Genomic DNA, 229,035 nt, shown 5'->3' with positions numbered 1-229,035 from the left:
CGTTGCCGAATCCGCTGCCAAGATCGCTGGCGTTGGCAAGGTACTGGTTGCCGACAACGCAGCCTACGCCCACGTCTTGCCCGAAAACGTCGCGCCGTTGATCGTCGAGCTGGCCAAGGGTTACAGCCACGTACTGGCCCCGGCCACCACCAACGGCAAGAACATCCTGCCGCGCGTTGCCGCGCTGCTGGACGTCGACCAGATCTCCGAGATCATTTCGGTTGAATCCGCCGACACCTTCAAGCGCCCGATCTATGCCGGTAACGCCATTGCCACCGTGCAATCGAGCGCTGCTGTGAAGGTGATCACAGTGCGTACCACCGGCTTCGATGCTGTGGCTGCCGAAGGTGGCTCCGCTGCTGTTGAAGCTGTGGGCGCCGCGCACGATGCCGGTATTTCCGCCTTTGTTGGCGAAGAACTGGCCAAGTCCGACCGTCCAGAGCTGACCGCTGCCAAGATCGTCGTTTCCGGCGGCCGCGGCATGGGCAACGGTGACAACTTCAAGCACCTGTACAGCCTGGCCGACAAGCTCGGCGCTGCCGTGGGTGCCTCGCGCGCTGCGGTCGACGCAGGCTTCGTGCCCAACGACATGCAGGTTGGTCAGACCGGCAAGATCGTTGCCCCGCAGCTGTACATTGCCGTCGGTATCTCTGGCGCGATTCAGCACCTGGCCGGCATGAAGGACTCCAAGGTGATCGTTGCGATCAACAAGGACGAAGAAGCGCCGATCTTCCAGGTGGCCGACTACGGCCTGGTCGCTGACCTGTTCGAAGCGGTTCCGGAGCTGGAAAAGCTGGTCTGATCCGCCTGCTTCACTTATAAAGAAGCCCGGCCCTTGTAACGAGGGCCGGGTTTTTTTATGCGGGCAAGGAGTGAAGGATGGCGTTTCGTGAAGCAGGCAAGGTGCTGGTGTGCACGATGGCGATGCTTTCACCTCTGGCGATGGCGGCTGGCAAGTGTGAGCTTCTGGTGGCGACTGGCAGCCCGGATGCTCCACCTTACTCCTGGCAGGACCCGAAAGACCCGAAGCACCTTATCGGCGCCAACGTCGATCTGTTGCGCCAGGTGGCCAGGGAGTTGGGTCTGAAAGTGGAAGTCCTCAATGCCGGCAGGCGCGATCAGGCGCTGGAAGAGGTGCGCAGTGGACGCATGGATCTGTTGCTCGACACCCCCCTGCAGGTGGAGCAGTTGACCGCCCTGGACTACATCCACCCGCCCTTGCAGCTCAATGAATACCTGGTCTGGACGCGGCATGATGCTGACGTGGTATTCAACGGCCCCGCGGATCTGGCCAGATACCAGGGTAGCCTGTCGGAGCGCGCCCGCCTGACCCCGGCTTTCAGTGCATTCGCCAAGGCGCAGTTGAAGCTGGTACCGGCGCAGAACCTGACCCAGGCATTCCAGAAGCTGGTGCTGGGCCAGGTCGACTACGTGCTGGCTGGGCGTTACTCGGGCATGGCCATAACCCAAAGCCTGGGTATGAGCAATGACCTGATTGCCCGCGGCCTGCCGGTCGACCGGCCAGGGCTGTACTTGGCTGTGTCGCACAACTCGGCTTGCAATGACACCTGGTTGCGTGGGCAACTGGCAAAAAAGCTGACAGAATTGCCGATCTCTGGTGCGTCTGAAGCCGTGCTGCAACGTAATGTCGAGCGCTGGAAAGCGCAGATGGACGTGCAGGCGGACGCCCCCAAACAGTAGGAAGAGTGCGTGAGAACCCAATCACTGATCCTTGCCGTGGCCATGCTCGGCCTGGCCGGCTGCGCCAACGACCCGGCGCCCAATGAACAGATGCGTATTTCCGAGCAGGCGCTGGAACAGGCCAAGGCGGTCGGTGCCACCGACCAGGTCGAGGCGCTCAAGCTTGCCGAAGACAAGCTCGCCCGAGCCAAGAGCGACATGCTGACCGAGGACTACCGCAACGCCCGCATGCGTGCCGAGCAGGCCGAGCTCGATGCCCGCCTGGCCGAGGCGCGCGTACTGAACCAGAAGAGTGAGGAGCAGCTTGACGTATTGCAGTCGCGGGTCAAGCGCTTGCGCAAGCAACTGGAGATGCAGCCATGAAGTGCTTCAAACCAATGGCGGCGTTGGCATTGCTGGCGCTGGCTGGCGGGCTGCAGGGATGCGCCAGTCAGCGTAGTGCAGCGGCGCTGGACGATGCTTCCGTGGCCTTCCAGAAGGTCAAGGATGATTCCGCTGTACTGCGCAGTGCACCGCGTGATGTGATCCGCGCCGGTGAGTCGCTGGCCCGCGCCGAGCGCTTGTCCAGCTACATCGGCACCGGCAGCGACGTGCGCCACTATGCGTATCTGAGCCAACGTTACAGCGAAATCGCCGGTGAGCACGCGAAGTTGGCGCTGAGCCAGGAGCGTCTGGCCAAGCTCGACCTTGAGCGCCAGCGCCTGCAACTGGCCCTGCGCGAGGCCAAGCTGGCCAGCGTGCAGCAGCAGGGTGAATGGGTTGAAGCGCAGATTGCGGCGCTGGCCTCGCAGCAGGCCGATCGCGGGCTGGTAATGACCCTGGGCGATGTTCTGTTCGACACAGGTCGTGCGGACCTCAAGAATTCTGCTAGTCGCACGGTGCTCAAGCTGGTCCAGTTCCTTCAGCTCAACCCGCGTCGGGTGGTGCGGATCGAGGGCTATGCCGACAACACTGGCGCGCCGGAAGATAACCTCAAGCTGTCGCGCGACCGGGCGCAGGCAGTGGCCGACATGCTGGTCGACCTGGGTGTCGACGAAAAGCGTCTGCAGGTTGAAGGGTATGGCGATCAGTACCCGATCGAGGCCAATGCCTCGGAGCGGGGCAGGGCGCAGAACCGCCGGGTGGAGATCGTCTTCTCTGATGACAAGGGCAGGCTTGCTCCGGCACGCTGACCGCTGGCGCCTCTTCGCGGCTTGCGAAGGGGCGCGCTGGTTAACCCTTTCGATAGCGGCCACGCCAATGTAATGTCGACTATTGTGCAATCTGTCCCAGTACACTTTGCAACTGTTACGGTATCCTCTACCGTAAGTGAGTCGTACAAGAACAATGAGCCGTCCGCGCGTCGAGATATCGCCATGACCAACCTGCTGCTGTATCAGCGTATCGCCCAGCAACTGGCCGATGACATCCGCCGTGGTGTCTATCAGCCAGGCGAGCGCGTGCCGTCCGTGCGCAAGATGAGCGCCCAGCTCAACGTCAGCCATGCCACGGTACTGCAGGCCTATGCCAATCTCGAAGACCAGGGGCTGATCCGCGCCCGGCCGCAGTCTGGCTACTACGTGCACCAGACCCCGGCGTTGACTGCGCAGACACCGGATATTGCCAGGGTCGAGCGCCCCGGCCTGGTCACCCGCGCGAGCATCATCCAGCAGGTACTGACCGAGGCCCGTCGTGATGGCGTGTTTGCGTTCGGTGCCGCCGTTCCCCATGTCGACTACTTGCCGGTGCGTGCCTTGCATCAGCAGATTGCCAAGGTCACCCGTTTTCACAGCCCACGTGCGTTCAGCTATATGTTCAGCCCGGGCTTCGAGCCGTTGCGTCGGCAGATCGCTATCCGCATGCGTGATGCGGGCGTGCTGGTCGATCCCAGTGAAGTGATAGTTACCCATGGCTGTGTCGATGCCCTGCAAATGTCACTGCGCGTGCTGACCCGCCCGGGGGATCTGATTGCTGCGGAGTCGCCCACCTATTACGGCCTGCTGCAGTTGGCTGATTTGCTCGGGCTGAAGGTGATCGAGATCCCCAGCGACCCGTCCACCGGCATCAGTCTGGAAGCGCTGCAACTTGCGGCCAATCAATGGTCGATCAAGGCGCTGGTGCTGACCACGCGTCTGAGCAACCCACTGGGCGGCACTATTCCCGAAGAGCGGCAGAAGCAGTTGTTGCGCCTGGCTTCGGACTTCGACATCCAGATCGTCGAAGACGACATCTATGGCGAGTTGATGTTCGAGCAGGGCAAGACCAAAGCGCTCAAGGCATTCGACCGGCTGGACCGTGTGATCTACTGCTCGAGCTTTTCCAAGACGTTGTCACCCGGCGTACGCGTTGGCTGGATGGTGGCGGGGCGATACCAGGACGAAATCCAGCGGCTGCAGACCTTCACCACCCACTCGGCCTGCAGTGTCACGCAGATGGGGGTGGCGGCTTACCTGGAGAACGGCGGCTATGATCGCCACCTGCGGTATATCCGTCAGGAGTACCGCAAGAACCTCAGTGCCTACCAGTTGGCTGTGCAACAGCACTTTCCCGAGGGTACGCAGATGACCCGGCCCACGGGCGGCTTCATTCTGTGGGTCAGCCTGCCGGGGCGGGTCAATACTCAAGAGCTTCACGTGCGTGCGCTTGAGCAGGGGATCAGTATCGCCCCTGGGCTTATCTTCAGTAATACCGAGCAGTTCAACCATTGCATCCGTCTCAACTGTGGGATTCCATGGAACAAGGAAGCCGAACGGGCGGTTATGACGCTGGGTATGCTGGCCCAGCAATTGTGCAGGGAGTCTGCAACTGCGCTTTTGTAACGCTTGCCAGGCGCAGGCGGAACAGAGAGCATACGCACTCTTGAAGCTTGCCTATCGATGTCCATGAAACTGTTGCGTCGTATTGCCCTGGTTTTTTGCCTCACGCCAGTGTGTTTGACCTCTGGTGTGGCCCACGCTGCGCAGCCTGCCAAAGCGGACAACGCCAAGGCGTCGCCTGCGCACAAGCCCGCAAGCAAGGCGGCAACCCAGCAATTGCCCGCGGCGCACCTGGATCTGAGCCTGCCTGCCGAGATGGTCAACCAGCTTGAGCCCAGCGTCGGCAGTTCAGTCATGCGCCGCAAGCCCTTGCTGCCGGCCATGTTTACCGACAAACCGCAGAGCGGTGACAGCCCGTTCCAGCTCAATGGTCGCTTGATCAGCAACGAGATGCAGCTGCAGTTGCGCAATGACAGCCGGCGTGATGTGGAAGGGGCGGCGATCGAGTTTGAGTTCCGCCAATAGCCTGGGCGAACTGACTGCCGGGTCACTGCAGATTTCATCGGGCCAGCAATTTCAAACGTATGTTTGAGCGGTTAGTATCCGGGGACGTTCGTCCCGTTTTGTTTCAGGGGGTCCTGATTTCATGAAATGCCGTGAGGGTTGCGGTGCCTGCTGCATCGCCCCGTCCATCACTTCCGCAATGCCACGCATGCCGGACGGCAAGCCGGCTGGCATGCGCTGCCTGCACCTGACCGCCGACAACCTCTGCGACCTGTTCGGCAAGCCCGAGCGGCCGGCGGTCTGTGGTGGGTTCAAGGCGGATATCGAGGTGTGCGGCAATGATCGCGACGAGGCAATCAGGATTCTCGGTTGGTGGGAGCAGATGACGGCGGCGTGACAAGGCTGGATCTTCGACAACAAGGATAAAGATGATGAGATCGTTCAAGCGTATTGCACTGCTGTGTGGCGTGGGCTTGCTGATGGCGCCTGTGGCCTGGGCCGAGAACTGGCAGGTGGCCAAGGACGAGGAGGGGATCAAGGTCTCTCTCAGTGAAGTGCCGGGTTCCAAGTACAAGGCCTACCGTGGTGTGACCTTGATCAAGGCGCCTTTGGCCAAGGTGCAGGCATTGCAGGAAGACGTGGCAGGCGCGTGCACCTGGATACATGAGTGCAAGTCTCAGAAGCTGCTCAAGCATGAAGGTGATCAGAGCTGGACCTACACCCAGTTCAACACGCCTTGGCCGGTAACGCCGCGCGATTCGGTGTTGCACGTCACGACCGTCGAAAGCGCCGATGGCAGCCTGACGCGTAACCTCAAAGAGGAGCCGACCTATATACCCGAAGAGAAGGGCTTCGTACGGGTGGCGAAAGTCGAAGGCTTCTGGAAGTTGGTGCCCAAGGGGGACAGTACAGAAGTGACCTATCAGGTACACACTGAGCCGGGTGGTAGTGTGCCAGCCATGGTGGCCAACAAGTTTGTAGTAGATGCGCCGTTCAATACCCTGAAAAGCTTGCGCGAGCGGGCAGAGAAGAACTGAAGCCAGCAAGGGACAAGGCAATAAAAAAGGCTGCCCGAGGGCAGCCTTTTGCGTTCGGCTTCAAAAGCTTACTTGCGGTCCTTCAGCTCAACGATGTCACGCTGCAGCTCGCCGGTATACAGCTGGCGCGGGCGGCCAATCTTGTACGGGCTGGAGAGCATTTCTTTCCAGTGCGAGATCCAGCCCACGGTACGTGCCAGGGCGAAGATCACGGTGAACATGCTGGTTGGGATGCCGATCGCCTTCAGGATAATGCCTGAGTAGAAGTCGACGTTCGGGTACAGCGAGCGCTCGATGAAGTACGGATCGGTGAGCGCGATCTCTTCCAGGCGCATCGCCAGTTCCAGCTGCGGGTCGTTCTTGATGCCGAGTTCGCCCAGGACTTCGTCGCAGGTTTTCTTCATCACGGTGGCGCGCGGATCGCGGTTCTTGTACACGCGGTGACCGAAGCCCATCAGCTTGAACGGGTCGTTCTTGTCCTTGGCCTTGGCGATGTACTTGTCGATGTTGGAAACATCGCCAATTTCATCGAGCATGGTCAGCACGGCTTCGTTCGCACCGCCGTGGGCAGGGCCCCACAGTGCGGCGATACCGGCGGCGATACAGGCGAACGGGTTGGCACCCGAAGAGCCGGCCAGGCGGACGGTGGAGGTGGAGGCGTTCTGCTCGTGATCGGCATGGAGGATGAAGATCTTGTCCATTGCCTTGGCCAGTACCGGGCTGATCGGTTTGATCTCGCACGGGGTGTTGAACATCATGTGCAGGAAGTTTTCCGCGTACGACAGGTCGTTGCGCGGGTACATCATCGGCTGGCCCATGGAGTACTTGTAAACCATCGCGGCCAGGGTCGGCATCTTGGCGACCAGGCGCACCGCGGAAATTTCGCGGTGTTGCGGGTTATTGATATCCAGCGAGTCGTGGTAGAACGCCGACAGGGCGCCGACTACGCCGCACATTACGGCCATCGGGTGGGCGTCGCGGCGGAAACCGTTGAAGAAGGACTTCAGCTGCTCGTGAACCATAGTGTGGTTCTTGACGGTGCTGACAAACTGGGCCTTCTGCTCGGCGTTGGGCAGTTCGCCATTGAGCAGCAGGTAGCAGGTTTCCAGGTAGTCCGATTGCTCGGCGAGCTGTTCGATGGGGTAGCCGCGGTGCAGCAGTACGCCCTTGTCGCCGTCGATGTAGGTGATCTTCGACTCGCACGAAGCGGTCGCCATGAAACCAGGGTCGAAGGTGAAGTGACCAGTGGCCCCCAACCCGCGGACGTCGATTACATCAGGACCAACGGTGCCGGTTAAAATGGGCAGCTCGACGGGGGCAGCGCCCTCGATGACCAACTGCGCTTTTTTGTCAGCCATGTGGCCTCCTATTAATGCTTGAAATCATCAGACAGACCCCCCACGCAGGGCCCGCACCACTATAGAGAAGTAAATTCGAATGTCAATTTGCCTAAAGGCTGGTTGAAACCCGCTCTGAGGCCTGATTTTTCACGAAATTCTCGCCCATTTACGCCTTTTGCTCGCTAAAGGCAATGCGCTATTTGGGCTACCCCGTCACGTTGTCATAAGCAGCCTAACTGTCTATACTCGGCACCCGACCGCCAGGGGCTTGCAAGCCCGAACTGCTGGGGGTCGCCGTTCCCTGGGTGGTGGGTACCTGACCAGTACACTTACCAACAACTTTGCCCTGATTCGCTAGGGGCTCTTCAGTGTGAAAAAAGCCGTGAAAAGCCAACGACCTGTAAACCTAGACCTAAGGACCATCAAGCTCCCTGTCACAGCGTACACGTCCATCCTGCACCGTATCTCCGGCGTCATCCTGTTCCTCGGCCTTGCCATCATGCTTTATGCACTGGGCAAGTCGCTGGGTTCCGAGGAAGGCTTCGGTGAGGTGAAGGCGTGTCTGACCAGCCCGCTGGCCAAGTTCGTGACCTGGGGCCTGCTATCCGCCCTGCTTTATCACCTCGTGGCAGGTGTGCGTCACCTGATCATGGACATGGGTATCGGTGAGACGCTGGAAGGCGGCAAGCTGGGCTCGAAAATCGTGATCGTCATCTCCGTGGTGCTGATCGTTCTGGTGGGAGTTTGGGTATGGTAACCAATGTCACGAACCTGTCGCGTTCGGGCCTCTATGACTGGATGGCGCAGCGCGTCTCGGCGGTCGTTCTCGCGGCTTACTTTCTCTTCCTGATCGGCTACGTGGTCGCCCACCCAGGCATCGACTACACCCAGTGGCATGGTCTGTTCTCCAATAACGCGATGCGGATCTTCAGTCTGCTGGCCCTCGTTGCCTTGGGCGCTCACGCCTGGGTCGGCATGTGGACCATTGCAACCGACTACCTGACGCCAATGTCGTTCGGCAAGTCGGCAACTGCGATTCGTTTCCTGTTCCAGGCGGTATGCGGCGTTGCGATGTTCGCTTACTTCGTCTGGGGTGTGCAGATTCTCTGGGGTATCTGATCCATGGCTAGCATTCCAACCATTTCCTTCGACGCCATCATCATCGGTGGCGGCGGCGCCGGCATGCGCGCAGCGCTGCAGCTGGCCCAGGGCGGTCACAAGACTGCCGTGGTCACCAAGGTCTTCCCGACCCGTTCGCACACTGTTTCCGCCCAGGGCGGCATCACCTGCGCCATCGCTTCGGCCGACCCGAACGACGACTGGCGCTGGCACATGTACGATACCGTCAAAGGTTCCGACTACATCGGTGACCAGGACGCTATCGAATACATGTGCCAGGAAGGCCCTGCTGCGGTCTTCGAGCTGGACCACATGGGCCTGCCGTTCTCGCGTACCGAAACCGGTCGTATCTATCAGCGTCCGTTCGGCGGCCAGTCCAAGGACTTCGGCAAGGGCGGCCAGGCTGCGCGTACCTGTGCTGCTTCCGACCGTACCGGCCACGCACTGCTGCACACCCTCTATCAGGGCAACCTGAAAGCGGGCACCACCTTCCTGAACGAGTACTACGCTGTTGATCTGGTGAAAAACCAGGACGGCGCGTTCGTGGGTGTGATCGCGATCTGCATCGAAACCGGCGAAACCCTGTACATCAAGTCCAAGGCCACCGTATTGGCCACTGGCGGTGCGGGCCGTATCTACGCCTCGACCACCAACGCCCTGATCAACACCGGTGACGGCGTCGGCATGGCTCTGCGTGCCGGCGTGCCGGTGCAGGACATCGAAATGTGGCAGTTCCACCCGACTGGCATCGCCGGCGCTGGTGTACTGGTCACCGAGGGTTGCCGCGGTGAGGGTGGTTACCTGATCAACGCCCATGGCGAGCGCTTCATGGAGCGTTACGCGCCGAACGCGAAAGACCTTGCTGGTCGTGACGTGGTCGCCCGTTCCATGGTCAAAGAGATCATCGCAGGCAACGGCGTGGGCCCGAACAAGGACCACGTACTGCTGAAGCTGGACCACCTGGGCGAGGAAGTGCTGCACAGCCGCCTGCCAGGCATCTGCGAACTGTCCAAGACCTTCGCTCACGTCGACCCGGTTGTAGCGCCGGTGCCGGTCGTGCCGACCTGCCACTACATGATGGGTGGTGTTGCCACCAACATCCATGGCCAGGCCATCACCATGGACGCCGAAGGCAAGGACCACATCATTCCGGGCTTGTTCGCCGTGGGTGAAGTGGCGTGCGTATCGGTTCACGGTGCCAACCGCCTGGGCGGTAACTCGCTGCTCGACCTGGTCGTATTCGGCCGCGCCGCCGGCCTGCACCTGGAGAAGGCGCTGAGCGAAGGCGTCGAGTACCGCGATGCCAGCGATACCGATGTCGACGTCGCCCTGAACCGCCTGAACAAGCTCAACGAGCGTACCACTGGCGAAGACGTTGCAAGCCTCAAGCGTGAGCTGCAAAGCTGCATGCAGAACTACTTCGGTGTATTCCGTACTGGCGAATACATGCAGAAGGGTATCGAGCAGCTGGCTGGTCTGCGTGACCGCATCGCCAACGTGAAGATCAACGACAAGTCCCAGGCCTTCAACACCGCGCGTATCGAAGCGCTGGAGCTGCAGAACCTGTTGGAAGTCGCCGAAGCTACCGCCATCGCGGCCGAAGCCCGTAAAGAGTCCCGCGGCGCTCACGCCCGTGAAGACTTCGAAGACCGTGACGACGAAAACTGGCTGTGCCACACCCTGTACTACCCGGGTGAGAAGCGCGTGGCCAAGCGTGGCGTCAACTTTGCGCCGAAGACTGTTCCAGCCTTCGAACCAAAAGTCCGGACTTATTGAGGGTGACTGCTATGTTGAAAGTCGAAGTTTATCGCTACAACCCGGATACCGACTCGGCGCCCAAGATGGAGTCGTTCGACGTCGATACCGGCGGCAAAGACCTGATGGTGCTGGACGTGCTGGCGCTGATCAAGGAGAAGGACGAGGGCTTCTCGTACCGTCGCTCCTGCCGTGAAGGCGTTTGCGGTTCCGATGGCATGAACATGAACGGCAAGAACGGCCTGGCCTGCATCACGCCGCTGTCCGGTGTGGTCAAGGGTAACAAGCTGGTTCTGCGCCCGCTGCCTGGCCTGCCGGTCATTCGTGACCTGGTCGTCGATATGAGCATCTTCTACAAGCAGTACGAGAAGGTGAAGCCGTTCCTGCAGAACGACACTCCGGCTCCGGCCATCGAGCGTCTGCAGTCGCCGGAAGATCGCGACAAGCTGGACGGTCTGTACGAGTGCATCCTGTGCGCTTGCTGCTCGACCTCCTGCCCATCGTTCTGGTGGAACCCGGACAAGTTCCTGGGCCCTGCTGCCTTGCTGCAGGCCTATCGCTTCCTGGCCGACAGCCGTGATACCAAGACCCAGGAGCGCCTGGCGTCCCTGGATGACCCGTTCAGCGTCTTCCGCTGCCGCGGGATCATGAACTGCGTCAACGTTTGCCCGAAGGGTCTGAACCCTACCAAGGCAATCGGTCACGTACGTAACATGCTGCTGCAAAGCGGCACCTGATTCAAAGCGTTGTAACTGCAGTAAGCCGAGGTGCGGGTGGTGAACCCGCACTGAGGTAAAACCTGAGCAAGGGCCCACAAAGCCCGCGCTCGATACCTATGAAGATATGAGACCAGCAGGGGCTTTCCGGGCTGGTACCCGGAAAATCAGCAGGATCCAAGTGGCGTGGTTCAGTCGCTGTGTTCGGACTTTTCCAGGTTTGCTGTGGCTCTCGCCGATCAGTCCCCTAACCGAGGGTGACCAAGCATGCAAGAAAGCGTGATGCAGCGCATGTGGGAAAGCGCCCACCTTTCAGGTGGTAACGCTGCATATGTGGAAGAGCTCTACGAGCTCTACCTGCACGACCCTAACGCTGTGCCAGAAGAGTGGCGCACTTACTTCCAGAAGTTGCCCGCCGACGGCAGCACCGCTACCGATGTATCGCACTCGACAATCCGCGACCATTTCGTACTGCTGGCAAAGAACCAGCGCCGCGCCCAACCGGTATCTGCCGGGAGCGTGAGCAGTGAACACGAGAAGAAGCAGGTTGAAGTTCTGCGACTGATCCAGGCCTATCGTATGCGCGGCCATCAGGCTGCCAAGCTCGACCCCTTGGGGTTGTGGCAGCGCCCTGCGCCCGTAGACCTGTCGATCAATCACTACGGCTTGACCAATGCCGATCTTGATACGACCTTCCGTGCCGGCGACCTGTACATCGGCAAAGAGGAAGCGAGCCTACGCGAGATCGTCGAGGCGCTCCAGAAGACATATTGTCGCACCATTGGCGCCGAGTTCACCCACATCGTCGATTCCGAGCAGCGCAGCTGGTTCCAGCAGCGCCTGGAAAGCGTGCGCGGCCGTCCGGACTTCTCCGCCGACGTGCAGGCCCACCTGCTTGAGCGCGTGACGGCCGGTGAAGGTCTCGAGAAGTACCTGGGCACCAAGTACCCGGGGACCAAACGTTTCGGCCTTGAGGGTGGCGAAAGCCTGATCCCGATGCTGGACGAAATGATCCAGCGGTCCGGCTCCTACGGCACCAAGGAAGTCGTGATCGGCATGGCCCACCGCGGCCGTCTGAACGTGCTGGTCAACACCTTCGGCAAGAACCCGCGCGAGCTGTTCGACGAGTTCGAAGGCAAGAAGATGAACGAGCTGGGCTCCGGTGACGTGAAGTATCACCAGGGCTTCTCCTCGAACGTGATGACCACCGGTGGCGAAGTTCACCTGGCCATGGCGTTCAACCCGTCACACCTGGAAATCGTCTCCCCGGTGGTCGAAGGTTCGGTGCGCGCCCGTCAGGACCGCCGCAACGATACCGCCGGCGACAAGGTGCTGCCGATCTCGATCCACGGTGACGCTGCCTTCGCAGGCCAGGGCGTGGTCATGGAAACCTTCCAGATGTCGCAGACCCGCGGTTTCAAGACCGGCGGTACCGTGCACATCGTGATCAACAACCAGGTTGGTTTCACCATCAGCAACCCGCTGGACTCGCGTTCCACCGAGTACGCCACCGACGTTGCCAAGATGATCCAGGCTCCGATCCTGCACGTGAACGGCGATGACCCGGAAGCGGTGCTGTTCGTGACCCAGCTGGCCATCGATTACCGCATGCAGTTCAAGCGTGACGTGGTCATCGACCTGGTCTGCTACCGTCGTCGCGGCCACAACGAGGCCGACGAGCCCAACGGTACCCAGCCGCTGATGTATCAGCAGATCAGCAAGCAGCGCACCACCCGTGAGCTGTACGCCGAGGCGCTGATCCAGGCCGGTCGCATCGATGCCGAGCGCGCCCAGGCCAAGATCGACGAGTACCGCAATGCTCTGGACAACGGCCTGCACGTGGTCAAGAGCCTGGTCAAGGAGCCGAACCGCGAGCTGTTCGTCGACTGGCGTCCGTACCTGGGCCACGCCTGGACTGCGCGTCACGACACCCGTTTCGACCTCAAGACCCTGCAGGACCTGTCGGCCAAGCTCCTCGAGCTGCCGGAAGGCTTCGTCGTCCAGCGTCAGGTGTCGAAGATCTACGAAGACCGTCAGAAGATGCAGGCCGGTGGCTTGCCGATCAACTGGGGTTACGCAGAGACCATGGCGTACGCCACCCTGCAGTTCGAAGGTCACCCGATCCGCATGACTGGCCAGGACATCGGCCGTGGCACCTTCTCGCACCGCCACGCGGTGTTGCACAACCAGAAGGATGCCAGCACTTACGTGCCGCTGCAGAACCTGTTCCCGGGCCAGCCGCGCTTCGACCTGTACGACTCCTTCCTGTCGGAAGAAGCGGTACTGGCCTTCGAATACGGCTACTCGACCACCACGCCGAATGCGCTGGTGATCTGGGAAGCACAGTTCGGCGACTTCGCCAACGGTGCGCAGGTGGTGATCGACCAGTTCATCACCAGCGGTGAGCACAAGTGGGGTCGCCTGTGCGGTCTGACCATGCTGCTGCCGCACGGTTACGAAGGGCAGGGCCCGGAGCACTCCTCCGCGCGTCTGGAGCGTTACCTGCAGCTGTGCGCCGAGCACAACATCCAGGTCTGCGTACCGACCACCCCGGCACAGATCTACCACCTGCTGCGTCGTCAGGTCATCCGTCCGCTGCGCAAGCCGCTGATCGTGCTGACGCCCAAGTCGCTGCTGCGCCACAAGCTGGCCGTCTCGACCCTGGAGGACCTTGCAGAAGGTTCGTTCCAGACCGTGATCCCGGAAATCGACACCCTGGATCCTGCCAAGGTCGAACGCCTGGTGCTGTGTGGTGGCAAGGTCTATTACGACCTGCTGGAAAAGCGCCGTGCCGAAGGCCGCGAAGACATCGCAATCGTGCGTATCGAGCAGCTGTACCCGTTCCCGGAAGACGACCTGGTCGACATCCTGGCGCCGTACACCAACCTCAAGCATGCCGTCTGGTGTCAGGAAGAGCCGATGAACCAGGGCGCCTGGTACAGCAGTCAGCACCACATGCGCCGTATCCTGGGCCGCCACAACAAGGCGCTGGTCCTGGAATACGCCGGCCGCGACGCTTCCGCCGCGCCAGCTTGTGGTTACGCTTCGAAGCACGCCGAACAGCAGGAAAAACTGCTGCAAGACGCCTTCACTGTCTAACGCCTTCGCGCACTTGAAACCGAATTTAAGGAAACACTGATAATGGCTATCGAGATCAAAGCCCCAACCTTCCCGGAATCGGTTGCCGATGGCACCGTTGCCACCTGGCACAAGAAGCCGGGCGAAGCCGTCAAGCGTGACGAGCTGATCGTCGACATCGAGACCGACAAAGTCGTTCTGGAAGTACTGGCTACCGCCGATGGCGTGATGGGCGACATCGTCAAGGGCGAGGGCGATACCGTCCTGTCCGACGAAGTGCTGGGTTCGATCGTGGAAGGTGGTGCTGCTGCCGCCGCGCCTGCTGCCGCTCCGGCCGCCGCCGCCGCCGATGCTGGCGAAGACGACCCGGTTGCCGCTCCGGCCGCGCGCAAGCTGGCTGAAGAGAACGGCATCGACCTGGCTACCGTTGCCGGTACCGGCAAAGGTGGCCGCGTCACCAAGGAAGACGTGGTTGCTGCAGTTGCCAACAAGAAGTCCGCACCTGCCGCTGCTCCGGCTGCCAAGCCTGCCGCTGCCGCCCCAGTTGTGACCGCCGCTGGCGATCGCACCGAGAAGCGTGTGCCGATGACCCGCCTGCGTGCCAAGATCGCCGAGCGTCTGGTCGAAGCCCAGTCCAACATGGCGATGCTGACCACCTTCAACGAAGTCGACATGACCGAAGTGATGGCCCTGCGTTCGAAGTACAAGGACCTGTTCGAGAAGACCCACAACGGCGTGCGCCTGGGCTTCATGTCGTTCTTCGTCAAGGCTGCTACCGAAGCGCTGAAGCGTTTCCCGGCAGTCAACGCTTCGATCGACGGCAACGACATCGTCTACCACGGTTTTGCCGACGTCGGCGTTGCCGTCTCCAGCGACCGTGGCCTGGTGGTGCCAGTACTGCGCAACGCCGAATCGATGAGCCTGGCTGAAATCGAGAACGGCATCGCCACCTTCGGCAAGAAGGCCCGTGACGGCAAGCTGTCGATCGAAGAAATGACCGGCGGCACTTTCACCATCACCAACGGTGGTACCTTCGGCTCGATGATGTCGACCCCGATCGTCAACCCGCCGCAGGCCGCCATCCTCGGCATGCACAACATCATCCAGCGTCCGATGGCCATCAACGGCCAAGTGGTAATCCGCCCGATGATGTACCTGGCGCTGTCGTACGATCACCGCCTGATCGACGGCAAGGAAGCGGTAACCTTCCTGGTCACCATCAAGAACCTGCTGGAAGATCCGTCCCGCCTGCTGCTGGACATCTAATCGCGCAGCTGTAAGCTGCAAGCCGCAAGCTTCAAGCCGAAGCCTGCTGGACTTGCGGCTTGCAGCTTGCCGCTTGAAGCTAAAAAGGAATCTTTTATGACCCAGAAATTCGACGTAGTGGTGATTGGTGCAGGTCCTGGCGGTTATGTGGCTGCCATCAAGGCTGCCCAACTTGGTCTGAAGACTGCCTGTATCGAGAAGTACACCGACGCCGAGGGCAAGCTGGCCCTGGGTGGCACCTGCCTGAACGTAGGTTGCATTCCGTCCAAGGCGCTGCTGGACAGCTCCTGGAAGTACAAGGAAGCCAAAGAGAGCTTCAACGTCCACGGCATCTCCACTGGCGAAGTGAAGATGGACGTGGCCGCGATGGTTGGTCGCAAGGCTGGCATCGTCAAGAACCTGACCGGTGGCGTTGCCACCCTGTTCAAGGCCAATGGCGTCACTTCGATCCAGGGCCACGGCAAACTGCTGGCTGGCAAGAAAGTCGAAGTCACCAAGGCTGATGGCACCACTGAAATCATCGAAGCCGAGAACGTGATCCTGGCCTCCGGCTCGCGTCCGATCGACATTCCGCCGGCTCCGGTCGACCAGAACGTCATCGTCGACTCCACCGGCGCCCTGGAATTCCAAGCGGTTCCCAAGCGCCTGGGCGTGATCGGTGCCGGCGTCATCGGCCTGGAACTTGGCTCGGTGTGGGCTCGCCTGGGTGCTGAAGTCACCGTCCTGGAAGCCCTGGACACCTTCCTGATGGCTGCTGACACCGCAGTCTCGAAAGAAGCCCAGAAGACCCTGACCAAGCAAGGCCTGGATATCAAGCTGGGTGCTCGCGTCACTGGCTCGAAAGTCAATGGCAACGAAGTCGAAGTGACCTACACCAACGCCGAAGGCGAGCAGAAGATCACCTTCGACAAGCTGATCGTCGCGGTCGGCCGTCGCCCGGTGACCACCGACCTGCTGGCCTCCGACAGCGGCGTGAACATCGACGAGCGTGGCTACATCTTCGTTGACGATCACTGCGCTACCAGCGTTCCGGGCGTCTATGCCATCGGTGACGTTGTCCGCGGCATGATGCTGGCGCACAAGGCCTCGGAAGAGGGCATCATGGTCGTCGAGCGCATCAAGGGCCACAAAGCCCAGATGAACTACGACCTGATCCCTTCGGTTATCTACACCCACCCGGAAATCGCGTGGGTCGGCAAGACCGAACAAGCCTTGAAGGCCGAGGGTGTTGAGGTTAACGTAGGCACCTTCCCGTTCGCGGCCAGCGGCCGTGCGATGGCGGCCAACGACACCGGTGGTTTCGTCAAGGTCATCGCTGATGCCAAGACCGACCGCGTACTGGGTGTACACGTGATTGGCCCGTCGGCTGCCGAACTGGTTCAGCAGGGCGCGATCGCAATGGAATTCGGCACCAGTGCCGAGGATCTGGGCATGATGGTCTTCAGCCATCCAACCCTGTCCGAAGCGTTGCATGAAGCAGCGCTGGCAGTGAATGGCGGCGCCATTCACGTGGCCAACCGTAAGAAGCGTTAATTATAAGAAACCACGGCGGGCTGCCCGTCGTGAGTCTTGCGTGCATGACTCACCGCGGAACGTCCGCCGGACCGGATCACACGGGAAAACCCGGGGTCAACGGTCACAGGTGGTGCGGCGCCAGTAATGGCGCAGCGCCGAAGCGCAGTACCTAACGAAGACGGTAAAAAGCATGAATCTTCACGAGTATCAGGGTAAGCAGCTGTTCGCTGAGTACGGCCTGCCAGTTTCCAAGGGTTTCGCTGTCGATACCCCTGAGCAAGCTGCAGAAGCCTGCGACAAGATCGGCGGTTCCGAGTGGGTTGTCAAAGCCCAGGTCCACGCTGGTGGTCGCGGTAAAGCGGGCGGCGTCAAGCTGGTTCGCAGCAAGGAAGACGCCAAGGCGTTCGCTGCACAGTGGTTGGGCAAGAATCTGGTTACCTACCAGACTGATGCCAACGGTCAACCCGTCTCCAAGATTCTGGTCGAATCCTGCACTGACATCGCCAAAGAGCTGTACCTGGGCGCTGTAGTGGATCGTTCGAGCCGCCGTATCGTGTTCATGGCGTCCACCGAAGGTGGCGTGGACATCGAGAAAGTCGCTCACGAAACGCCTGAGAAGATCCTCAAGGCTACCATCGACCCGCTGGTCGGCGCTCAGCCGTTCCAGGGTCGTGAACTGGCATTCCAGCTGGGCCTGGAAGGTAAGCAGGTTCAACAGTTCGCCAAGATCTTCGTTGGCCTGGCCAAGCTGTTCAAGGATCACGATCTGGCCCTGCTGGAAGTGAACCCGCTGGTGATCAAGGCCGACGGCGACCTGCACTGCCTCGATGCCAAGATCAACATCGACGCCAACGCCATGTACCGTCAGCCCAAGCTGAAGACCTTCCACGACCCGTCGCAGGACGACGCTCGTGAAGCCCACGCTGCCAAGTTCGAACTGAACTACGTTGCCCTGGAAGGCAACATCGGCTGCATGGTCAACGGTGCCGGCCTGGCCATGGGTACCATGGACATCGTCAACCTGCACGGCGGCAAGCCAGCCAACTTCCTCGACGTAGGCGGCGGTGCTACCAAAGAGCGCGTTACCGAAGCGTTCAAGATCATTCTGTCCGACAGCAATGTCGCGGCCGTACTGGTCAACATCTTCGGCGGCATCGTTCGCTGCGACATGATTGCCGAAGGCATCATCGGTGCAGTGAAAGAAGTCGGCGTCAAGGTTCCGGTCGTCGTTCGCCTTGAAGGCAACAACGCCGAACTGGGCGCAAAAGTACTGGCAGAAAGCGGTTTGAACATCATTGCGGCAACCAGCCTGACCGACGCTGCTCAACAAGTTGTCAAAGCTGCGGAGGGCAAGTAATGAGCGTCCTGATCAATAAAGACACCAAAGTCATCTGCCAGGGCTTCACCGGCTCGCAGGGTACTTTCCACTCCGAACAGGCCATTGCCTACGGCACCAAGATGGTCGGCGGCGTTACCCCGGGCAAGGGTGGCACCACCCACCTGGGCCTGCCGGTGTTCAACACCGTCAAGGAAGCCGTGGAAGCTACCGGCGCTGACGCTTCGGTGATCTACGTTCCGGCTCCGTTCTGCAAAGACTCGATCCTGGAAGCAGCCTTCGGTGGCATCAAGCTGATCGTCTGCATCACCGAAGGCATTCCTACCCTGGACATGCTGGATGCCAAGGTCAAGTGCGACGAGCTGGGCGTTACCCTGATCGGCCCTAACTGCCCAGGTGTCATCACTCCGGGCGAGTGCAAGATCGGCATCATGCCAGGCCACATCCACCTGCCAGGCAAGGTCGGTATCGTTTCGCGTTCCGGCACCCTGACCTACGAAGCGGTCAAGCAGACCACCGACGCCGGCTTCGGCCAGTCGACCTGCGTGGGCATCGGCGGCGACCCGATCCCAGGCTCGAACTTCATCGACATCCTGAAGCTGTTCCAGGAAGACCCGAAGACCGAAGCGATCGTCATGATCGGTGAGATCGGCGGTTCGGCTGAAGAAGAGGCTGCGGCCTACATCAAGGCCCATGTCACCAAGCCTGTCGTTTCCTACATCGCTGGTGTTACTGCACCTGCGGGCAAGCGCATGGGCCACGCTGGCGCCATCATTTCCGGCGGCAAGGGCACTGCGGACGAGAAGTTCGCCGCCCTGCAGGACGCTGGTGTGAAGACCGTGCGTTCCCTGGCTGACATCGGCAAGGCCCTGGCCGAGCTGACTGGCTGGGAAGCCAAGAAGTAAGTAATACGAAGTAATATGTAGTACCCCCACGCGCACAAAGGCCACCTTCGGGTGGCCTTTGTCGTTGTGCGGCTGTGAATACTGCGCCCACACCTTCGGAAAGTTCGATCACCCTGATCAGGATTTTCAACCAGACATTTGCTCGAATCAGCAATAAATTGTCGTCGAACACGGTCAACCAGACGACAAACATGTACGCACATCGGACAAGCAGCACTGTGCCAGTGCGTTTGCCGGGTAAAACGGTTAATCTACGCGTTCACTCTGTGCCCGTACCCCAAAAGGGAACGACACGCTAAACGGGTCTGGCCTATCAAGCCGGGCAGCATTTCCCTCACTCAAGGGGAAATCCCTTCTCGAATCCCGATTTCAGCAGTGTGGTACTACCCTAAATGAAAGTTTTAAAAGGCCAGGATATCCTGGCGCTTGGCTTTATGACGTTTGCGCTTTTTGTGGGCGCTGGCAATATCATCTTCCCGCCCATCGTCGGTCTGCAGTCCGGGCCGCATGTCTGGATGGCCGCTCTGGGCTTCCTGGTTACGGCTGTGGGCCTGCCGGTTATCACCGTGGTCGCACTGGCCAAGGTCGGTGGTGGCATGGATGCGCTCAGCAGCCCGATCGGCAAGTTCTTCGGTGGCCTGTTGGCGGCTGTGTGCTACCTGTCGGTCGGCCCGCTGTTCGCTACCCCGCGCACCGCGACCGTGTCGTTCGAAGTGGGTGTGGCACCGCTCACCGGCGAAAGCCCGTTGGCGTTGTTCCTCTACAGCCTGGTGTACTTCATCGTGGTACTGGCCGTGTCCATGTATCCGGGCAAGTTGCTCGATACCGTGGGCCGTTTCCTCGCGCCGCTGAAGATTATCGCCCTGGCGGTACTTGGCATCGCTGCGTTCGCGCTGCCTGCCGGCACCATTGGTGAAGCACAGCCTGCCTATGCAGCTGCGGCCTTCTCCAAGGGCTTCTCCGATGGCTACCTGACCATGGACACCCTGGGTGCGCTGGTCTTCGGTATCGTCATCGTCAATGCCATCCGTTCGCGGGGTGTCGAGTCGCCGAAGCTGATCACCCGCTATGCCATCATTGCCGGCCTGATTGCCGGTGTGGGCCTGGCGCTGGTGTACATCAGCCTGTTCCGGCTGGGGGCCAGCAGCCATGAGATCGCGGCTGGCGCCACCAACGGTGCAGCGGTATTGCACGCCTACGTACAGCACACCTTCGGTTCGCTTGGCAGCGGTTTCCTGGCGGTACTGATCGCGCTGGCCTGTCTGGTGACTGCCGTAGGCCTGACTTGCGCATGCGCCGAGTACTTCAGCCAGATCCTGCCGCTGTCGTACCGTGCACTGGTGGTGATCCTGGCGGGCTTCTCGCTGCTGATTTCCAACCTGGGCCTGACCAAGCTGATCATGTTCTCGATCCCGGTACTGACCGCCATCTACCCACCGTGCATCGTGGTGGTAGGCCTGAGCTTCGTCAATGACCTGTGGAATTCGCCAACACGTATCATGGCGCCGGTCATGCTAGTGTCGCTGTTGTTCGGCATGGTTGATGCGATCAAGGGCAGCAGCATTGCCCACGTTTTGCCGGACTTCATGGCACACCTGCCGCTGAGCGATCAGGGCCTGGCCTGGCTGGTGCCGTCGGTGGTGACACTGATGGCGGCTGTGGCGTGCGACCGTATGCTTGGCAAGCCGCGTGAAGCGCTGGCCTGATAGGTTGACGCCTGCCGTTGGCACCGGCCACAAGCCGTAGGGTGTCCGCGAAGGCCGATACACCAAACCCCGCATCCACAAGGATGCGGGGTTTTTTATTGCGCCGATGTGCCTTTGCGTGCTCGCAGGCGTCGAAATGCGGTCCCTATCCTTGTCTGCCCTGGCCTTCGGGAAAACTGCATGAATTTCATCCAAAGCAACCTTCACAACGTGTTGGCCCTCTGCTGGTTCGCCCTTTGCTGGGGCGGCTATACCCGCTATGCCATCTGGAAGGGCCGCGACACTGCCTGCCTGGCCAGTGTGCTGCATCTGTATCGGGAAGACTGGATGCGCCGCATGCTGCTGCGCGACAACCGCATCGCCGATGCCAGTGTAATTGGCAATCTGGAGCGCAACGCGTCGTTCTTTGCCTCCAGTACCCTTATCATTCTGGCCGGCATCCTGACTGTTCTGGGGGCTTCGGACCGCGCCCTGTCGCTGCTGGCCGACCTGCCTCTGGTGCAGCAGGCCTCGCAAGGCATGTCGGAAATCAAGCTGCTTTGCCTGGCGATGGTGTTCGTCTATGCGTTCTTTACGTTCAGCTGGTGCATGCGCCAGTACAACTTCGCAGCAGTGCTGGTGGGGTCTGCGCCCATGATAGGCGAGCGCCTGGTCAGTGAGCTTGAGCGCAAGGCTTTCGCTTCGCGGGCGGCGAGGGTGTTGTCGCTGGCGGCCAATCAGTTCAACTTTGGCTTGCGTTCTTATTATTTCGGGATGGCCATGCTCACCTGGTTCATCAGCCCCTGGCTGTTCATGGTGGTGAGTGTTGGAGTGGTATTGATCCTGTATCGCCGGGAGTTCCACTCCGATGTGCTGGAAGTGATGGTGTTCACGCCAACCGAAAGTGCGCCTACCGAGACCAGCAAGGAAGGCATCAGTACAAACACGTGAAACGTTTAACCCATGGATGACAGGCATAAAAAAACCCGACAATGTCGGGTTTTTTGTGCGTCGCTATTACTGCTTGGCAGGCTCGGCCGGTGCAGTAGCCGGAGTTGCCGGAGCGGCTTCTTCAGCAGCCTTCTGCTCGGCTTCAGCCTGATCTTTGGCAGCTTCGGCGTTTTCCTCAGCGGCGTCGTTCATTTTATCCTGAGCTTCGCCCATTTTTTCCTGGGCTTGCTCGGCATGTTCCTGTGCGTCTTGGGCTTTGTCTTCGCTCGCTTTATCGCAAGCAGCCAGGCCCATGGCAGCAGCCAGCATCAGAGCAAAAGCAAATGGTTTACGCATTGGGTGTTTCTCCTTGGTGGAATAAGTCATTTGTTCCTTCGAGTTCGGTCATGCAGCAATAGTTCCGTATCAGTTACAGATATATAACACCGCATTCCGGATAGACTTTTATCACACTTATGCAGATGTCGCAGGCGCCAGTGGCCGTGAAGAGGAGTGTACCGATGACCGACTCAAGCTTGATGGCCATGGCCGAGCGTTTCTTATCGGCATTGAAACATTGTCAAGTGTTGCAGATGCGCGTCGAGCATGCGGACGCCGATGGCATGACGCTGCTCTTGCCCTGGTCGCCAGCCATCGTCGGCAACCCGCAGACTGGCGCAGTGCATGGCGGTGCCCTGACCACGCTGATGGACACCACCTGCGGGATGGCCACGCTTTGCGTGCTGCCAAGCTTTGAGGTATGTCCAACGCTGGACCTTCGTATCGACTACATGCATCCGGCAGAGGCGGGAAAGCCCATCTATGGTCATGCCCAGTGCTATCGGGTCACCCGCGACGTGATCTTCACCCGTGGCATGGCCTATCATGACGACCCCGCCCAGCCGATCTGCCAGGTTGTCGGTACCTTCATGCGCCTGGGGCAGGAGGTAAAGGGCGGCATCCGGTTCGGCAAGGGACTGAAGGAGGGAAGGGCATGATTCCACAAGACGTACGTCTACAGCTCAATGCGGCGCATGCCGTGGGCGATTACCAGCCATTGCTGGCGCTGATACCCTACGCAGGCCTGATCGGCATCACCTGCGAGCGCCAGGGCGATGACCTGCTGTTCCGCTTGCCGGCCAACCCGGACAACATCGGCAACCCGTTGCTGCCGGCCATCCATGGCGGCGTTATCGCCGGCTTCATGGAGCTTTCTGCCGCCTTGTATCTGCTGATCTACAGCGAGAGCGCCAGCATCCCCAAGATCATCGATTTCTCCATCGACTACCTGCGCGCCGGGCTTTTTCGCGACACCTATGCGCAATGCCAGCTCTGGCGCCAAGGCCGGCGGGTAACCAATGTGGCGATCACAGCTTGGCAGGGCGATCGGCAATCTCCGATCGCCACTGCCCGTGCGCATTTCAAGATTGAGCCGGAAAAGCCCTTGAAATCGTCGGGGCTGCCCCCATCTGCATGACATCCGCCGTTAATGCATGCCGATTCGGCTGCCGGCGCCCACTGCCATCAGATCGGAGTTTTGAAGACCATGAGTGTGGAAACACAAAAGGAAACCCTGGGCTTCCAGACCGAGGTAAAGCAGCTGCTGCACCTCATGATTCACTCGCTGTACTCGAACAAGGAAATCTTCCTGCGTGAGCTGATTTCCAACGCTTCCGACGCCGCCGACAAGCTGCGTTTCGAAGCCCTGGCCAAGCCAGAGCTGTTCGAAAACGACGCCGACCTGAAAATCCGCCTGAGCTTCGACAAGGACGCCGGTACCGTGACCCTCGAGGACAACGGCATCGGCATGAGCCGCGAAGACGTGATCACTCACCTGGGCACCATCGCCAAGTCCGGCACGGCCGACTTCATGAAGAACCTCACCGGTGACCAGAAGAAGGACTCGCACCTGATCGGCCAGTTCGGTGTGGGCTTCTACTCTGCCTTCATCGTGGCCGACAAAGTCGACGTGTTCAGCCGTCGCGCCGGCCAGCCGGCTGCCGAGGGTGTGCACTGGTCTTCCAAGGGCGAGGGCGACTTCGAAGTTTCCACCGTCGAAAAACCACAGCGCGGTACCCGTATCGTCCTGCACCTGAAGAAGGACGAGCAGGAGTTCGCCGATGGCTGGCGCCTGCGTAATGTGGTCAAGAAGTACTCCGATCACATTGCCCTGCCGATCCAGCTGCCCAAGGAGCAGGCGGCCGCCGAAGGTGAAGAGCAGCCGGCCGAAGAATGGGAAACCGTCAACCGCGCCAGTGCCCTGTGGACCCGCCCGCGTACCGAAATCAAGGACGAGGAATACCAGGAGTTCTACAAGCACATCGGTCACGACTTCGAAAACCCGCTGGCCTGGAGCCACAACAAGGTCGAAGGCAAGCTCGAATACAACTCGTTGCTGTACGTGCCGGCCCGCGCGCCGTTCGATCTGTACCAGCGTGAAGCGCCGCGCGGCCTGAAGCTGTATGTGCAGCGCGTGTTCATCATGGACCAGGCCGAGTCGTTCCTGCCGTTGTACCTGCGCTTCATCAAGGGTGTGGTCGACTCCAATGATCTGTCCCTGAACGTCTCCCGCGAGATCCTGCAAAAGGATCCGATCATCGACTCGATGAAAACGGCGCTGACCAAGCGTGTGCTGGACATGCTGGAGAAGCTGGCGAAGAACGAACCCGAGCAGTACAAGGGCTTCTGGAAGAACTTTGGTCAGGTGTTGAAGGAAGGCCCGGCCGAAGATTTCGCCAACAAGGAGAAGATCGCCGGTTTGCTGCGCTTTGCCTCCACCCATGACGAGAGCGGCGAGCAGAGCGTCTCCCTTGCCGATTACCTGGCGCGCGCCAAGGAAGGTCAGGACAAGATCTATTACCTCACCGGCGAGTCGTACGCGCAGGTCAAGAACAGCCCGCACCTGGAAGTCTTCCGCAAGAAGGGCATCGAAGTACTGCTGCTGACCGATCGCATCGACGAGTGGCTGATGAGCTACCTCAACGAGTTCGACGGCAAGGCTTTCGTCGATGTTGCGCGTGGTGACCTGGACCTGGGCAAGCTGGACTCCGAAGAGGATAAGAAGGCCCAGGAAGAAGTCGCCAAGGAAAAAGAAGGCCTGGTTGAGCGCTTGAAATCTGCGCTGGGTGAGAGTGTTGCCGAAGTGCGTGTGTCGCACCGCCTGACCGATTCGCCGGCTATCCTGGCCATCGGTGAGCAGGACCTGGGCCTGCAGATGCGCCAGATCCTCGAAGCCAGCGGGCAGAAGGTGCCGGACTCCAAGCCGATCTTCGAATTCAACCCGACCCATCCGCTGATCGAAAAGCTGGACAACGAGCAGAGCGAAGACCGCTTTGCCGAACTGTCGCACATCCTCTTCGATCAGGCGGCCCTGGCGGCCGGTGACAGCTTGAAGGATCCGGCGGCGTACGTTCGTCGTCTGAACAAGCTGTTGGTCGAGCTGTCTGCTTGAGTTGATGCATCGATAAGCCCGCTTCGGCGGGCTTTTTTAATGGTGAATGCCCAAGGAGTGCTTGATGAGCAAGGTAATCGTCGAATCGCTGGTTTATCACCTGTCCGGCAAGGCCTATGAAAGCCGTCTGGTGTATGAGCCAGGTGCGCTGGGGCGACCGGGCCTGGTGATGGCGCCGAACTGGATGGGCATTGGCGAAGGTGCCGAGCGCATCGCCAAGGAAGTGGCCGAAAAAGGCTATGTGGTGCTGATTGCCGACCTGTACGGGCAATCGGTGCGTCCGTCCAATGCTGACGAAGCCGGGGCGGCGATGATGCCGTTGAAGAATGACCGTGGCGAATTGCGCAAGCGCATGAAGGAGGCGTTGGCGCAGCTGCTGGCGCAGTCGAAGGCGTTACTGGAGCCTGGCAAGGTAGCAACCTTCGGCTTCTGCTTTGGCGGCTGCTGCGCCCTGGAGCTGGCCCGTACCGGTGCAGACCTGAAGGCTGCGGTGTCGTTCCATGGCACGCTGGATACCCCGAACCCTGAAGATGCCAAGCACATCAAGGGCTCGGTGCTGGTGCTGCACGGCGCATCCGACCCGCTGGTGCCGAGGGAGCAACTGCCGGCGTTCGAGGAAGAGATGAATGCGGCCAAGGTGGATTGGCAGCTGCTGAGCTATGGCGGCGCGGTGCACTCGTTCACTGACCCGGGTGCCAATGTGCCGGGCAAGATGCAGTATGACCGCCGTACCTCAGAGCGGGCGTTCCGTTCGATGCACAATTTGCTCACCGAAGTGTTCCAGCGCTGACGGTGCATTGGGGCTGCTACGCAGCCCATCGCTGGCAAGCCAGCTCCCACTTGAGGTGTTGCCTCCGAGAGCGGCGCGGTCCCGGTGGGAGCCGGCTTGCCGGCGATGGGCCGCAAAGCGGCCCCACTTTAACGCGGTAGCTCGATCCGCGAAGTCTCCCCCGGCACCACCGGCCAATCGCCGGCAGCCCATTTCGCCCGGGCGTGTTCGATCAGTTGCGGGTCACTGGCCACAAAATTCCAGTTCATCCGCCGCGGCCCATCCAGCCGCTCGCCGCCGATCAATACCAATTCGCATTCACCCTCGGCATACAAGGCAATCTCTTCGCCCTCAGGCAGCACCACCAAGCTGCACGCCTCGACTTCCTCATCATTCAGCATCAGCTCGCCGTCGAGCAGATAGAGCGCCCGTTGCGCATGCTCATCAGGTACCACCAGCGTGGTCGCCGATTGCATCTGCACATGCGCGTAAAGGGTAGGGGAGAGGACTGGTACCGGCGATTCCAGGCAGAAACCGCTACCGGCAATCATGCAGATGCGTACCCCCAGGTTATCGCTCACTGGTAGGCTGGCCGCGGCGTGATGGCTATAGCTCGGTGCGCCTTGCTCGAGCGCGCGGGGCGACGCCAGCCACACCTGCAGCCCATGCAGGCGCGAACCGTGCGCCAACGCATCGGCCGGGGTGCGTTCGACATGCGCCACGCCGCTGCCGGCCGTCATCCAGCTCACATCGCCAGGCAACACGCGCTGATTCGAGCCCAGGCTGTCCTTGTGCAGGATTGCGCCTTCGAACAGGTAGGTCAGGGTCGACAGGCCGATATGCGGGTGCTGGCGAATATCCATGCCATGGCCCGGCGCATAGTCGGTTTCGAGCATGTGGTCGAAGAACACGAACGGGCCGACGCTGCGGCACTGCGCCGACGGCAGTGGGCGCAGGATCGGTTGGCCCTCGACCGACTCGGCACGCGGGCGGATCACCAATGGGCTGCTCATGCTGTGCTCCAGGCGGGGGAAAATAGCATCAGCATAGCGGTTTGCAGTGCACGGCTGAACCGCTGGCTTGGCCGCCAGGTCTACTCTGTTCATACACAGAGAAGGATGCTGCCCATGATCGCCAGAGCGCTGGCCTGCCTGCTGTTGTGCACAACGTTGTGCCAGGCGGCACAGGCGCGTGATTATCGCCTCAGTGACGCCCACCTGCACTATGTGGACTTCTTTCAAGAGACCGAGGGTATGACTGCCCTAGTCAAGGCCATGGATGAAGCGGGTGTCGATCACTCGATGATTTCTGGCATTCCGGTGGCCAAGAAATGGCACGAGGATGAGCCCAAGCGGCCGCGCTATTACGCCGGCGACGATGCCGACGCCTACTGGTACAGCGCCACTGATACCTACGTGGCGGCGGCGCTGCAGAAGCTGCCGGCAGAGCAGCGCAAGCGTTTTCATCCTTTCCTGACCGGTTTCAATCCGGTAGACAAGAATGCAGTCAGCCATATCGAACGGATGCTCGATCTCTATCCTGGTCTCTGGCAGGGCATAGGTGAGGTCTTTACCCGGCACGATGACCTTACTGCGCTCACCAGCGGTGATACGCCGCGCGCCAACAACGAGGCCATGACCCGTATCTATCACCTGGCAGCCGAACGCGACATGCCGGTGCTGCTGCATTCGAACATTACCTCCAAGCGTGAGCGCAACCCGCTTTACCTGGCCGAGATCGAGGAACCGCTGCGCAATCATCCGCATACCCGTTTCATCTGGGCGCATGCGGGCACGAGCATGGAGATTCATCGGCATCAGATGCAGATGGATTTTTTATTGCCGGTGCTGACGCGCTTGCTCAACGACTACCCGAACCTTTACATCGACTTGTCGTGGACTGTGCTCAAGCCCTACCTGCTGGATGACAAAGGTATGCCGCGCAAGGAGTGGCTGGCGCTGGTCGAGCGCTTCCCGCAGCGGTTCATGCTTGGGTCTGATGTGGTGGGCAAGTTTGGCAGCGTAGGGGAGCAGATGCACGGCTTCAAGCCGTTTCTGGATGCTTTGCCGGAGGGGGTGGCCAAGCAGGTGGCGCGGGACAACTTCCTGGCGGTCTTGCCCAAGGCTCGCTGACGGTCTGCCCGGAACTTTACGCGGCACAGGCAAACACAAAAGAAAACGCCCCGAACCAGTCGGGGCGTTTTCATTTACCGCATCAAGGCATTACTTGCCAGTCCAGCGCTTGAGCACCAGGGTGGCGTTGGTGCCGCCAAAGCCGAAGCTGTTGCTCATGACCGTATCGATCTTGGCGTTTTCTTCGGTTTTGCGCAGGATCGGCAGGTCAGCGACTTCCGGGTCCAGTTCGTCGATGTTGGCGGAGCCGGCGATGAAGTTGTTCTCCATCATCAGCAGGCAGTAGATCGCCTCGTGGACGCCAGCAGCACCCAGCGAGTGGCCCGACAGGCTCTTGGTCGAGCTGATCTTCGGTGCCTTGTCGCCGAACACGGCGCGAACACCTTTGATTTCGGCAACGTCGCCGACTGGAGTCGAGGTGCCGTGGGTGTTCAGGTAGTCGATCGGGGTGTCGACAGTGGCCAGTGCTTGCTGCATGCAGCGAATGGCACCTTCGCCGCTTGGGGCAACCATGTCGTAGCCGTCGGACGTAGCGCCGTAGCCGACGATTTCGGCGTAGATCTTGGCGCCACGGGCGAGGGCGTGTTCCAGTTCCTCGACCACTACCATGCCGCCGCCGCCAGCGATGACGAAGCCATCACGGTCGGCGTCGTAAGCGCGCGAAGCCAGTTCCGGAGTATCGTTGCGCTTGGTCGACAAGGCGCCCATGGCATCGAACAGGAACGACTGGCTCCAGTGCTCTTCTTCACCGCCACCGGCGAAGACGATGTCCTGTTTGCCCCACTGGATCTGCTCCAGTGCGGTGCCGATGCAGTGTGCCGAGGTGGCGCAGGCCGACGAGATCGAGTAGTTCAGGCCCTTGATCTTGAACGGGGTGGCCAGGCAAGCCGAGACGGTGCTGCCCATGGTGCGGGTGACGCGGTACGGGCCGACACGCTTGACGCCTTTTTCACGCAGGGTGTCCAGAGCTTCCATCTGGTTCAGGGTCGAGGCGCCGCCGGAGCCAGCTACCAGGCCGGTACGCGGGTTGGAAACCTGCTCTTCGGTCAGGCCGGCGTCCTTGATCGCGTCCTGCATCGCCAGGTAGGCGTATGCCGCAGCGTGACCAACGAAGCGGTAGACCTTGCGGTCGATCAGTTCTTCGAGGTTGAGGTCGATGGAGCCGGAAACCTGGCTACGCAGCCCCTGTTCCTTGTATTCCGGGTTGTAACGGATACCCGGACGGCTGTTGCGCAGGTTTTCGGTGACGGTAGCTTTGTCATTGCCCAGGCACGATACGATGCCCAGACCAGTGATAACGACGCGGCGCATGCGAATAACCCTTAGAAATTGTCAGTGGAGGTGAACACGCCGACCCGCAGGGCTTCGGCAGTGTAGATCTCGCGGCCGTCAACGCTGACCGAGCCATCGGCGATGGCCATGTTCAGCTTGCCCTTCAGGACGCGCTTGATGTGAATGTTGTAGGTGACTTTCTTGGCGGTGGGCAATACCTGACCAAAGAATTTCACTTCACCCGAGCCCAGGGCGCGGCCACGGCCTGGAAGGCCCTGCCAGCCCAGGAAGAAACCAACCAGCTGCCACATGGCGTCAAGGCCCAGGCAGCCGGGCATTACCGGGTCGCCTTCGAAATGGCAGGCGAAGAACCACAGGTCCGGGGTGATATCCAGCTCGGCGACCAATTCACCTTTGCCGTACTTGCCGCCTTCTTCGCTGATATGGGTGATGCGATCGACCATCAGCATGTTCGGCGCGGGCAGTTGCGCATTACCTGGGCCGAACAGCTCACCGCGACTGCAGCGCAGCAGGTCTTCCCGAGTAAAGGCGTGTTGTTTGGTCATGCGAGCTCCTCAATAACCCCCTGTGGCAGGGGATGAATCTTCCCGGCCAACCCGGCATCAGTCCGGGCGGCAGCCTACAGGTAGACTATTGCGTTGTAGTGAAAGTCACAGCGCACCTGGCGAAAGAAGTACAGGTGTGCACTGAAACGTCTATTTTCAGGGCCGATGACGGTCCTGTCCAGTCCTTAAGACTGCCGCACTTTAGCATTTATCGCCAGTCGCGACTGTCCGGCCGGGCAGCCAGCGTTGTAACACCTGCTGCAGGTCAGTGCGGCGCAACGGTTTGCTCAGGTAATCGTCCATGCCGGCGGCCATGCAGCGTTCCCGATCACCCTGCAGGGCGTTGGCGGTCAAGGCGATGATCGGTAGCTTGCCGCCGTTGGGCAGCAGGCGTATGCGTCGTGTGGCTTCATAACCATCGACCTGTGGCAGGCGGCAGTCCATCAGTATGGCCGCAAAGTGCTGCTGGCTGACCTTTTCAACGGCCTGGATGCCGTCATGGGCCACGCTGACTTCCAGCCCCAGGCTGCGCAACATGGCTTCGATAACGCTCTGATTGACCGGGTTGTCCTCCACCAAAAGGATCCGTTCGCCTTCGGCGAGCGGTGTGTGAGCCGCCAGCGCGCCGGGCAATGTCGCAGACGCAGGGCTGGCCAGGGCGAGCGGCATTTCCAGGGTGAAGGTCGAACCCAGCCCTTCGTGGCTTTCGCCACGCAGCTTGCCGCCCATGCGTTCAGCAAGGGTACGAGCGATGGACAGCCCCAGGCCAGTACCGCCATAGCGCCGTGAAATCGAGCTGTCGGCCTGCTGGAAGGCGACGAACATCATTTCCAGGCGTTCGCTGTCGATGCCGATACCTGTGTCGCGCACGCTGCACGTGAACCACAAGGTCTGACGATCGAGCGCCTGCCACCGAGCCTCGACCTGCACCTGGCCGCGTTCAGTGAACTTCAGGGCATTGCCGACCAGGTTGAGGAGGATTTGGCGGATGCGTGTCGGGTCGCCCACCACCTGCAGCCGCTCGCTCTGGGTCGGTAATTGCAGCTGCAGATCCAGGCCTCGTTGCTGTGCGCTGTGCTGGAAGGACTGCACGCTGCTGGCGATCAGCTCGCCGAGATTGAAGTCGATATGCTCCAGTTGCAGTGTGGTGCGTTCGATCCGCGAGAAATCGAGAATGTCGTTGATCACCTTGAGCAAGTGCCCGGTGGATTCGCTGGCCACAGCCGTGTATTCGGCTTGCTCGCTGGTCAACTGGGTGGTTTCGAGCAGTTGCAGCATGCCCAGCACGCCGTTCATGGGAGTACGCAACTCGTGGCTCATCATCGCCAGGAATTCCGATTTGGCGCCGTTGGCCTGCTCGGCTTCCTCGCGGGCCTGAATCAACTGGGCAATGGCCTGTTTCTGTTCGGCGCTGGCCTGTTCCAGTGCGCTGGCCAGGTTGTTGATGTGGCGTGCCAGGTGGCCCAGCTCGCTGTCGTCGACCACCGGCAGCGGGGTGTTGTAGTCACCTTGCTGGATGGCCTTGACGGCATGGCCCATGTCGCTGATCGGCTTTGCGAGGCTCATGGCCAGGCGGCGTGCGAGCAGGAAGGTGAACAACAGGGCGAACAGCGCCAGGATGCCAGCCTTGATAACGATCTCCTGTTGGCGCTGGCTGAAGGCGTCGTCCGACATGCCGACGATCACCCGCCCCAGATAATCGTCCCCGATTGCCGGCGACGGCGCTTTGCCCTGCTGCAGGAAGTCGTTGTCCAGGCGGATTTGCTGAAGCCGGATCGGCGCCTGGAACACCTCTACGCGTTGTGCCCGGTTAGCGCTCTCGTCTGACTGCTCGACGTACACCAGGATGTGGTTGCGGCTGTCCTGCACTTCCAGAAAGCGCACGTGGGGGATGCTCAGGGTGGCGCGCATCAGGCCTTCGAGCACTTCGTTGTTGCCCGAGATCACACCGTACTCGGACGCTGGAGCCAACTGATTGGCGATCAACTGACCGGTATGGTTGAGCTCCTGGCGCAAGTCCTGGATGCGCACGAAGGTGAAGAAGCTGATCAGCAGCAATGTCAGCAGCAGCGCAGGGCCTAGGCTTATGATCTGCGTACGGGTGTGGATATCCCAGCTCAGGCGTCTAGTCATGGGGTGGGTTCTCCTTCAGCCAAAACCTTGGCAGTGGCGTTCGGATCAATCGGTTCAAGGCCCAGGGCGCGAGCCACCTGCTGGTTGCCGCTGACCCCGAAACGTGCGGGGTACAGGCTGCGCGGCCATTGCGCTGGCGGGCGGTCGAGCAGTTGGTCGAGCACCGCCAGCCAGTCCTCTTGGTCGCTGTAGGTACTGGCCAGAGCACCGGCGCGGACGAAACCGGCGTTCGGGCCGATCAACGCCATCTGCCGGCCGTAGCTGCTTAGCAGCAGGTTCTTGGCGGTCTTGGAGTTGTAAAGGTCGGGGTCTTCCAGGCCCAGTAGCACGTCGCTATTGCCCAACAGATCCAGCAGCGGCCGGCTGTCGCGCTGGTCCGGCCATTGCTGGGCGACAATTTCCAGCCCCAGTGGCCGGGCCGCCTGGCGTAGTTCGTCAAGCAGAAAATGGCTGTGTTCTGCGTACAGCACGCCGATGCGTTGGGCCTGCGGCAACAGGTAGCGGGCCAGGCGCAACTGGCGAGCCAGGGGCGGGTCACTCCACAGCAGCGTCAGGTACGCCGGTCGCGACTTTCCCAGGCGCTGCTCGGCCTGCACGCGGCTGATGCGCATGGCCAGGGCCGCCGGCCCTTTGCTTTCGGCCAGGCGCCACTCCAGTGCGGCGCTGTCAAGCAGCACCAGGCGCAGGTCGGCCTTGAGCTTGCCTGGGCGCGGCAGTTCGGCAACGGTCTGAAACCGTACCTGGTCTTGGTTGCGGCGGCTTTCGAGGGCCGCGACAAAGCTACGGATGCCGGGCTGTTCCTCGCCACCGACCAACAGGATTTCGCTGGCGGACAGCGAACCCAATGGCCATAGGCAGAACACCAGCAGGCGCAGCAGGCGGGCCATCAGAACTCCAGCTCCGCGCTGACGCTCAGGCGGTGACGGCTGTCATAGCGGTTCTGGAGGGTGGTGGTCGGCTCGTCGTCCAGGCGCTGCTGCCACAACGCAGCCAGCTCAAGGGTGCTGCCCTCGATACGAAAGCGTTTGGCCAGGCGCAGGTCGAGGCGCTCGTAGCGGTACTGGTTGAGCGCATCGTCGCCGTAGTAGAACAGTGCACTGGACCAGCCATCACCCCATTCGCGCATCCAGCCGGCCGAGCCACTGTTGCGGGCGGTGTTGGCGCTGTCGGCGGGGTTGCTGGCCCAAGCATCGACATAGGCATAAGTGAAACGCAGGCGGTCGCGCCGGGTGGGGCGCCAGTCCAGCTGTGCCTCGCTGCCGCTGAATCGGGCCTTGTTGGCGTTACTGGCGATGTACTGGTTGTTCCTGAGTGGCTCGCTGATCATTCCGGTGATCTCGTCATAGAACAGCTTCACATCCATGTTCAGGTCGATATCAGTGAACTGGCCGTTGTAGCCCAACTCGCGAGAACGCATGCGTTCCTGGTCGAGGTCGCCCGGGCCGCGGGTCTTGACGAAATACTCGCCGTTCTGCTGGCCGAACGCAGTTGGGGTAAGGTTCTTGACCGTGTAGCTCCAGTTGACGTTGTTTTCGAACATGTCCGGGGAGCGCACTGCCTCGGAATACACCGCACGCAAGCCGTGGCGCGGGGTGATCAGGTAGTTGACTGCCATGCGCGGGGACAGCGAGCTGCCGGACAGTTGCGAGTCTTCGAACATCGCGCCGCCCTGCAGGATCCAGTGATCGTCCGCACGCCACTCCAACTGGCCGAAGAGGCGCCAGGTCTGATCGTCGAGGCCGCCGTCGAAATACGTCTGCGAGTCGGCGCGGTCATAACGATAGTTCATGCCGCTGAGCAGGCGCAGGTTGTCGGTCAGGCTCAGGGTATCCTGGATTTCCAGGTCGTAGCGGGTCTCACGGGTGCTCTGGTCGACATCGCCGCACACCACGTTGCTGCCGCCCTGGTTGTTCCACTGGTCCTTGATGGCATCGACCAGTGCCTGCTCTTCGGGGTTGCTGCTGTTGGGCGGATTGTTGGCCCCTCGAGCGACCTGCTCGGCAAAATTCGGGTTGAGCTGCCACAGCCGGGTCAGTTCCGGGCTGAACGACAACGCTGCGTCGCAGGCGCGCCAGACCTGCTGGCGGTCGAAGTGCTGGGCCGAGCCCTGCACATACAGGCTGTGGTCAGGGTTGAAGTCGATGTTCCAGCGCACGGAGCCTGCGTAGTCCTTGGCGTTGACGTCGGCGTTGTTGCCGCTTTCGGTAACGAAGGGGAATACGGGCTGGTAGGTGTAGGGCCGCTGGTTGCTGCCCTCTTTGGCTGCCAGTTGCCATTCCAGGGTCTGGTTTGTCGCGAGGTTATGGCTGACGCTGAGGTTGAAGCGGTTCAGGCGGCGGCTGTCGCGGTAATCCTGGCCGAACTGGTTTTCATCGAAGCCGTCATCTTTCTGGCCCGACACCGACAAGCGCAGATCACCGCCGTCCCAACCGAAACCGTGGCTGAGGTAGTAGTCATCGATGCCGTCCTGGCCGCGGGTCAGCTTCATGCGCGTGCCATGGCTGTCGGCCGGATTGCGGGTGAGAATGTTGACCACCGCCATCAGTGCATTGGCGCCGTAGCTGACGGTGTTGGGGCCGCGGAACACCTCGATGCGTTCGATGTCCTCCAGCGCCACCGGGATGTCGCTCCAGTCCACCGTGGCCAGGCCCGCACGGTACACCGAGCGGCCGTCGATCAGCACCTGCATGCGCCGGGCTTCGTTGACGTTGGTGCCGTGGTAATTGACGGTTGGCTGGTTGCCGGCGCCGTAGCCGATCATCATCCCCGGCACCAGGCGCAGCAGTTCGGGGATGTCGCGGGCGCCGCTGGCACGGATCAGTTCGCTGTCGAGCACGGTCATGCTGCCCGGCACGGCGGCCGGGGATTGTTTCAGCCGCGTGGCGGTCAGAACCTGTGGCAGGTCGGCGTTGTCGATGAACAGGTCGTCGGCCACGGCCGGGCTGCCCAGCAGGGCAGTCAGCAGCAACAGGCGAGGGTAGGGAGGCGTGCCATGGAACACGATACGGCCTTGTATCAGAGTTGAAACAGGCATGTTAACTGACCATGGGGGTTTTGCCAGCCACAGGCGGCAAGCTGCAAGCTACAAGAAAACCTTGTGGCCAATGAGGCCGCTGTCTCTTGCAGCTTGCAGCTTGCCGTATAATGGCCCAGTCGCCACTTAACTTATGGCTTTAACGGATTGAATATGACTGAACAGCAACCTGTTGCAGTTCTGGGGGGCGGAAGCTTCGGCACCGCCGTGGCGAACCTGCTGGCGCAGAACGGCGTGCCGGTACGCCAATGGATGCGTGACCCTGAGCAGGCCGAGGCCATGCGCGTCAATCGCGAGAACCCGCGCTACCTCAAAGGCATCCGTCTGCATGACGGCGTCGAGCCGGTCAACGACCTGCTGGCCACGTTGCACTACAGCGACCTGATCTTCGTCGCGCTGCCCTCCAGCGCCTTGCGCAGCGTTTTGGCCCCGCATGCCGGGCTGCTGCGCGGCAAATGCCTGGTCAGCCTGACCAAAGGCATCGAAGCGCAGAGCTTCAAGCTGATGAGTCAGATCCTTGAAGAGATCGCGCCCGATGCGCGAATCGGTGTGTTGTCCGGGCCAAACCTGGCCCGCGAGATCGCTGAGCATGCGCTGACCGCTACCGTGGTCGCCAGCGAAGATGAAGACCTCTGCCAGCGCGTGCAGGCGGTGCTGCACGGGCATACCTTCCGGGTTTACGCCAGCAGCGACCGCTTCGGTGTCGAGCTGGGTGGGGCTCTGAAGAACGTCTATGCGATCATTGCTGGCATGGCCGTGGCCCTGGGCATGGGCGAAAACACCAAGAGCATGCTGATCACCCGTGCGCTGGCCGAAATGACCCGTTTCGCCGTGAGCCAGGGTGCCAATCCCATGACCTTCCTCGGCCTTGCCGGGGTCGGCGACCTGATCGTCACCTGTTCTTCGCCCAAGAGCCGCAACTACCAGGTCGGGCACGCCCTGGGCCAAGGCCTGACGCTGGAGCAGGCGGTCAATCGCCTGGGCGAGGTGGCAGAAGGGGTCAATACCCTCAAGGTGCTCAAGGCCAAGGCTGAAGAGGTCCAGGTCTACATGCCGCTGGTGGCCGGGCTGCACGCCATCCTCTTCGAAGGCCGCACGCTGAACCAGGTGATCGAGCGCCTGATGCGCGCCGAGCCCAAGACCGACGTCGACTTCATTTCCATCAGCGGTTTCAACTGAGCCTTTAGCGGCTTTGAACAGAACAAGGAGCGACACATGAACGATACCCCTGAGCGCGCCCAGCGCGAGTCGATCATCCTGCGCGTGCTGTGGATGGTGGTATTTCTGGTGGTGTGGCAACTGGCCGAGCTGCTACTCGGCGGCCTGGTGCTGGTGCAGCTCGTCTACCGTCTGATCTATGGCGCGCCGAGCGCCAGCCTGATGAACTTTGGCGACAGCCTGAGCCAGTACCTGGCGCAGATCGGTCGCTTTGGCACTTTCCACACCGACAGCAAGCCGTGGCCTTTCGCAGACTGGCCCACACCGCGTGCGCCGGAAGGCGAAGCTCCGCATGCCGTTGCCCCTGCACCCCACCCGGTGCGCGACGAGGAGCCCAAACTGTGAAGCTGTGGGTATTGCGCCACGGTGAGGCAGAGCCCAGGGCCCACACCGACGCCGAGCGGCGCCTGACTGCCCATGGTCGCGAGCAGGTGCTGCACAGTGCTGCGTATCTGCTCGGCCAGCCGCTGCAGGCCATCATTGCCAGCCCCTACGTGCGTGCCCAACAAACGGCGGCCCTTGTGCATGACACCCTGGGTTTCGCCGAGCCGGTGCGCACCGTGCCCTGGCTGACGCCCGACAGCAACGTGCAGGAGGTGATCGCTGAACTCGAACGCCTGGGGCTTGAGCACGTATTGCTGGTCAGCCACCAGCCGTTGGTGGGTGCGCTGGTCGGTATGCTGGAGCATGGTCACGCGCAACAGCCTGCGCCGTTGAGCACCGCCAGCCTGGCGCAGCTTGAAGGCGACTGGCCGCTGGCGGGGCTGATGACCCTGCAGGCCCTGCAGCACGCCCCTTGAGTGGTCGGCAACGGGCGTTTGCGCCTGTTGCCGTGCCCTCAGCCGATTGCTCGCAGCCCAGCTTCGTCAGCCCCGGTGACCTGATCGCCCTCGCCGATGACCTTTACGGATGTTGCCGAGCGCCAGCGGGATGCCGACAATGGGCCATCATCCCCGTACCGGACCAGGTGCCATGTCGCAGCAGATCTTCTTCGCCCATGCCAACGGATTCCCGTCGGCCACCTACGGCAAGCTGTTCGCGGCCCTGGCGCCGGATTACCAGGTGCAGCATCTGCCCCAGCATGCCCATGACCCCCGCTTTCCGGTGAACGAGAACTGGCAGAGCCTGGTGGACGAACTTTTGCACCACCTGGCCCGGCAGGATCAGCCGGTGTGGGGTGTCGGCCACTCGCTGGGTGGCGTGCTGCATCTGCATGCAGCACTGAGGTGCCCGGCTTACTACCGGGGTGTGGTCATGCTTGATTCACCGGTGCTGACCCGCGCCGATCAGTGGTTGCTGCGCACCGCCAAGCGCTTTGGCTTCATCGACCGCATTACCCCTGCAGGCCGCACGCTGGGCCGGCGCGAGGCGTTCAGCGACCGCGCCAGCGCACGGGATTATTTCGCGAGCAAAAAGCTGTTCCGGCATTTTGACCCCGACTGCCTGGAAGCCTACCTTGAACATGGCCTGGAAGACATGGAGCAGGGGGTACGCCTGCGCTTCGATCCGGCTACCGAAATCAGCATCTACCGCAGTATCCCTCACGCAAGCCCTGCCCCTGCGCGGCAGCTTCAGGTGCCCCTGGCAATGGTGCGGGGTGAGCGCAGCAATGTGATTCGTCGCCACCACACGCTGGCGGTGCGCGGCATGCCCAAGGGCGAGTACCACTGCGTACCCGGTGGGCACATGTTCCCGCTGGAGCGGCCGGCGGACACTGCCAGCCTGATCAAAGGCTTGTTCGACCGCTGGGGCCAGGCATGAGTGCCCACGTGGAGGAAGTCCGTCTCAGCCTGGGTCATATCGAGCTGGCTGCTCACCTGTTCGGCCCCGAAGATGGCCTGCCGGTGATCGCCCTGCATGGCTGGCTGGACAATGCCAACAGTTTTGCCCGCCTCGCACCGCGATTGAAAGGCCTGCGTATCCTCGCCCTGGACCTTGCCGGGCATGGCTACTCGCAACACCGCCCGCCAGGCGCCGGCTATGCGCTGGCCGACTACGCCCATGATGTACTGCGGGTTGCCGAACAACTGGGTTGGCAACGGTTTGCCCTGTTGGGGCATTCGCTGGGGGCAATCATTTCTGTGCAACTGGCCGCCGCCCTGCCCGAGCGGGTCAGCCATCTGGTGTTGATCGACGGCGTCATCCCCCCGACCGGCGCCGAGGCGGATGCCGGCGAACGCCTGGGGTTGGCGCTGCAGGCCCGGTTGCGCCTGGATGGCAAACGCAAGTCGGTCTACAAGACCCTGGAGGAGGGCGTGCAGGCGCGCATGAAGGGCATGGTCGCGGTCAGCCGGGACGCTGCCGAGTTGCTCGCCCAGCGCGGCCTGATGCCGGTGCCTGGCGGTTACAGCTGGCGCAGTGACAGCCGCCTGACGTTGCCATCGCCGGTGCGCTTGAGCCATGCCCAGGCCATGGCCTATGTGCGCGGGGTGAACTGCCCGGCCTGCCTGGTGGTGGCGGCCGATGGCATGCTGGCGCGCCACGGCGAGTTGCTGCAGCAGCTACCCTTTGAACAGAAGGTGCTGCCCGGTGGCCATCATCTGCACCTGAACGATGAACACGGCGCGACCCTTGTCGCAGACTGTATCAATCGCTTCTTTGGCTTTGCTTGACTTGAGCCGGACAAGTGTCGAGGCTTGGCGGGTTGAACAGGGAGACAACCATGCAACTGCCAGACATTCTGGAGCTTCATTACGGCGCTTGCCGTCGCGCGGGTCGCCGATGAGCGTGCCCGTCATGATCCGTACTGCCGGCGCCTGCCTGGCGCTCGTCAGCCCGCTGCTGTGGGCCGGCGCCCTGCCGGTGCCCGTGGATGCCAAGGTGGTCGAGCAACGCCCGGCAGTCGAGCAGGAACGGGTTTACCCTATGGGCCCGCTGCGCAAGATCAGCGGTCGTCTGCGCGTGGACGACAAGGTCGAGAGCCGCGGCCAGGTCAGCTCCATCACCTATGAGCTGCCGGTCGAGCGCACGGCGCGCGAGGCTTTTACCAGCGCCCGCGAAGCATTGCAGCGCGATGGCGGCTACCCGTTGTTCTGGTGCCAGGGCCGCGATTGCGGCGAAGCCAGCCTGTGGGGCAACGATGTGTTCGGCAGTGCGCGGCTCAATGGCGGTGACGAGCAGCAGGCATTCATCCTGCTGCGCCGTTCCGCCGATGAGGCAGACACCCTGGTGGCGCTTTACAGCGTTACCCGCGGCAATCGCCGCGCCTACCTGCACGTGGAAGAGTTCGTCGCCAGCAGCCCGCTGGGTGAGCTGCTGCCCACGCCCGCCACGGTGCTGCGCGAAATGCGCGACACTGGCAAGCTTGACTACCCTGACCTGAGTGCGCCGCAACCTGCCTGGGTAGCGTTGCTGGGTCGCAGCCTGAACCTGGACAGCACGTTGCGTGCAACCCTCAGTGGTCCCCAGGCTGAGGCCTGGCGCGAGCAACTGGTCAAGGCCGGCGTACGCAGCAACCGGCTCGAAGTCGGCAATACCCCCACCGATGGCCTGCACCTGGAACTGATCCGTTGAATGAGCGCCACCATGGCCAACAATGATCGCCTGCTGATCCAGATTATCCTGCTGACCTTGCTCGGCGCTGCGTTGTGGGTGATGGCACCGTTCATCTCCGCGTTGTTGTGGGGGGCTATCCTGGCGTTTGCCAGCTGGCCGCTGATGCGCCTGCTGACACGCGCACTGGGTGGGCGTGAAACACTGGCTGCAGGCCTGCTGACCTCGGCCTGGATCCTGATCGTGGCCTTGCCGCTGGTGTGGCTGGGCTTCAACCTCGCCGACCATGTTCGGGACGCCACCGCCTTCGTGCGCGACGTGCAGGTGGATGGCTTGCCTGATGCCCCGGCGTGGCTGGGTGGCATTCCCCTAGTGGGTGAGCGCCTGGTCAGCGGGTGGCAGTCGCTCGACCAGCAGGGCGCCGCGCTGATCGCGTCGGTCAAGCCTCATCTGGGTCAGGTCGGCAACTGGTTGCTGGCACGCAGTGCGCAAATCGGCAGTGGTGTGCTGGAGCTGACGCTGAGCCTGGTCTTCGTGTTCTTCTTCTACCGCGATGGTCCGCGCCTGGCGGCGTTCGTCCTGCGTTTGCTGAACCGCCTTGTAGGTGAGCGCGCCGAGTATTACCTGGAGCTGGTTGCGGGCACCGTGCAACGGGTGGTCAACGGGGTGATCGGTACGGCGGCGGCACAGGCACTGCTGGCCTTGATCGGCTTCCTGATCGCCGGTGTGCCGGGGGCCATCGTGCTGGGCCTGGTCACCTTCATGCTCAGCCTGATCCCCATGGGGCCGCCACTTGCGTGGATACCCGCGACTGCCTGGCTGGTATGGCAGGGTGAGTACGGCATGGCGGTGTTCCTGGGTATCTGGGGCACCTTCGTCATCAGTGGCGTGGACAACGTGCTCAAGCCTTACCTGATCAGCAGGGGCGGCAACCTGCCGCTGGTGATCGTGCTGCTCGGAGTGTTTGGCGGTTTGATTGCCTTTGGCTTCATTGGCCTGTTCATCGGGCCAACCCTGCTGGCGGTGGGGTATAGCCTGCTGCTGGACTGGAGCCGCAACGCCGGGCAGCCAACGCCACAACGTTAGCCTTGCGTCGGCCCGGGCGGGCTCGCCCTGCGCATGGGCCGATGCAGGCAACACCACAATCCTGATCTTTACGCATTCTTTATCTCCAGCCGCACGCCTCGATCTCGTACCTTTACGCCCCTCCCTCGGACAATTCCCCCAAAGCGGCCCAAGCCGTAACAAGGGGAGATCCACACATGAACATGCTCGACGGGCTGTCACTGCTACTGGCAGTGGCGTTGGCGGTTTACCTGCTGATGGCGCTGCTGCGCGCCGATCGCAGCTAGGGAGCGGCCATGCACAGTTATGACTTCGCGTTGCTGCTGGCGTTTTTCGCCATCGTGCTGCTGCCGGCACCCTGGCTCGGGCGGTTCTACTTCAACGTCATGGAAGGCCAGCGGACTTGGCTGACGCCGCTGCTTGGGCCGGTGGAGCGGGGCTGCTATCGGCTGGCCGGCGTGCGCGCCGATCAGGAACAGAACTGGAAGCAGTACGCCCTGGCGCTGCTGGCGTTCAACCTGGCCGGTTTCGTGCTGCTCTTCAGCGTACTTTTACTGCAGGGTTACCTGCCGCTCAACCCGCAACACTTGCCCGGCCAGGAATGGTCGCTGGCTTTCAACACCGCGGTGAGCTTTGTCACCAACACCAACTGGCAGGCTTACAGCGGTGAAGCCTCGGTCAGTTACCTGAGCCAGATGCTCGGCCTGACCGTACAGAACTTCGTAAGCGCCGCTACCGGGCTGGCCGTGCTGGTCGCCTTGTGTCGCGGCATCGCCCGGCGCTCGACCACCAGTATTGGCAACTTCTGGGTCGACATGACCCGTGCCACCCTTTACGGCCTGTTGCCGTTGTGCCTGGTGCTCGCGCTGCTGCTGGTCTGGCAGGGTGTGCCGCAGACCTTCGCTGACTACGCCCACGCTGTGACCCTGCAAGGTGCTGACCAGACGATTCCGCTCGGCCCTGCCGCCAGCCAGATCGCGATCAAGCAATTGGGGACCAACGGCGGCGGCTTCTTCGGAGTCAACTCGTCACACCCGTTCGAGAACCCCACTGCCTGGAGCAACCTGTTCGAGGTGGCTTCGATCATCCTGATCCCGGCCGCCCTGGTCTTCACCTTCGGCCATTACGTCAAGGACCTGCGCCAAAGCCGCGCGATTCTGGCCTGCATGCTCGGCCTTTTCCTGATTGGCGGCGCGACCGCACTGTGGTCGGAGCACCAGCCCAACCCGGCGCTGGAAAGCGCGCAGGTTCAGCAAAGCGCACCCCTGGAGGGCAAGGAAAGCCGCTTCGGCACGACCGGCTCGGTGCTGTGGACGGTAACCACCACCGCAGCGTCCAATGGCTCGGTCAACGCCATGCACGACAGCCTCAACCCGCTCACCGGCATGGTCGCTATGGTCAACATGATGGTCGGCGAGGTGATTTTCGGCGGCGTTGGCGCGGGGCTCTACGGCATGTTGCTGTTCGTGCTGATCGCGGTATTCCTGGCAGGCTTGATGATCGGCCGCACGCCGGAATACCTCGGTAAGAAACTACAGGCCCGGGAAGTGCAACTGCTGGTGGCAACCCTGCTGGTGATGCCGGTCGGTGTGCTGGTGCTTGGCGCCATCGCCGCCAGCCTGCCGGGCCCTGCCAGCGCGGTCAGCAACCCAGGTGCACATGGCTTCAGCCAATTGCTCTACGCCTACACCTCGGGTGCCGCCAACAACGGCTCGGCGTTCGCCGGGTTCGGTGCCAACACCGTATTCCACAACGTGATGATCGGCCTGGCCATGCTCATCGGCCGCTTTGGCTACATCCTGCCGATCCTGGCCTTGGCTGGCAGCCTGGCCGCTAAGAAAAGCGCGCCGCAAGGGCTGAACAGCTTCCCAACCCATGGCCCTCTGTTCACCGGCCTGCTGCTGGTGACCATCCTGCTGGTGGGCGGCCTGACCTTCCTGCCGGCCCTGGCCCTTGGGCCAATCGCTGAACACCTGAGCCTGGGTTTCTGAGGAACCGACCATGAACATGCCCATTCCTGAAGTGAACGCCCGGCACAGCGCCAAGGACCAGACCCGCTTCGCCGCGCTGTGGCGCCCGGCGCTGGTGCAAGCATTCGTCAAGCTTGACCCGCGGCAGCTCAAGCGCTCGCCGGTCATGCTGGTGGTCGCGCTGACCGCCGTCCTGACCACCGTGCTGTGCTTTGCACCCGGCAGTGACGTGAGCACCGGCGTTGCCGTGCAGATCGCGTTGTGGCTGTGGTTTACCGTGCTGTTCGCCAACTTTGCCGAAGCGCTGGCAGAGGGCCGCGGCAAGGCCCGCGCCGATAGCCTCAAGGCCGGCAGTCAGGGGCTGACCGCAGAGCGCCGTATGCGCGACGGCACGTTCGAGACCGTTGCCGCTGCGCAGCTGCGCAAGGACGACGTAGTCCGTGTCGTTGCCGGCGAGATGATCCCGGGTGACGGCGAGGTGCTCGAGGGCATCGCGGCGGTCAACGAAGCGGCCATCACCGGTGAGTCTGCGCCGGTGATTCGTGAATCCGGGGGTGACCGCTCGGCCGTCACTGGCAATACCCGGTTGGTTTCCGACTGGCTGCTTATTCGCATCACCAGCAACCCGGGCGAGTCTACCCTGGACCGCATGATCGCCTTGGTCGAAGGCGCCAAGCGACAGAAGACGCCCAACGAAATCGCGCTGGATATTCTGCTGATCGGCCTGACGTTGATCTTCCTGATCGTAGTGGTCACGCTGCAGCCATTCGCCCACTTCGCCGGCGGCAGTCTGCCACTGATTTTCCTTGCTGCACTGCTGGTGACGCTGATCCCGACCACCATTGGTGGCCTGCTCTCGGCCATCGGCATCGCCGGCATGGATCGCCTTGTGCGCCTGAACGTGATCGCCCGCTCGGGCCGTGCCGTGGAGGCGGCCGGTGACGTGCACACGCTGATGCTCGACAAGACCGGCACCATCACCTTTGGCAATCGCCGTTGCAGCGCCCTGCATGCAGCCACCGGGGTGACCGCCAAGGAGCTGGGCGAGGGCGCCTTGCTCGCGTCGCTGGCCGATGACACGGCCGAAGGCAAGTCGATCGTCGAGTACCTGCGCCAGTTGCATGACTTCGTCGAGCCGGGCGTGGGGCAGTTCGACGCCATTGCCTTCAGTGCCGAGACACGCCTGTCGGGCATCGATTTCCAGCAGCATCGCTACCGCAAGGGCGCCGTTGATGCCGTCCTCGCCTTCGTCGGCATGCAGCGCCTGGAAATGCCGCTGGCGCTGGCCCGCGAAGTTGAACGCATCGCTCAGAGTGGTGGTACGCCGCTGCTGGTGTGCGTGGACAAGCGGCTGCTCGGCGTGATCCATCTCAAGGACGTGGTCAAGCCTGGCATCCGCGAACGCTTCGCCGAGCTGCGCAAGCTGGGTATTCGCACGGTGATGGTCACCGGCGACAACCCGCTGACGGCCGCGGCCATCGCCGCCGAGGCAGGTGTTGATGACGTGCTGGCCGAAGCCACACCGGAGAAGAAGCTGGCGCGCATCCGCCAGGAGCAGAACGACGGCCGCCTGGTGGCCATGTGCGGCGACGGTGCCAACGATGCCCCTGCTCTGGCCCAGGCTGACGTAGGCATGGCCATGAACGACGGCACCCAGGCCGCGCGCGAAGCCGCCAACATGGTTGATCTGGACAGCGACCCGACCAAGCTGCTGGACGTGGTCCAGGTCGGCAAGGAGCTGCTGGTGACACGTGGCGCGCTGACCACGTTTTCCATCGCCAACGACGTGGCCAAGTACTTTGCCATTTTGCCGGCGTTGTTCGCTGCCATCTACCCGCAACTGGGCGTGCTCAACCTGATGCAGCTGGCCAGCCCGCAGAGTGCGATCCTCTCGGCCATCGTGTTCAACGCACTGATCATCATCGTACTGATCCCCTTGGCGCTGCGCGGCGTGCGCGTACAGGCGGCCAGTGCTGCCCATCTGCTACGGCGCAACCTGCTGATCTACGGCCTGGGCGGCATCATCGTGCCATTTGCCGGGATCAAGCTGATCGACCTGCTGCTCAACGCTTTGCACCTGGTCTGAGGAGGCCACCATGAACACATATGTACGCCCGGCGCTGAGCCTGATTCTGTTGTTGGCGGTGGTCACCGGCGCGCTGTATCCGCTGGCGGTGACCGGTGTTGCCCAAGTGGTTTTTCCGGAACAGGCCAATGGCAGCCTGGTACGCGATGAGCAAGGCCAGGTGCGCGGCTCGGCACTGATCGCCCAGGATTTTCAGGGGGATGGCTGGTTTCATTCGCGGCCTTCGGCGGGGGCTTATGCCACCGTGGCCAGCAGTGCCAGCAACCTGTCGCCAAGCAACCCGGCGCTGGCTGAACGGGTCGCGGGCGATGCTGCGAAGCTGTACCAGGCCGGGCAGGGGCCGGTGCCACAAGCATTGCTGACCACCTCCGGCAGTGGCCTGGACCCGCATTTGCCACCGCAGGCGGTGGCCTACCAGATTCCGCGGGTGGCGGCGGCGCGCCAGATACCGGTAGAGCGCTTGCAAGCCCTGCTGGAAGGGGCCACCCTCCATCCATTGATCGGGCCGCCTGTGGTCAACGTTCTGGCTCTTAACCAGGCCTTGAGCAAATTTGGGCTATGAACGTGGGGCCGCGTTGCGGCCCAATCGCCGGCAAGCCGTCTCCCACAGCAAGGGCACAGCTTTCGAAAGCTGTGAACCACTTGTGGGGGGCGGCTTGTCGGCGAAGCAGGCACAGACAATGCCGATCGTGGCACTACTGAAGGATGAAGCATGAGTGACGCAGCCCGCGCAGACGCGCTGTTGGCCAACCTGCCGCGCGAAGGACGTGGCAGGCTCAAGGTATTTCTCGGTGCAGCCCCCGGCGTAGGCAAGACCTACGCCATGTTACAAGCCGCCCACGCCCAACAGCGCCAGGGCGTGCAGGTACTGGCAGGCGTAGTCGAAACCCACGGCCGCGCCGAAACCGAATCACTCCTCTCTGGCCTGGTCCAGCAACCTTTGCTACGCAGCGAATACCGGGGTGTCACCCTGGAGGAAATGGACCTTGACGGCCTGCTGAAAGCCGCCCCCGGCTTGGCCCTTGTCGATGAACTCGCCCACAGCAACGCCCCGGGCAGCCGCCACGCCAAACGCTGGCAAGACGTTCAGGAACTGTTGGCCGCCGGAATCGACGTGTACACCACGGTCAACGTCCAGCACCTGGAAAGCCTCAACGACAAGGTGCGCGACATCACTGGCGTGCACGTGCGTGAAACGCTGCCGGACTGGGTGCTGCAGGAGTCTTTCGAGCTGGTGCTGATCGACCTGCCGCCACGCGAGCTGCTCGAACGTCTGCGTGAGGGCAAAGTCTACGTGCCCGAGCAGGCTCGGGCTGCGATCGATGCCTATTTTTCCCAGACCAACCTCACCGCGTTGCGTGAGCTGGCCATGCAGGCCGCCGCCGCGCAGGTCGATGCCGACCTGGCCCACGGTTATCGTCAGCGTGGCCAAGAGGCGCCGGCCCTGCGCGGGCGTCTGCTGGTGGGTGTCGATGGTGACGATCAGGCCGAACGCCTGGTGCGCCATGCCAGCCGGGTTGCGCAGCGTCGGCATTTGCCCTGGAGCCTGGTGCATGTGGACAACGGGCGGCTGCGCGACGAAACCGCACGGCAGCGTTTGCAGGCGGCCCAACAACTGGCTGAGCGCCTGGGCGGGGAAGTGGTCCTGCTGCGCGCAGGCGAGGTGGCACGCACGCTGATCCAGCATGCCGGCGAGCGCCGAGCCAGCCTGGTGCTGGTGGGTCAGTCCCGGGACCGCCTGCGTCGTCGACTGTTCGGCGCAGGCGTGGCTGCCCGGTTGCTGCGCGAAAGCCACGGGCTTGAGATCAACGTGCTCGACCGCGATGCCCAACCGGCCCCCGCAAGTTCGGCCGTGCGACGGGTGTGGATATGGCGCCACTATCTGTTGGCACTGGCCGCGACCGCGCTGGCGACGGGGTTGTCCTGGGCGGTGTCGAGCGTGTTGGCGCTGCCCAATATTTCGCTGGTTTTCCTTGCCGCCGTACTTCTGGTCGCGGTGCGCAGCAGCCTGGGCCCGGCCTTGGCCTGTGCTGCCTTGTCATTCCTGACCTACGACTTCTTGTTCATCCCGCCGAATTTCTCCTTCAGCATTCAGCGCGAAGAAGACGTGCTGACACTGGTGTTTTTCCTGTTGATGGCTGCGCTTACCGGCAACCTCGCTGCGCGTCAGCGCCGCCAGTTGCAGGCCCTTCGCGAAACCCAGGCGCAAACCAACCAGTTGCTCGACCTGTCGCGACGGCTTACGGTCGCCACCGACCGGCAAGCCGTATTCAACGCCGCCGGCCAGCACCTCAACGGCTGGCAGGACGTGCACGTCTGCCTGCTCGAACGCAACCCCGAAGGGCAGTTACAAGTGGCCAGCGGCCAAGCCCAGGCCTTGAGCGACAACGAGCGCGCCGCCGCCGAATGGGCCTGGCAACATGGGCAGGCCGCCGGCCATGGCAGCGACACCCTGCCTGATGGCAGATGGTGGTGGTGGCCGTTGACCGTCGACGATCATCCCCTGGCCATGCTCGGCGTACGCCCCCAGTCCGGCGACCCTCTCAGTGCCCAGCGGCGCCGGCTGCTCATGGCGCTTGGTCAACCGCTGGCCCAGGCCCTCGCTCGGGCTCGCCTGGCCGAGCAACTGGAAGCCGCCCGCCTGCACGGCGAGACCGAGCAGTTGCGCAGCGCGTTGCTGGCCTCTGTCTCCCACGACTTGCGTACTCCGCTGACCGCCATGCGTGGCAGTATCGACAGCCTGCTGGCGCTGGGCGAAGCCATCCCCACCGAAGACCGCCGCGAGCTGTTGGAGGGTACCCGCAACGAAGCCGAACGCCTTGACCGCTATATCCAGAACCTGCTCGACATGACCCGTCTGGGCCATGGCGGTCTCAAGCTGGCCCGCGACTGGGTCGCCCCTGCCGATATCGTCGGCAGTGCCCTGAACCGCCTACGCGTAGTGCTCGCGCCCCTGCGCGTGCACACCGACGTGCCCGCTGAGTTGCCGTTGCTGTTCGTGCACGCCGCGCTGATCGAGCAGGCGCTGATCAACGTGCTGGAGAACGCAGCGCGCTTTTCACCCGCCCAAGGCCGCCTCGAACTGCAGGTGTCGGTGCACGACGAGCAATTGCGGTTCGCGGTCAGCGACCAAGGGCCTGGCATCCCCGTGCCTGAACGCGAGAAAATCTTCGACATGTTTTACACCGCGGCCCGCGGCGACCGCGGCGGGCAGGGCACCGGCCTGGGCCTGGCGATCTGTCAAGGCATGATCGGCGCCCATGGTGGGCAGATTCTGGTCAGCGAAGGCATCGATGGCCTTGGTACCTGCATCACTTTATGCTTGCCCTTGCCCCAACAACCCGAAGCCGAAAGCGAAACCCCATGAGCCAGTCTGCCACCCTCCTGGTCATTGACGACGAACCGCAGATCCGCAAGTTCCTGCGCATCAGCCTGGCCTCACAAGGCTACAAGGTAATCGAGGCGGCCACCGGTAGCGAAGGGCTGGCCCAGGCTGCCTTGGCCAAGCCTGACCTGGTGGTGCTTGACCTCGGCTTGCCTGACATGGACGGCCAACAAGTGCTGCGCGAGTTGCGTGAGTGGAGTGCGGTGCCGGTGATGGTGCTGTCGGTGCGTGCCAACGAACTGCAAAAGGTCGATGCGCTGGATAGCGGGGCCAATGACTATGTGACCAAGCCGTTCGGCATCCAGGAGTTTCTGGCCAGGATACGTGCGTTGTTGCGCCAGGTGCCGCAAGCGGGCGGGAGCGAGGTGACGGCGAGCTTCGGGCCTTTGACTGTGGACTTCGCATTTCGCAAGGTGACGCTTGAGGGCGCTGAGGTGGCGCTGACCCGCAAGGAATATGCGTTGCTGGCGCAACTTGCCGGGCACCCGGGGCGGGTGATTACCCAGCAGCAGTTGCTCAAGGATATCTGGGGCCCGACGCACGTGGAGAACACCCATTATCTGCGGATTGTAGTGGGGCATTTGCGGCAGAAACTGGGGGATGATCCAACAGCACCGCGGTTCATCATTACCGAGGCCGGGGTGGGGTACAGGCTGGTTGCGCCTTCCTGCTAAGGCCTTGTCGGTCAAGCTGCACCTTCGTTGTTGCGCACCATGAAACGCCCTCCCTTGCTCCCTCTCCTCTGAATGGTCGCAGCCATCAGCCAACTGAGCGTTTTCGCTCAGCAACATCGCCCCCATTTACGCTTCCGTGTCAGGCGTTGCCTTAGGGCAACGCCGTTCTTTTCTTTGTACGCCAATTTTATTTTGTACAGGTATGCAGCCGGGAATTTGCCGTATTCACGGCGAATAAGTCTTTGCTAAGAATAAAAAATTGTACAGCGCTCTGGATTTGTACAAGTTTTGTCGGTACTGTTGATTTCCTCGCAGGAGCGCGGAACGTTCAAAGGAGTGATGAAGTCTCAGTAATGGCCCATAGCCATAACCTTGTTGCCATTCCGATAGGGGCAGGTGAAATGAACATGAATGTCGCCCCTATGCCGTCCAATGAAGAGCAGCGCTTGGCTGCGGTCGCCGAATGGTGTGTTGCGCACCAGGACTGCAGCACCGAGCTGCGCACACTGGTCGAATGGGCCGGCCGTTACTTCAATGCCCCGATGTGCCTGATCTCGATCGTCAGCGAGTGCCAGCAGTGGTTCATGGCCAAGACCGCATTGGAGGCCGACAGCACGCCGCGGGATGTGGCGTTCTGTGCCCATACCATTCTTCAGGCGCAGCCGCTGGAAGTACTGGATGCGACGCAGGACCCGCGCTTTGCCGAAAACCCGCTGGTCACCGGTGCGCCCGGCATTCGCTACTATTGCGGCGCTCCGCTGCTGGTGGACAAACAGGTCGCGATTGGCAGTTTCTGCATCATCGATACGGTCCCGCGTGAGGCCATGGATGATGCTCAGCGCGGTATGTTGCAGGCGTTCGCAGACATGGCAGTGCAGATCATTGCCGGTATACGCCATCGAAATTTCTACGACCAGCCGACTGGGCTGTTCAATCGGGTAAAACTTGAATGCGACGTGCAGACGCGTCTTGAACGCCATGATGCCCTGACCGTGGTGGTGTTCGACATCATGCCGGCGCAGGTGCTTACGCACATGATCAAGGTGTTGGGCTACAACTTCGCCCACGATCTGACCCTTCAGGTGAAAGACCTGATCGTCAGCCAGCTTGACCCGGACCTTGCGTTGTACAAGATCAGCCCCACCCGGTTTGCCGTCATCGTGCATCAGCACCCTCTGGCAATGTGCGCGCGGGTAATCGGTGCGCTGAGCGACCCTGTGCAGTGTCATCAGATTCCCGTGCTCCTGGATGCTGCGGTCGGTATTTCGCCGGTCACCCGCTGCGACGACGATGGCAGCCTTGACTGGTTGCGCCGTGCGGTGGGCGCCGCTGACGCAGCCCGTGGCAACCCTAGCCGCTGCGCGCACTATCAGCCGGAGGTGGACGCCGCGCAGCGCAGGGCCTTCTCCTTGCTGTCCTCACTGGGGGCAGCGCTGCAGAGCGATGACGAGCTCAGCCTGCACCTGCAGCCGCGAGTCGAACTGCAAGGCCATACCTGCAACAGCGCTGAAGCGCTGTTGCGCTGGCGTCATCCGCAATTGGGGGATATTTCCCCTGCCGAGTTCATCGCCCTGGCCGAGAAAACTGCGCTGATAGCCTCGATCAGCCTGTGGGTGATGCGCGCGGTGTTGAACATCCTGCAACACGCTCAGGCGCCGGACTTGCGCATCAGTATGAATGTCACCGCGCGCGACCTGGAGAACGCAGTATTCATGGACACCTTGCTTGCCGAGCTCCAGCACAGGGCCATCGCGCCATGGCGCCTGCAACTGGAGTTCACTGAAAGCGTGCTGATCGAGCAACCCGAAGAAGTGCGCCGGCAGTTGCTGCGTGCACGTCAGGCCGGGATCGACATCGCCATCGATGACTTTGGTACCGGCTATAGCAACTGGGCCTACCTCAGCCGCATTCCTGCCACCCTAGTGAAACTGGACCGCTCGTTGATCCAGAAAGCCACGCACAGTGCCAAGGACCTCCTATTGGTGCAGTCGCTGGTGGGGTTGGCTAACCAGCTCGGTTACCAGGTTGTGGCCGAAGGCATCGAAACCGCTGAACAGCTCACCTGTGCCAAGGCCTGGGGCTGTACCCAGGCGCAGGGCTATTACCTGGCAAGGCCCATGCCACTGGCCGCCTTCCAGACGTGGTACTGCAACAACCGGCTCCGCAGGTCGCAGATTTGACTTATTCGTCGCTATTCTCAGCAGGTGCCAGCATGTTCAACCGGCAATTGAAAACCACGCTCGCCGAGCGTGAACGCGAACTGGAAAGCCTTCGGCAATGCCTGGAGCAGATAGAGCAGGCGGGTTTTTTTCTGCGGCTCGACGCCGATTGGCGGATCGTCGACTGCAACATTTCCAGTGCTGCTGCGTTCGGCGTCACTGTGGATGCCTTGACCGGCACTTACCTGAGGCAGTGGCTTCCCGCAGAGGCCTTGCGCGGGTTGGCCAGCGCGCTTGCCAATGGTGTGCCGCTGCACGATGACATGAGCCTGAATGCGGCCAATGGCAAGTCGGCGTGGTGGCGCCTGGGCTGGTATCCGCGGTTGGATGCACAAGGGCGGGTATGCGAGGTCCGCGCATACGGGCGCGACGTGTCCAAAGAGGTCGGGCTGGCTCGGGAGAACCAGGCGCTGCTCGACGCGTTGTTGCGCTCCAGCGCGGTCATCCAGTTCGATCTGGCAGGCAATGTGCTGGCCGCCAATGACACCTTCCTGGCGGGCATGGGATACCGTCTGGATGAAGTGGTGGGTAAGCATCACCGTATGTTTTGCTGCGCAGAAGATACCGCCAGCCCGGCATATGCAGAATTCTGGCGAACGCTCAATACCGGCCGCTACGTCACCGGCCGTTTTCGCCGCCTGGACCGGCACGGGAACGAAGTGTGGCTGGAAGCGAGTTACAACCCGGTGAATGATGCGCAGGGAAAATTGGTGCGGGTGGTCAAGTTCGCCTCGGTGGTTACCGCACAGGTCCAGCGCGAAGAGGCCATCAAACAGGCCGCGCAGATGGCGCTTGAGGTGTCCCGCAATACCGTTGGCGGAGCGTCTGAGGGCGCGGCGGTGGTGCAGCAAGTGGAGCAGACCATGCAGGGCATGACCCGGCAACTGCAATCGGCCGGCACGACGATCACTGCACTGGGCGAGCAATCGGTGTTGATCAGTTCGATCGTCCAGACCATCGGCGGCATCGCTGCGCAGACCAATCTGCTCGCGCTCAACGCAGCCATCGAAGCAGCCCGCGCCGGCGAGCAGGGCAGGGGGTTTGCCGTAGTTGCCGACGAAGTGCGAAAACTGGCGGCGCGCACCAGCACGGCTACCGATGAGATCGTCTCGGTGGTGGCGCACAACCAGACGCTCGCTAGCCAGGCCGTTGGCGAGATAGAAACCAGCCGGGATCACGCCACGCAGAGCCTGCAGCTCGCCTCGCAGGCAGGTGAGGCGATTGGCGTGATCTTGCAGGGCGCGACGGGTGTGGTGAACGCTGTAGAGCGAGTGAGTCAGGATTTGCGTTGAACCGGGCCAGCGTACTGCTCACCGGGCATCGCTCGATATCAGCGCGGTCAATGGTGACAGACGATGCGCAGTTCCCCCTCTAGATTCGTGTGGCGTGCTGGAAGCCCCGAACAACAATAACGAGGGACCTGACTATGCCAACCGCCATCCAAGCGACCAACGCCTGGCGCATCCTGTTCCTGCTGTTCCTGGCCAACCTGTTCAATTTCTTTGATCGCACGATACCCGCCATCATCATCGAACCGATTCGCTTGGAGTGGCATCTGAGCGACTTCCAGATCGGCCTGATCGGCACAGCCTTCACGCTGGTCTATGCCATCGCTGGCCTGCCATTGGCACGGCTGGCCGACACCGGCTCGCGCAGCCGGCTGATGGGCTGGGGCCTGATGGCGTGGAGCGGGCTGACGGCAGTCAACGGCATGGTTGGGAGCTTCTGGAGCTTTCTGCTGGTGCGCATGGGGGTGGGCATCGGTGAAGCCAGCTATGCGCCCGCCGCCAATTCGCTTATCGGAGACCTGTTCCCTGCCGAGCGGCGGGCAAGGGCGATGGGTATCTTCATGCTCGGCCTGCCGCTGGGCCTGTTGCTTGCCTTCTTCACCATCGGCGCCATGGTGCAGGCCTTCGGCAGCTGGCGCGCACCTTTCTTCATTGCCGCAGTACCGGGTGTGGTGCTGGCGCTGTTCCTGTTCCTGATTCGCGAACCGGCACGCGGCGCGGCAGAAACCGTAGCCGTCTCCCAGGCTCCACTGGACCGGCCCCTGCGCCGCGTACTTAGCGTGCCCACCTTCGCCTGGCTGGTGCTCGCCGGCCTTACGTTCAACTTTGCTTCGTACGCCTGCAACTCGTTCATGGTGCCCATGCTGCAGCGGTACTTCGAGCTGCAACTGCAACAAGCCGCAGTCGCCACCGGGGTCATAGTCGGTGTGACTGGCTTGGTAGGCCTTACCCTTGGTGGCTGGGTGGCCGACAAGGTGCATCAGCGCTTTGCCAATGGCCGGCTGATGTTCGCCGTGCTGAGCATGCTGGTCGCCACGCTGGCCACCGCCTGGGCGCTGCACGCCGGGCGGATCGAGCTGGGCCTGTTCGTGGCACTGTTCGGCGTGGGCTGGCTGTTCTCGTACAACTTCTACACCTGCGTGTACACCGCCATCCAGGACGTGGTGCAGCCCCGCCTGCGTGCCACGGCCATGGCGCTGTATTTTGCCGGGCTGTATCTGCTTGGCGGTGGATTGGGGCCGGTGGTGGTCGGCGGGCTGTCGGACCATTTTGCCGTTGCAGCCATGAACGCAGCAGGGGAGGCGATGATGAGCGAGGCGTTCAAAGCCCAGGGGTTGCACGACGCGATGTACCTGATACCGGTGGCGCTTATGTTGACCATGGTGTTTCTGCTGGCCGCGTCGCGGTGTTTCAGCCGCGATGCGCAGCGGATGCGGGAGGGGATGGTGGCTGACAGCGAAGCAGTGGAGGGCCGCGCTGTCCAAGCCTGAGTAACATCGGCCGTTCCGAAAGGCTGTCATGACAGCGTCAGCATCAGAAACTGGCTTTGACCGATACCATGAAGTTGCGTGGCTCACCGTAATAGTTGCCGAAGGTTTCGGTGCCGATGCTGGTGTAGTAGCGCTTGTCGAACAGGTTGTTACCGTTGAGCGCTACCGACCAGGTGTCATCGATGCGATAACCGATACGGCCATTCCAGATCGCATAGCCTGCCTGGTCGATTTTTTCGCCACTGGCGGGCGAGACGCGGAAGTTGTCGCTTTGCGCGTTGACCCCGGCACCGATAGACAACCGTTCAAACGCGCCGCTCAGGGTGTACTCGCCCCACAGGCGCAACACATGCCGAGGCACGTAGCTGTTGAACGCCGCACCGTTCAGGCTGCTATCGATGTCGTCCAGGGTCTTGGTCTGGGTGTAGGTGTATCCCGCAAGCAGTTGCAGGCGCTCGATGATTTCCCCGCTGAGCTCCGCCTCGAAACCTTGCGCACGTACCTTGCCGGCGTTGACGTAGCAGTAACCATCGGATGACGGGCATGACGAGTTATAATCGGTCTGCGCCTGGTCTTTCTGAATAGTACGGAACAGGTTGAAGGCGCCGTTCAGTCGCCCCTCCAGCCAGGCCCCCTTGATCCCCAATTCATAGCTCTGGCCCACAAGCGGCTTGAGCGCGGATCCGTCTTCAGACCGGTAATTGCCTTGTGGAGTGAAGATGTCCGAGTAACTGGCGTAAGCGGTGAGGTTTTCGTTCAAGTCCAGCAGTACGCCGGCGAAGGGCGTGACCTGCCCGGTCTCGCGGGTGCTGGAATGCTCCGACGTACCGGTATTGATAAAGTCGGAGTCGGTCGTGGAGGTGTACCAGCTCACCCGGCCGCCAACCACCAGGGTCAGTGGGTCGGCCAGTTTCAAACGCAGGGTCGAGTAGAGGCCTTTTTGTGTAGTCTTGGACTTCACCGGCCCGCCGCGAGATGAGTTGTCTATGAAGTAGCTGTCGTCGGGCTCAGGGATGAACTTGTCGGGGTTGAATACATTCTGGCGCTGCGGCAGAAAGGCCACTGAGTAGAAGTCGTCCTTGTTCGAACGGCTCGCATTCATGCCCAGCACCAGTTCGTGTTGTTGGCCAAACGCATCGAATGTGCCATCGACGTAGGCGTCCAGGCCGTAATCGACCTGGTCGTAGTCATACATGCTGCCCAGCATGCCAGTGGTATTGGTACCGGGCGTCACTGCACCTGAGGCAAACGCGTACTTGATGTCTTGGGTGTTCTTCGTATAGACGCTGGCAACCTTGAGTTTCCAGTCTTCGTCAAGCTGATGGGACACGTCACTGAACACGGTGGTGCGCTGGCTGCGCCAGGTGTTCCATGAGGGGTCCAGGCAGGTTGAGCGGCTCAGCTTCAAGTCGCTGCGATCCCGATAGCGCGGCAGGCCACCCCAGCATGGGTTGGCATCCACGTCTTCATAGGCAACGCCCAGCCCCAGGGTGGTATCGGCATTCAGATCGAAGTCGAGCGCACCGTAATACACCTGATCTTTGCGGTTGGCGTCGTCCACGAAGTAGTGGCGGCTCTGTTCGGCGATCACCGCCCGGCCGCGCAGAGTGCCGGATGCGTTCAGCGGGCCGCCGGTGTCCAGCTGGCCGCGGTAGTTGTCCCAACTGCCGCCGGACAGGGTGATGTCGGTATGCGCAGCTGCCAGGCCGCGCTTGCGCACGAAATTCACCCCGCCCGCAGTGCCTCCGGAGCCTTTCATCATGCCCGCTGCGCCGCGCAGTACTTCGACCCGGTCGTAGTACGCCATGTCGCTGCTGAAACTGTCGGCCTGGACATAGAGGTTGCCCATGTCCAGCGGCACACCGTCGTACTGATACTGGCCCGACATGCGGAACCCGCGTGAATAGAAGTATTTGCCACCCATGGTCGAGTCGTACACAGTAATACCGGGCGTCTTCTCCATGACCTGGTCGATGGTGTACAGGTTCTGGTCGTCCATCATCTTGCGGGTCATTACCGTGACCGACTGTGGCGTCTCTTTGAGCGAGTGCTCACCTTTGCCGATGGTGACCGCGCCCGTGGTGTACGAGCCGCTGTTCTCTGTCGTGGCGCCCAGCACCTGGCCAGTGATGTTGGTGGCTCCAAGTTCCATTGCCGAACCAGCGGAAGGCACTTCCCGCAGCACATACGTGCCGTTGGCTTGTGGCTCGGCTTGCAGGCCGCTGCCGGCCAGAATCCGGCTAAAGCCTTCAATGACGCCGAAGGCACCTTTGAGCCCAGAGGAGCTAAAGCCGTCTGTTTGCCTGGCATCAAACGAAATCGCCGCCCCCGCCGCGCTGGCGAAGTGACCAAGGACTTCGGTCAGGCTGCCACCAGGGATGTCGAACGACCGCACTGCGCTGTGCTGGGTCGCCACGGCTGCCTCGACCGTTGCTGTGGACCAGGCTCCGACAGTGGTTACGGCCAGCAGCGCGACTTTTACCGCGGTCGCCAGACGACCACGCTTGAATACCTCAGACATCCTAATCCCCCTGAAAATGATCGATGAAACCCAATGGGGGATGAGCCGAACGATGCGTAAGAAAAGTGCAAAAAAGAATTTTTAAATTACTGAGGCGGGACGGCAGGAGGCGACACAGTGACCCAGAAACGGCTGTAACGCGTGACGCGTAATGAAAGCCCGCTTTCCAGCGCCGCCAACGCCAGGTCGGTGTCATCGATTGGAAACGAGCCGGAGACCCTCAGGTGCGCAATTCGCGGATCACAGCGCAGTACGCCGGTGCGGTAGCGCGACAGGTCGGAAAGCAGTTCGACCAGGGGGCGATCAAGGGCAATGATGCTGCCGTGTTGCCAGGCGCCCACCGTAGCGTCATTACGGCGTAGCTGCCCCATCGTGAGGTCGGTGAAGGCGATGGATTGCCCGGCCTCAACGCGCACTGTCAATGGGCTGCTGGACGCTCTGACTTCTACCGCTTTCTCCAGGACTGCCACCTCACCGCCCAGCGCTTGTGTGCGAACGATAAAGCGCGTGCCCAGCGCCCGGACCTCGCCATGAGTGGTGCTTACCTTGAATGGTCGCTGTGCTGGGTCGGTAGCCGTCGACACCAGAATTTCACCGCGGAGCAGTTCCAGCACCCGTTGCTGGCCGTCGTACTTGAGGTTTACAGAAGTGTCGGTGTTGAGCAGCAGTGAACTGCCATCGGCCAAACGAAAGGCACGGCGCTCACCCACTGCGGTGCGGTAATCGGCAAACAGCTGTTGCGAGCTGTTGCTATTGCACCCCAGCCAGCCCAGTGAGGTGGCTGGCACCAATACCACTACGCTGCGTAACAGTTGCCGGCGGGAACGGGCGGCTCCGCGCAGGGCCGGTGCGGCCAGCGCGGCCGGCACGCTTGCCATCTGCTCACCCACAGCGGTCATCCGCTGCCAGGCTTGGCGATGGACAGGGTCGGCAGCCAGCCAGTCGTTCCAGGCGCTGCGATCGGCGTCGGTGGCGATGCCAGACTGCAGGCTCGCGTACCAGCGGGCGGCTGCACTGATGGCCTGCAACTCGGCGGGCGAAAGGCTCATGCCAATTGCATCTGCATCAAACAGCAATGCTCCATTGCTTTTGCCATGTAGTTGTTGACGCTGCGCACGCTGATGTTCAGTTGCTCGGCAATTTGCGGGTAGGTCAGCCCGTCGAATTGCGACAGCATGAACACCTGCCTGACCTTCGGCCCCAGCCCTTGCAACAGGCGATCGATTTCTACCAGTGCCTGCAACATGATCGCCTGCTCTTCCAGCGACGGGTGCTGTGCTTGCGGCAAAGCAGCCAAGGCTTCCAGGTAAGCCTGTTCCAGTGAGCGCCGACGAAACAGGTCGATCAGCAAGCCCTTGGCGATCCTCGACAAGTAGGGGCGCGGCTCGCGAATGTCCAGTGCGCTGCGAGCCTTGATCACCCGCACGAACGTATCCTGCGTCAGGTCCGCGGCATCGAAGGCGTTGCCCAGCCTCTTGCGTAGCCAGCCATTGAGCCAGCTGTGATGCTCGCAATACAGGTGATTGACGGCGCTACGCAGAGAGAGGTCGTTGGCGGGCATTTTGATGGAATGGTTCGCGATTGGTAATGAATCTTATTGTCGTGCGTGGTGGGGGTGTTTGCAATAGTAAAGGTTTGCCCGAAGGCTCCGCCTTTCGCGCCTTAGGCCCCCGGCCGTTGTCGTAAACCGTGACAAGCACGTAGGGCCACCTTCCTGATTGCTTTGCCAGAGCCTTTTAGCTGGCAAAAGAGCTCCTCCAGGGATTCGAACTCAGGCATCAAGGCTATTATCAGAGCCGAGACGGACGATCTAGACTGCAGCGAAACAGCCTGCTGCTCCGTGCTCTGGGCGCCCAACCTCTGCCTTGATACTGGTAGAAATATCAGGCCCTGGAAGGCAGTCACCGTTCATTGTCATGACGCAAAAACGCCGCCTCCAACAGTTGCTGCGTATAAGTGTGCTGGGGTGAATGGAAGATCTGCTGAGCCTCGCCTTGCTCCACAACATGCCCCTGCTTGATCACCATCAGTTGGTGACTCAACGCTTTGACCACGGCAAGGTCATGGCTGATGAACAGGTAGGTGAGGTTGTACTTCTGCTGCAAGTTGCGCAGCAATTCCACCACCTGCCGCTGCACCGTACGATCCAGCGCAGACGTCGGTTCGTCCAGCAGAATCAACGCCGGCTTGAGCACCAGCGCCCGGGCGATGGCGATACGTTGACGTTGCCCACCCGAAAACTCATGCGGGTAGCGGTGGCGCGTGCGAGGGTCCAGGCCTACCTCTTCCAGCGCCGCGATAATTGCCGCTTCCTGTTCTGCGGCTGTACCAATCTTGTGAATCCGTAGCCCCTCGCCAACGATATCCGCCACACACATGCGTGGGCTGAGGCTACCAAAGGGGTCCTGAAACACCACTTGCATCTCGCGTCGCAGTGGCCGCACCTGCTTCTGGTTCAAGCCTTCCAGCGCCTGGCCATGGAAGCGAATGCCACCCTGGCTCGAAATCAGGCGCAAGATCGCCAGCCCTAGCGTCGACTTGCCCGATCCGGACTCACCCACGATCCCCAGTGTCTGCCCTTGCGGCAAACTGAAGTTGATCCCGTCCACCGCCTTCACATGGTCGACCGTCTTGCGCAGCAAGCCTTTCTTGATCGGGAACCATACCTTCAGGTCGTTCACTTCCAGCAGCGGTGCGCCAACTGGATTATGTGCCGGCAAACCGCTGGGCTCGGCATTGATCAGCATCTGCGTGTAGTGGTGCTGCGGCGCAGTGAACAGCGTCGCGCAATCGGCCTGTTCGACAATTTGCCCACGCTGCATCACGCAAACACGGTGGGCGATGCGCCTTACCAGGTTCAGGTCATGGCTGATCAGCAGTAATGCCATGCCCAACCGCGCCTGCAGTTCCTTGAGCAGCTCCAGAATCTTCAGCTGCACGGTCACGTCGAGTGCGGTGGTAGGTTCATCGGCAATCAGCAACTCCGGCTCATTGGCCAGCGCCATGGCAATCATCACCCGCTGCCGCTGGCCACCGGACAGCTCGTGGGGCAGGGCCTTCAGGCGCTTGCGTGGCTCGGGAATGCCTACCAGCTCAAGCAGCTCCAGCGTGCGCGCAGTGGCTTGCTTGCCGGTGAGGCCCTTGTGCAGCAGCAGGATTTCGTTGATCTGCTTCTCGATGCAGTGCAGCGGGTTCAGCGAGGTCATCGGCTCCTGGAAGATCATCGCGATGCGGTTGCCGCGAATCTTCTGCATGGCCTTCTCACCTTGCTGCAGCAAGTCCTTGCCTTCATAGCCGATGCTGCCGCTGGGGTGACGTGCAAGTGGGTAGGGCAGCAGGCGCAGAATCGAGTGGGCGGTAACGGATTTGCCCGAACCGCTCTCGCCGACCAGCGCCAGGGTCTCACCCTTGCGGATGTCGAAGCTGATGCCATCGACCACACGGTTGACCTGTTCGCCGGTAACGAACTCCACCGCCAGGTCGCGTACTTCGATCAGGTTCTGTTCACTCATCTCACTTCCTCGGGTCGAAGGCATCGCGGGCGGATTCGCCGATGAATACCAGCAGGCTCAGCATGATCGCCAGCACGGCAAAGGCGCTGATGCCCAGCCATGGCGCCTGCAGGTTGGACTTGCCTTGGGCCACCAGTTCGCCCAGCGACGGCGCGCCCGGTGGCAGGCCGAAACCGAGGAAGTCCAGGGCGGTCAGGGTGCCGATGGCGCCTGTGAGGATGAAGGGCATGAAGGTCATGGTCGAAATCATGGCGTTGGGCAGGATGTGCCGGTACATGATCGCGCCGTTGCGCATCCCTAGGGCACGGGCGGCGCGCACGTACTCGAGGTTGCGCCCGCGCAGGAACTCGGCGCGCACCACGTCAACCAGGCTCATCCACGAAAACAGCAGCATGATGCCCAGCAACCACCAGAAGTTGGGTTGCACGAAGCTTGCGAGGATGATCAGCAGGTACAGCACCGGCAAGCCGGACCAGATCTCCAGAAAGCGCTGGCCGGCAAGGTCCACCCAGCCACCGTAAAAGCCCTGCAGGGCACCGGCGATGACGCCGATGATGGAACTGAGGATGGTCAGGGTGAGGGCGAACAGCACCGAAATGCGGAAGCCGTAGATCACCCGCGCCAGCACATCGCGGCCCTGATCGTCGGTGCCCAGCAGGTTGTCCGGCGAGGGTGGCGCTGGGGCGGGTACGCGCAGGTCGTAATTGATGCTCTGGTAGCTGTACGGGATCGGGGCCCACAGCACGAAGCTGTCTTTTTTGGCCAGTAGCTCCCGGATATACGGGCTCTTGTAGTTGGCCTCCAGCGGGAACTCGCCGCCGAAGGTGGTTTCCGGGTAGCGCTTGAAGGCCGGGAAAAACCACTCGCCGTCGTAGCGCACGGCAATCGGTTTGTCGTTGGCGATCAGCTCGGCGCCCAGGCTCAGGCCGAACAGGATGAGGAACAGCCACAGCGACCACCAGCCGCGTCGGTTGGCCTTGAAGCGCTCGAAGCGCCGACGGTTGAGAGGGGACAAGGCCATGTCAGTGCTCCCGGCTGGCGAAGTCGATGCGTGGATCGACCAAGGTGTAGGTGAGGTCGCCGATCAGTTTCACCACCAGCCCGAGCAGGGTGAAGATGAACAGGGTGCCGAACACCACCGGGTAGTCGCGGTTGATGGCCGCCTCGAAGCTCATAAGGCCCAGGCCGTCGAGGGAGAAAATCACCTCGATCAGCAGGGAACCGGTGAAGAAGATGCCGATGAACGCCGAAGGGAAGCCCGCGATCACCAACAGCATGGCGTTACGGAACACGTGGCCGTACAACACCCGTGAGCGGCTCAGGCCTTTGGCTTTGGCGGTGACCACGTACTGCTTGTTGATCTCGTCGAGAAAACTGTTCTTGGTCAGCAGGGTCATGGTGGCGAAGTTGCCGATCACCAGGGCGGTGATCGGCAGCACCAGGTGCCAGAAGTAGTCGAGCACCTTGCCGGCCGTGGACAGCTCGTCGAAGTTGTTCGAGGTCAGGCCGCGCAGCGGGAACCAGTCGAAGTAGCTGCCTCCAGCGAACAGCACGATCAGCAGGATGGCGAACAGGAACGCCGGGATGGCATAGCCGACGATGATCGCCGAGCTGGTCCAGACGTCGAAGTGGCTGCCGTGGCGCACCGCCTTGGCGATGCCCAGGGGGATCGACACCAGGTACATGATCAACGTGCTCCACAGCCCGAGCGAAATCGAAACCGGCATCTTCTCGGCGATCAGGTCGATGACCTTGGCATCACGGAAGAAACTCTCGCCGAAATCCAGCTGGGCGTAGTTCTTTACCATGATCCACAAGCGCTCGGGGGGCGACTTGTCGAAGCCGTACATGCGCTCGATTTCTGCGATCAGCGCCGGGTCGAGGCCCTGGGCGCCGCGGTAGTTGGAGCCGGCCACGGAGACTTCGGCGCCGCCGCCGGCGATCCGGCTGGTGGCGCCCTCGAAGCCTTCGAGCTTGGCGATCATCTGTTCCACGGGGCCGCCGGGGGCGGCCTGGACGATGATGAAGTTGATCACCAGGATGCCGAACAGAGTCGGGATGATCAGCAGCAGGCGACGCAGGATGTAGGCCAGCATGTCAGTTGGCCTCTTGCGCGGGCGTTTCAGACACGGCTGGCGTCACGTCTGGCTTGATCCACCAGGTGTCGATGCCGATGTCGTACTTGGGCGAAACATCGGGGTGGCCGATGTGGTTCCAGTAAGCCACGCGCCAAGTCTTGATGTGCCAGTTGGGGATTACGTAGTAGCCCCACAGCAACACGCGGTCCAGGGCGCGGGAGTGGTTGATCAGGCTTTGCCGGGAATCGGCGTTGATCAGTGCTTCGACCAGTTGATCGATCGCCGGGTCGCGCAGGCCCATGAAGTTGCGGCTGCCGGGGTTGTCGGCAGCGGCACTGGACCAGAACTCGCGCTGCTCGTTGCCTGGGGAGCTGGACTGCGGATAGCCACTGACGATCATGTCGAAGTCACGCGAGCGCAGGCGGGTGATGTACTGGGAAACGTCAACGCGGCGGATGTTCAGGTCGATGCCAAGGTCGGCCAGGTTGCGTTTGAACGGCAGCAGGATGCGCTCGAATTCGGTCTGGGCCAGCAGAAACTCGATGGACACCGGTTTGCCGTTCTTGTCGACCATCTTGTCGTCGACGATCTTCCAGCCAGCGTCCATCAGCAGCTTGTAGGCCTGGCGCTGCTGTTCGCGGATCATGCCGCTGCCGTCGGTGAGCGGGTTGTGGAAAGCCTCGCTGAACACCTGTTCGGGGACCTTGCCGCGCAGCGGCTCAAGGATCTTCAGCTCGTCAGGCGAGGGCAGGCCTTGGGCGGCCATTTCGGAGTTTTCGAAATAGCTGCCGGTGCGGGTGTAGGCGCCGTTGAACAACTGCTTGTTGGTCCACTCGAAGTCCAGCAGCAGGCTCAGCGCCTGGCGTACGCGGATGTCCTGAAACACCGGTTTACGCAGGTTGAAAATGAAACCCTGCATGCCTGTGGGGTTGCCGTTGGGCAGCTCTTCCTTGATCAGGCGGCCATCGCGTACGGCGGGAACGTTGTAGGCGGTGGCCCAGTTTTTCGCGCTGGTTTCCAGGCCATAATCGAATTGGCCGGCCTTGAGTGCTTCCAGCGCGACGGTGTTGTCGCGGTAGGAGTCGAAGGTCATTGCGTCGAAGTTGAACTGGCCGCGGTTGAGCGGCAGGTCCTTGGCCCAGTAGTCCTTGACCCGCTCGTAGCGGATCGAGCGGCCGGGCTTGACCTCGGTGATCTTGTACGGGCCGCTGCCGAGCGGGATTTCCAGGTTGCCGCGGTTGAATTCGCGGCCTTCGTACCAGTGCTTGGGTAGCACGGGCAACTGGCCGAGGATCAGCGGCAACTCGCGGTTGTTCTTGTGCTTGAAGGTGAACAGCACACGCAGCGGGTCTTCGGCGACGACTTGGGCAACATCACCATAGTACTGGCGGTAAAGCGGTGCGCCGTCCTTGATCAGGGCGTTGAAGGTGAATACCACGTCTTCGGCCCGCATAGGATGGCCGTCGTGGAAGCGCGCCTCGGGGCGCAGGTAGAAGCGCACCCAGCTGTTGTCCGGGGCCTTTTCGATCTTGCCGGCAACCAGGCCGTACTCGGTGAACGGCTCGTCTAGGCTCTGGCGCATCAAGGTGTCGTAGATGGCGCTGACGTTTTCGGCGGCGACGCCTTTGTTGATGAACGGGTTGAGGCTGTCGAATCCGCCGAAACTGGACTGGCGGAAGGTGCCGCCCTTGGGCGCGTCGGGGTTGACGTAGTCGAAATGCTTGAAGTCGGCCGGGTACTTCGGCGCTTCATCATATAGGGTCAGTGCGTGTTGCGGCGCGGCCATGGCCGGCAGGCTCAGGCAGGCTAGCAGCAGGCTGCCCGCGAGCTGGCGCAGGCGGTACGTTGGCATCATTGGGCTTTCTCCGAAGTCTTTAGCCACCAGGTATTCAGCCCGAGGGTATAGGGCGGTGTGGTGACGAAACCGAACCGGTTGCGGTAGGCCAGGCGGTGATTGTCGAGATACCAGTTGGGGATCATGTAGTACTGCCAGGAAAGCACGCGGTCCAGGGCGCGGGCGGCGGCGACCTGGTCATCGCGGGTGCGTGCGGCGAGCAAGGTGTCGAGCAGATGGTCGACCACCGGATCCTTGACCCCAGCATAATTTTTGCTGCCCTTGGTCGCAGCCTGGCTGGAATGGAAGTACAGCCACTGCTCAAGGCCGGGGCTCAAGGTCTGGCTCAAGGTCATCAGAATCATGTCGAAGTCGAACTGGTCCAGGCGTTGTTTGTACTGGGCACGGTCCACGGTGCGCAAGCGCGCATCGATGCCGATGCTCGCCAGGTTTTCGACATAAGGTTGCAGGATGCGTTCGAGGTTGGGATTCACCAGCAGCAGTTCCATGCGCAGCTGCTGGCCTTGTGCGTTCACCAGGCGCTGGCCGTCGAGCTTCCAGCCGGCGTGGCCGAGCAGGCTCAGCGCCTGGCGCAGGCTCTGGCGGTCGATGCCGCGGCCATCGGTGTGGCTGACCTGGTAGGGCTGGGTGAACAGCTTTTCCGGCAGTTGGTCACGGAACGGCGCCAGCAGCAGCCATTCCTTGCCCGTAGGCAGGCCGCTGGCGGCAAACTCGCTGTTGGGGTAGTAGCTGGTCGAGCGGCGGTAGGCGCCGCTGAACAGGGCGCGGTTGGTCCACTGGAAGTCGAGCATCAGGCCCAGCGCCTGGCGTACCCTGGCGTCGCTGAAGGTGGCGCGGCGGCTGTTCATGAACAACCCTTGGGTCTGGGTCGGAATGCGATGCGGGATCTGGGCCTTTATCACCTCGCCACGGCGCAGTGCCGGGAAGTTGTAGCCGTTGGCCCAGTTCTTTGCCTGATGCTCGATATAGATGTCGAACTCGCCGGCCTTGAAGGCTTCGAACGCGACTGTGGCGTCCCGATAGAACTCGTATTCGATGCGGTTGAAGTTGTACTTGCCGCGGTTCACCGCCAGGTCCTTGCCCCAATAGTTCTTTACCCGCTCGAACACCAGGCGCCTGCCGGGCTGTACCTGGGTGATACGGTAGGGGCCGCTGCCAAGCGGCGGCTCGAAGGTGGTGGCCTTGAAATCGCGGCCTTGCCAGTAGTGTTTGGGCAGCACCGGCATCTCGCCCAGGCGCAGGATCAGCAGCGGGTTGCCAGCGCGCTTGAACACGAAACGGATGCGCAGCGGGCCGAGGATATCGACGCGCTGCACTTCCTGCAGGTTGGTGCGGTAGATCGGGTGGCCGTCCTTGAGCAGCGTGCGGTAGGAGAAGGCCACGTCGGCAGAGGTGATCGGTTTGCCGTCATGCCAGCGCGCTTGCGGGCGCAGGTTGAACACCACCCAACTGCGGTCCTCGCTGTACTCCACCGAGCGGGCGATGAGGCCGTAACTGGAGGTGGGCTCGTCCCCGGAAGGGTCGTACATGCCGGTACCGACCATCAGCGTTTCGTTGAGCTCGTTGACACCGTACTGCAGGAAGTTCGGCGTTGTGACCGGGCTAGAACCCTTGAAGGTATAGGCGTTGAGCGTGTCGAACGTGCCCAATGCCATGGCGCGCAAGGTGCCGCCCTTGGGCGCTTGCGGGTTGACCCAGTCGAAGTGGGTGAATGTGGCTGGGTACTTGAGCGTGCCGAACTGCGCGTATCCGTGGCTTTCGCTCACCATCGCGGCTGCGGGAAAGCTCAAGGCCAGGCTGAGGGACAGCAGGAGGGGACGTATCAAGTCGGCATCCGATCCAGAGGCGTTGGGCTTTGGTCGGGCTACAGTAACAGCTTGGCGGGGTTGGAAAAAGGGTGTGTCTGGAAGGAGATTACGGGGCTGCAAAGCAGCCCCCGGTTCGCATCAGTGCCCCAGGTAGACGGTCAAGGTCTGGCCTGGCTTGAGGGCATGCCCGCTGCGCGGATTCCAGCGCTTGAGGTGCTTCATCTCTACATTGAAACGTTTTGCCACCAGATACAGCGAGTCACCCTTACGGACCTTGTACTGGGTAGAGCGCTTGGAGGATGCCGCCACCCGGTTGCCTGCCGCACTACCGCCACGCAGTGCCAGCACCTGGCCGGCCTTTACACGGCTACCCGATAGTTTGTTCCAGCGCTGAATATCCTTTACCGAAACCCGGTTGGCCCTGGCAATTGTGCTCAGGCTGTCGCCCCGCTTCACGCGGTAACTGCGCGCGCTGGCAGGCGCCTTGGCTTCGGCCACGGCGCGTGCGAACACGGCCTTGTTCGGCTGCAGGCTGACCAGTTGTTCAGGCTTGAGGTTGGAGAGGCTGTCGGACAGCAGTTGCGCCTTGGCCGTAGGTACAAGCAATTGTTTCGGCCCATCCACGGTCATGCGCTTCTTGAATGCCGGGTTGAGCTGGATCAGTTCGTCTTCGTCGATGTTCGCGAAGGCGGCTACCCGCGACAGGTCCAGACGGTCCTTGATGGCGACAGCTTCGAAGTAGGGCTCGTTGGCGATCGGGTTGAGGTTCACGCCGTAGGCTTCAGGGGTCAGGACCACCTGCGACAGGGCCAGCAGTTTGGGCACGTAATCGCGCGTTTCCTGCGGCAGTGGCAGGTTCCAGTAATCGGTTGGCAGGCCGAGTTTCTCGTTGCGCTCGATCGCCCGGCTGACGGTGCCTTCGCCGGCGTTGTAGGCGGCCAGTGCCAGCAGCCAGTCGCCGTTGAACATGTCGTGCAGGCGGCTCAGGTAGTCCAGCGCGGCGTTGGTCGACGCGGTGATGTCGCGGCGACCATCGTAGAAATTGGTCTGGCGCAGATTGAAGTGGCGCCCGGTGGAGGGAATGAACTGCCACATGCCTGCGGCATGGGCGCGCGAGTAGGCCATGGGGTTGTAGGCGCTTTCGATCGCCGGCAACAGGGCCAGCTCCAGCGGCATGTCGCGTTCTTCCAGGCGCTCGACGATGTAGTGCAGGTACAGGCTGCCGCGCTCACCGGCGTTTTCGAGGAACGATGGGTTGCTGGCAAACCACAGGCGCTGCTGCTCGATGCGCGGGTTGACGTCGATGGTGTCTTGCAGGGCAAAGCCCTGGCGCATGCGCTCCCACACATCCTGCGGCGCCTGCTCGGCGGGTTTGACCGTGAGCGGAACGGGCTTGTGTTTGATCCGCGCCTGATAGCTGTGCGCGCGAACGCTGTCGGATTCGTCGAGCTGACGGGTGCTCTGGCAGCCCACCAGGGTGGCGGCCAGCGCCAGCGCACTGATTTGGGCCAGGCGCGTCAGGGCGACTGAATGAGCGGTTCTGCGGCTACGGGAAGACATCGGCGGGGACGGGTATCCGGGCAAAAAATTTCGGCGATTCTAGAAACCGCATCCCGCCGGGTCAACCTTCGAGCGCCTGTTGCGATATATCTTCAGGTTATCAGAAGGTGTCCTTCCAAGACCTCAAGGCAGCAAAAACAGCGACATGCGTGGTGTTTGAATGTCCCTTCCATTCGTCAGCTTTTTGTTTAACTAATGTTGCAGAGGTTCGCAGAAAAGGGTTGGTCAGCCGTTCCAGGCCGATAGTTGATGGCAATGTGATGCGATTGTCGGCGCGCAGTCGGGTAACATCATCGAATCGTTGCAAAACGTGCGGATTTTGCGGCTCGACGGCCTTGGCGAAGCGCAAGTTGCTGAGGGTGTACTCGTGGGCGCAGTACACCTCGGTACGCTCCGGCAGCGAGGCCAACCTGGCGAGGGCCGGCTGCATCTGCTCTGGCGTGCCTTCGAACATCCGCCCGCAGCCGGCGGCGAACAGGGTGTCGCCACTGAACAGCACCGGCGTCGCGGGCTGGTCGCTGAAAAAGGCGATATGGCCCAGCGTGTGCCCCGGCACCGCCAGAACCTGGAAGGTCACGCCCACCGCGGTCACTTCGTCACCTTCGTCCAAGGCAAGGTCACGGCACGGAATACGCTCGTTGGCCGGGCCGCTGACCCGCGCACCGGTCAGTTTTTTCAGCCGCTCGACACCGCCGACGTGGTCATTGTGGTGGTGGGTGACCAGAATATCCTCCAGCACCCAGTCGGGATTGGCGGCCAGCCATGCCTCCACGGGGGCGGCATCACCAGGATCGACCACCGCGCAGCGGCGTTTGGCAGTATCCTGTAACAACCAGATGTAGTTGTCGGAGAAAGCGGGGAGAGCATCGATCTGTATCATGGTGCGGATCCGTATCGCCAAGCGTGGCACATGAGGCCATCTTAGCCGCGATGGCGCGGTGCGAGAACCTTCGAGGGAGAGCGCAAATGACCGACCAACCCTTTGCCCAGGCCGACCCGGCCTGGATCGAGCTGATCAGCCTGGCCCGTGACTGGTTCCACGGCCCGCTCGGCCAGCTGATGCTCAAAGAAGAAGAAAAATTGTTGGAGGAGGAGCTCGGGCGCTTCTTCGGGGGGTACCTGGTGCATTATGGCCCCTGCGCCGAGGCACCGCCCAGCGCCCCTCAGGTACAGCGCAACGTGCGGCTGGGCGCGCCGCTGCCAGGGGTGGAGATCGTCTGCGAGGAGCAGGCCTGGCCCTTGAGCGAGCATGCCGCCGACGTGGTGGTGCTGCAGCACGGCCTGGACTTCTGCCTGTCGCCCCATGGCCTGCTGCGCGAGGCCGCCAGTGCCGTACGCCCCGGCGGGCATCTGCTGATCGTCGGCATCAACCCCTGGAGCAGTTGGGGCATACGCCACTTCTTCAGCCACGGCGCGCTGCGCAAGGCCCGCTGCATCTCGCCGTCACGGGTCGGTGACTGGCTCAACCTGCTGGGCTTCGCGCTGGAGAAACGCCGCTTCGGGTGCTATCGTCCGCCGCTTGCCTCACCGGCCTGGCAACAACGCCTGGCGGGCTGGGAACGGGTGGCAGGCGGTTGGCAGAGCTCCGGTGGCGGGGTTTACCTGCTGGTAGCGCGCAAGATGGTGGTTGGCCTGAGGCCGCTGCGCCAGGAGCGCCGCGAACCGATGGGCAAGCTGCTGCCTTTGCCACTGGCCAAGGTCAACCGCACCGCGGTCAGCCCGGACACCGAAAAGCACTGAACATGAGTGGTACATGAGCGATAGCGTCGAGTTGTATACCGATGGTGCCTGCAAGGGCAATCCAGGCCCTGGTGGCTGGGGGGTCCTGCTGATCTACAAGGGCGTCGAAAAGGAGCTGTGGGGCGGCGAGCGCGAAACCACCAACAACCGCATGGAACTGATGGCCGCGATCCAGGGTTTGATGGCACTCAAGCGCGAATGCGAAGTGGTGCTGACCACCGACTCGCAGTACGTGATGAAGGGCATCAACGAGTGGATGGTCAACTGGAAGAAGCGCGGCTGGAAAACCGCCGCGAAGGAGCCGGTGAAGAACGCCGACCTGTGGCAGCAGCTAGACGAGCAGGTCAACCGCCACAAGGTCACCTGGAAGTGGGTACGCGGGCACATCGGCCACCCCGGTAACGAGCGCGCTGACCAGTTGGCCAACCGTGGCGTCGACGAGGTACGCGCCAAACGTTGAGCTGGGGTACAATCCTCGGCTTTGTAACTGATGCAAGTTGGAGCGCCCCGCGTGGAGCAGCAGCAAGATAAACGCCTGGTCATTCTCGATACCGAAACCACCGGCATGCCGGTCAGCGAAGGCCACCGGATCATCGAGATCGGCTGCGTCGAAGTCATTGGCCGGCGCCTGACCGGTCGGCACTTCCACGTCTATCTGCAGCCGGACCGCGAGAGTGACGAGGGCGCGATCAATGTCCATGGCATCACCGACGCGTTCCTGGTCGGCAAGCCGCGCTTCGGCGATGTGGCCGAGGAATTCTTTGAATTCATTCAGGGCGCCACGCTGGTCATCCATAACGCGGCGTTCGACGTGGGCTTCATCAACAACGAGTTCGCCCTGCTTGGCCAGCGCGACCGCGCCGACATCTCGCAGCACTGCACCATCCTCGACACACTGTTGCTGGCCCGTGCCCGGCACCCGGGGCAGCGCAACAGCCTTGACGCGCTGTGCAAGCGTTACGATATCGACAACTCTGGCCGTGAACTGCACGGCGCGCTGCTCGACTCGGAGCTGTTGGCTGACGTCTACCTGGCAATGACCGGTGGCCAGACCAGCCTTTCGCTGGCTGGCAATGGGGCTGACGGCGACAATGAAGGGCAGGGCAGCGGTGGCAGCGAAATCCGCCGGATTACCGGGCGTGCGCCTGGGCGGGTGATCATGGCCACTGCCGAGGAACTGGAGGCGCATGCAGAGCGCCTGGCGGCTATCGCCAAATCGGCGGGCGGGCCGTCGATGTGGCAGGCATTGACCGAGACGCCTGCCGGTTCATGCTGAGCTTGCCCTGGCCTTGTCGCCGGCAAGCCGGCTCCCATGTTTTTACTGAATTGCAAATTCGTGTAAGAAACGGCGTGCCTGCGACAGGACCGTACTGACAGCACCAGGCTCTACTACCCTGTGAAGGATGCTCTGTCCTTCGGAGGTAGCAGCCTGATGTACAAGGACCTCAAGTTCCCCATCCTCATTGTCCACCGCGCCATAAAGGCCGACAGCGTTGCCGGCGAGCGTGTGCGGGGGATTGCCGAGGAACTGCGTCAGGACGGCTTCGCCATTCTCGCCGCCGCAGACAATGCTGAAGCCCGTCTGGTCGCTGCCACCCATCACGGGCTGGCCTGCATGCTGATCGCCGCCGAAGGCGTCGGCGAAAACACTCACTTGTTGCAGAACATGGCCGAGCTGGTACGCCTGGCCCGCCAGCGTGCCCCGAACCTGCCAATATTCGCCCTGGGCGAACAGGTCACCCTGGAAAACGCCCCTGCTGAAGCGATGAGCGAGCTCAACCAGCTGCGCGGCATCCTTTACCTGTTCGAGGATACCGTGCCGTTCCTCGCCCGCCAGGTAGCACGTGCCGCACACAACTACCTCGACGGCTTGCTGCCGCCTTTCTTCAAGGCCTTGGTACAACACACCGCGCAGTCCAATTATTCCTGGCACACGCCCGGCCATGGCGGTGGCGTGGCTTACCGCAAAAGCCCGGTGGGCCAAGCCTTCCATCAATTCTTCGGCGAGAATACCTTGCGCTCGGACTTGTCCGTCTCGGTGCCGGAACTGGGCTCGCTGCTCGATCACACTGGCCCTTTGGCAGCGGCCGAAGCCAGGGCGGCGCGCAACTTTGGTGCCGACCATACCTTCTTCGTGATCAATGGCACCTCCACCGCCAACAAGATCGTCTGGCATGCCATGGTCGGCCGTGATGACCTGGTGCTGGTGGACCGTAACTGCCACAAGTCGGTGGTCCATGCCATCATCATGACCGGCGCCATTCCCATCTACCTATGCCCGGAGCGCAACGAGCTGGGCATCATCGGGCCGATCCCGCTCAGCGAATTCAGCGCCGAATCGATCCAGGCCAAGGTGCGGGCCAACCCCTTGGCCAAAGGGCGCGAACCGCGCATCAAGCTGGCGGTGGTGACCAATTCAACCTATGACGGGCTGTGTTATCACGCCGGGCTGATCAAGCAAGCTCTGGGCAGCAGCGCCGAGGTGCTGCACTTCGATGAAGCCTGGTTCGCTTACGCGGCGTTTCATGAGTTCTTCACGGGGCGCTATGCGATGGGTACGGCCTGCACCGAGGACAGCCCGTTGGTGTTCAGCACGCACTCTACGCACAAGCTGCTGGCTGCCTTCAGCCAGGCGTCGATGATTCATGTGCAGGACGGCGCCCAGCGGCAACTGGACCGTGGTCGCTTCAATGAAGCCTTCATGATGCATATTTCCACCTCGCCGCAGTACAGCATCCTCGCTTCTTTGGATGTGGCTTCGACCATGATGGAGGGCCACGCAGGGCGCTCGCTGCTGCAAGAGATGTTTGACGAGGCACTGAGCTTTCGTCGCGCCCTGGCCAACCTGCGTGCACATATCGCTGCCACTGATTGGTGGTTCAGTATCTGGCAGCCGCCGGGGGCAGAAGGCATCGATCAGCTCGCCGCGCAGGACTGGCTGCTCCAACCTGGGGCGCAGTGGCATGGCTTTGGCGAATTGGCGGGCGATTATGTGCTGCTTGACCCGCTCAAGGTCACCTTGGTGATGCCGGGGTTGCGGGCCGACGGGGTGTTGGACGAGCAGGGCATTCCCGCGGCAGTGGTCAGCAAGTTTCTCTGGGAGCGCGGGTTGGTGGTGGAGAAAACCGGCCTTTATAGCTTCCTGGTGCTGTTCTCGATGGGCATTACCAAGGGCAAGTGGAGTACGCTGCTGACCGAGTTGCTGGAGTTCAAACGCCATTATGATGGCAATACTCCGTTAAGCCAGTGCCTGCCGAGCATCGTTGCGGTCGACACGGCACGCTACCACGGTATTGGATTGCGCGACCTGTGCAACCAGTTGCATCAACGCTATCGCGTCAATGCCACGGCCAAGCAACTCAAAGGGTTGTTCAGTCGCTTGCCGGAAGTGGCGCTCAGCCCGGCCCGGGCCTATGACCATATGGTGCGCGGTGAGGTGGAAGCGGTGCCGATCGAGGCATTGCTCGGCCGCGTCGCGGCAGTCATGCTGGTGCCATACCCGCCCGGCATACCTTTGATCATGCCGGGGGAGCGGTTCACTGAAGCAACCCGCTCGATCCTCGACTACCTGGTGTTTGCCCGCGCCTTCAACAGCGGTTTTCCCGGTTTCGTCGCCGATGTGCACGGCCTGCAGAACGAAAGCGGAAACTATACGGTCGATTGCGTCAAGGAATACGAATGATCTCGACGCCGGTCTGTACCAGTTCAAAACGGTCTTCACCCAAGTGGTTGACCCGGTCGCCGATGGCCAGGCGATAGGTGGTAACCGGTGCGCCCTGTGCGCTGCCGTCAGTCTGCAGGGTGGACTCTTGGAACTCGTGTACGGGGTAGATACGGCCTTCGGCGTCACGGGCGTGGAATTGGCCGACCATTACTGCTGCCATTTAGGTGAAAACCTCTGAATTACGTAGGGAATGTCTGCAGGAATAGACCGTGGATGGTACCTGGAAGTTTTCCGGCGGAGGAAAAAAACCTAAGCGCCGAGCAATGGTCATCTATAACTACAACGTCTCTTAACCCAGCAAAGGTTGAAAATCGCCATGAGCCAGGTGTATTCGGTAGCGGTCGTCGTCGGCAGCTTGCGCAAGGATTCGTACAACCGCAAGGTGGCCCGTGCCCTTTCAGAGCTGGCACCGTCCAGTCTTGCCTTGAAAATCGTCGAAATCGGCGATCTGCCACTGTACAACGAGGATGTCGAGGCTGCGGGCGTGCCCGAGCCGTGGAAGCGCTTTCGCGATGAGATCCGGCGCAGCGACGCGGTGCTGTTCGTCACCCCCGAGTACAACCGTTCTGTACCGGGCTGCCTGAAAAATGCCATCGACGTGGGTTCACGTCCCTACGGGCAAAGTGCCTGGAGTGGCAAACCTACGGCGGTGGTGAGCGTTTCGCCCGGAGCCATTGGCGGGTTTGGTGCCAACCATGCGGTGCGGCAGTCGCTGGTGTTTCTCGACATGCCGTGCATGCAGATGCCCGAAGCTTATATCGGTGGTGCGGCCAGCCTTTTCGAGGACAGTGGCAAGCTCAATGACAAGACCCGGCCGTTTCTGCAGGGTTTCATCGACAAGTTCTCCTCTTGGGTGAAGCTGAACAGGGCAGTCTGAACCGGCCCTGTCGCCGGCAAGCCGGCTCCCACAGTTACATCACTGTTCGTGAAAACAGCGGGTCGATTGTGGGGCCGGCTCGCCGGCGAAAGCTGTAACACAGATCGGTCAGAACGCCTGCGGCATCTCCCCCTTGGCCAACCGCCGGTTGATATCGGCGACCACCTCGGGCAGTTCGTTGATGGTGTCGATCAGGTAGTGCGGGCGTGACCCTGCGAACAGCGCATGAATGCGCTTGCGTTCACTCTCCAGCTGCTCTGCACTCAATGCCTGGTAACCTTCCCAGGTAAGCCCAAGCGCGTTGCCCGAGCACACCAGTGCCACGGTCCACATACCGGCACGACGGCCTTCGAGGATGCCCGGTACGGTGTCGTCGACCTTGACGCAGGCCGCTACGTCGTCGATGCCCAGGGCGATCACGTTGGCCAGTGCCTGTGCCGGCCACGGGCGGCCGTTCGGGGTTTCGTCGGTGGCCACCACATGGTCGGCGACATAGCCGTTCTGTGCTGCCAGTTCGACAACCTTGTCCATCACCACTTTCGGGTAGCCAGAGCATGAGCCTATTTTCAGGCCGTCCTGGCGCAGGCCGGTGAGGGTGTCCAGAGCGCCGGGGATCAGTGCTGAATGCACGGCGATCTTCTCGATCTGCAGCGGCATGAAGCGGTTATATATGTCAGTGACGTCATCATCGGTCGGCGTGCGACCGAACACCTTGCGATAGCGTTCGGCAATTTCCGGCACGTCACACAGGGTGCGGATATGGTCCCACTTACCCATGCCCATTGGGCCGCGCGCTTCCTCGATGGAAACCTGGACGTCGAACTCGGCGAAGGCTTCGACGAAGATCTGGGTCGGGGCGAAAGAGCCGAAGTCGACAACGGTGCCGGCCCAGTCGAGGATGGCGGCTTGCAGCTGGGTGGGGTTGCTGTAGTTCATGTGCGCTATTTCCTGAAGGCGGATGGGCAGAGGGTCAGATGTCCAGTACTTCCATTTCCCGCAGCACGTCGGCCACGGCATTCACAGCAGCTTGCATGCCGTCCGGGCCGACCACGCCGATGCAGCCGACGCGGAAGGTCTCGACCTGGGTCAACTTGCCGGGGTAGAGGATGAAGCCCTTGGCCTTGACCCGTTCGTAGAAGTCCTTGAACTGGTAGCGGGCGTCATTCGGGGCGTGGAAGGTGACGATGATCGGCGCCTGGATGTCGGCTGGCAGGAAGCTGCGCAGGCCGATGGCTGCCATGCCATCGAGCAGGGTCTTGCAGTTGTCGGCGTAGCGCTGGTGGCGCGCCGGCAGGCCACCTTCCTCGGCGTACTGCAGCAGCGCCTCGTGCAGGGCGGCGATCACATGGGTGGGTGGGGTGAAGCGCCATTGGCCGGTCTTGGCCATGTAGGCGTGCTGGTCGTGCAGGTCCATGGCCAGCGAGTGGGCATTGCCCTCGGCGGCTGCCAGTGCGGTTTTCTCGGCGAAAACGAAGCCCATCCCGGGGACGCCTTCCAGGCATTTGCCGGACGCTGCGATCAGTGCCTCGAAGGGGATTTCGCGGGCGTCGATCGGCAGGGCGCCGAACGAGCTCATGGCATCGATGATCAGGCGCTTGCCGTGGCGCTTGATCACCTGAGCGATCTCGTGCAGCGGGTTGAGGATGCCGGTGCTGGTTTCGCAGTGGATCAGCGCCACGTGGGTCACGCTGGGGTCTGCCGCCAGCAGGCGATCGACGTCGGCAGCGGTGGTCGGTTGGTCTTCGGCGGTTTCGAAAGTGCTGAAGTTGCGCCCCAGCACTTTGCAGATTTTCGCCAGGCGCTGGCCGTAAGCGCCGTTGATCAGCACCAGTACCTTGCCGTCGCGCGGCACCAGGGTGCCGATGGCGGCCTCCACGGCGAAGGTGCCGCTGCCTTGCAGGGGGACGCAATGGTGGCTGGCGGAGCCGTCGATGATTGCCAGCAGTTGCTCGCAGACACTGGCAGTCAGCTGGTTGAAATCACGGTCCCAGGAGCCCCAGTCCACCAGCATGGCTTGTCGGGTGCGCAGGGATGTGGTCAGTGGGCCGGGGGTCAGCAGGATCGGGGCGTTGCTCATTGCGTGGTTCCTCACAAGCTGCGGGTGGTCAGCCGAAAAAAGCTGGCGCTGAAACTACGAGGGCTAGGTTGCAATTGGCCAAGCTATCAATCAAATTGTTTGTTGTTATGCCAGCCATAAGTCAGACCGATAAATATGAACCTGTTCCAGCTTCGCGCTTTCGACGCCGTCGCCCGTGAGGGCAGTTTCACCCGTGCTGCTGCGCGCTTGTTCATTAGCCAGCCGGCGGTGACCGGGCACGTCAAGGCGTTGGAAGAGCACTACCAGATCACCCTGTTACGGCGCACGGCACGGCGGGTGGAGCTGACCGAGGAGGGTACCCGCCTTGCGGCTATCACCCGGGCGATGTTCGGCCTGGCCGAAGAGGCACAGGCGATGCTCGAGGCCAATCGCCAATTGCTCACCGGCCGCTTGGAGGTGGCCGCAGATGGGCCGCACCGGGTCATGCCGATGCTGGCGCTATTGCGTGAACGCTACCCGGGCATCACCGTCAACCTGCGCCTGGGCAATGCCCAGGAGACCTTGGCCGCATTGTTGTCAGAGCATGCCGACGTGGCCGTATTGACCGAGATCGAACCGCGCAAGGGCCTTTACTTGCAAAACCTCTGCGAGTCGCGTTTGTGCGCACTGCTGCCGGCAGGCCATGCCTGGGCTAGCGGGCAGGGTGACCTGCCACTGGCTGCTCTGCATGAACAGATCATGGTACTGCGCGAACCCAGTTCGACCACCCGGCGAACCTTCGACAAGGCGTGTGACCAAGCGTCGGTAAGGCCCAGGGTGTTGCTGGAGCTGGACAGCCGTGAGGCAGTCACCGAGGCAGTGGCGTCGGAGCTTGGGATTGGTGTGGTCTCCTCGACCGAGGTGGCCAATGACCCACGAGTGGTGGCGCGGCCGCTGGTCGGCCACGGTTTGCGTAACCAGCATCTGGTGGGATGCCTGGAGCGGCGCCGCGAGCTGCGGCTGATCCAGGCGTTCCTGGCCTTGGCTGCCAGTCTGTAATCCAACGCTGGTGTTTTTTCCATGCCGGCCTAACATGGGCGGCACGCAACAGCCAGGAGGGCCGATGAGCGAGAAAGACACCATCTCCATGCAACTGGTGCGCGAAGCCCTGTTGCAGACCTGCCCGGCGGGTGAGCCGGATGCCGCTCTGCTGGCGCAGGCTGGCATCGACATCGGCCAGCTCGACCAGGCTGATGCACGCGTCAGCGCCGAGGCTTACTCCCGGCTTTGGCGCTTGCTGGCGCAACGCTGCAACGATGAATTCTTCGCCATGGACCCCCGTGGGCTGCGTACTGGAAGCCTGGCATTCCTGTGTCGGGCGAGCATGGCCCAGCCCACCCTGCAGGCTGGCCTGGAAACGGCGTTGGCATTTCTTTCGCTGATGCTGCAGGACCTGCAACCGGTACTGGTGCGCCAGAAAAGCCTGGCCGAAATCGTCATCGTTGAACCCAATGATCAGCCTCGGCGTGCGTTCACCTATTTTACCTTCTGGATGATCGTGCACGGCGTCGCCTGTTGGTTGGGAGGGCGGCGTATTCCGATCCTGGCGATTGACTTGCGGTGCGCCGAGCCACCTTTCTGTGATGACTACCGGGTGATGTTCTCGGAAAACCTGCAGTTCGAACGCCCCTTGACCCGGATGATCATCGCCGGGGACTGCCTTGACCTGCCGATGCGCCGCAGTGAGGACGAGCTTCAGCGCTTTCTGGCAGAGGCACCTGGCAACATCCTGGTGAAGTATCGCGACCCGAACAGCCTGGCCCGTCGTATCCGCCAGACGCTTAGCCAGCAGGCGCCCAGCCAATGGCCTGCCGCCGAGCAACTGGCGGCAACATTGTGCATGTCGGCGTCAACCTTGCGGCGCCGTTTGGGCGAAGAGGGCCAGAGCTACCAGGCGCTTAAAGACAGTATTCGCCGCGAGTTGGCAATTGCCTGGCTGGCGCAGCCGCAGCTTGGGCTTGGCGACATCGCCGAGCGGTTGGGCTTTGCCGACAGCAGTTCGTTCTACAAGGCGTTTCGCAAGTGGTTCGGGTGCAATCCGGGGCATTACCGCAGTGTCTTCCTGCAGGCGTAAACCGGCCCTGCAATAGCCATGCTCCGACGGGCAGTTGGCGCATTGCGAAGGCTGAGAAGACACGCGGCCAAAACGCTCATTCAGATTGACAGCTTTGGCCATTGCCCAGGTAGGCAGGCGGCGCGAACATCGTCAGACCGATGGTGCACTCCAACAATAAGAACCCAGGAGTCTGACGATGCGCGAGTATGGCGACGCCGTCCTTTCATTCAATCATGCCGAGGCCGCAATGGGGCTGCACGGCAGCCTCGCAGCCCTCAATGCCTGCGTCGAATGCTGTGACCGCCATGTGGCCCAAGGTGGTATCGCCCTGGTCTACGAGGACCGAGAGGGCAATGGCAGGCTCTACACATTCGGGCAGATGCAAGCCATGGCGGCCCGCTTTGCCAGTGTCCTGAGGGCCCAAGGCGTGCAGGCCGGTGACCGTGTAGCAGGGCTGATGCCACGCACCCCCGAGTTGCTGGTGACCATCCTCGCCACCTGGCGCCTGGGCGCTGTTTACCAGCCGTTGTTCACTGCCTTTGGCCCCAAAGCCATCGAGCACCGCCTGGAGCAGTCGCATGCCAAGGTAGTGGTCACCGACCGTGGCAACCGCGCCAAGCTGGACGATCTGGTCGTGTGCCCCGTGCCGATCATCGTCGGCGCTGACGAGGGTGAACTGGACTTCCAGCGCCTGCTCGATGCCGCCTCTGCCGATTGCGAGCCAGTGATGCGCTCGGGCAACGATCCCTTCCTGCTGATGTTCACCTCGGGCACCACTGGCCCTGCCAAACCCTTGGAAGTGCCGCTACGCGCGATCGTCGCGTTCCAGGGCTATATGCGCGATGCCATTGGCCTGCAGCCACAAGACAACTTTTGGAACCTGGCCGACCCAGGGTGGGCCTATGGCCTTTACTACGCGGTCACCGGGCCGTTGTCGCTGGGTCACGCCACCACCTTCTACGATGGCCCGTTCAGTGTCGAAAGCTGCGCGCGGGTGATCGACAAGCTGGGCATCACCAACCTGGCAGGTTCGCCCACCGCATATCGCTTGCTGATCGCCGCTGGCAAGGCGTTCTCAACGCCGGTCCAGGGCCGCCTGCGGGTCGTCAGCAGTGCCGGTGAACCGCTCAACCCCGAGGTGATCCGCTGGTTCGCCGATGAGTTGGGCGTGACCATCCATGACCACTACGGGCAGACCGAGCTGGGCATGGTGTTGTGCAACCACCACGGCCTTGAGCATCCCGTGCGGGCGGGTTCGGCCGGTTTTGCCATCCCTGGCCACCGCATCGTGGTGCTGGACGAGCAGGGCGCCGAATTGCCCGCAGGGCAGCCTGGCATTCTGGCAGTGGATCGGGAGCAGTCGCCGCTTTGCTGGTTCGGTGGCTATCACGGCCTGCCCACCAAGGCCTTCGTCGGCAAGTATTACCTGAGCGGCGATACCGTCGAGTTGAACACCGACGGCAGCATCAGCTTCGTCGGCCGCAGCGACGACGTGATCACCACCTCTGGCTACCGTGTTGGTCCGTTCGATGTGGAAAGCGCACTGATCGAGCACCCGGCTGTGATCGAAGCCGCAGTGATTGGCAAGCCGGACCCTGAGCGCACCGAACTGATCAAGGCCTTTGTGGTGCTGGCTAGCGGTGTTCACGGTAGTGCCGAGCTGGAAGAGACCCTGCGCCAGCACGTTCGCCAGCGGTTGTATGCCCACGCCTATCCCAGGGAAATCGCATTCGTCAGCGAGCTGCCCAAGACCCCGAGCGGCAAGCTGCAACGCTTCATCCTGCGCAATCAGGAAGTTGCCAAACAACAAGCGCAACAGGCCACTCCTGCCCGCGCCTGAAAGGAACCCGATCATGCACATCGCCAACAAACACTTTATCGTCAGCGGCGCAGCTTCAGGGCTGGGTGCTGCCACTGCGCAGATGCTGGTCGAGGCCGGCGCCAAGGTCATGCTGGTTGACCTCAATGCCCAGGCTGTCGAGGCCAAGGCCCGCGAGCTGGGTGACAACGCCCGCTTTGCGATCGCCGACATCAGCGACGAGCAAGCGGCCCAGGCCGCCGTCGATGCCGCTGTAACGGCTTTTGGCAGCCTGCACGGGCTGGTCAATTGTGCGGGCATCGTCGGTGCCGAAAAAGTGCTGGGCAAACAAGGGCCACACGGCCTGGCCAGTTTCGCCAAGGTCATCAACGTCAACCTGGTCGGTAGCTTCAACCTGCTGCGCCTGGCTGCTGCTGCGATGGCCGAAGGCGTTGCCGACGAAAGCGGCGAGCGCGGGGTGATCATCAATACCGCCTCGATCGCCGCCTATGACGGTCAGATAGGCCAGGCTGCCTACGCCGCCTCCAAGGGCGCCATCGCCAGCCTGACATTGCCGGTTGCCCGCGAGCTGGCGCGTTACGGCATTCGTGTGATGACCATCGCCCCGGGTATTTTCGAAACCCCGATGATGGCCGGCATGACCGAAGAGGTACGTACTTCGCTGGCTGCCGGTGTGCCGTTCCCGCCGCGCCTGGGCCGCCCGCAGGAATACGCGGCGCTGGCCCGACACATCATCGAGAACAGCATGCTCAACGGCGAGGTGATCCGCCTCGACGGCGCACTGCGCATGGCTGCCAAATAAGGAAAGCGCACATGACCCTCGCCAATGATCCTATCGTTATCGTCAGCGCCGTGCGCACGCCCATGGGCGGCCTGCAGGGCGATCTGAAAAGCCTGACCGCGCCACAGCTGGGCAGCGCGGCCATTCGTGGTGCCGTGGAACGTGCCGGCATCGATCCCGCCAGTGTCGAGCAAGTGCTGTTCGGCTGCGTACTGCCGGCCGGGCTGGGCCAGGCGCCGGCACGACAGGCTGCACTGGGTGCCGGGCTGGACAAGCACACCACCTGCACCACCCTTAACAAAATGTGCGGCTCGGGCATGCAGGCCGCGATCATGGCTCATGACCTGCTGCTGGCGGGGACCGCAGACGTGGCGGTGGCGGGCGGCATGGAAAGCATGACCAACGCCCCGTATCTGCTGGACAAAGCCCGTGGCGGCTACCGCATGGGCCACGGCAGGATCATCGACCACATGTTCATGGACGGCCTGGAAGACGCCTATGACAAAGGCCGCCTGATGGGCACCTTCGCCGAAGACTGCGCCCAGGCCAACGGCTTCACCCGCGAAGCCCAGGACCAGTTCGCCATCGCCTCGCTTACCCGTGCCCAGGACGCGATCAGCAGCGGCCGCTTTACCGCCGAGATCGTGCCGGTGGAAGTCACCGAGGGCAAGGAAAAGCGCGTCATCACGGACGACGAGCAGCCGCCCAAGGCGCGCCTGGACAAGATCCCGCAGCTCAAGCCTGCCTTCCGTGAAGGTGGTACGGTGACCGCAGCCAACGCCAGTTCGATTTCCGACGGTGCTGCGGCGCTGGTCCTGATGCGCCGCTCCGAAGCCGACAAGCGCGGCCTCAAGGCCCTGGCAGTCATCCATGGCCACGCGGCCTTCGCAGATATCCCGGCGCTTTTCCCGACCGCGCCGATCGGGGCCATCGACAGGTTGATGAAACGCACCGGCTGGACCCTGGCCGACGTCGACCTGTTCGAGATCAACGAGGCCTTCGCCGTGGTCACGCTGGCGGCCATGAAACACCTTGACCTGCCGCACGATAAGGTCAACATCCATGGCGGCGCCTGCGCCCTTGGTCACCCGATCGGCGCTTCCGGCGCACGCATCCTGGTGACCTTGCTGTCGGCCCTTCGCCAGAACAACCTACGCCGCGGCGTTGCGGCCATCTGCATCGGCGGTGGCGAGGCCACGGCCATGGCTGTCGAATGTCTGTATTGAGGTGAACCATGTTGGTAACTGACGAGCAACAACAGATCGTCGATGCGGTCCGGGCTTTTGCCCAGGAACGCCTCAAGCCTTTTGCCGAACAATGGGACAAGGAACACCGCTTCCCCCGGGAAGCCATCCAGGAGATGGCCGAACTCGGCCTGTTTGGCATGCTGGTGCCCGAGCAGTATGGTGGCAGTGACACCGGCTATGTGGCCTATGCCATGGCCCTGGAAGAAATCGCTGCTGGCGATGGCGCCTGCTCGACCATCATGAGTGTGCACAATTCGGTAGGGTGCGTGCCCATCCTCAAGTTTGGCAGCGAACTGCAAAAGCAGCAGTACCTTGCACCGCTGGCCAGCGGGTCGATGATCGGTGCATTCGCTCTCACCGAACCCCAGGCCGGTTCCGATGCCAGCAGCCTGAAAACCCGTGCACGGCTGGATGGCGACTACTATGTGCTCAACGGCAGCAAACAGTTCATTACCTCCGGGCAGAACGCCGGTGTGGTGATTGTTTTCGCTGTCACCGACCCGGAGGCAGGCAAGCGTGGTATCAGCGCCTTCATCGTGCCCACCGACTTGCCCGGTTACCAAGTGGCGCGAGTCGAAGACAAGCTCGGCCAGCACGCATCCGACACCTGTCAGATCGTTTTCGACAATGTGCGCGTTCCAGTGGCCAACCGCCTGGGCGAGGAGGGGCAGGGTTACAAGATCGCCCTGGCCAATCTTGAGGGTGGGCGCATTGGCATTGCTTCGCAGTCGGTGGGCATGGCCCGTGCTGCGTTTGAAGTTGCCCGTGATTACGCCAAGGAGCGTTGCAGCTTCGGTAAACCCTTGATCGAGCACCAGGCGGTAGCGTTCCGCTTGGCGGACATGGCCACCAAAATCGCCGTGGCTCGGCAGATGGTGCTGCACGCCGCAGCACTGCGCGATGCCGGGCGCCCTGCGCTGGTGGAAGCGTCGATGGCCAAGCTGTTTGCCTCGGAAATGGCCGAAAAGGTCTGTTCGGATGCCTTGCAGACATTAGGCGGTTATGGCTATCTGAGTGACTTTCCGCTGGAGCGGATTTACCGCGACGTGCGGGTTTGCCAGATCTACGAAGGCACCAGCGACATTCAGCGCATGGTCATTGCGCGCAATCTTTGAAGGAGCAGTCTGCATGGCATTCGAAACCATCCTGTTGGATATTCACGACAAGGTCGGCCTGATTACCCTGAACCGGCCCCAGGCGCTCAATGCGCTCAACGCACAGATCGTCAGTGAGATCAATCAGGCCCTGGACCAGCTCGAGCGTGACCCGAATATCGGCTGCGTAGTGCTGACCGGTTCGGCCAAAGCCTTTGCCGCCGGTGCCGATATCAAGGAAATGGCTGAGCTCAAATACCCGCAGATCTACGTCGATGACCTGTTCAGTGATGCCGACCGCATTGCCAATCGCCGCAAGCCGATCATCGCTGCGGTATCGGGTTTTGCCTTGGGCGGTGGTTGTGAGCTGGCGATGATGTGCGACTTCATTCTGGCGGCCGACAATGCAAAGTTCGGGCAGCCGGAAATCAACCTGGGCGTACTGCCAGGCATGGGCGGTACCCAGCGCCTGACCCGGGCCGTGGGCAAGGCCAAAGCCATGGAGCTGTGCCTGACGGGGCGTCTGATGGGGGCTGAGGAGGCGGAGCGTGCAGGCCTCGTTGCGCGCGTGGTGCCACAGGCCGAACTGGTCGAGGAGGCATTGAAGGTGGCTGCGACCATTGCTGGTAAGTCGATCCCGGTGAGCATGATGGTCAAGGAGAGCGTCAACCGGGCCTTTGAAGTCACGCTGAGCGAAGGTGTGCGTTTCGAGCGTCGTGTGTTTCATGCGGCATTTGCCACTGAAGACCAGAAGGAGGGGATGGCCGCCTTCATTGCCAAGCGCGAGGCTCAATTCAAGGACTGCTGACCTGCGGCAGGGGCAGCGACCTGCCCCTGCCGGTGATCAGGCCTGGTGGTCGAAGAAGTACCGCTTCGCCGCTGCCAGGTCGATCGGGCTGCGATGCACTTTCGGTCTCATGCCCGCCAGCATCTTTGACGACACGGCCACGTGCATGGCGCTGCTCAGCCGTTTTCAGGTGGCCGGCGGTATAGGTGGTCTGTTCGGCATCCCCGTCCGAATAGTGGAAATGTGCATACCAGAGATCTTCGCCATCACGGCTGATGGCGTATTCCTCGAGGTAGTCATCGGCCCGGCCCGCTAGCTTGGCCAGTTGCCGCCGTGGGCCGGTCATACGAACCTGCACCTGCTTATGCTCCAGCAGAAAGCCCAGTTCGCTCATTCGAGGCTTTTGCAGCAATGCTACCCGCGTTCTCTGCTCGACCGCCTGCTTGGTCAGCGTTGCCGACAGGTCTTCGATCGCCTTGATGCTCAGTGCCGCATCGGCATCGTGGATGCTCTCGTCAGTCTGGTTGTCACGGGTCAAGCGCAGTTCGATGGCTGCTCGGTGGTGGTCAAGGCCATCGCGGTGCAGCAGCAGTATCTCCTCGATTTCAACTGGCAGATAGGTGTTGGCCTTGGCGCCTTGCATCAGGACCAGGCTGCTTCGTGCGCTGGACAGGCGCCTTTCGCTTTCGCTGAGTAGCGCCTTTAGTTTGGCTGGAGGACGCGCGTGAGTTTTATTCTGTGCAGCGTGTACCGGTACCCACTGCTCATTGTCACACTTGTAGCTGCGTGTAACTGACCCTTGCTCACTGCCAGGAATGTCGACGATGTTGTCATCGTCCGCCCGCGGCTGGCCCAGCAGCAGTCCATCGTCACGGGTTTCGATCAGGCCGGGCAATTGCTGGCTGAGTTGCTTCACGGAGGTGGATTGGGGCCAGTCGGCGTATTCGGCGAGTTGGCTGAGCACATCTGCAGTCATGTCACCGATATCGCTTCGCAGTTGTGTAAACGCCGAGGGTACTGCGACCTCGTCGAACTGGCTTTGCAGAATGCCGGCCCGTCGTTTAGCGGTCTCCAGATGCTGCATGATGTTTTCCAGCAAGCGGTGCTTGGCCTCGTCGCTGGCATTGACCCGTTTGCTCAGCTGAACCCGTTGCCCTATGGCCAGTTCGATGCTGTCCCTCGTACGCTCGAGCCAGAAGGTTCCGGCGTCGCCCAGCGGTTCGAGCGTGATGCGGTTGACGCAGTTTTCGAGGCGCATGAAGCGCCAGTGCAAAGGTGACCAACGGCCTCGCTGCTCTTGAAGCCCCTGCACCATCTTCAGGGTGCCGTGCAGCGAAGGGCTTGCCAGCTGGCGCAGGTTCTCAAGCCCCTGGTCGAAGGCAGTGGCGTTGTCGAACAGGCTATCGATCAGTGACGTCAAGTTGGCCAACCTTGCAGCGAGAACCACCTGATCCGCGGGCGTCGATTCGGCTTCTTGCTCGATCATGTCCAGCAAGCGGGCACGTTCGGGTTTGTACAGGCGCATCAACAGCTCACGGATCTGCAATTGGCAATTGAGGTGCTGGTAGAGCGTCCCCGCGCGTTTGACCTTGTAGTCGGTCACCGGCGTCAGTTCATTGAGTTCTTGCAGGCGCTGGATATGCTCGGCAACGAACGTCTCGAACGTCTGCAGCTTTTCGAGGCAGTTACGTAATATGCGCGGGTCGTCTGACCGGCTGGCCAGCTCGCGCAGCTTTTTCATGTACGGCAGCTGCTCAGTGATGCTTTTTGAATCGTTTACCACCCGGTCGATCTTCTCCCGGGTATTGTGCTTGCGTTGCGCTTGCAGACTGGCTATCCGCTTGGAGGGTGGCATGCCACCGCGCAGTCGAAGGCGCAGGTCGAGCTGCCAACGGCCTGCCTCATCACGCCTGAGCAAAGGGCCTGGGGATTTGTCGTTTCCGCTGCCGATAATTCGCATCTGATCCAGAGTTGGGTCCAACTGTGCCTTGAACAGCTTGCCCTCGAGCAGTACCAGTAAGTGATCAGCCTGCAAATACAAACCGCGCATCGGCCCCGTAGGGATGGGTGGGCCGAGCGCTATCGTTGACACATCTGCCTGCAGCTCGGCAAGCGCTTTGGCCTGGCTGCTGTCGAGCCTGAGTGTTGGTTGGGCCCATCTGAATTCGAGCTGGGCCTGAGTTGGGGTGGTCAACACAATCGGTGCCGGTATTGGCTCGTTCAGCTCTCCGGGAGGAAGGACTGCATGCAACGGATGCTCCTGCTCCTGTCGTCTCATGGCATGGTTGAAGATCAGGAATGCGACATTGACCAGCAGTTCGATCCAGGCGCCTGTGCGGTCACCTTTACTGCCCTGGCCCTCGGCATCGACCAAGCGGGCGAATGTGGTTTCCATCTGCACCAACCAGGCGGCTTCCGCCAGAGGGCCTTCTACAAAGGGCAATACGGTATTGAGCAATAACCAGCCCAGCTCTTCCCAGCGCTGCCAGCGGGTTTCGGCGCTGCTTGCCGATTGCGACTTGAAATTGCTCAACGTTTCCAGCACACATGCTTCGTAGATGGCCCGTGCAGGGCTGAGCACGGCGGCTTCGCGCGACAAGGTGATGGGCGCAGGCCTGACCAGTGGCACCGCCCAGTCATCCTCCAGCGGGTAGAACAGGTGCGGCTCCTTGAAGCCACCATGGGCATAGATGCGGCGGTCTTCCGGGGCCAGGCGCTGGAGCACGTCGTTTTGTAAATCGCCAGGCTCTGAGAGCGCCACCAGCAGCGCCATGCGGTCTGCATACTCGACCATCGGTTCGCGGTGCAGGGGGCGGTAAAGCAGGCACTGGGCGTTTTTGAAGGAGTCGTCCTCGATCAGCCAGGTATTGAGCGGATGATCGGCAGTCGCGTCCATTGTCCGCAGCAGGCCTAGAGGGCGCATGACCCAACTGCTGTGCTCATTGGGCAAGGGGGCAAGCACCTGCTCTATGGCCACAATTGCCGCTGGCGCTGGCCGACCATGCTCGAGAAATCCGCCCATCACCTTTGTTGGCAATTGCGTAATCAGCTGCTTGGCGAACAGGTCCTCGCGGTGCGCGCGTGCCTGCGCATCATTGAGCAGCAACGCGCGTAACCGCGCAGGGTATGTCGACCCAATATCGGCTTCGGTGACGAGTGCACGCAGCGCCGGCGTGTCCAGCCAAGCGGGGATCGCTTGACCATCGACGCTTTCCACCACTACGCGGCCGGGTTTGAGCAGCCCCAGATTGGCGATTGCCAGTTGGGCCAAGCTGAAGCTGACCGGTTTTAAGGTCCCCCCATTGATGACTTCGCCCGGCAGTGGTAGCGCTGTTTCGACGGTTTGATAATTGATCACCCGCACGGCCGCCGGGTCCAGCATGGATTCGGGGTGGTCACGCAGGATCAGTTCGGTGAGGCGTTCGCAGGCAAAGTCATGCGCGCTAGGCACACCGTCAAGCCAGGTTTGCCCTTCGCTCTCTGAGATGCTGCGGGCGACGTCCGTAAGCATCGAGCTATAGACGATCAGGGCTTGGGGCTTGCCCGCACGTATCCAGTCTGGCAACTGATCGACCAGTGCTTCCTGGCTGGCCAAGTCGTTCATGTCGCACAGATGCGTCATGGAAGTTAGCCGATCCAGTGCGTCGGCGAGTTGTTGGGCGCTGCTTGTGCCCTTGAATGACAAGGTGGCCAGCTCCAGGCATTCCAGTTGTTGCTGCAGCAAGTTGGCCGCTTGGGCCTGGAATGGCTGCTGCTCGAGAGTGCCCAGGCGCACGTTGGTTGGCGACATGGTAATGACGGATGGCCAGTGCCTGGCAATGCTGTCCTGCAGCTGTTGGCGCGACGCAAATGACAGCAATCGGCCTATTGGCGTGAACAATAAGGTGAAGGGCGGCTGGCCTGGTGATTCGGGCCGTTCGATGAGTAGCGCACTGGCAAGGTAAGGATCGAGTTGCCAGTCAGCGGAATAATTGCAGGCCAGAGTGTGTATGGAAACTCCATGGCTGCTGGTCAGGGCTAGCAGGTCATCCGGTTTGGCCTGGTCGTCAGACAATGCCTTCAGCGTGGCTGCGGCAGCCGCCAGCTTGCCATCGTTGTGTGCTTGCTCGGCGGCGCTGCGTAGCAGCGCCTGCAGGTGGTTGGCAAACCACATCCATGGCGTCTCACCTTGGCTGTCGGCCTCGCACCAGAAGTTGACCATCGCTGTGCGATAGGCGTGCAGCAGCATCGGCCCGCAATCGTTTACCAGCGTTTCAAGTACATGCAGGTCAACCGGAACGGGGTTGTCGGGGTCTATGGCATGATTGCGACAAGGCACATCCTGATCAGCGGTCAGGTTCAGTGTACGCTGCAGGCAATATCGCTCCACCAAGACCAGATAAAGCGGGCGCACATAGGCATCACCCATGATCGGGCCGAAGCTGGCGAGTTGCAGGGACAGGGGGTCGAGATTGGTATCGAGCCCATAATCTGGCCAGTGCTCGACCAAAAGCTGTGCCGCAATTTCGAACAGGGTGGGGCGGCTGGCGAACCTCTTGGCAACGGAACAAGACGCAGTGGTGGCACGCGGGAGTCTGATAGATGATGTCATGGCTGGAGCCTGGCTGGGGAAGAGGCCCCATGAAACCGCTCCAGTGATCTGCCCTGGCTCTAAAGATGTAATGCCAGTGGCAACGTCTGAACCGCAAGTTGCTGCCGTCAGGCGCAAACCACGTCATTTCGGTCAATTACCCGGTGATTGGTGTTGCCCCTTGCGACGTGGGGCCTTAGACTGCCGCCCCCTGCAAAAGAGTGCCGATTGGCGCTTGAAGAATTCTGTTGCCAATGCCCAGGCGTTGGCGATACCCGAATCGCCCAAATGCACATTTTTTCATAGAGAAATCGATGACCAAGGAACAGTTGCTGGCCATGTCGGCCGATGACTACATGAACGCTGATCAACTGGCCTTCTTCACTGGCCTGTTGCAGGCGATGAAAGTAGAAACCCATGAACGCATCGAGCTGAGCCGTGCCACCATCGAAAGCCTGGATACCCCGTCGGATCCTGCCGACGTGGCCTCGGTCGAAGAAGAGCGTCACTGGTTGGTAAATGCCATCGAGCGCGACCAGCGCCTGCTTCCGCAGCTGGAAATGGCTTTGGGCCGTATCGCTGACGAAAGCTTTGGCTGGTGCGACGACAGCGGTGAACCGATCGGCCTGCAGCGCCTGCTGATCAGCCCGACCACCAAGTACTGCATCGAAGCCCAGGAGCGCCACGAGCAGCTCGATCGCCACCAGCGCCAGATCTGACCGAGCGTTGTGTGCCAGGCCCCACGGAGCGATCCTTGGGGCTTTTTGCGTTTGCTGGCTCCTACGGGCTAATTCGTTACTGCTGGCGCAATACTGCTATACCAATGTTGGCTTTTTTCGGCAGGTTGGCGGGCGTATCATGGCTGCATCGTTAGGTTGCTAAGTAAATTCCGGAGGGAATGATGAATAGCCGAGTCGATGTAGCCGTGATGATTGGCTCAGGTGTGTCCGCTGCCTTGCAGGCGCTGGGGCGTCGAGTATGTTGGGTGGTGCTGATAAACGGCGAACGGCGGGGCCCTGCGTTTGCGACACGTGATGAGGCGCTGCAGTGTCAGGCGGCCTGGCTGAAACAGCTGGAGAAAGGCCGAGCCGCCTGACTGTCGTTCAGTTTTCGAGGCTACGGGCCAGCTCGCAGGCGTCATGGTGGCGACGTCGAAACCCCTTTACTCTACCGGTAGCGCTTTCAGTGACGTGGAAGAACTCGATGCCGGCAGGGATAACGACGTAACGAGGTATGGAGCGAGAATAAATGCGCTTTGCCTCTCGACGTGTTTCTGTGTTTTCGTGCATATTTCTTTCCCAGTAATGCGCTGATGGATTGCAGAGCCCGTTCTGCCGAAGGGCCTGGCGTTATCTATCGCATCTTTTCTGACGGAATAGTTGTAAGACATTACGCTTCCCGGTTGGGGATTGTGCCTAAACCCGTCCTTCGGGCGAAGTCTGGCAAGCAGGAGTAAAGTTTCCTCCATGCTGTATAGCCAGAAGGCACAGACGTAATGCACATCGCTTCATTACTCTTTTCGCCTATCGAAATGAAAGGGCCGTGCCTCACCGATGGTGAGTGGGGGCGGATGTTACCGATTTGAGGATTACTTCATTGGCAGTCAGTACTCTGGATACCCACGCTTTGTTCGCCCTTGGCGATTTGCGCGGTAAGTTGGCCAAGCTGTTTCAAGGCCGTTTCGTTTATGTCACCGAGCAGAACCCCGAAGGCCTGTATATGGCCGAAATCGACACCGAGAGCGCGTTGGTGGTCGATGACAAGCAGCGTTTGGAATTGAAGGTAGGGGACCACTTTCGTGCTGCCGTATTGCCCAGTCGTGAAGGCGGCAAGTTGGAAATGCGCTTTCGTGAGATCAAACTGAACGTCTACGGCGTAGGGGACTATGCCTTTGTCTCGGTGCCGGAGGGTGAAGGTATCGTGTTCCGTGAAGGCCAAGGCGTAATGCTAGTGTTCGCGGCTCAACAGCAAGTCCAAGAGGGCCTGGGCAAGCTGCTCAAGGCCGTGACCGGTAAGGTCGCAAAATGGCGTAAGGGCGAGTTGACCACTTTCAAGGCGAGTGAATGAACGAGGGGCAGGTGGCGGATGGCAGCCGTGCCGCGTTCCATCGACAATATCGGGCCATGGCCGTGGCACAAGCAGAACGTTTGCTGGCGCGGCGCGATGAAATGCAGGCGGCCTGGTTGACCTGGGTGGCGGCCCAGCTCTATCAGTTAAGCCCGCCTCCCTACGTCGCCATGGTGCGGCGAGAGTTGCAGCGTATCACCCAAGAATGAGCATGCTGCACATCAATTGCCCCCCTCTTGGCCGCTACTGACTTCTTCGGGTACAGCTTCCCCGGACATGCGTTTGCGAAACAGTGCCGCCCTGGCCAGTAGCAGGGTAGTGACCGGTACGGTGATCGACAGTAGAACAGGGATCAACCAAGCGTGCAGTACCGGGCCTTGCTTGAGCCATGAAAAATAGATGATCGAAGCTAAGGCAACGCACCAGGTCCCGATGGTCGAGGCCAGGGCTGGCGGGTGCATGCGCTGGAAATAATCCTTGAGGCGCAGCAGGCCAATTGCCCCGATCAATGCAAACAGGCTGCCGAGCAGCAGCAGGGCAGCGGTAACAAGCTCCAGCCAGAGTGGTAGTTCAAGAACATCGGTCATTCTATTACCTCACCACGCAGCAAGAACTTGGCCAGGGCAAACGAGCCGACAAAGCCGAACAGTGCAATCAATAGTGCGCCTTCAAAGTAGGTATCGCTGGCATAGCGGATCCCCAATACCAGCATCATGAGCATGGCCAGGATGTACAGGTAGTCCAGTGCCAGTACCCGGTCCTGGGCGGAAGGGCCGCGAAACAACCGAATCAGCGTCAGGCCCATGGCCAGGGCGAAGATGAACAAGCTGGCGAGCACCGCATAGGCTAGCAGGCCTGTCATTGGAAAATCTCCATCAGCGGTCGTTCGTAGGTGTGTTTGAAGTGCTCGATGAAGGCGTTTTCATCCTTGAGGTCGAACACGTGCAGCAACAGCACGCTACGGTCCAGGGCCAGTTCTGACCAAACGGTTCCGGGTACTACGGTGGTGATCATCGACAGTGCTGCCAGGCCGTGGGCGTCGCGCAGGTCCAGGGGGATATGGACAAATGCCGAGCGAGGCGGGTGTTGCCCGGCGCGCAACACGCTGAGGGCTACTTGCAGGTTGGACTGGATGACGTCGATACCTACCCGGCCCAGCAGTTTTGCAACTGTCAGCGGCCTGCGCACATGGGCGTGCTGGGGGCGCAGTGGTGCCATCAGCAGCGGCGCCAGAATACCAAGCGCGGCTGCGAGGAGCAGATTGCCCGGGCTTACGGAGAGGTTCAGCAGCAACCACAGTACGAAGAGTGCGACAGACAGCAGCGGTGCTGGGAAAAATCGGCTCATGGCTGCACCTGTGCGTCGAGCGTGGTCGGGCCAGGGATCGGCTGCGCGGCCATTACGGCCCTGATGTAGGTGTCAGGGGTTTGCAGGCTGGCAGCAGTGTCCTGGGTGTAACGTAGCAGCGGCTCGGCTCGGAAGCTGAGCATGATGCAAAGGCCCAGCAAAATGACGATCGGCAGGCATTCGTAGTGTCGCAGCGCGGGGGAGGGCCGCTCTTCAGGCTTCCAGAAGCGCTGGATGCCCACGCGCCCGAAAGCGATCAGCGAAGCCATGCCAGACAGGACGAGCAGTACTACCAGCGCCCAGGCGGCCGCAGATAGCGGTCGCTCGGCCGGCACACCCAACCCTAGTGGGTTGAACAGCGCACTGATCAAATTGAGTTTACCGACGAAGCCGGAAAGCGGTGGCATGCCGATGATCAGCAATGCACAGGCAATGAAACTCAGGCCCAGAAACGCCATGGTCCAGGGAATGATCTGGCCGATCACTGCCTTCTGCTCATCGTCCAGGTTGATACCTTTGGGTGGATGCAACGACTCGAGTGGCGAAGGCATGCTGCCTTCTTCGTCCTCCAGTGGTGGCTCGTTGGCCGAGCGGGAGCGTTCCACCAGCTCGGCGAGCAGGAACAGTGCACACAGTGCCAGGGTTGAATTGACCAGATAGAACAATGCTGCACCAGTCAGGACGGGCTGGGCAAAGCCGATCGCGCCAAGCAGAGTGCCTGCCGAAACAAGTATGCTCAGCGCTGCTATGCGCTCCAGTCGTTGTGCGGCAAGTATCGACACGGCTGCGATGGCAAGGGTGACCAACCCCCCATAGATCAGCCACTGCCCGCCGAAATGCGCGGATGCACCGGCCTGGCCCGAGAACAACAGGGACCAGAGCCGCAACACTGCGTACAGGCCGACCTTGGTCATGATGGCGAACAATGCGGCTACGGGTGCGCTGGCCGAGGCATAGGCCGGTACCAGCCAGAAATTCAGCGGCCAGATGCCGGCCTTTGCCAAGAAGGCTATGGCCAGAATTGCCGCGCCTGCGTGCAGCAAACCACGGTCGGCTTCGGGCACTAACGGTACTTTGAGCGCGAGGTCGGCCATGTTGAGGGTGCCGGTCACGCCGTAAAGCATCGCGGCGCCAATCAGAAACAGCGAAGAAGCGAATAGGTTGATGGCGATGTAATGCAGGCCGGCCCGCACCCGCGCTCGTCCCGAGCCATGCAGAAGCAGCCCATAAGAGGCCGCTAGCAGGACTTCGAAAAACACGAACAGGTTGAACAGGTCGGCAGTCAGGAAGGCGCCATACAGGCCCATCAACTGGATCTGGAACAGTGCGTGGAAGCTGGCGCCGGCGCTGTCCCAGCGGGCGCGAGCGAACAGCAGGGCGCTGATGCCGATGACCCCGGTCAAAGTCAGCAGCAGCGCCGACAGGTGATCAACCACCAGCACAATGCCGAAAGGTGCGGGCCAGTTGCCCGGCAGGTACACACCAATCGATTCCGCTTGCCCCTGGACGCGCACCCACAACAACAAGCTGATGGCGATGACCAGCCCGCTGAAGGTCGACAGCAGGTTGAGACGCGCCTTGAGCAGGCGGTGCTTCTCGCCCAGTATCAGCATCACTGCTGCGGTCAGCAACGGCAGCAGGATGGGGGCGATGATCAGTTGACTCATTTCACTCATTCATCACGCTCCCGGCCATCCACGTGGTCGGTGCCGGTCAGGCCGCGAGATGCCAGCAGCACCACCAGAAACAGGGCGGTCATGGCAAAGCTGATGACGATGGCCGTCAGAACCAACGCCTGGGGCAGCGGGTCGGTGTAGTGCAGCAGGTCCTGTGTCACGCCTTCCTTGATGATCGGCTCCTTGCCGATGAACAGGCTGCCCATACTGAAGATGAAGAGGTTGACGCCATAGGACAGCAGGCACAGGCCCATGATTACCTGATAGGTTCGTGGGCGCAGGATAAGCCACACGCCCGATGCGGCCAGTACGCCGATGGCGACTGCAATGACTTCTTCCATCAGGCGGCTCCTGCTTGGCTGGGTTTCGAAGGATTACCCGGGCGGTAGGCTCGCACCGACTGGTGTGCCAGGGCAGTGAGGATCAGCAGGGTCGAGCCGACCACTACGGTGTACACGCCGACGTCGAAGAACAGCGCGCTGGCCACGTGCACATCGCCGAGCAATGGCAGGTGCAGGTGGGCGGTATGCGTGGTCAGGAAAGGGTAGCCCAGCAGCATGGCGCCAACCCCGGTCAGTGTTGCGCACAGTAGCCCGGTGCCCATCCAGCGCAGTGGGCGCAGGCTCATCTGGGCTTCGACCCATTGGGTACCTGCGACCATGTACTGGAGGATGAATGCCACCGACATCACCAGGCCTGCGACAAAGCCGCCGCCAGGCTGGTTGTGGCCCCGCATGAACAGGTACATCGAGATCAGCAGGGCGATCGGCAGCAGCAGCCGTACCAGCACCGCAGGCACCATCATGAAGCCCAGCGCTGTGTCGGTGGCATGGCGCGGGTTGATCAGGTCGGTGACCACGTCGGGTGCAAGCTGGCGCTGCTGAGCTGGCAGCTGCATGCTCTCCTTGGGTGGGCGGAAGCGGCGCAGCAGGGCGAACACGGTCAGGGCGACGGCCGCCAGCACGGTGATCTCGCCCAGGGTGTCGAAGCCACGGAAGTCAACCAGCATTACGTTGACCACGTTGGTACCGCCACCTTGTGGCAAGGCTCGGCTGAGATAGAACGAGGAAATATCGTTCGGCGTTGGTCGTGTCAGCATGGCGTAGGACAGCAGCGCCATGCCACCGCCGACCAGGATTGCCAGCAGCAGGTCGCGCAGGCGCCGCATGCGGGCGCGGTCGAGGCTCCCGGGCAGCGGCGAGACACCTTCGATACGCCGCGGCAGCCAGCGCAGGCCGAGCAGGATCAGTACCGTCGTGACAACCTCGACGACCAGTTGGGTCAGCGCCAGGTCAGGTGCGGAGAACCATACGAAGGTGATGCAGGTCATGAGGCCGCAGACGCCAACCATGATCAAGGCGGCCAAACGGTGATACTTGGCTTGGTAGGCGGCGCCAATGGCGCAGGCGATAGCGATCAACCAAAGGGCGACGAACACACCTGAGCCCGGGATTTTAGGGCGCTCGCCCCAGCTCAGGCCGCTGTACAGCATTGGTGTGAGCCCCGCGAGGAAGGCGGCAAGCACCAGCATGAACAGTTGCGCCTGCAGACGGCGAGTGGTTAGCAGCCCCTCGATGCGCCGTGCCAGTAACATCAGATGCACCTGGCCATGCTCGAACAGGCGCTTGCCATTGAAATGCTCAAGCAGGGGTGGATACGGGAAGCGCCCTCGGCGCAACTGGTTGCGCAGCAGCAGGTAAAGCACGATGCCGCCGCTCATGGCCACTAGGCTCATGATCAGCGGGGCATTCCAGCCGTGCCAGATGGCCAGGCTGTACTCCGGCAGAGTACCACCCACCACTGGAAGGGCTGCAGCGGCCAGCAACGGGCCGACCGACTGGGCAGGGAAAATACCCACCACCAGGCAGGTGAGAACCAGCAGTTCGACTGGCGCGCGCATCCAGCGTGGAGGTTCGTGAGGTGTGTGAGGCAGGTCTTCGGCGGCTGGGCCAAAGAACACGTCAACGGTGAAGCGCAAGGCGTAGGCAACGCTGAACGTGCCGGCCAGGGTAGCTATCACAGGCAGTGCCGCCTCGACCCAGGCGGTGGAGCTGATGAACACGGTTTCGGCGAAGAACATTTCCTTGGACAGGAAGCCGTTCATCAATGGCACGCCGGCCATCGAGGCGCTGGCCACCATCGCCAGGGTCGCGGTGTAGGGCACCAGACGGATAAGCCCGCTGAGGCGGCGGATGTCGCGGGTGCCGCTTTCGTGGTCGATGATGCCGGCGGCCATGAACAGCGAGGCCTTGAAAGTGGCATGGTTGAGTATGTGAAACACGGCCGCCACTGCGGCGAGCGGGCTGTTCAAACCCAATAGAAGCGTGATCAGGCCCAGATGGCTGATGGTCGAGTAAGCCAGCAGGCCCTTGAGATCATTTTGGAACATCGCTGCGAAGGCGCCCAGCAGCAGGGTTATGGCTCCCGCACCACCGACGATCCAGAACCACTCCTCGCTGCCCGAAAGCACCGGCCACAACCGTGCCAGTAAAAACACCCCGGCCTTCACCATGGTTGCCGAGTGAAGATAAGCCGAAACCGGGGTTGGTGCTGCCATGGCATGAGGGAGCCAGAACTGGAAGGGGAACTGCGCGCTCTTGCTCAATGCTCCGACCAGGATCAGGGGCAGCAGCACTGGATACAGCGCGTGCTGGCGAATGGTCTCGCCGGCAGCCAGCACTTTATCCAGGTCATAGCTGCCCACCACATGGCCGAGCAATAATGCGCCGACCAACAGGCACAGGCCGCCGGCGCCGGTAACCATCAACGCCATGTAGGCCCCGCGTCGGGCGTCGGCGCGGTGGTGCCAGTAGCCGATCAGCAGGAACGAGAACAGGCTGGTCAGCTCCCAGAAAAACACCAGCTGTATCAGGTTGCCCGAAATCACCAGGCCGAGCATGGCGCCCATGAACGCCAGAAAGAAGGCAAAGAAGCGTGGTACCGGGTCCTGTGGCGACATGTAGTAGCGCGCGTACAGCGACACCAGGGTGCCTATGCCCAGTACCAGCAGCGAGAATAGCCAGGCGAAGCCGTCCATGCGCAGTACCAGGTTCAGGCCCAGGCTGGGCAGCCAGAGGAACTCCTCGCGGATTACACCGCCGTGGGCAACCTGGGGGTACAGCAGTGCTACCTGGACGGTGCCGACCAGGGCCACGAGCCCAGCCAGGATCGACTCGGCGTTACGTGCGTTGTGCGGCAGCACAGCTGCCAGGCAACTGCCCAAGAACGGCAGAAGCAGTAGCACTATCAAGGACATAGCGTTCTATTCTGGAAAGGTTTGCCAAGGATCATACGTGCCGCGCAGGTGATCACCAACACGCAAGCTGTCGCAGAATCATACAAACAGGGTGTGACAAGCCGTTTTTTTATAACAGTTTTTTACGAGCATAGCTGTTGTTCACTGCTTTACAGCCCGCCTTCGCGTTCGCCCTCTACCTTGAGCTCTTCGCTTTCATTGCGTAGTCGTCGAACTTTAAGTTCGCTGACCACCACGGCGATGACGATCAATAGGCCGCCTATAAGCGCCACACCGGGCAGACGCTCGCCGGCGATGCGGCCGACGATGCCCGCCCACACCGGCTCGCCGGCGTAGATGAGCGTGGCGCGGGTTGGCGATACCGATTTCTGCGCCCAGTTCATCGCTACCTGGATCACTGCGCTCATGGCACCCAGCCCCAGTGCACTGAGCAACAATAGCCAGGAGAAGTCGGGGATGCGCTCCTGAGTCGGTACGATCATCAGGAACGACAGCAGCGAGGCGGTGGCCAGTTGCACAACGGTGACGCGGCGCACATCGACCTGTCCGGCATACCGGCTGATCAGAATGATCTCGGCGGCGATGGCCACGGCGCTCACCAAGGTCACGACTTCGCCTTCGCTGAAACGCAGGGTGCCGCCGTCGGGGCCGGCGAGCAGCATCAGGCCGAGGAACGCCAGGCAGATACCCAGGCTTGGCATCAGCCCTGGACGACGGCCAAGCACCAGCCACTGCAACAGCGGTACGAAGGGCACATACAGTGCAGTGATAAAGGCCGACTGGCTGCTGCTGATGGTTTGCAGACCCATGGTTTGCAGACCATAACCAAGCATGATAGTGGCACCGATCAGCACGCCGGCCTTCATTTCGGTGAATGTCAGCCCAGGCAGCGCGCGTATCGAGACAAGGCCCACGAACAAGGCGGCAGCAGCAAACCTCAGGCCGACGAAGAACATCGGGCCACTCACGGTCATGACGTTGTGCACCAGCAGGAAGGTGCCGCCCCACAGCATGGTGATGAACACCAGTACCACCTCGGCCTTGCTCAGGCGCAAGGATACGGTGGTCTGCTGGCGGTTGATCGGTTGGGTCATTGTCTTGCTTACTCGGAAGTGGCAGCGCACAATCGCCGCAAAGTGGGCAGTATACTGCGCAACCTTTAGAAGTGAGCAATATAGTGCACAAAGATTCCGCGCACCGTGCTTCGGTGCTGCAGCATGTGAGCTTCAACGTTCGCGCCCTGCGCAATGCAGTGGGGATGAGCCAGAGTGCTTTGGCCGAGCGTTCTGGTGTCAGCCGGCGCATGCTGGTGGCGATCGAGGCCGGTGAGAAGAACGTCAGCCTGACTACGCTCGACCTGATAGCCGAAGCGTTGGGGGTTGCCTTCAGCCGGCTGATCCAGGCGCCCGACCAGCGTGATACCAGCCGTATCGACGAACTGGCCTGGGCCGGTGAGCATCCCCAGAGCAAGGCGGTGCTGCTGGCCAGCAGCACCGCTCGGCGAGAGGTGGAGATTTGGGAGTGGACCCTGGCGCCGGGTGAGTGCTACACCAGTGAAGCCGATGCCGAGGGCTGGAGCGAGCAGATCTATGTGGCTGAAGGGCAACTGACGCTGATCATCGAGCAGACCGAGTACTGCCTGCACGTCGGTCAGTTTCATGTGTTTGCCAGTAACTGCCTCTATGCCTACCGCAACGATGGTGCCGTGCCGACGCGTTTCGTACGCAACGTGGTAATTTGAACGGTCAGTTTTTCAGAAGGTCATCGGTCTTCACCACTTTGGCGTACGCAAAAGCGAGTGCAGCCATCACCGAATCGTGCACCTGGGCCGCCGGTATTTGCTTGCCATTGAACTCAAGAGGCAGGGTGGCGCAGGCATCGTGCGCCACCGTGACTTCGTAGCCAAAGTCAGCTGCTGCTCGCGTGGCGGCATCGACGCACATGTGGCTCATGCTGCCGACTATGGTGAGTGTTTTTACACCTTGGTCATCGAGCTTGCGCTTTAGATCGGTATCAAGAAATGCATTCACCTTGTGCTTGAGCACGACGGGCTCGTCATCCAGCGGCTGGACTTTTGGGTGAATCGCAGCGCCTTGGGTGTCGGGAGTGAAGAACGGCGCGTCTTCGCTTTCGAACTCATGCCGCACATGCACCACAAGGTCGCCTCGCTGGCGTGCCGCGGCCAGCAGCTTTGCCGCATTGTCGGCCGCCGGATTGGCGCCTTCCAAGGGCCACTTGCCTCCGGGGAAATAGTCGTTCTGGATGTCGATGATGATCAGCGCCTGCTTGCTCATGCTGCCTCCTGGGTCAGTAGCATCGGGTGCCATTAGTTATAGGCGGTGCGCGGGATGAATGCGTAGTTCAGGGCAGATGCGGCCCGGGCCCCTCGCTGGCGAGGTGATCCTGGCGATTGCGAAGCGGGCAATCCTTCAGCGACATGCAGCCGCAGCCAATGCAGCCGTTAAGTTGATCGCGCAACAGGATCATTTCGTCGATGCGTCGATCGAGGTCTTCGCGCCAGCCTTCGGACAATCGTCGCCAGTCCTCGGCGGTAGGAATGTGATCACTTGGTAGCGTCGCCAAGGCCCTAGCGATGTTGGCCAGCGGGATGCCCAAGCGCTGAGCCATCTTGATCACCGCCACGCGGCGCAGCATCGCCCGTGGGTAACGGCGCTGGTTGCCGGAGTTGCGGGAACTCTGGATCAGGCCTTTGGTTTCATAGAAGTGCAGAGCGGTTACCGCCACACCGCTGCGCGCGGCCAGTTGGCCGACGCTGAGCAGCTTTTCGTGGGTGGTCGGCGTATGTCTGTGCATGCGAAAAAGCTCTTGACCTTGAGTTAACTGGAGGTTTTACCCTGCCGATCATCGCGCTGCAAGCGTCCGGAGCAAGGAGACTGTCCATGTTGGCCATGCCGCAACCGCTGTGGTTCACCCAGATGATCGAATATGAAGTGCCTGCCACCCGCCAGGAGGCACTTGCCCACGCATTGGTACTTCGCGCTGAGGAGCTGGCCTCGCGTTTTGAGGGGCTGCAAGAAGTCAGCATACAGGCCAGCGATGACGGTAGCCGCGTATTGCAGTGTCTACAGTGGCAATCACGACAGGCTTGGGTAGCGGCAGCTGCGTGTTTTGTCGAAGAGCCCTTCCTCGAAATCGTGCTTCGACATCAGGCGCGCAGCTCAACTTTGCCGCTTATCAGGCGTTACGAAGCCTGGCGCGGGGTGTCGACGGTGGCCTGCACTGCCAGGTCGGTGCGTCTCAGGCATACCAGGGGGCATAATGGGGATAGCGGTCCAGACGCGCACCTATCACCATCTCGCTGATCCACGACGCGAGGATCGAACTATAGGCTTTCTGGCTTTGCTCGCTCGATAGTGCGTGGTCCGCGCCGTCGACGATGCGGTGGGTAAGCGAGTGGGCGCTGACGAAAGCCGAACGGTAGCTCATCAGCGTGGTGTGAGGCACATAATCGTCCTGTTCCGACTCAACCAGCAGCACGTCGCCAGCGAACTCCGCGCAGGCAGCCAGGGCGCGATTGTCACCTGGGCCAAGCAGGCGCTGGCGGTAGGCTTGCAGGCGCTGACGGTCCAGGGTCTGCTTGGGCTTGTCCCATTCGTCGTCCCAGTACATCGCAGGTACGCGTAGAGCCAGCCACTTCACGGGCCGCTGCAGGGTCAGCAAGCTGGCCAGGTAGCCGCCATAGCTGCTGCCGATGATGGCGATCGCACTGCTGTCCACCGCGGGGTGGCTAACCAGGCGGTCATAAGCAGCCAGCAGATCTTTGAGGTTCTGCTCGCGTGTAACCGTAAGGCGCTGGCTTTCGGTTTTTTCGTGGCCCCGCAGGTCAAAGGTCATGCACACGCAACCGAGCCCTGTGATATGCCGGGCCCGTGCAAGGTCGCGTTGCTGGCTACCGCCCCAGCCATGTACGAAAAGGATCCCGGGCATCTTGCTGCCGGGGCTGACCAGGGTACCGGCGATGCTGTCGTCCTCGACCTGCAATTCGACGGTTTCACTATGAATGGCCATGCTCGCGAATCCGCGCGTATTTGCAGAATTGTCCGAGTTCACTGTCGTTTCCTTGATAGAAGAGGGTGGCGTCAGTGGGAAGGTTGAGCGTACCGAATATTTCATGAGTGGAGGCTCGAACCTGTTGCAGTGCCGGGTCATCGGCAAAGGCCTGCAGGGCCAGCAGCTCTGCGCTGCTGGCGCCGCCCAGACGCCAGGATTGTTCGAGCACGCCACTGCGCAGTTGGCCCCTAGGGTTTTTGCCGCGTGCGATGTCATAGTTGCGTCGGGAGGCAATGAAGCCTGGGAAGTGCTGCTCGGCTGCATGCTCATAGGTCAGGGCCTGGTTGACGGCAAGGCGCAGATGGTCTTCCAGCGGCAGTTGCAGCAAGGCCAGGTAGTCGCCGCGCACCACCAGCAGATCGGAACCTCCGTAAACCTCGGTACCTTGGTGGTCCTGGGTCAATTGCTGGGTGCCGAGGTAGCTGCAGGTCAGGCCGGCGACACGGACTTGGCCGACGCTGAAGGTTTCTACTTCACTGAGGTCCTCCTCCAGCACCAGCCCCCACAACGCCAGGTCCTGATCGTCCATGTTGGCCAGCAATGGCTCCAGCTCATCCAGTTGAACGATCACCTGTTGCCCGCGACCCGCGCAAGCCAGCACTGGCTTGAGCCGTACTGCGCCATCGCGTAGCAGTAGCTGCGCGGCCCGCCGGGCATCGGCTTTGCTGAATACGGTGTAACCGCACAGCAAGGCATCGCTGGCCTGGCGGGCGAAGTCGTCAGTCCAGCCTTGGGGAAAGGTGGCATTGGCAGGCAGCGGGTGGGAGATCGCCTTGGTTGCCATATAAGGGTGGCTGACCAAGCCCCCGAACAGGTCATGTTCAGTACGGATGCCGAGGAGGGCATAGCGTTGCGGGTTGATGAGGGTTTCAGTGGGTAGATAGTAATAGCGGTCGGCCGCTTTGGGTGGCAGATCAGGGGCCACTCGCGCGCATCCTAGAAGCTCGGCCAAGCCATCAGCCAGCTTCAGGTGCACTGCGTGTTCGTGCTCAGGGGTGTGATCGCGTGTATCGAGGAGGACGACCCCCGCTTTTGATTCGCAGGTGCTGGGCATGGGCATCAGCCTGTCTGCAATGAGTGTACTGCTTGTGAAGCCCGTGGTTTCGGGAAGTTCAGGTGGAAGTGATCGATGGTTCGCTCCCAGTGGCAGGAACCGCTTTTGTTTAGCCGGCGCAGCGCTGGCTTGCAGGCCGGGAGTCGGTCGGCGAGATTGCAGGGGGAGCTTGGGTGTTCCATTATCTCGCATCTGGATTAACCAAGATGTTACCGCAGGAGTGCGAATGAACGTTCAGACCACCCGTGAGCAGAGGGTTCCCGAGCGCCTGATGCGCGTGCGCGAGGTAATGGCCAGGGAGGGGATCGATGCCCTCCTGGTGCCCTCAGCCGACCCTCATCTTTCTGAGTACCTACCGGGCTATTGGCAGGGGCGGCGGTGGCTGTCGGGCTTCGATGGCTCGGTGGGTACGTTGGTGGTTACAGCGAATTTTGCAGGGGTATGGGCCGATAGCCGTTACTGGGAGCAAGCGATCAAGGAGTTGGCGGGTAGCGGCATCGAACTCATGAAGCTGCTGCCGGGTAAGCCGGGTGCACTGGAGTGGCTGGGCGACAATGTCCAAGCCAAAGGAGCAGTGGCCGTGGATGGGGCGGTCATGGCGCTGGCGTCTGCACGCCAGCTCGAGGAGCGCCTCAGGGGGCGAGACATTCGTCTGGTAACCGGTCGGGATTTGCTTGCCGAGGTTTGGGAAGGGCGCCCTGCGCTGCCAAGTAACCCTGTGTATCAGCACCTGCCGCCTCACGCCACAGTCAGTCGGTCGGAAAAACTTGCCCAGTTGCGCCGCACCATGGAAGAGAAGGGGGCAGACTGGCACTTCATCGCGACGCTGGATGACATCGCCTGGTTGTTCAATTTGCGCGGTAGTGACGTCTCCTACAACCCGGTATTCGTTTCCTTTGCATTGATCAGCCAACAGCAGGCCACTTTGTTCGTCGCGGCTGGAAAGCTTGATGCGCATTTGCGCCATGTGCTGGAAGCCGATGGTATCGAGGTGCGTGATTATTCGGAGATCAGCGAGGCGCTGTCAGAGGTACCTGCCGGTGGCAGGCTTTTGGTCGATCCCGCGCGCGTGACCTGTGGCCTGCTTGAGAACCTAGGCCCGCAGGTGCAGCTGATTGAAGGGCTGAACCCGACCACGTTGAGCAAATCAAGCAAGGGTGAACATGAGCTGGTCCATATCCGCCACGCCATGGAGCAGGATGGCGCAGCCCTGTGTGAGTTCTTCGCCTGGTTTGAGGCGAGCCAGGGTAAGGAGTCCATCACCGAACTGACCATCGATGAGCAATTGAGTGCTGCGCGTGCACGGCGCCCCGATTTTGTCTCGCTGAGTTTCTCTACCATTGCGGCCTTCAACGCCAATGGTGCAATGCCCCATTACCGCGCCACCGAGCAGTCTCACGCGGTCATTGAAGGCAACGGCTTGCTGCTTATCGATTCGGGAGGGCAGTATCTGGGCGGCACCACCGACATCACGCGGATGGTTCCGGTGGGCACTCCGACGTTTGAGCAGAAGCAGGATTGCACTCGGGTGCTCAAGGGTATGATCGCCCTGTCGCGCGCCACGTTCCCGCGCGGTATTCTTTCGCCCTTGCTCGATGCCATCGCGAGGGCGCCGATTTGGGCGGATCAGGTCGACTATGGCCATGGTACCGGGCACGGTGTCGGCTATTTCATGAATGTGCATGAGGGCCCCCAGGTCATTGCCTATCAGGCTGCTACCGCGCCGCAGACCGCTATGCAGGAGGGGATGATCAGCTCGATCGAGCCAGGGACCTATCGCCCTGGTGCTTGGGGGGTGCGCATCGAGAACCTGGTGGTCAACCGTGCATCGGGCAAAAGCGCGTTCGGTGACTTCCTCAATTTCGAGACCCTGACGTTATGCCCTATCGATACACGTTGCCTGCTCACCGAGTGCCTCACCAAGGATGAACTGGTGTGGCTCAATGGCTACCACACGACGGTTCGCGAGCGCCTTGCTCCCCTGCTGTCAGGCGACGCGTTGGCTTGGCTCGAAACTCGTACAGCGGCATTGTGAGCAGCCGAGGTGGGCAGTAGATAAAAGAAGGGCAGCTCACGAGCTGCCCTTTCTGTTTACTTGCAGATGACGATCATGCTGCGGCTGGTATACCCGGCTGGGTTGATGCCGAAGAGGTAATCACCCGGCTCTTCGTCGGTGTCTCCAGAGCGGGCGATGACCTTGTAACCGCGTGTGCTGCAGGCCGTGGCGGCCTTGCTGTAGCACTTGTCCCAGGACGAGGAGAGGCCGGAGCAGTTAATGTGCAGGCCCTTCTTCCCTTTTTTGACCTCAGTCTTGGCCGTTGCGGCACATCCGGCAATGGCCAAGACGGCCAGGATGAGCAAAATACGTTTCATTCCTGTCCTTAAATGCAGGGTTGATCAGTTGTCTGACCCTGTCGTTATCGCTTCGGTTCTTCCTGAATATTCTTTGACATCCATGTGCATGCAAGTAGATAGCGTAAAGATTATGGTTTTGTGACAGCTTAATCAGCAGGGCTGCTCCCTACAATGGCCAATTCCGAGCTAAATGAAAATATTTCTCAAATCAATCGGCCGCCACAGGGGGCTTCGCGTCGCGGCGCATGGACAGGGTGGCGCCCACTGACGCGGCAATGATGGCGAGAATGGCCAACCACTGGGTTACGCTCAGCAACTCGCCCAGGAACAATAAGCCGGAAAGGGCACCAATGGCGGGTTCTATGCTCATCAGAGTGCCGAATGTGCGTGCGGGCATGCGGGTCAGGGCGACCATTTCCAGGCTATAGGGGAGAGCAGTCGAGAGTATTGCGACGCCTAGGGCCAGTGGGATGAGCGCAGGTGTCAACAGTGCGGTGCCTGCATGGACGATACCGATCGGGGCAACAAATATCGCCGCGACCACTACACCCAGCGCTGCGCTCTGAATCCCGTGTTCTGCTCCGGCGCGTTGGCCAAAGAGAATGTACAGGGCCCAGCACACGCCGGCACCCAGTGCATAGGCGGCTCCCGTGAGGTCGAGGGGCTGGCCGCCATGGCCGACCGGGATCAGCAGCAGCAGGCCGCTGACTGCCAGCGCAATCCACAAAAAATCAATGGCGCGCCGCGACGCGAAAAGCGCTACGGCCAATGGGCCTGTGAATTCGAGGGCTACAGCGATGCCCAGTGGTGTTGTCTGCAGTGCCATATAGAAGAGGAAGTTCATCCCGCCCAGGGCCATGCCGTAGATGATCACATTACGTAGCGTCTGGGTGGTCATCCGTACGCGCCAGGGACGCAGAATCAGCAGCATGATGATGCTGGCGAAGATCAGACGCAGGGTTGTCGTGCCTTGTGCACCGATGATCGGGAACATGCTTTTGGCCAGGGACGCACCGGACTGTATCGATGCCATGGCGATAAGCAGCAGGCCTACAGGGAACAGCGTGGTGGCCATGCTGCGGGGCTGGATGTTCATTTGTGCGCGGCAATCCTTTTAATAATGGGGGGAGGCGAGTGTGCAATATAGTGCGCAATTGCAAGGGTGAGGTGCAAGGTGCCCGCGAAAACACCTTCTTGCTTGAACGTCCAGTGATTTGAAATAAAGCCTTGACGCCTTCTCGAATCCCCTTATAATGCGCCCCACTTCCAGCGTAGTCGGAACGAGAAACTCCTTGAAATTCAACGAGTTGCTTAATCCAGGTAGTACTGGAAGTGCTTCGGTCGACTGATCGATAGCGGTTAAAATGGTGGTTGACAGCGCTTCTAAACGCTGTATGATTCGCCTCCCGCTACGAGAGATCGCAGCGAGCCAAGTGTTTGAAGCTAAACGAGTTTCTCGCAAAAAACTTCAAAATAAACGCTTGACAGGCTCTGAGGAAAGCGTAGAATGCGCGCCTCGGTTGAGACGAAAAGCTCTTAACCAAACGCTCTTTAACAAATCGAATCAAGCAATTCGTGTGGGTGCTTGTGAGTATGGTCTGATAGTCAAAAAGATTATCAGCATCACAAGTGACCATGCGAGAAATCACATAGTCATTTGAGATTGCTGAGCCAAGTTTAGGGTTTCTTAAAAACCCAAGCAGTATTGAACTGAAGAGTTTGATCATGGCTCAGATTGAACGCTGGCGGCAGGCCTAACACATGCAAGTCGAGCGGATGACGGGAGCTTGCTCCTTGATTCAGCGGCGGACGGGTGAGTAATGCCTAGGAATCTGCCTGGTAGTGGGGGACAACGTTTCGAAAGGAACGCTAATACCGCATACGTCCTACGGGAGAAAGCAGGGGACCTTCGGGCCTTGCGCTATCAGATGAGCCTAGGTCGGATTAGCTAGTTGGTGAGGTAATGGCTCACCAAGGCGACGATCCGTAACTGGTCTGAGAGGATGATCAGTCACACTGGAACTGAGACACGGTCCAGACTCCTACGGGAGGCAGCAGTGGGGAATATTGGACAATGGGCGAAAGCCTGATCCAGCCATGCCGCGTGTGTGAAGAAGGTCTTCGGATTGTAAAGCACTTTAAGTTGGGAGGAAGGGCATTAACCTAATACGTTAGTGTTTTGACGTTACCGACAGAATAAGCACCGGCTAACTCTGTGCCAGCAGCCGCGGTAATACAGAGGGTGCAAGCGTTAATCGGAATTACTGGGCGTAAAGCGCGCGTAGGTGGTTTGTTAAGTTGGATGTGAAAGCCCCGGGCTCAACCTGGGAACTGCATCCAAAACTGGCAAGCTAGAGTACGGTAGAGGGTGGTGGAATTTCCTGTGTAGCGGTGAAATGCGTAGATATAGGAAGGAACACCAGTGGCGAAGGCGACCACCTGGACTGATACTGACACTGAGGTGCGAAAGCGTGGGGAGCAAACAGGATTAGATACCCTGGTAGTCCACGCCGTAAACGATGTCAACTAGCCGTTGGAATCCTTGAGATTTTAGTGGCGCAGCTAACGCATTAAGTTGACCGCCTGGGGAGTACGGCCGCAAGGTTAAAACTCAAATGAATTGACGGGGGCCCGCACAAGCGGTGGAGCATGTGGTTTAATTCGAAGCAACGCGAAGAACCTTACCAGGCCTTGACATGCAGAGAACTTTCCAGAGATGGATTGGTGCCTTCGGGAACTCTGACACAGGTGCTGCATGGCTGTCGTCAGCTCGTGTCGTGAGATGTTGGGTTAAGTCCCGTAACGAGCGCAACCCTTGTCCTTAGTTACCAGCACGTTATGGTGGGCACTCTAAGGAGACTGCCGGTGACAAACCGGAGGAAGGTGGGGATGACGTCAAGTCATCATGGCCCTTACGGCCTGGGCTACACACGTGCTACAATGGTCGGTACAGAGGGTTGCCAAGCCGCGAGGTGGAGCTAATCTCACAAAACCGATCGTAGTCCGGATCGCAGTCTGCAACTCGACTGCGTGAAGTCGGAATCGCTAGTAATCGCGAATCAGAATGTCGCGGTGAATACGTTCCCGGGCCTTGTACACACCGCCCGTCACACCATGGGAGTGGGTTGCACCAGAAGTAGCTAGTCTAACCTTCGGGAGGACGGTTACCACGGTGTGATTCATGACTGGGGTGAAGTCGTAACAAGGTAGCCGTAGGGGAACCTGCGGCTGGATCACCTCCTTAATCGACGACATCAGCCTGCTGATGAGCTCCCACACGAATTGCTTGATTCATTGTCGAAGACGATCAAGACCCTATATAGGTCTGTAGCTCAGTTGGTTAGAGCGCACCCCTGATAAGGGTGAGGTCGGCAGTTCAAATCTGCCCAGACCTACCAATATGCGGGGCCATAGCTCAGCTGGGAGAGCGCCTGCCTTGCACGCAGGAGGTCAGCGGTTCGATCCCGCTTGGCTCCACCACTTCTGCTGTACCTTGATCAAACTCAGAAATGAGCATTCGCATCGAATGTTGATTTCTGACTTTTGTCAGATCGTTCTTTAAAAATTCGGATATGTGATAGAAATAGACTGACATGCACTTTCACTGGTGTGTGATCAGGCTAAGGTAAAATTTGTGAGTTCTGCTCGAAAGAGCAACATGCGAATTTTCGGCGAATGTCGTCTTCACAGTATAACCAGATTGCTTGGGGTTATATGGTCAAGTGAAGAAGCGCATACGGTGGATGCCTTGGCAGTCAGAGGCGATGAAAGACGTGGTAGCCTGCGATAAGCTTTGGGGAGTCGGCAAACAGACTGTGATCCAGAGATCTCTGAATGGGGGAACCCACTCAGCATAAGCTGAGTATCTTGTACTGAATACATAGGTGCAAGAGGCGAACCAGGGGAACTGAAACATCTAAGTACCCTGAGGAAAAGAAATCAACCGAGATTCCCTTAGTAGTGGCGAGCGAACGGGGACCAGCCCTTAAGTTGGTTTGAGATTAGTGGAACGCTCTGGAAAGTGCGGCCATAGTGGGTGATAGCCCCGTACACGAAAATCTCTTATCAATGAAATCGAGTAGGACGGAGCACGAGAAACTTTGTCTGAATATGGGGGGACCATCCTCCAAGGCTAAATACTACTGACTGACCGATAGTGAACCAGTACCGTGAGGGAAAGGCGAAAAGAACCCCGGAGAGGGGAGTGAAATAGAACCTGAAACCGTATGCGTACAAGCAGTGGGAGCCTACTTTGTTAGGTGACTGCGTACCTTTTGTATAATGGGTCAGCGACTTATATTCAGTGGCGAGCTTAACCGAATAGGGGAGGCGTAGCGAAAGCGAGTCTTAATAGGGCGTTTAGTCGCTGGGTATAGACCCGAAACCGGGCGATCTATCCATGGGCAGGTTGAAGGTTAGGTAACACTGACTGGAGGACCGAACCGACTACCGTTGAAAAGTTAGCGGATGACCTGTGGATCGGAGTGAAAGGCTAATCAAGCTCGGAGATAGCTGGTTCTCCTCGAAAGCTATTTAGGTAGCGCCTCATGTATCACTGTAGGGGGTAGAGCACTGTTTCGGCTAGGGGGTCATCCCGACTTACCAAACCGATGCAAACTCCGAATACCTACAAGTGCCGAGCATGGGAGACACACGGCGGGTGCTAACGTCCGTCGTGAAAAGGGAAACAACCCAGACCGTCAGCTAAGGTCCCAAAGTCATGGTTAAGTGGGAAACGATGTGGGAAGGCTTAGACAGCTAGGAGGTTGGCTTAGAAGCAGCCACCCTTTAAAGAAAGCGTAATAGCTCACTAGTCGAGTCGGCCTGCGCGGAAGATGTAACGGGGCTCAAACCATGCACCGAAGCTACGGGTATCACCTTTGGTGATGCGGTAGAGGAGCGTTCTGTAAGCCTGTGAAGGTGAGTTGAGAAGCTTGCTGGAGGTATCAGAAGTGCGAATGCTGACATGAGTAACGACAATGCGAGTGAAAAACTCGCACGCCGAAAGACCAAGGTTTCCTGCGCAACGTTAATCGACGCAGGGTTAGTCGGTCCCTAAGGCGAGGCTGAAAAGCGTAGTCGATGGAAAACAGGTTAATATTCCTGTACTTCCAGTTATTGCGATGGAGGGACGGAGAAGGCTAGGCCAGCTTGGCGTTGGTTGTCCAAGTTTAAGGTGGTAGGCCGAGATCTTAGGCAAATCCGGGATCTCAAGGCCGAGAGCTGATGACGAGTTGCCTTTAGGCGACGAAGTGGTTGATGCCATGCTTCCAAGAAAAGCTCCTAAGCTTCAGATAACTGGGAACCGTACCCCAAACCGACACAGGTGGTTAGGTAGAGAATACCAAGGCGCTTGAGAGAACTCGGGTGAAGGAACTAGGCAAAATGGCACCGTAACTTCGGGAGAAGGTGCGCCGGTGAGGGTGAAGGACTTGCTCCGTAAGCTCATGCCGGTCGAAGATACCAGGCCGCTGCGACTGTTTATTAAAAACACAGCACTCTGCAAACACGAAAGTGGACGTATAGGGTGTGACGCCTGCCCGGTGCCGGAAGGTTAATTGATGGGGTTAGCGCAAGCGAAGCTCTTGATCGAAGCCCCGGTAAACGGCGGCCGTAACTATAACGGTCCTAAGGTAGCGAAATTCCTTGTCGGGTAAGTTCCGACCTGCACGAATGGCGTAACGATGGCGGCGCTGTCTCCACCCGAGACTCAGTGAAATTGAAATCGCTGTGAAGATGCAGTGTATCCGCGGCTAGACGGAAAGACCCCGTGAACCTTTACTATAGCTTTGCACTGGACTTTGAATTTGCTTGTGTAGGATAGGTGGGAGGCTTTGAAGTGGGGACGCCAGTTCTCATGGAGCCATCCTTGAAATACCACCCTGGCAACTTTGAGGTTCTAACTCAGGTCCGTTATCCGGATCGAGGACAGTGTATGGTGGGTAGTTTGACTGGGGCGGTCTCCTCCCAAAGAGTAACGGAGGAGTACGAAGGTGCGCTCAGACCGGTCGGAAATCGGTCGTAGAGTATAAAGGCAAAAGCGCGCTTGACTGCGAGACAAACACGTCGAGCAGGTACGAAAGTAGGTCTTAGTGATCCGGTGGTTCTGTATGGAAGGGCCATCGCTCAACGGATAAAAGGTACTCCGGGGATAACAGGCTGATACCGCCCAAGAGTTCATATCGACGGCGGTGTTTGGCACCTCGATGTCGGCTCATCACATCCTGGGGCTGAAGCCGGTCCCAAGGGTATGGCTGTTCGCCATTTAAAGTGGTACGCGAGCTGGGTTTAGAACGTCGTGAGACAGTTCGGTCCCTATCTGCCGTGGACGTTTGAGATTTGAGAGGGGCTGCTCCTAGTACGAGAGGACCGGAGTGGACGAACCTCTGGTGTTCCGGTTGTCACGCCAGTGGCATTGCCGGGTAGCTATGTTCGGAAGAGATAACCGCTGAAAGCATCTAAGCGGGAAACTTGCCTCAAGATGAGATCTCACTGGGATCTTGAATCCCCTAAAGGGCCGTCGAAGACTACGACGTTGATAGGTTGGGTGTGTAAGCGCTGTGAGGCGTTGAGCTAACCAATACTAATTGCCCGTGAGGCTTGACCATATAACACCCAAGCAATTTGCTTCTGCAGATTGTGGTGGTGAAGACGAAAGAACCGAAAGTTCGCAACTTCACAACTATCGCATATCCGAATTCGCTGGGCTGTCCATCTGGACATTCTGGCTACAGAATTTCTTGACGACCATAGAGCATTGGAACCACCTGATCCCATCCCGAACTCAGTAGTGAAACGATGCATCGCCGATGGTAGTGTGGGGTTTCCCCATGTGAGAGTAGGTCATCGTCAAGATTCATTTCGCAAAACCCCTATCTGCGCGAGCAGGTAGGGGTTTTGTCTTTTTGCCCGAAAACCTTTTTAGCCACGGGCCAGTTCAGCCAGGTGCGCGATCGCCTCTTCACTTTTAAGTACCAGCACATCGCCTACTAGCGTATCGAGCACGACTTCAGAGGTATTGCCAATCAAGGCACCGGAGATCCCCGTGCGCGCGACAGTCCCAATCACCGTGACCACTGCATCGAGCTTCTGCTCAGTATGCGGTATCAGCACATCTGCAGGGCCTTCTGCGACATGCAGGCGATCTTCGCTGATATCGTATTCGGCCTGGAAAGCACTGCACGCCTCTCGGTAGCGTTTTTCGATGCTCTCACTGAGCTGGTAGACCGGATCGGATGCCGCCAGCATGGGGGAGGGGTGCGCACTGATCACGTGCAGCTCACCTTTGGCCAGGCTGGCGATGTCATAGCCATGGTCGATGATGCTGGTATGCAGCCGCCGGTGATCTTCGTCATTGTTGCCCACATCCACTGCAGCCAGAATCTTGCCTCCCGTCCAAGGCCGCTCGCTCTTGACCATCAACACCGCGCAAGGGCACTGACGCAGAAGTTTCCAGTCACTTGGCGTCAGCAATGCCTTGCGCAGGGGGTTGTCCGGCCGGTGTTCCTTGATCACTAGGTCACAACCTTCAGCCTGCTGAACGGCGATGATCGACTCGTGCAGGCTCTCCTTCCAGTTCTGTTCGTGAGAGACGTTATCGTAGCCATCGTCGTGTAGCTGACTGCCAAGCAGGCTGAGCAGTGCACTGTGATCCTGTTTTTTGTCGCACATGAGCAGGTGCAGGCGCGCACCGGTCACCCCGGCGATCAGCTTGGCACGGGTCAACGCACGGCTATGGGCATGATCGGGGTCGAGTACCACTAGAATGCTACGGACAGCTTGCATGGGCATGAACTCCCCTCAAAAGATGGTGGCCAATGCCTGACTATAGTAGGCGAGCCTCGCGTCGCCGCTTGATGTACGTCAAGCATAGCCACTAGCGCTCATGATTGGCGCCGGTATAATCGCCCGTCCTGCCTGCTGTGTGTGGTTGTACGTTATGTCCCAGATTCCCGAAATCGATGCCTTCCTTGGTTGCAAGACTCCAGACGCCTGGATCGAAGCGGCCATCGCCGACCAGGAAACCTTGCTGATCGACCACAAGAACTGCGAGTTCAAAGCAGCCAGCACGGCGTTGAGCCTGATCGCCAAGTACAACACCCACCTGGACTTGATCAACATGATGTCGCGCCTTGCCCGAGAGGAACTGGTACATCATGAGCAGGTGTTGCGCTTGATGAAGCGCCGCGGTGTGCCTTTGCGGCCAGTTTCGGCAGGGCGCTACGCCTCTGGCTTGCGTCGCCTGGTGCGCGCTCATGAACCAGTCAAACTGGTGGATACGCTGGTGGTAGGGGCTTTTATAGAAGCACGCAGTTGCGAACGCTTTGCAGCATTGGTCCCGCACCTGGATGAAGAGCTCGGCACTTTCTATCACGGCTTGCTGAAAAGCGAAGCGCGTCACTACCAGGGCTACCTGAAGCTCGCCCATCAGTATGGTGATGAAGCAGATATCGCCCAGCGGGTTCAGCGGGTGCGCGAGGCGGAAGCGGAGTTGATCTTATCTGCGGACCAGGAACTGCGCTTCCACAGTGGTATTCCGATGGCGCAGGCCGCCTGATTTGAAGCAGCTGGCACTACGCCCGGGAAACGGTTTAGTGACGGCGGCCTAGCAGCAGGCCAATTACCAGGCCAAACCCGGCAGAAACCGCAACGGTCTGCCATGGGTGGCCGCCGATATAGTCATGGGTGGCGTCTACTACCGGTTGTGCCTTGGCGCGCACCTGCCCGGCCGCCTCTCGAGCCTGGCGAAGTTTCAGGCTGACCTGCGCGCGCAATGTGTCGGCTTCCTCACCTACCAGGGAGGCGCTGTCGTTGAGCAGCTTCTCCGATTCTTCGATCAATGCCTGCAGCTCACTGAACACCTGATCCTTGATCTGCTCGCTGTTAGCTGCAATGGCTGATTTTCGGGCCATGAACATATCCTCGTCGATAGGGGGGGTAAGCAATGGATGCCGGTGCGCCCGGAAAGTTGCGCCAGCTTAGCGATGAATCAGCACTACGGTGTAAGATAGCGGCCATTTCAACTGGCAGGTAATTTCATGAGTTTCAATCTGGCCAACAGGAGCTTCGAGGAACGGGCACAGATCGAGGCAGAAAAGGCGCGGCTGTTCGAACTGTGGCAAAACAACCTGGGCAAGGCGAAGGGCGACGCAGCCCGGCTGATTTCGGAAAAGCCGCGCCGCAAGGGCAAATGGGCCGAATGGGTACGTGCCGAACTGGACGGCATGTCGCCGCCTGAATACGCAAGCATGGTACGCAGTGAGGTCAACAAGATGATGGCCGCCGCCAGCACCAACCGTTGATGGTAAGCAGGCTGTCACCAGTACAGGTTGCTCCCTTTGGGCAGGTCAAGCTTGTCCTCATCGGTGAAGCGCACGGTACCGAAGGGGCCACCAGCCAGTTTCCCGCGCAGTACATAAGGCATCCCTTGTAGCGAGTCGAGCTTGCTCAGACCATAGGCTTGGCGCAGGAATGCAAACGCCGTGACGCTGACCGGTACCACCACCACCGCTTCACCGTAACGGCCAATATGCCCCTGCTGGTCGCTAACACCAGAGGCCAGTGCCTGGCCATTGACCTCCAGATTCAGCGCGATGCCGTTATAGTCGACTGGGGCCTCGTTAGGATTTTGTACACGCATCTTTACCGCCATGCGCATCTCCAGTTCTTGCCCCGCCAGCGGTTCGATGCCGATCACGCTGATGTTCAGCGGGTCGCGGGCCTGGAACAAAGCGCAGGCGTGAAGCACGCCAGCCAGCAGCAAGACCAGCAATAATCGGGCGTAGCGTTGCAAAGCGGCAGTCATGGAAATGGACCTTGCCAATGGACACTGGCCTTAAGTGTGGCAAATGTAAGTCAGTGTTGAAAGCAGAGGGTCTACTTCTGGGGACGTCGCGATCGCTACCTTCGAGCATCGAAGCCCATGCCAGGCATATTCTTCAAGGCGCGCAGGGCTGCCTTAGGTTCATACTGAAACATCACGAATCGCATTCACCCTTTTTCTGCGAACCCCTCGCGCCTTAGGCTATCAAACGCATGAGGCGCGCCTTTTCGTACATGAGGTGGAGTATGAATCTTACATTGCCAGTCCTGGCCGTCGGTCTGTTGCTGGGCGTGCCTGCACAGGCGGCGCCCTTGCAGCCTTTGCTGCTTGCTGCCAGTAACAACAACCCCTACAACAGCCCGATCCAGCGCGCCAATCCCAACAGCCGCCAAGGCAGCCTGCCTGTCACGCCTGCGGTGCGCGGCCCTTCGACCCAGCCCATTCAGCGCACACCTACCCTGGACAACCGCGGCATCGGTAATGGTGACAATCTGCGCCGCCAGCAGCAGACGCCGAACCTGGAGCCCACCCGCCCACCGCGTAACACCCAGCGCGCGCCCTGAGCCTCCACTGAAAGGAATTCTGAATGATCAAAGCTACCTGGCTGACCACACTCACCGCCGCCGCGCTGGCGCCGCTGCTCGCGCACGCCGCCGCCGAGGAGCGCTTCCCCAGCGAGGAGGGGCAGGTAACCGTCAGCACCGTGGCCGACGGCTTGCGCAACCCGTGGGCGCTGGCGTTCTTGCCAGGCGGCAAGGAAATGCTGGTGACTGAACGCACCGGTAACCTGCGTGTGGTCAATGCCGAAGGCAAGGTTGGCCCCCCCATAAGCGGGGTTCCCAAGGTCTGGGCCGAGGGCCAGGGCGGCCTGCTCGACGTGGTGTTGTCACCCGAGTTTGCCCAGGATCGTACCGTTTACCTGTCTTATGCCGAAGAGGGTAGTGATGGCAAAGCCGGTACTGCCGTTGGCCGTGGCCAACTGTCCGAAGATCGCGCACGCTTGGAAAACTTCGACGTGATCTTCCGCCAGCAACCGAAGCTCTCGGTGGGCAACCACTTTGGCTCGCGCTTGGTGTTCGATCGCAACGGCTACCTGTTTATTGCGCTGGGCGAGAACAACCAGCGCCCCACGGCGCAGGACCTGGATAAGCTACAGGGAAAAATTGTGCGCATCCTGCCCGACGGTGAAGTGCCCAAAGACAACCCCTTCGTCGGTAAAGACGCTGTACGCCCTGAAATATGGTCGTTAGGCCATCGCAACCAACAGGGGGCGGCGCTTAACCCCTGGACCGGCAAGCTCTGGACACACGAACATGGCCCCCGTGGCGGTGACGAGATCAATATTCCGCAGGCTGGGAAGAATTACGGTTGGCCGATCGCCACCCATGGCATCAACTACTCGCTGATGCCGATCCCTGAGGCCAAGGGCGACCATGTCGACGGTATGGTCGATCCGCATCACGTTTGGGAAAAGTCGCCAGGCATCAGCGGCATGGCTTTTTATGACAGCCCCACGTTCAAGGCCTGGGACCACAACCTGTTCATCGGCGCGCTGGCTACCCAAGAGCTGATTCGCTTGCAGCTCGATGGCGACAAGATCGTCCATGAAGAGCGCTTGCTAGGGGATTTGAAGGCGCGAATCCGCGATGTGCGGGTTGGGCCGGATGGCTACCTGTATGTGCTCGTCGATGAAAAGGATGGGTTGTTGCTGAAAGTTGGTCTGAGCGAGGGCTGAAAGCGATGCTGAGCTTTACCGACCCTGTCGCGGGCAAGCGGTCTGGCTAAAGTGCAAGAGCGATGGTGGATGTGTGGGCGCAGTCTTGCCGACGACGGGGCCCTTTCAACATAATGCTGCATGGCATTCGACCCCAAAACGCGTTATCAACAGGCCCTTGCCGATCAAGGCTATGTCCCCGACCCGGAGCAAGCCCAGGCCGTCAATGCCTTGCAAGCCTGTTTCGAGGCCCTCGAGGGGGGTAGTCCCACTCGGGGCCTTTATCTGTGGGGGCCCGTCGGTCGCGGCAAGACCTGGCTCATGGACCTGTTCCACCGCTGCCTGAGCATTGCCGCCCGGCGTCAGCACTTCCACCATTTCATGGCATGGGTCCACCAGCGGCTGTTCCAGCTCAACGGCACTGCCGATCCGCTGCAGGCCCTTGCCCGAGAGCTGGCAGGGCAAATCCGCGTGCTGTGCTTCGATGAACTGTTTGTCAGCGACATCGCAGATGCAATCATTCTCGGCCGCCTGTTCCAGGTATTGTTCGATCATGGCGTGGTGGTGGTTGCCACCTCCAACCAGCCGCCGCATCTGCTGTACCAGGACGGTTTCAACCGCGAGCGTTTTCTGCCGGCCATAACCGCCATCGAACGGCACATGCAGGTCCTGGCGGTGGCAGGCGAGCAAGACCATCGTCTGCACCCAGGGGCGGCACACCAGCGCTACTGGGTGGCTGAAGCTGGGAGCTCAAAGGCGCTCGAGGCGGTTTTCAAGCAGCTCAGCCTCGACGACCCAGGCAGTGCGCAGCCGTTCGCAGTGGGTTCACGGCAGATCCAGGTGATCCGACGTAGCCCCCAGGCGATCTGGTGTCGCTTTGCCGACCTGTGCGAGCAGCCACTGGCAGCGATGGAATTCATGGCGCTGTGCGATCAGTTCCCGGCAATCCTGGTCGAAGGCATTCCAGCCCTGAGCGGCGAGCAGCAGGCCGGGCGTATCGCCCGAGGTACCGAGGATGGTGCCGCGCGGGTGGAGGCGGGTGATCGGCAACTGCCGGCGCTGGCTGCCAAGGATGACGCCGTACGCCGCTTCATTGCCCTGGTCGACGAATGCTACGACCGCAGGGTGGCGCTGTACCTTGAGGCGCAGGTTCCGCTTGAAGCGCTCTACACTCAAGGGTATCTGGCGTTCCCGTACCAAAGGACCCTGAGCCGGCTACGGGAGATGCAACTGCAACGCTTCGCCTGAAGGAGCCGAACCATGGAGCCGCTGTCGCATCATCTGCTGACCCAGGCCTACAACAATGGCTGGGCCAATCACCGCCTGTATAAGGCCTGTCTGCAACTGACCCAGGACGAGTTCGTCGCGCCCCGGTGCAGCTTCTTCCCATCGATCAAGGCCACCCTCAACCATTTGCTGACGGTGGACTGGTTCTACCTGCACATGCTTGAGTGCGAGCAGCGTGGCGAGGCGCCTGAGCGCGACGGTGAACGCTTCTTCGAGCCGGAGCAACCTTTTGCCACATGCACCGACCTGCACGCCGAACAGGCCCAGGCTGACCACCGGCTGATCGCCTACTGCAGTGTGCTGAGTGACGACCAGCTATCGCGCTACGTGAGCATCGTAAGGCCCGATCGTGTGCAGCGTGAACAGCGGCTGCGCTTGCTTGCCCACCTGTTCGAGCACCAGATCCATCACCGTGGGCAGGTCCATGCCATGCTCAGCGGTACAGCGGTGCGCCCGCCCCAGCTGGATGAGTTCTTCTGCGAGGAAGAGGCTGGTTTGCGGGCGCATGATTTTGCCGAGCTTGGTTGGAGCGAGGGTCGAGTCTGGAAGTGATGCCGTGCTGCAGTGGCTGGCCATTCAGTTGGGGGCCTTGCGCCGAGGCTGTCGCGGCTTGCTGGCCGTGGTCTTGGCACCGCTCGCTGCAAGCTTGCCTTTGCCCCCGTTCCTGCGCTTTTTCTTCCACGGCGCCGCCTTGCCCACCGCTGGCCCGTTTATGGTCATGCGCATGCCGCTGCAGCGCTCCACCAGCTTACCCATCCATGCCGACTGCCGCGCAACGAAGTCCTCCAGGCTCATTTCACCACTTTGCACCATGTCCAGCGCCTGCTCCCAGATTGCCGTGGTACCTGGGTCGGCGATGGCGCGTGGCACGGCGTCGATCAGGCTGAATGCGGCTGGGGTGGCCGCCAGTGCCTTGCCGTTCTTGACCAGATAGCCCCGGTCGAGCAGGCCCTGGATGATGCTGGCACGGGTCGCCTCAGTACCGATGCCGGTGGTTTCCTTGAGCTTCTGTTTCAGCCGCGGGTCGTCCACCAGCTTGGCGACGTTCTTCATGGCTTTGATCAGGTCGCCTTCGGTGAAGGGTTTGGGCGGTTGGGTCCAGAGGTCCTTCAACTGCAGGCCCTGTACGGAGCAGTCCTGACTTTCACACAATGTTGGCAGGACCTGCGCCGGCGGGGCTTCGCGACCCTTGGCCGGGGCCAGCGCTTCGGGTAATGCGCGACGCCAGCCCGGCTCCACGATCTGCTTGCCCACGGCGCGCAGGGCATGGCCTGCACAGTCGAACTCGGCCTGGGTTCGATCGTACTCGTGGTTGGGCAGGAACTGGGCCAGGTAACGGGCACGGATCAGGGTATAGACCGCCTTGTGCTTGGCAGGCAAGCGCGACGGGTCGCTGGCGGCCGCGGTAGGGATGATGCCGTGGTGCGCGGTAACTTTGGCATCGTTCCAGGCCCGCGAGCGGCGCTGCGGCTCAAGGTGCGCTTGCAACGGCGCCAGGCTGCTATCGACGCGCTGCAATGCAGTGAGGATTGCCGGCGCTTCGCTGTGCTGGCTGACGGGCAGGTAGCCGCAGTCGCTCCGTGGGTAAGTGATCAGCTTGTGGGTTTCGTACAGGGCCTGGGCAATGTCGAGGGTTTCCTGGGCGCCAAGGCCGAATTTCTTTGAGCACAATTCCTGCAGGGTGCCGAGGTCGAAGGGCAGGGGTGCTGCCTCGCGTACGCGTTCGGTGGTCACCTTGAGCACCCGTGCGGAGCGGGCGTTCCCGATGTCTGTGGCGGCCTGTTGGGCCAGCGCCTGGTTAAGGCAGCGGCCCTGGTCGTCACAGATGCCCTCCGGGGCCCGCCATTGTGCATTGAAGACCAGGCCGGCATGCTCGAGTTGCACCTCGATGGCCCAGAACGGTACCGGTACGAAATCAGCGATGCTGCGGTCGCGGTCCACCACCAGGCGCAGGGTGGGTGTTTGTACCCGGCCCACCGGTAGCACACCCTGATAGCCGGACTGGCGGCCCAACAGGGTGAAAAGCCTGCTCATGTTCATGCCTATGAGCCAGTCGGCGCGTGAGCGGCCGAGCGCCGAGTGATAGAGGTTGAAGGTGTCCTGCCCCGGCAACAGACGCGCAAGGGCCTTGCGAATCGAGGCATCGTCCAGTGCGGACAGCCACAGGCGCTGAATGGGCCCACGGTAGCGACAATGTTCGACCAGCTCGCGGGCGATCATTTCGCCTTCGCGGTCGGCATCGGTGGCGATTACCAGTTCTCGTGCTTCGCCGAGCAGGCGCTTGACGGCCTTGAACTGGCTGGCAGTCTTGGGTTTGACCAGCATCTTCCACTTTTCCGGAATGATCGGCAGGTCGGCGAGGTTCCAGCGCTTGTAACGTTCGTCGTAGCTGTCAGGCGGAGCGGTTTCCAACAGGTGGCCTATGCACCAGGTGACGCAGACGTCGGTGCCTTGCCAGCAGCCGTCGCCCTTGCGGTTGGCGCCAAGGATCTTGGCGATGTCTTTTGCCTGGGAGGGTTTTTCGCAGAGGAACAGGCGCATGGCCGGGACGCTTTATCGAGGGTGATAGGCACTAGGATGCGCAAGCGGGGGCGCAGAGGCAAGTTTTATCTGGATGGATGTACAGGTTTTTTATTGCATGGTTTACCCAAACAACGCAGTTGGCGTAGGAGCGGCCTTGCGTCGCGAAAGGGCTGCGAAGCAGCCCCGACGTTACAGACGGCGCTGCAGTAAGCCCGAGGGCCGCTGTGCGGCCCTTTCGCGACACAAGGCCGCTCCTGCAGGTTTAGCGCTAGTTTGAAGCTTCAGGCGATCTCGCGGGAGTCGCGGACCATGTCCACATGCGGGATGCCAGCTTCGAGGAATTCCTCGCTGACCACGCGAAAGCCCAGCCGCTCATAGAACGGCGTTGCATGCACCTGAGCACTCAGCATCTGCTGCTTGAGGTCACGGTTTTGCGCCTCAAGGATTACCGCATTGACCAGCGCGTCGCCAACCTTCAGCCCGCGCCAGTCCTTGAGCACCGAGATGCGCCCGATGGTGCCGTCCGCCAGCAGGCGGGCAGTGCCAATCGGGTAATCGCCTTCCAGCGCCAGAAAGTGCAGCGCGTCTTGGTCTTCGGAGTCGAACTCCAGCTCCGGCGGAATGTGCTGTTCGGCGACGAACACCGCTTCACGGATGCGACGGATATCGGCGTTGTCCTTCTGCCAGTCGGCGAGGCGCACACGAATCTTATTCATTGGCGAATCCCAAGCTTCCTTGTTTGATCAACTGCTGTACCAGCATAAGGCCATCTTCATCCTCCAGCCACTGTGCAAGGTTGTCGATGTGTAACGCGTCGGCGGCACAAACCAGCTTCAGCAGCTCGCGCAGTTTGGCGGGTAGCGGGCAGCTGCGGCCGCTGGCGAACAGCATCAGGTCGTCGCCAAGCTCCGACCAGGCCATGCGTGCGCTTGGGTTGCGGATCAGGATGGCGCCATCTTCGAGCGCTTCGATCAGCTCCTGCTCGTCCAGTTCTTCACCAACGACCTGCTCGGGGTAGCGCGGCTCGGTCATGAACTGGCCGAACCAGGTCAGCAGCAGATCCTTGTCGTTCATGTGCTTGTCGAGCAGGCCCTTCAGGCGGTCCAGAGCGTCGTGCTGGATCTGGTGCGGGTCGCTGGCAGGCTCGGCGTCAGCGTCGCTGTAGCGCTCCTCGTCCGGCAGGAATTGGCCGAGGAAGTCGGTGAAGTGGGTCAGTACTTCTGCGGCGCTAGGGGCGCGGAAGCCGACCGAGTAGGTCAGGCAGTCATCCACGGCTACGCCGTAGTGGGCCAGGCGCGGTGGCAGGTAGAGCATGTCGCCTGGCTCCAGGGTCCATTCGCCGCTCTGTTCGAATTCGGCGAGGATGCGCAGGTCGGCATGGTCCAGCAGCGGGCTGTCGCTATCGCACATCTGGCCGATCTTCCAGTTGCGCTGGCCGTGGCCTTGCAGCAGGAACACGTCGTAGTTGTCGAAGTGCGGGCCTACGCTGCCGCCAGGGGTGGCGAAGCTGATCATTACGTCGTCGATACGCCAGCTTGGCAGGAAGCGGAAGTGCTCGAGCAGTTCGGCCACTTCTGGTACGAACTGGTCGACGGCCTGAACCAGCAGCGTCCAGTCCTTCTCCGGAAGGTCGGCGAAGGTGTCCTCATTGAACGGACCGCGGCGCAGCTCCCACGGGTGGGCGCCGTGCTCGAGCACGATGCGCGACTCGACTTCCTCTTCCAGAGCCAGGCCGGCCAGCTCGTCGGGGTCGATCGGGCTTTCGAAGTCCGGGAATGCCTGGCGCACCAGCAGCGGCTTCTTCTGCCAGTAGTCGCGCATGAATTCGCGGGCCGAGATGCCGCCGAGCAGCTGAAGTGGAGTATCAGGATTCATGTTCAACCTATTGAAAAAACGTAATTTTCGTCCGGGAATAAAAACGCCCGGCGAGGCCGGGCGTTGAAGGCGACGCTCAGCTTAGATGCGTTTGGCCTGGGCTGCGGCGTTACCGATGTAGCTGGCAGGGGTCAATTGCTTGAGCTCGGCCTTGGCTTCGGCTGGCATGTCCAGGCCGTCGATGAAGGTAAGCAGTGCTTCTGGGGTGATGCCCTTGCCACGGGTCAGCTCTTTGAGCTTCTCGTAGGGGTTCTCGATGTTGAATCGGCGCATCACGGTCTGGATTGGCTCGGCGAGGACTTCCCAGCAGGCGTCCAGGTCGGCGGCGATGCGCGCGGCGTTGACTTCCAGCTTGCCGATGCCTTTCAGGCTGGCTTCATAGGCGATGACGCTATGGGCGAAGCCCACACCCAGGTTGCGCAGCACGGTGGAGTCGGTCAGGTCACGCTGCCAGCGCGAGATCGGCAGCTTGCTGGCCAGGTGCTGGAACAGTGCGTTGGCGATACCCAGATTGCCTTCGGAGTTCTCGAAGTCGATCGGGTTGACCTTGTGCGGCATGGTCGACGAGCCGATCTCGCCAGCGACGGTCTTCTGCTTGAAGTAGCCCAGCGAGATGTAGCCCCAGACGTCGCGGTCGAAGTCGATGAGGATGGTGTTGAAGCGGGCGATGGCGTCGAACAGCTCGGCGATGTAGTCGTGCGGTTCGATCTGGGTGGTGTACGGGTTGAACACCAGGCCCAGTTCGTCTTCGATGAAGGCGCGGGCGTTTTCTTCCCAGTCGATCTGCGAGTAGGCCGACAGGTGGGCGTTGTAGTTGCCCACGGCACCGTTGATCTTGCCCAGCAGCGGCACGGCGGCTACCTGAGCGATCTGGCGCTCCAGGCGGTAGACGACGTTGGCCAGCTCTTTACCCAGGGTGGTCGGCGAAGCCGGCTGGCCATGGGTGCGCGACAGCATAGGCACGTCGGCGTGTGCATGGGCCAGGGCACGGATGGCCTCAGCGATCTGACGCATCAGCGGCAGCAGCACGTCGTCGCGGCCAGCACGCAGCATCAGCGCGTGGGACAGGTTGTTGATGTCCTCGCTGGTGCAGGCGAAATGTATGAATTCGCTGACCTTGGCCAGCTCAGGCAGCTGGGCAGCCTGCTCCTTGAGGAGGTATTCGATCGCCTTGACGTCATGGTTGGTGGTGCGCTCGATTTCCTTGACGCGCTCAGCGTGTTCGAGCTTGAAGTCGGTGGCCAGGCTGTCCAGCAGGGCGTTGGCTTCGGCGGAGAACGCCGGCACTTCGCCGATCTGCGGGTGGGCGGCCAGGCGCTGCAGCCAGCGCACTTCGACCAGGGCGCGGAAACGGATCAGGCCGAATTCGCTGAAAATGGGGCGCAAGGCCTGGGTTTTGCCGGCATAACGGCCGTCTACAGGGGAAACCGCAGTGAGCGAAGAAAGCTGCATGGGGTGTTCTCGGACAGTCAGGCTTTTGGAAGGGCGCATATGATACATGAAAAATGCCTGTAGGAGCGGCCTTGCGTCGCGAAAGGGCTGCGCAGCAGCCCCGGCAATCTATGCTGGGGCGGCGATTTGGGGGCCGCTGCGCAGCCCTTTCGCGACGCAAGGCCGCTCCTACCGAGGGTTCAGCGTCGCCTTCAGGAAGGTGTGCGCATCATATCGTACAGTTCATTGAGCAACTTGCGCCGGCTGAACACCAACTGCCAGCGATGCCCGCCCAGCTGGCGCCATAGGCGTGCGGCGCGGATACCTGCCAGCAGCAGGGCGCGGATCTTCGAAGCGTTGCTGGCCTGCTGCAGGAACCGCATGTCGCCATGCACCTGAATGCGCTGGCGCAGGGTGCTCAAGGTGTCCTGATACAAGGCGCCGCTGGAGGCGATGACGTTTTCGTGAACCAGGCCGAAATGGTCGGCCTGTGACTGGATCTGCGGCAGGCGGTTGCCGATGGTGTCGAGCAGGTCGCCACGCTTGTTCAACTGGCGTTCCAGGCCGAGCATCGACAGCGCATAACGCAGCGGTTCACGCTGCAGGCTGCTGGGGTCGCGCTCCAAGGCGCCGACCAGGGCGCGATAACCGTCGCGCAGGTTGAGGTCGTCGCCACCGAACACCTCCAGGGTGTCTTTGGGGTCGCGCACCAGCAGGCTGCCCAGCATACAGCCGATATCGGCCTCGCTGGCCTGCCCGGTGCGGGCGATTCGATCGACCAGCACGGCGGCCTGAAACACCCCGCCCAGTGCAATCAATTGCTCCTGCAGTTTGTTCATGCGCGCGGGCTCCACGGCTCGGCCGTCTCAATCACACCGCCGCCCAGGCACACTTCGCCGTCGTAGAACACTACCGACTGGCCAGGGGTAACGGCGCGCTGCGGCTCGTCGAACACGGCGCGGTAGCCGCTTTCGGTCAGCGCCAGGGTGCAGCGCTGGTCGCTCTGACGGTAGCGCACCTTGGCGGTGAGCGTGCGCGGGCTGCTGAGGTCGATCGGGTTGACCCAGAAGATCTCCGAGGCGAGCAGGGCGCGGGAGAACAACCAAGGGTGTTCGTTGCCCTGGCCGACCACCAGCACATTGCGGGTCAGGTCTTTGTGCAGCACATACCACGGCTCGTCGCCGGCGTCTTTCAGGCCGCCAATACCCAAGCCCTGGCGCTGGCCAATGGTGTGGTACATCAGGCCGTGGTGGCGGCCGATGACTTCGCCTTCGGTGGTCTGTATCTCACCTGGTTGGGCCGGCAGGTACTGCTTGAGGAAGTCGCTGAAGCGGCGCTCACCGATGAAGCAGATACCGGTGGAGTCCTTTTTCTTGGCAGTGGCCAGACCGTGCTTTTCGGCGATGGCGCGAACTTCTGGCTTTTCCAGTTCGCCGACAGGGAACAGGGTGCGGGCGATTTCCTTGCCGCCGACGGCATGCAGGAAGTAGCTCTGGTCCTTGTTCGGGTCCAGGCCCTTGAGCAGCTCGGTGACCGCGCCGGTGTCGCGGCGGCGCACGTAATGGCCGGTGGCGATCAGGTCAGCCCCCAGCGACAGCGCGTAGTCGAGGAAAGCTTTGAACTTGATTTCGCGGTTGCAGAGGATGTCCGGGTTGGGTGTGCGGCCGGCCTTGTATTCTTCGAGGAAGTGCTCGAAGACGTTGTCCCAGTATTCGGCGGCAAAGTTGGCGGTGTGCAGTTTGATGCCGATGCGGTCGCACACAGCCTGGGCGTCGGCCAAGTCTTCACGGGCAGTGCAGTATTCGGTGCCGTCGTCTTCTTCCCAGTTCTTCATGAACAGACCTTCCACCTGATAGCCCTGCTCCATGAGCAGAAGGGCGGAGACGGAAGAGTCCACGCCGCCGGACATGCCGACGATGACGCGGGTCTTGGCGGGGTCTTTGAGTGCTGGGCTGGTCATGGCTACCGATGTGTATCAAGGGGGAAAAGCGCCGATTCTATCAAACCCGAGGCTGCGCGTCAGTCGCGCAGCAAGTCAAGGCTGTGCAACGGGCCTGCAAGGTAGTCATCCAGGCAGCGTGGCACCAGCTCGCTGCGCCAGCGGTCGGGGGCGGCCAACAGTTCCTCGCGGGTGAGCCAGACCGCACGGACGATGTCGCTGTCCAGGGCGAGGTCGGCGTGGTGGCGCACGGGGCGTGCGGCAAAGCAGATGCGCTGGTAGGTCACGCCGTTGCTCGGTGCGGTGTACAGGTAGATGCCGACCACGCCCGTAAGCTCGACTTCCCAGGCGGTTTCTTCCAGCGTTTCGCGCAGGGCGGCCTGGGGCAGGGTTTCGTTGGCCTCCAGGTGGCCGGCGGGCTGGTTGAACACGTGCTGGCCGGCTTTGAACTCTTCGACGAAGAGGAATTTGCCTGCGTGCTCGACGATGGTGGCGACGGTGATGTGGGGTTGCCAGGACATGGGCATTTCCTATGGTTGGCGCGGGCCGCTCCTACACAGCTGGCGCGTCTGTGCTTCAGAAAGCACAAACCCCGGTGCGTGGCCGGGGTTTGTGCTGTTACCTCAAGCGAGCCTTACAGGGCGGCAATGGCGCTGTTCAGGGTCTGGCTTGGGCGCATTACCTTGGCGGTCAGCTCGGCATCCGGCGCGTAGTAGCCACCGATGTCGGCCGGCTTGCCCTGCACGGCGTTGAGCTCGGCGACGATGGTCGCTTCGTTCTCGGCCAGGGTTTTTGCCAGCGGTGCGAAGCGCGCCTGCAGGGCGGCGTCGTCAGTCTGGGCGGCCAGCGCTTCTGCCCAGTACAGGGTCAGGTAGAAGTGGCTGCCGCGGTTGTCGATACCGCCGACTTTGCGCGAAGGCGACTTGTTGGTGTCTAGGAACTTGCCGGTGGCCTGGTCCAGGGTGTTGGCCAGGACCTTGGCGCGCGGGTTGTCGTAGGTGTTGCCCAGGTGCTCCAGGGAAGCGGCCAGGGCCAGGAATTCACCCAGCGAGTCCCAACGCAGGAAGTTTTCTTCAACCAGTTGCTGCACGTGCTTGGGTGCCGAACCGCCAGCGCCGGTTTCGAACAGGCCGCCGCCGTTCATCAGCGGCACGATCGACAGCATCTTGGCGCTGGTGCCCAGTTCCATGATCGGGAACAGGTCGGTCAGGTAGTCGCGCAGCACGTTGCCGGTCACCGAGATGGTGTCCTTGCCTTCGCGGATGCGGGCGAGCGAGAACTTGATGGCGTCGACCGGTGCCAAAACACGGATGTCCAGGCCGGCAGTGTCGTGATCCTTCAGGTACTTCTGCACCTTCTCGATCATCACGCCGTCGTGGGCGCGCGCCGGGTCCAGCCAGAACACTGCCGGGGTGTTGCTCAGGCGGGCGCGATTGACGGCCAGCTTGACCCAGTCCTGGATCGGGGCGTCTTTGGTCTGGCACATGCGGAAGATGTCACCGGCTTCGACGCTCTGCTCCAGAACGACCTTGCCCTTGCCATCGACCACGCGCACGACACCGTCGGCCTTGACCTGGAAAGTCTTGTCGTGGGAGCCGTACTCTTCGGCCTTCTGTGCCATCAGGCCTACGTTCGGTACGCTGCCCATGGTGGTCGGGTCGAACGCGCCGTTGGCCTTGCAGTCTTCAATGGTGGCTTGGTAGATGCCGGCGTAGCAGCGGTCCGGGATGATCGCCTTGGCATCCTGCAGCTCGCCAGCGGTGTTCCACATCTTGCCCGAGTCACGGATCATGGCCGGCATCGAGGCGTCGACGATCACGTCGCTCGGCACGTGCAGGTTGGTGATGCCTTTGTCGGAGTTGACCATGGCCAGGGCCGGGCGCTCGGCGTACAGGGCCTGGATGTCGGCTTCGATCTCGGCCTGCTTGTCGGCTGGCAGATCCTTGATGCGGGCATACAGGTCACCGATGCCGTTGTTGGCATTGAAGCCCACTTCGGCCAGCGCGGCAGCGTGCTTGGCCAGCACTTCGCCGTAGAAGGCTTCGACGATGACGCCGAACATGATCGGGTCCGAAACCTTCATCATGGTGGCTTTCAGGTGCACCGACAGCAGCACGCCCGAGGCCTTGGCATCGGCGATCTGCTCGGCGATGAAGGCTTTCAGTGCCTTGCGGCTCATGGTTGCGCAGTCGATGATTTCGGCGGCTTTGACGGCGGTCTTTTCTTTCAGCACGGTGGTGCTGCCGTCTTTGGCGACCAGCTCGATGCGCAGGCTGTCGTCAGCCTCGATCAGTGCGGCCTTTTCGCTGCCGTAGAAGTCGCCTTGGGTCATGTGGGCAACGTGCGACTTGGAGTCGGCGGCCCAGGCACCCATCTTGTGCGGGTGCTTGCGCGCGTAGTTCTTGACCGACAGCGGTGCGCGGCGGTCGGAGTTGCCTTCGCGCAGTACCGGGTTCACGGCGCTGCCCTTGATGCGGTCGTAACGCGCGCGGGATTCTTTTTCTTCCGCGGTGGCCGGTTCGTCGGCGTAGTCCGGGATGTTGAAGCCCTTGCCTTGCAGTTCCTTGATCGCGGCCTTGAGCTGCGGTACCGAGGCGCTGATGTTCGGCAGCTTGATGATGTTGGCTTCAGGTGTGGTAGCCAGCTGGCCCAGTTCCGCCAGGTGATCGCCTACCTGCTTCTCGGTGCCCAGTTGCTCCGGGAATGCCGCGAGGATGCGGCCAGCCAGGGAAATGTCGCGAGTTTCGACGGCGATGTCAGCCGAAGCGGTGAAAGCTTCGACGATCGGCAGCAGCGAGTAGGTGGCGAGGGCGGGGGCTTCGTCGGTGAAGGTATAGATGATCTTGGAACGGGTGGGCATGCGGGTTAACTCTCTATGTGCTGAGCGTACTCGAGTCTCGAGGTGCGCAGGGTAGGCGCTTCGCCCTGGCGACGCCATGAGCGGAAAGTCGAGAGGCTGCGAGCGGTGATGGTGGATGCATCAGTCGAGCGTCAAGTGCTGAACTGCGGTAACAGCTCAGGCTTTTTGGCCAGTTACTGGCCGAGGGCGAGCCGCATTTTCCTGGGATTCGCCCCGATGACCCTTCGGTCGCGGCGCAGTATATCAAACCAATCGGGCTATTCAGCAAGGCGAAGTGACATCGGCGCCATTTATAAGACCAAAGACGTAGCGGCAATGTGGTGTGATGTCGCAGCGCTTGCAGGTCGGCAGATGTGGTTTAGGCTCAGTGGGATCGCATGATGTCCAATCACACCCGAAAGCGGAGTAGTGCAAGCATGGGATACCAGAAAATCAAGGTTCCGACCGACGGCGCCAAGATCACCGTCAATGCAGACCATTCGCTCAATGTGCCCGACAACCCCATCATTCCCTATATCGAAGGCGACGGCATTGGTGTCGATGTCTCACCGGTAATGATCAAAGTGGTGGATGCTGCCGTGCAGAAAGCGTACGGCGGCAAGCGCAAGATCGCCTGGATGGAGGTGTATGCAGGGGAGAAGGCCACCCAGGTTTATGACCAGGACACTTGGTTGCCCCAGGAGACCCTGGATGCGGTGCGCGACTACGTCGTATCGATCAAGGGGCCGCTTACCACCCCGGTCGGCGGGGGCATCCGTTCATTGAACGTGGCACTGCGCCAGCAACTTGACCTCTATGTGTGTCTGCGGCCAGTGCTGTGGTTCGAGGGCGTGCCCAGCCCGGTCAAGAAGCCCGGCGATGTCGACATGGTGATTTTCCGCGAGAATTCCGAGGACATCTACGCCGGCATCGAATGGAAAGCCGGCTCGCCCGAGGCGAACAAGGTTATCAAGTTCCTCAAAGAGGAAATGGGCGTCACCAAGATCCGTTTCGACCAGGACTGCGGCATCGGCGTCAAGCCGGTTTCCCGAGAGGGAACCAAGCGCCTGGTACGCAAGGCCCTGCAATACGTGGTGGACAACGACCGTGAGTCGCTGACCCTGGTGCACAAGGGCAACATCATGAAGTTCACCGAAGGTGCCTTCAAAGACTGGGGTTACGAGGTGGCCAAGGATGAGTTTGGCGCCGAGCTGCTCGATGGTGGCCCATGGATGAAGTTCAAGAACCCTAAGACCGGCCGCGAGGTGATCGTCAAGGACGCCATTGCCGACGCCATGCTTCAGCAGATCCTGCTGCGCCCGGCTGAGTATGATGTGATTGCCACCCTCAACCTCAACGGCGACTACCTGTCCGATGCGCTGGCGGCGGAAGTGGGTGGGATCGGTATCGCGCCAGGCGCCAACCTGTCCGACACCGTGGCCATGTTCGAGGCCACCCACGGCACTGCGCCCAAGTATGCCGGCCAGGATAAGGTCAACCCGGGCTCGGTGATCCTCTCGGCAGAGATGATGCTGCGCCACATGGGCTGGACCGAAGCGGCCGACCTGATCATCAAAGGCACCAATGGCGCGATCGGGGCCAAAACGGTTACCTACGACTTCGAGCGGCTGATGGAAGGCGCGAAGCTGGTGGGTAGCTCAGGCTTCGGGGACGAAATGATCAAGCATATGTGAAACAATTGAAAACCGGCCGCCCCCTGTTAAGTGGGGTGGCCGGTTTTTTCGTATGCCGACGCAAAGCAGGGATCAGGCTTCAGCGGTCGATGATTGCGAGGCCCCCGTTGAGGTGCTGGCAATAGCGTTGGCGATTTCGGTCGCATGCAGGCCCTTGGGGCCCTGAACGATCTCGAAAGTCACGGCTTGTCCGGCCTTGAGGGTTTTGTAACCGTCCATCTTGATCGCCGAATAATGGGCGAACAGGTCGTCGGTTTTGCCGTCTTCATTGATGAATCCGTAGCCCTTGGCATTGTTGAACCACTTGACTTTACCGCTTGCCATCCCTATGTCCCTCTGCAAAGGACTCCATCACTGGAGTATCATCCACTTCATCCGCATACGAACCTTGCGAAAAATCTGGTTGACTGCGCGGATCTTTATCGACCACGGTGGGTTCTTATTGGTTGTAACACCGTTTTGCCGATAGTCAAGGTCGCCCCGTCTTTGCGCGGGCTGCGGCTTGAGCGGTCAACTCACAACCTTAACCTGTCGATCATGATGAAATTCTTTCCATGCATGCACGTAGCGAGATTCGACTAACATTCAATCAGGATCGCCCGCAATCGAATGAGGACGACGGCTCAGGGCTTGCGGTACAGGAAGCCAAGCCGATCCTGCAGGCGCCACCGATGTACAAGGTGGTTTTGTTCAACGATGACTACACGCCGATGGATTTCGTCGTCGAAGTGCTCGAAACGTTCTTCAGTCTGAACCGCGAGCTGGCGACCAAGATCATGCTGACCGTCCATACCGAAGGGCGGGCAGTGTGCGGATTGTTTACCCGGGACATCGCCGAAACAAAGGCCATGCAGGTCAACCAATACGCCAGGGAAAGCCAGCATCCGCTACTCTGTGAAATCGAGAAGGACGGTTAATCGCCGACCACTTGGGTATGAGGTGAAGCTATGTTAAACCGCGAGCTCGAAGTCACCCTCAATCTTGCCTTCAAGGAGGCTCGTTCGAAGCGTCATGAGTTCATGACCGTCGAGCATCTGCTGCTGGCACTCCTTGACAATGAGGCTGCTGCGACCGTTCTGCGCGCCTGTGGCGCCAATCTCGACAAACTCAAGCACGACCTGCAAGAGTTCATCGATTCCACCACTCCCCTGATTCCCGTCAACGACGAGGATCGCGAAACCCAGCCGACCCTGGGCTTCCAGCGTGTGCTGCAGCGTGCCGTGTTCCACGTGCAAAGCTCCGGCAAGCGCGAAGTCACCGGTGCCAATGTGCTGGTGGCGATCTTCAGCGAACAGGAAAGCCAGGCCGTGTTCCTGCTCAAGCAGCAGAGCGTGGCCCGTATCGACGTGGTCAACTACATTGCCCACGGCATTTCCAAGGTGCCGGGCCACGGCTCACAGAGCGACAGCGACCAGGAAATGCAGGACGAGGAGGGCGGCGAGACGTCGTCCTCGAGCAACCCGCTGGATGCTTACGCCAGCAACCTGAATGAACTGGCCCGCGCTGGGCGGATCGACCCGCTGGTAGGTCGCGAGCAGGAAGTCGAGCGCGTGGCGCAGATCCTTGCCCGTCGACGCAAGAACAACCCGCTGCTGGTCGGTGAGGCAGGGGTGGGCAAGACTGCCATCGCCGAAGGCCTGGCCAAGCGCATCGTCGATGGTCAGGTGCCCGACCTGCTGTCGCAGAGCGTGGTGTATTCGCTCGACCTTGGCGCACTGCTGGCGGGTACCAAGTACCGCGGCGACTTCGAGAAGCGCTTCAAGGCGTTGCTCGGTGAGTTGCGCAAACGCCCACAGGCCATCCTGTTCATTGACGAAATCCACACCATCATTGGTGCCGGTGCTGCGTCGGGCGGCGTGATGGACGCGTCCAACCTGCTCAAGCCGCTGCTGTCTTCCGGCGAGATCCGCTGCATTGGTTCGACGACCTTCCAAGAGTTTCGCGGCATCTTCGAGAAGGACCGTGCCTTGGCACGGCGCTTCCAGAAGGTGGATGTCAGCGAGCCGTCCGTCGAGGACACTGTGGGCATTCTGCGCGGCCTCAAAGGGCGCTTTGAAAGCCATCACAACATCGAGTACAGCGACGAAGCCCTGCGCGCCGCCGCTGAGCTGGCATCACGCTACATCAACGACCGCCACATGCCGGACAAGGCGATCGACGTGATCGACGAGGCTGGTGCTTATCAGCGCCTGCAGCCTGAGGCGAATCGGGTCAAGCGTATCGATGTGCCGCAAGTCGAGGACATCGTGGCCAAGATCGCGCGGATTCCGCCGAAGCACGTCACCAGCTCCGACAAGGAGCTGCTGCGTAACCTGGAGCGTGACCTGAAACTGACCGTATTCGGTCAGGATCAGGCGATCGATTCGCTGGCCACCGCAATCAAGCTGTCCCGTGCAGGCCTCAAGGCACCCGACAAGCCGGTCGGTTCGTTCTTGTTCGCCGGCCCTACCGGGGTGGGCAAGACCGAAGCGGCGCGCCAGTTGGCCAAGGCGCTGGGCGTTGAGCTGGTGCGCTTCGACATGTCCGAGTACATGGAGCGGCACACTGTGTCGCGCCTGATCGGTGCTCCTCCAGGGTATGTCGGGTTCGACCAGGGTGGTCTGCTGACCGAGGCGATCACCAAGCAGCCGCATTGCGTATTGCTGCTCGATGAGATCGAGAAGGCTCACCCGGAAGTCTTCAACCTGCTGCTGCAGGTGATGGACCACGGTACCCTTACCGACAACAACGGGCGCAAAGCGGACTTCCGCAACGTGATCCTGATCATGACCACCAATGCCGGTGCTGAAACTGCGGCACGCGCTTCCATCGGGTTCACCCATCAGGACCATGCGTCCGATGCGATGGAGGTCATTCGCAAGAGCTTCACGCCAGAGTTCCGCAACCGTCTGGACACCATCATCCAGTTCGGCCGCCTGAGTCACGAGACGATCAAGAGCATCGTCGACAAGTTCCTCATCGAACTTCAGGCGCAGCTGGAAGACAAGCGTGTGCTGCTTGAAGTCAGCGATGCCGCCCGCGGCTGGCTGGCGGCCTCTGGCTACGACGTGCAGATGGGGGCGCGGCCAATGGCGCGGCTTATCCAGGACAAGATCAAGCGGCCGCTGGCCGAGGAGATCCTGTTTGGCGAGTTGGCCGAGCATGGCGGTGTGGTGCACATCGACCTGCGCGATGGCGAGTTGGTGTTCGACTTCGAGACCACGGCAGAAGTGGCGTGATGCAAGGGGCCGCTTTGCGGCCCCAAGCAATTTTGAAGGCACAAAAAAGCCCGGCACATGGCCGGGCTTTTTCATGGCTGGAGCTTAGCGCGCACGGTAGGTGATGCGGCCCTTGCTCAGGTCATAAGGCGTCAGCTCGACGCGGACCTTGTCGCCAGTGAGAATACGGATGTAGTTCTTGCGCATCTTTCCGGAGATGTGCGCGGTTACGACGTGCCCGTTTTCCAACTCCACGCGGAACATGGTGTTGGGCAGGGTGTCGACGACAGTACCTTCCATTTCGAAGCTGTCTTCTTTCGACATGCAGTTGAGCCCTCGGTGTCCAGTGTTGGCCCGACGCATAACCGCACCGGGCAAAAAAGTGGCGTGGATTATGCCGGAAAATAGTGTGTCAAGCCAATGCTTTCAGTTGAGAGTGACCCAACGCTGGTTGATCAGCAGTTCGATGGGACGATACTGGGTCTTGTAGTTCATCTTCTTGCAGTTCTTGATCCAGTAGCCGAGGTATACCGCTTCGAGGTCCTGGCGCAGGGCTTCGGTAATTTGCCAGAGGATGGCAAAGCGCCCCAGGCTGCGCCGTTCTTCGTCGGGCTCGTAGAACGTGTACACCGCCGACAGCCCGTTGGGCAGCAGGTCGCACACCGCCACCGCCAGCAACCGCCCGGCCAGGCGAAATTCGTAGAACCAGCAGAACGGCAAGTCGCGCACCAGAAAGGTGGAAAACTGATCGCGGCTTGGCGGGTACATGTCGCCATCGGCATGGCGGGTTTCGATGTAACGCCGGTACAGGTCGAAATATTCTTCCTTGAAGGCCGGCCGTGCAGCCGTTACGGTGAGGTCAGCATTGCGCTTGAGAATGCGCCGCTGCTGGCGGTTGGGAATGAAGCGCGCGGCCGGGATGCGGGCCGGTACGCAGGCATTGCAATTCTGGCAATGTGGGCGGTACAGGTGGTCGCCACTGCGCCGAAAGCCCATCTCCGAGAGGTCGGCATACACATGCACGTCCATCGGCTGGCTGGGGTCGAGGAACAGGGTGGTCGCCTGCTCGTCCGGCAGATAGCTGCAGGAGTGGGGCTGAGTGGCATAGAACTTCAACCGCGCCAACTCTGTCATGATTGACCCCTTCGGTGAGACTTTGCTTTAAGTGTAAGCCAGCTCTTGGAACTCGCCTAGCTGCGCCAGCTGGCACTGTTTGGCTGGTCGAGGTGGTGGGCCAGGTAGTCAGCGAAACTGGCGCGGCTGATGGCGCGGGCGCCCAGGCTGTGCAGATGGTCGGTCGGCATCTGGCAGTCGATCAGCACAAAGCCCGCCTCTTGCAGATGCTTGACCAGGGTCACGAAGCCGACCTTGGAAGCATTGTCGGCGCGGCTGAACATCGACTCGCCGAAAAACAACCGCCCCATGGCCAGGCCGTACAGGCCGCCCACCAGTTCGCCGTTGTGGCGCACCTCCACCGAGTGGGCGATACCGCGCCGGTGCAGCTCGCAGTAGGCGTTGCGCATGGTGTCGGTGATCCAGGTGCCGTCCGCGTAGTCGCGCGGTGCCGCGCAGGCGTCGATCACAGCTGGGAAGTCGGTGTCGAAGCTGACCTGATAGCGCCCCTGGCGTAACAGCTTGGCCAGCGAGCGCGAGACATGCAGCTCGTTCGGGAAAAGAACGGTGCGAGGGTCGGGCGACCACCAGAGGATGGGTTGGCCGTCCTGGTACCACGGGAAGCAGCCATGGCGATAGGCCTGCACCAGGCGCTCGGGGCTCAGGTCGCCACCAGCGGCGAGCAGGCCGTTAGGGTCTTGCAGGGCCTTTTCCAGGGGGGGGAAGGTCAGCGAGTCGCGAGTCAGCCAGGTGAGCATGGTCTATCGTGCGGTGGGGGAGGGGAGGGGCAGCATGGCAAGGAGGGCGCTTTGGGTCAATGCTGGCCCATGTGGGACCAGGCCTGCCTGCGTGTGCGTTCAGTCAGGCGATGTGGTCGGCAATTTCCTACACATTCGTGAGGCTGCAGGCACCATCTGGCACATTTGCTGTCACACCTGTGCAAAAACACAGCATAAGCCTTTGTCACAAAAGAAAATGCATGCTCAAATTGCAGCTATACGAAAGTCGCCCCCACCCAAACGCCATAGGGCGTGCCGCCATGGCGGCCGGCGGGCAGTAATGTTAAAAGTAGTGGTTCATTGGCCTGTCATCGGCCAATCACTACTGGACGCGCAGCACGCGCAGGAATAGACGCGTTTTGAAGAAATCCACCGCAACTCCAGCTCCTCTGCCTGTGCCCCTGTGGCGGCAGCAGCTGCATTACCGCCTCAAGGAAGGTGCGTTGATCGCTGTCGGCGCCCTGTGCCTGTACTTGTGGATGGCGCTGCTGACCTACGATACCTCCGACCCAGGCTTCAGCCACACCAGCAACGTCGACCAGGTGCAGAACGCTGCCGGGCGTGCCGGTGCGTACTTCGCCGACATCATGTTCATGGTGCTGGGCTACTTCGCTTACATCTTCCCGTTACTGCTGGCCATCAAAACCTGGCAGATATTCCGCGAGCGCCATCAACCCTGGCAGTGGAGCGGCTGGTTGTTCTCCTGGCGCCTCATCGGCCTGGTGTTCCTGGTGCTGTCGGGTGCCGCACTGGCGCATATCCATTTCCACCCACCGGCGAGCCTGCCGTTCTCCGCCGGTGGAGCCTTGGGCGAAAGCCTCGGCGACCTGGCGCGCAACCTGCTCAACGTGCAGGGCAGCACGCTGATGTTCATCGCCCTGTTCCTGTTCGGCCTGACCGTGTTCACCGACCTGTCGTGGTTCAAGGTGATGGACATGACCGGCAAGATCACCCTCGACCTGTTCGAGCTCGTGCAAGGCGCGGCCAATCGCTGGTGGGAGGCGCGCAACGAGCGCAAACGCCTGGAGGCGCAGCTGCGCGAGGTGGACGAACCAAGGTTCGATTCGGCGCCGGCGGCTACCGAGAAACGCGAGCCGGCCAAGGCGCAGCTGCGCGAGCGCATCGGTGAGCGCGATGAGCCGCCCGCGCGCGCTGTCGTAGCCCAGCGCGAACCCATTGTCCCACGCGAGACTGTTGTCCCGCGTGAACCCTCGATTGCCCCTGTGATCATGCCGCCGGCAGCGCCGGCCAAGGCAGTGGAGCCGAGCAAGCGGGTGATGAAGGAAAAGCAGGCGCCGCTGTTCGTCGACAGCGCCGTGGAAGGTACCTTGCCGTCCATCTCCATCCTCGACCCGGCCGAGCAGAAGAAGATCGAGTATTCGCCAGAATCCCTGGCCGGCGTCGGTCAGTTGCTGGAAATCAAACTCAAGGAATTCGGCGTTGAAGTCTCGGTGGACTCCATCCACCCGGGCCCGGTCATTACCCGCTACGAAATCCAGCCTGCTGCCGGGGTCAAGGTCAGCCGCATCGCCAACCTGGCCAAGGACCTTGCACGGTCACTGGCCGTGACCAGTGTGCGGGTGGTCGAGGTCATCCCCGGCAAGACCACCGTGGGTATCGAGATCCCCAACGAAAACCGGCAAATGGTGCGCTTCTCCGAGGTGCTGTCGACGCCGCAGTACGACGAGCAGAAGTCGCCCGTCACCCTGGCCCTGGGCCATGACATCGGCGGCAAGCCGGTGATCACCGACCTGGCCAAGATGCCTCACCTGCTGGTAGCCGGTACCACCGGCTCCGGTAAGTCGGTAGGTGTGAACGCGATGATCCTGTCGATCCTGTTCAAGTCCGGCCCTGAAGACGCGCGCCTGATCATGATCGATCCAAAGATGCTCGAGCTGTCGATCTACGAAGGCATCCCGCACCTGCTGTGCCCGGTGGTCACCGACATGAAGGACGCCGCCAACGCGCTGCGCTGGAGCGTGGCCGAGATGGAACGGCGCTACAAACTGATGGCGGCCATGGGCGTGCGTAACCTGGCCGGTTTCAACCGCAAGATCAAGGATGCCCAAGAGGCTGGCGAGATCATCCACGATCCGCTGTTCCGCCGCGAGAGCATGGACGACGAGCCGCCGGCCCTGAAGACCCTGCCGACCATCGTGGTGGTGGTCGACGAATTCGCCGACATGATGATGATCGTCGGCAAGAAGGTCGAAGAGCTGATCGCCCGTATTGCCCAGAAGGCTCGGGCCGCCGGTATTCACCTGATCCTCGCCACCCAGCGCCCATCGGTGGACGTGATCACCGGCCTGATCAAGGCCAACATTCCGACCCGTATGGCGTTCCAGGTGTCGAGCAAGATCGACTCGCGCACCATCATCGACCAGGGTGGCGCCGAGCAGCTGCTAGGCCACGGCGACATGCTCTACATGCCGCCAGGTACCAGCCTGCCGATCCGGGTACACGGCGCATTCGTCTCCGACGATGAAGTGCACCGCGTGGTGGAAGCCTGGAAGCTGCGTGGCGCTCCAGACTACAACGACGACATCCTCAACGGCGTCGAGGAGGCTGGCAGCGGCTTCGAAGGCGGTGGTGGCGGTGGCGGCGACGAGGATTCGGAAAGCGACGCTCTGTATGATGAGGCGGTGCAATTCGTCCTCGAAAGCCGTCGGGCGTCGATTTCGGCCGTGCAGCGCAAGCTCAAGATCGGCTACAACCGCGCCGCGCGCATGATCGAGGCGATGGAGATGGCCGGCGTGGTCACCCCCATGAACAGCAACGGCTCGCGGGAAGTGATTGCCCCGGGCGGCCCGCGCGACTGATGAACACCTTGCCGGGCGCCGACGGTGGCGCCCGGCATTCTTAAATGCTCAATGAGGATTAACATGCGCGCGATTCGCATGCTGTTGGTTTCTGCCCTGACCCTGGGTTCGTTATCGGCCACACTGTCGGCTCACGCTGGTGAGCAGGACGTGCAGCGCCTGACCCAGTTGCTGGAAAAGTCGCAGACCATCGAGGCCAATTTCTCCCAGCTGACCCTGGATGCCGGCGGCACCAGCCTGCAGGAGACAACCGGCAAGATGACGGTCAAGCGCCCGGGGCTGTTCTACTGGCACACCGATGCTCCCCAGGAGCAGGTGGTGGTGTCCGACGGCAAGAACGTCACCCTGTGGGACCCTGACCTGGAGCAGGCCACCATCAAGAAGCTCGATGTGCGCCTGAACCAGACCCCGGCGCTGCTGCTGTCCGGTGACGTGTCGAAGATCAGCCAGAGCTTCGACATCACCTCCAAGGAGCAGGGCGAAGTGATGGACTTCACCCTCAAGCCAACGACCAAGGACACCCTGTTCGATTCGCTGCGTGTGTCGTTCCGCCGTGGCCTGATCAACGACATGCAACTGATCGACAGCGTCGGCCAGCGCACCAACATCCTGTTCAATGGCGTCAAGGCCAACCAGGCGGTGCCGGACAGCACCTTCAAGTTCGACATCCCGAAAGGCGCGGACGTCATCAAGGAGTAAGCAGAGCGCACCATGGACCTGTTTCGAAGCGAACCCGTTGCCCAGCCCCTGGCTGCCCGGCTACGCCCGTCCAGCCTGGACGAGTATGTCGGCCAGGAGCACCTGCTGGCGCGCGGCAAACCGCTGCGTGAGGCGCTGGAGCAGGGTGCGTTGCACTCGATGATCTTCTGGGGGCCGCCAGGCGTGGGCAAGACCACGCTCGCCCGGCTTCTGGCACAGTTTTGCGATGCGCACTTCGAGACGGTTTCTGCGGTACTGGCGGGGGTCAAGGAAATCCGCCAGGCCGTCGAGGTGGCCAAGCAGCAGGCCGGCCAGTATGGCCGCCGGACCATCCTGTTCGTCGATGAGGTGCACCGCTTCAACAAGTCCCAGCAGGATGCCTTCCTGCCCTTTGTCGAAGACGGCACGCTGATCTTCATCGGCGCCACCACCGAGAACCCGTCCTTCGAACTGAACAATGCCTTGCTCTCGCGGGCCCGGGTGTATGTGCTCAAGAGCCTGGACGAGCCTGCCTTGCGCAAGCTGGTCGACCGCGCACTCAACGAAGAGCGCGGCCTGGGCAAGCGTAACCTGAGCGTGGGCGATGACGCCTTCAGGATGCTCATGGCCGCCGCCGATGGTGATGGCCGGCGCATGCTCAATTTCCTCGAAAACGCTTCGGACCTGGCCGAAGATGGCGGCGAGATTGGCGTAGACCTGCTGCAGAGCCTGCTCGGTGATAGCCGCCGGCGCTTTGACAAAGGCGGCGAGGCCTTCTACGACCAGATTTCCGCCCTGCACAAATCGGTGCGCGGCTCCAACCCGGACGCCGCGCTGTACTGGTTCGCGCGCATGCTCGATGGCGGCTGCGACCCGCTGTACATCGCCCGCCGCGTGGTGCGCATGGCCAGCGAAGACATCGGCAACGCCGATCCGCGGGCCCTGAGCCTGTGCCTGGCGGCCTGGGACGTGCAGGAGCGTCTGGGCAGCCCTGAGGGCGAGCTGGCGGTGGCTCAGGCCATTACCTATATCGCCTGCGCGCCGAAGAGCAACGCCGTGTACATGGGCTTCAAGACTGCCCTGCGCGAGGCCGCCGAGCACGGTTCGCTGGAGGTGCCGCTGCACCTGCGCAACGCCCCGACCAAGCTGATGAAGCAGCTCGGCTACGGCGAGGAGTACCGCTATGCCCACGACGAGCCCGATGCCTATGCCGCGGGTGAAGATTACTTCCCCGATCAGCTCGAGCCACGCCAGTATTATCAGCCCGTGCCCCGAGGGCTTGAGCTGAAGATCGGCGAGAAACTGCGTCACTTGGCTGACCTTGATCGCAGTAGCCCGCGTCAACGGAGAAAACCGTGAGCGCTCTGTTCCATGGGCTGTTCCTGCGCTTTGGCCTTATCGTCGGCTTCATCGGTGGGTTGACGACATTTTTTTCTTTTTCGCTCGATACCGTGTGCCTGATGGAAAGTGGGCAAGCGCCCCTGGCCGTGGGCTATACCGGTATTAGCGTGATGGGCGGGCTACTGGCCACCTCGGCCGGCCCGTTCCTGACCTGACTCTGAACCAACCTATACACATAACGAGAGAACGACATGCTCGATTCCAAACTGTTACGCGGCCAACTTCAGGAAGTGGCGGACCGCCTCGCCTCCCGTGGCTTCAGCCTGGATGTCGCGCGCATCGAATCGCTGGAAGAGCGCCGCAAGGCGGTGCAGACCCGCACCGAGCAGCTGCAGGCCGAGCGTAACGCCCGCTCCAAATCGATCGGCCAGGCCAAAGCCAAGGGCGAGGACATCGCGCCGCTGATGGCTGATGTCGAGCGCATGGCCAATGAGCTGGCCGCTGGCAAGGTCGAGCTGGACGGCATCCAGGCCGAACTGGATGGCATTGTCCTGACCATCCCCAACCTGCCGGACGCCAGCGTGCCGGTCGGTGCCAGTGAGGACGACAACGTCGAAGTGCGCCGTTGGGGCACCCCGAGGGCATTCGATTTTGCAATCAAGGACCACGTCGCCCTGGGCGAGATCAGCGGTGGCCTGGACTTCGAAGCAGCTGCCAAGCTGTCGGGCGCCCGCTTTGCCGTGCTGCGCGGCCCGATTGCCCGCCTGCACCGTGCCCTGGCGCAGTTCATGATCAACCTGCACACCGGTGAGCATGGCTACGAAGAACACTACACCCCGTACCTGGTCCAGGCTCCGGCCTTGCAGGGCACCGGCCAGTTGCCGAAATTCGAGGAAGACCTGTTCAAGATCACCCGCGAAGGCGAAGCCGACTTCTACCTGATCCCGACCGCTGAAGTGTCGCTGACCAACCTGGTGGCCGGCGAGATTATCGACGCCAAGCAGCTGCCGCTCAAGCTGGTCGCCCACACCCCGTGCTTCCGCAGTGAAGCTGGCGCTTCGGGCCGTGACACGCGCGGCATGATCCGCCAGCACCAGTTCGACAAGGTCGAGATGGTGCAGGTGGTCGAGCCGTCCAAGTCCATGGAAGCCCTGGAAGGCCTCACCGCCAACGCCGAGCGCGTGTTGCAGCTGCTGGAACTGCCCTACCGCGTACTGGCCCTGTGCACCGGTGACATGGGCTTCGGCGCCGTGAAGACCTACGACCTGGAAGTGTGGGTGCCGAGCCAGGACAAGTACCGCGAGATCAGCTCCTGCTCCAACTGTGGTGACTTCCAGGCGCGCCGCATGCAGGCCCGCTGGCGCAACCCGGAAACCGGCAAGCCGGAGCTGGTGCATACCCTCAATGGCTCGGGCCTGGCTGTAGGCCGTACCCTGGTCGCTGTGCTGGAAAACTACCAGCAGGCTGATGGCTCCATTCGTGTGCCGGAAGTGCTCAAGCCCTACATGGGCGGTGTCGAGGTCATCCGCTAAATGGATTACCTGCCGCTGTTCCACAAGCTGCAGGGCGGCCGCGTGCTGGTCGTCGGCGGCGGCGAGATCGCCTTGCGCAAGGCGCGCCTGCTGGCCGATGCTGGCGCCGCGCTGCGGGTGGTGGCGCCCGAGGTCGACGGCCAACTGGCTGCGCTGGCCCGTGAAGGTGGCGGTGAGGTCCTGGTGCGTGGCTATCAGGCGGCCGACCTGGTCGGCTGCCGCCTGGTGATCGCAGCCACCGACGACCCTGGGCTCAATGCCCAGGTGTCGGCGGATGCGCAGGCGCTTTGCGTGCCGGTCAACGTGGTGGATGCACCGGCCCTGTGTACGGTGATCTTCCCGGCCATTGTCGACCGCTCGCCCCTGGTGGTTGCGGTATCCAGCGGCGGTGACGCCCCGGTGCTGGCGCGCCTGATTCGCGCCAAGCTGGAAACCTGGATCCCGTCCACCTACGGCGAACTGGCCGCCTTGGCGGCGCGCTTCCGGCACAAGGTCAAGTCGCTGTACCCGGATGTCAATCAGCGTCGCGGCTTCTGGGAAACGGTGTTCCAAGGGCCGATCGCCGAGCGTCAGCTGGCCGGGCAGGGTGCCGAGGCCGAGCGGCTGTTGCAGGCCATGGTCGACGGTGCGCCGGTGCAGCAGGGTGGTGAGGTGTATCTGGTGGGGGCGGGGCCGGGTGATCCTGACTTGCTCACCTTCCGCGCCTTGCGCCTGATGCAGCAGGCCGATGTGGTGTTGTATGACCGCCTGGTCGCACCGGCAATCATTGAAATGTGCCGCCGCGATGCCGAACGTATTTACGTCGGTAAACGCCGCGCCGAGCATGCCGTGCCGCAGGACCAGATCAACCGTCTGCTGGTCGACCTGGCCCGCGAGGGTAAGCGCGTGTTGCGCCTGAAGGGAGGCGACCCGTTCATTTTCGGTCGTGGTGGCGAAGAGATCGAAGAACTCGCCGAGCATGGCATCCCGTTCCAGGTGGTGCCCGGTATTACCGCGGCCAGTGGTTGCTCTGCCTACGGCGGCATTCCGCTGACCCACCGCGATTATGCCCAGTCGGTGCGTTTCGTCACCGGCCACCTCAAGGACGGTACCAGCAACCTGCCTTGGAATGACCTGGTGGCGCCGAACCAGACCTTGGTGTTCTACATGGGCCTGGTAGGGTTGCCGACCATTTGCGCCGAGCTGATTCGCCATGGGCGTGCATCGAGCACGCCAGCGGCGTTGGTGCAACAGGGGACTACGCGCAATCAGCGGGTGTTCACTGGCACCTTGGCCGACCTGCCAGCATTGGTGGCCCAGCATGAAGTGCATGCGCCGACCCTGGTGATTGTCGGGGAAGTGGTGCAGTTGCGCGAAAAGCTGGCTTGGTTTGAAGGTTCGCAGCAAGACCAGTAATAGCGGGGGCTGCAACGCAGCCCCAACTTTCTCAGCCCCAGATCCCTTTGCCTGGCAACCGCTCCCGATCATGCGGCAGGTTGAAGTCCTGCAGCGGCCCCTTGGGCACGATCCCGTTCGGGTTGATGGTCTTGTGGCTCATGTAATAGTGCTTCTGGATGTGCTCCATGTTCACCGTCGGTGCCACGCCCGGCCACTGGTAAAGCTCACGCAGCCAGTTTGATAGGTTCGGGTAGTCGCTCAGGCGGCGCAGGTTGCACTTGAAGTGGCCGTGATACACCGCATCGAAGCGCACCAGCGTGGTAAACAGGCGCACATCGGCCTCGGTCAGGTACTCGCCTGCAAGGTAACGTTGGCGGTCCAGCAGCGCTTCCAGGTAGTCCAGCTCATTGAAAACCTCGTCGAACGCAGCCTCGTAGGCTTCTTGCGTAGTGGCGAAGCCTGCACGGTAAACACCATTGTTCACGGCTGGATAGATGCGTGCATTGAGCGCTTCGATGGTCGGGCGCAGCGGCTGCGGATACAGGTCGAGAGTATTGCCTGTCAGTTCGTTGAAGGCGCTGTTGAAGATACGGATGATCTCCGCCGACTCGTTATTGACGATGCGCTTTTCCTTTTTGTCCCACAGCACGGGCACGGTCACACGGCCTGTGTAGTGCGGGTCATCCTGGGTGTAGCGCTGGTGCATGAATTCGAGGGCGTCGAGGTGATCGCCCGTGGAGCCCTGTTGCTGGTCGAAGGTCCAGCCGTTTTCCTGCATCAGCCAGCTAACCACCGACACATCGATCAGTGGCTCCAGGCCTTTGAGCGCACGCACGATCAGGGTGCGGTGAGCCCATGGACAGGCCAGCGACACATACAGGTGGTAGCGACCGGCTTCGGGGGCGGGCAACTGATTGCGGCGCTGGGCGTTCTCGCGCTTGAAGGCGCCATCCTTGCCGTTTTCGTACCACTGGTCGTGCCAGCGGCCGTCGATCAAAAGGCCCATGGTGAGCTCCTCGGAACAAAGTTGTTTGTCGTTGGAGCCCAGTCTAGGGCAAAGCGTTCGAATAAATAGCGCAAAGACTGCGCAAAAATGATCTAGTTATTCGATTGGTTTCGAGCGCCCCAATAGCCGCGTGCGGTCGCGAACGCCTGCTCCCGGTCCTGCCCCAAGCCGCGCAACGCCAGGGCCATGGTCGCCACCACGGCCATTTCCCCATAGCTGTCCTGAGCCTCGCCACGCCAAACCGCCAGCAGTTGTTCGGGCTGCAGGCTTGCAGGTTTTACATGGCGCCGCTCACTCAGCGCCGGCCACTCTTCGTCCCAGTTTTCACCTGCGCTGGTGCCGTACAGGTGGCTGATGACATCCGGGTTGACTTCGATTTCGCCGCCATCGCCCTTGATGACCACCGCATGGTCACCCAGCAGCCGGCTGGCCTCGCGGTGTACGGCCTGGTAACCGGGGTGGAAGATGCTCTGCAGGCCGCAGCGGGCGCTCAGCGGGTTGAGCACGCGGGCCAGCGAATGGATGGGGGAGCGCAGGCCAAGTATGTTGCGCAGGTCAATCATGCGCTGCAGTTGCGGGGCCCAATCGTGCAGCGGGAAAAACGCCAGGCGTTGCTGGTCCAGTGCTTGCTCGACAGCAGACCAATCGCGGCAAAGCGGAATGTCCAGCAGGGCCAACAATTGCTCGGTGTACATGCGCCCGGCGGTGTGGGCGCCACCACCGTGCATCAGGATGCGCACGCCGTTGGCGGCCAGGCATTTGGCGGCCAGCAGGAACCAGGGCAGGTGGCGCTTCTTACCGGCATAGCTGGGCCAGTCCAGGTCGACAGCGATGCGTGGTGCATGCAGTTGGGCGCGCAGGGCCTCGGTAAAGCCGGCCAGCTCCTCGGCGCTCTCTTCCTTGTGCCGCAGCAGCATGAGGAAGGCACCGAGCTGGGTGTCTTCAACCTTGCCTTCAAGCAGCAGGGCCATGGCGGCTCGGGCTTCCTCACGGGTGAGGCTGCGGGCACCGCGTTTGCCTTTGCCAAGGATGCGCACGAATTCGGCGAACGGGTGTTCGGCCGGGGTTTGAAGGGTGAGCGGGCGAGCGTCTGTCATATGCAATTGGTCGGCTTGGGCAGGCCCGCCAGCTTGGCGGCAAGTTTGGCGGGGGTGCCGTTGAACAGGCGGTTGAGGTGCGGGCTTTTACCCTTTTCAGGGCCCAGCTTTAGCGCTGTGTACTTGATCAGCGGGCGCGTGGCCGGAGACAGCTGGAATTCCTCATAGAACTGGCGTAGCAGTTCAAGCACTTCCCAGTGGTCGGCGGTCAGGGCAATGCTTTCGCGCGCTGCCAGTGCCTCGGCGACGGCGTGGGACCAGTCTTGCAGGTCGACCAGAAAGCCGTCCTTGTCCAGGGCGATTGCCTGGTTGTCTACGGTCAGGGTGTTCATAGCCAGCTGTTGACCTTGTCATAGTGCAGCGACAACGCGACGAACGCTGGGTAGTCCACGGCCTTGGCCAGCCCGCTGCTGACGCCGCGCGCCTGCAGGTCTTCGTCGAGGGCGAACAGGCGTTGTTCCAGCGCTGCCGCCTGCAGCAGGCGCTGTGGTTCGCTGCCGTCACGCAGGGCATAAACCGCATCGCCGCACAGCAGCAAGGCATCTTCGCCGCCGAGCAGGCGCAGGCAACTGCCCAGGCGATCGTCGCCAAAGGGCGAGTGGGATATCACATGCAAAGTCGGCATCAGAGCGTCACCACTTGGTCGAAACGGGCAATCAGTGCCTTCAGGGCCGCGTCGTCCAGCACCTCAACGGGCAGATCCAGGGTGTCGGCAGCAAGCCCGCGAAGGGCCAGGCTGTGCTGGCAAGCGAACAGCTCCTCCACACCGAACATCGGCAGTGCCTGCAGGTTGGCGGCCAGATTCTTTTGTTGCACGGCAACCGGTTGCTGATCAGGGGCAAGCTGGAACACGCCGTCATCGAGGAACAGCATGCCCAGTGGCAGATCGAAAGCGCCGCCGGCCAATGCGATGTCCAGCGCTTCGCGGGCAGATGGGCCGCTCCAGGGCGCCTGGCGGCTGATGATCAACAGGGATTTGGCCATTTCAATCGCCTCCAAAGCAGACCAGGCGGTCGGCCAGCTGTGCTGCTTCATGCAACTGGCCCAGGCCGGACAGCTCCCACGGTTTGGGCAGGTTCACCGCCGGGCGCTGGTAGCGGCTGGCTTCGGCCTCGTCGAGCACGCCGCGGCGCAAGGCAGCGGCGATACACACCACGGCGTCCAGCTGGTGCTGCTCGACAAAAGCGCGCCACTGGGCGGCGATGTCCTGTTCGTCCTGGGGCGCGACCACGTTGGCCGAGGCGCTGTGAACACCGTCCTGATAGAAGAACAACCGGGCAATCTCATGCCCGCCGGCCAGCACCGCCTCGGCGTAGCGCAAGGCGCGCCGCGAGGAGGGCGCATGGGCCGGGGAAAAAACCGCGATAGCGAATTTCATGGGCAACTCGTGTAAAGGAATGCGGCCATGATAAAGCAAAAAGCCCGCGCGGGTGGGCGCGGGCTGGTTGGCCGGGGCGGGGCTATCAGGCGTGTTCCTTGCTCTCTGGCAGGAACCAGTTCAGCACCAGGGCGCAGATGCCACCGGTGGCAACGCCCGACTCCAGTACGTTACGAATGGCCGCCGGCATGTGCGCCAGGAACTCCGGCACCTGGGCCACGCCCAAGCCCAACGCCAACGACACGGCGATGATCAGCAGTGCACGGCGGTCCAGACGCGTGCTGGCCAGAATGTTGATGCCCGAAGCGGCCACGGCACCGAACATGACCATGGCCGCGCCGCCCAGCACAGGCTCAGGCACAGCCTGAATCACGCCGGCAACACTCGGGAACAAGCCCAGTACCACCAGCATCACGGCAATCCAGATACCGATGTGGCGGCTGGCGATGCCGGTCAGCTGAATGACCCCGTTGTTCTGCGCGAAGATCGAGCTGGGGAAGGTGTTGAACAGGCCTGCCAGCAGCGAGTTGGCGCCGTTGACCAGCACGCCGCCCTTGATGCGCTGCATCCACACCGGGCCTTCGACCGGTTGGCGCGAGACCTTGCTGGTGGCTGTAATGTCGCCGATGGCTTCGAGCGAGGTCACCAGGTAGATCACCAGCATCGGGATGAACAGCGCCCACGAGAAACCGAGGCCAAAGTGCAGCGGCGTCGGTACCTGGAACAGTGCAGCTTCATGCATGCCGGTGAAGTCCAGCCGGCCGAGGTAACCCGCCAGGGCATAACCCACCGCCAGGGCGATGACGATGGCGCAGCTGCGCATCCACACCACCGGAATGCGGTTCAGGACTACGATGATTGCCAGCACCACGCCCGACAGCAGCAGGTTTTCGCCATTGGCGAAGGTGCCATTGGCCATGGCGCCAAAGCCGCCGCCCATGCTGATCAAACCGACCTTGATCAGGGTCAGGCCGATCATCAGCACCACAATGCCCGTCACTAACGGCGTGATCAGACGTTTGACGAAGGGCAGGATGCGCGACACGCCCATCTCGACGAACGAGCCGGCGATCACCACGCCGAAAATCGCTGCCATCACGCTTTCGACAGGCGTGCCCTGCTTGACCATCAGCGCACCGCCGGCAATCAGTGGGCCGACAAAGTTGAAGCTGGTGCCCTGCACGATCAGCAAGCCCGCGCCAAACGGCCCAAACCGCTTGCACTGCACGAAGGTGGCGATACCCGAGATAACCAGCGACATCGACACGATCAGGTTGGTATCACGCGCCGAAACACCCAGCGCCTGGCAGATCAGCAGGCCCGGGGTCACGATCGGCACGATGATCGCCAGCAGGTGCTGCAGCGCCGCCAGCAGGCCGATAAGCAGCCGTGGCTTGTCCTCGAGGCCAAGCACCAGTTCGTTGGCAGGCGCATCCGCGCCCGGGCTGTGTTCGTGTGAGCTCATCGGTGAAGCTGCCCCGGAAGAAAAAAGGAGCGCATTCTACGGGGTGAAGGGGGATTGCGGTAGTGGCGCGCACGATGGCAGCAAGATCGGCGAGCATTCGGGTAATAACCTGACTTTTAGGTCAGCTGGCACCGAAAGGGCGGGCTACAACATCCAGGCCTGCACATACCCACAAAAAAGCCCGCCGAAGCGGGCTTTTTCAACGGGCTCAAGCAACCGGTATCAGTCGTCGCGACCCATGATGCCGAACAGTTGCAGCAAGCTGACAAACAGGTTGTAGATCGATACATACAGGCTGATGGTCGCCATGATGTAGTTACGCTCACCGCCGTGGATGATCGCGCTGGTCTGGAACAGGATGCAGACCGACGAGAACAGCACGAAGCCAGCGCTGATCGCTAGTTGCAGGCCGCTGATCTGGAAGAAGAAGCTGGCCACTACGGCGCCCAGCAGGACGAAGAAGCCGGCGGTGATGAAACCGCTGAGGAAGCTCATGTCCTTGCGAGAAATCAGCACATAGGCCGACAGGCCACCGAACACCAGGGCCGTCATGGCGAAGGCCGAGCTGACCACCTCAGCGCCACCGGCCATGCCCAGGTAACGGTTGAGGATTGGGCCGAGGATGAAGCCCATGAAGCCGGTGAGAGCGAAGGTGGAAACCAGGCCCCAGACCGAATCACGCAGTTTGTTGGTGAGGAAGAACAGGCCGTAGAAGCCGATCAGCACCACGAAGATGTTCGGGTAGCCGACACGCATCTGCTGGGCAACGAAAGCCATAACACCGCTGAAGGCGAGGGTGAGTGCCAGCAGGCTGTAGGTGTTGCGCAGGACCTTGCTGACCTCGCGCTGCTCGACCTGTTGGCCGCTGTGTACGGCATAATCCTGTTCGCGCATGGCGACACTCCTTGGTAAACCTGTGGTTTTGGAACGTTCAGATGCTAGGAGTCTATCAGAGCTCCTGCAACCGGCGACATAGAGAGTTTGACAGCGTGTTTCATTACGGTATTATGGCGGCCGCAAAACAAGCTGGAAGCGTGGCCGAGTGGTTTAAGGCAACGGTCTTGAAAACCGTCGATGGGCAACTATCCTAGAGTTCGAATCTCTACGCTTCCGCCATATTCTCAGCAAAAGCCCCGATTATTCGGGGCTTTTGCGTTTCTGGTGTTGGGGATGCAGGTAGGCGTGGGCCTTTAAGTTAAAGGCGGGAAATGCTTTGTCTACTCGTCTCGCGTCGTGCCTCTTTCTCAGTGCATCATCCCCAACTCGGCATCATCCATCAGCGCCTTGGCCAACGCACTCAAGTAATGCGCTGCCCAGACCATCATCGGTTTCTCATCCATCACACCGATGACCGTCAATTCCCGCACATAGCCCATCAGTTCCGAAGCTTGCTCCCGGGCATCCTGGCAGGGAATGCCGGCTTCGATGCGAAACAGTGGATGGGTCTGGTTTTCACCTTGAAAGAACGTGGTCTTGCCCACAGTGGTTTTTACGTTCGGCTCATCGCTAGTCATTGGTCTCTCCCAAGCATCCAGGGCCTGGGCGGGCATCTTCGCGGGTAAGCTGCGCCCTTTGTCGCGACACCGGCCTCACTCAATGCCGCGCACCCGTGGCAGCCGGCTTGCCGGCGATAGAGCCAGCCCAGGCAACACAGGGTTATCGATTTAGTGCAGCGTTCGCGGCTCAGCCGGCATCTGGACCTGAATCAATGCCGCCTCGAGCAGCACACGCAGCGACTCGAGTTCATGTGTTGACGCCATCATCAGGGCCGACGCAGGCGACCGCGGCTGAACCAGCATTGCCTGATGCGTAACGGCTAGCGCGCAGTTAGCGAAGTCTGCGGCCTGGATGAGAGTGTCTTCGAGAGAGTGAAGGGCGTGGGGTGGATCGGGGACTATCTTTAACATTCCTATATCTCCAAAGGAAGCGCACCTATCCTGCTGTCAAACAGTTTGGGTGGCAGCTGTGTGCAGGTTGACAGACCGGCGGACATAGGAAGTTCCGGCGCACGCAAGCGTGCCCCACACACAGCCGCCATTGAAGGCGCTGCCTACCTACATACCGTTACGGCCTGTCAAAGCCATGTCGCTGACGTGCAGCAACAGGCCGAGACTAGAGCGCCAGCAGGGCGACCGCAACGGAAAACAGGCGGCTGAAGTATGTTTGGGAAATGGACTACAAGAAAGGGAAAAAATCTGATTTTCTGACACAAAGACAAACCTGTATCGCGCCTGTTATCCATTGGCATCCACAGTTACGCTCATTTACAGAGCTTGGGGGCTGCCAATACAGCCATTTCAATGCGGAGGCGGACGCATTTGGCGTACCGCCTGGCAAGTCAGGATATCAGCGCATCATCCCCAACTCGGCATCATCCATCAGCGCCTTGGCCAACGCACTCAGGTAATGCGCTGCCCAGACCATCATCGGTTTCTCATCCATCACACCGATGACCGTCAATTCCCGCACATAGCCCATCAGTTCCGAAGCTTGCTCACGCGCATCCTGGCAGGGAATGCCGGCTTCGATGCGAAACAGTGGATGGGTCTGGTTTTCACCTTGAAAGAACGTGGTCTTGCCCACAGTGGTTTTTACGTTCGGCTCATCGCTAGTCATTGGTCTCTCCCAAGCATCCAGGGCCTGGGCGGGCATCTTCGCGGGTAAGCTGCGCCCTTTGTCGCGACACCGGCCTCACTCAATGCCGCGCACCCGTGGCAGCCGGCTTGCCGGCGATAGAGCCAGCCCAGGCAACACAGGGTTATCGATTTAGTGCAGCGTTCGCGGCTCAGCCGGCATCTGGACCTGAATCAATGCCGCCTCGAGCAGCACACGCAGCGACTCGAGTTCATGTGTTGACGCCATCATCAGGGCCGACGCAGGCGACCGCGGCTGAACCAGCATTGCCTGATGCGTAACGGCTAGCGCGCAGTTAGCGAAGTCTGCGGCCTGGATGAGAGTGTCTTCGAGAGAGTGAAGGGCGTGGGGTGGATCAGGAACCATCTTCAACATCGCTTATTACCTCTATGGATGCCGTCACCTCGCCGCTGTCAAACAGAAGGGTGGCAGCTGTACGTGGGTTGACAGACCGGCGGAATAAGCAAAGTTCCGGCGCACGCAAGCGTGCCCCACGCACAGCCACCATAGAAGGAAAGCCATGTGCTTAAACCGTTACGGCCTGTCAAAGCCGTGTCGCTGATGTGCAGCAACAGGCCGAGACTAGAGCGCCAGCAGGGCGACCGCAACGGAAAACAGGCGGCTGAAGTATGTTTGGGAAATGGACTACAAGAAAGGGAAAAAATCTGATTTCCGGACACAAACGGAAACCAGGCGGACCCAGAACTGACCTTTACTCAGGGCCGCCAAAAGTAAAGCGCTGCCTCATGCCGTGTTCGCGATGCTGTTTCGTACAGCTACAGCGTCCGTAGCATCTCCCAGAACGATGCCCCTACGCCCGTGATGCTTTCACCGGCAATCAACCCAGCTGCCGCTGTGATCGCAAAGCGCTCCGTGACGCTCGGCCACCGGCAGTTGACCAGCCATGTGAGCACTGCGCCAAAACCCATCATCATCGCGATCGACGCCGGCAATATGAATGCCAGCCCCAGTGCGGCGGTACTCGGCAGCCAGCGGGCCGCCCGTTGCGGTAGCAGGCTGTCCAGCGTGCCCAACAGCACGCCTATAACGCTGCCGACCAAAATCGCCCAGCGAATCTCGGGCGACAGCGCTCCCAGCCCAACTGTCAGCGTCTGGGCCACCGCTTTCCAGGTCGCGACAGCCGGGGCAGGCCACTGCTCGGTAAGCAGCATGGCCTGCGGATCCGGTATCAGCATCAGGTAAACCAGCACGCCGACCACGCTGCCGATGAAAATACCGATGCATTGGGCAACGAGTTGCTTGTGCGGGGTCGCGCCGATCGCCAAGCCAACCTTGAAGTCGTTCATCAGGTCAGTGGATTGTCCGGCCGCGCCCCCCGCCGTGTTGGCGCTCATCAGGTTGATGGCCACCTGGCCGGGGGCGATCAAGCCGAAGCCGAGCTGCGACAGTTTGCCAATGGCGCCAATCGGTGCGATGCCGGTGGCCCCCGCGACGCGCGCGGCGACGACGGCAAGGCAAATCGCCAAAGGAATGCTCAACAACGCCATCCACCAGTCGATCCCGAACAGCAGCGCCTGCAGGGCGACGACCAGAGCGACGGATAGCAGCAGGCCGGATGCAGGCCCTGGCGACAAGCGTATTCTGGCGCGCGGCGCCCGGTGTGCAAGCGCATTTGCAGGCAACCGCCGTGACACTCGGAACAGACGAACTGCCAATGAAGTCAGGGTCGCACAGACCATCAGGCTTACGCCCGGCCACAACAGCCACTCCACCAGCGCCGCGAACTGGGGGCCGCTGGCGTTCGGGTCGATCACTACCAATGTGTGGTCGATCAGCCACGGCGCTAGCCCGCCCCAAGCCAGTGCGGCGCCGAACAGCAACGTCAGGCCAACTCGAATGCCGATGATGCCGCCAAAACCGATGAGCAACAGCGAAGGATCGACAGTAAAGGTCAGGCGCTCGAGCGCAGGCGTGGGTGCCCAGCGTGGTATCGCCCAGACGAAGCCGTCAATCCACTTCACCAGCCCTGACAGCAGCGCGGCACCGCAGAGAACCTTGATGCGAGACATGGCTTCGCGCCCATGATGGTAAATCTGCTGCAGCGTTTCCAGGGTCGCCATGCCTTCGGGGAACTTCAGGTCATGGTCGTTGAGCAAGGCGGGGCGCAGATACCAGGCGATCCAGATGCCCAGGAAGCTTACCGAGAAAACCCAGGCCATCATCGGCAGCGGGTCCAGTTGGTGGCCGGTGAGCAGCGTATAGGCCGGGATCGGCGCCACCAGCCCGCCGGAAATGATGGAAGCGGCGGCCGACGCCACAGTCTGGTTGATGTTGCTTTCGTGCAACGTCCAAACGGGCCGCTCCTTCTTGCGGCCCGCGATACCCTGCCACAGGGCGAAGCCGACCAGCAAAGCGATGATCGACATGTTGAATGACCAGCCGATCCTGAGCCCGGCATAGACATTCGAAGGCGTGAGCAAAATGCCCAGCACCGCGCCGGTGAGCACAGCCCGCAGGCTCAGCTCACGTTCGATGCGAACCCTTGGTAGGGCGGCGGCTGGAGCATGTCCCATTGCAAATCCCTTTCTAGATGGCGCGAGCGCTGTCTGCACAACTGAGCCCGCAAAGCCATGAAGGTTCAGTAGCAGCCAGTGTGACCCGGCCGGGAAAGAGATTTGAAAAATATTGACCCGGTTTGGCTATCTGCCAGTTATTGCGGTGCGCCGATGGGTAGCGCTTTTGAAATGGACGGTGCAATGGGCGATGAGACAAGCCACTGCAAATCGTGAGCAAAAGAAAGCCCGCCGGGAGGGGCGGGCAAAGGAGCGTCTATCACGTAGGGATAGCTTTAGTCTCTGCCTGGTGCCGTGAAAATTGAGTGAAAGAAAAGTCAGTGCGATGTGACGTGCGTCATTCTCATAACGGCTGCTACACCTGTCATCGCTCTTGGCGCTGCTGTAGCGCAATGCCGAAACCCCTCTGGCATGAAGGTTTCAGATCTGCGTGGGCTCATTCGAGCCGGGGAAAACCGATTTTCTGAAAACAACCAGAAACCTGAACTAAAAAGCCCGGGGCTTTCACAAGCCCCGGGCCCTTTCTTCAGCAGCAAACACTATCAGTGGAACTGCTCTTCCTCGGTCGAACCGGTCAGTGCCGTCACCGAGGATGCGCCACCCTGAATCACGGTGGTCATGTCGTCGAAGTAGCCGGTGCCCACTTCCTGCTGGTGCGCCACGAAGGTGTAGCCTTTGCTGGCGTCGGCGAATTCCTGCTCCTGCAGCTTCACGTAGGCGGTCATGTCGTTGCGGGCGTAGTCGTGCGCCAGGTTGAACATGCCGTGCCACATGTTGTGGATACCAGCCAGGGTGATGAACTGGTGTTTGTAGCCCATGGCCGACAGCTCGCGCTGGAATTTGGCGATGGTGGCGTCGTCCAGGTTTTTCTTCCAGTTGAAGGAAGGCGAGCAGTTGTACGACAGCAGTTGGTCCGGGTATTCCTTCTTGATCGCTTCGGCGAAGCGGCGTGCTTCGTCCAGGTCTGGCTTGGCGGTTTCGCACCAGATCAGGTCGGCGTATGGCGCGTAGGCAAGGCCGCGGGCGATGGCCTGGTCGAGGCCGGCGCGGACCTTGTAGAAGCCTTCACGGGTACGCTCACCGATCACGAACGGCTGGTCGTACGGGTCGCAGTCGCTGGTCAGCAGGTCGGCGGCGTTGGCGTCGGTGCGGGCCAGGATGATGGTCGGTACGCCCGATACGTCAGCGGCCAGGCGCGCTGCAACCAGCTTCTGCACGGCTTCCTGGGTAGGTACCAGGACCTTGCCGCCCATGTGGCCACACTTTTTCACCGAGGCCAGCTGGTCTTCGAAGTGCACGCCGGCGGCGCCCGCTTCGATCATGTTCTTCATCAGTTCGTAGGCGTTCAACACGCCGCCGAAACCGGCCTCAGCGTCCGCTACGATTGGCGCGAAGTAGTCGATGTAGCCTTCGTCGCCCGGGTTCTTGCCGGCTTTCCACTGGATCTGGTCGGCGCGGCGGAACGAGTTGTTGATGCGCTTGACCACAGTCGGTACGGAGTCGACCGGGTACAGCGACTGGTCAGGGTACATGGACTCGGCCGAGTTGTTGTCGGCGGCCACCTGCCAGCCAGACAGGTAGATGGCCTGGATGCCGGCCTTGACCTGCTGCACTGCCTGGCCGCCGGTCAGGGCGCCCATGCAGTTGACGAAATCTTTTTCTGGGCGGAAGGACGGGTGGGCACCCTCGGTGACCAGCTTCCACAGTTTTTCTGCACCCAGGCGGGCCAGGGTGTGCTCCGGCTGCAGGGAGCCACGCAGGCGAACGACATCGGCGGCGGTGTAGGTACGGGTCACGCCTTTCCAGCGCGGGTTTTCGGCCCAGTCTTTCTCGAGGGCTGCAATTTGCTGTTCGCGTGTCAGTGCCATGGAAATAAACCTCGTCGCATCGATCTTGGGGTAATTGTGCTGATGCTCACGAAGCGAATCAGGGGTGTGGCGGCTGTCCTGTTCGGGGGAGTGCGGCGGCAAACGCGAAGGCTCGAAGGGGAAGGAGTTGCAGCCTGGGCGAGGGCATGCGCCAGCAGGTCGGCTCGTGGATGCCTTGCTGCGGTGCTACGCGATTGCCAGAACTGCGGTGATGCGCTTCCGTCCCTCGGGACAACTTCTTCGTTGCAGTCGCAATCCCGTCGAACACGCCTTGTGGGCCGTATAGACACGAGGTGCCTCCAGGGGTGGGAGGAGGGCGCCTCGAAGGCCCTTGCCAGGGCCCCTGATTAGCGGGAGCGAGGCCATCATGCCCTTGGAAAAAAGAGCCTGTCAAATGTTTTGTAGTGCTTTTTTGGGCTTACTACATCTTTGGTCTAATGCGACTTGTTGGTCAGTTTCAAGGCCTTTGGTCGAGGCCTTGATTTGCCTGGGATCAGTCGAGAAGGTCGACTTTGACACGTAAAGTCATGTTTTCACCCCGTTGGGTGCTGTAAGTGCGGCTTGACGCGCTGAGATCGGCCTGGCTCTGCTGGTTGAACCCAGCCAGGGTAATCCACTCGCCGAGCTTGCCGGTGACCGTCGTGTCGGTACTTTGTACTTTCACTACATCAGCACGTTCATGGCTCATTCGGTCATTATTGGTGCTTATTTGCAGGCGAACGGTTTCGCCGATCAGGCTTGGGGTCACGTAGAAACCCTGGGTCACATTACGGTATTCGGTGTTGCTCTGGATGCGCCCATAGCCGTCGGTGCTGGTACTGGTGACCGGGATGCTCTGGCCGACCTGGATCAGCGCCGGTTGGCCTTCGCTGGCCTGGACCTGTTGCAGGCCACCATCCCGGTTGCTGGTGCCGTAATGGATGATGCGCGCATTGCCACGGTTGTCCTGATAGTTGCTGTCGTTGTTGTCGACGCTGATCATCAGGCGCTTCGGCGCGGTGTCCAGCTGTTGCAGCAGGGCGCGCAGGTCGTCTACGCGTTCGGGGCTGGCAGTGACGATCAACTTGTTCTCGAAGGCGCTGACGCTACCGTCCTTGCCAATGAACGATTGGGCGGCGGGCAGCAGTTCGGCGCTGCTGCGGTGCTGCAGCGGCAGCACTTCGGTGGCGGCTTGGGCGGCCAGGCTGGCGGCCAGCAGCAGGGAAGTTAGAAAGGGGCGTAGCGCCATGTCCATGATCTCCGCAGGTGGAATCAACATGATGGCAAAATTGCGCGACTCGTGCCGGTTGTCCATCACAAGGTGTCTTTTATCCTGGATTTATTCTATAAGATATAAATTATAGTCATCTGGATAATTCAGGATATTGCCATGAGCCTTGCCCGCCCGATCTTCCGCCGCGAACAGTTGGCTCAAGCCTTGGTGCGGGACCTGGCTGGCGAATCGTTCGTCGACTACAGCTCGGGTATGTTTCTCGCTGCGCCAAGGCGCACGGGCAAGAGCACGTTCCTGAACAACGACTTCATTCCAGCCTGCCTGGAGCGAGGCTGGCTGCCGGTGTATGTCGACCTGTGGTCTGACCGTGATGCCGACCCCGCCGAGTTGATCAGCGGTGCCATCGGCAGCGCTCTGGCGCGTTTTGAAAGCACCTTGGCCAAAACCGCGAAGAAGGCGGGTATCGATAAGATCAACCTGCTGCGTACGCTCAGCTGGGATTTCACTCGGCCGCAGCTGCCCGCCGGTACCACGCTGGCCCAGGCGCTTGCGGTGCTGCATCAGGTGTGTGGGCAAATGGTGGTGCTGGTAGTGGATGAGGCGCAGCATGCCCTTAACAGCGAGGGTGGGCTGAACGCCATGTTCGCGCTCAAGGCGGCGCGCGACCACCTCAACCGGGGTGACCGCCCCGATGGTCTGCGCCTGGTGTTTACCGGGTCCAGTCGGGACAAGCTGGCCAATCTGGTGCTCAAGAGCAAGCAGCCATTCTATGGCGCCAGCATCACTGCGTTTCCGCTGTTGGGGCGGGACTTCGTCGACTTCGTGACCGGTGTCTGGAATGGCCGTCTGGCGGCCAGCAACCAGTTCAAGGCAGAGGATCTGGAGTATGCCTTTGAACGTGTTGGCCGGCGCCCGGAGATGCTCGGCAAGTTGCTCACCGAGGTGAGTATCGGGTTGGGCGAGGCAGGCAACCTTGGCGAGCTGCTGCGCACCGGTGCGCTGAACCATCAGGCCGGGGTGTGGAGCGACTACGAAAGTGCCTGGAACGAGCTGTCTGCCTTGCAGCAGGCGGTACTGGCGGTGATGGCCGAGCGCACGCTGGCCCGGCAGCCGTTCTCGCCCTTCACCGAACAGACCTTCATCGACGTCAATCGCAAGCTGGAACAGGCTGCTGCCGAAGCCAACGCCACGACACCTAATGTGCAAAAAGCCCTGGATGCCTTGCGGGAAAAGGAGCTGGTGTGGAAGGCCAATCGCGGCGAGTACGCGCTGGAGGATGTGGCCATGGCCGAGTGGCTGGCGCGCGGCTAGGGCTGGGCTGCTCGCGGTGGTCACTGCCAGACAAATTCCGTAACATCCCGCCCTTCGTTTGTTTTCAGTACCGGCCGCCTGGCCCTGCATCACAGGACACCCATGAAACCCGCCCGACTTCGCGCCGACCTGCTCGCCGGCCTGACCACTTCATTCGCTCTGGTCCCCGAGTGCATCGCCTTCGCCCTGGTGGCCCACCTCAACCCGCTGATGGGCCTGTACGGCGCCTTCATAATCTGTACCCTCACCGCGCTGTTCGGCGGCCGCCCGGGCATGATCTCCGGTGCTGCCGGCTCGATGGCGGTGGTGATCGTCGCCCTGGTGGTGCAGCACGGTGCGCAGTATTTGCTGGCCACCGTGCTGTTGGGCGGTGTGGTGATGATCCTGTTCGGCCTGCTGCGCCTGGGCAAGCTGGTGCGCCTGGTGCCTTACCCGGTGATGCTTGGCTTCGTCAACGGCCTGGCGATCGTCATCGCCATGGCCCAGCTGGAGCATTTCAAGACGGGTGAGCAGTGGCTCAGCGGCACGCCCCTTTGGCTGATGATCGGCCTGGTGGCACTGACCATGCTGGTGGTACACGTGCTGCCAAGGCTGACCCGCGCCGTGCCGCCAGCGCTGGTGGCGATCCTCGGCGTTGGCCTTTTGGTGTACCTGCTCGACCTGCCAACCCGCACCCTCGGCGACATGGCGCACATCGCTGGTGGGCTGCCGACGCTGGCCCTGCCGGACGTGCCCTGGAACCTGGAAACGCTGAAGATCATCGCCCCTTACGCGGTGCTGATGGCCATGGTCGGCTTGCTGGAGACCCTGCTGACGCTGAACCTCACCGACGAGATCACCGAGAGCCGCGGCTACCCGGATCGCGAGTGCGTGGCCTTGGGTGCGGCCAACATGGTTTCAGGCTTGTGCGGTGGCATGGGCGGCTGCGCGATGATCGGCCAGACGGTGATCAACCTCAGCTCCAATGGCCGCGGCCGGCTGTCCGGCGTGGTGGCGGGGGTGATGATCCTGCTGTTCGTGTTGTTCCTGTCGCCGCTGATCGAGCGTATCCCGTTGGCGGCGCTGGTCGGGGTGATGTTCGTGGTCGCCCAGCAGACGTTCGCGTGGGCGTCCTTGCGCGTGCTGCACAAAGTGCCGGTGAGCGATGTGCTGGCGATCATTGCCGTGACGGTGGTCACGGTGTTCACCGACCTGGCCACGGCCGTACTGTTCGGCATCGTCATCGCGGCGGTGAATTTTGCCTGGCAGCATGCTCGGGAGCTGTACGCCGACAGCCATGAGGACGCCGAGGGGGTCAAGCATTACCAGGTGCATGGCACGCTGTTCTTCGCCTCGGTCACGCCGTTTCTAAACCAGTTCGACCCGGCGGGTGACCCGGCCAAGGTTACCTTGGACTGCCAACACGTGAGCTTCGTCGATTATTCGGCAATTGCTGCATTGAAGACCTTGCGCGAGCGGTATGCCAAGGCGGGCAAGCAGCTGCGGGTGGTGCATCTGTCCGAGCGCTGCAAGAAACTGTTGAAGCGGGCAGGCGAGCAGCACTGAGTTTTTGCGGGGGCTGTGCTGGCCCTATCGCCGGCATAGCCCTCGCGGCTTCACTCCCCGCGATTCTTCTTCACAATCCCGTCAGCAATGCTCGCCGGCGCCTCGGCATAACGGGTGAACTCCATCGTGTAGCTGGCCCGCCCTTGGGTCATCGAGCGCATCGAGGTGGCGTAGCCGAACATTTCTCCCAGCGGCACCTCGGCACGGATCACCTTGCCGGCAGGGGTCTCGTCGCCATCCTGGATCATGCCGCGGCGCCGGCTCAGGTCGCCCATGATGTCGCCCTGGTATTCCTCGGGCGTGACCACTTCGACCTTCATCACCGGCTCCAGCAACACCGCTCCGCCTTTTTGCGAAAGCTGCTTGGTGGCCATGGAAGCGGCGATCTTGTAGGCCATCTCGTTGGAGTCGACGTCGTGATAGGAGCCGTCGAACACCGCAGCCTTGAGGCTGATCAGCGGGTAGCCGGCAAGCACGCCGTTTTTCATCTGCTCCTCGATGCCTTTCTGGATCGCCGGGATGTACTCGCGGGGTACCACACCGCCAACGATCTCGTTGATGAACTCCAGGCCTTCCTTGCCTTCATCGCCCGGTGCAAAGCGGATCCAGCAGTGCCCATACTGGCCGCGCCCGCCGGACTGGCGAACGAAGCGGCCCTCGATCTCGCAGGTGTTGCGGATCTTCTCGCGGTAGGCCACTTGGGGCTTGCCGATATTGGCCTCGACGTTGAACTCACGCCGCATGCGGTCGACGATGATGTCCAGGTGCAGTTCGCCCATGCCTGAAATGATGGTCTGGCCGGTCTCCTCATCGGTGCGCACGCGGAACGAGGGGTCTTCCTGGGCCAGCTTGCCCAGGGCGATGCCCATTTTCTCCTGGTCGGCTTTGGTTTTGGGTTCTACGGCTACGGAGATCACCGGGTCCGGGAAGTCCATGCGCTCGAGGATGATCGGTTTGTCCATGTCGCACAGCGTGTCGCCGGTCGTCACGTCCTTCATGCCGATGAGGGCGGCGATGTCGCCGGCGCATACATCCTTGATTTCTGCACGTTGGTTGGCATGCATCTGCACCATTCGGCCGATGCGTTCCTTCTTGCCTTTGACCGAATTGAGCACTGCGTTGCCGGAACTGAGCACGCCGGAGTACACCCGGGCAAACGTGAGCGTGCCGACGAACGGGTCGGTGGCGATTTTGAACGCCAGGGCCGAAAACGGTTCGTTGTCGTCGGCGTGGCGTTCCAGGTGTTTGTCTTCGTCGTCCGGGTCGGTGCCCTTGATTGCCGGGATCTCCGAGGGCGCTGGCAGGTAGTCGATCACCGCATCGAGCATCAGCGGCACGCCTTTGTTCTTGAACGAAGAGCCGAGTATGGTCGGCACGATTTCGTTGGCAATGGTGCGCTGGCGCAGGGCGGCCTTGATCTCGTCGATGCTCAGCTCCTCGCCGTCGAGAAACTTGGTGGTCAATTCATCATTGGCCTCGGCTGCCGCTTCGACCATGTGCGCGCGCCATTCGTCGGCCAGGGCCTTGAGTTCGTCAGGGATTTCTTCTTCGCGATAGGTGGTGCCGTGGTCGGCGTCGTTCCAGTAGATCGCCTTCATCTTCACCAGGTCGATCTGGCCGATGAAGTTCTCTTCGCTGCCGATGGCCAGCTGGATCGGTACCGGGTGGTGCCCCAGGCGCTTGTCGATCTGTTTGACCACGCGCAAGAAGTCCGCGCCTTGGCGGTCCATCTTGTTGATATAGGCCAGGCGCGGGACGTGATACTTGTTGGCCTGGCGCCACACCGTCTCGGACTGCGGCTCTACACCGTCGGCACCGCTGAACACCACCACGGCGCCATCGAGCACGCGCAGCGAACGTTCCACCTCGATGGTGAAGTCGACGTGGCCTGGGGTATCGATGATGTTGAAACGGTACTTGTCGGCGAACTGCTTGGTCGAGCCCTGCCAGAAGGCCGTGGTCGCCGCCGAGGTGATGGTGATGCCGCGTTCCTGTTCCTGCGCCATCCAGTCCATGGTCGCGGCGCCATCGTGCACCTCGCCCATCTTGTGGTTGACCCCGGTGTAGAACAGGATGCGCTCGGTGGTCGTGGTCTTGCCGGCATCCACGTGGGCGACGATACCAATGTTGCGGTACAGCTCGATGGGCGTTGTGCGGGCCATGACGGACTACCTGCGGATGAGCGGATTCTCCCAAGGTAGCAGAGCGGGAGAATCCTGCTTTACCGCCGGGCCGTCAGTCGGCCTGGGCTTGCAGCAACCACTGGCCGTCCACTTCGCGGGCAACGCCGCTGGCGGGCAGCAGGGCCAGCAGGCGCTCGTGCATAGCCGCTTCGGTAAAGGTCTTGAGGGTGGCCATGTCCAGGGCACCGACCGGGTTCAGGTCAGCCTTGGTGTACGACAGCCAGGCTTTTTTCAGTACCTGCGCGACGTCGCTGCCGGCGGTGCTGGCGAAACGGCGGTGCCACTGGCCACCCTCGAACATAAAGCTGTGGGCGTGCGTATAGGTGCTTTCGTCGCCACCTTCGGTGCAGCGGTGGCAGCGGCACGGGCCTTCGCCAAAAGCGTTGCGCAGGTAGCTGTTGAAGTCCACGACGGGCTTGAGGGTCAGGCGTTTGTCGACCTCGAACAGGTCGGCGATCAGGGGTTCTTCGGCGCTCACTCGGTGTCCTCGTGTGGTGTGGCGTGCATCGGCGGGCACCCTAACAGATCAAGGCGGGGGAGGCCATTAGAGACAACAGCGCACAGCTGCCGTACTCTACGCGCCCGCAAGTCTGCATCCAACACCGAGGTAACCCCGCTTGAGCACCCAGTTCCCGTACACCGCCACCGTCACCATCAGCGCCGAAGACCGTGGGGGCGATATCGAGGCCTCGGAAAACCCCAGCATGCGTGTTGGTCTGGAAGCCGTGACAGAAACCCTGAAGAAGGTGCATTTCGTCGGCACGCTGGCGGCCCCGGAAAAACCGGCCACGCATATCTGCGTGACGCTGGAGAACGGCCTGACCTACTACGGCCCGATCGTCAACGGCCACGCCGAACTCGAAGGCGGCTGGATCGCTTTCGAGTCCGACATGCTCACCCCGGAAGAACTGGGCCTGTAAGCCTCAGTTCAACTCGGCCAGGCACTGCTCGAAGATATTCAACCCTTCTTCGAGCACCTCGGCTTCGATGGTCAGTGGCGCCAGCAGGCGAATGATGTGTCGCGCCTTGCCGCTGGGCATCAGCAACAGGCCTTTGGGCCTCGCTGCGTCCATGACCTTGGCCAGCTGAGCGGGGGCAGGGCTGCCGTCGGCATTGACGAACTCGATCCCGCGCATCGCACCCACGCCTGTCAGGCGCCCGATGAACGGGAAGCGTTGCTGCCAGCGTTCAACCCGGCTGACGATGGCCTGCTCCTGGCGCTCGCCCCATGTGGCGACGTTCTCATCGGTCATCTGCGCCAGGCTCGCCAGCGCCGCCGCACAGGCAATCGGATTGCCCGAATAGGTCCCGCCGAGGCCGCCCTTGGGTAGCGCCGCCATCAACGCCTGGCGCCCGACCACCGCCCCCAGCGGCATGCCGCCGGCAATACTCTTGGCCAACAGCAGCAGGTCTGGCTCGATGCCCAGCCGCGGGAAGGCGAAGCGCTGGCCGGTGCGGCCGAAACCTGACTGGATCTCGTCGATGATGATCAGGATCCCGCGCTCGTCGCAGAAACGGCGCAGCGCCTGGGCAAAGGCCGGGTCCAGGGCGAGGAAGCCACCTTCACCTTGCACGGGCTCCAGGATGAACGCCGCCACGTCCTCTACTGCCAGCTCGACGCTGAACAGACGATCCATGGCCTTGAGCGCCTGCTCGCAGGTGACGCCGGTGTCGGCGCTGGGGTAGGGCAGGTGGTACACCGGCCCCGGCAGTTCACCGACGCGTTGTTTGTAGGGGGCGACCTTGCCGTTGAGGTTCAGGGTTGCCAGGGTGCGGCCATGAAAGCCGCCATCGAAGGCGATGATGGCGCGCTTGCCGGTTGCGCCACGGGCGACTTTGAGGGCGTTTTCCGCCGCTTCTGCGCCGCTGTTGGTAAGCATGCCGGCCAGCGGGTAGCTGACCGGCACGAACGCGCGCAGGCGCTCCATGAGCTCCAGGTAAGGGCCGTGAGGCGCCGCGTTGAAAGCATAGTGGGTCAGGCGCGTGGCCTGGGCCTGGATTGCCGCGACCACGGCCGGGTTGCAGTGGCCCAGGTTGAGCACGCCGATGCCGCCGACGAAGTCGATGTAACGTTTGCCGTCGGTATCCCAGACTTCGGCATTACGGCCATGGGAAAGTGTAATCGGATGAACGATGGCAATGGATTGGCTGATACTTTCCAGATTCATGGGCACGCAGACCTTGTTCGAGTTTCTTAATATCGAAGCGCGCCGAAGTGTTGTTCCGCAAACGAATTATTCGATTGCGTTCATTCCCTGGATTCGCGAACTTGGTCAATCTCCCTCTGCCACGCGTTCACCAATCCACTGCACGAAGGCCCTGATCTTCGGCACCTCTGCCGCATGTTCGGCATGGGCGATGAAGTGCCGCCCATTGCTCGCCACCGGGTGGTCCCAGGCCACTACCAGCTTGCCTTCGCTCAGCTCCTCGGCCACCAGATAGCGCGGGATCAGGGCGATGCCGCAACCGGCGATGGCCGCACGTATGCACAGGTAGAACGTGTCGAAGCGCGGCCCGTGGTAGCTGTTCTGGCTGTGCAGGCCCAGCCCCAGAAACCATTCGTGCCAGGCCTCCGGGCGTGATGCGCATTGCAGCAAGCGGTGCTCGGTGAGGGCTTGGGCACTGTCGAAGCGGTGCCTGGCCTGTAGCTGCGGGGCGCACACTGGCACCACCTCTTCGCTGAACAGTTCGATGCAGGTCGCCCCTGGCCAAGTGCCCTGGCCGAAAAAGAAGGCGATGTCGGCCTTGGCCTGCACCAGGTCGAACGGCTCCAGTTCGTTGCGGATGTCCAGGTGGATGCGCGGGTAGCGGTCACCGAAGCCCTTGAGCCTGGGCACCAGCCAGCGCGCACCGAAGGTGGGCTGGGTGGCGATGCGCAGCACTTCGGTTTCGTCGCCATAGCTGAGGATGTAGCGGCTGGAAATGTCGATCTGGTTAAGGATCTTGTTCACTTCGGTCAGGTACAGGGCGCCCGCCGGAGTCAGGTGCAGGCGCCGGCGAATGCGCTGGAACAGCGAGTGCGCCAGCATTTCTTCAAGTTGCGCGACCTGCTTGCTGACGGCGCTCTGGGTCAGGTGCAGTTCCTGTGCCGCCCGGGTGAAGCTCAGGTGGCGGGCGGCCGCTTCGAAGCACTGCAGGGCGGTAGTCGAGGGCATCAGGCGTTTGGACATGGCAGGCGCGTACCGAGCAAAAAAGGAAGGAGTTCATTCCATATTGGAATCATGTGCTTCGAAAAGGTCGTTTGTTGACCTCGCCCTATAGATTAATACTGACCTGGATCAACGATTACAACCGGTACTGCGAAGAGGAGGCAAGTGCACCGCCGGCGACTTCAAAACAAGAAAAAAGAGCATCACGACTTACAAGAATTCTGCTCCAACTTTTTCAGCCGTCCCTGCGGCGGCCGACCCATTCGAGGGTTCTCCATGGCTTCGCTAGAAAACAAGAAACAGCGTTCCCTGCAGCACGGCCTGACCTCCCGTCAGGTGTCGATGATTTCCATTGCCGGCATCATTGGCGCCGGCCTGTTCATCGGTTCCTCCAACGCCATTGCCACCGCTGGCCCGGCCATTCTCATCTCCTACGCCATGACCGGCCTGCTGGTGTTGCTGGTGATGCGCATGCTCGGCGAAATGGCTATCGCCAACCCCAACAGCGGCTCCTTCTCCACTTACGCCTCCGAGGCAATCGGCCCCTGGGCAGGGTTCACCATCGGCTGGCTGTACTGGTGGTTCTGGGTGCTGATCATCCCGGTCGAAGCCATCGCCGGGGCTGACATCCTGCATGCCTACTTCCCGGCGGTACCGTCCTGGCTGTTCGCCTTCCTGATCATGTTTGTGCTGTCGGGCACCAACCTGGTCAGCGTGAAGAACTTCGGTGCGTTCGAGTACTGGTTTGCCCTGGTCAAGGTGATCGCGATCATTGCCTTCATCGTGGTCTGCAGCCTGGCTGTGTTCGGCTTCTGGCCGCTGGCCGAAGTCTCAGGGGTGAGCCGGCTTTGGGACAGCGGCGGGTTCATGCCCAATGGCTTCGGTACGGTGCTCGGTGGCGTGCTGATCACCATCTTCTCGTTCTTTGGCGCCGAGATCGTCACCATTGCCGCTGACGAGACCGCCAACCCGAAAGACAAGATTCGCCGTGCCACCAACCTGGTGGTGTACCGCATCGCGATCTTCTACCTGGCCTCGATCTTCCTGGTGGTGTCGCTGGTGGCCTGGAACGATCCGCAACTCAAGGCCGTGGGCTCGTTCCAGCGGGTACTTGAGGTGCTGAATGTGCCCGGGGCGAAACTGCTGGTCGACCTGGTGGTGCTGGTGGCGGTCACCAGTTGCATGAACTCCGGCCTCTATACCGCTTCGCGGATGCTGTATTCCCTCGGCGCCCGTGGCCAGGCACTGAGCATGACAAAGCGTATCTCCGGTGCCGGCGTGCCGACGGTGGCGGTTATCCTCTCGACCCTGGCAGGCTTTGCCGGCTGCTTCGTCAACTACGTATTCCCCGGCAAAGTGTTCGGCTTCCTGTTGTCGACCACTGGCGCGATTGCCTTGCTGGTGTACCTGGTGATTGCCGTCTCGCAGTTGCGCATGCGGGCCCGCGCCGATCGAGAGGGGCGGCCGCTGGAGCTGAAGATGTGGCTGTTCCCCTGGCTGACCTGGCTGGTGATCGGCACCATCGTGATGGTGCTGGGCTACATGCTGTTCAGTGATGCCTACCGTTACGAGACGCTGATGACGGCCGGGGTGACCCTGTTCATCCTGCTGGTTTCGCTGACCCAGCGGCGTGCCAGGGCGGTGGCGCAACCTGCCTGATCCTTGCGGGGCGCTTTGCGCCCCTGCATTTTCATTGGCCCCTGCCAAACGCGGCGCTAACATCGCAGCTTGCATCCCTTCCCATTCCAACAAGCACAGGAAGCGTATGAACGAACAAGCTCTCTCCCTGCAGGCACTGGCCGCACCCGACGGCATTTGCTACGGCTGCGGCGTTGCCCACCCCAGCGGTCTGCATGTGCAGAGCCATTGGGACGCCGACGGTATCCATCTGCTGTGCCGCCACACGCCCGACACCACCTTCACCGGCTGGCCGGGGCTGGTCTACGGCGGCCTGCTGGCGATGCTGGTCGATTGCCACTCCAACTGGACTGCCATGGCTTACCACTACCGGGCCGAAGGGCGAACCCCTGGCAGCCTGCCGCGTATCGATTGTGTCACCGGCAGCCTGGGCCTGAACTACCTCAAGCCGACACCCATGGGTGTCGAGCTGCTGCTCAAGGCGCGTGTGGAAGGCGAAGTCGGGCGCAAGACACGGGTAATCTGCGAGGTCTGGGCGGGGGATGTGCTGACCGTCTGCGCCGATTCGGTGTTCGTCCGTGTGGATACCGACAAGCTCAAGCTCAAGGCCCATGCCCAGGTGAGCTGACAACGGCAGGTGATGGTCAGCCGCCCATGATGTTACTAAAGTGACAGGTCCATTCCCCTGGCACAGGTTGACCATGACCGATCTCAGCGCATTTCCCGTTACCCGCAAATGGCCTGCGCAACACCCCGAGCGCCTGCAACTGTACTCGCTGCCTACGCCCAATGGCGTCAAGGTATCGATCATGCTGGAGGAGATCGGCCTGGCGTACGAGCCGCACAAGGTCAGCTTCGAAACCGACGATCAGCTGAGCCCTGAATTCATCTCGCTCAGCGCCAACAACAAGATCCCGGCGATCCTCGACCCCGATGGCCCTGGCGGCCAGCCTTTGCCGTTGTTCGAGTCGGGCGCGATCCTGCAGTACCTGGCGGAAAAGAGCGGGCAACTGCTCAGCCATGACCCGGCGACCCGCTACCAGACGCTGCAGTGGCTGATGTTCCAGATGGGCGGCATCGGGCCGATGTTCGGCCAGGTCGGGTTCTTCCACTTCTTCGCTGGCAAGGAATACGAAGACAAGCGCCCACGCGACCGCTACGTCAATGAATCCAAGCGCCTGCTCGGCGTGCTGGACCGGCACCTGCAAGGGCGGCAGTGGATGGTCGATGAGTACAGCATCGCCGATATCGCCATCTTCCCTTGGGTGCGTAACCTGGTGGAACGCTATAACGCAGGTGAGCTGGTCGGCTTCGATGAGTTCAATAACGTGCAGCGCGTGCTGGCCAGCTTCCTTGAGCGCCCAGCTGTTCAGCGGGGGCTGAAAATCCCGGGCTGAGGCAGCAATGGGGCGTGACCTCGGCCACTGAATTACCTAGGCTTCAGGCGACAGGCCAATGCAGGAGAGCCCCATGACCCGCTGTAAGCGCGAGCTGCCCGGCCACCGTTGGTTATGCACCTGGGCGGTGTGTGATGCCCATTGAGTTGATACCTGCCACCGATGCCCACCGCACCTTCGCCCGTGACCTCACGCGTCGGGCCATGCTGGCGTACTACCGGGAGTTCGATCTGTTGTGGATCGAAGAAGCGTTCGATCAGGCCTGGGATTGGCGGGAGCAGTGGCTGGTCGTAGACGGGGACCGCGTGCTGGGCTTCTGCAGCCTCAGCAAGGACCGCCAGGCATTGTTCATTCGCGAGCTGCACCTGCTGCCTGAGCATCGCGGGCAAGGGGTTGGCAGTTGGGTACTGCAAGCGCTGGTCGCCAAGGCGGCGCAACAGAGGCTGCCGTTGCTGCGCTTGATGGTGTTCAAGAGCAACCCGGCGCGGCGGCTGTACCGGCGCCAGGGGTTTGTCGAAATGGGCGAGGATGAGTGTTTTGTGCGTATGCAGAAGGTGATCGGCTGATCTTTGCAGATCAAGCTTGCGGCCCTAGGTGCTGGCTCAATACTGGCTTGCGACCCCCGCGTGCGATGGGCATAGTGACCGAGCAGTCTGCAAGAGCCCACAGGGTTGTGAGCAGTATCCGACGATGGCTAGGGAAGCAGGAGAAACATCAGTATGAATGGGCTCGGTCCGCGTCTTAGGGAAGAGCGTGAACGGCTGGGGATGACCCAGCGGGTGTTTGGTGATATCGGCGGCGTCGAACCCAATGCCCAGGGCAAATATGAGAGTGGCGAACGCACACCGAGGGTCGATTACCTGGCTGCCCTGGCGGCTAGAGGAGTCGACGCGCTCTATGTGCTCAGCGGTGTGCGCACCCCGGCGCCGCTGGAAAGCCTGACGGCGGATGAAACCGGTTTAGTGGCTGCGTTCAGGCGCCTGGCGGCCGACGACAAAGCGGCGTTTGCGCATTTGCTGGAGCGCCTGATGGGCGATGGAGGCCGAAGTGATGCGATGCGGCCACAGTGGCGTGAGCGTAGGACATTTCCTAAGGAAGTTTTGCGCTAGGCCCGTCTTGAAAAATTTTGTTAAGGTGGCGGGATCCAATCGCCCTGTTGACGAGGTGTCTGCTTGATTAGGGTCCTAGTGGTCGATGACCACGATCTGGTGCGAACCGGTATTACACGCATGCTGGCCGACATCGACGGCTTGCAGGTAGTGGGGGAGGCGGACTCGGGCGAGTCGGCGCTCAAGCTGGTCCGGGAGCTCAAGCCGGATGTCGTGCTGATGGACGTCAAGATGCCTGGCATTGGTGGCCTTGAGGCTACCCGCAAATTGTTGCGCAGCCACCCTGACACCAAGGTGGTGGCCGTGACCGTGTGTGAAGAAGACCCGTTCCCCACGCGCCTGATGCAAGCCGGGGCAGCCGGCTACCTGACCAAAGGCGCGGGGCTGGACGAGATGGTCCAGGCCATCCGTCTGGCGTTTGCCGGGCAGCGTTATATCAGCCCGCAAATTGCCCAGCAACTGGCGCTCAAGTCGTTCCAGCCGCAAGGTTCGCCGTTCGACGCCCTGTCGGAGCGGGAAATCCAGATCGCCCTTATGATCGTCGGTTGTCAGAAGGTTCAGCTCATCTCGGACAAGTTGTGCCTGTCGCCCAAGACCGTCAATACTTACCGGTATCGGATCTTTGAAAAACTCTCGGTCACCAGCGACGTCGAACTGACCTTGCTGGCCGTTCGCCACGGTATGGTCGACGCAAGCCTCTGAACCTCATGTCCCAAGTCTTTGATGCCAGCGCGTTCCTGGCGACCTGTAGCGCTCGCCCGGGCGTCTACCGGATGTTCGATAGCGAGACTCGGCTGCTCTATGTGGGCAAGGCCAAGAACCTCAAGAAGCGTTTGGCCAGCTATTTCCGCAAGACTGGCCTGGCGCCTAAAACCGCTGCGCTGGTGGGGCGCATCGCCCAGGTCGAAACCACCATCACCGCCAATGAGACCGAGGCGCTGCTGCTCGAGCAGAACCTCATCAAGCAGTGGCGGCCGCCGTACAACATTCTGCTGCGCGACGATAAATCCTACCCGTACGTGTTTCTGTCCGACGGCCAATTCCCACGGCTGGGGATTCACCGTGGCGCGAAAAAAGCCAAGGGGCGCTACTTTGGGCCATACCCCAGCGCCGGAGCCATCCGCGAAAGCCTCAGCTTGCTGCAAAAAGCCTTCTCGGTGCGCCAATGCGAGGACAGCTACTACGCCAACCGTACCCGCCCGTGCCTGCAGTACCAGATCAAGCGCTGCAAGGGGCCGTGTGTGGGGCTGGTCGACGCAGAGGAATATGCCGAGGACGTGCGCCATTCGGTGATGTTCCTCGAGGGCCGCAGCCAGCAACTGGGCAATGAGCTCAATGCCGAGATGGAAAAGGCCGCGATGGCCCTGAACTTCGAGAAGGCAGCCGAACTGCGCGACCAGATCGCCTTGCTGCGCCGGGTTCAGGACCAGCAATACATGGAAGGCGGGTCTGGTGATGTGGATGTGGTCGCCGCTTTCGTCAACCCCGGTGGCGCCTGCGTGCACCTGATCAGCGTGCGCGGTGGGCGGGTGCTGGGCAGCAAGAACTTCTTCCCGCAGGTAGGTATTGAAGAAGAGGTGGCCGAAGTGATGGCCGCCTTCCTGTCCCAGTACTACCTGGGCAATGCCGAGCGCGAATTGCCGGGCGAGTTGATCGTCAACGTTGTGCACGAGGACTTCGCTGCCATCAGCGAGGCGCTGCAAACCCTGCGCGGCCGGGAGCTGACCATCAGCCACCGCGTGCGCGGCACCCGCGCCCGTTGGCAGCAACTGGCGGTGACCAACGCCGAACAGGCGCTCAATGCCCGCCTGGCCAACCGCCAGCACATGGCTGCGCGGTTCGAGGCCCTGGCCGAGGTGCTGGGCCTGGACGAAGTGCCCCAGCGCCTGGAGTGCTACGACATCAGCCACTCCAGCGGCGAGGCCACGGTAGCCAGTTGCGTGGTATTCGGCCCTGAAGGCCCGCTCAAGTCCGATTACCGTCGCTTCAACATCGAAGGCGTGACCGCTGGCGACGACTACGCGGCCATGCACCAGGCCCTGACGCGCCGCTACGGGCGTATCAAGGACGGCGAGGGCAAATTGCCTGACGTGCTGCTGGTGGACGGCGGCAAGGGCCAGCTGAACATGGCTCGCGAAGTGATGCAGGAGCTGGCCTTCACCGACCTGACCCTGCTCGGTGTGGCCAAGGGCGTGACCCGCAAGGCCGGTTTCGAGACCCTTTACCTGAATGACGTGGCTCACGAGTTCACCCTCAAGGGCGACAACCCGGCGCTGCACCTGATCCAGCAGATCCGCGACGAAGCCCACCGTTTTGCCATCACCGGCCACCGCGCCCGCCGCGGCAAGGCCCGCCGAGTGTCCAGTCTGGAAGACGTTGCCGGGGTAGGGCCCAAGCGCCGTCGCGACCTGCTGAAACATTTCGGCGGCCTGCAGGAGCTCAACCGCGCCAGTATCGATGAAATCGCCAAAGCCCCCGGCATCAGTAAAAAGCTTGCCGAGTCGATTTATGCCAGCCTGCATAGCGAGTAGAATGCCGGGCTCAACCCGCAGCCAGTCGTACCGATGAATATTCCAAATCTGCTCACCGTTCTACGCGTCCTGCTCATTCCGATCTTCATCTTGCTGTTCTATATGCCCTATCACTGGAGCTATATGGCCGCCAGCACGGTGTTTGCCATCGCCGCCGCCACCGATTGGCTGGACGGCTATCTGGCCCGTCGCCTGCAGCAGAGCACGCCGTTCGGCGCGTTCCTCGACCCTGTGGCCGACAAGCTGATGGTCGCCGTAGCCCTGGTGCTGCTGGTGCAGGTGCACGCCAACTTCTGGCTGACCCTGCCGGCCGCCGTGATCATCGGCCGCGAAATCGTCGTTTCGGCCCTGCGCGAGTGGATGGCTGAGCTGGGGGCGCGGGCGCATGTGGCGGTGTCCAACCTCGGCAAGTGGAAAACCGCAGCGCAAATGCTGGCGCTGGTCATCCTGCTGGCCAACCCGCCGCTGGTGACCTTCTGGGTGATCTTGGGCTACGGGTTGCTGCTGGTTGCCGCTGCGCTGACGCTATGGTCCATGGCCCATTACCTGCTGGCCGCCTGGCCGCACCTGCGTGAAGGTTCGGAACAAAAATAAAACTTTTTTGAATCAAGGGGTTGACGCCGTTTTAGATATCGCTAGAATGGCACCCATCACGACGCGGGAATAGCTCAGTTGGTAGAGCACGACCTTGCCAAGGTCGGGGTCGCGAGTTCGAGTCTCGTTTCCCGCTCCAGTTATAGATCTACAGAGTTCCATGGAAGTCTGTAAGTCGTTGAAAAAGGGCCGAAAGGCCCTTTTTTCGTTCCAGCGAAAACCACCGAAAACCGGGGGTAGCCGGACAAAATGAGTCCAGAAATGAGTCCAGAATTGGAAATCGGCTCATTCGGTTTTCCGGTGGAGCAGGGTAGGTAACGAGACGAGCATTTGGCCTCTGACAGGTTCAGGAGGTCACCATGGCACTCACGGAAATGGCGATTCGGCATGCTCGAGTCACTGCCAAGGAGTACACGCTCGCAGACAGTGATGGCTTGTTCCTCAACGTCACTGCCCAGGGCAGCAAAATCTGGCATTTCCGTTATTACTGGGAAGGTCGGCAGAAGCGCATGTCCTTCGGCAGTTACCCGCAGGTGGGGTTGCGTGACGCGCGGGAGCGGCGAGATGAGGCACGAGCGCTGATTGCTCAGGGATTCAATCCCTGTGAACAACGCAAGCAGCAGCGTGTGGCCCTGCGCCTTGCCAATGATCAGACCTTCGATGCGGTGTTCGAGCAGTGGATTGCCTTTCGCAGGTTGAGTCTCAAAGAAGGGCGACAGAGCACGCTGTCGCAGATACTGCGCATTTTTGCCAAAGACATTCAGCCCTACATCGGCGAGCAGTCGATCCATGAGATCAATCGGCATGTACTCATGGATCTGCTCAGCCGTATCGAATGCAGGAAAGCCTTCACGACTGCGGAGAAGTGCCGGACCTGGCTCAATCAGTTGTTCCGCTACGCACTGGTACGCATAGCGGGCCTTGAACACAATCCTGCCGCAGATCTCGATGTGGTGGCGGTGCCCAAGCCGCCGGTGGAGCACAATCCCTTCCTGCGCATGGAGGAGCTTCCGCACTTCCTGGGTAAGCTGCGTGCGTTCCGCGGCTCGCAGCAGACGCAACTCGGTATCCGCTTGTTGCTGTTGACCGGCGTGCGTACTGGTGAGTTGCGTCTGGCGACCCCTGACCAGTTCGACCTGGAGCGTAGGCTTTGGATCATCCCGCCGGAAGTGGTCAAGCAGCTCCAGCTCAAGATGCGCAACACGCGCCGCCAAACCGCCAAGGTGCCGCCCTATATCGTTCCGCTGTCTATCCAGGCGGCCGAAGTCGTGCGCCTGTTGCTCGATCAGGTGGTGCCCGCTCAACGGCATTTGCTCACCCATCGAAGCGATCTGAGCAAGCGCATCAGCGAGAACACCCTGAACAGTGCGTTGCGACGTATGGGCTTTGCTGACCGGCTCACGGGGCACGGCGTGAGGGCGACGATCTCAACGGCACTCAACGAGATCGGTTACCCGAAGATCTGGATCGATGCGCAGCTGTCACATGCTGATCCGGACAAGGTGAGTTCAGCGTACAACCATGCGGAATACGTTGAGCAACGCCGTACGATGATGCAAGACTGGGCCAACCGATTAGATCTCTGGGTGCAAGGACATACCAAGGCGGCAGCCTCACCGTTAACTATTCGCTTGGAGGGGGTATCGCAGCTGTCGTTCGGGCTACAGAGTTTACTTCTCCCTCCCGTACGCAGTGGCATGAAACCAGAAATGAGTTCGTTAGACGTTGAAGGTAGTAAGGCTTTAGCGGATCGATTCGGCGCGTCGGAAGTGTCTGCCGTCCGGCTGGTTTCTGATATCCAAAGAGAGCGTGCGGAGATGCTTGAAATCTACGAAGCAGCGACCAATTTACCTCTTCTCTCTTTTGCACGGCTGGCTGGAAAATCGCGAGATCAAATCAACCGTGATATCAAGGCACGACGTCTGCTGTCACTTAGCTTGGGGAATCGGGGCCAGCGTATTCCAGACTGGCAGTTGGATCCGGTGAAGCATAAGCTGGTTCTGGCAATCTTCAAGTCGTTGCCTCAACTCGAAGCCTGGGAAGTCTACCGTCTGCTCAGTGAGCCACACGATAGGCTGAGAGGGCGTATACCGCTAGATGTGGTGCAAACAGAGAATTTTGAGACTACCTTGGCTTCACTGATTCGGGTGCGACAAATAGCATAGTTCGTGTTCGTCATTCTTTTTTGTATGGCTTACAATGGTCCGAATGTTTGGTTTATTTGTAGTGGTCTACTAACTCCGGACACCCATTTAGGCGAGAATGCTCGCCCCAGAGAGGTGTCTAATGACCAAGGCTGTACCTTTACCTGCAGTCAAGCAGCAGCTTGACAAGGCATTGGTGAAAATTTGTCACCATCACACCATTTATGTTATCTGGAGTTTCGCTGAGGTTGATCCGTGTGGCAGCGGTACTATCCTCAACTTTCATGGCGCTCCAGATACTGGCAAGACGCTGACCGCCGAAGCGTTTTCCGGAAGCATCGGTAACCGGCTTATCAGCGCGAGAATTGCCGACCTTGAAAGCAAGTTTGTGGGGGCACCTCAAAGAACATCGCCCAGCTATTCGAGTCGGTATGTGCCGAAGACGCCGTGTTGTTCCTGAGCGAGGCCGATGCGTTGTTGGGTAAACGCTTGTCGTTGGTTACCCAGGCATTGATAACGAGGTCGACGCCATACGCTCAACGCTGCTTGTCGAGTTGGAGAAGCAAGCTGGTGTCGTGATTTTTGCGACCAACTTTCGCGTAACTACGATAGCGCCTTCGGATCAATCGCGGAAGCTACGGAAATTTTGATTTATAAAGAATTACTATCGATTAAAAATCGAATATTGTAAGTCAGTGAGTGGGTCGGCGGGGAGGTGGTCAGATTCAGGTTTGTTGAGAAGCCGGCATAAGTGGGAGCTTATGCCGGCTAAGCTGTTTTACAGCATGTGGAAGAATGTTCTTTGGCTCTTGAATTTCAAAGTGTCATTTACCGTGATTGTATTCGGCTTTCTTCGGGTGCCGCCCCCAGGAGTGATAACCTCAATTTCGGGGCTTTGGATGATAGCAGCATGTACATCGTCGGTATGAGCAGGCGTCTCGTTGTAGATACTTGCATAGAAATCGCTAACAGACACGGCATCACCCGATTCAGATATGATCCGAGGGATATCTTCTTGGAGTTCATTTCGAGCATTTTCTCGATCTGACTCGCCGAATAAGTAAAGTGAGCCATCTTCCGCTGGGTCATAAGAGAGCATGTTCAGGCCCGATCTACCAAAGTGGGCTTGAGAGCTACTATTGTCGTGCAGAATGTTATTGTAGACTTGGCGGGCTTTGTAAGAGTTGGCGAAGTGAATTAGCCAGTATCTCCAGCCTGACGGATTATTGATGGAGAAGGGGCTTACATAAGGAGCACACTCTTTGAATGCCTGGAATACTAGTCGCTCCGCCGCACCAAGCCAACTTTTTTTGGTTAGATGGTTTTCGAGATTTCTAATGTCGTCTTCCCTTAAACCAATTGGGGCTAGCTGGCTTATTAGCATTGTGGGGTCTGATTTTTTTAGATATGAAACCAGCGCTTCGATCGCAAAGGTATAGAAAATTTCGGCCGATGGGTTTGATCGAGTTATGTCGAGGATCGTTTTTCTATCGACATGGCTATGGCCGCACTGATCTAAATTGAAAAGAACGTTTCGGCAGCGATATTTTGATAGGAGTTCTTTGACTTTTGGATAAAGCTGTTCGAATGGCTCGCTGAAAAATACGGTATTTAGGATAAGTCTAGATTCTGTATCTTTGGCCTCGGCGATTATAGGTGCTAGATTTTCCTGTAGGAATGCAGTGACATTTTTGTCTGCATCATTGAGTATCAAAAAACACTCAATAGTTACCAGTCCAAGCCCCTGTGATCCACGGTTGATATTTATATGGCGCAGAGCTCTCTTCAACTCTTCAATGAAAATGACTGGCGACCCAGCTGCTCCGCACTGGTACCGACCGCCACCAGAGAACCCATCAATTACCGCTAGTTTAAATCGTGACTGCTGAGGAAGTTGGCATCTCACGGTTAAATACTGAAAGAAATACTCTCTAAGTATTTTGTGTTTTCGGCGTGAATGATCATCTAAAACAGCTCCAGAGAGCCATTCATACAGTTTTCCAGCCATTCGATCTAGAATTCCCTATCAGATTGAAGCCTGCCCCAGCTCGCCTAGGATTGTGATAGGCATTTCGTCCCAGGTACGACCACGGTACTCTCTGCCATTATCTTTTTTAGATCTTTTCTTATTGTCTTTTCCCCAAGCGCCCCATTGCTTGAAGAAAAATGCGGTTTCGCTGATCAAGCATTGTTCGTAAATTTCGTCAATCCACTCTTCTTTTATTGGTCGTGCGGATCGTCCGCTTTCACCGCCAACGATTGCCCAGTCGATGTTTTTAAGATTGACGCCGGCTACTGAGTTTATGAGCGGCTCGAACGAAATGAATCGAATGCTTGCAGGTATGTCGCGAAGACTATCAATTCTATCTAGGACATCGGCGTTTTCAACACTGGTGCCTATCCAAACGTTGGGTAGAATGTCTTTGATCTTGCTCTGCAATATGTTCTTCATGCGCTCAGGGCGCTTTGTCAAAATTTGATAGCTGTGGCGCGGTGTTTCGCGCATGACATTCCAGACTTTAAGGATAAACTCATCGCTTACGTCGTCGTGGAATAGGTCGCTCATCGAGTTGACAAAAATTTTCCGCGGCTTTTTCCAGCTGTAAGGAATGGCTAATGATTTTTCGTCTTCGCGTATTACACCGTTCCAGACTGTGCGCTTGCCAGACTTTCTAGTAAGTCCAGCATATTTTTCAACGCGCATCGCTTCTAGGCGCTTGGCCATTTCCATGGCGTAACAGTTTTTGCACCCATCACTAATTATTGAGCAGCCCGCAACAGGATTCCATGTGGAGTCCGTCCACTCGATTTGGGTCTCAGCCATCTCTGCACCTGCACGATCGGTTCTACATCTAGTAAGTAGGCGCGTCGCACTGCTCCGGCCCAGGGTGGCGCATCGCGTGCTCCTGCATGCAGACCGCCCATTAGGACATTATGCCCTAACGCATCAAAGACGTCCGCTTTTTGGGCGCGATGCCACTACAGCCGGTGGTGTATGGCGCGCGCAATCGTCCTTCGCCAAGCCTGCGGCCTAAACGTGTGAGGATTTCTGCAACCCTGCGGAGCGATGAAGGTGAGCTTGTGACTGGCGCGGATGGCACCTGAGCGGGAGAGATCAACCCTGCGAATCCCAGCAGGAATCCCCTCATTGAAGGGTAGAGGCCGCACCGGCCAACACTCGGAATTGATAGGCACTGACGGCCTGGAAAAAGAACTCAGCTTCAACGCGCAGCTCTTCGACTTGATCGACAGGTAGCCCCCCCTGCGCCTCATGAAACTTCAGAAGAACGTCCATCGCCTTCTGCATCAGCGGTTCGCCTTGGATCACTGCCACATGCAGACGCTTTCCGAAGAACATTTGGACAGAGCTCTGGGGCGGTATTTTGGGTTAGCGAATTAAAAAATGTACCCCCAGAAATACCCGTCGATACCCCCAGAAGAATGCACGATCGAGAATGGCGACTTTTGAGCACGCTCGCCATGCCGACGGCGGTCTGCATTCGCTCGATGATCACCCAGGCCAAGCGATGTTGGGAGGGGAGACCTGCAGCATCGCCAGCACCCGGGCAGCGCCGAGGCGGTCGGCGATCCGGCCGATGGGCACCGTGCAGACGAGCCCGCAAAGCCCCGCCAGGGCCAGGTCGATGCCCACCTGGACGCTGCTCAGGCCGACCACCTAGGTATAGAAGAACGTGGCGCCTGCGAGGAAGAGGCCGCGCCCGGAAGCATCGACGAAGGCAATGAGCAACAACAGGAGAGAGGCACGAACGTCCTGAAAATGTTGAAGGCTAGCGTTTTTCCGATTGGCCGGGCGGCTTAGGTCTTGCGGATGATCAGCATGTACATCTGGCCGTGCAGGCTCGGGAATTTGGCCTTCAGCGCAAGATCCATGTCCAGCAGGTTGTGGATCCTGGCGGGCCCGTCCTGCTGCAGGTCGAGCTCGTAGCCCAGCGATTCGGGGAGCAGGCCCAGCGGACGGATTTCCTCGACCGCGAAGCCCTGCGCCCGGGCGATCTCAATGGCCTCGCCACGGCTGATGGCGTTCTGTCGCATCAGTTCCTTCTGCTCGTGGGAGTAGATCGAAAGGTAGGTCAGGTGTGGACACTCGATGTCCCAGGTCGAGATCACGCAGAACCCGCCCGGCACCAGGCAGCGATGGATTTCCGACATGACCCTGGAGAAGTCTTGCCTTGGGAAGTGCGCCGCCGTGCCCATCATGCAGGTAATGAGGTCGAACTGAGTGCTTTCGAACGGCAGCGCCCTGGCGTCGCCTTGGTGGAAGTCCGGATTGAGCGCGCCGCCGGTCTTCTGCCGGGCATACTCGACCGCCCTGGGTTCCAGGTCGACGCGAAAGGCCTGGATGCCTTGTCGGGCCAGCAGGGTCGGGTAGCGGCCGGTCGCGGCAGGCAGTCGAGCATGTTGACCAGCTCGAGGGATTTCTTGGCTTCGTCCTCAGGCACGGAGCAGTCGTAGCGCATGTAGGCCGCCACGTCATAGTCCAGTGCGGCATCGGCGGCATCGGCGGCCTTGTCCTGCGCGAACTCGGCGATCACCGAGAGCAGCCGCCCGCGCTGTTCGGCAACGCCCGCCAGTTGGGTGGCCCGTACGGTGCTTGGGGTAAAGCCGCGTTGCGCGGCGGGGTCGAGCAGTTCCAGGATCAGGTTGGCGTACCAGTCCTTGTCGTCGCTTGGGCGCAGGCCTTCAGGTTGTGCGCCCTGGCGTCGGAGGTGCTGCAGCCGGGCGTCGACGTCGAGGTAGTCGGGGCTGAGGGTAAACACCACTTCGTAGTATTTCTGGGCCTCGGCGAAGGATCCCTGCTCCTGATGGATGCGCCCCAGGGTGTAGAGGGTTTTCTTGGCTTCTTCGCTGACGGTCAGTTCGCGGGCGCGGCGGAAGGCCGATTTCACGGCGAAATGATAGCCGGCCATGAGGAAGCTCTCGCCGGCCAGGGTGAAGCTCTTGAGCTTCATCCGGTCATCCTGGCCCGCCCAGGCGAAAGGGCGATTTAGCCCCTCAAATTTATGGCCAAATGACATCTCCGTCGGTACATTCCTGTACTCGCTGTGCCATGGAAAGAAAAATGGGGGCTCGGCCCCACCGTTACACGGGTATGGACTGAGAGATGGAAGGATGAAGGATCCAGATGCTAGCCCCAGCGCAGCGGGGTATGGCTACCAGTACGAACGCGCGCTGTACCGAATCTTCACGGCCCCCAACGCGCAGACCAGATTCGGCATTGAAACGGCTGATGATGTTGAAGAGATCAGCCAGACCGCTACAGGTTCTCGGCGTGTGTCAGAACAAGCGAAGCTGTCTGTCCGGCCCCACAAAAACCCACTGCAAGACAGCAGTAAAAACCTGTGGAAGACACTCCGCATCTGGTTGAACGGGTTAGCGGCTGCTCGGAAGGAGCATGACGAGTTGCAGTTTCTCCTCGTCACGAACCGAGTGCTTAAGAAAGGCACACTGGCCATGCGGCTTTCTGATGCCCTTTCAAAGCAAGACGTGGCAGACGCGGTCGTTGCGCTTCGAACGCATGCCGGCGGCATGACAGGCAAGCCTGGCGAGATCGCTCGGGATGTCATCGCCTACTCGGACGCCGACTTGGTATTTCTGATCGAGCACATGTCCATTGAGGACGGCCAACTCAATGCCCAGATGAAGCAGCGGGTGATCGCGTCCCTCCACCTCCCGGAAGACGCAGTGGCGAATGCTGAGGACATCTACCATGGTCTGGTCGGTTTCCTGTTCGACCGTTGCCAGGAATCCTGGGTAGCCCGCAAGCCTTTCTGGACGACCGCTCAGCCTTACTACAACAAGCGTCAAACGCTCGTTGAAGCGTTCATGAATGGCCCTTGGGAACCTCTGCCCTTCGAGAAAACCGAGTTCGCAGAGTGGGCCGAGAAGATCGACCCCGCGGACATGCTTTTCGTGGAGCAACTCACCAAAATCAACATGCCGAAAAACCTGCTGATGAAGCAATTCGGCTTCTACTGTGCCGCCTACTCTGAGCGCATCCGCCTCCTGGAATCAGGTGGAGTTCTGGCCGAGGACTTTGATGTAGCTGAGCGTGTGCTCAGTGATCGCTGGGAAGCGATCAACGACCGCCACCAGCTGGACAATATGACGTCGCTGGATGACTACGACACGGCTGATTACAGGTCTGTGATGACCAAAACCTTGTTTCCAGAAACCTTTCCCATGAAAGTGGGACGGGTGAGCTCCACGGCTCAGTACCTGTTCAGCGGCACCTACCACCGGATGGCCAATGCCGATGGAACACAGTCCCCCATTCATTGGCACCGTGAAGCGCCGACCTCGGAGGAGGAGTCATGAGTGAGGTGTATCTGGATCATCAATTGATCCACAACTCGTCATTGGCCTGCTTTCTGCTGACACACTTCATAGGCGAATACCAAGAGGCAGGGCTTGGGCAAACCCCGGATCTACCGAAACTGATGTTGGTGCTGCCCTTGGTGTGGAATCAGCGCTCACGCGATGCGTTGAGCCCGCGCACCAGCCGCTCCACCTTGGGTGCTGTGCTCAGGGAGACCCCGGTGTTGAAAATTGATCTGCAGCGAAGGGTGTCCGCCCATGCGGCTACCACCCTACAAGGGCTCAATCTCGCCGTTTCTTCGCGCCTGATTGGAAAGATCGGCACCAAGGGGAGTGAGACCAGCTTCCAAGTCTTGGTCGACCGTTGGCCACGAGGCATCAAGAACACCATTCCCTCGGCCATGCTGCAGACCACTGAGAAACTGGCGAAGTGGTTTGCCACCGACACGACAGAAAACCTGTACAAGCTCTTGTTTGGGATTCCCAATGAAATTCACGATTGACGCAGTCATCCTCTGGCCACGCTGCCCTGGCTTGGAGCCACGAGTCATTCCCTTTCAAGACGGGAAGATCAACATCATTTACGGGCTGAGCGGCACCGGCAAGTCGTCAATTGTGCACATCATTGACTACGTGCTGGGCGCGACCAAGTGCCATATTCCGATCGGCATCATCCGCGACACAGTGGATTGGTTCGGGATGAAAATCCGCGTTCTCGGTACGACCTACATCGTCGCGCGACGCACTCCAGGAAACTCCCAAGGCTCCAACGAGCTTTGCATGCTGGAGGTGGACGATGAACAGATCCCGGACTCCGTTTACCGTACCCATTCCCTGGCGCAGTACAAAGCCGCCTTTGATGGCATGGTTCGGGTCAGTGACCTGCCCCACTCCGATGAGGAAGAGCCGTCCAGCTTTGATCGCCGCAGCTCCTATCGCGACATGGCAGCGTTCAATTTCCTGCCTCAGCACATCGTGGCAAACCCCAACACCCTGTTCTTCAAAACCGACTCGTTTGCTCACAAGGAGCGCCTGACGCGAGCCATGCCCTACGCGCTCGGTATGGTGGATGCAAACTACATCATGAACGAACGGCGTCGGGATGAAGCGCAGCGCGAGCAAGATCGGCTGCGCAAGCAGCTAGCAGTCCACGATGCGGCCAAGGCGAGCCAATATGCTGACGTCGACCAACTGTTTGATCGCTGCATTCAGCTGGGCTTGCTTGAGCGCACCAGCACCCAGGGCGCTCAGAAAGTCGAACTGCTCAAGAAGGTCGTCATCGCGACCCATGAAGGACGGCTTGAGCAGACACTTCTGGAACCTCAACGACTGCATATCTCAGAAAAGCTGAAGGTGATCATCGAGGAAGTCGGGAAGCAACAACGTATCGTTGACGAATTTGATGCCCAGATCGATGGCTTCGACCACCTGGCACGTAACAGCAAGCGATTCGTCGCGGCCATTGATACTGAGAAGTCCCATGTCATTGGTCTCGACTGGCTCAAACAGAGCGTCTCTGACGGTGGGCACTGCGTGGCCTGTGGCTCGTTCACCAACGCCTTGCCTATGGTGATCGAGAATCTGGAAGAGAAGGTCAACAAGGTTACCCGGATTTCGGACGCGCTCAAGGACAATCCCGTCGTCGACAAGCAACTGGCCACGCTGAAACGGCAGCGCGCCAAGGAGGAGCGTGAGCTGTCGCGTTTGATGCGAGAGCAGAGTCGCTTGATCCAAGAGGATGAGCGTACCCGAAATGCCATTGGCCAGATCTACTATGTGGCGGGTGAGATCAGCCGGCTAATCAAACAACTGGACGGCGCTGAAGCAGACGAGGGTCTGACCAAGCGCATGACCGAGCTGGAAAGCCTGATTCGGCATTACAACTTCCAGATGTCGTTGACTGACATGGCTGAGCAAGAGCGGAAGGTCGATGCCCAGCTGGCCCCGATGTTCGAGGACTATGCGGATCAGTTCGGCTTGAACGGAACGCCTGGCGCTCAGATTTATCTCGATCGGAAAGAGCTCACGCTTCGCTTCGACTCCCACGGCCAGCGGGATTTTCTCTGGGAAATCGGCAGTGGTGCGAACTGGATGGGCTATCACATCGCGACGTTCCTAGGCATTCATGAATACCTGTCGAAGGAGGAGAATCGCAAGCTCCCACCTTTCAGCTTCATCGTGATCGACCAACCGAGCCAGGTCTATTTCCCAAGCAATACCGGTGGCATCAACGCACTGGATGCGGGTTTCGAAGCGGTGAATCAAGCCCGGCCAGCGGATGTCGTTGCCACGCGCCGAATCTTCGAAGTCTTGGCTGAAGGCCTCAAGCGTGCCGGCCATTTCATCCAGATCATTGTCCTTGAACATGCGGGCCCAGACATCTGGGGACAGGTCGCTGACACCGTGCCCGTAGCGGCGTGGCAGAGCAAAGACGACGGGCTCATCCCTGCCCACTGGATCCACCGTCACAATGACTTAGCGTAAGTACCCGTGGCCAGTTGTGTTGCTCGGGTACAACTGGCTCAGGTGTTAATAAAACCAGTAGTCTTTAGAGTGAAATAAAGAGCATCTTGGCAAAGGAGCCTGTATGTAAATAATGCGTATGAATGAACCATCCCTGGTTTCGTAGATACCTCCAAGCCAGGTTCAGACAGGGGACTTTTTGTATGCGAGTACTCGTCCGACCATGCTGCTGACCACCAAGTACGTTGATGGTTTACCCCTTTATCGTTTCGAAAAAGGTACTGGACCGTCACGGTACCAATATTCCAAGGCGTTTAATTCAGATGAGTTGGATTATTAATTATAAAAAAGTCCAGTTCTGCATGTGTTTCTGGCGCCAGCTTATTGGCGCTTGGGCTTCACTATTTCTCATTTCCTTTCAAGACGACCTTGGTAGAGCAGCGAATAGCGTAAATATTGGCGTAGCGTTATTTGGCGGGCTGGGTAACGGCTCATGGATCTGCGTCGAGAGGCTCTGTCGCCGCAGTTTTGCCGTATTCGGCGTGCTACTTTGGGAAGTCGTTTCATGCGTAAGAAATTTTCACCAGAGATTGAGATTTTCATCAGGCGCTACGTTCGTGACTTGAACGAAGGTGTTGCAGCAGTTTTTGCAGGAGCAGGGCTCTCCAGGAACAGTGGTTTTGTGAACTGGCCGGAGCTGATGCGCGAGGTGGCCGAAGAGGTAGGGTTGTCAGTCGACAAAGAGCACGACCTCGTGGCCCTCGCCCAGTTCCATGTGAACGAGCGCAGCGGCTCGGGTGGCTTGGCTCGTCGTATTATCGAAGAGTTTTCTGAGCATGCGGAACCGTCAACTTCGCATCAGATCCTGGCGCGGTTGCCCATTCGTACCTACTGGACAACCAACTACGACCAACTGATTGAGGACTCCCTGAGGAAGCATCAGCGTGTACCGGATGTGAAGCACAAGATTGATGACTTGTTGACCACCCGGCCCAAGCGTGATGCTGTGGTTTACAAGATGCACGGTGACGCGTTGTCCCCGACCCAAGCGATCCTCTACAAATCACAGTACGAGCAGTACTACAAGACCCACGAAGCCTTTGTGACGGCTTTGAGCGGCGATCTGATCTCCAAAACGTTCCTTTTCATCGGGTTCAGTTTCACGGATCCGAACCTTGACTACGTGCTCAGTCGCTTGCACGTGCCGCAGCATGCTCGCCGTGAGCATTTCTGCTTCCTGCGTCGCGAGCCTTCCAGCCTGTATGAGAACGAAGACGAAGAAGCGGCTCGGTACCGCCGGCGTAAGCAGGAACTGCACATCCAGGATCTGAAACGCTTCGGCATTCAGACGCTGCTGGTGGACGAATACGCCGATATCCCAGCGATCCTGCGCGCCATCGAAGAGCAATTCTTGAAGAAAACCATCTTCATTTCCGGCAGCGCCGAGGAGTATGGCGACTGGAAAAAGGATGAAGCACTGGATTTCATTCACTCCCTCTCATCCAGTTTGGTGAAGCATGGTTATCGGGTGGTGAACGGCTTCGGCTGGGGGGTGGGCAGCGCTGTGATCAACGGTGCTCTGGATGCAATCTACTCCAACCCTGAGAAGTTCTCAGAAGACCAGCTTGTGATGAGGCCCTTCCCGCAGGTTGCTTCCCAGGGGCAGGACCTGAAAGTGCTATGGCAGCAATACCGTGAGCGGATGATCGCACTCTCAGGCATCGCGCTTTTCGTCTTCGGCAACAAGACTGAAGGCGGGGAGATCGTGAGCGCGCCTGGTGTGGAGCGAGAGTTCGACATTGCTGTGCGCCAGGGGGTTGTTCCGGTGCCGATCGGTGCTACGGGGTACAAGGCCAAGGAGCTTGCAGAGAAGGTCATGGCTGATCCGGCCAAGTACGCTCCTGATGATCAGTGGCTGGCTGAAAGCCTTAAGAATCTGAACGATCCGGCTGCCGGTGCGAAATCCATCGAAGCTGCAGTGCTCACCATCATCAAGAAGCTGGAAGGGGTATAAGGCGATGAAGCGTAACGTGTTTTATAGCTTCCACTTCGGCAAGGATGTGTTGCGCGTGCAGCAGATTCGCAACATGGGGGTGATCGATGGTGATGAACCCGTGAGCCCAAACCACTGGGAGGAGATCAAGCGTTCGGAGGAGGGGGTCAAGCGTTGGATCACCGAGAATCTCAAGCGCAAGACCTGCCTGGTGGTACTGATTGGTGAAGAGACAGCATCACGCAAATGGGTGAAGTTCGAGATCATGAAGGCCTGGGAGTTGGGCATCCCTGTGGTTGGTGTTCGTATCCACAACCTCAAGTGTCCAAATGCTGGCACTGGGGCATACGGCCTCAACCCCTTCGACTACGTGACGCTCAAGCGGGCTAACGGAACGGTGTACAGCCCACGGGTTTACGACCCCCGGGCAGATGATGCTTACGGTTCTATAAAAGCGAACCTGCCAGCATGGATTGAAACTGCCATCAAGGAGTGCGCGTAAGCGCACCCCTTTAAAGATAAGGGAGCAAGGCTTACGTGGCTTTCTTTACTAAAGAACAGGCGCGAGCTGCGGCGAAGCGAACCAAGGTCACGCTTGGGTCGGTTACCGGCACGCAGTCCTATTCCAGTGAGCAATATGATCCGACCCAACGGTTTGACATCTTCCTGTCGCACTCTATCGCCGACAAAGATCTGGTGCTCGGGGTCAAGGAGCTTCTGGAGGAAAAGCACTATACGGTTTATGTCGACTGGGTGAACGATGAGGAGCTCGATCGTACGCAGGTCAACAAGGAAACAGCGGATCTACTGCGCAACCGTATGCAGCATTGTTCCAGTTTGGTCTACATTGCCACGGATAACGCCGAGAACTCCAAGTGGATGCCTTGGGAACTGGGCTATTTTGACGGTCAAAAGGCAGGCGGAGTCGCGATTATGCCTCTGGTAGAGAGCGAACGATCAGGGTACAACGGACAGGAGTACCTCGGGCTGTATCCGCTGGTGATTGAGGATGATTCACAGATTTACGTTGAGGGGGTATCTGAGGGCAGGATTGGTTTGTATGCCTTTGTGAACGATACCTCTAGATAGTAAGTCCTTGTCTTGATCTAATCCGAACTCTTTGCTCATCGCCAGATGGGTGAGAAGTTCTAAAAGTAGAATAATATGGTTCGTAACGTAACGAAATCTGAGCTTCGAAATATTTCCTCCCAGGCGACGCAGAACCGGACTTTTGCCAAGTCAATGGCGTCCACTTATAATATGACGTTCATTTCTCACTCGAGTAAAGATAAAGACTTGGTGATGGGGGCAATTGAAGTCATCGCCAATCATGGTGGAATGCCGTACATCGACGAAGTCGATCCAGAAATGCCGAAACACACATCTGAAGAGACTGCTGAGCTTCTGAAAAAGCGAATCACGGACTGCAAACGCTTCGTTCTGCTCACTAGCCCTAACAGCAAAGACAGTCGCTGGGTTCCATGGGAATTGGGCGTTGCTGATGGTAAGAAGGGTGTCAACCGAATAGCCATTTTTGCTGCTTCAGATTATGAAAGCGACGATAGCTGGTCGTCGTGGGAGTACATGGGGCTTTATCCTCGGATCGTCTGGGGCAAGCTGAAAGGCTATCCAAATGAATTGTGGATGGTCTATACGGAGAAGACGAACACGGCTGAAACTCTGGAGTCCTGGCTGCGTCGCTGAGCCAAGAACGCTGGTGCCAGTCAAAATTGGCTAGTCATTGGATTGTATATGTACATCGGCTTTGAGCTTGAAAATTACAAGCCTTTTGAGATGATTAGTGGGTCGGCGGTTAATAACTTTCGTGATCAAGCGCGAGATGTGGTCGTGAATGATCTGGCCGATTATGTCATCGGTCAGATCGACAACAAAGATATCATAGATGTCAAGGAGCTAACGCTGAGGATTTTCCCTCAGCAAGATGCCCAGATTTTCCTTTCACATTCGCACCGGGATGAGCGCAAAGCTATTGAGTTTGCTTTGTCCTTGGAGAAGCGAGGTGTCAGCGTGTTTGTTGATTCATGCGTTTGGGGTTACGTTGGTGACCTCTTGTTAAAAGTCAACAAGCATTACTCCGACAGTGAAGTGGTCGGGGATTTTACCAATTTTTCCTATGAAAAGTGTAATGAGGTCGCAGCCTCACTTTATTTGATGTTGAATGAAGAGCTGCATCGAATGATTGACGCGGCTGAGTGCTTTATTTTTTTCAATACCAAAAATTCGATCCCGATTAAAGGTCACGAGGGCTTTGCAGAGGGTGACCGTACGTTGTCTCCCTGGATTTACTCCGAGCTCGCTTTCAGTGCCAAGGTACGTTACAGGCCATTGGTGCGTAAGCGCTTACGCAGAAAGATCGTAGGCGCAATGGAGTCTTACTTAGTGGAGAAGGCGTTTGGATCAGCTTCTTTTGCATTCGAGGTCGTCAACGAGCACCTTCCAAAGCTCGATGGGAGTACACTGAGGACATTGGCTCAGACGACGCCTGAGACCGGCGATTTTTGGCTAGATGCTTTGTACTATGCGTATGAGCTCGAAGCTAAGTTCAAAGGTCTCTGTGAGGCCCGTGCTCTTGAGCCCATTGCATAGCGGGTGCAGTGTCAAGATTTTCATGTGTAGGGCCCGGATTCATGTAAGGTCGAATTCCATTACTCGATTGAGGCCCAGGCATGGCATACGGGGCTATTGTGTGCGATGTCTGTGGTATGCACGTTACGGTGACGCGAGAGCGGCAGCTCTTTCGCTCCCGTTTCAATATATGAAGCCGATTCTGATACGCACTGGAGAGCAGGAGGCTACATGCGCAGAAATGAGATAGAGGATGATTTTTCGAGGATCGCGTTTGAGTTCTTTTATCGGTTCTCTCGATTCGAGTTCTGCCTCAAGGAAAACCGCTACTTGAAGAACAAGAGACCTGGTCTCAGCGCAGAGCCAGGTTGGAAATGTTTTGTCGTAGAGCACGCTGAGGCGTATGAGCTATCGATGGAGGCCGAGGCTTTGCTTGCATCGCCTCCCGACCAGCAGATCGTCTCTGACAATCTGGAACTGGCTTGGCAGCCTATTAGTTTTGAAAAATGTACATCTGATCTTGATAAGGTTGTTAAGTCGGTCAAGACCGTTCGCAACAACTTGTTCCATGGCGGCAAGCATGGTGCTGCTGGCTGGGATGATCCGGTTCGCGCGCGCTTGCTTATTGAAATGAGTACTGCCGTTCTGGCAGTCCTTGCTGTCCTTGGCGGCTTCACGGACGACTACGAACGGTTTTATTAGACAGTGTCTTCTTGCAGCTAGGCAGCGCCCTCTGTCCGCATGGAGGTCGACTCAACCAAGATCTGGTGGTAACAGTTTCGCGCAGTGTTCTTACACGTATCAACTGCCGCAGGCTCCGCGTTAGCAGTCGCTCTTTTCATGCTCATACGCTTCTCGTAAGGAAGAGTCTGTGTGCCAATGTTGAGGTCGTTGAGGATGTGAGTGCACTGTAAGCGGCCGCCCAATTCACTTTGCGTAAGTCAGGCCGGAACCCATTGATGCGGTAGCAATTGCCCGATCTCACTGGCCCGCTGCGTCGGCAGCCGCGTCAGCACATCTTTGAGATAGGTATACGGATCATTCCCATTCCTGCGGTCGGGATACCTTTGTCGATAGCCTGCGCCGGCACCGTCGTCTGGATCAGTGTTTCGCACTGATGGCAGGTTCACTTGCCACGTACGTGTTGCTCGACGGTAAATACGCCAGGCGTGTAATCCAGCTTCTCGCTGAAGTCTTCGTCGATGCGTTGGAGTTAGCAGCCACACGCGCACTGGGTGTTTTCGGGTTCGTGACGAATCACAGTGCGTGGAAATTGCGACGGCAAGGGCGCGCGTTTTGGGGATTGCAGTGATTCGGCCTGCGACGCAGTTGGAAGGAGCTGTATTAGCTCGGCCTCGATCGCTTCAAGGTCTGTGTCGAGCAGGTCATCCAGCAAGCTGCTTTGCACCGGGCTACTCTCCAGCTCAACGGACCAATATCGCATTGGAATGATCGATGATGGGAACCGACTCTAGATTTCGCCGTGCTCCTAACCACTCCCGCATGCGCTCAGTATCGAAAATCTGTCCCTCTTCCATCATCACTCGGATGAGAGCTTGGGACATTCGATAACGCCCGCATTGGGAGCAACGGCGTTCCTCCCATCCACGGGGGCACTCGCTGGACTCAGCCTGCGTCGCACATATCAAACAATTCATAGATAACTACGGTTTCCTTGAGTCGGCGCAGGTCGTGGCCGCCACGGCCTGCGCATTGGCCGTGTACATCGACGGCCGCGGCAAATGAACTATATCGTCCGCCGGACGCCTCGACGCGTAATTATTGCCCCGAATAGACCGTGTACTACTCCGGAAAGCTGTTCGTGATCGGTGCGTAAATCACACCTGTTTTCAGAAAACTGTGCGAGATACCGCCGTAAATCGTGTTGTCGCCGAGAAAGTACGGATTCTCCGATGAGTTGCGAGAGCAGGTGTTCATACCCAATCTTCAGATTTCGACATGATAGTCGTTCAGATTGCATTATGTGTTCCGGGCTTAGGGAAGGTCTGAAGTAACCCTGTATTTCCGGTCGACTTCAGCCCTCGCTGCTTTTGAAAGCGGGCCGTCGATCAAAATCGACCAGGTAACCCGCTCAGTTCTCCGTTTTTGGCCGCCGCGAGCACCTCGCAGCAGCCATTTTCCGCATTACAGGTGCACCTTTCCTGCGGTAGTCAGCAAATGTCGGCGCGCCATCCATAGGTTCGACAGCGCGAACAGCGTCACCAGCTGAGCGGTGTTCTTGGCCAGGCCACGGAAGCGCACCTTCACGTAACCGAACTGGCGCTTGATCACTCGAAACGGGTGCTCGACCTTCGCTCGCACTTGTGACTTGGCCTTCTCGATCTTGCGCTTGGCTTTGTACAGGGCGCTGCGTTTATCGAGCTTCTTGTAGGTGCTGCGGCGTGCTGCGACCTGCCAGATCACTTCGCGGCCAGCATGTTCGGGGCGCTTTTCGACGCCGGTGTAGCCGGCATCGGCGCAGACGACGTTCTCGTCACCGTGCAGCAGTTTGTCGACCTGGGTGATATCCGCCACGTTGGCTGCCGTGCCTACCACGCTGTGTACCAGCCCCGACTCATCATCTACGCCGATGTGCGCCTTCATGCCAAAGTAATACTGGTTCCCTTTCTTGCTCTGGTGCATTTCCGGGTCGCGCTTGCCGTCCTGGTTCTTGGTCGAGCTGGGCGCGTGGATCAGTGTGGCATCGACGATAGTGCCCTGGCGCAGCGACAGGCCGCGATCCCCCAGGTAGCCATTGATTACGCCGAGGATGCCGGCTGCCAGTTCATGTTTCTCCAGCAAGCGACGGAAGTTGAGGATGGTGGTTTCGTCGGGAATGCGCTCCAGGCTCAACCCGGCGAACTGGCGCAGGATGGTCGTCTCGTACAGCGCTTCCTCCATTGCCGGATCACTGTAGCCAAACCAGTTCTGCATCAGGTGAATACGCAGCATGGCCAGCAGAGGATAGGCGGGCCGACCACCTTCGCCCTTGGGGTAATGCGGCTCGATCAAGGCAATCAGTCCTTTCCACGGCACCACCTGATCCATCTCGATCAGGAACAGCTCTTTACGGGTCTGCTTGCGCTTGCCGGCGTACTCGGCGTCGGCGAAGGTCATCTGCTTCATGGAAAAACTCGGCTGGCGGGATCGGCGTATTTCACCAGATTCGGGAAGTCTTTTTCAGACCTTCCTTAGAGTTGATCATCCGTCAATGCTAATGTGCTGGCAGCGCCATGAACTACGATGTCTCGTAGCGTGGAGGCCCCTACCAGAATGTGCGTCGCGTAGTGAGTGGCCGTAATGATCTTGGCCTGGAGAAAGTCCGTGTCGCTCGGGGTGCATGACAATTGTGTCGTGGCGGCCTCGGCCATGCGCGCCGAAAGCCAGCCGCCGATTACTGTGCCCACCAGCCGTAGGAACGGAACGGCACCTGCAGCACAGTTCTGCGACTGCGTTTCACTGTTAATGAGCAGCCAGTCGACGCTTTCCTCGAGGGCCATGGCCGCCCTCATCAGGGCGTGACCGATTGGCGACAACTCAGGGTCGTGCGCATCCATTAGCCGGCGAGCATCGCTGTCTATACGGGTCAACAACGCTTTTATCGTGCGTCCACCCTCTCGTGCGATCTTGCGGCCAATCAGGTCATTGGCCTGGATGCCAGTGGTGCCTTCGTAAATTGTTGTGATGCGAGCATCGCGGAAGTACTGCGCGGCACCGGTTTCCTCTACGTAACCCATGCCTCCATGTATCTGCACGCCGTCGGAAGTGATGCCCTCTGCGTTGTCAGTACACCAACCTTTGACTACCGGTGTCAGTAGGCCGACTAGGTCCTGTGCCTGCGTGCGCTCTTGCGCGTCGGGGTGGCCGGCTGCTCGATCCATCTGGCCGGCGCAGAAGTAAGCCACTGCGCGCATGGCCTCGGTGCGTGCCTTCATGTCCATCAGCATACGCCGCACGTCGGCGTGGCCGGCGATGGTACTGCTACCGGCCAGCGTCGGTTTTCCCTGCACGCGCTGGAGCGCATAACTGCGCGCATGCTGGTAGGCTCGCTCGGAAACACCTACGCCCTCCAGTCCGACGTTTAGGCGCGCGTGATTCATCATAGTGAACATGCAGGCCAGCCCCTGGTGAGGCTCGCCGACGAGATAGCCTATAGCACCTCCGCCGTCGCCAAAGCTCATGGACGCTGTGGGGCTGCCATGGATGCCTAGTTTGTGCTCAATGGACGTGCAGATTAAGTCATTGCGTTCACCAAGAGAGCCGTCGGCATTGATCAGGAATTTGGGGCATAGGAACAACGAGATGCCCTTCACGCCCGGCGGCGCATCGGGCAGGCGAGCGAGCACCAGGTGAACGATGTTCTCGGCCATGTCGTGCTCACCCCAGGTGATGAAGATCTTGTTGCCGACGATACGATAGTGATCGCCCTCGGGTACGGCGCGGCCGCGCAGTGCCGCGAGATCTGACCCGGCCTGCGGCTCGGTAAGATTCATGGTCCCGGTCCAGCGGCCGGCGACCATAGGTTCGAGAAAGCGCTGCTTGAGCGCATTGCTGCCGTGATGAGCGATCGCCTCCACGGCACCGAGTGTGAGCATCTGGCACAGACTGAAAGCCAAGTTGGACGATTTCCACATTTCCAGCACGGCGGTAGACACCAGCGTCGGCAGGCCGTGTCCACCCCATTCGAGGGAGGCCGGCATGCCGATCCAACCGTTCTCGCAAAAGCTGGACCAGGCCTCGCGGAAGCCCTCGGCGGATGTGACTTCGCCATCGTGCCAGCGCGCGCCCTGTATGTCTCCCGAACGATTCAACGGATCCAGTATGCCGGCAGCGTAGTTGGCAGCCTCCTGCAGGATTGCCTCGACCAATTCAGGCGTAGTCTCCTCGTTGCCAGGCTGGGCACAGATCGCCTTTAAGTTTCCAACTACCTTCATCGTGAACAGCATGTCACGCAAGGGTGCAGTGTAGACAGACATAGTGAACTCCCGTTGTAATGGCGATTAGGCGTCTAGCAGAGTCAGTCGAGGTCGGTGCTACTTCAGCACTATCGACGCTGAGCGGTTATGGATGAGAAGGGGGAGGCCGATCGCACTAATGTGGATGCATGATCCACCATGCGTCTCAGAATCCGCAGAAGCGTGTGAAGTTTTTGACTGGCTCACGCTCGGTGCGCATGCTGTTTTCTGCAGCCGCTGGGTCGGCATAGCCCAGTGCCATGCCACACAGCACCATGTGTTGGTCTGGGATTGCCAAAATTTCGCCCAAAATACGTGGGTAGAGGGCCCATGCCATCTGTGCGCAGGTGTCGAGCCCTCGAGCGCGGGCAGCCAACATGATGTTCTGCAAGAACATGCCGTAATCCACCCAACTGCTCAAGGCCATACGCCGGTCCAAAATAAATATCAAACCTACCGGTGCATCGAAAAAGGTAAAGTTGCGCGTATGTTGGGCGCGCATTGCAGCCGTGTTTCCCTTAGAAATTCCGACAGCAGCATAAAGCGCAAGACCGCACCGGCGCCGCCTAGTCAGGTAGGGTTCCACGAACTCGGCCGGATAGATATCGTATTCGGACTGATGCTCTCCTTGTTCATGGTTGAAGGCCTCCACCACACGGTCACACAAGCGTTTCCTGACCTCACCTGCTACAGCGATAACCTGCCAAGGCTGGGTATTGGTGCCGCTGGGCGCGCTGGCTGCCGTCGACAGAATGTCAGCCACCATTTCCTGGGACACAGCGGTCGGCAGAAAGGCCCGAACCGAACGACGTCCGCGCATTACCACTTCAATCGGTATGTCGCTCGTAGGCGCGTTATTGCCAGACATAACATACTTTCCTGGTAGCTAAGTTATACGGCGAGTGCTCCGGATAGTTTCGCGGTACCGAGGACAGGTGGTGCGAAAGCGTAAGTACCGAATACCCATGGGTGACAAGAGGCACGCGATCTCGCTCACTTTGTACGAGAGGGATGCACCGGCGACGATCAGCAGATCTGGATTGCGGAGAACACGTCGTAGCCGGGGTCAACTTGGCAACTGAACCTTGAAGTGACTCCCGCTGACGTCTCGGCGCTGACTTGCTCATTCTCGCTTACGATCGTTTCTTGGATGTGCTGCCGAGGAGTATTCTGGGCACTCAGTCCGGACGCGTCTTGCCCGCTAGCGCATGGTGAGTTGATTTTGTGTGCGCAGGGGCAAGCGAATCTGCCCTGCCAACCGGCACGGATGCTTATTTGGGTAGCGCTGTGCAGAGGGCATCTCAATTCGGAGTCATTTAGTGTAGGCTTGGGTTCTGTGCCAACAATAAAAGTTGCTTGCATCGATCATGTTAAAACCTGTCGACACTGTTCCTGTCTTCGCCGTGCATGGTCTGCTTGATGGTGCGCGCGAAAAAAGACTAGCCACTGAGTCTTGGCTGTGTGGCGTTCTGGCGCAGGCCCGTATCGCCGAATCGCTTCTGCATCTGGGCCAGTCGCGTGTGACCGTCGAGCAGTACATCGCGCTATTTAGCGCCGTGAAGGAAAGCCTAAATGATGAATGTCTGGGCTATCTACGTGGTCGGCCGTTGCGTAGTGGCAGTTTCGCGTTGATAGCTCGTTCAACGCTCGGGGCAAAGACAGTTGCGGCCGCCCTTGAGCGCGTCAGCGAGTCCTTCGCCCTCTTGCAGGATGATATTGATCTTGTTCCGGTTTCCGATGACTCGCTTAGTGGAGCAGCTCTTTGTGCGCGTGACGTCTCAGTTGAGCACTCCGATTTCCTGCATGGACTGCTGTTGCGGGTTTTCTGGCGCCTGCTTGTATGGTTGCACGGCGGTCGCCTGGTGCCTAAGAGATTCGATTTTGCCTTTCAACCACCTCCACATGCCTCAGATTACTCCCGAATCTTTACTGGTACTTTGAGGTTCGGGCAGGAGAGGTCGGCGGTCTGGTTTGAAACCACGGCATTTGCGCAGCCGATGCGCCGTGACACCGTCGCACTCCAAACATTTCTGCGCGCCACGCCAAGTAATCTAGTCGGACCACATTTAAATGAGCGAACATCCAGCGCGCGCGTGCGAATGCTATTGCAGCATGCGTGTCCTGCGTGGCCTGATCTGGCTGATGCTGCGCAGCGGTTGCATGTATCAGTCAGTGCATTACAGCGGCATCTGGCTGTGGAGGGGAAATCGTTTCAAATGTTAAAAGACGAGTTGCGGCGCGACATGGCGATTGTTCGATTGACCAGCACTGATGCCACGCTGAGCGCCATCGCTGTCGAGTTGGGGTTCGCTGACAGTACCGCATTTCAGCGGGCCTTCAAATCGTGGACTGGTTGCGCACCTGGTGTTTATCGATCACTTACGAGGCAGTATTAGTTCTGTATCGACGTAGTTTCAGAAAGGCATATAGCTGCTGCTAATTTGGCAAGGGCGATGCTTTCCAGGTAATTAGAAACCCACTAAAGTCTTCAAAGCGATGAACACAGGTGAGGGCCGTCGACAGGGATGCATGTCCCCGTCAATCATGATCCGGCCTCGGGTGTGAGTAATAGAAAAAGTCCGTTGAAGTCCTCTGGATTAGCCAGGCGGCGCATTGGGATACGCTTAATGAGTGCCTTGCCATAGTCAGTGTATTACATGGTATTAGTAATGTCTGTGTCAGTGTGGCCAGGTTCGATTGCGTTGACTCAGATTAAATACAGTGCCCATTCGAGGGCCAAACTCTTTGTCTTGTGGACGACAGCTGCTTTGGAAGTCGAATATAGCATGTGGCTCGGCATCACACGTTCGCCTAGTGTTGAGGCAATATTAATGATCGAACCTCCTCGCCCAGAGTCTGCCCGGCGTTGAGTTGCGCACGTTGCAACTAGCCGTGCACCGCGTACGTTGATAGCTATCAACGAGTGGAATCGCTCGCTGTAAGTACGAGCGAAAGACTACCGATGGAACCCCCTGCATTGCTTACTACAACTTCAAGGATGGCACCCGAGATGTCCAGCTCGGCGAAAGCTTGGTCGAGGGATTGTTCGGATGTCACATCCATTTCCAGTACGCTGATCTGTGGGGAGCCAGGCCTCTCCAGTTCCTTGGCGAATTCGTCTAACCGATTCTTGCGCCGTGCTCCGATCACCATATTGGCTTTGCAGTCGATAGCCAGCCGGGCGAAGTTCTCGCCCAGACCTGAAGAGGCCCCCGTTACCAACACCTGCTTGCCGGTAAGCATTGCACCAAGATCCATCACCATCTCCGTGCGTTTGCAGTGGAACATCAATGCCCAGTGGTTAGCGTAGGTTCGATAAGTTGGGGCTGCCACCCGCAATGCTTTGTCGAAAGAGGTAATTTGTCAGTTGATCGAGACGATCCGTCATTGCCGCACTAGACACCGTTTCCTATGATCTTCTACATGCCTGTGGCGCCATCACCGTTGCACCGAACGTAAGCGTTACGTGCAGACGACCGGGGCTGATAGGCAACTGCGCCTGGAAGAAAATTCTGGAGGCAACAAGTGCAAAAACAGTCACTCACGGAATTGCCCACTAACCACGTTTCCATCGATGGCAGGAATGATGCGTTGGAGGCAATGGAACATAGTTTTCAAGGCTGCTTCCAGCGTTGGAATCTATCCTCATCGGCGGAGCTTACTGAGTTTCAACGTAAGTTGCGAGCAAATGGGCTCGGAGTAGTCTCCCAGGTGCACATTGTGGTCGATCCCTGCGTTGGCCGGTTTCCACTTGCATATTCGCAATGGGGCGATGAGCTCTACATAGCTCTGCAGTTGCATCTGAGCGGTCGTGTGCGGATGCGGCAATGGGGTGAGCAGATCTGTGCGGGTGATATGTTCGTCTGGCGCTCTGATCGGCGGCAAGACTATGAAGTGTTAGAGCGAGCATGCAGTGTGTCTCTTATGATTCCGTGGCAACTTTTGCGCGAGTATCTGCCGGGGCGCAAGCAGCCGCCTTCAGCTTGTCGTATCGATACCCGTACAGGCGTGGGTTCGTTGCTAAGCCGCCACCTGGTCGGGTTGTCCGAAGAGATCGATGCTGTACCGCCTTCTGCACACTTCACTCTATGCCGCACGGTGATCGGGCTGCTGGACATTGCACTGCCCGAACCGCCGTGCGCTAGCAAACTTACGGCAAAGAATGCTTTGAGGGAGCGAGTGTTGTCCTACATCGCTCAGCATTTGCATGAAGATAACTTGATCCCGACGCGCATCGCTGCGGCACAGGGCATTTCGGTGCGCTACCTTCATGCGCTTTTTGCGCAGAGCGATACCACGGTGGTCGGCCATATCTTGGAAAGCCGATTGTATGCGTGTCGGCAGACACTCGCCGATCCAGCTTGCAAGCACCTGCAGATCTCCGAGATTGCTTTCCGCTGGGGCTTCAACTCCACCAGCCACTTTTGTCGCACGTTCAAACAATTCTTTGGAATGTCGCCGAGCGAGTTACGCCGTAGGGCTGCTGCTTGCTACCCCTATCTACCCGGTAGACGTATCAGGTTTTTCCCTCATGTACAAGAAGACAACTCACAGTGTATTGGCAGGCAGGTCGCGCAGCCCTATGCCAACGAGGGGCCTTGTATGGTCTCAGAACGCAAAGATTCAACTCTTCGCCAGCACTCGCAGTGTTTTGCTGCAACGCAACTCGGGCCCTTGTTTCAGGCCAAGCCCTAATACTCCACCGTACCATTCTTTTGAGGAGCGTTCTCATGCTGCCACAACTACATCGTCATTCCTGGATGGACAGCGATATCGAGACCTTTCGCGAACAGGTGCGCCGCTATATCGCCGCCGAAATGGCTCCCAAACTGCCCGGCTGGCGTGAACAAGGCTATATCCCACGCGAGACCTGGCGTCCCTTCGGTGAAATGGGCTTTCTGCTACCGGAATTGGACGAAGCGTACGGCGGTGCTGGAGCCAGCCTTGCTTATCAACTGGTAGTGCAGGATGAGCTAACTAAGGCTGAAATGCCTAACAACGTCACAGTGCATAGTATCGCGTCACATTACATCATGGACTTCGGTACTGAAGAGCAAAAACAGCGTTGGTTACCCAAACTGAGCAGCGGTGAGATGTTGGCCGGTATCGCGATGACCGAGCCTGGTTGCGGTACCGATCTCAAGGCCATCGCCACACGTGCCCGCCGCGATGGCGATCACTATGTGATCGACGGAGCCAAGACGTTCATCACTAATGGCTTTACTTGCAGTCTTTTAATCGTGGTCGCACGCACCGGCGAGGTGGGTAGTAAGGGACTGTCTCTGATCGTGGTGGAGACCGAGGACTTACCTGGATTCCGCGTAGGCCGATTGCTCGAAAAAATTGGCATGCCAGCCTCGGACACAGCCGAGCTCTTTTTTGGAGACGTGCGCGTGCCGGTTGATCAATTACTTGGTGGTGTCGAAGGGCACGGTTTCAAGCAACTCATGGGCCAATTGCCCTATGAACGTATGTCGATCGCAGTACCAGCTGCAGCCGTCATTGATCGGGCGTTGGAGCTCACCATTGAATACACGAAGGAGCGCAAGATCTTCGGTGCTCCGCTGTTCGATATGCAGGCCACGCGCCATAAACTGGCCGAGCTAGCCACCATCGCTCACGTTGTGCGCACTTTTGTTAACGATTGCATTCAGCGTCTACTGGACGGAACGCTCGACGACGAAGCGGCGTACATGGCCAAGTGGTGGTGCACTGAACAGCAGTGCCGCGTGACCGACGAGTGCCTGCAATTGTTTGGCGGTTACGGCTTCATGGCTGAATACCCAATCGCACGCATGTACGCAGCCTCGCGCGTACAGAAAATCTATGGTGGCGCGAACGAGGTCATGAAAGAACTGATCGCGAGGAAGCTATGAGCGCGCTTCAGCTGCTGCATATGCCGCTTCATGGTATCCAGATAGTTGAGTTTGAGGGCATCGGCCCAGGTCCGCTGGCGGCCAGAATGCTGGCCGACATGGGGGCTGAAGTGATCGTACTTGCCCGAGCCGAGCAGGCGGCTGCGGCGCAGCGGCTGGGTGGAACAGTGGCAAACCCGTTGCACCGCGGAAAGACGATCGAGGTCGTTGACCTGAAGTCGCTCCACGGCAAGGCCCGCGCCCTGGAGTTGATCAGTCAGGCCGATGCACTGATTGAGGGATACCGTCCTGGGGTGATGGAACGGCTGGGGATTGGGCCTGTTGAATGTGCGGCGCGCAATCCTAGGCTCGTGTATGGCCGGATGACAGGTTGGGGACAGGAAGGCCCGCTCGCACAGGCCGCCGGTCACGACCTGAACTACGTAGCGCTAACAGGATTGCTGTCATTGTCGGCGCACAAGGGGCAAGCGCCTATTGTACCGCCCACCGTACTCGGTGACGCAGCCGGCGCTCTGGGCCTCGCCTTCGGCGTCGCCTGCGCCTTGGTGGATGCGCGTGCCTCCGGGCATGGCCGAGTAGTAGATGCAGCGATCGTCGATATTGTGGCTATGTTAGGCACACTGGTGCATTGGATCCGTGCAAATGGACAGATCGATAGCGACCGGCCGAGCCCATTTCACGACTCGCCGTTCTATGACGTGTACTCCTGCTCCGACGGAGGTTACATCAGCCTCGCAGCGGTGGAGCCTGGGTTCCATGCACTGTTGCTGTCGAAGCTGGGTCTATCTGACGTGGATCCTACCGATCAGTACGACATAGCAACGTGGCCATCGCTCAAAGATCGCATCGCGACTCTGATTCGCAGTCAGCCCCAGGCGTATTGGTGTGAACTGCTTGAAGGCAGCGACACCTGCTTTGCTCCCGTGCTCAGCTTGGCCGAAGCAGTGCTACATCCGCACAACGCAGCACGGGGCATTTATCAGTCCTCACCTTCGGGTGCCATCGAAGTTTCTCCGGCCCCACGGTTCCAGGCACTGAACACAACAACAATATAGGAGACGAGAAAGTGATGGATACTGCCCGGCGCACCCAGCCCCTTCGCGGCTGCCCCTCCACCATGGGCGATACGCGTCAGCTCAACACTACGACACTGATCCGGCACGCCGTTCGCACTCACCCTGAGCAAGAGATTGTTTACCGTACACAAGATGGAGGCTGGGCTCGTTACACATATGCCGACTGCTATGTGCGGATCTGCCGCAGCGCCAATGCCCTTCGCGCGCTTGGCGTCAGGGTAGGTGATCGGGTGGGTATCTTGGACTGGAACAGCCGACGGCATTTCGAGCTCTACTGGGCGATTCCTGGTCTGGGCGCGGTGATGCTGCAAATGAACTTGCGACTGGGCAACGAGGATCTGGGGTACGTGGTCGGCCACAGCAACGTGTCCTACGTTTGTGTGGACGAATCACTGTTGCCAGTGGCCGAGTCAATCGCTGCACATTCTCCTCAGATCAAGGGCTGGATCGTCATGACTGACAAGCCGTTAGCCCAGCTTAAGACTTCCCTGACGCCGCTGTTGCATTACGAGGATCTCCTGGCAGCCTCCGATAATACGGTTGACTGGCCCGAAATCGAGGAAAGTTCAGCCTACAGTGCCTGCTACACCACCGGAACAACGGGCAGACCTAAAGGTGTGTATTACTCGCACCGTGGCATCTACCTGCATTCCACGGCCATGGCCACCAATCTTGGCATTACGCTAGACGACTGTACCATGCTCATTACGCCCATGTTTCACGGGCAGTGTTGGGGCTTGCCGCAAGCTGCGGTACTGGTGGCCAACAAGATCGTGTTACCAGGCCGTTACGCCGCCGAGGACACTAGGCCATTGGTGGACGCGATGATTGCTGAAGGCGTAACAGTCGCCAACGGTGCACCGGCCATCTTCCAACCCATGCTGCAGTACATCGAGACTTTGCCGGTCAAGCCAGACTTTAACCGCATGCGCATGCTTTCCGGTGCCAGCGAGCCGCCGCTGTCGATGATGATAGGGTTCCACGAACTCACTGGAGCTGAGGTGGTGCATGCCTATGGCGCCACCGAAACCACGACGCTGGTATCTCTCAACCGCCTCAAGCCCATCCTGAAGAAGCACTTGACGCTGGACGCGCAGTGGAACCTTAAGCGCAAACAGGGCCTGGTCGTTACTGGTGTAGAAATCCGCATCCTAGGCGAGGAAGGCCAGGACCTACCGCATGATGGAAAGTCAGCAGGCGAAATTTGTCTACGTGGCCCCTGGATCACGACGAGCTACCACAACACGCCTGACTCCACTGATCGCTTCTTAGAGGGTGGCTGGTGGCGCTCAGGAGATGTCGGAACGATCGACGAAAACGGTTACCTCAAGCTCTCCGACCGTATCAAGGATGTGATCAAGAGCGGCGGTGAGTGGATCTCCTCCATCGACATGGAAAACCTGCTCATGGGCCACCCGGCCGTGTGCGACGCCGCAGTTGTCGGAATTCCTCATACAAAGTGGCAGGAACGGCCGCTGGCCATGGTGGTATTGAGGCCCCGGCATAACGTGACCACAGAACAACTGCAAGAACACCTCAGCAGTGCCTTCGCCAAATGGCAGTTGCCAGACCAGATCTTGTTCGTCGAGGCCATCCCCAAGACCAGTGTCGGCAAGATTGACAAAAAACGTATACGAGCTGAACAGGCAGATCGCTACGCCCAGTAGCACCGACTTTCTTGGATAGGAAACCAGCATGAATAACCTTGAACCCGTCATCGTAGGTGCGGTCCGCACCCCCGTGGGTAAACGCGGGGGGCGCTTGCATAAATGGCATCCCGTGGACCTATTGGCCGAAACGCTGCGCCAGTTGGTGGAACAATCTGGTATTGACCCATTAGACCTAGACGATGTGATCGTTGGGTGTGTACTTCAATGGGATCAGCAGCACGGCAACTTAGGTCGTCATGCCGTGTTGGCTGCAGGGTTGCCCGAATCTGTTCCTGCGGTGACGGTCGACCGGCAATGCGGGTCTGGCCAGCAAGCGGTGAGTTTTGCAGTGCATGGCATCCAGGCAGGCGCTTACAAATTGGTTATCGGTGCGGGGGTGGAGTCGATGTCGCAAGCTCCCATGCCTCCGTCGTTTAAGCCCGGAGCGCCGCTTGGATTGCAATATAGCCCGCGCGAGCTAGCACGTTACCAGAGTACCCCACTGACTCCGCAAGGCGTGTCATCAGAATTGATGAACAAGCGTTTTGGCCTCACACGCGAGACTCTGGATGCGTTCGCCGTACGCAGTCATCAGCGTGCCCACCAAGCCGCACAAGCCGGCAACTTTAGTGCCCAATTGGTCCGGCTCACCGAGGATCCAAGTGATCCGAATAGCGCGCTGATCAGCGTCGACGAAGGTGTGCGCCCGGATACCAGCCTAGAGAAGATAGCCAAGCTCAAGCCGGTGTTTGCCGATAACGGAGGTACCACAGCGGCCAACGCATCGCAACTTAGCGACGGAGCCTCCGCGCTTATGATTGCCAGTCGCGGCTATGCCGAGCAACACGGGCTGAGGCCGCGAGCGCGCTTCGTTAGTACCGCTGTGGCCGCAGCAGATCCTGTAATCCAGTTCACTGCTGTTCTTGACTCGACTCGTAAGGCCTTAGAGGAAGCTGGGCTGGGTCTCGACGACATCGATCTGTTTGAAGTCAACGAAGCCTTCGGTGGAGTGCCTCTTATGTTCCAGCAGGAATTTGGTATCCCGGACGATCGGCTCAATGTCAACGGCGGTTCGATAGCGATCGGCCACCCGCTGGGTTCCACCGGTGCCCGCATGCTTACTGACTTGCTGTGCGAACTCGAACGCCGAGGCGGACGCTATGCCCTGCAAACTATCTGTGAAGCGTCGGGCACGGCCAATACCACCATCATCGAGCGACTGGAATGAACGAGACCATCATGAGCGAAGTACTTGTCAGCCGTGAAGGTGCCACGGTTATTTTGACCATCAACCGCACAAGCGCAAAGAACAGTTTGAACAGCCTGGTATTTGAAGGCCTCCGTGCACAGTTTGCGCAACTGCGTCACGACGATACTGTGCGAGTAGTCATAGTCACCGGTGCCGAGGGCATGTTTTGCGCTGGAGCCGATATCACGGCGTTCGATGCAATTCGTACCGAATCGTTGTTGGGCGATCGAACTGCGGCGGGTGGCACATTCTGGTCGGAACTAGGCAGTTTCCCAAAACCCGTCATCGCAGCGGTGGAAAGGTTTGCGCTCGGCGGTGGTATGGAACTGGCATTGGCATGCGACATCGTGATCGCTGGCGAGTCAGCTAAGTTCGGTGTGCCGGAAGTCAAGCTGGGCGCCATCCCTGGTGCGGGAGGTACCCAACGCCTGATTCGCACCACAGGTAAATCAAAAGCTATGGCCTTGCTGCTGACTGGCGATTTTGTCGATGCTCGTACGGCGTGTGATGCCGGAATCGTAGCTCAAGTGACAGTGGATGGAGAGGCGTTGTCCACTGCGCGAGCTATGGCCGATCGAATCGCTCTCAACTCGCCGTTGGCTGTGGCTCTCGCAAAAAATGCGGCCTTGACCAGCTTCGAAACACCGCTGGCGCAAGGTTTGGAACATGAGAAACGCAATTTCTTCGTCGCTTTGCGTTCAGCCGACAACCTAGAAGGGCAAGCGTCATTTTTGAGCAAGCGCGCTCCCAAGTTCACTGGCCAGTAACGCATATTTGTTACCAAACGAGGAGGTTATCATGGAACTGAATTCAGACATTTCTGCCGTTGTCACAGGAGGTGCTTCTGGTTTGGGGGCTGCCACAGCAAGGCGTTTGGCCAGGTATGGCGTGAAAGTCGCCATTTTCGATATGAACGAGACAGTAGGCTTGGCGCTGGCAAACGAAATCGGTGGCATTTACTGCAATGTAGATGTGACTTCTGACGAGCAAGTGGACAAGGCATTTACCAAAGCCCGTGCTGCTATCGGACAGGAACGCATTTTGGTTAACTGTGCGGGTACTGCCGATGCTGTTAAAACCGTTAGCCGAGACAAGAAGACTGGTGAAATTCGTCCATGCACTACAGATCGATTTAATCGCATCATTCAAATTAACCTGCTAGGCACTTTCCGTTGTATCACCAAATCGGTCGCCGGCATGATGACGCTTGCGCCGCTGGACGATGGCGACCGCGGTGTCATCATCAACACCGCTTCGGCGGCTGCACAGGACGGTCAAGTCGGCCAGGCCAGTTATGCTGCAAGCAAGGCGGCTGTTGTAGGCATGACTTTGCCGATCGCGCGTGACCTGATGGACGAAGGTATCCGAGTCAATACCGTTATGCCTGGGCTGTTTGGTACGCCACTGATGCAAAGTCTTCCTGACAACGTGCAACAGGCGCTCGCGGCATCTGTGCCATTTCCTAAGCGCTTGGGTGAGCCTGACGAATTCGCGAGGACCGTCGAGTTTCTCGTCAATTGTGGCTACATGAACGCCGAGTCTCTCCGCGTGGACGGCGCCATTCGCATGGCACCACGTTAAGACGCTTATATTTTTAAAGATTTTATTGCAACTAGCAATGCAGAGAAATAGGCAGCGCGTGTCCCGTGCCTCCAGCAGTAAGGCGGCAAATTTGAATTATGGGGCAGCGCTGTATTTAACTCGGCGGAAGGCTGTTTTGTTAGGCATGCGAGGTCGTCAAGCTATCAGGAAAACGCACTGTGCCTGCGGTCTCAGTGGGTTTTAAAAGTAAATGGCATCTGTCCAATGAGTAGATGTCCATATAGATTCCGTTCGTGATTAGTTGAGTCGCAAACAAAACTCTCGCCTGGTGGTGATCGCGCTGCTGGTATGAGGTTAGTGCTCTAAAAACAAGAATAAAAGGGTGATATTGTGAGCGTAGTTAAAGGTCTTTTGTATCCGTTGCCTCTCTTGATTGGTTTTGCTTGCGCGCCCTCTGCACTTGGTGCTTTTCTGAAAGATTCAAAGCTAAATCTTAATCTGCGTAACTTCTATATAAATACGGACTATCGAGAGGGACATGCCGGAACCTCGAAGGCCGAGGAGTGGGGACAGGGTTTTCGATTGTTGTATGAGTCCGGTTATACCGATGGAAAAATTGGAGTTGGTGTGGATGCTCTTGGCTTGTTGGGTGTGAAGCTGGATAGTGGGAAGGGTCGTCATCAGGGTAGTACCACACTTACTTCTGACGGTGACCATGCCGCTGACCAGTGGAGTCGATTTGGGGCGACGCTAAAACTTAAGGCATCAAAAACCGATCTGCGCGTTGGTACGTTGATGCCTAAGTTACCCGTTCTCGTGTTTACCGATACTCGACCTCTTCCACAGACCTACCAAGGGGGCATGGTGACTTTACGCGAGTTAGACGATATTACGCTAACGGCAGGTAAGATCACCCAAGTTACAGGAGTCGCTTCAGCTGATCGTACTGGTATGGCTGTTGCGGGAGGACGGCGACAGAGTAATGACTTCCGTTTCGCAGGGGTCGACTACCGAACACGGGACAATTTTTTGCTCCAGTATTATCAAGCCGCCCTAGAGGATTACTATAGCCAACAGTTTCTGGGTGTTTCCCATATTTGGAAAGTTACCGAAGGGCGAAGCTTGAAGAGTGATCTGCGTTACTTTCGTTCGCGTGGTATCGGAGCCAATGCTGCCGGTGAACCAGGCTATCAGATAGCGGGATATACTCCTGACCACCGTGGTGAGATCGATAACGATACTTGGAGCTTGGCGTTTACCTATGCTGTTGGCGGGCACAGTTTTATGCTGGGGTATCAGAGCGTATCGGATGACAGTGATTTTGTTCACCTTAATCAGGGCAGCCTGAGCGGTGACCTTGGAGCGAGAGGTGCAAGTACATACTTGATCGCCGAGCGGTTGCAGTCATATTTTGGTCGTGCTGGTCAAGACACACAGATCGCCCAGTATAGCTACGATTTTGCAGCGAAGGGTATCCCAGGCTTGAATGTGACTGTTGCTCACCAAGATTCAGAGGGTATTCAGAGTTTCGCTGGTAGCTCACTTCGTGAGCGAGAAACTGACATTATACTTACCTATGCAGTCCGAAGCGGGCCGTTACGGGGCTTAGGTCTGGGCTTGCTTTATGGAGAGCTGAATAGTGAAGTAACTCCAGATCAGAATCAGCTTCGGTTGATGGTGAGCTATAATGTCGAGTTGTTTTGAGTTAGTGCTTTATCGTTTGTGTTTCAAGTGTGGTGAGGTGCGTTGTTTGTTAAGATTTGTCTGGGGTGGTGTCTAGGTGGTAAAGTATCAATAAGTTATCTTGGTTGTAGGGGCGCTAATTTAACATTCAAGGCTAGAGTAGTCAGAGGAATCGCGACGTATTCAGGGTTGTGATGGCCCGCCTATTAAATCTCCTGGAGAGGTTTTGGTGTTGAACTTAAAGTGTTCAGTGCTGTTCACGGTTTGTAGGTCGCGGATAGTGTTGTTTGAGCTTTTGGCTAGAATAAAGAAGCACTAGATTGGCTGTTTTCTGGTAGGTTCACTCTGATTGAGGTTGGTGCGGATGTTGCTGAAAAATAGTAGGGGTTAGTGTTTGGTTGTTTGTGTTTTGAACGATCCAGGCGGTTTCATTTTGGGGTTGGAAGACTTTGATTGTTGTTTGTCTTGCTGGCGATCAGGGCTGATCGTTCACGAGTCCGGTTTGCTTGAGGCACGTCTGGCGATCCATGGGTCTCATGTCATCCCGAGCGAGATCAAATCACTCCTGAAAAGTGGAAAGCTGTCGACTAAGGCTATGCCGGTTGGCCGATTCAACGAGCTGCACCAAGACTACGTTTGTAGCTGCGCTCTGCGGGTAGCTCGCGAGCTGTTGGCGATCCTGCCTGATGATCTGGTGATCGTAACGGCGCTCGATAATGTGCTCAACAGTTCAACTGGCCACGTGGAGGAATTACCGATCCTGAGTGTGGCGTTCTCCCGAATCACCTTGAACTCGCTCAATCTGGACGCCATCGATCCATCCGATGCCATGAAAAATGAAGAAGGCCCCGTATTGGACAGTGTCTTAGCTCGGCGTATTGCTCGAGCGCATGGCTGGGTGCGTACAGGAGCGCGGATCCGAGATCGTGTCGATCAGCTTGCGCATGCTCATTTCAGGGCACATGAGGAGGAACAACTGGGCACGTTCTTCTGGCCTGCCAGCCTCCAATCAGATTCGGCGGTCGTATTCCGTCGTCCTGGTGACGATGACTCTGTACGTAGCCTTGTAGAAATCTGCTTGCAGGAATTGGCCGCACTTGTGGGTTAAATGGAGACCAAAGGGCACGCGGCTGAAGCCTTGATCCACGCCGTTGCTAGAGAGGCCGGTGTTATGAGGCTCGCACACGCAGGCCGCTTGCGGATCGAGAACGCTATTCGTCATCGCGGGGAAGATTAGGTTGATGTGTTCAGGGTATGAATTGTTCAAACCCTGGGCACTTAAGGAGGCTCCACCGCTGCTTTATTTAATCAATGTGAGGAATGGGTTGTCCGTTGGTGGCTCTCGAGATATGGCTGCTTTCTCTCGCAGGAGGTAGCCATTTAATAAGCTTGTTTTGCGAGGACCTCGAACCTTGCAAGTCCAAATATTCTGCCTATTGGGCTTTCTTAGATGAGCATCCAGCTTTTCAAAGTGACGTTGGATTCGTCGCCATGCGTCGCTTTGAGGGTCTGCTTCGGCTAACTCGGGGTGTTCGGCAGCGTAGCGTTGGAAAATGCCCGGGGTGACCAGGAAAAATGTGCCGTCTACGGTGTGGATCTTGGCATTGCTGTCGTTGACCACCAAACGATGATTGAGAACCCCTTTGCGCAGCCAATCGAGGAAGTCCAGCCCCTCGGCATCCTTGGATGGCGGAGCGGTGGATTGCAGGTTTCCCGCGCTTGGTCCAGTTTCGAGCTCGCTCGGTTCTTGCAACATGTTCATCAAATCCTCGAGATAGTCGAAATCCTGACTTTGGGGAGAGGCGACCGGCTGCTTCTCATCTTCAGCAGTTTGCGGCCTAACTGTCTTGGCTTCGCTGGTCTGTAGTGGACCGTCCATCATCGGTTCTACCGTGCCTGCAAAGCAGTCCGGCCTCGACTCATTGGCCCAAATAAGACTTGGCTGCAGGCGGAGAAAGGTAAAGCGCTGTTGCCAGACATCGTCTGTTACGGTGGCGCTCCATACCGCTTTGCCTCCTGGTGTCGCATCCACCAGCCCATGTGATTGCAGCTCATCGAACAGGGCGATATTGGAGGAAGGGATGCCATCCACCGCCTGAGCTAACAGAAAGGCGCGCAGTTTGTCGGTGGCGGTCTTGCTGACCAGCCACAGATGGTCTTGGGTAAGCCAGCCGACCGCGCCGGGCTGGTTGAGCTTGAACTCGTTTTTGACCAGGTGACGCAGGCCCGTGAGCAGGTGATGCTGCAACGAGTGTTTGGGTGCCTGAAGGGCCTTGGTGGGGTTGGCGCCGATGTTCTGCGCAGTGGAGACCCGGTCAGCTTGCATCACCAGTTCCCCGAGGATGCCGGCGTGCTCGTAGTGGTTGGCCAGCAGAAACAGTAGGTGGCCCCACAGGATTGGATAGTTGCTGAGCCAGTCGAGCTGGCGGGGCGTCAATATCTGTGTGTACAGCAGCCCGGCAGCGGCGCCGTGAAGTTTGTAGTCGCGACCGGTCACGTAGCGAAAGCGGTAGGGCTGGTTCAAAGGGCCGTGCCAGGGGTGCCACACCTCCCCACTCTGATACTCCACTTGAAGGTCGACGGCAATCTTGCCAATGTCGTGGAGCAGGGCGCCATAGGCAATCGCCGCGCTCCAGGCATCGGCCTGCGCGGCCTGGTCTTCTGGCGCAGCGCCGCTGGGTAGCAGGTACGACTGGCGCAGCTTCAGGCTGCAGGCCACTAATTCTAGTCCATGGTCGAGCATGCCGCCCGAGTAGGCATGGTGGTGGCTTTCGCTGGCGGGGAGTTGCTGTACAAAGGCGGCGTAACGGCGGATCGGATCAAGGTAGAGCTGTTCAAACTGAGGCTCGGAGAGCGCTGTGTACTGCCAGATGCGCTCCAACAGCTTTTTCCGGTGGTCGGCACAGAGCAGGGATTCAGGGGCCAGTGGAAGGAAATATCCCTCAGGCGATGGAGCGAGCGTGGGCTCTGCAGCATTGCCTTTTTTACGTTTGAACCACCTGCGTTTCATCGTGGTACCTGCTTTACGTTCAGAAGGTCCTTTTGCCTTTCGGATAGAGCTTTTACCCTTGTGCCCCTTCCATTGCCGCCGTTACCCTTTACCCTGTAGGCCCTTTTCGCGAACGCGAAAATTTGAAGCCTGGCGCATCGAGTTATGGGCTGGACCGGCATGGCCTGTCCTTTTTTCGCGAGGTAGACTATCCGGTATTATTTGGGGGAAGGTAGCCTGATGACGTTGAGCGATGCCATATTGATCGTGCTACTGGCCGACCGGATTCATGGTACCGATGCTGCCATTCGATCAGCAGCCAAGCGCTGTGCGAAACAGCTGCCACGCAGTCAGCGCGATATGCTTTTCAAGATCGGCAACAGTGCTGCGCCTCGTGAATTAGTGGGTCACCTTTGCCAGTTCTTGCCGGACTGATTAGTCACATAGATATGTGCATATTTGAAGGATGAAAAGTTGGATGAAGAGCTAATTAACGCTCGGCTAGTACTTTTGCCTAAGGTACTATTGCCCCACATGCCCCAACCTTAGGAAAGATTTCACATGTCCAAACTTGCCGAATTCAAAGCACTGGAAGCTCAACTGGCTGCTCAACTTCAACAGCTGGACGCGATGAAAAACGATTCCGGCCTGAAGCAGGAAATCGAGTTTGAACAAAAGCTCAAGGCTTTGCTGGACCAGTACGGCATGAGCCTGCGCCAAGTCATCACCATTCTCGACCCATCCAGAGGTGTGAGTGTGAGTGCTGCCTCCGCCTCCACTGGCGCTCAGCGCAAGCCGCGCGAGGTCAAGCGCTACGAGAATCCGCACAGTGGTGAGGTCGTTGAAACCAAGGGCGGTAACCACAAGATCCTCAAGCAGTGGAAGCAGGAACACGGCTCGGATACCGTCGAGAGCTGGCTGCAGTAATCGCTAGCTCAATTGCAGCGGCCGATGCTCGGCGTTGCAGGCAAAACAAAGGCCCCGGTTGGGGCCTTTCTATTTGAAGTGAAAAGTCACGCCGTTAGCCGTTCGGTCGTCTCGCTGGCCTGATCCGACTGCAGCGCTAACAGGTACTCGGACGCCTCACGTGCCTGACCGCTGGCGCGGAAAATGGTGCGTTTATCTTCCTTGAGGATTTTCAACCAGGACGCCAGATACTCCTCGTGGCGCAACTCGCCCTGGGTGCCGGTGAAGGCGCAGAGAAACGCTGCGCCCATCTCCGCGACCAACTCCTCGAAGGCGTACGCCGCAGAGCCGAACGCATGCCCGCCCGTGATGCCTTCCCGGTTGAGGCGGGCGTGGTGACCCGACCAGTGCGTCAGTTCGTGTAACGCGGTTGCGTAGTAGCTGCCGACGTCCACGAACTGGGCCTTGGTGGGCAATTGGATGAGATCCCGAATCGGCAGATAGCATGCGCTATCGCCGTAACGGTGTTCGATGCGTGCGCCGCTGGCGATCAGCAGTTGCTCGGCGGGGGCATGATCGATGAACGCTGTCGAATCTATGCTCTCATCCCATGGCTGTTCTTCGTTGGGAAGTCCCTCGGTCTGCTCGATGTTGAACAGGCAATGCGTCCGCAGCAGCGCGAACTGCACCATCTTGATATTACCTTGCTCATCGCGGACGACCTGACCCTCTTCGTCGTGCGCTTCCTTGCTCATGGGTTTGTACAGCACCGCAAGGGTCGATTGCTCGCCCTTGCGCACATGGCCGCCGGCCTTGCGCGCCTGGTTGTAGGTGAGCCAGAGATCCTGGCGGTACCCACGCAGGCGGGCTTCGGCCCACAGCAGTGGAATGTTGATGCCGGCGTAGGGACGTCGGGTAATCGCGTTGATGGGAAAAGGCGAGTCATTCTGCAAGCCTGTAGTGGTCCAGGGCTTGATCCACGGGATCACCCCCTGATTCAGGGCGTTGACAATCTTGTTGGTGACGTCCAGGTAGATATCGGACATGACGTTCTCCAGTGCAAAAAGGGGGAACGCTGCCCGGCCGGGAAGGGTTCCCGGTGGGGTAAATGGACAGTGGTAGTGCGGGTGTTCAGGCCGACGAGATGTCCACACCGATCTCATGTGGCAACCGGATGTGCAGAAAAACAGGGCCGGTTTCTGGCGTGATGTGAGTTACCTGAAACTGAGTGGCTGTCGTCGAGGAGCGTGAGTCGCGCTGGGAAGCATGATCGAGTAGCAACTCGCGCGATTGGCGCAACTGGTGATCTACCGAAGCCAGAGCGATGCCCAGTACGGCTTGCAAGCGCTGTTCTGATTGCGCGACTGCATCAGTAGCAGTACCAACCTCGGCGATGAATTGCCATACCCCAGGGCTCAGGACAATGGCGGGAAAGGAGCGGTTATTCCTGGACACTTGTGCCTCCTGGGTTAGTTCCATCGCCACAACCCTCACTAAAAACAGGGCGTGTCCAGGCATTAAAACGCGCTTGCTTGTGGGGTCAATGCCCAATCCAGACTGCCTAGCAGGTCGAGTTTCCAGCCGCTTCCAGAGAAGGTTTTCCATCCCAAAACTTCAGATGAGTGGCTCGTTGCTGTTGGCGTGGAGATTGAAATGAGCGATATCCCAGAGAGGCACAAAATCGTGCTTCTCTGGAACATCGCCTGTGTCTCTAGAACGCTCAGGATTTGCCAGTTAGGGCAACCTCGGCAGCGATGTACAAGTGCGTGGAGGTGGCCTCAATCACCAGCGATCCTGCTGTTCCTCGAAGACTTGCGAGAACAGGATCGTCAATGTCGAAGTACTCGGCAAAATCATCGCCGCCGAACTCATCGCGGGCTCGATTCCACCAGGCATCAAATTCGTCGACCTCAGGGTTGCAGCCAGTGGCATAGGCCACGCGTTTACGGCCGTTGCCATCCGGTTTGCTTTCGCCGATCTCGGACATAAGGTAGACACCGTGATCCTTGACCAGTATCACTCTGCAACCATTGATGCCGGCTTCGGCCAACACAGCGTGAAGTTCAGTTCCTGTGAAGCGCAACATGGTGATTTCCTCCAGGCAGTGCGGAGGAATGCCACCCATGCGGGAAGAATTCCCAGCACGGAAATGGAAAAGGAGCTTCAACGGAGCAGGGCTCAGTGAGGCCGATGTGAAAGGGCGCTCATCACCGCGGGAGCGGCAACCGGGCGAGCCACCGAACGCTAATCGCCCTTGGGACAACCATCACGGGAGTGACGTGGCCTTGAAGGTTGAGGCCACCTGGGGTGCTGGATTTCCAGTGATTGCAGGTCCGGTGTATCAAGCGAGTTGGCGTAGCGTCAATGATGATTTTTAGAAGGGTGCGGTGAGCTGATCCATGCAGTGCCACTGGCGATCAGCAGCGTAAACCAAGTGATCAACGGTCATGGAAAACTGCGGGAGAGGAGTAAGCTAAGCTTGGATCCAAATTATCTGTAGCGGTTTGGCCGCGAGTACGACGTAGTAAACGGAGGTACGAAAATGACGGCCCCAGCTTCTTCAAGCCCCAGCCGTACTCCTTTCGGCAAGTACTTGATTCGTGCCGCAGGTCGAGCGGGACGATTGGTCAATCAGCTAGAAACCAGCGTATTGCACTCATCGATTTTGGCGAAGGTGCCGCTTAGGTATCGCCGGGTCGGCATGCAACTTGTTAAGTTGATTCTCTTGCTTGCTGTCGCATCAGTCGCTTTCTTCCTGGCGATCGGAATGGTTGCCCTGTGGACCATCGCGGCGCTGCCTATTAGTACAGATAGGCAACCTGGGATACATGAAATGAGTCACCCTCGACATCATCTCAGGTATCCAGAAATGTACGATGACAATGGGGCCCCGAGGTAATCAGTCATTTCGATTTTCGGGCTGCCGACATTAGCTGCGATGTTCCTTTTTCAGCCTGTGCCTGAGCTCCTTCCGTTGCGCGCGTTAAGAGAGTTTGAACGCCACTGCCCACGTTATATCCAGCCCAACTCATCACGCTGAGGAAAAACATCGGCAACACCACAAACATGACTCCCATCACATACTCGATGACTTGCGCAGTGACCGTCCCATCCATGAAGCCTGCCGTTGGTAATGTTAAAAGCGCCTGGTCCGTGACAGAGACCTGGTGGTACAGCGTGTCGAGCATGCTCGAGTCGATCCAGCGGGCCAGCTCCCACCAAAACGTCAGCATATGCAGGGTGAACAGCGCGAAGGTGATCGTCATCAGCGCTTTGAGCTGATAGGTGCTGATCAGCAGCACCAGCGGCAGGCTGATGATCGTGCCCATGATCAGGAAGGCCTGCACCATTGGCAGAGCAGCGCGTAGCGCATTCATTGCCGGGAAGTTGCTGAACGAGCCCAGGGCCAGGCCGGTGTTGGTGGCGAGGTTGTTGAGCCCTTGCGTCAACGAGCCGCCTCGGGCACTGCTGCCGTAGTCCTGGAACACCTGACCAGGCGCCATGCTCAATGACTGCTGGCGCGGGCTCACCAGTTCACGGAGGGTGGCATCTTCGATTTCGGTCGAGCTGCGCCCGGTCAGCCAGCCGCGCAACTGCGTGAGCAGATTGGGATCGACCTCGGCGACCAGGCGGTCGCGCAAGCCCACCGTGGCATCGCTCCACCATTGCTTGCAGGTTGGGTAACCCGCACCGTTGTCCAATCGGGGCAGAGAGGTATCCCGCGTCTCGTCATACGGCCAATCAACCCGTGGCGTGCGCGAGCGATCCGTGTCGTAGTAACCCGGCGTGTCGAGCAAGTAGGTTGAGCCGATCCAGGACGCATCGTAGCTCTGCGATTCGTCCAGCTCAGGGCGGTTGGTAAACAGCCGCGAGCGTGAAAAACCGTAGCAGTCGCGGGTGAAATCGGCGACCTCCTGCAGTAGTAACTGGTCATTGATCCGCGAGCTGTCGATCTCCATCCGCATCGCGCGAATGTCGGGTGCGCAGGGGATCGACGCCGTGGCGGCGGCGGTGATGCCCTTGCTCATGGCATGCACTAGGTACCACCACACCGGCACGTTGGCGGATTTCTCGCCGATGGTATTGAAGGTGGTTCCCCAGGCTGTGTCGGCGGGCTTGGCCATCGACACGCCACAGCGCTGGCTCGCCGCATCCTCGAAGGTCACGGAGGAAAGGTTCAACGGGAAAAACGGCATGCAGCCAAACAGGATGACGACGTAGCTCATCCACAGCCGGTTCTCGACGCGGGGGATCGACAGTAAGCCCTTGTTGCCCTCATCGGCCCCCTGTTGGCGGGCCGACAACCATTCCTGCAGGATGATCGCGCCAAACGGCGCGGCAAACAGCCCAGTGTCCGCCAGTGTGTTCCAGATTCCGTTGTTGATGATCCACGCCAGCAGCGACAGGTAATACTCGAGGTAACTGTTGGTGCTCATGTTCATGGCTGCAACTCACACACGCGAGAGTTCGACCAGGATGATCGAGCTGAATCCGATAAGGCCCAGGCGCAAGAGCCGGTGCTGGTCATCAGGGCGCGACCGCAAGCGGAGTGCCGCGGTCCAGCCGGCGAAAATCAGGGTGTACAGTAGGGTTCGCCAGTAGGCGAAATAGGGCGTACGCCCCTGTGCTTCCTCGAACCAATCCAGCTGGGGGCCGCTCAGTTGCAGCGCTACCCAGGCAATCAGCAACATGACCATCACGACGCCGAGGATCAGCAGGCCCCGAACGACCGAGCTCCTCACAGAAAACGGCATCATGGCGTGCTCCTTCCCTGATCCGCTCGCTGCAGGCGGTCTGGGCGTGGATCGCGCTGGTCGATATTGCGTGAGGCATCGGCGCCGCCGGCGTGACGATCGAGGACCAGACTGGCGGTATTGGTGGCCAGCGCTTGGCGCACCTGCAACTCGGTTTGCAGCAGGCGGATCTCGCGCTCCAGCGTTTCGACGTTGCTGTTGAGGGCGGTAGTGGCGGGCTGCGCCGACGCCACATTGGGTTCATGGCTGCCGGCCAGCAACGTGCGCTGCAGCAGCATTGCCTTGTAGATCACGCTCGACAACGCGGTCTCGCTGGCCAAACGTCGGGCCAGTAGGTTCTGGTCGGGGTCATCGCGCAGGCCTTCGATGACGCCGCGTGAGACCTGCAGCAACGGGCTGGAGACTTTGCCCAAGTTCTCTGGGGTGGGTTCCTCAGCGCCTGACAACATGCGCTGCAAGCCCTCAAGGTGCTGGGTGTAGGTTTCCTGAATCAGTGGCGTAAGACCGGCGCCCGCGCTCACGCGCAGCGTCTCGCAATCGTTACAGGTCTTTACCTCGGTTTCGCCGAGCACTCGAGTGGCCCACTCAGCAGCCTCGTCGGGGCTCGACCAAGCCTGGCAAATCGCGCCATTCTGACAACTTGAGCCGACGGTCGAGGTGTCTTCGACCGAGCGGTTGTGCAGCAGGTTGTAACCCGTCTTGACCACGTCCGAGGTCACCCGGATCGGCGCCTGGCCATGGCCGCCGGCTTTCTGCCCGCCAATCCAGCTGACGCCGTTGTTGCCGTTGTTGGACTCGGTGTCCTTTACCGCCGTAACGGCATCACCGTCGGACTGCTCCAGGTTGTGCTGCATTTCCTGGTTCTGCGCCAGTGCCCCCCAACCGGCCTGATCCACCTTGTCGGCCATCTTCGCCGCCATCGCCTGGCAGGTGAGCTTCGAACGGTCAAAGTCGATGCGCCCCTGCAGCACGCCGTTGCTCAGCAGCTCGTACAGCCCGGGGTTGGCGCGCTGGATGATCATTGCCGGCAGCGACATGACCGCTTGTGTGGCGTTCTGGATGACGTTCCCCATGATTTGCTGGAAACCCTGGGTGGCGCCATTGAGCTGGTTCTGCAGAGTGTTCGAGAGGCTCATGTTTCCGCACATCATGTTGGCCCGCCAGGACATGCCGACGCCGAGGCCATTGGGGCGGTAGAGCGAGGAGGGCGCACCGGCAGCTGAGCCGCCACCGATGGTGTACATCACGCGGTCATCTAGGACCGGAGCCTGGGCACCAAGGTGGTAGCCGTTCTCTGCAGCATGGCCTGCAGCACAAACTAGGAAGCACACCAACCCGAGCGCGAGGTTGTTCATCATTGGCCTCCATCAAAGTCGATGCTGAACAGAAACGTCTGGCCCATACGCTGGCAGCAGCGGTAGGGCCGCCACAGCGACCAGGCGTAGGCGCCGTCGGCGCTCTGGATCGTTGGGCTAGGGAAGATGGCGCAGGTGTTCTGGATCACCGGGACCAGCAACTGCCAGCGGTGGTTCTTGACGTTGTTCTCCATCACCGGCTGCGGCGGCCAGTAGCCAGGAGCCGACATCGGCTGCAGCGGCAGATAAACGTGCGGCTGGCCGACGCGGGTAATGAAGTCGCTGGCGCGCTGGGCCATCACGGCAGCTGCCTTGAAGTCATCGGGCTGCACCAGAAAACCGTGGCGCGGATACACGCTGCCCCACATGTCCCCGAGTGCCTGGTTGCCGATCTCGCGCATTCCCGGAACCAGCGCCTGCGGGTATACGGATTCGGGAACGGCCTGGCGCCAAGCCAGCGGGTCGAGCGTGCTGAGGTAGTAGGGCGCAAAGGGCACGGCTCCGCTTGGGCAGGCATAACCGAATGTATGCGCGAAAGCTGTGAGGGCTGCACCGCCGGGATGGCCAATGCCGTCGACATTCTTGAACCTGGGCAGGTTGTCGCGCTGCGGCGAGGGCGTAATCAGGTTGCCACCCCCTTGCGAGGCCGGCGTCGGTGCCGACAGCCCTGACATTTCGCTCCAAGGATTGGCGCCGGTATCGGCATAGCTCGACACTACCAGCTCGGGAATGAAGTGACGGATCTTCGGTGAGATACGCACGGTGCAGCCGAACGGCGTGCAGAGCAGCCAGTAGCAGATTCCGACGACTCGGTACTCCAGGCACTGCAGCGACCCGACGGAGGCGATAAGGGTAGGCGTGGTCAATGCCATGCACTGCTCGGCGGCGACCAGCAGAGCTGCCGCGGTGAAGGCTCGACCACGGCGAGCCGTTCTGGGTTTCGGCGCTTTGCTTCGGGTGACGGCGGTGACGTTCATGGGCAACGCTCGGCAGGTGGCAGCGGTGTGCATCCGTGCGCCAAGTTTCAGCATCCCGGATCCGGTGCTGGAGGAGGGCGGACAAACCGAGTCCGGGGTGATCGGTTTCGTCGGGCGCTCGATTTAGCGGCGCGAGATGAGCAAACTGCCATATGAGTACAAATGTGCTCTTTCCGATTTTTACTGAGCAGAACGGCTCGGATAGCGCTGACGGTGTCGTTCACGAGATGCCGCGCAGGCGATCAATCTCCGCCGCGACCTGCAGGGCGGCTTCCAGCTCGGACTGCTGGTGCTCTTCCATCAACCGCCAGCGCTGAGCTTTTTCCTCGGGCTCGGTCATGGCCAACGCGAGGTACAGGCTCGGTGGCACCGCCCGGAATAGCGTCTCCAGGTTCTTCGACAGGACCACGCCCTCGGTGTACTTGCCCGAGGCCTTGCTTGCGGAGAGCAGCAGCGCTTTCTGCGCCGGCGTGAGTTTCTTGAAGCGGGCTATTTCCTCGATTTCCGCTGGCGGCATATTCAAGCAGATCCACCATTCGATCATGTTGAGCATGGTCTGCGCCGCATCGGGCAAGTCGGCCATGTTTTGCGTTGCCAGCCAGAACCAGGCGCCGAGCTTGCGCCACATCTTCGTGCCTTTGACCACGAAGGGCGCCAACAGCGGGTTCTTAGTGATGATGTGGCCTTCGTCGGTGACCATGATGATCGGACGGCCGAGGTACTGATCGCGCTCGGCGATGTTGTTCACTGTGTTCATCAGGCTGATGTAGCTGATCGACATCTGCGCCTCGTATCCCTCACGGGCGTACGTGGCGAGGTCGACGATCGTCACGTCGCTCTCCGGCCAGGGTGTGCCGGGCCGGTCGAACAGTGCACCTTCGAAACCCTGGCAGAACAGGTCGATGGACTCGGCCATCTCCTGCGCACGCTCACGGCGTTTGTCGGGCAGGTGGGTGTCGCTGGCGACCTTACGCAGGGCATCGCGAACATGCCGGGTCAGCACCTGCTGCTCAGTCGTCGCGCAGTAACGGGCGGTATCCAGGATACACTCGCGGATCAGGCTGCGGTCCGCCCGGGTCAGGCGCGCCTCTTCTTTGGCTTCGCCGCCGGTGATCATCAGCCGTGCGGTGATCTCCAGCTCGCCCAACACATCGCGCTGCTCGTCACTGTCCGGGGCGGCCTCATCCAGGTCTTCAGTCGACAGACTGGCGACCTGGTCCGGATGGTCGATCAGTCGCCGGGCATGGGCGAACGGCGCCAGGCTTACGTCACTGCCCGGTTTGAGCTGAACCTTGTTGACGGTTAGGCCGAGGGTGGCGAAATAGTCACCCTGTAGTCCAAAGGAGTTGCCCGCCTCGACGATGAACAGCCGCGGCCGGTACACGGCCATGACCTGCATCAGGATCGAGACCAGGGTGGCCGACTTGCCGGCGCCGGTCGGGCCGAATAACAGCAGGTGTCCATTCATCGAGCGGTCAAAGCGCGACAGCGGGTCGAATGACAGCGGCGCGCCACCGCGGTTGAAGAAGGTGATACCCGGGTTGCCGGTACCGATGCTGCGCCCCCAGAGCGGCAGCAGGTTGGCGACGTGCTGAGCAAACAGCAGCCGGGTGTACCAATTGCGTGGGTCCCGCACCGGGTTGTAGACCATCGGCAACCAGCGCAGGTAGCTGTTGCAGGCGGCCACTTCATCGCCCTCGCGCACCGGTTGTAGGCCGGCGCCGAGCAATACGTTGGCAGCTTGGACCGAACGCTGGCGCAGCTGCTGCTCATCGGCGCCGCGCAGGTACAGCGCCAACGTGCCACGGTACAGCTTGTGCTGGCGACCAATCAGCGCACGGGCTTCTTCCACGTCCTGGCGGGTCTGGGTCGAGGCGAGGTTCTCGCCGATGGCTTTGCGCGCCAGGCGATTGAGTTGCTCCTCGAGCACATCCTGGGGCGTGATCACCAGAGTCAGGCTCATCACCGCCTGCTCGGGCAATTGATCGAACAAGGCGTTCAACGCCTCACCTTTGCGCGTCTCACCGGTCAGTTGGCCGATATGCGGCGGTCTGCGCAGCTTGTCGACCACCATCACGGTGTGGGGCTGCTGATCGAAGTACCACAGACCCTGCTCGCTATCGGAGCGCGGTTCCTGGAAGAACAGCCGCTCGGCGAAGTCGTGGTCGAACGGCAACGGCAGCTCCTCGCTGCCCTCCGTCTCCGGGTAGGGCACACGTCGATAGAACGCGGCAGGCGTTTCGTCGGTGAGGGCAGGGGCCGGGTTGAACCAGGGCAGCAACCAGGCGTAGAAATCGTGCCCGGTCAGCCGGTGAGGGCTGACTCCGCAGGCCTGCAGCGAGGCCACCAGACGATCGCAGGTGCGGCTCAACAGCTGGACCGGGTTCTGCCCATCCTCGTCGGCCTGCTCCCCGAGCCAGCGGTAGACCACCAGGCGAATCCGCCGATTGCTGCCGCGCCAGGGGAGGTGAGACACGACATGGTCGTCGAACAACCCGCCCGGCTTGCCGACGGCGTCGAGGTGGCGTTGCATCGACGTGAGGAAGGCCTCGGTGAACGGCGTACCTCGCGCGCGCGGCGCGATATAGCGTTCCAGGCGTTCAAGGTACGGGGCAAAGTCACTGTCGTCCTGGCAGAAGAACTGCACCACCCAGGGCGCCTGGTCGAACTCGTCGAAGCTGTCCTGCAGCGCATCTTCCAGGGCGTCGCGCGCAGCCATCAACCATTCGGGCTCACGACCCTCGGTACCGATCGGCTGCAGCTCGAACACTGCGCCCACGGAACGGTTGTCGTCGAGCAGAATGGACTGCTCCTCTTCCAGATACTCGACCCAGGGCAGGTGGTCGGCGAAGCTGGGGTTGTGCGCGTACTGGGCGGCTTCGTCGGCCAGGGTGGCGCGACGGCGCTGTGCCGCGCGCCAGGGCTCCCAGCGGGACGGATCGCGACTCGCGTCATCAGCCATCACAGATCGTCCAGGCGCTCGCCGGGCAGCGCGTACTGGACCTTCTCGTACAACGGGAACACGGTCGAATAGCCAGGCACCGGCGTCTGTTGGGTACCGGCCAGATGCGGGTAAACGTACATGACCAGGTCTGGATTGGGCAGGCGTGGGAACTGGGTACGGATCTCGTTGGCGGCGGTGCGCGTGTAGGCGCTCTGGGCGTTGATCAGGCGCTCGGGATCCAGCACCGGCCGACGCAGTTCGCCGCGGGCCTCCCGCAGCTGTTGCTGAGTACCGACCGAGCCACCGCCGTTCCAGATATCAAGCATGGTGTGATCGCCGTGGGGCAGCATTTCCTCCTTGCTGGTGGAGCAGCCGGCCAGGTGCAGGCCGAGCAGCAGGCTAATCCAGATCCAGTACCGAGACGGATGGGCTTTCATGGTTCACTCTCCGGCCTTTGGGTTCGTAGTCGATGCTGATTTCGTGGTCCAGGTGCAGGGCCACTTTCGCCCCGGGCGGCACGTAGATGGCGGCGAAGGCTTCACCGTAGAGCTTGTTGATCCACTCACGGATGTCGCCAATGCCCCCGCTTATCACCGAGTTCAGCGCGCTGTTACCGCTGTTCTGGGACAGGCCCAGGCTGCCGCTGGCCGAATTGATGAATGAGGTGTTGGTTTGCTCGCTGCCCAGGGCTGCAGCGAAGCCGGCGCCGGCTGCGGTGATCAGGCTCTGGCTGCCCAGATACTGCTGGGCGTTGGAGCGGCGCTCGCCAGAAATGCACGGAATGCCGTAAGGGTCGGAGATGTAGCCCAGGCCGCCGCGGATCTTCTCGGTGTCCGAGGTTTGAGTACTGCTGCGATTGCGGCTGACGACCTTCTGCGGCTGTGGCACCGTGCGCACGGTACCGTCGCTGAAGACAAAGGTGATCGACTCGACCTGGCCGCGCACGCAGGACAACGTCCAGTCACCGGCGGCGGTGCCGCTCATGACCGCGCCGACCACGTCCGGCAGGTCGATGCCGTTGGCAGTGAGGTTGTCTGGCCCCACCAGCACCTTGAACGGATAGGGATCGTTCACGGTGCCGTCCACCGGCACCCGGCCAATGAGCGCGGTCATGGCGATCGAGCCCATCAGCGTCGAATTCTCGGGGATGGTGTAGACGGGGCGGGCGCCTTCGGTACGGTCCCGGGCGTTTTCCGAGTCACGCTCGCCTTTGGCGACAGCACGCAAGCGGTCCTGGCCACGGTCGATGGCGTTGTCGTCCAGACCGTGCAGGTCCTTGAACTTTGAGGTCAACGACGACAGCGGACCATCAGCTTTGCCGGTGTCCTCTTGCCCGGCGCGTGCATTCGACGGTTCGATCCACTGCACCGCATCTGCCGGTGCCTGAGGCCCTGCAAACTGCTGCTCGTCGCCTGGCTCAAGACCGAAGCCCACGGGAACATCTGACTTCGCGGCTGGCTTGCCGGTAAGTTGGTCCTTGAGCCTGGAGAGCAGCCCCTGGGTCTCGCGGTGCTGCTGCTCGGCCTTCTGCCGGGCATCGTTGGCCTGCTGGCGCTGCTCGGTGACCTGTTGGGTGACACTGCTCAGCGTGCTCTGGATGCGCGTGTCGATGTTGCCTTCGCGTGTGCGCAACCGGTAGTTCTCGGTCTGCAGCGCATCGTTGCCTTTCTTCAGCGTCTGCATCTCGCTGCGCATCGCTTTGACCTGACCGATCAGCGTGGCCACGGTGTCGCGCGGGGTGTCGCCGGCGATGCCCAAGGCTTTGGCCTGCTCGGCAGTTAGTGTGGCCTTGTCCGGATCGTGAGTGCGCTGGCCATCTGGAGCGGCCACCCAGGATTTGATGATGATCAGCACGATGCCCAGCAGGACCCCGGGTACCAACCACTTCAGCAGGCTGTTAGCTTTCATGATCGGCAGCCTCCGGCGTTGGCGGAGGCAACAGCAGCGCATGCTTCAGGTCACCGCCACGGGTGACGAGATACGCCACGGTGGTATCTTCGGGCGTACCGGTGAAACCTAAGTCCGAGTGCTGGAATGTTGCGGCGAACAGCGTGGCCTGCAGGTGGCGCGGGTCCAGTACTACCTTGCCGGGACCGCGATTCACGATCTTCACTGCGGTCACCCAGTAATCGCCCAGCCGCCAGGCGGCGAGTGCCTTGATCGAAACCCGCTCGGTGGGCAGCAACGAGCTGAACGCAACAGAGTCGCTCAGCGGCACCCGTCGCACACCGGGCAGTGGGGCCACGGTACGCAGGGGCGCATAGAGGTTCTGCGCCGCATAGCGGGTGAGCACCACCGGTACCGGCGTAGCTGCAGGTGCCGCCTCCTTCGCAGCCTCCACGTCCGGTGCCGAGGCCTGGGCCACAATCTTGACCGGCTCCAGCGCCTCGCTTCCCTCAAGCGCCTCGATGTCGATCAGGATGATGTCGCCTGACTTCACCGATTGCAGCTGCAGCCGGGTAGGGGGAAGGGCTTCCGCGGCTCGCAGATACACGGTGCCGCCGACGGACTGCACACGCAGCTTGCCGGCGATCGTGCCCGGCACCCCCACGCGGACATCCTCATCCAGCATCAGGACCCGCTCCTGGCCCACCGTAAGCGGTACGGCCAGCGGCAAGCGGTCCCAGTATTTGACCTCGACCGCACCGACTGCAGAACACCAGCCTGCGGCAACCGTCAGAATCATGATCAAGACACGCATCATCCCGCACCTCCAGGCAGCGTCAGTTTCTGCGGTGTGCCTTCGTAGCAGTCCAGGGCCAGACCCCACTTGTTGTGCTCGGGGTCGACGTCGAAGCGCACCACCCGTAGCGGGTAGCGCACCACCACGCGTTTCACCGGTTCGGCGGCGTAGTACTCGTCGGCGTTGAGGTCGAGCTTCACCAGCCAGCTGTGCTTATCCAACTGCTTCACCCGCAGGTCGGGGTCGTCGCTGTAGCCGCGGCCCAGCACCTCATATACGCCGCGCACCCGGCCGCGCAGTTCGCCGGCAGCCTTGCGGTACTCGAAGTCGCCGTCAAAGAAGGTTTTGCAAGCCGGGGTCAGGTAGGGCTGCAGGGCAAAGATGGCGTGGTGGTAGTCGACCTCGCCGTCGGTGGGCCAGCGGTTGAGCTGGCCGAAGATGTACAAGGCGAAGGCGTAGATGTTTTCCGGGGGGACATCCCACCACTTGCGCGTACTGCCGGAGCGCAGATCGGGCGGCACGTGAATGGTGAGCTCGGAGGGTGCGGCCTGCCAGCCGTACCACAGCCCGCAGCACAGCAGTGCCAGAATCGAAACGGCCAGACGTAGACTGAAGATATGCGCCTGCTGCGCATCCACCTTGTTGCGGAAGCGGCTCATGGCGTCGCCCTCGCATGTCGACGCGTGCGGCGCACTGTCCAAGGCCCCGAGTGCAGGATCAACTGATGAGTGCCGACACCCCAGTGCACAGCCAGGTGCCACTGCAGACGTCGGTATAGCCAGGTTTCGGGACGAGCACGTTTGGCTCGGCGCAGTAGCTTGCCGCCGCCCAGCAACACCAGCGCCATGCAGATGAACATACAGGTGGGGAGGGTAGCGATGGAGGCGGTGGCCACCGCCAGCGGCGCGCCGAGAATCACACCTAGCCCTGCGCCCATGATCAATGCGACCCACATCTCGTCGTTGGTGAGTCCGCGCAAGACGGCCGGGTCACGATTGAGGCGTTCGGGGAGGAAGCTCAACGTGCCGTCAGGCAGGGTGGCAGGGGCGTCGGACATGGTGACCTCACAGGATCGTTGCGGCTTTCGTGAGGAACCACAGGATCACCACCACCAGCAGCGCGCCGACGCCGACGACGGCGCCCAGGTCCTTCCAGGTCTTGCGCTGGTTCTGCACGTCGGCGTAGACGGTCAGGGAATGCCAGGCTACACCGAGAAAGGCGAGGGTGGCGATCAATAGGCCGAGGAGGATGCCGCCGTCGTAGGCGTAATTTTTGATGGTGTCGATCAGCCCCGAACCTTCGCCACGGGAGGGCGCCTCCATGGTCGGCAGATCAGCCCAAACCAGCGTCGAGCTCAGCAGCCCCAGGCCACCGAACAGGGCTCGGGAACAGGACTCCCGCAACAGAGCGAGCGGGCGATGGCAACGACGGGCGAGGTTCATGGCAAGGTCTCCTGATTACGACAGCATGAAAAACATCAGCACGATAAGGGCGAGGGCCAGGCGCAGCGTGCTGCCGCCGAGCGCACCGAAATTGAGATTGCCGGCCGCCCAGCCGCGGTAGCCGGTCCACAGCGCCCAGGTGCACCAGAGCAATGCGAGCACGAGCACCGATGAGCGCCACATTACCGAACTGAGCTGCGGGGTAAACCCAGCCACGGCCGAGAACGCGCTGAGCTGGGCGTCAGTCATGCTCATGAGAGGGGCTCGACTGGGGCGCTTCGGCACGGTAATCACCGGTCAGCTCGACCAGATCCGCTGGCTGCGCGCGGGAGGGCGACAGGTATCTGTGGATGCCTTGACGCATGCGCTCAAGGTCCGAAGCGAACCTCGGATAGTCGAAGCGATAGCGGGCCCCAGCAGCACCTACTGAGCTGCTACTTTCGCGGTCAGCTAATCGTCCGATGGCCGTGAGCTGGCGTTGCACAAGGTCCAGCGCCAAGCGCTCGCTCACGTCTTGAGCGGCGACACCGAGCGACACCAGACAGAAAAGCAGCAGGGAGGTAGAGGTCGTTTTCATGGTGAAATCCAGCCGTAGATCTGGCTTTCACCCTGAAGAGGTAGAGAATTGTTTGCTTGAGTTAAAGGGATCTGCAAGCCTTCGCTTTAGCACGTAAGAATGCAGCGAGAGCGTATTTTGTCTGTCACGACAGACACTATCGCTCCACTCTGTGTGAAGAGATCGGCGCGCTCTAACTGGTTAGAGCGCGATGAGAATCATGCGCTCCTGCGCGAAATTTGAGTTAGCCGAATAACCTAGACATTACAGATGTCACGTATCCTCGCGTTTTTCAGAGATCCGTTTGGATTGTCACTCAGCGTGGGTCGAAAGCAGACGATTACCGCTGACTGCTTTCGACCATGCTTAGGCGTTTTCCACTAACTAGAGCACCACCACGACGCTTTAAGCTCGCGCAGGCTCCGGCGCAAACGCCTGGCAAATCACCCCCCCCAGCACTAGCGCACCGATGCAGATGCCCAGCGTCGCCTGTACCCCGTGGGTCTCCATTACGATCGGGAGCAGGAAGGTCCCGCCCGCTGCACCCAGCCGGCTCATGGCCACCGAAAAGCCGATCCCCGAAGCACGCAATTCAGTCGGGAACAGCTCTGGCAGGTAGGCATACTCAAGCACCGTACACCCCGACATCACCACCGCGAACGCCGAGAACAACACCACCGCCAGCATTGGCGGCATGCCCGCCCACAGGGTCAGCACCAGCAGCACGGCGGCACAGAAGTAGAAGCTGCCGATCAGGAAGGCACGACGGCTGATCTTGTCGACGATCCAGAACCCGGCCAGGATGCCGACGAACAGGAAGATGTTGTAGATGATCGAGCCCGCCTCGGTGTTCTCCACGTTGATCGCTTCCAGCACCCGCGGAATGAACGTGCCCAACGCAAAGAAAGGTATCACCTGGCAGAAGTAGAACGCCGCGCCCACAAAGGCATTCTTGCGCCAGGTGCGGCTGAACAACTGTGCCCAGCCGGCGTTCTTTTGTACGGAGCTTTCCACCGGCAAGGCAATATCGGCGCCCATGTGCTGTTCGACGATGGCCTGCGCTTCCGGCCGACGGCCCTTGGAGATCAGCCACAGCGGCGACTCAGGCGTGCCCATGCGGATAAGCAGGGTGATCACCGCCGGAATGAAGCTGCTGGCCAGGGCCCAGCGCCACGCGCCTTCCCCCATATTCTCGATCAGCACACCGGCAAAGTAGGCGAACACGAAGCCCGCCACCCAGGCGATCATCACGGCGCTCATGATGCGGCCGCGATGGCGCTTGGGTGCCAGCTCGCTGACCAGCGAAAGGCTGACCGCGTAGTCGGCGCCAATCGCCAGCCCTAGCGCCAGGCGCAACGCCAGCAACTGCTCAGGAGAAGTGACGAAGAATTGCAGCACCGCAGCAACGGCGAACACCCAGATCGTCAGGTTGTAGATGCCCTTGCGGCCGATACGGTCGACCACCGAGCCGGCCAGCAAGCTGCCAAACAGAATACCGAGCAGGGAGCCAGCGGCAATCAGGCCTGTCCAGAAATTGTTCAGGTGCAGGTCACCGGCGGCCATGCTTAGGGCGATGCCGATCATGCCGATGATGAAACCATCGGTGAACTGGCCGCCCATGCCGCCGGCAATCGCCTTGACGTGTACGCGCCGTAGCGGCGCGTCATCGAAGGGGATCGAACCGGGTGTAACGGATTCCGAGTATCCAGTAGCGACTGTACTCATGGTGTGCCTCGCTGTTTTTATAGTTGGCGTCGGGTTAAAGGGTGTGGATCGGTTATTCAGGGCTGAGCGAATCCGTCGCCCGATCAGAAGGCCGGCCTGGCAGGTGGTCGTGGTGCGAGTAAGTGGGGGCTATCTAGTCGGCATCCGGCCCCCAGGTGTCTGAGAGCACGTAGCCGCTGGCGTAGGGGTCTGTGGTATCTGCCCAGTATTTCTCGTGGGAGTAGAGCCAGGCCCTGCCGCTGATTTCATGGGTGATGTTGCCGCTGAGGGGTTCGGCCTCCTCGACGATCCGGCACTCGAACGTGCTGCCGATCAGGCTGTGGAAGGTCACGGGCTGGTTCAGTGCCACCAGGCCACGTCGGTGCAGGGTCGCCAGCCGTGCACCGCTGCCGGTGCCGCAAGGTGAGCGGTCGACGCGGCCGGGATGGATGATGTTGCAGTTCAGCCGTTTGCCGTCCTCGTTGTCGGTGAACATCACGTATTCGATCTTGCAGGTGCCCATTTCCGGGCGCTGCGCGAGGTGAATCTGCTCCCGGGCGGCTTGCTTGATGACGGCGGCTAGTTCAACCAGCCGTCGCGCCGCCTGCTTCACCAGGCGCACGCCTAGTTGCTCGGCCTCGACCAGCACAAAGAAGCAGCCGCCATAGGCCACATCCACGTTCAGTTGCCCAAGGCCGGGCACCTCCAGTGGGTGGTCCAGGTGCTCGACGAAGCTGGGCGCCATCTTCACCGTTACCCGTTCACACTTGCCGGCGCGGCACTCGGCCCGCGCCTCCACCCGCCCGGCCGGGGTCTCGATCACCACCGTGGTAAGCGGTTCGTGCATGACGATCGTGCCCATTTCCAGGGCGGCGGTGGCCACGCAGATGCAGTTGGAACCAGACAGTGCGTGGGCGCCGTCGGGCTGCAAGGGGATGAACGCGATGTCCGCCGAAGCATCCACCGGTGCAAGCAGCAGGTTCACGGTCATGTTGGCCGAACCGCGAGGTTCGAAGAGGCAGCGCCGGATCAGGCTGTCATCCACGTGATTGAGGTAATCCATCTTTTCGCGAAGATTGTGTCCGGGGATGGCGGGTGCACCCTTGATCAGCACCCGGCCAATTTCACCTTCGGCGTGTACGCCCGCCAGTTCAATGATGTCCATGTTTCAGGCTCCCAGGTTCTTGACAGCGACCAGGCGCAGCGCTGAGGGCGTGGTCGCGCAACCGCCGCGCGCCGTGCAGCGCAAATCGGGGTGCATCATGTTGCCTACCTTCACGGTCTGCTCGACCAGTTCATCGAAGGGAATGACTGCATCGAAACCGCCCAGTGCCGCAGTACTGGCGCTCCACGCATGGCCTACGCCGGCGATGTTGCGGGCGTGACAGGGGATCTCCACTTCGCCACCCACCGGGTCGCAGATCAGGCCCAAGGTGTTCATCAGGCAGATGGACGCGGCGGCGAGGATCTGCGCCGGCGTACCGCCGAAGTAGTGAGTGATGCCGGCCGCCGCCATGGCTGCCGAGGTGCCGGTTTCCACCGAGCAGCCGCCCGTTTCTGCGGCGTATGAGCCACGCACCGCGAACAGTGCGCCAATCAGCGCCATCACTTTCAGGCTGTCGCTCAAGGCATGCTCGCTGGCGCCGAGTACACGCAGTGCGTGCAGGCAACCGGGCACGATGCCGGCGCTGCCTGCCGTGGGCGCCGCGCACACCACGCCGCGGCTGGTGGTTTCTTCCATGGCGGCCAATGCGCCGGCGATAGCTGTCTTGAGGAAGCTGGTTTCCAGTGGCTCCGGCAGCGGGGTATGGGAAAACCGACGGGCCGTAGGGCGCAGGTACTTCATGCCGGCGCTGTCTTCCTTAGCCAGACCGGCCTCCACCGAGGCGGCCATCAACTGCACGCGTTCATCGAAGCGCTGCTGGACGGCTGCCAGGTCCAGCCCGAGCCGGGCGCATTCGTAAGCCATCGCAAAATCGGCCAAGTCGGCGTCCGCAGCTACACGTTGCAGCAGTTCGCTGGCGCCCAGCAGGGTACGTTCGCGGTTGTGCACCACTTCCTGGGTGGGGCTGGCCAGGCGCACCCTGCGCAGGCCAGCCAGCCCGCGCAGGTCGGCGAGCATCCGGACCGATGGCGCGACGGTGAGGGCGTAGAGCGTCATGCCATTGAGCGCGTGTTGCTCCGCAACCTGCGCGCCTTCAAGGTAGGGCAACAGGTCGCCTGTTGCCGCAACTTCGTGTTCGGCAATCAACGTGTACGCGGCGCCGTCCACATTGATGTGCTGGCCATTGAGGTGGGTAACCAGAAATGTGCCGCCGCCGAGCGACACGCCCTCGAACACATCGGTGCGTTCCTGGGCATGGATGCCAGTGACGCATACATGCAGATCGACCCGGTTCGGATGGTCGTTACGATCCAGCGGCCCGATGCGGATAGCGAACTCGAAGTCTTCCCCTCGGCAAGCGCGTTGCAAGGCCTGCCTGTACGCTTCGGAGGTGATCGCCACGCCCGCCAGCCCGGCCGCAAAGCCTTCATCGCTGCCCTGGTTGCTGTATACCTCGGCGAACGAGCCAGAAGGGTCGAAACGGATGACCACCGATTTCAACCGCTCCCCAGGGCCGAGCGCCAGTTCCCGCACGGTTCGGCCGATCATGTAGGGTGCGGCAGAATGAGAGCTGGAGGGGCCACGCATCACGGGGCCGATGACGGTATTGAGCAGGCTGATGTCTTGGGTCATGAACGCTTCCACGGGTGCGGTCTTGGAGTTATGGCCGGGCTCAGGCTTGCCCGTTGAAAAATCATAGGGGGGAAGGTTGCGGCAGAATGAGTACATAGCCGACATCAGCAGGTATTATCCGGACATCAGGTGTGAGGATGCTGACGATGGACACCCCCAAGGTGAATTTCCCCTCTCCGGTGGACGATCATCTGCCGAGCGTGAGCGTGCCTGGCCTGTCGGTGGGGTTTGTGCTGTTGCCGGGTTTTACCCTGATGGCGTTTTCCGGCTTCGTCGAGGTATTGCGGCACGCGGCCGACAAAGGCGACAAAAGTGATCAGGTACTGTGCCGCTGGAGGCTGATGGCTGCCGACCGGTCGATGCTCAAGGCCAGTTGCGGGCTGGAGGTACGGCCGGAGGCCGCGCTGGAGGACCCAGCGCAGTTCGACTACATCGTGGTAGTGGGCGGGCGAGTGCCGCGGCCTCTGGACTATGATCGCCGGGTGCTGGAGTACTTGCGCGCAGCCCAGGCGAGCGGAGCGGTGCTGGTGGGGGCCTGCACCGGTTCCTTTGCATTGGCAAAGGCGGGGTTGATGGACGCCGTGCACACCAGCGTTCACTGGTATCACTACAGCGAATTCCAGGAGTACTTCCCCTGCTCGATCCCCGTGACCGATGAGATATTCATCGTCGACAAAGGCATCATCACCTGCGCGGGTGGCACATCGACAATGGATCTGGCTCTTTATCTGGTCAGCCGGCATTGCGGCGTTGACCGCGCGACGAAGAGCCTGAGGCACCTGATCTCGGACCAGATGCGCGGGGCCAACCATCCGCAGATCCCCTTGCTGCATTCGGACTCGAAGGCCTTTGCGCTAGACGGTAAGGTGCGCAGGGCAGTGTTCCTGATGCATCAACATATCCGTGCGCCACTGTCGATTGCGGAAATTGCCGAGAAAGCGAACATCGGTGAGCGGCAACTATCGCGTCTGTTCACCAAGCACCTTGGAGTGACACCTTCGGAATATTACCGGCGAGTCAGGCTGGAGCAGGGATGCTGGTTGCTGGAAAGCACGGCGAACCCGGTGACGCAGGTGGCGTATGAGACCGGGTTTACTGACTTGTCACATTTCAATCGGCAGTTCTCTCAAGCGTATGGGATGCTGCCCTCGCAGTGGCGGGACCAGGTGCGTGCTCCGTTGTAGCGAGCTGACAATCCCCGGCGCAGCATAGATACCCTTTTAGGCGGCAAAGGAAATGTCTTTTGTTGTAAGCGCGGGCGGGCATCCAGGCTTGGAAGGAAAGGCCAGGTTCATGCGTTGCCAGGATGAATGGAGAGGCTGCTTTCGATTCATAGCATTGCGTCCCAATGGCAGCTTTGGGTCCAGGCTGTGTGAAAACTCGCGGAATGCGTTGAAGGTCGTGGCTATCTAGGGGCGCTTGCAAAACTGGCAGGAAATTGCCTGGATTAGCTTAGTTGGCCTCGCAAGGGTGCATCTGGCCGGTATGAGTCCTTCGTGGAGACTTTGGGGCCCCTAACTGGCGGCTCAGTAGGCCATTTCACCTTTTGAGCGCTTCGAGCAGCCCCCTGATGCCCAAGATGCTCATCATTCGCTTGAGGTTGTAAGCGAGCACATGGAGGCTCATTTCAGTACTGACCCTTGGCAGGGTCCTGGTCAGGAAGTGGGTCGCCCCCATCCAGTACTTGAGCGTTCCAAATGGATGCTCAACGGTTTGACGGCGCACCTTCATTTTCCCAGGATCGTGCTCCAGTTGAACCTGCATCGAGTCGAGGGTCGCTTCATGTTCCCAGCGTTTCAACCGCCGCTCCTTGCCCGTCGTACATTGCTTGTGCATTGCGCAGGACTGGCAGCCCGAGAACCAATAAACATGCATCAGCATCCCGTCTTCCCAAGTTGAGTAACGCTTGGTCAGTAATTGCTCCGCAGGGCATCGATACTCATCCGATGCCGAGACGTACAGGAAATCCTGCTTGCCAAATCGACCTTCGGCTTTGCTGCTAGAGGTCAGTGGTTTAGGTACGA

Annotated in this window: 209 protein-coding genes, 4 tRNA genes, 3 rRNA genes and 5 pseudogenes (2 of these 221 only partly in view); 119 read left to right on the top strand and 102 right to left on the bottom strand. The window is 60.3% G+C overall.

The features are described 5' to 3' along the window. From JET17_RS17890 to JET17_RS17855, 8 genes are all read left to right on the top strand, one after another. Positions 1-802, top strand: partial view of an electron transfer flavoprotein subunit alpha/FixB family protein gene (locus JET17_RS17890; RefSeq protein ID WP_012315359.1) — the 3' portion only. It extends 128 nt beyond the left edge of the window; only the last 802 of its 930 coding nucleotides appear in the window; the start codon falls outside the window, past its left edge; its stop codon occupies positions 800-802. A 77-nt stretch (positions 803-879) separates the two neighbouring features. Next, positions 880-1,701: a substrate-binding periplasmic protein gene (locus JET17_RS17885; protein ID WP_042111599.1), complete on the top strand. Its 822-nt coding sequence runs from the start codon at positions 880-882 to the stop codon at positions 1,699-1,701. A 9-nt stretch (positions 1,702-1,710) separates the two neighbouring features. Further along, positions 1,711-2,064, top strand: a complete 354-nt coding sequence (locus JET17_RS17880; RefSeq protein ID WP_012315357.1) for a DUF4398 domain-containing protein — start codon at positions 1,711-1,713, stop codon at positions 2,062-2,064. Beyond that, positions 2,061-2,873, top strand: coding sequence for an OmpA family protein (locus JET17_RS17875; protein WP_012315356.1), 813 nt, complete (start codon positions 2,061-2,063; stop codon positions 2,871-2,873). Before JET17_RS17880 ends, JET17_RS17875 begins: the two co-directional genes overlap by 4 nt. Before the next feature lie 183 nt (positions 2,874-3,056). Next, entirely contained in the window at positions 3,057-4,499 is a 1,443-nt protein-coding gene (locus tag JET17_RS17870) for a PLP-dependent aminotransferase family protein (RefSeq protein ID WP_012315355.1), read from the top strand. A 63-nt stretch (positions 4,500-4,562) separates the two neighbouring features. Continuing rightward, on the top strand, positions 4,563-4,961 hold the full coding sequence (locus JET17_RS17865) for a hypothetical protein (protein WP_042112068.1): 399 nt from the start codon (positions 4,563-4,565) through the stop codon (positions 4,959-4,961). Positions 4,962-5,082: 121 nt separating this feature from the next. Beyond that, entirely contained in the window at positions 5,083-5,337 is a 255-nt protein-coding gene (locus JET17_RS17860) for a YkgJ family cysteine cluster protein (protein ID WP_012315353.1), read from the top strand. 34 nt (positions 5,338-5,371) lie between these two features. Next, a complete protein-coding gene (locus JET17_RS17855; RefSeq protein ID WP_042111597.1) occupies positions 5,372-5,977 on the top strand; it encodes an START domain-containing protein in 606 nt (201 codons plus the stop codon). Between the two features lie 68 nt (positions 5,978-6,045). Here the strand turns inward: JET17_RS17855 and gltA are convergent, their stop codons facing one another. Then, positions 6,046-7,335, bottom strand: coding sequence for a citrate synthase (gltA, locus tag JET17_RS17850; RefSeq protein WP_012315351.1), 1,290 nt, complete (start codon positions 7,333-7,335; stop codon positions 6,046-6,048). 352 nt (positions 7,336-7,687) lie between these two features. Between gltA and sdhC the strand changes: the two genes are divergently transcribed. The 11 genes from sdhC (at position 7,688) to JET17_RS17795 (ending at position 21,643) form a co-directional block, all read left to right on the top strand. Then, on the top strand, positions 7,688-8,074 hold the full coding sequence (gene sdhC / locus JET17_RS17845; protein ID WP_012315350.1) for a succinate dehydrogenase, cytochrome b556 subunit: 387 nt from the start codon (positions 7,688-7,690) through the stop codon (positions 8,072-8,074). Then, on the top strand, positions 8,068-8,436 hold the full coding sequence (gene sdhD, locus JET17_RS17840) for a succinate dehydrogenase, hydrophobic membrane anchor protein (RefSeq protein WP_003254214.1): 369 nt from the start codon (positions 8,068-8,070) through the stop codon (positions 8,434-8,436). The genes sdhC and sdhD overlap by 7 nt, the downstream gene beginning before the upstream one ends. Positions 8,437-8,439: 3 nt before the next feature. Continuing rightward, a complete protein-coding gene (gene sdhA / locus JET17_RS17835; RefSeq protein WP_012315349.1) occupies positions 8,440-10,212 on the top strand; it encodes a succinate dehydrogenase flavoprotein subunit in 1,773 nt (590 codons plus the stop codon). A gap of 11 nt (positions 10,213-10,223) precedes the next feature. Then, the gene (locus JET17_RS17830; RefSeq protein ID WP_012315348.1) at positions 10,224-10,928 is read left to right on the top strand and encodes a succinate dehydrogenase iron-sulfur subunit; all 705 of its coding nucleotides are present in this window, start codon (positions 10,224-10,226) and stop codon (positions 10,926-10,928) included. A 246-nt stretch (positions 10,929-11,174) separates the two neighbouring features. Continuing rightward, the gene (locus tag JET17_RS17825; protein ID WP_012315347.1) at positions 11,175-14,006 is read left to right on the top strand and encodes a 2-oxoglutarate dehydrogenase E1 component; all 2,832 of its coding nucleotides are present in this window, start codon (positions 11,175-11,177) and stop codon (positions 14,004-14,006) included. A gap of 42 nt (positions 14,007-14,048) precedes the next feature. Next, positions 14,049-15,251: a 2-oxoglutarate dehydrogenase complex dihydrolipoyllysine-residue succinyltransferase gene (gene odhB / locus JET17_RS17820; RefSeq protein WP_012315346.1), complete on the top strand. Its 1,203-nt coding sequence runs from the start codon at positions 14,049-14,051 to the stop codon at positions 15,249-15,251. A gap of 96 nt (positions 15,252-15,347) precedes the next feature. Next, positions 15,348-16,784 (top strand): dihydrolipoyl dehydrogenase, encoded by a 1,437-nt coding sequence (gene lpdA / locus JET17_RS17815; protein WP_012315345.1) that lies wholly within the window; start codon positions 15,348-15,350, stop codon positions 16,782-16,784. 172 nt (positions 16,785-16,956) lie between these two features. Beyond that, entirely contained in the window at positions 16,957-18,123 is a 1,167-nt protein-coding gene (gene sucC, locus JET17_RS17810) for an ADP-forming succinate--CoA ligase subunit beta (RefSeq protein WP_011534748.1), read from the top strand. After that, on the top strand, positions 18,123-19,007 hold the full coding sequence (gene sucD, locus JET17_RS17805; RefSeq protein WP_003254203.1) for a succinate--CoA ligase subunit alpha: 885 nt from the start codon (positions 18,123-18,125) through the stop codon (positions 19,005-19,007). The genes sucC and sucD overlap by 1 nt, the downstream gene beginning before the upstream one ends. A 392-nt stretch (positions 19,008-19,399) precedes the next feature. After that, the gene (brnQ, locus tag JET17_RS17800; protein WP_012315344.1) at positions 19,400-20,713 is read left to right on the top strand and encodes a branched-chain amino acid transport system II carrier protein; all 1,314 of its coding nucleotides are present in this window, start codon (positions 19,400-19,402) and stop codon (positions 20,711-20,713) included. 180 nt (positions 20,714-20,893) lie between these two features. Then, positions 20,894-21,643 (top strand): DUF599 domain-containing protein, encoded by a 750-nt coding sequence (locus JET17_RS17795; RefSeq protein ID WP_012315343.1) that lies wholly within the window; start codon positions 20,894-20,896, stop codon positions 21,641-21,643. Positions 21,644-21,709: 66 nt separating this feature from the next. Here JET17_RS17795 and JET17_RS17790 read toward each other — a convergent pair whose 3' ends face one another. Then, positions 21,710-21,979, bottom strand: coding sequence for a hypothetical protein (locus JET17_RS17790; protein ID WP_012315342.1), 270 nt, complete (start codon positions 21,977-21,979; stop codon positions 21,710-21,712). A 164-nt stretch (positions 21,980-22,143) separates the two neighbouring features. On the opposite strand from JET17_RS17790, the gene JET17_RS17785 reads away from it, so the two are divergent. From JET17_RS17785 to JET17_RS17770, 4 genes are all read left to right on the top strand, one after another. Then, complete coding sequence (locus tag JET17_RS17785) at positions 22,144-22,620, top strand: PaaI family thioesterase (protein WP_012315341.1); 477 nt, start codon at positions 22,144-22,146, stop codon at positions 22,618-22,620. Beyond that, a complete protein-coding gene (locus JET17_RS17780) occupies positions 22,617-23,099 on the top strand; it encodes a PaaI family thioesterase (protein WP_012315340.1) in 483 nt (160 codons plus the stop codon). The genes JET17_RS17785 and JET17_RS17780 overlap by 4 nt, the downstream gene beginning before the upstream one ends. A gap of 69 nt (positions 23,100-23,168) precedes the next feature. Then, positions 23,169-25,073 (top strand): molecular chaperone HtpG, encoded by a 1,905-nt coding sequence (gene htpG / locus JET17_RS17775; RefSeq protein ID WP_012315339.1) that lies wholly within the window; start codon positions 23,169-23,171, stop codon positions 25,071-25,073. Positions 25,074-25,137: 64 nt separating this feature from the next. Further along, positions 25,138-25,863, top strand: a complete 726-nt coding sequence (locus JET17_RS17770) for a dienelactone hydrolase family protein (RefSeq protein ID WP_012315338.1) — start codon at positions 25,138-25,140, stop codon at positions 25,861-25,863. 128 nt (positions 25,864-25,991) lie between these two features. Here the strand turns inward: JET17_RS17770 and JET17_RS17765 are convergent, their stop codons facing one another. Then, positions 25,992-26,855: a pirin family protein gene (locus JET17_RS17765; RefSeq protein ID WP_012315337.1), complete on the bottom strand. Its 864-nt coding sequence runs from the start codon at positions 26,853-26,855 to the stop codon at positions 25,992-25,994. Positions 26,856-26,969: 114 nt separating this feature from the next. On the opposite strand from JET17_RS17765, the gene JET17_RS17760 reads away from it, so the two are divergent. Then, the gene (locus tag JET17_RS17760; RefSeq protein WP_042111594.1) at positions 26,970-27,974 is read left to right on the top strand and encodes an amidohydrolase family protein; all 1,005 of its coding nucleotides are present in this window, start codon (positions 26,970-26,972) and stop codon (positions 27,972-27,974) included. Positions 27,975-28,064: 90 nt separating this feature from the next. On the opposite strand, the gene fabB is transcribed toward JET17_RS17760, so the two are convergent. The 5 genes from fabB to JET17_RS17735 form a co-directional block, all read right to left on the bottom strand. Next, entirely contained in the window at positions 28,065-29,285 is a 1,221-nt protein-coding gene (gene fabB / locus JET17_RS17755; protein WP_012315335.1) for a beta-ketoacyl-ACP synthase I, read from the bottom strand. Positions 29,286-29,296: 11 nt separating this feature from the next. Continuing rightward, positions 29,297-29,812 carry a 3-hydroxyacyl-[acyl-carrier-protein] dehydratase FabA gene (gene fabA / locus JET17_RS17750; protein ID WP_012315334.1) on the bottom strand — a complete coding sequence of 172 codons (516 nt, stop codon included), beginning with the start codon at positions 29,810-29,812 and terminating at the stop codon, positions 29,297-29,299. Positions 29,813-30,013: 201 nt separating this feature from the next. Beyond that, entirely contained in the window at positions 30,014-31,945 is a 1,932-nt protein-coding gene (locus JET17_RS17745) for an ATP-binding protein (RefSeq protein ID WP_012315333.1), read from the bottom strand. Continuing rightward, on the bottom strand, positions 31,942-32,832 hold the full coding sequence (locus tag JET17_RS17740) for an ABC transporter substrate-binding protein (protein WP_012315332.1): 891 nt from the start codon (positions 32,830-32,832) through the stop codon (positions 31,942-31,944). Before JET17_RS17740 ends, JET17_RS17745 begins: the two co-directional genes overlap by 4 nt. Next, positions 32,832-34,979, bottom strand: coding sequence for a TonB-dependent receptor plug domain-containing protein (locus tag JET17_RS17735; protein WP_012315331.1), 2,148 nt, complete (start codon positions 34,977-34,979; stop codon positions 32,832-32,834). The genes JET17_RS17740 and JET17_RS17735 overlap by 1 nt, the downstream gene beginning before the upstream one ends. 153 nt (positions 34,980-35,132) lie before the next feature. Here JET17_RS17735 and JET17_RS17730 point away from each other — a divergent pair, with 153 nt between their 5' ends. The 17 genes and pseudogenes from JET17_RS17730 (at position 35,133) to JET17_RS17655 (ending at position 53,867) form a co-directional block, all read left to right on the top strand. Then, positions 35,133-36,158 carry an NAD(P)H-dependent glycerol-3-phosphate dehydrogenase gene (locus JET17_RS17730; protein WP_012315330.1) on the top strand — a complete coding sequence of 342 codons (1,026 nt, stop codon included), beginning with the start codon at positions 35,133-35,135 and terminating at the stop codon, positions 36,156-36,158. A gap of 36 nt (positions 36,159-36,194) precedes the next feature. Beyond that, positions 36,195-36,542: a DUF4389 domain-containing protein gene (locus JET17_RS17725; protein ID WP_012315329.1), complete on the top strand. Its 348-nt coding sequence runs from the start codon at positions 36,195-36,197 to the stop codon at positions 36,540-36,542. After that, entirely contained in the window at positions 36,539-36,997 is a 459-nt protein-coding gene (gene sixA, locus JET17_RS17720) for a phosphohistidine phosphatase SixA (protein WP_012315328.1), read from the top strand. The genes JET17_RS17725 and sixA overlap by 4 nt, the downstream gene beginning before the upstream one ends. Before the next feature lie 172 nt (positions 36,998-37,169). Continuing rightward, positions 37,170-37,958 (top strand): alpha/beta fold hydrolase, encoded by a 789-nt coding sequence (locus tag JET17_RS17715; protein ID WP_012315327.1) that lies wholly within the window; start codon positions 37,170-37,172, stop codon positions 37,956-37,958. Beyond that, complete coding sequence (locus JET17_RS17710; RefSeq protein WP_012315326.1) at positions 37,955-38,809, top strand: alpha/beta hydrolase; 855 nt, start codon at positions 37,955-37,957, stop codon at positions 38,807-38,809. The genes JET17_RS17715 and JET17_RS17710 overlap by 4 nt, the downstream gene beginning before the upstream one ends. 109 nt (positions 38,810-38,918) lie before the next feature. After that, positions 38,919-39,710, top strand: a complete 792-nt coding sequence (locus tag JET17_RS17705) for a DUF4892 domain-containing protein (RefSeq protein ID WP_012315325.1) — start codon at positions 38,919-38,921, stop codon at positions 39,708-39,710. Between the two features lie 12 nt (positions 39,711-39,722). Beyond that, positions 39,723-40,775, top strand: a complete 1,053-nt coding sequence (locus JET17_RS17700; protein WP_042112064.1) for an AI-2E family transporter — start codon at positions 39,723-39,725, stop codon at positions 40,773-40,775. 176 nt (positions 40,776-40,951) lie between these two features. Beyond that, positions 40,952-41,041, top strand: coding sequence for a K(+)-transporting ATPase subunit F (gene kdpF, locus JET17_RS17695; RefSeq protein WP_039602773.1), 90 nt, complete (start codon positions 40,952-40,954; stop codon positions 41,039-41,041). 9 nt (positions 41,042-41,050) lie between these two features. After that, positions 41,051-42,745 carry a potassium-transporting ATPase subunit KdpA gene (kdpA, locus tag JET17_RS17690; RefSeq protein WP_012315323.1) on the top strand — a complete coding sequence of 565 codons (1,695 nt, stop codon included), beginning with the start codon at positions 41,051-41,053 and terminating at the stop codon, positions 42,743-42,745. A gap of 10 nt (positions 42,746-42,755) precedes the next feature. Next, a complete protein-coding gene (kdpB, locus tag JET17_RS17685) occupies positions 42,756-44,810 on the top strand; it encodes a potassium-transporting ATPase subunit KdpB (RefSeq protein ID WP_012315322.1) in 2,055 nt (684 codons plus the stop codon). Between the two features lie 10 nt (positions 44,811-44,820). Then, on the top strand, positions 44,821-45,372 hold the full coding sequence (kdpC, locus tag JET17_RS17680) for a potassium-transporting ATPase subunit KdpC (protein WP_012315321.1): 552 nt from the start codon (positions 44,821-44,823) through the stop codon (positions 45,370-45,372). Positions 45,373-45,522: 150 nt separating this feature from the next. Continuing rightward, positions 45,523-48,177: a sensor histidine kinase gene (locus tag JET17_RS17675; RefSeq protein WP_012315320.1), complete on the top strand. Its 2,655-nt coding sequence runs from the start codon at positions 45,523-45,525 to the stop codon at positions 48,175-48,177. Beyond that, positions 48,174-48,869 (top strand): response regulator, encoded by a 696-nt coding sequence (locus JET17_RS17670; RefSeq protein ID WP_012315319.1) that lies wholly within the window; start codon positions 48,174-48,176, stop codon positions 48,867-48,869. The genes JET17_RS17675 and JET17_RS17670 overlap by 4 nt, the downstream gene beginning before the upstream one ends. A 407-nt stretch (positions 48,870-49,276) precedes the next feature. After that, positions 49,277-51,049, top strand: a complete 1,773-nt coding sequence (locus JET17_RS17665; RefSeq protein WP_042111592.1) for a GGDEF and EAL domain-containing protein — start codon at positions 49,277-49,279, stop codon at positions 51,047-51,049. 32 nt (positions 51,050-51,081) lie between these two features. Then, positions 51,082-51,843, top strand: a pseudogene (locus tag JET17_RS27855) (PAS domain-containing protein); the annotation flags it as partial. A gap of 30 nt (positions 51,844-51,873) precedes the next feature. Then, a complete protein-coding gene (locus JET17_RS27850) occupies positions 51,874-52,380 on the top strand; it encodes a methyl-accepting chemotaxis protein (RefSeq protein ID WP_261981986.1) in 507 nt (168 codons plus the stop codon). Positions 52,381-52,514: 134 nt separating this feature from the next. Next, a complete protein-coding gene (locus JET17_RS17655; protein ID WP_012315316.1) occupies positions 52,515-53,867 on the top strand; it encodes a spinster family MFS transporter in 1,353 nt (450 codons plus the stop codon). 43 nt (positions 53,868-53,910) lie between these two features. On the opposite strand, the gene JET17_RS17650 is transcribed toward JET17_RS17655, so the two are convergent. The 10 genes from JET17_RS17650 to gloB form a co-directional block, all read right to left on the bottom strand. Next, the gene (locus tag JET17_RS17650; protein WP_012315315.1) at positions 53,911-56,388 is read right to left on the bottom strand and encodes a TonB-dependent siderophore receptor; all 2,478 of its coding nucleotides are present in this window, start codon (positions 56,386-56,388) and stop codon (positions 53,911-53,913) included. A gap of 86 nt (positions 56,389-56,474) precedes the next feature. Then, positions 56,475-57,437: a FecR domain-containing protein gene (locus JET17_RS17645; RefSeq protein WP_012315314.1), complete on the bottom strand. Its 963-nt coding sequence runs from the start codon at positions 57,435-57,437 to the stop codon at positions 56,475-56,477. Next, entirely contained in the window at positions 57,434-57,949 is a 516-nt protein-coding gene (locus JET17_RS17640) for a sigma-70 family RNA polymerase sigma factor (protein WP_012315313.1), read from the bottom strand. Before JET17_RS17640 ends, JET17_RS17645 begins: the two co-directional genes overlap by 4 nt. Positions 57,950-58,289: 340 nt before the next feature. Further along, complete coding sequence (locus tag JET17_RS17635; RefSeq protein WP_012315312.1) at positions 58,290-59,900, bottom strand: ABC transporter ATP-binding protein; 1,611 nt, start codon at positions 59,898-59,900, stop codon at positions 58,290-58,292. A 1-nt stretch (position 59,901) separates the two neighbouring features. Continuing rightward, complete coding sequence (locus tag JET17_RS17630; protein WP_012315311.1) at positions 59,902-60,921, bottom strand: ABC transporter permease; 1,020 nt, start codon at positions 60,919-60,921, stop codon at positions 59,902-59,904. Position 60,922: 1 nt separating this feature from the next. Continuing rightward, a complete protein-coding gene (locus JET17_RS17625) occupies positions 60,923-61,996 on the bottom strand; it encodes a microcin C ABC transporter permease YejB (protein ID WP_012315310.1) in 1,074 nt (357 codons plus the stop codon). Position 61,997: 1 nt separating this feature from the next. Beyond that, on the bottom strand, positions 61,998-63,833 hold the full coding sequence (locus JET17_RS17620) for an extracellular solute-binding protein (RefSeq protein WP_012315309.1): 1,836 nt from the start codon (positions 63,831-63,833) through the stop codon (positions 61,998-62,000). After that, the gene (locus tag JET17_RS17615; RefSeq protein WP_012315308.1) at positions 63,830-65,659 is read right to left on the bottom strand and encodes an extracellular solute-binding protein; all 1,830 of its coding nucleotides are present in this window, start codon (positions 65,657-65,659) and stop codon (positions 63,830-63,832) included. The genes JET17_RS17620 and JET17_RS17615 overlap by 4 nt, the downstream gene beginning before the upstream one ends. A 120-nt stretch (positions 65,660-65,779) precedes the next feature. Beyond that, on the bottom strand, positions 65,780-67,201 hold the full coding sequence (locus JET17_RS17610) for a lytic transglycosylase domain-containing protein (protein ID WP_012315307.1): 1,422 nt from the start codon (positions 67,199-67,201) through the stop codon (positions 65,780-65,782). Between the two features lie 100 nt (positions 67,202-67,301). Further along, positions 67,302-68,081 (bottom strand): hydroxyacylglutathione hydrolase, encoded by a 780-nt coding sequence (gene gloB, locus JET17_RS17605; RefSeq protein ID WP_012315306.1) that lies wholly within the window; start codon positions 68,079-68,081, stop codon positions 67,302-67,304. Between the two features lie 86 nt (positions 68,082-68,167). On the opposite strand from gloB, the gene JET17_RS17600 reads away from it, so the two are divergent. The 4 genes from JET17_RS17600 (at position 68,168) to JET17_RS17585 (ending at position 72,623) form a co-directional block, all read left to right on the top strand. Then, on the top strand, positions 68,168-68,941 hold the full coding sequence (locus JET17_RS17600) for a class I SAM-dependent methyltransferase (RefSeq protein ID WP_012315305.1): 774 nt from the start codon (positions 68,168-68,170) through the stop codon (positions 68,939-68,941). A gap of 13 nt (positions 68,942-68,954) precedes the next feature. Further along, positions 68,955-69,401, top strand: a complete 447-nt coding sequence (gene rnhA / locus JET17_RS17595) for a ribonuclease HI (RefSeq protein ID WP_012315304.1) — start codon at positions 68,955-68,957, stop codon at positions 69,399-69,401. A gap of 51 nt (positions 69,402-69,452) precedes the next feature. Next, on the top strand, positions 69,453-70,217 hold the full coding sequence (gene dnaQ, locus JET17_RS17590) for a DNA polymerase III subunit epsilon (protein ID WP_012315303.1): 765 nt from the start codon (positions 69,453-69,455) through the stop codon (positions 70,215-70,217). 156 nt (positions 70,218-70,373) lie between these two features. Continuing rightward, a complete protein-coding gene (locus JET17_RS17585; RefSeq protein ID WP_012315302.1) occupies positions 70,374-72,623 on the top strand; it encodes an Orn/Lys/Arg decarboxylase N-terminal domain-containing protein in 2,250 nt (749 codons plus the stop codon). Here the strand turns inward: JET17_RS17585 and JET17_RS17580 are convergent. Then, positions 72,607-72,825 (bottom strand): hypothetical protein, encoded by a 219-nt coding sequence (locus JET17_RS17580; RefSeq protein WP_012315301.1) that lies wholly within the window; start codon positions 72,823-72,825, stop codon positions 72,607-72,609. The genes JET17_RS17585 and JET17_RS17580 overlap by 17 nt on opposite strands. 156 nt (positions 72,826-72,981) lie before the next feature. On the opposite strand from JET17_RS17580, the gene chrR reads away from it, so the two are divergent. Then, positions 72,982-73,542: a class I chromate reductase ChrR gene (gene chrR, locus JET17_RS17575; protein WP_012315300.1), complete on the top strand. Its 561-nt coding sequence runs from the start codon at positions 72,982-72,984 to the stop codon at positions 73,540-73,542. 108 nt (positions 73,543-73,650) lie between these two features. On the opposite strand, the gene phnX is transcribed toward chrR, so the two are convergent. Together phnX and JET17_RS17565 are read right to left on the bottom strand one after the other, a co-directional pair. Then, complete coding sequence (phnX, locus tag JET17_RS17570; RefSeq protein ID WP_012315299.1) at positions 73,651-74,478, bottom strand: phosphonoacetaldehyde hydrolase; 828 nt, start codon at positions 74,476-74,478, stop codon at positions 73,651-73,653. Positions 74,479-74,512: 34 nt separating this feature from the next. Continuing rightward, positions 74,513-75,619: a 2-aminoethylphosphonate--pyruvate transaminase gene (locus JET17_RS17565; protein WP_012315298.1), complete on the bottom strand. Its 1,107-nt coding sequence runs from the start codon at positions 75,617-75,619 to the stop codon at positions 74,513-74,515. A 135-nt stretch (positions 75,620-75,754) separates the two neighbouring features. Here JET17_RS17565 and JET17_RS17560 point away from each other — a divergent pair, with 135 nt between their 5' ends. From JET17_RS17560 to JET17_RS17530, 7 genes are all read left to right on the top strand, one after another. Next, positions 75,755-76,618, top strand: a complete 864-nt coding sequence (locus JET17_RS17560) for a LysR substrate-binding domain-containing protein (protein WP_012315297.1) — start codon at positions 75,755-75,757, stop codon at positions 76,616-76,618. A gap of 64 nt (positions 76,619-76,682) precedes the next feature. Continuing rightward, entirely contained in the window at positions 76,683-77,693 is a 1,011-nt protein-coding gene (locus JET17_RS17555; protein ID WP_012315296.1) for an AraC family transcriptional regulator, read from the top strand. Positions 77,694-77,871: 178 nt separating this feature from the next. Beyond that, a complete protein-coding gene (locus JET17_RS17550) occupies positions 77,872-79,515 on the top strand; it encodes an AMP-binding protein (RefSeq protein ID WP_012315295.1) in 1,644 nt (547 codons plus the stop codon). Between the two features lie 13 nt (positions 79,516-79,528). Then, positions 79,529-80,296, top strand: coding sequence for an SDR family NAD(P)-dependent oxidoreductase (locus JET17_RS17545; protein WP_012315294.1), 768 nt, complete (start codon positions 79,529-79,531; stop codon positions 80,294-80,296). 11 nt (positions 80,297-80,307) lie between these two features. Then, on the top strand, positions 80,308-81,501 hold the full coding sequence (locus tag JET17_RS17540) for an acetyl-CoA C-acyltransferase (protein WP_012315293.1): 1,194 nt from the start codon (positions 80,308-80,310) through the stop codon (positions 81,499-81,501). 8 nt (positions 81,502-81,509) lie between these two features. Beyond that, positions 81,510-82,637 (top strand): acyl-CoA dehydrogenase, encoded by a 1,128-nt coding sequence (locus JET17_RS17535; protein ID WP_012315292.1) that lies wholly within the window; start codon positions 81,510-81,512, stop codon positions 82,635-82,637. Positions 82,638-82,650: 13 nt separating this feature from the next. Then, positions 82,651-83,424 carry an enoyl-CoA hydratase gene (locus JET17_RS17530; RefSeq protein WP_012315291.1) on the top strand — a complete coding sequence of 258 codons (774 nt, stop codon included), beginning with the start codon at positions 82,651-82,653 and terminating at the stop codon, positions 83,422-83,424. Here JET17_RS17530 and JET17_RS17525 read toward each other — a convergent pair. Next, positions 83,411-87,994, bottom strand: coding sequence for a DUF6543 domain-containing protein (locus JET17_RS17525; protein ID WP_012315290.1), 4,584 nt, complete (start codon positions 87,992-87,994; stop codon positions 83,411-83,413). The two genes, JET17_RS17530 and JET17_RS17525, sit on opposite strands and share 14 nt — an antisense overlap. A gap of 293 nt (positions 87,995-88,287) precedes the next feature. On the opposite strand from JET17_RS17525, the gene JET17_RS17520 reads away from it, so the two are divergent. From JET17_RS17520 to JET17_RS17510, 4 genes are all read left to right on the top strand, one after another. Continuing rightward, entirely contained in the window at positions 88,288-88,692 is a 405-nt protein-coding gene (locus tag JET17_RS17520; protein WP_012315289.1) for a TraR/DksA family transcriptional regulator, read from the top strand. A 182-nt stretch (positions 88,693-88,874) separates the two neighbouring features. Next, positions 88,875-89,069, top strand: a complete 195-nt coding sequence (locus JET17_RS27355) for a hypothetical protein (protein WP_012315288.1) — start codon at positions 88,875-88,877, stop codon at positions 89,067-89,069. A 500-nt stretch (positions 89,070-89,569) separates the two neighbouring features. After that, positions 89,570-90,040, top strand: coding sequence for a hypothetical protein (locus JET17_RS17515; RefSeq protein WP_039602828.1), 471 nt, complete (start codon positions 89,570-89,572; stop codon positions 90,038-90,040). After that, a complete protein-coding gene (locus JET17_RS17510; RefSeq protein ID WP_012315286.1) occupies positions 90,037-90,249 on the top strand; it encodes a hypothetical protein in 213 nt (70 codons plus the stop codon). Before JET17_RS17515 ends, JET17_RS17510 begins: the two co-directional genes overlap by 4 nt. Before the next feature lie 12 nt (positions 90,250-90,261). On the opposite strand, the gene JET17_RS17505 is transcribed toward JET17_RS17510, so the two are convergent. From JET17_RS17505 to JET17_RS17475, 7 genes are all read right to left on the bottom strand, one after another. Further along, positions 90,262-90,627 carry a Na+/H+ antiporter subunit G gene (locus JET17_RS17505; RefSeq protein ID WP_012315285.1) on the bottom strand — a complete coding sequence of 122 codons (366 nt, stop codon included), beginning with the start codon at positions 90,625-90,627 and terminating at the stop codon, positions 90,262-90,264. After that, positions 90,624-90,902, bottom strand: coding sequence for a K+/H+ antiporter subunit F (locus JET17_RS17500; protein ID WP_012315284.1), 279 nt, complete (start codon positions 90,900-90,902; stop codon positions 90,624-90,626). The genes JET17_RS17505 and JET17_RS17500 overlap by 4 nt, the downstream gene beginning before the upstream one ends. After that, on the bottom strand, positions 90,899-91,387 hold the full coding sequence (locus JET17_RS17495) for a Na+/H+ antiporter subunit E (protein WP_012315283.1): 489 nt from the start codon (positions 91,385-91,387) through the stop codon (positions 90,899-90,901). Before JET17_RS17495 ends, JET17_RS17500 begins: the two co-directional genes overlap by 4 nt. Further along, positions 91,384-93,063 carry a monovalent cation/H+ antiporter subunit D gene (locus JET17_RS17490; protein WP_012315282.1) on the bottom strand — a complete coding sequence of 560 codons (1,680 nt, stop codon included), beginning with the start codon at positions 93,061-93,063 and terminating at the stop codon, positions 91,384-91,386. The genes JET17_RS17495 and JET17_RS17490 overlap by 4 nt, the downstream gene beginning before the upstream one ends. Then, complete coding sequence (locus JET17_RS17485; protein WP_012315281.1) at positions 93,060-93,404, bottom strand: Na+/H+ antiporter subunit C; 345 nt, start codon at positions 93,402-93,404, stop codon at positions 93,060-93,062. The genes JET17_RS17490 and JET17_RS17485 overlap by 4 nt, the downstream gene beginning before the upstream one ends. After that, on the bottom strand, positions 93,404-96,319 hold the full coding sequence (locus tag JET17_RS17480; protein ID WP_012315280.1) for a monovalent cation/H+ antiporter subunit A: 2,916 nt from the start codon (positions 96,317-96,319) through the stop codon (positions 93,404-93,406). Before JET17_RS17480 ends, JET17_RS17485 begins: the two co-directional genes overlap by 1 nt. A gap of 149 nt (positions 96,320-96,468) precedes the next feature. Further along, positions 96,469-97,413, bottom strand: coding sequence for a DMT family transporter (locus JET17_RS17475; protein ID WP_012315279.1), 945 nt, complete (start codon positions 97,411-97,413; stop codon positions 96,469-96,471). Between the two features lie 83 nt (positions 97,414-97,496). Between JET17_RS17475 and JET17_RS17470 the strand changes: the two genes are divergently transcribed. Next, positions 97,497-98,060 carry a helix-turn-helix domain-containing protein gene (locus JET17_RS17470; protein WP_012315278.1) on the top strand — a complete coding sequence of 188 codons (564 nt, stop codon included), beginning with the start codon at positions 97,497-97,499 and terminating at the stop codon, positions 98,058-98,060. Positions 98,061-98,064: 4 nt separating this feature from the next. Here JET17_RS17470 and JET17_RS17465 read toward each other — a convergent pair whose 3' ends face one another. Both JET17_RS17465 and soxR read right to left on the bottom strand, forming a co-directional pair. Beyond that, a complete protein-coding gene (locus JET17_RS17465) occupies positions 98,065-98,613 on the bottom strand; it encodes a cysteine hydrolase family protein (protein WP_012315277.1) in 549 nt (182 codons plus the stop codon). Positions 98,614-98,680: 67 nt separating this feature from the next. After that, on the bottom strand, positions 98,681-99,133 hold the full coding sequence (soxR, locus tag JET17_RS17460; protein ID WP_012315276.1) for a redox-sensitive transcriptional activator SoxR: 453 nt from the start codon (positions 99,131-99,133) through the stop codon (positions 98,681-98,683). A gap of 86 nt (positions 99,134-99,219) precedes the next feature. On the opposite strand from soxR, the pseudogene JET17_RS17455 reads away from it, so the two are divergent. Beyond that, a pseudogene (locus tag JET17_RS17455) lies at positions 99,220-99,599 on the top strand (antibiotic biosynthesis monooxygenase). Here JET17_RS17455 and JET17_RS17450 read toward each other — a convergent pair. Beyond that, entirely contained in the window at positions 99,578-100,348 is a 771-nt protein-coding gene (locus JET17_RS17450) for an alpha/beta hydrolase family protein (RefSeq protein ID WP_012315275.1), read from the bottom strand. The pseudogene JET17_RS17455 and the gene JET17_RS17450 sit on opposite strands and share 22 nt — an antisense overlap. Next, entirely contained in the window at positions 100,335-101,450 is a 1,116-nt protein-coding gene (locus tag JET17_RS17445) for a DUF3182 family protein (protein WP_012315274.1), read from the bottom strand. The genes JET17_RS17450 and JET17_RS17445 overlap by 14 nt, the downstream gene beginning before the upstream one ends. Positions 101,451-101,670: 220 nt before the next feature. Here JET17_RS17445 and JET17_RS17440 point away from each other — a divergent pair, with 220 nt between their 5' ends. After that, positions 101,671-103,479 carry an aminopeptidase P family protein gene (locus JET17_RS17440; RefSeq protein ID WP_012315273.1) on the top strand — a complete coding sequence of 603 codons (1,809 nt, stop codon included), beginning with the start codon at positions 101,671-101,673 and terminating at the stop codon, positions 103,477-103,479. Between the two features lie 56 nt (positions 103,480-103,535). Here the strand turns inward: JET17_RS17440 and JET17_RS17435 are convergent, their stop codons facing one another. Both JET17_RS17435 and rhtA read right to left on the bottom strand, forming a co-directional pair. Further along, complete coding sequence (locus JET17_RS17435) at positions 103,536-103,817, bottom strand: hypothetical protein (protein ID WP_039602547.1); 282 nt, start codon at positions 103,815-103,817, stop codon at positions 103,536-103,538. A gap of 190 nt (positions 103,818-104,007) precedes the next feature. Continuing rightward, positions 104,008-104,895 carry a threonine/homoserine exporter RhtA gene (gene rhtA / locus JET17_RS17430; protein WP_012315271.1) on the bottom strand — a complete coding sequence of 296 codons (888 nt, stop codon included), beginning with the start codon at positions 104,893-104,895 and terminating at the stop codon, positions 104,008-104,010. A 611-nt stretch (positions 104,896-105,506) separates the two neighbouring features. Here rhtA and JET17_RS17425 point away from each other — a divergent pair. The 5 genes from JET17_RS17425 (at position 105,507) to rrf (ending at position 110,654) form a co-directional block, all read left to right on the top strand. After that, positions 105,507-107,043, top strand: a 16S ribosomal RNA gene (locus JET17_RS17425). 77 nt (positions 107,044-107,120) lie between these two features. Then, positions 107,121-107,197: transfer RNA gene (locus JET17_RS17420), tRNA-Ile, on the top strand. Between the two features lie 6 nt (positions 107,198-107,203). After that, positions 107,204-107,279, top strand: a tRNA-Ala gene (locus JET17_RS17415). A gap of 236 nt (positions 107,280-107,515) precedes the next feature. Continuing rightward, a 23S ribosomal RNA gene (locus JET17_RS17410) occupies positions 107,516-110,407 on the top strand. Positions 110,408-110,538: 131 nt separating this feature from the next. Then, positions 110,539-110,654, top strand: a 5S ribosomal RNA gene (gene rrf, locus JET17_RS17405). Together the 16S, 23S and 5S rRNA genes with 2 tRNA genes alongside form the textbook arrangement of a ribosomal RNA operon. 66 nt (positions 110,655-110,720) lie before the next feature. Here the strand turns inward: rrf and JET17_RS17400 are convergent. Continuing rightward, positions 110,721-111,584, bottom strand: coding sequence for a universal stress protein (locus JET17_RS17400; protein WP_012315270.1), 864 nt, complete (start codon positions 111,582-111,584; stop codon positions 110,721-110,723). 154 nt (positions 111,585-111,738) lie between these two features. On the opposite strand from JET17_RS17400, the gene JET17_RS17395 reads away from it, so the two are divergent. Continuing rightward, positions 111,739-112,356 carry a tRNA-(ms[2]io[6]A)-hydroxylase gene (locus tag JET17_RS17395; protein ID WP_042111582.1) on the top strand — a complete coding sequence of 206 codons (618 nt, stop codon included), beginning with the start codon at positions 111,739-111,741 and terminating at the stop codon, positions 112,354-112,356. 34 nt (positions 112,357-112,390) lie between these two features. Here the strand turns inward: JET17_RS17395 and JET17_RS17390 are convergent, their stop codons facing one another. Next, positions 112,391-112,711: a DUF883 family protein gene (locus JET17_RS17390; protein ID WP_012315268.1), complete on the bottom strand. Its 321-nt coding sequence runs from the start codon at positions 112,709-112,711 to the stop codon at positions 112,391-112,393. Between the two features lie 126 nt (positions 112,712-112,837). On the opposite strand from JET17_RS17390, the gene JET17_RS17385 reads away from it, so the two are divergent. Beyond that, positions 112,838-113,101: a hypothetical protein gene (locus JET17_RS17385; RefSeq protein WP_012315267.1), complete on the top strand. Its 264-nt coding sequence runs from the start codon at positions 112,838-112,840 to the stop codon at positions 113,099-113,101. Positions 113,102-113,115: 14 nt separating this feature from the next. On the opposite strand, the gene JET17_RS17380 is transcribed toward JET17_RS17385, so the two are convergent. Then, the gene (locus tag JET17_RS17380; protein WP_012315266.1) at positions 113,116-113,604 is read right to left on the bottom strand and encodes an LEA type 2 family protein; all 489 of its coding nucleotides are present in this window, start codon (positions 113,602-113,604) and stop codon (positions 113,116-113,118) included. 263 nt (positions 113,605-113,867) lie between these two features. On the opposite strand from JET17_RS17380, the gene JET17_RS17375 reads away from it, so the two are divergent. The 4 genes from JET17_RS17375 (at position 113,868) to JET17_RS17360 (ending at position 117,175) form a co-directional block, all read left to right on the top strand. Further along, the gene (locus JET17_RS17375) at positions 113,868-114,185 is read left to right on the top strand and encodes a hypothetical protein (protein ID WP_012315265.1); all 318 of its coding nucleotides are present in this window, start codon (positions 113,868-113,870) and stop codon (positions 114,183-114,185) included. A 23-nt stretch (positions 114,186-114,208) separates the two neighbouring features. Continuing rightward, a complete protein-coding gene (locus JET17_RS17370; RefSeq protein ID WP_012315264.1) occupies positions 114,209-115,357 on the top strand; it encodes a PQQ-dependent sugar dehydrogenase in 1,149 nt (382 codons plus the stop codon). A gap of 120 nt (positions 115,358-115,477) precedes the next feature. Next, complete coding sequence (gene zapE / locus JET17_RS17365; RefSeq protein WP_012315263.1) at positions 115,478-116,584, top strand: cell division protein ZapE; 1,107 nt, start codon at positions 115,478-115,480, stop codon at positions 116,582-116,584. A gap of 12 nt (positions 116,585-116,596) precedes the next feature. Beyond that, positions 116,597-117,175 carry a DinB family protein gene (locus tag JET17_RS17360; protein WP_012315262.1) on the top strand — a complete coding sequence of 193 codons (579 nt, stop codon included), beginning with the start codon at positions 116,597-116,599 and terminating at the stop codon, positions 117,173-117,175. 24 nt (positions 117,176-117,199) lie between these two features. Here the strand turns inward: JET17_RS17360 and JET17_RS17355 are convergent, their stop codons facing one another. The 8 genes from JET17_RS17355 to JET17_RS17320 form a co-directional block, all read right to left on the bottom strand. Further along, the gene (locus JET17_RS17355; protein WP_012315261.1) at positions 117,200-119,164 is read right to left on the bottom strand and encodes a DNA topoisomerase III; all 1,965 of its coding nucleotides are present in this window, start codon (positions 119,162-119,164) and stop codon (positions 117,200-117,202) included. Between the two features lie 263 nt (positions 119,165-119,427). Next, complete coding sequence (locus JET17_RS17350) at positions 119,428-119,862, bottom strand: GNAT family N-acetyltransferase (protein ID WP_012315260.1); 435 nt, start codon at positions 119,860-119,862, stop codon at positions 119,428-119,430. After that, positions 119,855-121,021 carry a cupin domain-containing protein gene (locus JET17_RS17345; RefSeq protein WP_012315259.1) on the bottom strand — a complete coding sequence of 389 codons (1,167 nt, stop codon included), beginning with the start codon at positions 121,019-121,021 and terminating at the stop codon, positions 119,855-119,857. The genes JET17_RS17350 and JET17_RS17345 overlap by 8 nt, the downstream gene beginning before the upstream one ends. An 81-nt stretch (positions 121,022-121,102) precedes the next feature. After that, positions 121,103-122,473: an adenylosuccinate lyase gene (purB, locus tag JET17_RS17340; RefSeq protein WP_042111580.1), complete on the bottom strand. Its 1,371-nt coding sequence runs from the start codon at positions 122,471-122,473 to the stop codon at positions 121,103-121,105. A 191-nt stretch (positions 122,474-122,664) separates the two neighbouring features. Then, a complete protein-coding gene (hflD, locus tag JET17_RS17335) occupies positions 122,665-123,291 on the bottom strand; it encodes a high frequency lysogenization protein HflD (RefSeq protein ID WP_012315257.1) in 627 nt (208 codons plus the stop codon). Further along, a complete protein-coding gene (gene mnmA / locus JET17_RS17330) occupies positions 123,288-124,412 on the bottom strand; it encodes a tRNA 2-thiouridine(34) synthase MnmA (protein WP_012315256.1) in 1,125 nt (374 codons plus the stop codon). Before mnmA ends, hflD begins: the two co-directional genes overlap by 4 nt. 59 nt (positions 124,413-124,471) lie before the next feature. Continuing rightward, positions 124,472-124,912, bottom strand: coding sequence for an NUDIX hydrolase (locus tag JET17_RS17325; RefSeq protein ID WP_012315255.1), 441 nt, complete (start codon positions 124,910-124,912; stop codon positions 124,472-124,474). A 113-nt stretch (positions 124,913-125,025) separates the two neighbouring features. Continuing rightward, positions 125,026-127,251 (bottom strand): NADP-dependent isocitrate dehydrogenase, encoded by a 2,226-nt coding sequence (locus JET17_RS17320; protein ID WP_012315254.1) that lies wholly within the window; start codon positions 127,249-127,251, stop codon positions 125,026-125,028. Positions 127,252-127,667: 416 nt separating this feature from the next. Here JET17_RS17320 and icd point away from each other — a divergent pair, with 416 nt between their 5' ends. After that, positions 127,668-128,924, top strand: a complete 1,257-nt coding sequence (icd, locus tag JET17_RS17315) for an NADP-dependent isocitrate dehydrogenase (RefSeq protein WP_012315253.1) — start codon at positions 127,668-127,670, stop codon at positions 128,922-128,924. Positions 128,925-128,996: 72 nt separating this feature from the next. On the opposite strand, the gene cspD is transcribed toward icd, so the two are convergent. Then, positions 128,997-129,248 (bottom strand): cold shock domain-containing protein CspD, encoded by a 252-nt coding sequence (gene cspD, locus JET17_RS17310; protein WP_012315252.1) that lies wholly within the window; start codon positions 129,246-129,248, stop codon positions 128,997-128,999. Between the two features lie 230 nt (positions 129,249-129,478). On the opposite strand from cspD, the gene clpS reads away from it, so the two are divergent. Both clpS and clpA read left to right on the top strand, forming a co-directional pair. Then, the gene (gene clpS / locus JET17_RS17305) at positions 129,479-129,841 is read left to right on the top strand and encodes an ATP-dependent Clp protease adapter ClpS (RefSeq protein ID WP_012315251.1); all 363 of its coding nucleotides are present in this window, start codon (positions 129,479-129,481) and stop codon (positions 129,839-129,841) included. A gap of 30 nt (positions 129,842-129,871) precedes the next feature. Continuing rightward, positions 129,872-132,142 (top strand): ATP-dependent Clp protease ATP-binding subunit ClpA, encoded by a 2,271-nt coding sequence (gene clpA / locus JET17_RS17300; protein ID WP_012315250.1) that lies wholly within the window; start codon positions 129,872-129,874, stop codon positions 132,140-132,142. A gap of 84 nt (positions 132,143-132,226) precedes the next feature. On the opposite strand, the gene infA is transcribed toward clpA, so the two are convergent. The 3 genes from infA to aat form a co-directional block, all read right to left on the bottom strand. Continuing rightward, positions 132,227-132,445, bottom strand: a complete 219-nt coding sequence (gene infA / locus JET17_RS17295; RefSeq protein WP_002553999.1) for a translation initiation factor IF-1 — start codon at positions 132,443-132,445, stop codon at positions 132,227-132,229. 102 nt (positions 132,446-132,547) lie between these two features. Next, positions 132,548-133,255 carry an arginyltransferase gene (locus JET17_RS17290; protein ID WP_008097741.1) on the bottom strand — a complete coding sequence of 236 codons (708 nt, stop codon included), beginning with the start codon at positions 133,253-133,255 and terminating at the stop codon, positions 132,548-132,550. A gap of 56 nt (positions 133,256-133,311) precedes the next feature. Next, complete coding sequence (aat, locus tag JET17_RS17285; RefSeq protein WP_012315249.1) at positions 133,312-133,992, bottom strand: leucyl/phenylalanyl-tRNA--protein transferase; 681 nt, start codon at positions 133,990-133,992, stop codon at positions 133,312-133,314. Between the two features lie 326 nt (positions 133,993-134,318). On the opposite strand from aat, the gene JET17_RS17280 reads away from it, so the two are divergent. The 6 genes and pseudogenes from JET17_RS17280 (at position 134,319) to cysG (ending at position 141,778) form a co-directional block, all read left to right on the top strand. Continuing rightward, positions 134,319-136,832, top strand: coding sequence for a DNA translocase FtsK (locus JET17_RS17280; RefSeq protein ID WP_420094554.1), 2,514 nt, complete (start codon positions 134,319-134,321; stop codon positions 136,830-136,832). A 63-nt stretch (positions 136,833-136,895) separates the two neighbouring features. Continuing rightward, entirely contained in the window at positions 136,896-137,531 is a 636-nt protein-coding gene (gene lolA, locus JET17_RS17275; protein WP_012315247.1) for an outer membrane lipoprotein chaperone LolA, read from the top strand. A 12-nt stretch (positions 137,532-137,543) separates the two neighbouring features. Then, a complete protein-coding gene (locus tag JET17_RS17270; protein WP_012315246.1) occupies positions 137,544-138,869 on the top strand; it encodes a replication-associated recombination protein A in 1,326 nt (441 codons plus the stop codon). Positions 138,870-138,874: 5 nt separating this feature from the next. Then, positions 138,875-139,066: pseudogene (locus JET17_RS17265) on the top strand (CrcB family protein); the annotation flags it as partial. Positions 139,067-139,102: 36 nt separating this feature from the next. Next, positions 139,103-140,383: a serine--tRNA ligase gene (serS, locus tag JET17_RS17260; RefSeq protein WP_012315244.1), complete on the top strand. Its 1,281-nt coding sequence runs from the start codon at positions 139,103-139,105 to the stop codon at positions 140,381-140,383. Further along, the gene (gene cysG / locus JET17_RS17255; protein ID WP_012315243.1) at positions 140,384-141,778 is read left to right on the top strand and encodes a siroheme synthase CysG; all 1,395 of its coding nucleotides are present in this window, start codon (positions 140,384-140,386) and stop codon (positions 141,776-141,778) included. Between the two features lie 31 nt (positions 141,779-141,809). On the opposite strand, the gene JET17_RS17250 is transcribed toward cysG, so the two are convergent. The 8 genes from JET17_RS17250 to JET17_RS17215 form a co-directional block, all read right to left on the bottom strand. Continuing rightward, entirely contained in the window at positions 141,810-142,766 is a 957-nt protein-coding gene (locus JET17_RS17250; RefSeq protein ID WP_012315242.1) for a glutathione S-transferase family protein, read from the bottom strand. 92 nt (positions 142,767-142,858) lie between these two features. Beyond that, a complete protein-coding gene (locus JET17_RS17245) occupies positions 142,859-143,863 on the bottom strand; it encodes a glycosyl transferase family protein (protein WP_012315241.1) in 1,005 nt (334 codons plus the stop codon). Then, the gene (locus JET17_RS17240) at positions 143,860-144,195 is read right to left on the bottom strand and encodes a TusE/DsrC/DsvC family sulfur relay protein (protein ID WP_012315240.1); all 336 of its coding nucleotides are present in this window, start codon (positions 144,193-144,195) and stop codon (positions 143,860-143,862) included. Before JET17_RS17240 ends, JET17_RS17245 begins: the two co-directional genes overlap by 4 nt. Further along, positions 144,192-144,488, bottom strand: coding sequence for a sulfurtransferase complex subunit TusB (gene tusB, locus JET17_RS17235; protein ID WP_012315239.1), 297 nt, complete (start codon positions 144,486-144,488; stop codon positions 144,192-144,194). Before tusB ends, JET17_RS17240 begins: the two co-directional genes overlap by 4 nt. After that, on the bottom strand, positions 144,488-144,847 hold the full coding sequence (tusC, locus tag JET17_RS17230; protein ID WP_012315238.1) for a sulfurtransferase complex subunit TusC: 360 nt from the start codon (positions 144,845-144,847) through the stop codon (positions 144,488-144,490). The genes tusB and tusC overlap by 1 nt, the downstream gene beginning before the upstream one ends. Position 144,848: 1 nt before the next feature. Beyond that, positions 144,849-145,241: a sulfurtransferase complex subunit TusD gene (tusD, locus tag JET17_RS17225; protein ID WP_012315237.1), complete on the bottom strand. Its 393-nt coding sequence runs from the start codon at positions 145,239-145,241 to the stop codon at positions 144,849-144,851. Positions 145,242-145,326: 85 nt separating this feature from the next. Further along, positions 145,327-146,706: a nucleobase:cation symporter-2 family protein gene (locus tag JET17_RS17220; protein WP_012315236.1), complete on the bottom strand. Its 1,380-nt coding sequence runs from the start codon at positions 146,704-146,706 to the stop codon at positions 145,327-145,329. 222 nt (positions 146,707-146,928) lie between these two features. After that, a complete protein-coding gene (locus JET17_RS17215; protein ID WP_012315235.1) occupies positions 146,929-147,600 on the bottom strand; it encodes a Bax inhibitor-1/YccA family protein in 672 nt (223 codons plus the stop codon). A gap of 134 nt (positions 147,601-147,734) precedes the next feature. Here JET17_RS17215 and JET17_RS17210 point away from each other — a divergent pair. Continuing rightward, positions 147,735-147,822 (top strand) — tRNA-Ser (locus tag JET17_RS17210). A gap of 128 nt (positions 147,823-147,950) precedes the next feature. Here the strand turns inward: JET17_RS17210 and JET17_RS17205 are convergent. The 7 genes from JET17_RS17205 to JET17_RS17185 all read right to left on the bottom strand — a co-directional run bounded on the left by JET17_RS17205 (position 147,951) and on the right by JET17_RS17185 (position 154,970). Next, positions 147,951-148,220, bottom strand: a complete 270-nt coding sequence (locus JET17_RS17205; RefSeq protein ID WP_012315234.1) for a DUF3077 domain-containing protein — start codon at positions 148,218-148,220, stop codon at positions 147,951-147,953. 150 nt (positions 148,221-148,370) lie between these two features. After that, positions 148,371-148,613, bottom strand: a complete 243-nt coding sequence (locus JET17_RS27350) for a hypothetical protein (protein WP_012315233.1) — start codon at positions 148,611-148,613, stop codon at positions 148,371-148,373. Between the two features lie 439 nt (positions 148,614-149,052). Then, positions 149,053-149,322, bottom strand: a complete 270-nt coding sequence (locus JET17_RS17200) for a DUF3077 domain-containing protein (protein ID WP_012315232.1) — start codon at positions 149,320-149,322, stop codon at positions 149,053-149,055. A gap of 150 nt (positions 149,323-149,472) precedes the next feature. Then, the gene (locus JET17_RS27345; RefSeq protein ID WP_012315231.1) at positions 149,473-149,715 is read right to left on the bottom strand and encodes a hypothetical protein; all 243 of its coding nucleotides are present in this window, start codon (positions 149,713-149,715) and stop codon (positions 149,473-149,475) included. A gap of 401 nt (positions 149,716-150,116) precedes the next feature. After that, positions 150,117-151,874 (bottom strand): OPT family oligopeptide transporter, encoded by a 1,758-nt coding sequence (locus JET17_RS17195; RefSeq protein WP_012315230.1) that lies wholly within the window; start codon positions 151,872-151,874, stop codon positions 150,117-150,119. Positions 151,875-152,416: 542 nt separating this feature from the next. Next, on the bottom strand, positions 152,417-153,742 hold the full coding sequence (aceA, locus tag JET17_RS17190) for an isocitrate lyase (RefSeq protein ID WP_012315229.1): 1,326 nt from the start codon (positions 153,740-153,742) through the stop codon (positions 152,417-152,419). Positions 153,743-154,235: 493 nt separating this feature from the next. Beyond that, positions 154,236-154,970: a secretin N-terminal domain-containing protein gene (locus JET17_RS17185; RefSeq protein WP_012315228.1), complete on the bottom strand. Its 735-nt coding sequence runs from the start codon at positions 154,968-154,970 to the stop codon at positions 154,236-154,238. A gap of 141 nt (positions 154,971-155,111) precedes the next feature. Here JET17_RS17185 and JET17_RS17180 point away from each other — a divergent pair, with 141 nt between their 5' ends. Together JET17_RS17180 and JET17_RS17175 are read left to right on the top strand one after the other, a co-directional pair. After that, on the top strand, positions 155,112-156,266 hold the full coding sequence (locus tag JET17_RS17180; RefSeq protein WP_012315227.1) for a hypothetical protein: 1,155 nt from the start codon (positions 155,112-155,114) through the stop codon (positions 156,264-156,266). A 102-nt stretch (positions 156,267-156,368) separates the two neighbouring features. Further along, a complete protein-coding gene (locus JET17_RS17175; protein ID WP_012315226.1) occupies positions 156,369-157,811 on the top strand; it encodes a SulP family inorganic anion transporter in 1,443 nt (480 codons plus the stop codon). Positions 157,812-157,861: 50 nt separating this feature from the next. On the opposite strand, the gene fusA is transcribed toward JET17_RS17175, so the two are convergent. Together fusA and JET17_RS17165 are read right to left on the bottom strand one after the other, a co-directional pair. Then, a complete protein-coding gene (fusA, locus tag JET17_RS17170; protein WP_012315225.1) occupies positions 157,862-159,973 on the bottom strand; it encodes an elongation factor G in 2,112 nt (703 codons plus the stop codon). Positions 159,974-160,046: 73 nt separating this feature from the next. After that, entirely contained in the window at positions 160,047-160,472 is a 426-nt protein-coding gene (locus JET17_RS17165) for a hypothetical protein (protein WP_012315224.1), read from the bottom strand. 139 nt (positions 160,473-160,611) lie between these two features. On the opposite strand from JET17_RS17165, the gene JET17_RS17160 reads away from it, so the two are divergent. After that, a complete protein-coding gene (locus JET17_RS17160; protein ID WP_012315223.1) occupies positions 160,612-160,914 on the top strand; it encodes a hypothetical protein in 303 nt (100 codons plus the stop codon). A 3-nt stretch (positions 160,915-160,917) separates the two neighbouring features. Here JET17_RS17160 and JET17_RS17155 read toward each other — a convergent pair whose 3' ends face one another. Beyond that, entirely contained in the window at positions 160,918-162,162 is a 1,245-nt protein-coding gene (locus JET17_RS17155; protein WP_012315222.1) for an aspartate aminotransferase family protein, read from the bottom strand. A gap of 105 nt (positions 162,163-162,267) precedes the next feature. Then, positions 162,268-163,164, bottom strand: coding sequence for a LysR substrate-binding domain-containing protein (locus JET17_RS17150; RefSeq protein ID WP_012315221.1), 897 nt, complete (start codon positions 163,162-163,164; stop codon positions 162,268-162,270). 255 nt (positions 163,165-163,419) lie between these two features. Here JET17_RS17150 and JET17_RS17145 point away from each other — a divergent pair, with 255 nt between their 5' ends. The 11 genes from JET17_RS17145 (at position 163,420) to JET17_RS27340 (ending at position 173,016) form a co-directional block, all read left to right on the top strand. Continuing rightward, on the top strand, positions 163,420-164,802 hold the full coding sequence (locus tag JET17_RS17145) for an amino acid permease (RefSeq protein WP_012315220.1): 1,383 nt from the start codon (positions 163,420-163,422) through the stop codon (positions 164,800-164,802). Between the two features lie 106 nt (positions 164,803-164,908). Continuing rightward, positions 164,909-165,409: a PaaI family thioesterase gene (locus JET17_RS17140; RefSeq protein WP_012315219.1), complete on the top strand. Its 501-nt coding sequence runs from the start codon at positions 164,909-164,911 to the stop codon at positions 165,407-165,409. A 73-nt stretch (positions 165,410-165,482) separates the two neighbouring features. Next, complete coding sequence (locus JET17_RS17135; protein WP_012315218.1) at positions 165,483-166,178, top strand: glutathione S-transferase N-terminal domain-containing protein; 696 nt, start codon at positions 165,483-165,485, stop codon at positions 166,176-166,178. 134 nt (positions 166,179-166,312) lie between these two features. Continuing rightward, positions 166,313-166,744: a GNAT family N-acetyltransferase gene (locus JET17_RS17130; protein ID WP_012315217.1), complete on the top strand. Its 432-nt coding sequence runs from the start codon at positions 166,313-166,315 to the stop codon at positions 166,742-166,744. Positions 166,745-166,897: 153 nt separating this feature from the next. Continuing rightward, complete coding sequence (locus tag JET17_RS17125; protein ID WP_012315216.1) at positions 166,898-167,287, top strand: helix-turn-helix domain-containing protein; 390 nt, start codon at positions 166,898-166,900, stop codon at positions 167,285-167,287. A gap of 63 nt (positions 167,288-167,350) precedes the next feature. Continuing rightward, the gene (gene uvrY, locus JET17_RS17120; RefSeq protein WP_012315215.1) at positions 167,351-167,989 is read left to right on the top strand and encodes a UvrY/SirA/GacA family response regulator transcription factor; all 639 of its coding nucleotides are present in this window, start codon (positions 167,351-167,353) and stop codon (positions 167,987-167,989) included. 5 nt (positions 167,990-167,994) lie between these two features. Continuing rightward, the gene (gene uvrC, locus JET17_RS17115; protein WP_012315214.1) at positions 167,995-169,818 is read left to right on the top strand and encodes an excinuclease ABC subunit UvrC; all 1,824 of its coding nucleotides are present in this window, start codon (positions 167,995-167,997) and stop codon (positions 169,816-169,818) included. Positions 169,819-169,851: 33 nt separating this feature from the next. Next, positions 169,852-170,412: a CDP-diacylglycerol--glycerol-3-phosphate 3-phosphatidyltransferase gene (gene pgsA, locus JET17_RS17110; RefSeq protein ID WP_012315213.1), complete on the top strand. Its 561-nt coding sequence runs from the start codon at positions 169,852-169,854 to the stop codon at positions 170,410-170,412. A 63-nt stretch (positions 170,413-170,475) separates the two neighbouring features. Beyond that, positions 170,476-170,551, top strand: a tRNA-Gly gene (locus JET17_RS17105). Positions 170,552-170,771: 220 nt separating this feature from the next. Continuing rightward, positions 170,772-172,577, top strand: a complete 1,806-nt coding sequence (locus tag JET17_RS17100; protein WP_012315212.1) for a tyrosine-type recombinase/integrase — start codon at positions 170,772-170,774, stop codon at positions 172,575-172,577. A gap of 121 nt (positions 172,578-172,698) precedes the next feature. After that, a complete protein-coding gene (locus tag JET17_RS27340) occupies positions 172,699-173,016 on the top strand; it encodes an AAA family ATPase (protein WP_012315211.1) in 318 nt (105 codons plus the stop codon). Positions 173,017-173,334: 318 nt separating this feature from the next. On the opposite strand, the gene JET17_RS17090 is transcribed toward JET17_RS27340, so the two are convergent. From JET17_RS17090 to JET17_RS27330, 5 genes are all read right to left on the bottom strand, one after another. Continuing rightward, a complete protein-coding gene (locus JET17_RS17090; protein WP_012315210.1) occupies positions 173,335-174,564 on the bottom strand; it encodes a three-Cys-motif partner protein TcmP in 1,230 nt (409 codons plus the stop codon). 18 nt (positions 174,565-174,582) lie between these two features. Then, positions 174,583-175,380, bottom strand: a complete 798-nt coding sequence (locus JET17_RS17085) for a DUF5131 family protein (protein WP_012315209.1) — start codon at positions 175,378-175,380, stop codon at positions 174,583-174,585. Positions 175,381-175,701: 321 nt separating this feature from the next. Next, positions 175,702-175,914 (bottom strand): hypothetical protein, encoded by a 213-nt coding sequence (locus tag JET17_RS17080; protein WP_012315208.1) that lies wholly within the window; start codon positions 175,912-175,914, stop codon positions 175,702-175,704. Between the two features lie 153 nt (positions 175,915-176,067). Beyond that, the gene (locus tag JET17_RS27335; protein ID WP_225521856.1) at positions 176,068-176,208 is read right to left on the bottom strand and encodes a hypothetical protein; all 141 of its coding nucleotides are present in this window, start codon (positions 176,206-176,208) and stop codon (positions 176,068-176,070) included. Between the two features lie 164 nt (positions 176,209-176,372). Continuing rightward, positions 176,373-176,918: a class I SAM-dependent methyltransferase gene (locus tag JET17_RS27330; RefSeq protein ID WP_323757193.1), complete on the bottom strand. Its 546-nt coding sequence runs from the start codon at positions 176,916-176,918 to the stop codon at positions 176,373-176,375. A gap of 768 nt (positions 176,919-177,686) precedes the next feature. On the opposite strand from JET17_RS27330, the gene JET17_RS17065 reads away from it, so the two are divergent. The 10 genes and pseudogenes from JET17_RS17065 (at position 177,687) to JET17_RS17020 (ending at position 186,636) form a co-directional block, all read left to right on the top strand. After that, positions 177,687-178,892: an ABC-three component system protein gene (locus JET17_RS17065; RefSeq protein ID WP_012315204.1), complete on the top strand. Its 1,206-nt coding sequence runs from the start codon at positions 177,687-177,689 to the stop codon at positions 178,890-178,892. Further along, positions 178,889-179,395, top strand: coding sequence for a three component ABC system middle component (locus JET17_RS17060; protein ID WP_012315203.1), 507 nt, complete (start codon positions 178,889-178,891; stop codon positions 179,393-179,395). The genes JET17_RS17065 and JET17_RS17060 overlap by 4 nt, the downstream gene beginning before the upstream one ends. Continuing rightward, on the top strand, positions 179,379-181,376 hold the full coding sequence (locus JET17_RS17055) for a DUF3732 domain-containing protein (RefSeq protein WP_012315202.1): 1,998 nt from the start codon (positions 179,379-179,381) through the stop codon (positions 181,374-181,376). The genes JET17_RS17060 and JET17_RS17055 overlap by 17 nt, the downstream gene beginning before the upstream one ends. Positions 181,377-181,578: 202 nt before the next feature. After that, positions 181,579-181,693: pseudogene (locus JET17_RS17050) on the top strand (IS66 family transposase); the annotation flags it as partial. 227 nt (positions 181,694-181,920) lie between these two features. Next, a complete protein-coding gene (locus JET17_RS17045) occupies positions 181,921-183,369 on the top strand; it encodes an SIR2 family protein (protein ID WP_012315201.1) in 1,449 nt (482 codons plus the stop codon). A gap of 4 nt (positions 183,370-183,373) precedes the next feature. Continuing rightward, complete coding sequence (locus JET17_RS17040) at positions 183,374-183,850, top strand: TIR domain-containing protein (protein WP_012315200.1); 477 nt, start codon at positions 183,374-183,376, stop codon at positions 183,848-183,850. 35 nt (positions 183,851-183,885) lie between these two features. Further along, positions 183,886-184,437, top strand: a complete 552-nt coding sequence (locus tag JET17_RS17035) for a toll/interleukin-1 receptor domain-containing protein (RefSeq protein ID WP_012315199.1) — start codon at positions 183,886-183,888, stop codon at positions 184,435-184,437. Between the two features lie 75 nt (positions 184,438-184,512). After that, positions 184,513-185,052 carry a toll/interleukin-1 receptor domain-containing protein gene (locus JET17_RS17030; RefSeq protein ID WP_012315198.1) on the top strand — a complete coding sequence of 180 codons (540 nt, stop codon included), beginning with the start codon at positions 184,513-184,515 and terminating at the stop codon, positions 185,050-185,052. 48 nt (positions 185,053-185,100) lie between these two features. Then, positions 185,101-185,955 (top strand): toll/interleukin-1 receptor domain-containing protein, encoded by an 855-nt coding sequence (locus tag JET17_RS17025; protein ID WP_012315197.1) that lies wholly within the window; start codon positions 185,101-185,103, stop codon positions 185,953-185,955. A gap of 210 nt (positions 185,956-186,165) precedes the next feature. Beyond that, the gene (locus JET17_RS17020) at positions 186,166-186,636 is read left to right on the top strand and encodes a hypothetical protein (protein WP_012315196.1); all 471 of its coding nucleotides are present in this window, start codon (positions 186,166-186,168) and stop codon (positions 186,634-186,636) included. A 239-nt stretch (positions 186,637-186,875) separates the two neighbouring features. Here JET17_RS17020 and JET17_RS27845 read toward each other — a convergent pair whose 3' ends face one another. The 5 genes and pseudogenes from JET17_RS27845 to JET17_RS17000 all read right to left on the bottom strand — a co-directional run bounded on the left by JET17_RS27845 (position 186,876) and on the right by JET17_RS17000 (position 191,757). Beyond that, a complete protein-coding gene (locus JET17_RS27845; protein ID WP_225522085.1) occupies positions 186,876-186,950 on the bottom strand; it encodes a hypothetical protein in 75 nt (24 codons plus the stop codon). A gap of 29 nt (positions 186,951-186,979) precedes the next feature. Further along, a pseudogene (locus JET17_RS27325) lies at positions 186,980-187,348 on the bottom strand (IS66 family transposase zinc-finger binding domain-containing protein); the annotation flags it as partial. Positions 187,349-188,079: 731 nt separating this feature from the next. Continuing rightward, on the bottom strand, positions 188,080-189,060 hold the full coding sequence (locus JET17_RS17010) for an IS5-like element ISPa16 family transposase (RefSeq protein ID WP_012315195.1): 981 nt from the start codon (positions 189,058-189,060) through the stop codon (positions 188,080-188,082). 65 nt (positions 189,061-189,125) lie between these two features. Beyond that, positions 189,126-190,910, bottom strand: coding sequence for an acyl-CoA dehydrogenase (locus JET17_RS17005; RefSeq protein ID WP_012315194.1), 1,785 nt, complete (start codon positions 190,908-190,910; stop codon positions 189,126-189,128). 145 nt (positions 190,911-191,055) lie between these two features. After that, positions 191,056-191,757 carry a nitroreductase gene (locus JET17_RS17000; protein ID WP_012315193.1) on the bottom strand — a complete coding sequence of 234 codons (702 nt, stop codon included), beginning with the start codon at positions 191,755-191,757 and terminating at the stop codon, positions 191,056-191,058. A 499-nt stretch (positions 191,758-192,256) separates the two neighbouring features. Here JET17_RS17000 and JET17_RS16995 point away from each other — a divergent pair, with 499 nt between their 5' ends. After that, positions 192,257-193,285 (top strand): AraC family transcriptional regulator, encoded by a 1,029-nt coding sequence (locus JET17_RS16995; protein ID WP_012315192.1) that lies wholly within the window; start codon positions 192,257-192,259, stop codon positions 193,283-193,285. Positions 193,286-193,596: 311 nt separating this feature from the next. Here JET17_RS16995 and JET17_RS27530 read toward each other — a convergent pair whose 3' ends face one another. Both JET17_RS27530 and JET17_RS16985 read right to left on the bottom strand, forming a co-directional pair. Next, complete coding sequence (locus JET17_RS27530) at positions 193,597-193,809, bottom strand: SDR family NAD(P)-dependent oxidoreductase (protein ID WP_012315191.1); 213 nt, start codon at positions 193,807-193,809, stop codon at positions 193,597-193,599. Next, complete coding sequence (locus JET17_RS16985) at positions 193,806-194,147, bottom strand: SDR family NAD(P)-dependent oxidoreductase (protein ID WP_012315190.1); 342 nt, start codon at positions 194,145-194,147, stop codon at positions 193,806-193,808. Before JET17_RS16985 ends, JET17_RS27530 begins: the two co-directional genes overlap by 4 nt. Before the next feature lie 267 nt (positions 194,148-194,414). Between JET17_RS16985 and JET17_RS16980 the strand changes: the two genes are divergently transcribed. The 9 genes from JET17_RS16980 (at position 194,415) to JET17_RS27585 (ending at position 205,072) form a co-directional block, all read left to right on the top strand. Then, a complete protein-coding gene (locus tag JET17_RS16980; RefSeq protein WP_012315189.1) occupies positions 194,415-195,584 on the top strand; it encodes a helix-turn-helix domain-containing protein in 1,170 nt (389 codons plus the stop codon). Between the two features lie 35 nt (positions 195,585-195,619). Beyond that, entirely contained in the window at positions 195,620-196,765 is a 1,146-nt protein-coding gene (locus JET17_RS16975) for an acyl-CoA dehydrogenase family protein (protein ID WP_012315188.1), read from the top strand. Further along, complete coding sequence (locus JET17_RS16970) at positions 196,762-197,820, top strand: CaiB/BaiF CoA transferase family protein (protein WP_012315187.1); 1,059 nt, start codon at positions 196,762-196,764, stop codon at positions 197,818-197,820. Before JET17_RS16975 ends, JET17_RS16970 begins: the two co-directional genes overlap by 4 nt. Positions 197,821-197,834: 14 nt before the next feature. Continuing rightward, the gene (locus JET17_RS16965; RefSeq protein ID WP_012315186.1) at positions 197,835-199,508 is read left to right on the top strand and encodes a long-chain-fatty-acid--CoA ligase; all 1,674 of its coding nucleotides are present in this window, start codon (positions 197,835-197,837) and stop codon (positions 199,506-199,508) included. 28 nt (positions 199,509-199,536) lie between these two features. Next, positions 199,537-200,718 (top strand): thiolase family protein, encoded by a 1,182-nt coding sequence (locus JET17_RS16960; protein WP_012315185.1) that lies wholly within the window; start codon positions 199,537-199,539, stop codon positions 200,716-200,718. After that, positions 200,715-201,506: an enoyl-CoA hydratase/isomerase family protein gene (locus JET17_RS16955; protein ID WP_012315184.1), complete on the top strand. Its 792-nt coding sequence runs from the start codon at positions 200,715-200,717 to the stop codon at positions 201,504-201,506. Before JET17_RS16960 ends, JET17_RS16955 begins: the two co-directional genes overlap by 4 nt. Positions 201,507-201,537: 31 nt before the next feature. Next, positions 201,538-202,320, top strand: coding sequence for an SDR family NAD(P)-dependent oxidoreductase (locus tag JET17_RS16950; RefSeq protein WP_012315183.1), 783 nt, complete (start codon positions 201,538-201,540; stop codon positions 202,318-202,320). Between the two features lie 351 nt (positions 202,321-202,671). Then, positions 202,672-203,985: an OprD family outer membrane porin gene (locus tag JET17_RS16945; RefSeq protein ID WP_012315182.1), complete on the top strand. Its 1,314-nt coding sequence runs from the start codon at positions 202,672-202,674 to the stop codon at positions 203,983-203,985. A gap of 388 nt (positions 203,986-204,373) precedes the next feature. After that, positions 204,374-205,072, top strand: a complete 699-nt coding sequence (locus JET17_RS27585) for a DUF3320 domain-containing protein (RefSeq protein WP_307606309.1) — start codon at positions 204,374-204,376, stop codon at positions 205,070-205,072. Between the two features lie 192 nt (positions 205,073-205,264). Here the strand turns inward: JET17_RS27585 and mobH are convergent, their stop codons facing one another. Continuing rightward, entirely contained in the window at positions 205,265-206,974 is a 1,710-nt protein-coding gene (mobH, locus tag JET17_RS16930; protein ID WP_012315180.1) for a MobH family relaxase, read from the bottom strand. A gap of 219 nt (positions 206,975-207,193) precedes the next feature. Here mobH and JET17_RS16925 point away from each other — a divergent pair, with 219 nt between their 5' ends. Together JET17_RS16925 and JET17_RS16920 are read left to right on the top strand one after the other, a co-directional pair. Next, positions 207,194-207,388, top strand: coding sequence for a hypothetical protein (locus JET17_RS16925; RefSeq protein ID WP_012315179.1), 195 nt, complete (start codon positions 207,194-207,196; stop codon positions 207,386-207,388). 126 nt (positions 207,389-207,514) lie between these two features. Further along, entirely contained in the window at positions 207,515-207,880 is a 366-nt protein-coding gene (locus tag JET17_RS16920; RefSeq protein ID WP_012315178.1) for a histone-like nucleoid-structuring protein, MvaT/MvaU family, read from the top strand. 86 nt (positions 207,881-207,966) lie between these two features. Here JET17_RS16920 and JET17_RS16915 read toward each other — a convergent pair whose 3' ends face one another. The 7 genes from JET17_RS16915 to JET17_RS16885 all read right to left on the bottom strand — a co-directional run bounded on the left by JET17_RS16915 (position 207,967) and on the right by JET17_RS16885 (position 214,945). Then, positions 207,967-208,905: an ArdC family protein gene (locus JET17_RS16915; RefSeq protein WP_012315177.1), complete on the bottom strand. Its 939-nt coding sequence runs from the start codon at positions 208,903-208,905 to the stop codon at positions 207,967-207,969. An 85-nt stretch (positions 208,906-208,990) separates the two neighbouring features. Next, positions 208,991-209,464 carry a hypothetical protein gene (locus JET17_RS16910; protein WP_052293025.1) on the bottom strand — a complete coding sequence of 158 codons (474 nt, stop codon included), beginning with the start codon at positions 209,462-209,464 and terminating at the stop codon, positions 208,991-208,993. A 115-nt stretch (positions 209,465-209,579) separates the two neighbouring features. Further along, positions 209,580-209,945 (bottom strand): DUF3085 domain-containing protein, encoded by a 366-nt coding sequence (locus JET17_RS16905; RefSeq protein WP_012315176.1) that lies wholly within the window; start codon positions 209,943-209,945, stop codon positions 209,580-209,582. A gap of 817 nt (positions 209,946-210,762) precedes the next feature. After that, entirely contained in the window at positions 210,763-212,301 is a 1,539-nt protein-coding gene (locus JET17_RS16900; RefSeq protein ID WP_012315175.1) for a conjugal transfer protein TraG N-terminal domain-containing protein, read from the bottom strand. A gap of 9 nt (positions 212,302-212,310) precedes the next feature. Next, positions 212,311-212,616, bottom strand: coding sequence for a hypothetical protein (locus JET17_RS16895; RefSeq protein WP_012315174.1), 306 nt, complete (start codon positions 212,614-212,616; stop codon positions 212,311-212,313). After that, complete coding sequence (locus JET17_RS16890) at positions 212,613-213,968, bottom strand: integrating conjugative element protein (RefSeq protein ID WP_012315173.1); 1,356 nt, start codon at positions 213,966-213,968, stop codon at positions 212,613-212,615. The genes JET17_RS16895 and JET17_RS16890 overlap by 4 nt, the downstream gene beginning before the upstream one ends. Further along, on the bottom strand, positions 213,968-214,945 hold the full coding sequence (locus JET17_RS16885) for a TIGR03756 family integrating conjugative element protein (RefSeq protein WP_012315172.1): 978 nt from the start codon (positions 214,943-214,945) through the stop codon (positions 213,968-213,970). The genes JET17_RS16890 and JET17_RS16885 overlap by 1 nt, the downstream gene beginning before the upstream one ends. Here JET17_RS16885 and JET17_RS27520 point away from each other — a divergent pair. After that, complete coding sequence (locus tag JET17_RS27520) at positions 214,944-215,072, top strand: hypothetical protein (RefSeq protein WP_256127447.1); 129 nt, start codon at positions 214,944-214,946, stop codon at positions 215,070-215,072. The genes JET17_RS16885 and JET17_RS27520 overlap by 2 nt on opposite strands. Before the next feature lie 93 nt (positions 215,073-215,165). On the opposite strand, the gene JET17_RS16880 is transcribed toward JET17_RS27520, so the two are convergent. The 12 genes from JET17_RS16880 to JET17_RS16825 all read right to left on the bottom strand — a co-directional run bounded on the left by JET17_RS16880 (position 215,166) and on the right by JET17_RS16825 (position 227,011). Then, the gene (locus tag JET17_RS16880) at positions 215,166-217,907 is read right to left on the bottom strand and encodes a conjugative transfer ATPase (protein WP_012315171.1); all 2,742 of its coding nucleotides are present in this window, start codon (positions 217,905-217,907) and stop codon (positions 215,166-215,168) included. Continuing rightward, positions 217,907-218,326: a TIGR03751 family conjugal transfer lipoprotein gene (locus JET17_RS16875; protein WP_012315170.1), complete on the bottom strand. Its 420-nt coding sequence runs from the start codon at positions 218,324-218,326 to the stop codon at positions 217,907-217,909. The genes JET17_RS16880 and JET17_RS16875 overlap by 1 nt, the downstream gene beginning before the upstream one ends. Beyond that, positions 218,289-219,797: a TIGR03752 family integrating conjugative element protein gene (locus tag JET17_RS16870; protein WP_012315169.1), complete on the bottom strand. Its 1,509-nt coding sequence runs from the start codon at positions 219,795-219,797 to the stop codon at positions 218,289-218,291. Before JET17_RS16870 ends, JET17_RS16875 begins: the two co-directional genes overlap by 38 nt. Further along, complete coding sequence (locus JET17_RS16865; RefSeq protein WP_012315168.1) at positions 219,787-220,593, bottom strand: TIGR03749 family integrating conjugative element protein; 807 nt, start codon at positions 220,591-220,593, stop codon at positions 219,787-219,789. The genes JET17_RS16870 and JET17_RS16865 overlap by 11 nt, the downstream gene beginning before the upstream one ends. Continuing rightward, positions 220,590-221,231, bottom strand: coding sequence for a PFL_4703 family integrating conjugative element protein (locus JET17_RS16860; RefSeq protein WP_012315167.1), 642 nt, complete (start codon positions 221,229-221,231; stop codon positions 220,590-220,592). The genes JET17_RS16865 and JET17_RS16860 overlap by 4 nt, the downstream gene beginning before the upstream one ends. After that, on the bottom strand, positions 221,228-221,629 hold the full coding sequence (locus JET17_RS16855; protein WP_012315166.1) for a TIGR03750 family conjugal transfer protein: 402 nt from the start codon (positions 221,627-221,629) through the stop codon (positions 221,228-221,230). Before JET17_RS16855 ends, JET17_RS16860 begins: the two co-directional genes overlap by 4 nt. Positions 221,630-221,636: 7 nt before the next feature. Then, positions 221,637-222,014, bottom strand: coding sequence for a TIGR03745 family integrating conjugative element membrane protein (locus JET17_RS16850; protein ID WP_012315165.1), 378 nt, complete (start codon positions 222,012-222,014; stop codon positions 221,637-221,639). 15 nt (positions 222,015-222,029) lie between these two features. Next, positions 222,030-222,269: a TIGR03758 family integrating conjugative element protein gene (locus tag JET17_RS16845; protein ID WP_012315164.1), complete on the bottom strand. Its 240-nt coding sequence runs from the start codon at positions 222,267-222,269 to the stop codon at positions 222,030-222,032. After that, positions 222,256-222,591, bottom strand: coding sequence for an RAQPRD family integrative conjugative element protein (locus tag JET17_RS16840; protein WP_012315163.1), 336 nt, complete (start codon positions 222,589-222,591; stop codon positions 222,256-222,258). Before JET17_RS16840 ends, JET17_RS16845 begins: the two co-directional genes overlap by 14 nt. Positions 222,592-222,975: 384 nt before the next feature. Next, complete coding sequence (locus tag JET17_RS16835) at positions 222,976-224,295, bottom strand: MFS transporter (protein WP_012315162.1); 1,320 nt, start codon at positions 224,293-224,295, stop codon at positions 222,976-222,978. Positions 224,296-224,428: 133 nt separating this feature from the next. Continuing rightward, complete coding sequence (locus tag JET17_RS16830) at positions 224,429-225,439, bottom strand: proline racemase family protein (protein WP_012315161.1); 1,011 nt, start codon at positions 225,437-225,439, stop codon at positions 224,429-224,431. 3 nt (positions 225,440-225,442) lie between these two features. Next, on the bottom strand, positions 225,443-227,011 hold the full coding sequence (locus tag JET17_RS16825; protein ID WP_042112058.1) for an L-serine ammonia-lyase, iron-sulfur-dependent, subunit alpha: 1,569 nt from the start codon (positions 227,009-227,011) through the stop codon (positions 225,443-225,445). 146 nt (positions 227,012-227,157) lie between these two features. Between JET17_RS16825 and JET17_RS16820 the strand changes: the two genes are divergently transcribed. Then, complete coding sequence (locus JET17_RS16820; protein WP_012315159.1) at positions 227,158-228,195, top strand: GlxA family transcriptional regulator; 1,038 nt, start codon at positions 227,158-227,160, stop codon at positions 228,193-228,195. A gap of 355 nt (positions 228,196-228,550) precedes the next feature. Here JET17_RS16820 and JET17_RS16815 read toward each other — a convergent pair whose 3' ends face one another. Continuing rightward, positions 228,551-229,035, bottom strand: the final stretch of a protein-coding gene (locus JET17_RS16815) for an IS1182 family transposase (RefSeq protein ID WP_012315158.1). 952 nt of this gene lie beyond the right edge of the window; only the last 485 of its 1,437 coding nucleotides appear in the window; its start codon lies off the right edge, out of view; its stop codon occupies positions 228,551-228,553.

The organism is Pseudomonas putida, from assembly GCF_016406145.1.
GTDB classification, from domain to species: domain Bacteria; phylum Pseudomonadota; class Gammaproteobacteria; order Pseudomonadales; family Pseudomonadaceae; genus Aquipseudomonas; species Aquipseudomonas putida_E.
The sequence above is the reverse complement of the archived record's forward strand: the minus strand, read 5'-3'. Positions and strand labels throughout refer to the sequence as shown.

Bases quoted from the DNA above. Each gene is read 5' to 3' on its own strand.
- JET17_RS17180 (WP_012315227.1), top strand. From the start codon at position 155,112: ATGAGCCTTGCCCGCCCGATCTTCCGCCGCGAACAGTTGGCTCAAGCC.
- sucC (WP_011534748.1), top strand. From the start codon at position 16,957: ATGAATCTTCACGAGTATCAGGGTAAGCAGCTGTTCGCTGAGTACGGC.
- lpdA (WP_012315345.1), top strand. From the start codon at position 15,348: ATGACCCAGAAATTCGACGTAGTGGTGATTGGTGCAGGTCCTGGCGGT.
- phnX (WP_012315299.1), bottom strand. From the start codon at position 74,478: ATGAACTACAGCAACCCCACCCAGCTGCAAGCCGCCATCCTCGACTGG.
- JET17_RS17730 (WP_012315330.1), top strand. From the start codon at position 35,133: ATGACTGAACAGCAACCTGTTGCAGTTCTGGGGGGCGGAAGCTTCGGC.
- JET17_RS17855 (WP_042111597.1), top strand. From the start codon at position 5,372: ATGAGATCGTTCAAGCGTATTGCACTGCTGTGTGGCGTGGGCTTGCTG.
- JET17_RS16965 (WP_012315186.1), top strand. From the start codon at position 197,835: ATGGATACTGCCCGGCGCACCCAGCCCCTTCGCGGCTGCCCCTCCACC.
- JET17_RS17560 (WP_012315297.1), top strand. From the start codon at position 75,755: ATGAACCTGTTCCAGCTTCGCGCTTTCGACGCCGTCGCCCGTGAGGGC.
- JET17_RS17200 (WP_012315232.1), bottom strand. From the start codon at position 149,322: ATGACTAGCGATGAGCCGAACGTAAAAACCACTGTGGGCAAGACCACG.
- JET17_RS16880 (WP_012315171.1), bottom strand. From the start codon at position 217,907: ATGGCTGATGACGCGAGTCGCGATCCGTCCCGCTGGGAGCCCTGGCGC.
- mobH (WP_012315180.1), bottom strand. From the start codon at position 206,974: ATGAAACGCAGGTGGTTCAAACGTAAAAAAGGCAATGCTGCAGAGCCC.
- JET17_RS16825 (WP_042112058.1), bottom strand. From the start codon at position 227,011: ATGACCCAAGACATCAGCCTGCTCAATACCGTCATCGGCCCCGTGATG.
- JET17_RS17555 (WP_012315296.1), top strand. From the start codon at position 76,683: ATGAGCGAGAAAGACACCATCTCCATGCAACTGGTGCGCGAAGCCCTG.
- cysG (WP_012315243.1), top strand. From the start codon at position 140,384: ATGGATTACCTGCCGCTGTTCCACAAGCTGCAGGGCGGCCGCGTGCTG.
- JET17_RS17445 (WP_012315274.1), bottom strand. From the start codon at position 101,450: ATGCCCATGCCCAGCACCTGCGAATCAAAAGCGGGGGTCGTCCTCCTC.
- JET17_RS17350 (WP_012315260.1), bottom strand. From the start codon at position 119,862: ATGAATAAGATTCGTGTGCGCCTCGCCGACTGGCAGAAGGACAACGCC.
- JET17_RS17865 (WP_042112068.1), top strand. From the start codon at position 4,563: ATGAAACTGTTGCGTCGTATTGCCCTGGTTTTTTGCCTCACGCCAGTG.
- JET17_RS16955 (WP_012315184.1), top strand. From the start codon at position 200,715: ATGAACGAGACCATCATGAGCGAAGTACTTGTCAGCCGTGAAGGTGCC.
- JET17_RS17185 (WP_012315228.1), bottom strand. From the start codon at position 154,970: ATGGCGCTACGCCCCTTTCTAACTTCCCTGCTGCTGGCCGCCAGCCTG.
- JET17_RS17195 (WP_012315230.1), bottom strand. From the start codon at position 151,874: ATGGGACATGCTCCAGCCGCCGCCCTACCAAGGGTTCGCATCGAACGT.
- JET17_RS16830 (WP_012315161.1), bottom strand. From the start codon at position 225,439: ATGGACATCATTGAACTGGCGGGCGTACACGCCGAAGGTGAAATTGGC.
- JET17_RS17125 (WP_012315216.1), top strand. From the start codon at position 166,898: ATGAATGGGCTCGGTCCGCGTCTTAGGGAAGAGCGTGAACGGCTGGGG.
- JET17_RS16900 (WP_012315175.1), bottom strand. From the start codon at position 212,301: ATGAACATGAGCACCAACAGTTACCTCGAGTATTACCTGTCGCTGCTG.
- JET17_RS17530 (WP_012315291.1), top strand. From the start codon at position 82,651: ATGGCATTCGAAACCATCCTGTTGGATATTCACGACAAGGTCGGCCTG.
- pgsA (WP_012315213.1), top strand. From the start codon at position 169,852: ATGAATATTCCAAATCTGCTCACCGTTCTACGCGTCCTGCTCATTCCG.
- JET17_RS17480 (WP_012315280.1), bottom strand. From the start codon at position 96,319: ATGTCCTTGATAGTGCTACTGCTTCTGCCGTTCTTGGGCAGTTGCCTG.
- JET17_RS17675 (WP_012315320.1), top strand. From the start codon at position 45,523: ATGAGTGACGCAGCCCGCGCAGACGCGCTGTTGGCCAACCTGCCGCGC.
- clpS (WP_012315251.1), top strand. From the start codon at position 129,479: ATGCATGCACGTAGCGAGATTCGACTAACATTCAATCAGGATCGCCCG.
- JET17_RS16950 (WP_012315183.1), top strand. From the start codon at position 201,538: ATGGAACTGAATTCAGACATTTCTGCCGTTGTCACAGGAGGTGCTTCT.
- hflD (WP_012315257.1), bottom strand. From the start codon at position 123,291: ATGAACAAACTGCAGGAGCAATTGATTGCACTGGGCGGGGTGTTTCAG.
- JET17_RS17360 (WP_012315262.1), top strand. From the start codon at position 116,597: ATGGAGCCGCTGTCGCATCATCTGCTGACCCAGGCCTACAACAATGGC.
- JET17_RS17065 (WP_012315204.1), top strand. From the start codon at position 177,687: ATGAAGGATCCAGATGCTAGCCCCAGCGCAGCGGGGTATGGCTACCAG.
- JET17_RS16885 (WP_012315172.1), bottom strand. From the start codon at position 214,945: ATGAACGTCACCGCCGTCACCCGAAGCAAAGCGCCGAAACCCAGAACG.
- JET17_RS17780 (WP_012315340.1), top strand. From the start codon at position 22,617: ATGATTCCACAAGACGTACGTCTACAGCTCAATGCGGCGCATGCCGTG.
- JET17_RS17665 (WP_042111592.1), top strand. From the start codon at position 49,277: ATGAATGTCGCCCCTATGCCGTCCAATGAAGAGCAGCGCTTGGCTGCG.
- clpA (WP_012315250.1), top strand. From the start codon at position 129,872: ATGTTAAACCGCGAGCTCGAAGTCACCCTCAATCTTGCCTTCAAGGAG.
- JET17_RS17715 (WP_012315327.1), top strand. From the start codon at position 37,170: ATGTCGCAGCAGATCTTCTTCGCCCATGCCAACGGATTCCCGTCGGCC.
- JET17_RS17725 (WP_012315329.1), top strand. From the start codon at position 36,195: ATGAACGATACCCCTGAGCGCGCCCAGCGCGAGTCGATCATCCTGCGC.
- JET17_RS17885 (WP_042111599.1), top strand. From the start codon at position 880: ATGGCGTTTCGTGAAGCAGGCAAGGTGCTGGTGTGCACGATGGCGATG.
- JET17_RS27355 (WP_012315288.1), top strand. From the start codon at position 88,875: ATGAATAGCCGAGTCGATGTAGCCGTGATGATTGGCTCAGGTGTGTCC.
- JET17_RS16985 (WP_012315190.1), bottom strand. From the start codon at position 194,147: ATGGATCTTGGTGCAATGCTTACCGGCAAGCAGGTGTTGGTAACGGGG.
- JET17_RS17150 (WP_012315221.1), bottom strand. From the start codon at position 163,164: ATGTCCAAACGCCTGATGCCCTCGACTACCGCCCTGCAGTGCTTCGAA.
- JET17_RS17080 (WP_012315208.1), bottom strand. From the start codon at position 175,914: ATGTTCTTCGGAAAGCGTCTGCATGTGGCAGTGATCCAAGGCGAACCG.
- JET17_RS17250 (WP_012315242.1), bottom strand. From the start codon at position 142,766: ATGGGCCTTTTGATCGACGGCCGCTGGCACGACCAGTGGTACGAAAAC.
- JET17_RS17710 (WP_012315326.1), top strand. From the start codon at position 37,955: ATGAGTGCCCACGTGGAGGAAGTCCGTCTCAGCCTGGGTCATATCGAG.
- JET17_RS17545 (WP_012315294.1), top strand. From the start codon at position 79,529: ATGCACATCGCCAACAAACACTTTATCGTCAGCGGCGCAGCTTCAGGG.
- fusA (WP_012315225.1), bottom strand. From the start codon at position 159,973: ATGGCCCGCACAACGCCCATCGAGCTGTACCGCAACATTGGTATCGTC.
- JET17_RS17380 (WP_012315266.1), bottom strand. From the start codon at position 113,604: ATGACTGCCGCTTTGCAACGCTACGCCCGATTATTGCTGGTCTTGCTG.
- gltA (WP_012315351.1), bottom strand. From the start codon at position 7,335: ATGGCTGACAAAAAAGCGCAGTTGGTCATCGAGGGCGCTGCCCCCGTC.
- rhtA (WP_012315271.1), bottom strand. From the start codon at position 104,895: ATGAACATCCAGCCCCGCAGCATGGCCACCACGCTGTTCCCTGTAGGC.
- aat (WP_012315249.1), bottom strand. From the start codon at position 133,992: ATGCTCACCTGGCTGACTCGCGACTCGCTGACCTTCCCCCCCCTGGAA.
- JET17_RS17385 (WP_012315267.1), top strand. From the start codon at position 112,838: ATGAGTTTCAATCTGGCCAACAGGAGCTTCGAGGAACGGGCACAGATC.
- JET17_RS17770 (WP_012315338.1), top strand. From the start codon at position 25,138: ATGAGCAAGGTAATCGTCGAATCGCTGGTTTATCACCTGTCCGGCAAG.
- JET17_RS17520 (WP_012315289.1), top strand. From the start codon at position 88,288: ATGACCAAGGAACAGTTGCTGGCCATGTCGGCCGATGACTACATGAAC.
- JET17_RS16845 (WP_012315164.1), bottom strand. From the start codon at position 222,269: ATGAGCATGACTGACGCCCAGCTCAGCGCGTTCTCGGCCGTGGCTGGG.
- kdpA (WP_012315323.1), top strand. From the start codon at position 41,051: ATGCACAGTTATGACTTCGCGTTGCTGCTGGCGTTTTTCGCCATCGTG.
- JET17_RS17620 (WP_012315309.1), bottom strand. From the start codon at position 63,833: ATGATGCCAACGTACCGCCTGCGCCAGCTCGCGGGCAGCCTGCTGCTA.
- JET17_RS17040 (WP_012315200.1), top strand. From the start codon at position 183,374: ATGAAGCGTAACGTGTTTTATAGCTTCCACTTCGGCAAGGATGTGTTG.
- JET17_RS17440 (WP_012315273.1), top strand. From the start codon at position 101,671: ATGAACGTTCAGACCACCCGTGAGCAGAGGGTTCCCGAGCGCCTGATG.
- JET17_RS17765 (WP_012315337.1), bottom strand. From the start codon at position 26,855: ATGAGCAGCCCATTGGTGATCCGCCCGCGTGCCGAGTCGGTCGAGGGC.
- JET17_RS17030 (WP_012315198.1), top strand. From the start codon at position 184,513: ATGGTTCGTAACGTAACGAAATCTGAGCTTCGAAATATTTCCTCCCAG.
- JET17_RS17610 (WP_012315307.1), bottom strand. From the start codon at position 67,201: ATGTCTTCCCGTAGCCGCAGAACCGCTCATTCAGTCGCCCTGACGCGC.
- JET17_RS17760 (WP_042111594.1), top strand. From the start codon at position 26,970: ATGATCGCCAGAGCGCTGGCCTGCCTGCTGTTGTGCACAACGTTGTGC.
- JET17_RS17220 (WP_012315236.1), bottom strand. From the start codon at position 146,706: ATGAGCTCACACGAACACAGCCCGGGCGCGGATGCGCCTGCCAACGAA.
- JET17_RS16910 (WP_052293025.1), bottom strand. From the start codon at position 209,464: ATGGAAAACCTTCTCTGGAAGCGGCTGGAAACTCGACCTGCTAGGCAG.
- gloB (WP_012315306.1), bottom strand. From the start codon at position 68,081: ATGATACAGATCGATGCTCTCCCCGCTTTCTCCGACAACTACATCTGG.
- cspD (WP_012315252.1), bottom strand. From the start codon at position 129,248: ATGGCAAGCGGTAAAGTCAAGTGGTTCAACAATGCCAAGGGCTACGGA.
- JET17_RS17585 (WP_012315302.1), top strand. From the start codon at position 70,374: ATGTACAAGGACCTCAAGTTCCCCATCCTCATTGTCCACCGCGCCATA.
- JET17_RS17705 (WP_012315325.1), top strand. From the start codon at position 38,919: ATGAGCGTGCCCGTCATGATCCGTACTGCCGGCGCCTGCCTGGCGCTC.
- JET17_RS17500 (WP_012315284.1), bottom strand. From the start codon at position 90,902: ATGACAGGCCTGCTAGCCTATGCGGTGCTCGCCAGCTTGTTCATCTTC.
- JET17_RS16855 (WP_012315166.1), bottom strand. From the start codon at position 221,629: ATGTCCGACGCCCCTGCCACCCTGCCTGACGGCACGTTGAGCTTCCTC.
- zapE (WP_012315263.1), top strand. From the start codon at position 115,478: ATGGCATTCGACCCCAAAACGCGTTATCAACAGGCCCTTGCCGATCAA.
- uvrC (WP_012315214.1), top strand. From the start codon at position 167,995: ATGTCCCAAGTCTTTGATGCCAGCGCGTTCCTGGCGACCTGTAGCGCT.
- JET17_RS16870 (WP_012315169.1), bottom strand. From the start codon at position 219,797: ATGAAAGCTAACAGCCTGCTGAAGTGGTTGGTACCCGGGGTCCTGCTG.
- JET17_RS27340 (WP_012315211.1), top strand. From the start codon at position 172,699: ATGACCAAGGCTGTACCTTTACCTGCAGTCAAGCAGCAGCTTGACAAG.
- JET17_RS17830 (WP_012315348.1), top strand. From the start codon at position 10,224: ATGTTGAAAGTCGAAGTTTATCGCTACAACCCGGATACCGACTCGGCG.
- JET17_RS17175 (WP_012315226.1), top strand. From the start codon at position 156,369: ATGAAACCCGCCCGACTTCGCGCCGACCTGCTCGCCGGCCTGACCACT.
- tusD (WP_012315237.1), bottom strand. From the start codon at position 145,241: ATGAAATTCGCTATCGCGGTTTTTTCCCCGGCCCATGCGCCCTCCTCG.
- tusB (WP_012315239.1), bottom strand. From the start codon at position 144,488: ATGCCGACTTTGCATGTGATATCCCACTCGCCCTTTGGCGACGATCGC.
- JET17_RS16915 (WP_012315177.1), bottom strand. From the start codon at position 208,905: ATGTCCGATATCTACCTGGACGTCACCAACAAGATTGTCAACGCCCTG.
- chrR (WP_012315300.1), top strand. From the start codon at position 72,982: ATGAGCCAGGTGTATTCGGTAGCGGTCGTCGTCGGCAGCTTGCGCAAG.
- infA (WP_002553999.1), bottom strand. From the start codon at position 132,445: ATGTCGAAAGAAGACAGCTTCGAAATGGAAGGTACTGTCGTCGACACC.
- JET17_RS17135 (WP_012315218.1), top strand. From the start codon at position 165,483: ATGACCGATCTCAGCGCATTTCCCGTTACCCGCAAATGGCCTGCGCAA.
- JET17_RS17100 (WP_012315212.1), top strand. From the start codon at position 170,772: ATGGCACTCACGGAAATGGCGATTCGGCATGCTCGAGTCACTGCCAAG.
- JET17_RS17450 (WP_012315275.1), bottom strand. From the start codon at position 100,348: ATGGCCATTCATAGTGAAACCGTCGAATTGCAGGTCGAGGACGACAGC.
- JET17_RS27350 (WP_012315233.1), bottom strand. From the start codon at position 148,613: ATGTTAAAGATAGTCCCCGATCCACCCCACGCCCTTCACTCTCTCGAA.
- JET17_RS17550 (WP_012315295.1), top strand. From the start codon at position 77,872: ATGCGCGAGTATGGCGACGCCGTCCTTTCATTCAATCATGCCGAGGCC.
- aceA (WP_012315229.1), bottom strand. From the start codon at position 153,742: ATGGCACTGACACGCGAACAGCAAATTGCAGCCCTCGAGAAAGACTGG.
- JET17_RS17325 (WP_012315255.1), bottom strand. From the start codon at position 124,912: ATGTCCTGGCAACCCCACATCACCGTCGCCACCATCGTCGAGCACGCA.
- JET17_RS27345 (WP_012315231.1), bottom strand. From the start codon at position 149,715: ATGTTGAAGATGGTTCCTGATCCACCCCACGCCCTTCACTCTCTCGAA.
- JET17_RS17025 (WP_012315197.1), top strand. From the start codon at position 185,101: ATGTACATCGGCTTTGAGCTTGAAAATTACAAGCCTTTTGAGATGATT.
- kdpF (WP_039602773.1), top strand. From the start codon at position 40,952: ATGAACATGCTCGACGGGCTGTCACTGCTACTGGCAGTGGCGTTGGCG.
- mnmA (WP_012315256.1), bottom strand. From the start codon at position 124,412: ATGACCAGCCCAGCACTCAAAGACCCCGCCAAGACCCGCGTCATCGTC.
- JET17_RS17465 (WP_012315277.1), bottom strand. From the start codon at position 98,613: ATGAGCAAGCAGGCGCTGATCATCATCGACATCCAGAACGACTATTTC.
- sucD (WP_003254203.1), top strand. From the start codon at position 18,123: ATGAGCGTCCTGATCAATAAAGACACCAAAGTCATCTGCCAGGGCTTC.
- JET17_RS17655 (WP_012315316.1), top strand. From the start codon at position 52,515: ATGCCAACCGCCATCCAAGCGACCAACGCCTGGCGCATCCTGTTCCTG.
- JET17_RS17045 (WP_012315201.1), top strand. From the start codon at position 181,921: ATGCGTAAGAAATTTTCACCAGAGATTGAGATTTTCATCAGGCGCTAC.
- JET17_RS17345 (WP_012315259.1), bottom strand. From the start codon at position 121,021: ATGAATCCTGATACTCCACTTCAGCTGCTCGGCGGCATCTCGGCCCGC.
- JET17_RS17435 (WP_039602547.1), bottom strand. From the start codon at position 103,817: ATGAAACGTATTTTGCTCATCCTGGCCGTCTTGGCCATTGCCGGATGT.
- JET17_RS17580 (WP_012315301.1), bottom strand. From the start codon at position 72,825: ATGGCAGCAGTAATGGTCGGCCAATTCCACGCCCGTGACGCCGAAGGC.
- JET17_RS16895 (WP_012315174.1), bottom strand. From the start codon at position 212,616: ATGATGCCGTTTTCTGTGAGGAGCTCGGTCGTTCGGGGCCTGCTGATC.
- JET17_RS17700 (WP_042112064.1), top strand. From the start codon at position 39,723: ATGGCCAACAATGATCGCCTGCTGATCCAGATTATCCTGCTGACCTTG.
- JET17_RS17320 (WP_012315254.1), bottom strand. From the start codon at position 127,251: ATGCCCACCCGTTCCAAGATCATCTATACCTTCACCGACGAAGCCCCC.
- JET17_RS17650 (WP_012315315.1), bottom strand. From the start codon at position 56,388: ATGTCTGAGGTATTCAAGCGTGGTCGTCTGGCGACCGCGGTAAAAGTC.
- JET17_RS17060 (WP_012315203.1), top strand. From the start codon at position 178,889: ATGAGTGAGGTGTATCTGGATCATCAATTGATCCACAACTCGTCATTG.
- lolA (WP_012315247.1), top strand. From the start codon at position 136,896: ATGCGCGCGATTCGCATGCTGTTGGTTTCTGCCCTGACCCTGGGTTCG.
- JET17_RS17510 (WP_012315286.1), top strand. From the start codon at position 90,037: ATGAACGAGGGGCAGGTGGCGGATGGCAGCCGTGCCGCGTTCCATCGA.
- JET17_RS17140 (WP_012315219.1), top strand. From the start codon at position 164,909: ATGAACGAACAAGCTCTCTCCCTGCAGGCACTGGCCGCACCCGACGGC.
- JET17_RS17475 (WP_012315279.1), bottom strand. From the start codon at position 97,413: ATGACCCAACCGATCAACCGCCAGCAGACCACCGTATCCTTGCGCCTG.
- JET17_RS17785 (WP_012315341.1), top strand. From the start codon at position 22,144: ATGACCGACTCAAGCTTGATGGCCATGGCCGAGCGTTTCTTATCGGCA.
- kdpC (WP_012315321.1), top strand. From the start codon at position 44,821: ATGAACACATATGTACGCCCGGCGCTGAGCCTGATTCTGTTGTTGGCG.
- JET17_RS27520 (WP_256127447.1), top strand. From the start codon at position 214,944: ATGGGCAACGCTCGGCAGGTGGCAGCGGTGTGCATCCGTGCGCCAAGT.
- brnQ (WP_012315344.1), top strand. From the start codon at position 19,400: ATGAAAGTTTTAAAAGGCCAGGATATCCTGGCGCTTGGCTTTATGACG.
- JET17_RS17485 (WP_012315281.1), bottom strand. From the start codon at position 93,404: ATGGAAGAAGTCATTGCAGTCGCCATCGGCGTACTGGCCGCATCGGGC.
- JET17_RS17370 (WP_012315264.1), top strand. From the start codon at position 114,209: ATGATCAAAGCTACCTGGCTGACCACACTCACCGCCGCCGCGCTGGCG.
- JET17_RS17735 (WP_012315331.1), bottom strand. From the start codon at position 34,979: ATGCCTGTTTCAACTCTGATACAAGGCCGTATCGTGTTCCATGGCACG.
- htpG (WP_012315339.1), top strand. From the start codon at position 23,169: ATGAGTGTGGAAACACAAAAGGAAACCCTGGGCTTCCAGACCGAGGTA.
- JET17_RS17870 (WP_012315355.1), top strand. From the start codon at position 3,057: ATGACCAACCTGCTGCTGTATCAGCGTATCGCCCAGCAACTGGCCGAT.
- JET17_RS27850 (WP_261981986.1), top strand. From the start codon at position 51,874: ATGGCGCTTGAGGTGTCCCGCAATACCGTTGGCGGAGCGTCTGAGGGC.
- JET17_RS17215 (WP_012315235.1), bottom strand. From the start codon at position 147,600: ATGCGCGAACAGGATTATGCCGTACACAGCGGCCAACAGGTCGAGCAG.
- JET17_RS16820 (WP_012315159.1), top strand. From the start codon at position 227,158: ATGGACACCCCCAAGGTGAATTTCCCCTCTCCGGTGGACGATCATCTG.
- JET17_RS17490 (WP_012315282.1), bottom strand. From the start codon at position 93,063: ATGAGTGAAATGAGTCAACTGATCATCGCCCCCATCCTGCTGCCGTTG.
- JET17_RS17390 (WP_012315268.1), bottom strand. From the start codon at position 112,711: ATGGCCCGAAAATCAGCCATTGCAGCTAACAGCGAGCAGATCAAGGAT.
- JET17_RS17600 (WP_012315305.1), top strand. From the start codon at position 68,168: ATGACCGACCAACCCTTTGCCCAGGCCGACCCGGCCTGGATCGAGCTG.
- JET17_RS16865 (WP_012315168.1), bottom strand. From the start codon at position 220,593: ATGATGCGTGTCTTGATCATGATTCTGACGGTTGCCGCAGGCTGGTGT.
- JET17_RS17740 (WP_012315332.1), bottom strand. From the start codon at position 32,832: ATGGCCCGCCTGCTGCGCCTGCTGGTGTTCTGCCTATGGCCATTGGGT.
- icd (WP_012315253.1), top strand. From the start codon at position 127,668: ATGGGATACCAGAAAATCAAGGTTCCGACCGACGGCGCCAAGATCACC.
- JET17_RS17205 (WP_012315234.1), bottom strand. From the start codon at position 148,220: ATGACTAGCGATGAGCCGAACGTAAAAACCACTGTGGGCAAGACCACG.
- sdhD (WP_003254214.1), top strand. From the start codon at position 8,068: ATGGTAACCAATGTCACGAACCTGTCGCGTTCGGGCCTCTATGACTGG.
- JET17_RS17505 (WP_012315285.1), bottom strand. From the start codon at position 90,627: ATGACCGATGTTCTTGAACTACCACTCTGGCTGGAGCTTGTTACCGCT.
- JET17_RS17535 (WP_012315292.1), top strand. From the start codon at position 81,510: ATGTTGGTAACTGACGAGCAACAACAGATCGTCGATGCGGTCCGGGCT.
- JET17_RS17495 (WP_012315283.1), bottom strand. From the start codon at position 91,387: ATGAGCCGATTTTTCCCAGCACCGCTGCTGTCTGTCGCACTCTTCGTA.
- kdpB (WP_012315322.1), top strand. From the start codon at position 42,756: ATGAACATGCCCATTCCTGAAGTGAACGCCCGGCACAGCGCCAAGGAC.
- JET17_RS17155 (WP_012315222.1), bottom strand. From the start codon at position 162,162: ATGAATCTGGAAAGTATCAGCCAATCCATTGCCATCGTTCATCCGATT.
- JET17_RS17745 (WP_012315333.1), bottom strand. From the start codon at position 31,945: ATGACTAGACGCCTGAGCTGGGATATCCACACCCGTACGCAGATCATA.
- JET17_RS17240 (WP_012315240.1), bottom strand. From the start codon at position 144,195: ATGAACACCCTGACCGTAGACAACCAGGCAATCGCCCTGGACAAGGAC.
- soxR (WP_012315276.1), bottom strand. From the start codon at position 99,133: ATGCACAGACATACGCCGACCACCCACGAAAAGCTGCTCAGCGTCGGC.
- JET17_RS17020 (WP_012315196.1), top strand. From the start codon at position 186,166: ATGCGCAGAAATGAGATAGAGGATGATTTTTCGAGGATCGCGTTTGAG.
- JET17_RS17245 (WP_012315241.1), bottom strand. From the start codon at position 143,863: ATGACAGACGCTCGCCCGCTCACCCTTCAAACCCCGGCCGAACACCCG.
- tusC (WP_012315238.1), bottom strand. From the start codon at position 144,847: ATGGCCAAATCCCTGTTGATCATCAGCCGCCAGGCGCCCTGGAGCGGC.
- JET17_RS17145 (WP_012315220.1), top strand. From the start codon at position 163,420: ATGGCTTCGCTAGAAAACAAGAAACAGCGTTCCCTGCAGCACGGCCTG.
- fabB (WP_012315335.1), bottom strand. From the start codon at position 29,285: ATGCGCCGCGTCGTTATCACTGGTCTGGGCATCGTATCGTGCCTGGGC.
- JET17_RS17790 (WP_012315342.1), bottom strand. From the start codon at position 21,979: ATGCGTAAACCATTTGCTTTTGCTCTGATGCTGGCTGCTGCCATGGGC.
- JET17_RS17640 (WP_012315313.1), bottom strand. From the start codon at position 57,949: ATGCCCGCCAACGACCTCTCTCTGCGTAGCGCCGTCAATCACCTGTAT.
- JET17_RS16840 (WP_012315163.1), bottom strand. From the start codon at position 222,591: ATGAAAACGACCTCTACCTCCCTGCTGCTTTTCTGTCTGGTGTCGCTC.
- JET17_RS17795 (WP_012315343.1), top strand. From the start codon at position 20,894: ATGAATTTCATCCAAAGCAACCTTCACAACGTGTTGGCCCTCTGCTGG.
- JET17_RS16890 (WP_012315173.1), bottom strand. From the start codon at position 213,968: ATGAACAACCTCGCGCTCGGGTTGGTGTGCTTCCTAGTTTGTGCTGCA.
- JET17_RS17005 (WP_012315194.1), bottom strand. From the start codon at position 190,910: ATGTCTGTCTACACTGCACCCTTGCGTGACATGCTGTTCACGATGAAG.
- JET17_RS17000 (WP_012315193.1), bottom strand. From the start codon at position 191,757: ATGTCTGGCAATAACGCGCCTACGAGCGACATACCGATTGAAGTGGTA.
- JET17_RS17825 (WP_012315347.1), top strand. From the start codon at position 11,175: ATGCAAGAAAGCGTGATGCAGCGCATGTGGGAAAGCGCCCACCTTTCA.
- sdhA (WP_012315349.1), top strand. From the start codon at position 8,440: ATGGCTAGCATTCCAACCATTTCCTTCGACGCCATCATCATCGGTGGC.
- JET17_RS16835 (WP_012315162.1), bottom strand. From the start codon at position 224,295: ATGAGTACAGTCGCTACTGGATACTCGGAATCCGTTACACCCGGTTCG.
- JET17_RS17540 (WP_012315293.1), top strand. From the start codon at position 80,308: ATGACCCTCGCCAATGATCCTATCGTTATCGTCAGCGCCGTGCGCACG.
- JET17_RS16960 (WP_012315185.1), top strand. From the start codon at position 199,537: ATGAATAACCTTGAACCCGTCATCGTAGGTGCGGTCCGCACCCCCGTG.
- serS (WP_012315244.1), top strand. From the start codon at position 139,103: ATGCTCGATTCCAAACTGTTACGCGGCCAACTTCAGGAAGTGGCGGAC.
- JET17_RS17625 (WP_012315310.1), bottom strand. From the start codon at position 61,996: ATGCTGGCCTACATCCTGCGTCGCCTGCTGCTGATCATCCCGACTCTG.
- JET17_RS17355 (WP_012315261.1), bottom strand. From the start codon at position 119,164: ATGCGCCTGTTCCTCTGCGAAAAACCCTCCCAGGCAAAAGACATCGCC.
- JET17_RS17630 (WP_012315311.1), bottom strand. From the start codon at position 60,921: ATGGCCTTGTCCCCTCTCAACCGTCGGCGCTTCGAGCGCTTCAAGGCC.
- JET17_RS17290 (WP_008097741.1), bottom strand. From the start codon at position 133,255: ATGACAGAGTTGGCGCGGTTGAAGTTCTATGCCACTCAGCCCCACTCC.
- JET17_RS17395 (WP_042111582.1), top strand. From the start codon at position 111,739: ATGTCCCAGATTCCCGAAATCGATGCCTTCCTTGGTTGCAAGACTCCA.
- purB (WP_042111580.1), bottom strand. From the start codon at position 122,473: ATGCAGCTTTCTTCGCTCACTGCGGTTTCCCCTGTAGACGGCCGTTAT.
- JET17_RS16925 (WP_012315179.1), top strand. From the start codon at position 207,194: ATGACGTTGAGCGATGCCATATTGATCGTGCTACTGGCCGACCGGATT.
- JET17_RS17085 (WP_012315209.1), bottom strand. From the start codon at position 175,380: ATGGCTGAGACCCAAATCGAGTGGACGGACTCCACATGGAATCCTGTT.
- JET17_RS16905 (WP_012315176.1), bottom strand. From the start codon at position 209,945: ATGTTGCGCTTCACAGGAACTGAACTTCACGCTGTGTTGGCCGAAGCC.
- JET17_RS17670 (WP_012315319.1), top strand. From the start codon at position 48,174: ATGAGCCAGTCTGCCACCCTCCTGGTCATTGACGACGAACCGCAGATC.
- JET17_RS17090 (WP_012315210.1), bottom strand. From the start codon at position 174,564: ATGGCTGGAAAACTGTATGAATGGCTCTCTGGAGCTGTTTTAGATGAT.
- JET17_RS16875 (WP_012315170.1), bottom strand. From the start codon at position 218,326: ATGAAAGCCCATCCGTCTCGGTACTGGATCTGGATTAGCCTGCTGCTC.
- JET17_RS17055 (WP_012315202.1), top strand. From the start codon at position 179,379: ATGAAATTCACGATTGACGCAGTCATCCTCTGGCCACGCTGCCCTGGC.
- JET17_RS17375 (WP_012315265.1), top strand. From the start codon at position 113,868: ATGAATCTTACATTGCCAGTCCTGGCCGTCGGTCTGTTGCTGGGCGTG.
- JET17_RS17130 (WP_012315217.1), top strand. From the start codon at position 166,313: ATGCCCATTGAGTTGATACCTGCCACCGATGCCCACCGCACCTTCGCC.
- JET17_RS17860 (WP_012315353.1), top strand. From the start codon at position 5,083: ATGAAATGCCGTGAGGGTTGCGGTGCCTGCTGCATCGCCCCGTCCATC.
- JET17_RS17270 (WP_012315246.1), top strand. From the start codon at position 137,544: ATGGACCTGTTTCGAAGCGAACCCGTTGCCCAGCCCCTGGCTGCCCGG.
- JET17_RS17400 (WP_012315270.1), bottom strand. From the start codon at position 111,584: ATGCAAGCTGTCCGTAGCATTCTAGTGGTACTCGACCCCGATCATGCC.
- JET17_RS16975 (WP_012315188.1), top strand. From the start codon at position 195,620: ATGCTGCCACAACTACATCGTCATTCCTGGATGGACAGCGATATCGAG.
- JET17_RS16850 (WP_012315165.1), bottom strand. From the start codon at position 222,014: ATGAACCTCGCCCGTCGTTGCCATCGCCCGCTCGCTCTGTTGCGGGAG.
- JET17_RS16860 (WP_012315167.1), bottom strand. From the start codon at position 221,231: ATGAGCCGCTTCCGCAACAAGGTGGATGCGCAGCAGGCGCATATCTTC.
- JET17_RS17645 (WP_012315314.1), bottom strand. From the start codon at position 57,437: ATGAGCCTTTCGCCCGCCGAGTTGCAGGCCATCAGTGCAGCCGCCCGC.
- JET17_RS17565 (WP_012315298.1), bottom strand. From the start codon at position 75,619: ATGAGCAACGCCCCGATCCTGCTGACCCCCGGCCCACTGACCACATCC.
- JET17_RS17635 (WP_012315312.1), bottom strand. From the start codon at position 59,900: ATGAGTGAACAGAACCTGATCGAAGTACGCGACCTGGCGGTGGAGTTC.
- JET17_RS17010 (WP_012315195.1), bottom strand. From the start codon at position 189,060: ATGAAGCAGATGACCTTCGCCGACGCCGAGTACGCCGGCAAGCGCAAG.
- JET17_RS16995 (WP_012315192.1), top strand. From the start codon at position 192,257: ATGTTAAAACCTGTCGACACTGTTCCTGTCTTCGCCGTGCATGGTCTG.
- JET17_RS16920 (WP_012315178.1), top strand. From the start codon at position 207,515: ATGTCCAAACTTGCCGAATTCAAAGCACTGGAAGCTCAACTGGCTGCT.
- JET17_RS17525 (WP_012315290.1), bottom strand. From the start codon at position 87,994: ATGACATCATCTATCAGACTCCCGCGTGCCACCACTGCGTCTTGTTCC.
- JET17_RS17875 (WP_012315356.1), top strand. From the start codon at position 2,061: ATGAAGTGCTTCAAACCAATGGCGGCGTTGGCATTGCTGGCGCTGGCT.
- fabA (WP_012315334.1), bottom strand. From the start codon at position 29,812: ATGACCAAACAACACGCCTTTACTCGGGAAGACCTGCTGCGCTGCAGT.
- rnhA (WP_012315304.1), top strand. From the start codon at position 68,955: ATGAGCGATAGCGTCGAGTTGTATACCGATGGTGCCTGCAAGGGCAAT.
- odhB (WP_012315346.1), top strand. From the start codon at position 14,049: ATGGCTATCGAGATCAAAGCCCCAACCTTCCCGGAATCGGTTGCCGAT.
- JET17_RS16970 (WP_012315187.1), top strand. From the start codon at position 196,762: ATGAGCGCGCTTCAGCTGCTGCATATGCCGCTTCATGGTATCCAGATA.